The 224,696-nt window shown below is 62.3% G+C and carries 207 protein-coding genes, 7 tRNA genes and 2 pseudogenes (1 of these 216 running past the window's edge); 94 read left to right on the top strand and 122 right to left on the bottom strand.

The features are described 5' to 3' along the window. From AC1IN8_RS11455 to AC1IN8_RS11425, 7 genes are all read right to left on the bottom strand, one after another. Window positions 1-644, bottom strand: the 5' portion of a protein-coding gene (locus tag AC1IN8_RS11455; RefSeq protein WP_042649797.1) for a LysR family transcriptional regulator. The gene continues 292 nt to the left of window position 1, outside the view; 644 of the gene's 936 nt are visible here — the first part of the coding sequence; it begins with the start codon at window positions 642-644; its stop codon lies beyond the left edge, outside the window. An 82-nt stretch (window positions 645-726) separates the two neighbouring features. Then, complete coding sequence (locus AC1IN8_RS11450) at window positions 727-1,263, bottom strand: glutathione peroxidase (protein WP_479758900.1); 537 nt, start codon at window positions 1,261-1,263, stop codon at window positions 727-729. 59 nt (window positions 1,264-1,322) lie between these two features. Beyond that, window positions 1,323-1,886, bottom strand: a complete 564-nt coding sequence (locus tag AC1IN8_RS11445) for an NnrU family protein (protein WP_479758899.1) — start codon at window positions 1,884-1,886, stop codon at window positions 1,323-1,325. Between the two features lie 202 nt (window positions 1,887-2,088). Next, window positions 2,089-3,222 (bottom strand): glycerate kinase, encoded by a 1,134-nt coding sequence (locus AC1IN8_RS11440; RefSeq protein WP_479758898.1) that lies wholly within the window; start codon window positions 3,220-3,222, stop codon window positions 2,089-2,091. Window positions 3,223-3,231: 9 nt separating this feature from the next. Then, on the bottom strand, window positions 3,232-4,494 hold the full coding sequence (locus AC1IN8_RS11435) for a GntP family permease (RefSeq protein WP_025325674.1): 1,263 nt from the start codon (window positions 4,492-4,494) through the stop codon (window positions 3,232-3,234). Between the two features lie 119 nt (window positions 4,495-4,613). Further along, entirely contained in the window at window positions 4,614-5,729 is a 1,116-nt protein-coding gene (locus AC1IN8_RS11430) for a sugar diacid recognition domain-containing protein (RefSeq protein ID WP_342059349.1), read from the bottom strand. Continuing rightward, entirely contained in the window at window positions 5,716-5,865 is a 150-nt protein-coding gene (locus tag AC1IN8_RS11425) for a sugar diacid recognition domain-containing protein (protein ID WP_479758897.1), read from the bottom strand. Before AC1IN8_RS11425 ends, AC1IN8_RS11430 begins: the two co-directional genes overlap by 14 nt. 208 nt (window positions 5,866-6,073) lie before the next feature. Between AC1IN8_RS11425 and AC1IN8_RS11420 the strand changes: the two genes are divergently transcribed. The 3 genes from AC1IN8_RS11420 (at window position 6,074) to AC1IN8_RS11410 (ending at window position 7,819) form a co-directional block, all read left to right on the top strand. After that, window positions 6,074-6,448 (top strand): YacL family protein, encoded by a 375-nt coding sequence (locus tag AC1IN8_RS11420; RefSeq protein ID WP_139436877.1) that lies wholly within the window; start codon window positions 6,074-6,076, stop codon window positions 6,446-6,448. Between the two features lie 50 nt (window positions 6,449-6,498). Then, on the top strand, window positions 6,499-6,795 hold the full coding sequence (locus tag AC1IN8_RS11415; protein WP_025325671.1) for a hypothetical protein: 297 nt from the start codon (window positions 6,499-6,501) through the stop codon (window positions 6,793-6,795). A gap of 193 nt (window positions 6,796-6,988) precedes the next feature. Further along, the gene (locus tag AC1IN8_RS11410) at window positions 6,989-7,819 is read left to right on the top strand and encodes a CPBP family intramembrane glutamic endopeptidase (RefSeq protein WP_479758896.1); all 831 of its coding nucleotides are present in this window, start codon (window positions 6,989-6,991) and stop codon (window positions 7,817-7,819) included. Between the two features lie 86 nt (window positions 7,820-7,905). Here AC1IN8_RS11410 and AC1IN8_RS11405 read toward each other — a convergent pair whose 3' ends face one another. From AC1IN8_RS11405 to AC1IN8_RS11385, 5 genes are all read right to left on the bottom strand, one after another. After that, window positions 7,906-8,325: a DUF4426 domain-containing protein gene (locus AC1IN8_RS11405; protein ID WP_025325669.1), complete on the bottom strand. Its 420-nt coding sequence runs from the start codon at window positions 8,323-8,325 to the stop codon at window positions 7,906-7,908. Between the two features lie 4 nt (window positions 8,326-8,329). Beyond that, on the bottom strand, window positions 8,330-8,638 hold the full coding sequence (gene yggU / locus AC1IN8_RS11400; protein WP_247627273.1) for a DUF167 family protein YggU: 309 nt from the start codon (window positions 8,636-8,638) through the stop codon (window positions 8,330-8,332). After that, the gene (locus AC1IN8_RS11395) at window positions 8,638-9,189 is read right to left on the bottom strand and encodes a YggT family protein (RefSeq protein ID WP_202047429.1); all 552 of its coding nucleotides are present in this window, start codon (window positions 9,187-9,189) and stop codon (window positions 8,638-8,640) included. Before AC1IN8_RS11395 ends, yggU begins: the two co-directional genes overlap by 1 nt. A 22-nt stretch (window positions 9,190-9,211) precedes the next feature. Then, complete coding sequence (gene proC, locus AC1IN8_RS11390) at window positions 9,212-10,039, bottom strand: pyrroline-5-carboxylate reductase (RefSeq protein ID WP_479758895.1); 828 nt, start codon at window positions 10,037-10,039, stop codon at window positions 9,212-9,214. Window positions 10,040-10,198: 159 nt separating this feature from the next. Further along, complete coding sequence (locus AC1IN8_RS11385) at window positions 10,199-10,900, bottom strand: YggS family pyridoxal phosphate-dependent enzyme (RefSeq protein WP_479758894.1); 702 nt, start codon at window positions 10,898-10,900, stop codon at window positions 10,199-10,201. Between the two features lie 39 nt (window positions 10,901-10,939). Here AC1IN8_RS11385 and tapT point away from each other — a divergent pair, with 39 nt between their 5' ends. The 3 genes from tapT to yaaA are packed head-to-tail and all read left to right on the top strand — an operon-like array spanning window position 10,940 to window position 13,916. Beyond that, a complete protein-coding gene (tapT, locus tag AC1IN8_RS11380) occupies window positions 10,940-11,974 on the top strand; it encodes a type IVa pilus ATPase TapT (RefSeq protein ID WP_479758893.1) in 1,035 nt (344 codons plus the stop codon). Window positions 11,975-12,000: 26 nt separating this feature from the next. After that, window positions 12,001-13,110 (top strand): PilT/PilU family type 4a pilus ATPase, encoded by a 1,110-nt coding sequence (locus AC1IN8_RS11375; protein WP_247627275.1) that lies wholly within the window; start codon window positions 12,001-12,003, stop codon window positions 13,108-13,110. A gap of 32 nt (window positions 13,111-13,142) precedes the next feature. Continuing rightward, entirely contained in the window at window positions 13,143-13,916 is a 774-nt protein-coding gene (gene yaaA / locus AC1IN8_RS11370) for a peroxide stress protein YaaA (RefSeq protein WP_139436885.1), read from the top strand. Window positions 13,917-14,107: 191 nt separating this feature from the next. Here the strand turns inward: yaaA and srmB are convergent, their stop codons facing one another. Further along, the gene (gene srmB / locus AC1IN8_RS11365) at window positions 14,108-15,331 is read right to left on the bottom strand and encodes an ATP-dependent RNA helicase SrmB (protein WP_319917990.1); all 1,224 of its coding nucleotides are present in this window, start codon (window positions 15,329-15,331) and stop codon (window positions 14,108-14,110) included. Window positions 15,332-15,459: 128 nt separating this feature from the next. Between srmB and AC1IN8_RS11360 the strand changes: the two genes are divergently transcribed. Together AC1IN8_RS11360 and brnQ are read left to right on the top strand one after the other, a co-directional pair. Further along, window positions 15,460-16,170 (top strand): tRNA1(Val) (adenine(37)-N6)-methyltransferase, encoded by a 711-nt coding sequence (locus tag AC1IN8_RS11360; RefSeq protein ID WP_479758892.1) that lies wholly within the window; start codon window positions 15,460-15,462, stop codon window positions 16,168-16,170. Window positions 16,171-16,406: 236 nt separating this feature from the next. Beyond that, window positions 16,407-17,669: a branched-chain amino acid transport system II carrier protein gene (gene brnQ, locus AC1IN8_RS11355; RefSeq protein ID WP_479758932.1), complete on the top strand. Its 1,263-nt coding sequence runs from the start codon at window positions 16,407-16,409 to the stop codon at window positions 17,667-17,669. Window positions 17,670-17,762: 93 nt separating this feature from the next. Here the strand turns inward: brnQ and AC1IN8_RS11350 are convergent, their stop codons facing one another. Genes AC1IN8_RS11350 through zur form a run of 3 tightly spaced genes read right to left on the bottom strand, consistent with a single transcriptional unit; the run spans window position 17,763 to window position 18,905 of the window. Further along, window positions 17,763-17,990 (bottom strand): hypothetical protein, encoded by a 228-nt coding sequence (locus tag AC1IN8_RS11350; RefSeq protein ID WP_139436889.1) that lies wholly within the window; start codon window positions 17,988-17,990, stop codon window positions 17,763-17,765. A gap of 5 nt (window positions 17,991-17,995) precedes the next feature. Beyond that, window positions 17,996-18,457, bottom strand: a complete 462-nt coding sequence (locus AC1IN8_RS11345) for a chemotaxis protein CheX (protein ID WP_025325657.1) — start codon at window positions 18,455-18,457, stop codon at window positions 17,996-17,998. Next, window positions 18,447-18,905 (bottom strand): zinc uptake transcriptional repressor Zur, encoded by a 459-nt coding sequence (zur, locus tag AC1IN8_RS11340; protein WP_139436890.1) that lies wholly within the window; start codon window positions 18,903-18,905, stop codon window positions 18,447-18,449. Before zur ends, AC1IN8_RS11345 begins: the two co-directional genes overlap by 11 nt. Window positions 18,906-19,041: 136 nt before the next feature. Between zur and dusA the strand changes: the two genes are divergently transcribed. Both dusA and AC1IN8_RS11330 read left to right on the top strand, forming a co-directional pair. Next, on the top strand, window positions 19,042-20,028 hold the full coding sequence (gene dusA / locus AC1IN8_RS11335) for a tRNA dihydrouridine(20/20a) synthase DusA (RefSeq protein WP_202047440.1): 987 nt from the start codon (window positions 19,042-19,044) through the stop codon (window positions 20,026-20,028). 2 nt (window positions 20,029-20,030) lie between these two features. Then, complete coding sequence (locus tag AC1IN8_RS11330) at window positions 20,031-20,180, top strand: hypothetical protein (protein ID WP_106885023.1); 150 nt, start codon at window positions 20,031-20,033, stop codon at window positions 20,178-20,180. A 75-nt stretch (window positions 20,181-20,255) separates the two neighbouring features. Here AC1IN8_RS11330 and AC1IN8_RS11325 read toward each other — a convergent pair whose 3' ends face one another. Then, window positions 20,256-20,681, bottom strand: a complete 426-nt coding sequence (locus AC1IN8_RS11325) for a hypothetical protein (protein WP_106887789.1) — start codon at window positions 20,679-20,681, stop codon at window positions 20,256-20,258. A gap of 113 nt (window positions 20,682-20,794) precedes the next feature. Beyond that, window positions 20,795-21,067, bottom strand: coding sequence for a nucleoid-associated protein HU-alpha (gene hupA, locus AC1IN8_RS11320; protein ID WP_005305063.1), 273 nt, complete (start codon window positions 21,065-21,067; stop codon window positions 20,795-20,797). Between the two features lie 338 nt (window positions 21,068-21,405). Here hupA and rsd point away from each other — a divergent pair, with 338 nt between their 5' ends. Together rsd and AC1IN8_RS11310 are read left to right on the top strand one after the other, a co-directional pair. Beyond that, on the top strand, window positions 21,406-21,888 hold the full coding sequence (rsd, locus tag AC1IN8_RS11315; RefSeq protein ID WP_139436892.1) for a sigma D regulator: 483 nt from the start codon (window positions 21,406-21,408) through the stop codon (window positions 21,886-21,888). Window positions 21,889-21,990: 102 nt separating this feature from the next. After that, window positions 21,991-22,374, top strand: coding sequence for a PilZ domain-containing protein (locus tag AC1IN8_RS11310; protein ID WP_139436924.1), 384 nt, complete (start codon window positions 21,991-21,993; stop codon window positions 22,372-22,374). Window positions 22,375-22,431: 57 nt separating this feature from the next. Here the strand turns inward: AC1IN8_RS11310 and radA are convergent, their stop codons facing one another. Continuing rightward, window positions 22,432-23,796 (bottom strand): DNA repair protein RadA, encoded by a 1,365-nt coding sequence (gene radA, locus AC1IN8_RS11305; protein WP_025325651.1) that lies wholly within the window; start codon window positions 23,794-23,796, stop codon window positions 22,432-22,434. Window positions 23,797-23,896: 100 nt separating this feature from the next. Between radA and AC1IN8_RS11300 the strand changes: the two genes are divergently transcribed. After that, on the top strand, window positions 23,897-26,266 hold the full coding sequence (locus AC1IN8_RS11300; RefSeq protein ID WP_479758891.1) for a PilZ domain-containing protein: 2,370 nt from the start codon (window positions 23,897-23,899) through the stop codon (window positions 26,264-26,266). A 92-nt stretch (window positions 26,267-26,358) separates the two neighbouring features. On the opposite strand, the gene AC1IN8_RS11295 is transcribed toward AC1IN8_RS11300, so the two are convergent. Continuing rightward, window positions 26,359-27,264 (bottom strand): alpha/beta hydrolase family protein, encoded by a 906-nt coding sequence (locus tag AC1IN8_RS11295; RefSeq protein ID WP_265435339.1) that lies wholly within the window; start codon window positions 27,262-27,264, stop codon window positions 26,359-26,361. A gap of 29 nt (window positions 27,265-27,293) precedes the next feature. Beyond that, window positions 27,294-28,298: a phosphoserine phosphatase SerB gene (gene serB / locus AC1IN8_RS11290; protein WP_479758890.1), complete on the bottom strand. Its 1,005-nt coding sequence runs from the start codon at window positions 28,296-28,298 to the stop codon at window positions 27,294-27,296. Window positions 28,299-28,425: 127 nt separating this feature from the next. Here serB and AC1IN8_RS11285 point away from each other — a divergent pair, with 127 nt between their 5' ends. The 3 genes from AC1IN8_RS11285 (at window position 28,426) to AC1IN8_RS11275 (ending at window position 32,182) form a co-directional block, all read left to right on the top strand. Continuing rightward, a complete protein-coding gene (locus AC1IN8_RS11285; protein WP_139436897.1) occupies window positions 28,426-29,064 on the top strand; it encodes an AhpA/YtjB family protein in 639 nt (212 codons plus the stop codon). 491 nt (window positions 29,065-29,555) lie between these two features. Then, the gene (locus AC1IN8_RS11280) at window positions 29,556-31,241 is read left to right on the top strand and encodes a DUF3300 domain-containing protein (RefSeq protein WP_479758889.1); all 1,686 of its coding nucleotides are present in this window, start codon (window positions 29,556-29,558) and stop codon (window positions 31,239-31,241) included. A gap of 47 nt (window positions 31,242-31,288) precedes the next feature. Continuing rightward, on the top strand, window positions 31,289-32,182 hold the full coding sequence (locus AC1IN8_RS11275) for a DUF2950 domain-containing protein (protein ID WP_479758888.1): 894 nt from the start codon (window positions 31,289-31,291) through the stop codon (window positions 32,180-32,182). A gap of 280 nt (window positions 32,183-32,462) precedes the next feature. Here AC1IN8_RS11275 and deoD read toward each other — a convergent pair whose 3' ends face one another. The 7 genes from deoD to AC1IN8_RS11240 form a co-directional block, all read right to left on the bottom strand. Further along, entirely contained in the window at window positions 32,463-33,176 is a 714-nt protein-coding gene (deoD, locus tag AC1IN8_RS11270; RefSeq protein WP_025325643.1) for a purine-nucleoside phosphorylase, read from the bottom strand. A gap of 144 nt (window positions 33,177-33,320) precedes the next feature. Next, window positions 33,321-34,529 carry a phosphopentomutase gene (locus tag AC1IN8_RS11265; protein ID WP_479758887.1) on the bottom strand — a complete coding sequence of 403 codons (1,209 nt, stop codon included), beginning with the start codon at window positions 34,527-34,529 and terminating at the stop codon, window positions 33,321-33,323. A 14-nt stretch (window positions 34,530-34,543) separates the two neighbouring features. Next, window positions 34,544-35,875 (bottom strand): thymidine phosphorylase, encoded by a 1,332-nt coding sequence (deoA, locus tag AC1IN8_RS11260; protein ID WP_479758886.1) that lies wholly within the window; start codon window positions 35,873-35,875, stop codon window positions 34,544-34,546. An 83-nt stretch (window positions 35,876-35,958) separates the two neighbouring features. Continuing rightward, window positions 35,959-36,732: a deoxyribose-phosphate aldolase gene (gene deoC, locus AC1IN8_RS11255; protein ID WP_043128921.1), complete on the bottom strand. Its 774-nt coding sequence runs from the start codon at window positions 36,730-36,732 to the stop codon at window positions 35,959-35,961. Window positions 36,733-37,122: 390 nt separating this feature from the next. Beyond that, entirely contained in the window at window positions 37,123-37,293 is a 171-nt protein-coding gene (locus AC1IN8_RS11250) for a XapX domain-containing protein (protein WP_005332215.1), read from the bottom strand. A 123-nt stretch (window positions 37,294-37,416) separates the two neighbouring features. Continuing rightward, on the bottom strand, window positions 37,417-38,691 hold the full coding sequence (locus tag AC1IN8_RS11245; protein WP_139436905.1) for a NupC/NupG family nucleoside CNT transporter: 1,275 nt from the start codon (window positions 38,689-38,691) through the stop codon (window positions 37,417-37,419). Between the two features lie 209 nt (window positions 38,692-38,900). After that, on the bottom strand, window positions 38,901-39,692 hold the full coding sequence (locus AC1IN8_RS11240; RefSeq protein WP_479758885.1) for a TatD family hydrolase: 792 nt from the start codon (window positions 39,690-39,692) through the stop codon (window positions 38,901-38,903). Window positions 39,693-39,732: 40 nt separating this feature from the next. Here AC1IN8_RS11240 and tppF point away from each other — a divergent pair, with 40 nt between their 5' ends. After that, entirely contained in the window at window positions 39,733-40,350 is a 618-nt protein-coding gene (gene tppF / locus AC1IN8_RS11235; protein WP_479758884.1) for a type IVa pilus pseudopilin TppF, read from the top strand. Here tppF and AC1IN8_RS11230 read toward each other — a convergent pair. The 4 genes from AC1IN8_RS11230 to amt all read right to left on the bottom strand — a co-directional run bounded on the left by AC1IN8_RS11230 (window position 40,319) and on the right by amt (window position 44,221). Continuing rightward, the gene (locus tag AC1IN8_RS11230) at window positions 40,319-40,492 is read right to left on the bottom strand and encodes a hypothetical protein (protein WP_479758883.1); all 174 of its coding nucleotides are present in this window, start codon (window positions 40,490-40,492) and stop codon (window positions 40,319-40,321) included. The two genes, tppF and AC1IN8_RS11230, sit on opposite strands and share 32 nt — an antisense overlap. Window positions 40,493-40,574: 82 nt before the next feature. Beyond that, window positions 40,575-41,084: an N-acetyltransferase family protein gene (locus tag AC1IN8_RS11225; RefSeq protein WP_479758931.1), complete on the bottom strand. Its 510-nt coding sequence runs from the start codon at window positions 41,082-41,084 to the stop codon at window positions 40,575-40,577. A 122-nt stretch (window positions 41,085-41,206) separates the two neighbouring features. Continuing rightward, window positions 41,207-42,559: a 23S rRNA (uracil(1939)-C(5))-methyltransferase RlmD gene (rlmD, locus tag AC1IN8_RS11220; RefSeq protein ID WP_479758882.1), complete on the bottom strand. Its 1,353-nt coding sequence runs from the start codon at window positions 42,557-42,559 to the stop codon at window positions 41,207-41,209. Window positions 42,560-42,793: 234 nt separating this feature from the next. Continuing rightward, entirely contained in the window at window positions 42,794-44,221 is a 1,428-nt protein-coding gene (amt, locus tag AC1IN8_RS11215; protein WP_139436913.1) for an ammonium transporter, read from the bottom strand. 548 nt (window positions 44,222-44,769) lie between these two features. Between amt and AC1IN8_RS11210 the strand changes: the two genes are divergently transcribed. Beyond that, a complete protein-coding gene (locus AC1IN8_RS11210) occupies window positions 44,770-45,138 on the top strand; it encodes a VOC family protein (RefSeq protein ID WP_479758881.1) in 369 nt (122 codons plus the stop codon). A gap of 138 nt (window positions 45,139-45,276) precedes the next feature. Here AC1IN8_RS11210 and AC1IN8_RS11205 read toward each other — a convergent pair. Next, window positions 45,277-45,361: transfer RNA gene (locus tag AC1IN8_RS11205), tRNA-Leu, on the bottom strand. Between the two features lie 142 nt (window positions 45,362-45,503). On the opposite strand from AC1IN8_RS11205, the gene AC1IN8_RS11200 reads away from it, so the two are divergent. Further along, window positions 45,504-46,022: an RDD family protein gene (locus AC1IN8_RS11200; protein ID WP_265435349.1), complete on the top strand. Its 519-nt coding sequence runs from the start codon at window positions 45,504-45,506 to the stop codon at window positions 46,020-46,022. A gap of 289 nt (window positions 46,023-46,311) precedes the next feature. Here the strand turns inward: AC1IN8_RS11200 and lptG are convergent, their stop codons facing one another. Further along, window positions 46,312-47,382, bottom strand: coding sequence for an LPS export ABC transporter permease LptG (lptG, locus tag AC1IN8_RS11195; RefSeq protein WP_202047455.1), 1,071 nt, complete (start codon window positions 47,380-47,382; stop codon window positions 46,312-46,314). A gap of 135 nt (window positions 47,383-47,517) precedes the next feature. Next, a complete protein-coding gene (gene lptF / locus AC1IN8_RS11190; RefSeq protein WP_479758880.1) occupies window positions 47,518-48,630 on the bottom strand; it encodes an LPS export ABC transporter permease LptF in 1,113 nt (370 codons plus the stop codon). A gap of 172 nt (window positions 48,631-48,802) precedes the next feature. On the opposite strand from lptF, the gene pepA reads away from it, so the two are divergent. From pepA to pbpG, 6 genes are all read left to right on the top strand, one after another. Beyond that, the gene (gene pepA, locus AC1IN8_RS11185) at window positions 48,803-50,314 is read left to right on the top strand and encodes a leucyl aminopeptidase (protein ID WP_041206455.1); all 1,512 of its coding nucleotides are present in this window, start codon (window positions 48,803-48,805) and stop codon (window positions 50,312-50,314) included. Between the two features lie 156 nt (window positions 50,315-50,470). Beyond that, window positions 50,471-50,926 (top strand): DNA polymerase III subunit chi, encoded by a 456-nt coding sequence (locus tag AC1IN8_RS11180; RefSeq protein ID WP_025325629.1) that lies wholly within the window; start codon window positions 50,471-50,473, stop codon window positions 50,924-50,926. A gap of 65 nt (window positions 50,927-50,991) precedes the next feature. Continuing rightward, on the top strand, window positions 50,992-53,844 hold the full coding sequence (locus AC1IN8_RS11175; RefSeq protein ID WP_479758879.1) for a valine--tRNA ligase: 2,853 nt from the start codon (window positions 50,992-50,994) through the stop codon (window positions 53,842-53,844). A 242-nt stretch (window positions 53,845-54,086) separates the two neighbouring features. After that, a complete protein-coding gene (locus AC1IN8_RS11170) occupies window positions 54,087-55,379 on the top strand; it encodes a hemolysin family protein (RefSeq protein WP_319912224.1) in 1,293 nt (430 codons plus the stop codon). An 18-nt stretch (window positions 55,380-55,397) separates the two neighbouring features. Continuing rightward, window positions 55,398-56,063, top strand: coding sequence for a DedA family protein (locus tag AC1IN8_RS11165; RefSeq protein ID WP_025325626.1), 666 nt, complete (start codon window positions 55,398-55,400; stop codon window positions 56,061-56,063). A gap of 136 nt (window positions 56,064-56,199) precedes the next feature. Beyond that, on the top strand, window positions 56,200-57,027 hold the full coding sequence (pbpG, locus tag AC1IN8_RS11160) for a D-alanyl-D-alanine endopeptidase (RefSeq protein WP_139438681.1): 828 nt from the start codon (window positions 56,200-56,202) through the stop codon (window positions 57,025-57,027). A gap of 377 nt (window positions 57,028-57,404) precedes the next feature. On the opposite strand, the gene AC1IN8_RS11155 is transcribed toward pbpG, so the two are convergent. The 12 genes from AC1IN8_RS11155 to pncC form a co-directional block, all read right to left on the bottom strand. Then, window positions 57,405-57,481: transfer RNA gene (locus tag AC1IN8_RS11155), tRNA-Arg, on the bottom strand. Between the two features lie 25 nt (window positions 57,482-57,506). Continuing rightward, a tRNA-Arg gene (locus AC1IN8_RS11150) sits at window positions 57,507-57,583 on the bottom strand. Window positions 57,584-57,608: 25 nt separating this feature from the next. Then, window positions 57,609-57,685 (bottom strand) — tRNA-Arg (locus tag AC1IN8_RS11145). 26 nt (window positions 57,686-57,711) lie between these two features. Continuing rightward, window positions 57,712-57,788 (bottom strand) — tRNA-Arg (locus AC1IN8_RS11140). 98 nt (window positions 57,789-57,886) lie between these two features. After that, a tRNA-Arg gene (locus AC1IN8_RS11135) sits at window positions 57,887-57,963 on the bottom strand. A gap of 4 nt (window positions 57,964-57,967) precedes the next feature. Then, window positions 57,968-58,060: transfer RNA gene (locus AC1IN8_RS11130), tRNA-Ser, on the bottom strand. Between the two features lie 213 nt (window positions 58,061-58,273). Beyond that, the gene (gene csrA / locus AC1IN8_RS11125) at window positions 58,274-58,462 is read right to left on the bottom strand and encodes a carbon storage regulator CsrA (RefSeq protein ID WP_005315760.1); all 189 of its coding nucleotides are present in this window, start codon (window positions 58,460-58,462) and stop codon (window positions 58,274-58,276) included. Between the two features lie 93 nt (window positions 58,463-58,555). After that, a complete protein-coding gene (locus AC1IN8_RS11120) occupies window positions 58,556-59,803 on the bottom strand; it encodes an aspartate kinase (RefSeq protein WP_202047460.1) in 1,248 nt (415 codons plus the stop codon). Window positions 59,804-59,819: 16 nt separating this feature from the next. After that, window positions 59,820-62,444 carry an alanine--tRNA ligase gene (gene alaS / locus AC1IN8_RS11115; protein WP_265435354.1) on the bottom strand — a complete coding sequence of 875 codons (2,625 nt, stop codon included), beginning with the start codon at window positions 62,442-62,444 and terminating at the stop codon, window positions 59,820-59,822. 276 nt (window positions 62,445-62,720) lie between these two features. After that, window positions 62,721-63,221, bottom strand: coding sequence for a regulatory protein RecX (locus AC1IN8_RS11110; protein ID WP_479758930.1), 501 nt, complete (start codon window positions 63,219-63,221; stop codon window positions 62,721-62,723). Between the two features lie 40 nt (window positions 63,222-63,261). Then, entirely contained in the window at window positions 63,262-64,323 is a 1,062-nt protein-coding gene (gene recA, locus AC1IN8_RS11105; RefSeq protein WP_005324574.1) for a recombinase RecA, read from the bottom strand. Window positions 64,324-64,403: 80 nt separating this feature from the next. After that, window positions 64,404-64,895: a nicotinamide-nucleotide amidase gene (gene pncC / locus AC1IN8_RS11100; protein ID WP_479758929.1), complete on the bottom strand. Its 492-nt coding sequence runs from the start codon at window positions 64,893-64,895 to the stop codon at window positions 64,404-64,406. Window positions 64,896-65,136: 241 nt separating this feature from the next. Between pncC and AC1IN8_RS11095 the strand changes: the two genes are divergently transcribed. Continuing rightward, the gene (locus tag AC1IN8_RS11095; RefSeq protein ID WP_236661740.1) at window positions 65,137-65,544 is read left to right on the top strand and encodes a Spy/CpxP family protein refolding chaperone; all 408 of its coding nucleotides are present in this window, start codon (window positions 65,137-65,139) and stop codon (window positions 65,542-65,544) included. 650 nt (window positions 65,545-66,194) lie between these two features. Here the strand turns inward: AC1IN8_RS11095 and AC1IN8_RS11090 are convergent. From AC1IN8_RS11090 to AC1IN8_RS11040, 11 genes are all read right to left on the bottom strand, one after another. Then, window positions 66,195-72,455: a DEAD/DEAH box helicase gene (locus tag AC1IN8_RS11090; protein WP_479758878.1), complete on the bottom strand. Its 6,261-nt coding sequence runs from the start codon at window positions 72,453-72,455 to the stop codon at window positions 66,195-66,197. Window positions 72,456-72,464: 9 nt separating this feature from the next. Continuing rightward, on the bottom strand, window positions 72,465-75,764 hold the full coding sequence (locus AC1IN8_RS11085) for an STY4851/ECs_5259 family protein (RefSeq protein ID WP_479758877.1): 3,300 nt from the start codon (window positions 75,762-75,764) through the stop codon (window positions 72,465-72,467). Between the two features lie 489 nt (window positions 75,765-76,253). Beyond that, window positions 76,254-76,394, bottom strand: coding sequence for a hypothetical protein (locus AC1IN8_RS11080; protein ID WP_164882072.1), 141 nt, complete (start codon window positions 76,392-76,394; stop codon window positions 76,254-76,256). 76 nt (window positions 76,395-76,470) lie between these two features. After that, window positions 76,471-77,151, bottom strand: a complete 681-nt coding sequence (locus AC1IN8_RS11075) for a hypothetical protein (RefSeq protein WP_479758876.1) — start codon at window positions 77,149-77,151, stop codon at window positions 76,471-76,473. A gap of 325 nt (window positions 77,152-77,476) precedes the next feature. Further along, a complete protein-coding gene (locus AC1IN8_RS11070) occupies window positions 77,477-78,019 on the bottom strand; it encodes a hypothetical protein (protein WP_113069569.1) in 543 nt (180 codons plus the stop codon). Between the two features lie 250 nt (window positions 78,020-78,269). Beyond that, on the bottom strand, window positions 78,270-79,592 hold the full coding sequence (locus AC1IN8_RS11065) for an McrC family protein (RefSeq protein WP_479758875.1): 1,323 nt from the start codon (window positions 79,590-79,592) through the stop codon (window positions 78,270-78,272). Between the two features lie 62 nt (window positions 79,593-79,654). Further along, window positions 79,655-81,664, bottom strand: coding sequence for an AAA family ATPase (locus AC1IN8_RS11060; RefSeq protein WP_479758874.1), 2,010 nt, complete (start codon window positions 81,662-81,664; stop codon window positions 79,655-79,657). After that, window positions 81,661-81,783, bottom strand: a complete 123-nt coding sequence (locus tag AC1IN8_RS11055) for a hypothetical protein (protein ID WP_479758873.1) — start codon at window positions 81,781-81,783, stop codon at window positions 81,661-81,663. Before AC1IN8_RS11055 ends, AC1IN8_RS11060 begins: the two co-directional genes overlap by 4 nt. A 1,460-nt stretch (window positions 81,784-83,243) precedes the next feature. Continuing rightward, window positions 83,244-84,059, bottom strand: a complete 816-nt coding sequence (locus tag AC1IN8_RS11050; RefSeq protein WP_479758872.1) for a hypothetical protein — start codon at window positions 84,057-84,059, stop codon at window positions 83,244-83,246. A gap of 207 nt (window positions 84,060-84,266) precedes the next feature. Next, complete coding sequence (locus AC1IN8_RS11045; RefSeq protein ID WP_479758871.1) at window positions 84,267-84,464, bottom strand: helix-turn-helix transcriptional regulator; 198 nt, start codon at window positions 84,462-84,464, stop codon at window positions 84,267-84,269. Between the two features lie 949 nt (window positions 84,465-85,413). Continuing rightward, a complete protein-coding gene (locus AC1IN8_RS11040) occupies window positions 85,414-86,706 on the bottom strand; it encodes a tyrosine-type recombinase/integrase (RefSeq protein ID WP_479758870.1) in 1,293 nt (430 codons plus the stop codon). A gap of 216 nt (window positions 86,707-86,922) precedes the next feature. On the opposite strand from AC1IN8_RS11040, the gene mutS reads away from it, so the two are divergent. Further along, window positions 86,923-89,478 (top strand): DNA mismatch repair protein MutS, encoded by a 2,556-nt coding sequence (mutS, locus tag AC1IN8_RS11035; protein WP_479758869.1) that lies wholly within the window; start codon window positions 86,923-86,925, stop codon window positions 89,476-89,478. A gap of 71 nt (window positions 89,479-89,549) precedes the next feature. Here mutS and AC1IN8_RS11030 read toward each other — a convergent pair whose 3' ends face one another. Next, window positions 89,550-91,148, bottom strand: coding sequence for a BCCT family transporter (locus AC1IN8_RS11030; protein WP_139438696.1), 1,599 nt, complete (start codon window positions 91,146-91,148; stop codon window positions 89,550-89,552). A 9-nt stretch (window positions 91,149-91,157) separates the two neighbouring features. Beyond that, window positions 91,158-91,685: a hypothetical protein gene (locus AC1IN8_RS11025; RefSeq protein WP_025325616.1), complete on the bottom strand. Its 528-nt coding sequence runs from the start codon at window positions 91,683-91,685 to the stop codon at window positions 91,158-91,160. A 163-nt stretch (window positions 91,686-91,848) separates the two neighbouring features. On the opposite strand from AC1IN8_RS11025, the gene AC1IN8_RS11020 reads away from it, so the two are divergent. Continuing rightward, window positions 91,849-92,328, top strand: a complete 480-nt coding sequence (locus AC1IN8_RS11020; protein WP_025325615.1) for a MarR family winged helix-turn-helix transcriptional regulator — start codon at window positions 91,849-91,851, stop codon at window positions 92,326-92,328. Between the two features lie 48 nt (window positions 92,329-92,376). Here the strand turns inward: AC1IN8_RS11020 and AC1IN8_RS11015 are convergent, their stop codons facing one another. Beyond that, window positions 92,377-92,958 (bottom strand): YjaG family protein, encoded by a 582-nt coding sequence (locus AC1IN8_RS11015; protein ID WP_163147989.1) that lies wholly within the window; start codon window positions 92,956-92,958, stop codon window positions 92,377-92,379. A gap of 161 nt (window positions 92,959-93,119) precedes the next feature. Here AC1IN8_RS11015 and AC1IN8_RS11010 point away from each other — a divergent pair, with 161 nt between their 5' ends. Next, window positions 93,120-94,064, top strand: a complete 945-nt coding sequence (locus AC1IN8_RS11010; protein WP_202047463.1) for a D-2-hydroxyacid dehydrogenase — start codon at window positions 93,120-93,122, stop codon at window positions 94,062-94,064. A 67-nt stretch (window positions 94,065-94,131) separates the two neighbouring features. Here the strand turns inward: AC1IN8_RS11010 and mepM are convergent, their stop codons facing one another. After that, window positions 94,132-95,469, bottom strand: a complete 1,338-nt coding sequence (gene mepM / locus AC1IN8_RS11005) for a murein DD-endopeptidase MepM (protein ID WP_139438705.1) — start codon at window positions 95,467-95,469, stop codon at window positions 94,132-94,134. Between the two features lie 270 nt (window positions 95,470-95,739). On the opposite strand from mepM, the gene AC1IN8_RS11000 reads away from it, so the two are divergent. Both AC1IN8_RS11000 and AC1IN8_RS10995 read left to right on the top strand, forming a co-directional pair. Continuing rightward, window positions 95,740-97,038, top strand: a complete 1,299-nt coding sequence (locus AC1IN8_RS11000; protein WP_479758868.1) for a LapD/MoxY N-terminal periplasmic domain-containing protein — start codon at window positions 95,740-95,742, stop codon at window positions 97,036-97,038. Further along, window positions 97,035-97,976, top strand: coding sequence for a TAXI family TRAP transporter solute-binding subunit (locus AC1IN8_RS10995; RefSeq protein ID WP_479758867.1), 942 nt, complete (start codon window positions 97,035-97,037; stop codon window positions 97,974-97,976). Before AC1IN8_RS11000 ends, AC1IN8_RS10995 begins: the two co-directional genes overlap by 4 nt. On the opposite strand, the gene AC1IN8_RS10990 is transcribed toward AC1IN8_RS10995, so the two are convergent. Next, window positions 97,971-98,645 carry a transglutaminase-like cysteine peptidase gene (locus AC1IN8_RS10990; protein ID WP_111913433.1) on the bottom strand — a complete coding sequence of 225 codons (675 nt, stop codon included), beginning with the start codon at window positions 98,643-98,645 and terminating at the stop codon, window positions 97,971-97,973. The two genes, AC1IN8_RS10995 and AC1IN8_RS10990, sit on opposite strands and share 6 nt — an antisense overlap. Window positions 98,646-98,721: 76 nt before the next feature. Then, a complete protein-coding gene (znuA, locus tag AC1IN8_RS10985) occupies window positions 98,722-99,666 on the bottom strand; it encodes a zinc ABC transporter substrate-binding protein ZnuA (RefSeq protein ID WP_265436992.1) in 945 nt (314 codons plus the stop codon). Window positions 99,667-99,760: 94 nt separating this feature from the next. On the opposite strand from znuA, the gene znuC reads away from it, so the two are divergent. Together znuC and znuB are read left to right on the top strand one after the other, a co-directional pair. Beyond that, entirely contained in the window at window positions 99,761-100,525 is a 765-nt protein-coding gene (znuC, locus tag AC1IN8_RS10980; protein WP_025325607.1) for a zinc ABC transporter ATP-binding protein ZnuC, read from the top strand. 20 nt (window positions 100,526-100,545) lie between these two features. After that, complete coding sequence (znuB, locus tag AC1IN8_RS10975; protein ID WP_479758866.1) at window positions 100,546-101,325, top strand: zinc ABC transporter permease subunit ZnuB; 780 nt, start codon at window positions 100,546-100,548, stop codon at window positions 101,323-101,325. A gap of 98 nt (window positions 101,326-101,423) precedes the next feature. Here the strand turns inward: znuB and AC1IN8_RS10970 are convergent, their stop codons facing one another. Next, entirely contained in the window at window positions 101,424-102,314 is an 891-nt protein-coding gene (locus AC1IN8_RS10970; protein ID WP_479758865.1) for a LysR substrate-binding domain-containing protein, read from the bottom strand. 91 nt (window positions 102,315-102,405) lie between these two features. On the opposite strand from AC1IN8_RS10970, the gene AC1IN8_RS10965 reads away from it, so the two are divergent. Then, the gene (locus AC1IN8_RS10965) at window positions 102,406-103,263 is read left to right on the top strand and encodes a DMT family transporter (protein ID WP_139438720.1); all 858 of its coding nucleotides are present in this window, start codon (window positions 102,406-102,408) and stop codon (window positions 103,261-103,263) included. Window position 103,264: 1 nt separating this feature from the next. On the opposite strand, the gene AC1IN8_RS10960 is transcribed toward AC1IN8_RS10965, so the two are convergent. Continuing rightward, window positions 103,265-103,846: a uracil-DNA glycosylase family protein gene (locus AC1IN8_RS10960; protein WP_479758864.1), complete on the bottom strand. Its 582-nt coding sequence runs from the start codon at window positions 103,844-103,846 to the stop codon at window positions 103,265-103,267. Between the two features lie 101 nt (window positions 103,847-103,947). Between AC1IN8_RS10960 and rarD the strand changes: the two genes are divergently transcribed. After that, complete coding sequence (gene rarD / locus AC1IN8_RS10955; RefSeq protein ID WP_479758863.1) at window positions 103,948-104,841, top strand: EamA family transporter RarD; 894 nt, start codon at window positions 103,948-103,950, stop codon at window positions 104,839-104,841. Next, the gene (locus tag AC1IN8_RS10950) at window positions 104,838-105,182 is read left to right on the top strand and encodes a GIY-YIG nuclease family protein (protein WP_479758862.1); all 345 of its coding nucleotides are present in this window, start codon (window positions 104,838-104,840) and stop codon (window positions 105,180-105,182) included. Before rarD ends, AC1IN8_RS10950 begins: the two co-directional genes overlap by 4 nt. A 70-nt stretch (window positions 105,183-105,252) precedes the next feature. Here the strand turns inward: AC1IN8_RS10950 and pspG are convergent, their stop codons facing one another. From pspG to AC1IN8_RS10930, 4 genes are all read right to left on the bottom strand, one after another. Further along, window positions 105,253-105,471, bottom strand: coding sequence for an envelope stress response protein PspG (pspG, locus tag AC1IN8_RS10945; protein WP_319916846.1), 219 nt, complete (start codon window positions 105,469-105,471; stop codon window positions 105,253-105,255). A 48-nt stretch (window positions 105,472-105,519) separates the two neighbouring features. After that, window positions 105,520-105,726, bottom strand: a complete 207-nt coding sequence (locus AC1IN8_RS10940) for a PspC domain-containing protein (protein WP_042649985.1) — start codon at window positions 105,724-105,726, stop codon at window positions 105,520-105,522. 2 nt (window positions 105,727-105,728) lie between these two features. Continuing rightward, entirely contained in the window at window positions 105,729-106,391 is a 663-nt protein-coding gene (gene pspA / locus AC1IN8_RS10935; protein ID WP_163147997.1) for a phage shock protein PspA, read from the bottom strand. Window positions 106,392-106,598: 207 nt separating this feature from the next. Then, window positions 106,599-107,327, bottom strand: a complete 729-nt coding sequence (locus AC1IN8_RS10930) for a 1-acylglycerol-3-phosphate O-acyltransferase (protein ID WP_247627304.1) — start codon at window positions 107,325-107,327, stop codon at window positions 106,599-106,601. A 176-nt stretch (window positions 107,328-107,503) separates the two neighbouring features. On the opposite strand from AC1IN8_RS10930, the gene AC1IN8_RS10925 reads away from it, so the two are divergent. Genes AC1IN8_RS10925 through AC1IN8_RS10910 form a run of 4 tightly spaced genes read left to right on the top strand, consistent with a single transcriptional unit; the run spans window position 107,504 to window position 111,233 of the window. Continuing rightward, entirely contained in the window at window positions 107,504-107,881 is a 378-nt protein-coding gene (locus AC1IN8_RS10925; RefSeq protein ID WP_479758861.1) for a hypothetical protein, read from the top strand. Between the two features lie 50 nt (window positions 107,882-107,931). Continuing rightward, a complete protein-coding gene (locus tag AC1IN8_RS10920; RefSeq protein WP_479758860.1) occupies window positions 107,932-109,974 on the top strand; it encodes a protein-disulfide reductase DsbD family protein in 2,043 nt (680 codons plus the stop codon). Further along, the gene (locus AC1IN8_RS10915; RefSeq protein WP_479758859.1) at window positions 109,971-110,702 is read left to right on the top strand and encodes a DsbA family protein; all 732 of its coding nucleotides are present in this window, start codon (window positions 109,971-109,973) and stop codon (window positions 110,700-110,702) included. Before AC1IN8_RS10920 ends, AC1IN8_RS10915 begins: the two co-directional genes overlap by 4 nt. A gap of 3 nt (window positions 110,703-110,705) precedes the next feature. Beyond that, window positions 110,706-111,233 (top strand): protein disulfide oxidoreductase, encoded by a 528-nt coding sequence (locus AC1IN8_RS10910; RefSeq protein ID WP_479758858.1) that lies wholly within the window; start codon window positions 110,706-110,708, stop codon window positions 111,231-111,233. 77 nt (window positions 111,234-111,310) lie between these two features. Here the strand turns inward: AC1IN8_RS10910 and AC1IN8_RS10905 are convergent, their stop codons facing one another. Beyond that, window positions 111,311-111,730: an EF-hand domain-containing protein gene (locus AC1IN8_RS10905; protein ID WP_479758857.1), complete on the bottom strand. Its 420-nt coding sequence runs from the start codon at window positions 111,728-111,730 to the stop codon at window positions 111,311-111,313. A 321-nt stretch (window positions 111,731-112,051) separates the two neighbouring features. On the opposite strand from AC1IN8_RS10905, the gene atcJ reads away from it, so the two are divergent. From atcJ to AC1IN8_RS10870, 7 genes are all read left to right on the top strand, one after another. Further along, window positions 112,052-112,336 (top strand): cold adaptation protein ActJcold adaptation protein ActJ, encoded by a 285-nt coding sequence (gene atcJ, locus AC1IN8_RS10900; RefSeq protein WP_139438754.1) that lies wholly within the window; start codon window positions 112,052-112,054, stop codon window positions 112,334-112,336. Between the two features lie 7 nt (window positions 112,337-112,343). Further along, window positions 112,344-112,874, top strand: a complete 531-nt coding sequence (gene atcA, locus AC1IN8_RS10895; protein WP_479758856.1) for a cold adaptation protein AtcA — start codon at window positions 112,344-112,346, stop codon at window positions 112,872-112,874. 13 nt (window positions 112,875-112,887) lie between these two features. Then, the gene (gene atcB / locus AC1IN8_RS10890; protein ID WP_265436982.1) at window positions 112,888-113,649 is read left to right on the top strand and encodes a cold adaptation protein AtcB; all 762 of its coding nucleotides are present in this window, start codon (window positions 112,888-112,890) and stop codon (window positions 113,647-113,649) included. Window positions 113,650-113,659: 10 nt separating this feature from the next. Further along, entirely contained in the window at window positions 113,660-114,562 is a 903-nt protein-coding gene (atcC, locus tag AC1IN8_RS10885) for a cold adaptation protein AtcC (RefSeq protein ID WP_319912234.1), read from the top strand. Between the two features lie 190 nt (window positions 114,563-114,752). Next, entirely contained in the window at window positions 114,753-115,004 is a 252-nt protein-coding gene (locus AC1IN8_RS10880) for a hypothetical protein (RefSeq protein ID WP_479758928.1), read from the top strand. Between the two features lie 71 nt (window positions 115,005-115,075). Beyond that, window positions 115,076-115,450, top strand: coding sequence for a hypothetical protein (locus tag AC1IN8_RS10875; RefSeq protein ID WP_479758855.1), 375 nt, complete (start codon window positions 115,076-115,078; stop codon window positions 115,448-115,450). A 193-nt stretch (window positions 115,451-115,643) separates the two neighbouring features. Next, complete coding sequence (locus AC1IN8_RS10870; protein WP_479758854.1) at window positions 115,644-116,441, top strand: CPBP family intramembrane glutamic endopeptidase; 798 nt, start codon at window positions 115,644-115,646, stop codon at window positions 116,439-116,441. Between the two features lie 119 nt (window positions 116,442-116,560). On the opposite strand, the gene AC1IN8_RS10865 is transcribed toward AC1IN8_RS10870, so the two are convergent. From AC1IN8_RS10865 to nudF, 12 genes are all read right to left on the bottom strand, one after another. Beyond that, window positions 116,561-116,773 carry a hypothetical protein gene (locus AC1IN8_RS10865; RefSeq protein ID WP_479758853.1) on the bottom strand — a complete coding sequence of 71 codons (213 nt, stop codon included), beginning with the start codon at window positions 116,771-116,773 and terminating at the stop codon, window positions 116,561-116,563. Between the two features lie 1,216 nt (window positions 116,774-117,989). Beyond that, on the bottom strand, window positions 117,990-120,281 hold the full coding sequence (gene parC, locus AC1IN8_RS10860) for a DNA topoisomerase IV subunit A (protein WP_479758852.1): 2,292 nt from the start codon (window positions 120,279-120,281) through the stop codon (window positions 117,990-117,992). A gap of 81 nt (window positions 120,282-120,362) precedes the next feature. Then, a complete protein-coding gene (gene parE, locus AC1IN8_RS10855) occupies window positions 120,363-122,258 on the bottom strand; it encodes a DNA topoisomerase IV subunit B (protein WP_265437058.1) in 1,896 nt (631 codons plus the stop codon). 168 nt (window positions 122,259-122,426) lie between these two features. Continuing rightward, window positions 122,427-124,439 carry an FUSC family protein gene (locus tag AC1IN8_RS10850; protein ID WP_479758851.1) on the bottom strand — a complete coding sequence of 671 codons (2,013 nt, stop codon included), beginning with the start codon at window positions 124,437-124,439 and terminating at the stop codon, window positions 122,427-122,429. Between the two features lies 1 nt (window position 124,440). Beyond that, window positions 124,441-125,307, bottom strand: a complete 867-nt coding sequence (locus AC1IN8_RS10845) for an efflux RND transporter periplasmic adaptor subunit (protein WP_247627317.1) — start codon at window positions 125,305-125,307, stop codon at window positions 124,441-124,443. Then, window positions 125,300-125,542, bottom strand: coding sequence for a DUF1656 domain-containing protein (locus AC1IN8_RS10840; RefSeq protein WP_139438791.1), 243 nt, complete (start codon window positions 125,540-125,542; stop codon window positions 125,300-125,302). Before AC1IN8_RS10840 ends, AC1IN8_RS10845 begins: the two co-directional genes overlap by 8 nt. 93 nt (window positions 125,543-125,635) lie before the next feature. Continuing rightward, a complete protein-coding gene (locus AC1IN8_RS10835; protein ID WP_139438794.1) occupies window positions 125,636-126,037 on the bottom strand; it encodes a GFA family protein in 402 nt (133 codons plus the stop codon). Window positions 126,038-126,075: 38 nt separating this feature from the next. Continuing rightward, entirely contained in the window at window positions 126,076-126,699 is a 624-nt protein-coding gene (locus AC1IN8_RS10830; protein ID WP_139438796.1) for an NUDIX hydrolase, read from the bottom strand. Window positions 126,700-126,701: 2 nt separating this feature from the next. After that, window positions 126,702-127,289 (bottom strand): YqiA/YcfP family alpha/beta fold hydrolase, encoded by a 588-nt coding sequence (locus AC1IN8_RS10825; protein ID WP_479758850.1) that lies wholly within the window; start codon window positions 127,287-127,289, stop codon window positions 126,702-126,704. Window positions 127,290-127,298: 9 nt separating this feature from the next. Continuing rightward, the gene (gene cpdA / locus AC1IN8_RS10820) at window positions 127,299-128,117 is read right to left on the bottom strand and encodes a 3',5'-cyclic-AMP phosphodiesterase (RefSeq protein ID WP_247627320.1); all 819 of its coding nucleotides are present in this window, start codon (window positions 128,115-128,117) and stop codon (window positions 127,299-127,301) included. Window positions 128,118-128,144: 27 nt separating this feature from the next. Then, a complete protein-coding gene (locus AC1IN8_RS10815) occupies window positions 128,145-128,591 on the bottom strand; it encodes a DUF1249 domain-containing protein (RefSeq protein WP_025325573.1) in 447 nt (148 codons plus the stop codon). An 84-nt stretch (window positions 128,592-128,675) separates the two neighbouring features. Continuing rightward, window positions 128,676-129,317 carry an ADP-ribose diphosphatase gene (gene nudF / locus AC1IN8_RS10810; protein ID WP_043132558.1) on the bottom strand — a complete coding sequence of 214 codons (642 nt, stop codon included), beginning with the start codon at window positions 129,315-129,317 and terminating at the stop codon, window positions 128,676-128,678. Between the two features lie 307 nt (window positions 129,318-129,624). On the opposite strand from nudF, the gene tolC reads away from it, so the two are divergent. Then, a complete protein-coding gene (tolC, locus tag AC1IN8_RS10805; RefSeq protein ID WP_139438805.1) occupies window positions 129,625-130,950 on the top strand; it encodes an outer membrane channel protein TolC in 1,326 nt (441 codons plus the stop codon). Between the two features lie 108 nt (window positions 130,951-131,058). Here the strand turns inward: tolC and hldE are convergent, their stop codons facing one another. Then, window positions 131,059-132,486, bottom strand: a complete 1,428-nt coding sequence (gene hldE, locus AC1IN8_RS10800) for a bifunctional D-glycero-beta-D-manno-heptose-7-phosphate kinase/D-glycero-beta-D-manno-heptose 1-phosphate adenylyltransferase HldE (RefSeq protein ID WP_106885090.1) — start codon at window positions 132,484-132,486, stop codon at window positions 131,059-131,061. A gap of 252 nt (window positions 132,487-132,738) precedes the next feature. Here hldE and lpxL point away from each other — a divergent pair, with 252 nt between their 5' ends. Then, window positions 132,739-133,662 carry an LpxL/LpxP family Kdo(2)-lipid IV(A) lauroyl/palmitoleoyl acyltransferase gene (lpxL, locus tag AC1IN8_RS10795; RefSeq protein ID WP_479758849.1) on the top strand — a complete coding sequence of 308 codons (924 nt, stop codon included), beginning with the start codon at window positions 132,739-132,741 and terminating at the stop codon, window positions 133,660-133,662. A 62-nt stretch (window positions 133,663-133,724) separates the two neighbouring features. Here the strand turns inward: lpxL and AC1IN8_RS10790 are convergent, their stop codons facing one another. The 3 genes from AC1IN8_RS10790 to AC1IN8_RS10780 all read right to left on the bottom strand — a co-directional run bounded on the left by AC1IN8_RS10790 (window position 133,725) and on the right by AC1IN8_RS10780 (window position 137,499). Then, on the bottom strand, window positions 133,725-135,704 hold the full coding sequence (locus tag AC1IN8_RS10790) for a bifunctional 2',3'-cyclic-nucleotide 2'-phosphodiesterase/3'-nucleotidase (RefSeq protein WP_479758927.1): 1,980 nt from the start codon (window positions 135,702-135,704) through the stop codon (window positions 133,725-133,727). 127 nt (window positions 135,705-135,831) lie between these two features. After that, entirely contained in the window at window positions 135,832-136,452 is a 621-nt protein-coding gene (gene lysE / locus AC1IN8_RS10785; protein ID WP_479758848.1) for an L-lysine exporter, read from the bottom strand. Between the two features lie 264 nt (window positions 136,453-136,716). After that, the gene (locus AC1IN8_RS10780) at window positions 136,717-137,499 is read right to left on the bottom strand and encodes a LuxR family transcriptional regulator (protein WP_005324972.1); all 783 of its coding nucleotides are present in this window, start codon (window positions 137,497-137,499) and stop codon (window positions 136,717-136,719) included. Window positions 137,500-137,563: 64 nt separating this feature from the next. On the opposite strand from AC1IN8_RS10780, the gene AC1IN8_RS10775 reads away from it, so the two are divergent. The 8 genes and pseudogenes from AC1IN8_RS10775 to AC1IN8_RS10740 all read left to right on the top strand — a co-directional run bounded on the left by AC1IN8_RS10775 (window position 137,564) and on the right by AC1IN8_RS10740 (window position 148,101). After that, a complete protein-coding gene (locus AC1IN8_RS10775; protein WP_479758847.1) occupies window positions 137,564-138,190 on the top strand; it encodes an acyl-homoserine-lactone synthase in 627 nt (208 codons plus the stop codon). Between the two features lie 242 nt (window positions 138,191-138,432). Then, window positions 138,433-139,332, top strand: coding sequence for a LysR family transcriptional regulator ArgP (locus AC1IN8_RS10770; RefSeq protein ID WP_479758846.1), 900 nt, complete (start codon window positions 138,433-138,435; stop codon window positions 139,330-139,332). 86 nt (window positions 139,333-139,418) lie between these two features. Further along, a complete protein-coding gene (locus AC1IN8_RS10765) occupies window positions 139,419-141,455 on the top strand; it encodes an exoribonuclease II (RefSeq protein WP_479758845.1) in 2,037 nt (678 codons plus the stop codon). 684 nt (window positions 141,456-142,139) lie between these two features. After that, entirely contained in the window at window positions 142,140-144,068 is a 1,929-nt protein-coding gene (locus AC1IN8_RS10760) for a PTS mannitol transporter subunit IICBA (RefSeq protein WP_139438819.1), read from the top strand. 37 nt (window positions 144,069-144,105) lie between these two features. Then, complete coding sequence (locus AC1IN8_RS10755) at window positions 144,106-145,251, top strand: mannitol-1-phosphate 5-dehydrogenase (protein ID WP_202047495.1); 1,146 nt, start codon at window positions 144,106-144,108, stop codon at window positions 145,249-145,251. Window positions 145,252-145,354: 103 nt separating this feature from the next. After that, complete coding sequence (locus AC1IN8_RS10750) at window positions 145,355-145,876, top strand: MltR family transcriptional regulator (RefSeq protein ID WP_025325560.1); 522 nt, start codon at window positions 145,355-145,357, stop codon at window positions 145,874-145,876. Window positions 145,877-145,906: 30 nt separating this feature from the next. Beyond that, window positions 145,907-147,788 (top strand): annotated as a pseudogene (locus tag AC1IN8_RS10745) (cation:proton antiporter). Window positions 147,789-147,852: 64 nt separating this feature from the next. Beyond that, entirely contained in the window at window positions 147,853-148,101 is a 249-nt protein-coding gene (locus AC1IN8_RS10740) for a hypothetical protein (RefSeq protein ID WP_139438825.1), read from the top strand. 39 nt (window positions 148,102-148,140) lie between these two features. Here the strand turns inward: AC1IN8_RS10740 and AC1IN8_RS10735 are convergent, their stop codons facing one another. Both AC1IN8_RS10735 and zntB read right to left on the bottom strand, forming a co-directional pair. Beyond that, complete coding sequence (locus tag AC1IN8_RS10735) at window positions 148,141-148,659, bottom strand: mechanosensitive ion channel domain-containing protein (protein WP_139438827.1); 519 nt, start codon at window positions 148,657-148,659, stop codon at window positions 148,141-148,143. 9 nt (window positions 148,660-148,668) lie between these two features. Continuing rightward, a complete protein-coding gene (gene zntB, locus AC1IN8_RS10730; protein ID WP_479758844.1) occupies window positions 148,669-149,634 on the bottom strand; it encodes a zinc transporter ZntB in 966 nt (321 codons plus the stop codon). 139 nt (window positions 149,635-149,773) lie between these two features. Between zntB and AC1IN8_RS10725 the strand changes: the two genes are divergently transcribed. Together AC1IN8_RS10725 and AC1IN8_RS10720 are read left to right on the top strand one after the other, a co-directional pair. Next, window positions 149,774-150,226 carry a YaiI/YqxD family protein gene (locus AC1IN8_RS10725; RefSeq protein ID WP_247627326.1) on the top strand — a complete coding sequence of 151 codons (453 nt, stop codon included), beginning with the start codon at window positions 149,774-149,776 and terminating at the stop codon, window positions 150,224-150,226. Between the two features lie 528 nt (window positions 150,227-150,754). Next, complete coding sequence (locus tag AC1IN8_RS10720) at window positions 150,755-153,751, top strand: beta strand repeat-containing protein (RefSeq protein ID WP_479758843.1); 2,997 nt, start codon at window positions 150,755-150,757, stop codon at window positions 153,749-153,751. A 168-nt stretch (window positions 153,752-153,919) separates the two neighbouring features. Here AC1IN8_RS10720 and AC1IN8_RS10715 read toward each other — a convergent pair whose 3' ends face one another. After that, the gene (locus AC1IN8_RS10715; RefSeq protein WP_025325553.1) at window positions 153,920-155,125 is read right to left on the bottom strand and encodes a NupC/NupG family nucleoside CNT transporter; all 1,206 of its coding nucleotides are present in this window, start codon (window positions 155,123-155,125) and stop codon (window positions 153,920-153,922) included. A gap of 530 nt (window positions 155,126-155,655) precedes the next feature. Here AC1IN8_RS10715 and dbpA point away from each other — a divergent pair. Together dbpA and AC1IN8_RS10705 are read left to right on the top strand one after the other, a co-directional pair. Then, window positions 155,656-157,035, top strand: coding sequence for an ATP-dependent RNA helicase DbpA (dbpA, locus tag AC1IN8_RS10710; RefSeq protein ID WP_139439596.1), 1,380 nt, complete (start codon window positions 155,656-155,658; stop codon window positions 157,033-157,035). A 90-nt stretch (window positions 157,036-157,125) separates the two neighbouring features. After that, on the top strand, window positions 157,126-157,416 hold the full coding sequence (locus tag AC1IN8_RS10705; protein ID WP_041206500.1) for a YkgJ family cysteine cluster protein: 291 nt from the start codon (window positions 157,126-157,128) through the stop codon (window positions 157,414-157,416). Between the two features lie 33 nt (window positions 157,417-157,449). Here AC1IN8_RS10705 and AC1IN8_RS10700 read toward each other — a convergent pair whose 3' ends face one another. Continuing rightward, a complete protein-coding gene (locus tag AC1IN8_RS10700) occupies window positions 157,450-157,857 on the bottom strand; it encodes a hypothetical protein (RefSeq protein WP_479758842.1) in 408 nt (135 codons plus the stop codon). 259 nt (window positions 157,858-158,116) lie between these two features. On the opposite strand from AC1IN8_RS10700, the gene AC1IN8_RS10695 reads away from it, so the two are divergent. Beyond that, a complete protein-coding gene (locus tag AC1IN8_RS10695) occupies window positions 158,117-159,511 on the top strand; it encodes a PepSY-associated TM helix domain-containing protein (protein ID WP_247627331.1) in 1,395 nt (464 codons plus the stop codon). A 77-nt stretch (window positions 159,512-159,588) separates the two neighbouring features. Here AC1IN8_RS10695 and AC1IN8_RS10690 read toward each other — a convergent pair whose 3' ends face one another. The 5 genes from AC1IN8_RS10690 to AC1IN8_RS10670 all read right to left on the bottom strand — a co-directional run bounded on the left by AC1IN8_RS10690 (window position 159,589) and on the right by AC1IN8_RS10670 (window position 164,518). Further along, window positions 159,589-159,807, bottom strand: a complete 219-nt coding sequence (locus tag AC1IN8_RS10690; RefSeq protein WP_247627332.1) for a DUF6500 family protein — start codon at window positions 159,805-159,807, stop codon at window positions 159,589-159,591. Between the two features lie 13 nt (window positions 159,808-159,820). After that, complete coding sequence (locus tag AC1IN8_RS10685; RefSeq protein ID WP_479758841.1) at window positions 159,821-160,834, bottom strand: CobW family GTP-binding protein; 1,014 nt, start codon at window positions 160,832-160,834, stop codon at window positions 159,821-159,823. A 121-nt stretch (window positions 160,835-160,955) separates the two neighbouring features. Then, complete coding sequence (locus tag AC1IN8_RS10680) at window positions 160,956-161,153, bottom strand: YbdD/YjiX family protein (RefSeq protein ID WP_025325546.1); 198 nt, start codon at window positions 161,151-161,153, stop codon at window positions 160,956-160,958. A 59-nt stretch (window positions 161,154-161,212) separates the two neighbouring features. Beyond that, window positions 161,213-163,339 carry a pyruvate/proton symporter CstA gene (cstA, locus tag AC1IN8_RS10675; RefSeq protein ID WP_479758840.1) on the bottom strand — a complete coding sequence of 709 codons (2,127 nt, stop codon included), beginning with the start codon at window positions 163,337-163,339 and terminating at the stop codon, window positions 161,213-161,215. Between the two features lie 273 nt (window positions 163,340-163,612). After that, window positions 163,613-164,518, bottom strand: coding sequence for a 1,4-dihydroxy-2-naphthoate polyprenyltransferase (locus AC1IN8_RS10670; RefSeq protein WP_162519292.1), 906 nt, complete (start codon window positions 164,516-164,518; stop codon window positions 163,613-163,615). Between the two features lie 208 nt (window positions 164,519-164,726). On the opposite strand from AC1IN8_RS10670, the gene AC1IN8_RS10665 reads away from it, so the two are divergent. The 8 genes from AC1IN8_RS10665 to AC1IN8_RS10630 all read left to right on the top strand — a co-directional run bounded on the left by AC1IN8_RS10665 (window position 164,727) and on the right by AC1IN8_RS10630 (window position 176,010). Further along, window positions 164,727-166,046, top strand: coding sequence for an isochorismate synthase (locus AC1IN8_RS10665; protein ID WP_319912258.1), 1,320 nt, complete (start codon window positions 164,727-164,729; stop codon window positions 166,044-166,046). 30 nt (window positions 166,047-166,076) lie between these two features. Beyond that, window positions 166,077-167,810, top strand: coding sequence for a 2-succinyl-5-enolpyruvyl-6-hydroxy-3-cyclohexene-1-carboxylic-acid synthase (gene menD, locus AC1IN8_RS10660; protein WP_479758839.1), 1,734 nt, complete (start codon window positions 166,077-166,079; stop codon window positions 167,808-167,810). A 135-nt stretch (window positions 167,811-167,945) separates the two neighbouring features. Beyond that, the gene (gene menH / locus AC1IN8_RS10655) at window positions 167,946-168,710 is read left to right on the top strand and encodes a 2-succinyl-6-hydroxy-2,4-cyclohexadiene-1-carboxylate synthase (protein WP_479758838.1); all 765 of its coding nucleotides are present in this window, start codon (window positions 167,946-167,948) and stop codon (window positions 168,708-168,710) included. Between the two features lie 86 nt (window positions 168,711-168,796). Continuing rightward, window positions 168,797-169,657 carry a 1,4-dihydroxy-2-naphthoyl-CoA synthase gene (gene menB, locus AC1IN8_RS10650; protein WP_479758837.1) on the top strand — a complete coding sequence of 287 codons (861 nt, stop codon included), beginning with the start codon at window positions 168,797-168,799 and terminating at the stop codon, window positions 169,655-169,657. Continuing rightward, window positions 169,657-170,586, top strand: a complete 930-nt coding sequence (gene menC, locus AC1IN8_RS10645; protein ID WP_139439151.1) for an o-succinylbenzoate synthase — start codon at window positions 169,657-169,659, stop codon at window positions 170,584-170,586. The genes menB and menC overlap by 1 nt, the downstream gene beginning before the upstream one ends. A 10-nt stretch (window positions 170,587-170,596) precedes the next feature. After that, the gene (locus AC1IN8_RS10640) at window positions 170,597-172,006 is read left to right on the top strand and encodes an AMP-binding protein (protein WP_479758836.1); all 1,410 of its coding nucleotides are present in this window, start codon (window positions 170,597-170,599) and stop codon (window positions 172,004-172,006) included. 177 nt (window positions 172,007-172,183) lie between these two features. Beyond that, entirely contained in the window at window positions 172,184-174,928 is a 2,745-nt protein-coding gene (locus AC1IN8_RS10635; RefSeq protein WP_479758835.1) for a collagenase, read from the top strand. Between the two features lie 155 nt (window positions 174,929-175,083). Next, complete coding sequence (locus AC1IN8_RS10630; protein ID WP_479758834.1) at window positions 175,084-176,010, top strand: SanA/YdcF family protein; 927 nt, start codon at window positions 175,084-175,086, stop codon at window positions 176,008-176,010. Between the two features lie 78 nt (window positions 176,011-176,088). Here AC1IN8_RS10630 and AC1IN8_RS10625 read toward each other — a convergent pair whose 3' ends face one another. Beyond that, window positions 176,089-176,703: a superoxide dismutase gene (locus AC1IN8_RS10625; RefSeq protein ID WP_429041203.1), complete on the bottom strand. Its 615-nt coding sequence runs from the start codon at window positions 176,701-176,703 to the stop codon at window positions 176,089-176,091. 23 nt (window positions 176,704-176,726) lie between these two features. Beyond that, complete coding sequence (locus AC1IN8_RS10620) at window positions 176,727-177,152, bottom strand: hypothetical protein (RefSeq protein ID WP_479758926.1); 426 nt, start codon at window positions 177,150-177,152, stop codon at window positions 176,727-176,729. A gap of 280 nt (window positions 177,153-177,432) precedes the next feature. Here AC1IN8_RS10620 and AC1IN8_RS10615 point away from each other — a divergent pair, with 280 nt between their 5' ends. Next, on the top strand, window positions 177,433-178,344 hold the full coding sequence (locus tag AC1IN8_RS10615; RefSeq protein WP_265436473.1) for a lipase family alpha/beta hydrolase: 912 nt from the start codon (window positions 177,433-177,435) through the stop codon (window positions 178,342-178,344). Continuing rightward, complete coding sequence (locus AC1IN8_RS10610; RefSeq protein ID WP_479758833.1) at window positions 178,341-179,090, top strand: lipase secretion chaperone; 750 nt, start codon at window positions 178,341-178,343, stop codon at window positions 179,088-179,090. Before AC1IN8_RS10615 ends, AC1IN8_RS10610 begins: the two co-directional genes overlap by 4 nt. Window positions 179,091-179,138: 48 nt before the next feature. On the opposite strand, the gene AC1IN8_RS10605 is transcribed toward AC1IN8_RS10610, so the two are convergent. The 3 genes from AC1IN8_RS10605 to sgrR are packed head-to-tail and all read right to left on the bottom strand — an operon-like array spanning window position 179,139 to window position 182,067. After that, on the bottom strand, window positions 179,139-179,852 hold the full coding sequence (locus AC1IN8_RS10605; RefSeq protein ID WP_479758832.1) for a hypothetical protein: 714 nt from the start codon (window positions 179,850-179,852) through the stop codon (window positions 179,139-179,141). A gap of 29 nt (window positions 179,853-179,881) precedes the next feature. Further along, window positions 179,882-180,277 carry an acyl-CoA thioesterase gene (locus tag AC1IN8_RS10600; RefSeq protein WP_319912269.1) on the bottom strand — a complete coding sequence of 132 codons (396 nt, stop codon included), beginning with the start codon at window positions 180,275-180,277 and terminating at the stop codon, window positions 179,882-179,884. A 50-nt stretch (window positions 180,278-180,327) separates the two neighbouring features. After that, window positions 180,328-182,067 carry an HTH-type transcriptional regulator SgrR gene (sgrR, locus tag AC1IN8_RS10595; RefSeq protein WP_479758831.1) on the bottom strand — a complete coding sequence of 580 codons (1,740 nt, stop codon included), beginning with the start codon at window positions 182,065-182,067 and terminating at the stop codon, window positions 180,328-180,330. A 100-nt stretch (window positions 182,068-182,167) separates the two neighbouring features. Here sgrR and AC1IN8_RS10590 point away from each other — a divergent pair, with 100 nt between their 5' ends. The 3 genes from AC1IN8_RS10590 (at window position 182,168) to AC1IN8_RS10580 (ending at window position 184,496) form a co-directional block, all read left to right on the top strand. Beyond that, window positions 182,168-182,344: a hypothetical protein gene (locus AC1IN8_RS10590; protein ID WP_139439171.1), complete on the top strand. Its 177-nt coding sequence runs from the start codon at window positions 182,168-182,170 to the stop codon at window positions 182,342-182,344. A 155-nt stretch (window positions 182,345-182,499) separates the two neighbouring features. Continuing rightward, window positions 182,500-183,768, top strand: coding sequence for an O-acetylhomoserine aminocarboxypropyltransferase/cysteine synthase family protein (locus AC1IN8_RS10585; RefSeq protein WP_319912271.1), 1,269 nt, complete (start codon window positions 182,500-182,502; stop codon window positions 183,766-183,768). A 101-nt stretch (window positions 183,769-183,869) separates the two neighbouring features. Then, window positions 183,870-184,496 (top strand): glutathione S-transferase family protein, encoded by a 627-nt coding sequence (locus AC1IN8_RS10580; protein ID WP_479758830.1) that lies wholly within the window; start codon window positions 183,870-183,872, stop codon window positions 184,494-184,496. A 150-nt stretch (window positions 184,497-184,646) separates the two neighbouring features. Here the strand turns inward: AC1IN8_RS10580 and AC1IN8_RS10575 are convergent, their stop codons facing one another. Next, window positions 184,647-185,822 (bottom strand): iron-containing alcohol dehydrogenase, encoded by a 1,176-nt coding sequence (locus tag AC1IN8_RS10575; protein ID WP_319912273.1) that lies wholly within the window; start codon window positions 185,820-185,822, stop codon window positions 184,647-184,649. A 493-nt stretch (window positions 185,823-186,315) separates the two neighbouring features. Between AC1IN8_RS10575 and AC1IN8_RS10570 the strand changes: the two genes are divergently transcribed. After that, a complete protein-coding gene (locus AC1IN8_RS10570) occupies window positions 186,316-186,900 on the top strand; it encodes a hypothetical protein (RefSeq protein ID WP_139439178.1) in 585 nt (194 codons plus the stop codon). Window positions 186,901-187,014: 114 nt separating this feature from the next. On the opposite strand, the gene AC1IN8_RS10565 is transcribed toward AC1IN8_RS10570, so the two are convergent. From AC1IN8_RS10565 to AC1IN8_RS10550, 4 genes are all read right to left on the bottom strand, one after another. Next, window positions 187,015-187,452 (bottom strand): hypothetical protein, encoded by a 438-nt coding sequence (locus tag AC1IN8_RS10565; protein ID WP_479758829.1) that lies wholly within the window; start codon window positions 187,450-187,452, stop codon window positions 187,015-187,017. Window positions 187,453-187,666: 214 nt separating this feature from the next. After that, window positions 187,667-188,413, bottom strand: coding sequence for an SDR family oxidoreductase (locus AC1IN8_RS10560; protein ID WP_479758828.1), 747 nt, complete (start codon window positions 188,411-188,413; stop codon window positions 187,667-187,669). 42 nt (window positions 188,414-188,455) lie between these two features. Further along, window positions 188,456-188,701, bottom strand: coding sequence for a DUF3624 family protein (locus tag AC1IN8_RS10555; protein WP_479758827.1), 246 nt, complete (start codon window positions 188,699-188,701; stop codon window positions 188,456-188,458). A 13-nt stretch (window positions 188,702-188,714) separates the two neighbouring features. Continuing rightward, a complete protein-coding gene (locus AC1IN8_RS10550; RefSeq protein ID WP_319916805.1) occupies window positions 188,715-189,173 on the bottom strand; it encodes a GNAT family N-acetyltransferase in 459 nt (152 codons plus the stop codon). A gap of 186 nt (window positions 189,174-189,359) precedes the next feature. On the opposite strand from AC1IN8_RS10550, the gene AC1IN8_RS10545 reads away from it, so the two are divergent. Then, on the top strand, window positions 189,360-190,802 hold the full coding sequence (locus AC1IN8_RS10545) for a RimK family protein (protein ID WP_139439184.1): 1,443 nt from the start codon (window positions 189,360-189,362) through the stop codon (window positions 190,800-190,802). A 24-nt stretch (window positions 190,803-190,826) separates the two neighbouring features. Further along, entirely contained in the window at window positions 190,827-191,363 is a 537-nt protein-coding gene (locus AC1IN8_RS10540; protein WP_162519295.1) for an MgtC/SapB family protein, read from the top strand. A 60-nt stretch (window positions 191,364-191,423) separates the two neighbouring features. Here the strand turns inward: AC1IN8_RS10540 and AC1IN8_RS10535 are convergent, their stop codons facing one another. Together AC1IN8_RS10535 and AC1IN8_RS10530 are read right to left on the bottom strand one after the other, a co-directional pair. Continuing rightward, entirely contained in the window at window positions 191,424-193,040 is a 1,617-nt protein-coding gene (locus AC1IN8_RS10535; protein ID WP_479758826.1) for an alpha-amylase family protein, read from the bottom strand. A gap of 121 nt (window positions 193,041-193,161) precedes the next feature. Beyond that, the gene (locus tag AC1IN8_RS10530; protein ID WP_479758825.1) at window positions 193,162-193,434 is read right to left on the bottom strand and encodes a DUF2442 domain-containing protein; all 273 of its coding nucleotides are present in this window, start codon (window positions 193,432-193,434) and stop codon (window positions 193,162-193,164) included. Window positions 193,435-193,697: 263 nt separating this feature from the next. On the opposite strand from AC1IN8_RS10530, the gene AC1IN8_RS10525 reads away from it, so the two are divergent. Then, window positions 193,698-195,662 (top strand): LTA synthase family protein, encoded by a 1,965-nt coding sequence (locus AC1IN8_RS10525; RefSeq protein WP_479758824.1) that lies wholly within the window; start codon window positions 193,698-193,700, stop codon window positions 195,660-195,662. Between the two features lie 56 nt (window positions 195,663-195,718). Here the strand turns inward: AC1IN8_RS10525 and AC1IN8_RS10520 are convergent, their stop codons facing one another. Continuing rightward, entirely contained in the window at window positions 195,719-196,189 is a 471-nt protein-coding gene (locus AC1IN8_RS10520; protein ID WP_025325515.1) for an Lrp/AsnC family transcriptional regulator, read from the bottom strand. Between the two features lie 160 nt (window positions 196,190-196,349). Here AC1IN8_RS10520 and AC1IN8_RS10515 point away from each other — a divergent pair, with 160 nt between their 5' ends. After that, the gene (locus tag AC1IN8_RS10515; protein WP_479758823.1) at window positions 196,350-196,868 is read left to right on the top strand and encodes a phosphatase domain-containing protein; all 519 of its coding nucleotides are present in this window, start codon (window positions 196,350-196,352) and stop codon (window positions 196,866-196,868) included. 212 nt (window positions 196,869-197,080) lie between these two features. Here AC1IN8_RS10515 and metA read toward each other — a convergent pair whose 3' ends face one another. Then, a complete protein-coding gene (gene metA, locus AC1IN8_RS10510) occupies window positions 197,081-198,034 on the bottom strand; it encodes a homoserine O-acetyltransferase MetA (protein WP_202047714.1) in 954 nt (317 codons plus the stop codon). A gap of 144 nt (window positions 198,035-198,178) precedes the next feature. Here metA and AC1IN8_RS10505 point away from each other — a divergent pair, with 144 nt between their 5' ends. Both AC1IN8_RS10505 and AC1IN8_RS10500 read left to right on the top strand, forming a co-directional pair. Beyond that, a complete protein-coding gene (locus AC1IN8_RS10505) occupies window positions 198,179-199,417 on the top strand; it encodes an HD-GYP domain-containing protein (protein WP_162519297.1) in 1,239 nt (412 codons plus the stop codon). A gap of 27 nt (window positions 199,418-199,444) precedes the next feature. After that, on the top strand, window positions 199,445-200,608 hold the full coding sequence (locus AC1IN8_RS10500) for a molybdopterin-binding protein (protein ID WP_479758822.1): 1,164 nt from the start codon (window positions 199,445-199,447) through the stop codon (window positions 200,606-200,608). A gap of 7 nt (window positions 200,609-200,615) precedes the next feature. On the opposite strand, the gene AC1IN8_RS10495 is transcribed toward AC1IN8_RS10500, so the two are convergent. Then, window positions 200,616-201,131 carry a metal-dependent hydrolase gene (locus AC1IN8_RS10495; protein ID WP_479758821.1) on the bottom strand — a complete coding sequence of 172 codons (516 nt, stop codon included), beginning with the start codon at window positions 201,129-201,131 and terminating at the stop codon, window positions 200,616-200,618. Between the two features lie 413 nt (window positions 201,132-201,544). Between AC1IN8_RS10495 and AC1IN8_RS10490 the strand changes: the two genes are divergently transcribed. The 4 genes and pseudogenes from AC1IN8_RS10490 to AC1IN8_RS10475 all read left to right on the top strand — a co-directional run. Further along, window positions 201,545-203,209, top strand: a complete 1,665-nt coding sequence (locus AC1IN8_RS10490) for a DUF342 domain-containing protein (RefSeq protein ID WP_479758820.1) — start codon at window positions 201,545-201,547, stop codon at window positions 203,207-203,209. A gap of 115 nt (window positions 203,210-203,324) precedes the next feature. Continuing rightward, window positions 203,325-204,134: a sugar-phosphatase gene (yidA, locus tag AC1IN8_RS10485; RefSeq protein WP_202047718.1), complete on the top strand. Its 810-nt coding sequence runs from the start codon at window positions 203,325-203,327 to the stop codon at window positions 204,132-204,134. A gap of 365 nt (window positions 204,135-204,499) precedes the next feature. Beyond that, window positions 204,500-205,270 (top strand): gamma-glutamyl-gamma-aminobutyrate hydrolase family protein, encoded by a 771-nt coding sequence (locus tag AC1IN8_RS10480; protein WP_479758819.1) that lies wholly within the window; start codon window positions 204,500-204,502, stop codon window positions 205,268-205,270. 70 nt (window positions 205,271-205,340) lie between these two features. Continuing rightward, window positions 205,341-205,519, top strand: a pseudogene (locus AC1IN8_RS10475) (gamma-glutamyl-gamma-aminobutyrate hydrolase family protein); the annotation flags it as partial. Here AC1IN8_RS10475 and AC1IN8_RS10470 read toward each other — a convergent pair. The 7 genes from AC1IN8_RS10470 to lptM form a co-directional block, all read right to left on the bottom strand. Then, complete coding sequence (locus AC1IN8_RS10470; RefSeq protein ID WP_025325506.1) at window positions 205,516-205,920, bottom strand: hypothetical protein; 405 nt, start codon at window positions 205,918-205,920, stop codon at window positions 205,516-205,518. The pseudogene AC1IN8_RS10475 and the gene AC1IN8_RS10470 overlap by 4 nt on opposite strands. 91 nt (window positions 205,921-206,011) lie before the next feature. After that, complete coding sequence (locus AC1IN8_RS10465; protein ID WP_479758818.1) at window positions 206,012-206,722, bottom strand: HAD-IA family hydrolase; 711 nt, start codon at window positions 206,720-206,722, stop codon at window positions 206,012-206,014. Between the two features lie 46 nt (window positions 206,723-206,768). Further along, window positions 206,769-207,725 carry a tyrosine recombinase XerC gene (xerC, locus tag AC1IN8_RS10460; RefSeq protein ID WP_479758817.1) on the bottom strand — a complete coding sequence of 319 codons (957 nt, stop codon included), beginning with the start codon at window positions 207,723-207,725 and terminating at the stop codon, window positions 206,769-206,771. Continuing rightward, window positions 207,718-208,398 (bottom strand): DUF484 family protein, encoded by a 681-nt coding sequence (locus AC1IN8_RS10455; protein WP_290070157.1) that lies wholly within the window; start codon window positions 208,396-208,398, stop codon window positions 207,718-207,720. Before AC1IN8_RS10455 ends, xerC begins: the two co-directional genes overlap by 8 nt. 134 nt (window positions 208,399-208,532) lie before the next feature. Further along, window positions 208,533-209,363 (bottom strand): diaminopimelate epimerase, encoded by an 831-nt coding sequence (gene dapF / locus AC1IN8_RS10450; protein ID WP_025325502.1) that lies wholly within the window; start codon window positions 209,361-209,363, stop codon window positions 208,533-208,535. A gap of 62 nt (window positions 209,364-209,425) precedes the next feature. After that, window positions 209,426-210,676 carry a diaminopimelate decarboxylase gene (gene lysA, locus AC1IN8_RS10445; protein WP_042649014.1) on the bottom strand — a complete coding sequence of 417 codons (1,251 nt, stop codon included), beginning with the start codon at window positions 210,674-210,676 and terminating at the stop codon, window positions 209,426-209,428. A 20-nt stretch (window positions 210,677-210,696) separates the two neighbouring features. Continuing rightward, window positions 210,697-210,903 (bottom strand): LPS translocon maturation chaperone LptM, encoded by a 207-nt coding sequence (gene lptM / locus AC1IN8_RS10440; RefSeq protein WP_265437424.1) that lies wholly within the window; start codon window positions 210,901-210,903, stop codon window positions 210,697-210,699. Window positions 210,904-210,976: 73 nt separating this feature from the next. Between lptM and cyaY the strand changes: the two genes are divergently transcribed. Both cyaY and AC1IN8_RS10430 read left to right on the top strand, forming a co-directional pair. Next, window positions 210,977-211,291 carry an iron donor protein CyaY gene (gene cyaY, locus AC1IN8_RS10435; RefSeq protein WP_005330957.1) on the top strand — a complete coding sequence of 105 codons (315 nt, stop codon included), beginning with the start codon at window positions 210,977-210,979 and terminating at the stop codon, window positions 211,289-211,291. Then, on the top strand, window positions 211,288-211,941 hold the full coding sequence (locus tag AC1IN8_RS10430; protein WP_202047724.1) for an alpha/beta hydrolase: 654 nt from the start codon (window positions 211,288-211,290) through the stop codon (window positions 211,939-211,941). The genes cyaY and AC1IN8_RS10430 overlap by 4 nt, the downstream gene beginning before the upstream one ends. Before the next feature lie 93 nt (window positions 211,942-212,034). Here AC1IN8_RS10430 and AC1IN8_RS10425 read toward each other — a convergent pair whose 3' ends face one another. Further along, a complete protein-coding gene (locus tag AC1IN8_RS10425) occupies window positions 212,035-214,554 on the bottom strand; it encodes a class I adenylate cyclase (RefSeq protein ID WP_139435501.1) in 2,520 nt (839 codons plus the stop codon). 322 nt (window positions 214,555-214,876) lie between these two features. Between AC1IN8_RS10425 and hemC the strand changes: the two genes are divergently transcribed. From hemC to AC1IN8_RS10405, 4 genes are read left to right on the top strand one after another with little or no spacing between them, the layout of a single operon-like run. After that, a complete protein-coding gene (gene hemC, locus AC1IN8_RS10420; protein WP_479758816.1) occupies window positions 214,877-215,806 on the top strand; it encodes a hydroxymethylbilane synthase in 930 nt (309 codons plus the stop codon). Between the two features lie 46 nt (window positions 215,807-215,852). Beyond that, window positions 215,853-216,587 carry a uroporphyrinogen-III synthase gene (locus AC1IN8_RS10415; protein WP_319916859.1) on the top strand — a complete coding sequence of 245 codons (735 nt, stop codon included), beginning with the start codon at window positions 215,853-215,855 and terminating at the stop codon, window positions 216,585-216,587. After that, on the top strand, window positions 216,584-217,660 hold the full coding sequence (locus AC1IN8_RS10410; protein WP_139435505.1) for a uroporphyrinogen-III C-methyltransferase: 1,077 nt from the start codon (window positions 216,584-216,586) through the stop codon (window positions 217,658-217,660). The genes AC1IN8_RS10415 and AC1IN8_RS10410 overlap by 4 nt, the downstream gene beginning before the upstream one ends. A 10-nt stretch (window positions 217,661-217,670) precedes the next feature. Then, on the top strand, window positions 217,671-218,834 hold the full coding sequence (locus AC1IN8_RS10405) for a heme biosynthesis HemY N-terminal domain-containing protein (protein WP_479758815.1): 1,164 nt from the start codon (window positions 217,671-217,673) through the stop codon (window positions 218,832-218,834). 233 nt (window positions 218,835-219,067) lie between these two features. On the opposite strand, the gene AC1IN8_RS10400 is transcribed toward AC1IN8_RS10405, so the two are convergent. Next, the gene (locus AC1IN8_RS10400) at window positions 219,068-219,319 is read right to left on the bottom strand and encodes a YkgJ family cysteine cluster protein (protein ID WP_025325492.1); all 252 of its coding nucleotides are present in this window, start codon (window positions 219,317-219,319) and stop codon (window positions 219,068-219,070) included. 169 nt (window positions 219,320-219,488) lie between these two features. Beyond that, window positions 219,489-220,499: a class II fructose-bisphosphatase gene (gene glpX / locus AC1IN8_RS10395; RefSeq protein WP_041206766.1), complete on the bottom strand. Its 1,011-nt coding sequence runs from the start codon at window positions 220,497-220,499 to the stop codon at window positions 219,489-219,491. A 218-nt stretch (window positions 220,500-220,717) separates the two neighbouring features. Between glpX and AC1IN8_RS10390 the strand changes: the two genes are divergently transcribed. Beyond that, on the top strand, window positions 220,718-221,776 hold the full coding sequence (locus tag AC1IN8_RS10390) for a porin (protein WP_139435509.1): 1,059 nt from the start codon (window positions 220,718-220,720) through the stop codon (window positions 221,774-221,776). Window positions 221,777-221,862: 86 nt separating this feature from the next. Here the strand turns inward: AC1IN8_RS10390 and AC1IN8_RS10385 are convergent, their stop codons facing one another. Then, on the bottom strand, window positions 221,863-222,342 hold the full coding sequence (locus AC1IN8_RS10385) for a GNAT family N-acetyltransferase (protein WP_429162067.1): 480 nt from the start codon (window positions 222,340-222,342) through the stop codon (window positions 221,863-221,865). Window positions 222,343-222,621: 279 nt separating this feature from the next. On the opposite strand from AC1IN8_RS10385, the gene AC1IN8_RS10380 reads away from it, so the two are divergent. Continuing rightward, the gene (locus tag AC1IN8_RS10380; protein ID WP_479758814.1) at window positions 222,622-224,664 is read left to right on the top strand and encodes a TonB-dependent receptor; all 2,043 of its coding nucleotides are present in this window, start codon (window positions 222,622-222,624) and stop codon (window positions 224,662-224,664) included. The last annotated feature ends 32 nt before the right edge of the window (window positions 224,665-224,696 follow it).

Genomic DNA, 224,696 nt, shown 5'->3' with positions numbered 1-224,696 from the left:
ACCCGGTAGTTGCCTGCCACCTGTACCGTCTGGCGCTCCTTGCCCTGGCGAAACGACCATTCGTGGTAGCGCCGTTCCCGGCTCTGGTAGGTGATGCAGTTGTGCCTGGCCAGATCCCTGGGGTGCAGCGGGGTGCCATGGCTCAGCAGATAGTCCGGCGAGGCCACCAGCACGAAGCCAATGTCCGCCAGCCGCTGCCCCACCAGGGCCTCGGGCTTGTCCTCGTAGGTGGTGATCCAGAGATCCAGCCCCTCATCCACCAGATTGGTGCGGTGATCGAACAGGGAGACTTCCAGTTCCAGATCGGGGTAACGCGCCTGGAATGCCTTGAGCCGCGGGATCACGTGCAAGCGGCCGAAGGACTGGCCCACCCCCAGGTGCAGCACGCCGCTCACCTTGCCGCGCCGCTCCGCCACCATGGAGTCCGCCTCCAGGGCCACCGCAACCAGGGCGCGGCAGTGGCGGGCATACTCCTGGCCGAGTTCGGTCAGGGAGAAACGGCGGGTGGTACGCTGCACCAGCTGGGCGCCGAGCTCGGTCTCAAGCTGGGCCAGCTGCTTGCTGATGTGGGACTTGGAGACCCCGAGCCGCCGCGCGGCCGCCGAGATGCCCTGCTCGCGGACCAGGGCATCGAAGATCACCATTTGGGGAAGACGTTGCAGCACGGGATAACCAGAGTGAGTGGCGGGCCCCCATTATTCCAGAGCCGCCCGCCAGGGGATAGGGTCAGCGTCCCAGCGCCTGGATCAGCTGCGCCTTGAGGGGATCATCGGCCGGATTCTGATTGGCGCCATAGCTCGAAATCAGCTTGCCATCGCGGCCCACCAGGTATTTGTGGAAGTTCCAGTTCGGCGCATCCCCATCGGCGGCGGCCGCCAGCCCCTTGAACAATGGCACCGCATCGGCACCACGCACCGAGACCCGGTTGAACATGGGGAAGGTGACCCCGTAGTCCCGACGACACACCTCGGCTGTCTTGTTCTCGTTGCCCGCCTCCTGCCAGAAGTCGTTGGAGGGGAACCCCAGCACCACCAGCCCCTTCTCCTTGTAGCTCTGGTAGAGCGCCTCCAGATCCCGGAACTGGCCGCTGTAACCACAATAAGAGGCGGTATTGACCACCAGCACCACCTTGCCCTCGGTCAGCTGGCAGAGGTTGTGGCGCTGGGTGTTGTTGAGCTCCCGCATCTCCACATTGAAGTAGTCGGGACAGGCGGCAGATGCCGCGCCAGATCCGAGCAACAGCAGCAGGGTGAACCATTTCATCGACGTGACTCCTCGGGTTTTCTCCATCATACGCGAGATCCCCGCACAAGGTTCAGGGATCAGTGCAGCGGGATCCCGGTCAACCAGCCGTGCCCCCAGAAGATGAGCAGGGCCGTGAGTACCAGACCGGCGCCCACGCTGATCCCCGTCCCCTGCCAGTTGGCCGCCGGCCTCGGCTTGGTGCGCCAGTCCCGCACCGAAATCCAGACGATGCTGACCAGCGCCCAGAGCCCCAGGCCACCAAACAGCACCAGGGAGCGCGCCTCGCTGTTGACCGCCAGATGGGCGCAGGCCCAGAGCAGGGTGCCGAGCAGCTGGGGGTGTACCAGCCAACGCCTCAGGTGGTTGGGCCCCTGCCCTGCGCAGAGCAGGATCAGCGCGACCGGCATGGCCGCCATCACCAGCATGGGCCCCCAGGCGGGCAGGAAGTAGAGCGGCATGGGGCTGGCGCTGCGCCAGCCGGCGAGGATGCAGCCGATGGCGACGAACACCAGCAGCGAGAAGAGTCCCTTGTAACGGTTCTCCCCCAGCCGATCCCGCAGACGGACACGGTGCGCTGCGGCGAAGCAGGGGTAGAGATGGATCAGGGTAAACAGCAGTACCCCCAGGGTCAGCAGGATCATGGGTTGCTCCTTGTACTATGGGGGATCACTATGCCGCAAAGGCCCCTGGCAGAATACAAAAACCATATACAAGACAGCAGGATAATAAAAAAGCCGATCCTGGGATCGGCAAGGTGCGTCAGAGGGTCTGCCCTCAGGGGAGCAACCACATCCGCTACACGGGGCAGGGTGCGGCCGGTGACGGGCACCGGCCAGAAGAGGATTAACGACGCAGCAGATAGAGGGCGGCGACGTTGCGGGCCGTGAGCTGCAGGTTGGTGGTGGCGGTGGCGATCGCCTCCGGCAGGGACATGGCCCGGTTGACCACGGCAAACACGGCGTCGATGCCATGGTCATGGACCACGCCGCAATCGTCGGTGAGGCAGCCGGCGATGCCGATCACCGGCTTGCCAAACTGCTTGGCGCAGCGTGCGACACCGATTGGCGTCTTGCCGTGGATGGTCTGGCTGTCGATGCGACCTTCACCGGTAATGACCAGATCCGCATCGGCCACTTCATCGGCCAGCTTCAAGGCTTCGATGACGATCTGGATGCCGGGTTTCAGTTCGGCACCGAGCAGGCCGACCAGGGCGGCGCCCATGCCACCGGCGGCGCCCGCCCCCGGAATATCCTTCACTCGGCAGCCGAGGGCCTGCTCGATGCAGTCGGCGTAGCGGGCCAGATTGGCATCGAGCTGCGCCACCATCTCGGGGGTCGCCCCCTTCTGGGGGCCGAACACGGCGGAGGCGCCTTTCGGGCCGCACAACGGGTTGTTCACATCGCAGGCCACCTCGATGACCAGCTCGCTCAGGCGGGGATCCAGCCCACTCAGGTCTATGGTGGCGAGTTCGGCCAGACCGGCGCCACCCAGCTCGATGGCAGAGCCATCGGCTTTGAGCAGCTTGCCGCCGAGCGCCTGGATCATGCCGGCACCGCCGTCGTTGGTGGCACTGCCGCCGATGCCGAGGATGAGGTGAGTGACCCCCATCTCCAGCGCCGCCAGGATCAACTCGCCGGTGCCGAAGCTGGAGGTGAGCAGCGGATTGCGCTGCTCCGGTGCCACCAGATGGATACCTGAGGCCGCCGCCATCTCGATGACGGCGCGCTGGCCATCCCCCAGCAGACCGACGAAGCCCTGCACCTTGTTGCCGAGCGGAGCCGTCACCTCGACCGGCAGGATGCGGCCACCGGTGGCATCCACCAGGGACTGCACCGTGCCTTCGCCGCCATCGGCCATGGGCAATTTGACGTAGGTGGCATCCGGCAGCACCTGTTTGAAACCGGCCTCGATGGCATCGGCCACCGCCATGGCGCTCAGACTCTCCTTGAATGAATCGGGGGCAATAACAATTTTCATATCAATTCCTTAGGCGAGGCCAAACACGCCAAACATCAGGGTGGAGACAGTTGCAATGGTCAGACCCACCGCGGTTTCGTACGGGATGAGCTTGAGGCGCTCACCCACACCCATGTGGACGCTGCCACCGGTGGCATGGAAGAAGGAGCCGTGGGGCATGTGGTCAAACACGGTGGCACCGGCATGGATCATCGCCGCTCCGGCCAGACTGCTGATCCCCAGCTCGATCAGGGTAGAGCTGAACACGTTGGAGGCCACCACTGTCCCGGCCGTGGTCGAGGCGGTCGCCAGCGACATCAGGGCGCCGGAGATGGGGGCCAGCAGGTAGGAGGGCAGACCGGAGGCGGTCAGGCCGCTGATCAGCACGTCCTTCAGGCCGGAGTTCGCGATGATGCCCGCCAGGGTACCCGTCCCCAGCAGCATGATGGCCACCGGCGCCATGCGGGCGAGGCCGGAGACCGCAAACTGGTTCACCTTGCTGAACTTGCCCATCATCAGGGCGCCGACCAGGCCGCCGAGGGGCAGGGCGATGAGCGGATCCACGACTATGCCGGCCACCGGGCGCAGGGCCAGCAGCAGTATGGCGACCAGGGGGGCGCTGATGGCGGCGAAGAAGCCGGGCAGCTTGCCACCGTCAAAGTTCACCACTTCGTCGGCCGCGACCTTGCTGCCCCGCTTGTTGAGGCGCTTGGCCAGCCAGTAGGCCATCACCAGACCGAACAGACCCGGGATGATGCCGGCCGCCATCACAGAGGTGAGGGGCAGATGGAAGGCGTCGGACGCGGCGATGGCATTCGGGTTGGGGGACATGACGTTGCCCGCCTTGCCGCCCCCTATCATGGCCAGCAGGATGGCGGCCTTGGAGAGGTCTGCACGACGGGCGATGGCGAGCGCTATGGGGGCGACCGTGATGACGGCCACGTCCACGAAGACGCCGACCGCGGTCAGGATCAGGGTCGCCAGGGCCAGGGCCAGCAGGGCACGGGTCTCGCCGAGCTTGCGGACTATCGTCTCGGCTATGGTGGTGGCGGCACCCGATTCGATGAGCACCCCGGCCAGCACACCGGCCGCCAGGATCCGCATCACGGCCGTGGTGATCCCCTGGGCACCGCCGATCATCAGGGCGACGGTCTGGGTCAGGTCGGCGCCGCCGATCAGGCCACCGGCCAGGGCACCGACTATCATGCCGTAGGCAGGCGGCACCTTCTTCAGAATGAGGAAGATGGCGATGGAGAGCGCGGCGAGAGCACCGAGCGCGGATACAGGGATCATGACGGGCACCTTTCAAATGAGTGAGTGGTGGCCATTATGGTGATCCCAACCCGGAATGCTTTGGCTGAAAGGCCAAAGCTTGCGCTTCAACAGCCTTTATTTTTGTTCATATGAACAAGTCAGCCGTCGAGATTGAGCCCGAGATAGAGCAGGAACTTGTCATCTAACTTGTTGAAATTCAAGCCTGTTATCTGCTCTATCCGGGTCAGCCGATAACGCAGGGTATTGGGGTGGATGAAGAGCGTTTCGGCACAGGGATGCAGATCACAGTCCTGCAAGAAATATTGGCGCAGCGTCTTTTGCAGCGTTCCCTTTGCATCCTCCTTTGCCAGCCTGAGCAGGGGGGCCCGCAGCTGATCCGCCTGCCAGGAGTCCGCCAGGCTCCCGAGCAGCACAGGCAGGCGATAATCCTCGAAGAAGTAGACCTGCTTGCGCGGCGCCTGGCTCATGCCGCGGCGCAGGGTGTCGCGGGCGGTCTGGTAGGAGCGTGCCAATCCGCCCGTCCCGGCGAAGTAATCACCCACCCCTATGCGCACCTTGAAATGGGGAATGCGGGCCAGCAACTGCTTGATGCGGCTGCGCTCCTGCGCCGATTGCCAGACGCCGTCGCTGAGCTGGGCCGGCTTGAGCACCACTATCTCGTCCAGGCCGTTGATGGCCACCAGATTGTCCCGCTCCGGATTTTCCAGGAGGTGCACCAGCTCCCGCAGACGTGCGGGATCCGCCTCCTCCAGCGCCAGCACGGCGACGACGCGAGGCTGGGCCAGATCGAGATCGAGGAAGCGGGCCGCCTGCTGCAGCTGATCGGCCCTCCCCTCGCCGCGAATGAGCTGCAGCACCAGCTCCTCCTTGTGGCGCTTGTCCCACTGCAACTGCTCGGTGAGCGCCGCCTGCTCCAGGATCAGCTCGGCTGTCATCCGCACCAGCTCGGCGTAAGCACGCACTTCTTCCGGATCCCCCGAGATGCCGATGACGCCGAGCAACTCCCCCTGATAGGCGATGGGCAGGTTGATGCCGGGCCTCACTCCCTTGAGCTGCTGGGCTGTCGCTTCGCTTATCTCCACCACCCGGTTTTCGGTCAGCGCCAGCACGGCCCCCTCGTGACGCTGATGGAGCCGCTCCGGGTTGCCGGAGGCGATGATGAGGCCCCGCTCGTCCATCACGTTGACCGAAAAGGAGAGTATCTTCATCGCCCGGCTCACAATCTGGCGGGCAAGGGTGTCATTGAGCTGCATAACATCTCCGGATAGATAGCAGAGGGTTGCCGGAGGCGATGATAAGGCCCCGCTCGTCCATCACGTTGACCGAAAAGGAGAGTATCTTCATCGCCCGGCTCACAATCTGACGGGCAAGGGTGTCATTGAGCTGCATTGCCTCTCCATACCATTCGTTGACAGGCCCCCGGGCGGCCTGGATCAGGGGGACAGACCCGTTAAAGATCCCACATCATCAAGACAAGGGCGGGGGGGATCGCTAGAATAGGCCACTTTACGCTATCTGTGCCCCACCCGGGATCATGGAACCGGCGTCACGCCGTTCCGTGTTGTGGTGGCTCCACCCTTCCGATAGGGACTCCGCTATGGACTATGAATTTCGCCGCGACCCGTTCGGTGGCTATCGCGCCCGGTTCTCCATGGGCCATGAGGCCATAGGCCAGTGGCTGATCGATGAAGTTGGCAAGGATGAGGATACCCTCGACGAGCTCTTCTCCATCATCGACCAGCTCTCCAATCGAACCCGCACGGAGTACAGGCGTCACGGCGGTGACTATTCGCTGCTGCTCACCCCTGAGGAGGCCGAGGTGAAAGCCAACGTCCTCAATATCGAGCTGGATGAGGATCTCGACGATCTCGCCTACTACGATGATGAGCAGCTGGCCATGTGCGGACTGGAAGACTTTGCCCAGGTGCTCGGCTCCTGGCGCGCCTTTATCCGCAACGAGGATATGGGCTGAATACCCACATTTCGGGCGAGCATGCCCCTTGCAACCCAACAGGATTGACTATGTCCATTTACGATTTTGATGACGAACTGCCGGAAGACGAAGAACAGGAATCCAGCCAGAAAGCCGCCGTGCCTGCCAAGAAGAAAGGCAAGCAGGTGATGAATACCCAGGTCAACCTGAGCCCGCGCGATGCCAGCCGCCTGAACGGCCTGCACGTCGAAGCCATCACCACCCTGGACGACGTCAGCCTGCCGAAGAACGTCATCTTCAAGGCCGGCCTCATCGCCCTGGGCGAGCTGGAAGCGAGCAAGCGCGCCGACATCATAGCCCGCGTCATCGCCGAATCCGGCCGTTAATCTGGTCTGGGCCCCGTCACTCGGGCCACCACCTATCCCCAAAGCCGGAGCCTAGCTCCGGCTTTTTATTACCTAGGCCGGTCAGCGCTGTCGGCAAGAAGGAGCCCACCTGGACTCCGACCAGTCCATTGCGCCTTGTGCAAGAGGCGAAGGCTCGTTAAGGTGCGCCCCTTGCAACCCACAAGGAGACTCAATGTTACCACTCCCTGACACCCTCATCTGGCTCGCCCTGGGACTGGCCGTGCTGCTCTGCCTGGCCCGCCAGCAGAAGAGCGGCCTGATCCTGCTGGGGGTCGCCCTGCTGACCGCGCTCTGGCTGGAGCGACTCGGCCCCGTCGCCGCGCTGGTCAGCCTCGCCGGTCTCTTGCTGGCCTGGCGCACGCCCACCCTGCCCCAGCCCTGGCGTGGCGTCGCACTGACGCTGGTGCTGCTGTGGGCCCTGGCCCTGACGCTGCACCTGGTGCCGGGCTTTGACAACCTCAAGGTGCTGGATCGGGTGCAGGCCGGTCCCGCCAGCGTCCCCTTCACCCTCTACCTCAATCTGGACAAGCCGCTCATCTTCTTCGGCCTGCTGCTGGCCTGGCCCGCCCTGCTCGGCCCGGGCGGTGCGATACGCTGGCGACCGCTGGCCCTGCTCATACTGCCGCTGGCAGCCCTGCTGATCGCCGCCTGGCAACTGGGGGCCCTCAAGCCCGAAGTGGGGCTACCCCACTGGTGGTGGCTGTTTGCCTTCAACAACCTGCTGTTCACCTGCGTGGCGGAAGAGGCGCTGTTTCGCGGCCTCATCCAGCAAGGGGTGGCGAGCCGAAGCAAGCCCTGGCTCGGCCTCCTGGTCGCCAGCCTGCTGTTCGGGGCCGCCCACCTGGCCGGTGGTCCGCTGCTGGTGCTGTTTGCCGCCCTGGCGGGGGCCTGTTACGGCCTGGCCTTCCTGCTGAGCGGGCGCCTCGGCGTCGCCATCACGATCCACTTCCTGTTCAACTTCGCCCACCTGGCCCTGTTCACCTACCCGCTGGCCAGCCGCTGAGCACCGGGTTGCCAGCCCCCTTGCCGGGCGAATAAAAAAAGCCCCGAACCAGACGGTTCGGGGCTTTTTATCGAAGGGCGAGTGACCTAGTCGACGTAGAAGGTCTGCTGGAAGGTCAGCGTCTGCTGCTGCCCCTCCCCCATGATCTTCAGGGTGAACTGGTAGGTGTCCTCGTTCCGGTAGGGCAGCACCGCCAGGTAGTAAATGGAGTCCCCCTCCTTCACCTCCTGGAAGCTCAGGGTACGTATGGTGCCGGTGAGGTTCTTGGCCTCGCCGCTGATGCCCACCGCCTGAGCCACCCCTTGCTTGTTCTGCACCGCAATGTTGACGATGCCGTTGTAGCGGCTGCGCTCCAGGCCATAGGCCTTGGCCACCTCAGGGGTGAGGAAGCTGGAGTTGAAGGCGCTGTAGTGAACCTGCCAGGGGCCCAGCTCCTTCATCTGCTCGGCCCGCACCGGCAGCGTCATCAAGAGCGCCAGCAGGCAGCTCATCCAGACTGTTTTCATGATGTCATCCTTTTCCTGTTCCACTCTCCAGCAGGGCGGCGATCTCGGCGGGGATCTGTCTTGGTGCCTCGATGGCGACCGTCTTGTGCCGTCCCAGCTCCCCCCGCACTATGCGGACCTGCCCCTTGGCCACCTTGCACTGCTTGGCCAGATACTTGATCAGATGGCTGTTCGCCTGGCCATCCACCGGCGGCGCCGTGATGGCCACTTTCAGCTCGTCCCCGTGCAAGCCGACGATCTGATCCCGGCTAGCCTTGGGCTGGATCATCAGGTGCAGTATCAGCGCGTCCCCTTCCAGCAGAACGGCTGGCATCAGATCATCCACCACAGCTGACCGAACAGATCCCCCAACAGATAGTTTATGGCCTGCAGCGCGATGAAGGCGACCAGCACGGAGAGATCCAGGCCACCCAGCGCCGGCAGTATGCGGCGGATAGGGGCCAGGAAGGGTTCGGTCAGCTGATGCATCACATACTCGATGGGGTTGCGGCCCTGGCTGACCCAGCTCAGGATGGCGCGGATCAGCAGCACCCAGAAGATCATGGAGCCCGTCTTCTTCAGCACAGTGAGCAGGGCAAACAGGCTGAGGGTCAGCCAGTCGGTCAGCAGCACGTTCATGCTCTTGAGCAGCGCCAGCTTGGCGAAGGCGATGATGAGCGCCAGCAGCACCGAGGCCATGTCCAGCCCGCCGAAGCCGGGGATGATGCGACGCAGCGGGATCACCAGGGGATTGGTCACCTTGACCACCATCTGGCTCATGGGGTTGTAGAAATCGGCGCGGGCCCACTGCAACCAGACGCGCAGCAGCACCACCATGAGGTAGAGATCAAAAATCGTGTTAATCAAAAAGTAAGCCGTGTTCATCCGGGCTCCTTGCTAAAAAGGTTCAGAAAAGGGTTTCCATCTCGGCGGCCCGGGTGACGGCCGCCTGCATGGCACGAGCGGTCAGTGGCTTCAGCCCCTGCTCCTGGAATGTCCTGACGGCTTCGGCCGTGGTGCCGCCCTTGCTGGTGACCTGCTCGCGCAGGGTCTGCAGGGAGAGCTCGGGGTTCTGCTCCACCATGGCGGCTGCGCCAAGGGCGGTCTGCTGCACCAGCAGACGGGCCTGCTCGGGAGTGAAACCCATGGCCTCCGCCTCCTCGGCAATCCCCTGCATGAACAGGAAGAAGTAGGCCGGGGCGCTGCCCGCCGCGGCGATGACGCCGTTGATGCCGCTCTCCTGCGCGACCCAGAGGGTCTTGCCGACGGCCTGCATCATCTGTTCGGCAAAGTCGCGATCCGCCTGTTCTATGCCGCTCGGGGCATAGAGACCCGTCATCCCCAATCCCAGCAGGGAGGGGGTATTGGGCATGGTGCGGATGATGCGGCCGTGGCCCCCCGCCATCTCCTGCAACCGCGCGACCTTGATGCCGGCGGCGATGGAGACGAGCAGCTTGCCCTCAAGGGAGCCCAGCTCGGCCACCAGCGCCTCCAGCATGGCCGCCATCAGCTGGGGTTTGACCGCCAGCACTATGACTTCGGCCTCACGGGCCGCCTCGGCGTTGTTCTGGGTGATGCGAATGCCGAACTGGTCGGCCAGCGCGTCCAGCTTGGGGCGGCTGGGGTTGGCGGCAGTGATCAGCCCGGCCGGATAACCGGCCTGGATCAGACCGGCAATGATGCTGCGGCTCATGTTGCCCGCCCCGATGAAGGCGATGGTTCTCTTATGCTGCATCTTGCACTCCTGCTGATGAAATGACTGCGGAGCCCTGCGTGCCCGCCCCGATAAAGGCGAGGGTTCTATGTTGCATCACACACTCCTGTTATTGGCTTCCAATACGGCGGTGTGCCCGCGCCGGCGAAGGCGAGGAGAGGCGGCACCGCGTGCTGCTGTTTATGAATAATCACGGGCACCGAAGATGGCAGTGCCGACCCGGACCATGGTGCTGCCATGGGCGACGGCGGCCTCGAGATCCTCGGTCATACCCATCGAAAGGGTGTCGACGCTCGGGTATTGTTGCGCAAGCTCGGTGAACAGAGCCTGCATGCGTAGCATCTGCGCGGCCAGCACCGCCTCGTCGCTGGTGTGCTCCGGGATGGCCATCAGGCCACGCAGCACCAGTCGCCCGCTCTGGGCAACCAGGGCGGCCAGCCGGAAAATCTCTTGCTCCGACGTACCGGATTTGCTGCTCTCTCCGCTAATATTGATTTGCAGACAGACATTTAGCGGTGCCAACCCGGCTGGACGCTGGTTGTTGAGGCGCTCGATGAGTTTGTCACGATCGACGCTTTGCACCCAATCGAATCGCTCCGCCACCAGCCTGGATTTGTTCGATTGCAGCGGGCCGATAAAGTGCCACTCTATGTCTTGGCAGGCGGCCTGCTCACGCAGGGTATCAATCTTGAGCGCGGCCTCCTGGGCATAGGATTCGCCAAAGCGGCGCTGACCGGCGGCATAGGCGGCCTGGATGTCTTCAAGCGGCTTGGTCTTGCTGACCGCAAGCAGCTGGATATGATCGGCGCCACGGCCAACTCGCCGTGCAGCCTCTACAATACGTTCCTTTACCTGAAGCAGGTGCTGGGCAATCTGGCTCATATTTCGTTCGTGATCTTGTGATGGGAGAATAACAAATCTATGGATATCACAGAGTTATTGGCTTTCAGTGTAAAGCATAAGGCCTCGGATCTACACCTCTCGGCCGGGGTTCCCCCGATGATCAGGGTTGATGGGGAGGTTCGCAAGATCAATTTGCCCGCCCTGGATCAGCGTGAAGTACACGCCCTCATCTACGACATCATGAACGACCACCAGCGCAAGGAGCTGGAGGAGAATTTCGAGGTGGACTTCTCCTTCGAGGTGCCCGGCATGGCGCGCTTCCGGGTCAACGCCTTCCAGCAGGCGCGGGGCTCTGGCGCCGTGTTTCGTACCATACCGAGCACTGTCCTGACCCTGGAAGATCTGGGGGCGCCTGAGATGTTTCGCAAGATAGCGGAGTTTCCCCGCGGCCTGGTGCTGGTCACGGGCCCGACCGGTTCGGGCAAGTCCACCACCCTGGCGGCCATGGTCGATTACATCAACGACAACTTCCACCACCACATCCTCACCATCGAGGATCCCATCGAGTTCGTGCACGAGAACAAGCGCTGCCTGGTGAACCAGCGCGAGGTGCATCGCGATACCAAGAGTTTCGCCAACGCCCTGCGCTCGGCCCTGCGTGAAGACCCGGACATCATACTGGTGGGGGAAATGCGCGATCTGGAGACCATACGCCTCGCCATGACGGCGGCGGAGACGGGCCATCTGGTGTTCGGCACCCTGCACACCTCGTCGGCGGCCAAGACCATAGACCGTATCATCGACGTCTTCCCCGGCTCGGAGAAGGACATGGTGCGCTCCATGCTCTCCGAGTCCCTGCGGGCTGTCATCTCCCAGACCCTGCTCAAGCGGATCGGCGGCGGCCGGGTGGCGGCCCACGAGATCATGCTGGGGATCCCGGCGGTGCGAAACCTGATCCGGGAAGACAAGGTCGCCCAGCTCTACTCCATCATCCAGACCGGGATGACCCACGGCATGCAGACCATGGATCAGAGCCTCAAGCAGCTGGTCAACCGGGGCGTGGTTGCCGCCCTGGACGCCAGGGCCAAGGCGGCCGATCCCAACAGTATTTAAGACACTTTCACACCCAAGGAGTCGCTATGAACATGGATGTTCTGCTCGCCGCACTGGTTGAACAAAAGGGCTCGGATCTCTTCATCACGGTCGATGCCCCTCCCACCCTCAAGGTCAACGGGCGCCTGGCGCCGCTCGGGGGGAGCCCGCTGGACAAGCAGGCGGCGCTGGCCCTGGTCAGGGAGAGCCTGGACGAGGCGCACTTCGAGCGCTACCTGCGCACCCGGGAGGCCAACTACGCCATCCACCGCGAGGGGCTGGGGCGATTTCGGGTCAGCGCCTTCTGGCAGCAGGACCTGCCGGGCATGGTGCTGCGCCGCATCGAGACCCGCATTCCCACCTTCGAGGAGCTGACGCTGCCCCCCATACTGCAGGAGGTCGCCATGGCCAAGCGCGGCCTGGTGCTGTTCGTCGGCGCCACCGGGGCCGGCAAATCCACCACCCAGGCGGCCATGATCGGCTACCGCAACCAGCACGGCGACGGCCACATACTGACGGTGGAGGATCCGGTGGAGTTCGTCCACCAGCATGGGCGCTGCCTGGTGACCCAGCGGGAGGTGGGAATCGACACCGAATCCTTCGACGTGGCCCTCAAGAACTCCATGCGCCAGGCACCGGACGTCATCCTCATCGGCGAGATCCGCACCCAGGAGACCATGGAGCTGGCCATCCAGTTTGCCGAGACGGGCCACCTCTGTCTCGCCACCCTGCACGCCAACAATGCCAACCAGGCGCTGGATCGCATCCTCCACCTGGTGCCGCAGGAGAAGCATCGCCAGTTCCTGTTCGATCTCTCCTTCAACCTGCGCGCCATCGTCGCCCAGCAACTGCTGCCCTCCCTGCACGGGCAGCGCCGTGTCGCCGCCTTCGAGATCCTGCTCAACACCCCGCTCATCACCGACATAGTCCGCAAGGGAGAGGTGCACAGACTCAAGGAGGTGATGACCAAATCCGGCGAGCTCGGCATGCAGACCTTCGATCAGGCGCTGTTCGCCCTGTTCTGCGCCGGCCAAATTGGCTACAGTGAGGCCCTTGCCCATGCCGACTCCGCCAACGACCTGCGACTGCTGATCAAGCTGTCGGGCCGCGAGCAGCTGGGTGCAGGCACACTCGACAACGTGACCCTGGATGAATGAGGGGCGTGCGTCACCGCTAGTAAAGGACAGTTATGCTGATTGTGGTTTCCCCGGCAAAGACGCTGGATTACGAGTCGCCGCTGGTGACCTCCCGTTTCACCCTGCCCGAGCTGCTGGATCACTCCGCCCGGCTGATCCACAGGGCGAGGCAGCTGACCCCGGATCAGATCGCCAGCCTGATGAAGATCAGCGACAAGCTGGCGGGGCTCAACGCCGCCCGCTTTGCCCAGTGGCAGCCGGACTTCACCCCGAGCAATGCCCGCCAGGCGCTGCTGGCCTTCAAGGGGGACGTCTACACCGGCCTGGCCGTGGAGGATTTCAGCGAGGCGGACCTAGACTTCGCCCAACAGCACCTGCGCATGCTCTCCGGCCTCTACGGGGTGTTGCGACCGCTGGATCTGATGATGCCCTATCGGCTGGAGATGGGGATCCGCCTCGACAACGAGCGCGGCAAGGATCTCTACCAGTTCTGGGGCGACATCATCACGGAGCACCTGAACAAGGCGCTGGCCGCGCAGGGCAGCGAGGTGCTGATCAATCTGGCCTCCGACGAATACTTCAAGTCGGTTCGCCCGGGGGCCCTGAAGGGCCGCATAGTGACGCCGGTGTTCAAGGACGAGAAGAACGGCCAGTTCAAGATCATCAGCTTCTACGCCAAGAAGGCCCGCGGCATGATGGCTCGCCACATCATCAAGCACAGGCTGACCGAGGTGACCCAGCTGACCGGGTTCAATGAGGCTGGCTACTATTTCGTGCCACAAGAGTCCGACGATCGCACCCTGATGTTCAAGCGCGCTGAAAATTAATTACAAATGGAGGGAACCAAGTTCGGGATCCCCGGGTCTGAACCTATGAATCCTCTGTTGTAAGCACTTTTTGTTGGCCGACGTTCATGCGTCGGCTTTTTTCTGCGCGCTTCTCACCTCATCGGCACGGGCCCGGGCGACAGGCAGCAAAACGGCCATCCGAGGATGGCCGTTGCAGCGTCGATGGGGCATTACTTCTTTTTCTTCTTGGCGCTCTTCTTCTTGCCATCCTTCGGCTTTTTCTTCTTCACCGGCACCCGCGCCTCCTTGTGTCTCGGACGCAGCTCCTCGATCACCCGGCGCTTGAGACGCTCCTCGGTGTAGCGCTCAATCTTGGCCACCATGGCCATGTCGTGGGCTTCCACCAGGCTGATGGCGCAGCCACGGTTGCCGGCGCGGCCGGTCCGGCCGATACGGTGCACGTAGACGTCGGTGCCGTAGGGCATGTCGTAGTTGATGACGTGGCTGACGTTGGGCAGGTCGATGCCACGGGCGGCCACGTCGGTGGCGATGAGGAAGGGCACCTCCCCTTCATGGAACTTGCGGATCGATTCGATACGCTTGCTCTGCTCCATCTCGCCACGGATCCAGGCACAGGGGACGCCGGCGGCCTGCAACTGACCGGAGAGCTCCGCCAGCCGCTCGCGGGTCTTGACGAAGACGATGGCCTTCTGGGTCTGGGGATCCTTCAGAATGTGGATCAGCAGTGCCAGTTTGTGGGCGGCATCATCGGCCAGGTGCACCCACTGGGTGATGGGGCGGCGCTCGCTGCGGGGCGGCTCGGCATGCAGCTCCACCGGATCGTTGAGGATCTCGCTCGCGAACTTCTCGAGACCGGCCCCTTCCAGGGTGGCGGAGAAGAGCATGGTGTGCTTGCGGTAGCGGGCCTCTGCCACTATGCGGTTCACATCCTTGATGAAGCCCATGTCCAGCATGCGATCCGCTTCATCCAGCACCAGCACCTCGATGTCGTGGCTCTCGAACTCTTCCTTCTCTATGTACTCCAGCAGGCGACCCGGGGTGGCCACGACGATGTCGGTGGTCTTGGTCAGGGCCGGCAACTGCTCCTCATGGCTGACGCCGCCGATGATGGTCTCGATGCTGAGATGGGTATGCGCCGCCAGCGCCCTGGCATGGGCACTGACCTGCAGCGCCAGCTCGCGGGTCGGGGTCAGGATCAGCATGCGGCACGGGCCCGGCTTGCGACGCGGGAAGTCCAGCAGGTGCTGCATGGCGGGCAGCAGGAAGGCGGCTGTCTTGCCGGTACCGGTCGGAGCGGATGCCAGAATATCGCGGCCGTCCAGGGCTGGCTCCAGCACCATCTGCTGAATGGTGGTGGGGCGGGTGAAACCCATCTCGGCCAAGGCCCGGTTGAGGGCTGGATTCAGGTCGAAATCATCAAAGGACTGGCTCATGGCAATACTCGGTCATTAAGGAAACGGCAGATTATAGGCGATTATGCCGCCGGCTCCTATGGCGACTGTGGCTTAGCCGCTATAATCGCCGACCATTTTCGCCATGGCAGACGAGCAACGAGGGTCAGATGGGGCGTAGCAGCGGTTTTACCTTCAAACAATTTCACATCGACCATGACCGCTGTGCCATGAAGGTGGGCACAGACGGCATACTGCTGGGCGCCTGGACGCCGGTCGACAACGCCCGCCGGATCCTCGACATCGGCACCGGCACCGGTCTCATCGCCCTGATGCTGGCCCAGCGCAGCACGAACGACTGCCGGATCGACGGGGTGGAACTGGATAAGAATGCAGCCGAGCAGGCCAGGGACAACGTGGCGGCCTCCCCCTGGGCCGCCCGGGTCAGCATCATAGAGGGCGCCATTCAGGATTATCGGGCGGCCCCTTACGATCTCATCGTCTCCAACCCGCCCTATTTCGTTGCAGGTCAGGTATTTAGCGATCCGGCCAGGGCGCTCGCCCGGCACACTGGCGCGCTCGATCCCCATGCACTGCTGGCGGCAAGCCGTCGTCTGCTGAGTCAGGATGGGCGGCTGGCGCTGGTGCTGCCCACCGCCATGGCTGATGAAATTTTATGCATCTCGGCAGATTATGATCTGTACAGCCTTTGTTATACAGCTGTTATCACCAGGGAGGGGAAAGAGGCAAATCGCGTTTTATTGCTACTTGGCAGAGGATTAAGCAGGTGCGAGCAGGGTGAAATTGTGATCCATTCTACTGCAGGAGGCTATTCCGACAGATACATCCAACTAACCCACCCCTTCTATTTGAAGATGTAAATTTCGCCTTGAACTATTTTTTCACATCATTATGCTGACTAGCAAACGAGCGCCCGCTCAAGACCAGCTCAAACCACTGGTGGCGATTAAAAAAGCAGCGGGGCTCCTTTTTTTTACCCCTGAACAACGCCGGTCACTGACCAATAAAAAACTATAACAAGCAATAGTTTACAAGACAGACGAGGTTGAACTTGACGAAATCACTCACATTGTCCGATGTACTCGGATTGGGCTTCATGACCTTCGCCTTCTATCTGGGCGCAGGCAACATCATCTTCCCGCCCCTGGCCGGTTACATGGCGGGTGAGCACCTCTCCCTGGCCATGCTGGGCTTCCTGGTGACCGCAGTGGGCCTGCCCCTCATCACCATTCTCGCCGTCGCCAAGGCCGGCAACGGCTGGGCCGGCATGACCAAGTTGCTGCCCACAGGCGTCGCCACCGCGCTGGCTGTCGCCATCTACATCATCATAGGCCCGGCCTTCGCCGCCCCCCGTACCGGCCTGGTGGCCTACGAGATGGGCCTCAAGCCCTTCCTCGGTGACATGGGTCAATCCGGCCTGGCCGCCTACACAGTGGTCTTCTTCGGGATCGCCATCCTGGTCTCCCTCAACCAGGGCAAGCTGATGGATGCCATCGGCAAATTCCTGACCCCGGTGCTGATGCTGCTGCTGCTGACCCTGGCCGTCGGCGTCTTCGTCGCACCGCAGGGCACCATGCCCGCCGCGTCCGGCGACTACCAGAACAGCCCCCTGGTGAAAGGGATCCTGGAAGGCTACAACACCATGGATACCCTGGCGTCCCTGATGTTTGGCGCCCTGATCGTCGATCTGCTGCGCAAGAAAGGCATCCACGATTACCAGAGCCAGTTCAAGTACCTGGCCATCGCCGGCATCATCTCCGCCATCGGCCTGTCCGTGGTCTATGTCTCCCTGTTCCAGCTGGGCAATACCGCGGCCGGTGTCGCCAACGACGTCAGCAATGGCGGCGCCATCGTCAACGCCTATGTGCTGAGCCTGTTCGGCCAGCCGGGTCAGTTCATCCTGGCAGCCATCATCACCCTGGCCTGCTTCACCACCGCCGTGGGCCTGATCTCCGCCTGCTCCGACTTCTTCCACAACCTCACCGGCGTGAGCTACCAGAAGCTGGTGGTGCTGCTGGGGGTCGTCTGCGCCGTGGTGGCCAACGTCGGCCTGAGCCAGCTCATCAGCCTCTCCATCCCGGTGCTGGTCGCCATCTATCCGGTGGCCGTGGCCCTGGTGCTGGTCACCTTCCTGAAGGGTTACTTCGGGCGTCCCCGCCTGGTGTTCCGCTCCGTGCTGCTGGTTGCCTTCCTGTTCGGCTGCCTGGACGGTCTGGGTGCTGCCGGCATGAAGATGGATGCGTTCGCCTTCTTGCCGCTGTTCGACAAGGGTCTGGCCTGGTTGCTGCCCACCCTGCTGGCCTGCGGCCTGGGCACCCTGGTGCGCGGTGGTGACAAGCTGGCCGCCGAAGCCGCCTGATCCTCATCCCGACGACATGAAAAAGAGGCCAGCTTTCGCTGGCCTCTTTCATTTGTGTTTGTGCAACGGCTGCATGGCAAATCGGGTTAGTGCTCAGAGCACGGATGCCGGCCTGGGTTTGCCGGCCAGCCCGTACCAGTGACTCTCGACCTGGCCGGCATGCCAGCGCAGGGTGCCCCAGGGCTGCTCACTCTGCCAGCGCGGGAAGTTGATCTGCACGCTGTTGTCTTCGTACTTGTAGAGGGAGGTGCTGATCTGGATATCCGACAGGATAAGCAGCACGACTCCCCCGATGACACTCCATTTCAGCATCGTCCACATGGCGGTTACTCGAAGCAGATCTCTATGGTGGCACGGCCGTACTCGGAATCGAACGGCATCATGATCTTGGCACCGTCAGCCCTGTGGGTGATGGTGTGGTTGGGACCGGAGACTATGATGGGGGTCGCCATGTCGAACTCATAGCCCTTCTCCCCCAGCATGCGCTTGGCGCCGCCGGTCACCATGTTGGTGATCTCGCCCACCATGTCGGTCACCTCTTCGTTGATGGTGGCCGGTGCCTCCCCCAGCATGCGGCGCATGATCTCCAGCGCCAGCCCCTTCTCGAAGCTGATGGAGAGCGACCCTCGGGTCTGCGGACCCACCATGCCGATGAGACCGGAGACATCCCCCCGCGCCAGCTCGTCCGTCTTGCGCTTGGGTGCGCCGGGTTTGAGCTCCAGCTGTGCCATGGTGGAGAGCACATTGAGCAGGGAGAGCAGGAACGGGTTTACAAAATCAGCCTTCATCTTCACTTCCTACTGTGTCAGAGCAACGAGCACATTGACCATGGGCCTCTATGGTCTTGTTGGTAATAGTAAAACCATGCTGGCGAGCCTGCTCGGAAAAGGCGCTGTCGATGGCGGGATCGTGCAGCTCCACCACCTCCTTACAGCGATCGCAGATCAGCAGCTGCATGGGATGGGCATGGTCGAAGTGGCAGCAGAAGATGAAGGCGTTGAGCGACTCCACCTTGTGGGCGAACCCCTGCTCGAGCAGAAAATCGAGCGCCCGGTAGACGGTGGGGGGTTTGGCATGTGCCTCGGTCTGCTGCAACTGGGCCAGCAGATCGTAGGCGCTGATGGCATTGCCATGGGCGGCAAGCAGCCGGAACACCTGGCGCCGGGTCGGGGTGAAACGGATCCCCCGCTGGTCGCAGAGACGTTCCGCTCGTTGTAGAAGTAGGTCTTGATTCATGTTCACGCAGATACCCTGTCAATTAGCCGGATACTATCACAGGGCCCCCTGTGCGAGGCGACAAAATTCATTTTCTGAGGCTGTCTCACCTTGTGGTAGAATCCGGCCCCTTATTTTGCCAACCCGGATGATTTTTATGCAGGCGCAGCGCTTCTCCATCGCCCCCATGCTGGACTGGACCGATCGGCATTGCCGTTATTTCCACCGTCTGATGACCCGCCAGACCCTGCTCTATACCGAGATGGTGACCACGGGCGCCATCATCCATGGCAAAGGGGATTATCTGGGTTACAGCGAGCAGGAACACCCCCTCGCCCTGCAGCTGGGTGGCAGCAACCCGGCGGACCTGGCCCGCTGTGCCAGGCTGGCCGAGGAGCGCGGCTATGACGAGATCAACCTCAATGTGGGTTGCCCGTCGGATCGCGTCCAGAACGGCCGTTTCGGCGCCTGCCTGATGGGAGAGCCCGCCCTGGTGGCCGACTGCATCAAGGCGATGCGCGATGTGGTGGGCATTCCGGTGACGGTGAAGACCCGCATCGGCATCGATGATCAGGACTCCTACGAATTCTTGCAGGCCTTCATCGAGCAGGTGCGCGATGCCGGTTGCGAGACCTTCATCGTCCACGCCCGCAAGGCCTGGCTGAGCGGCCTGAGCCCCCGGGAGAACCGCGAGATCCCGCCGCTCGACTACCCGCGCGTCTACCGGGTCAAGCAGGACTATCCCGAGCTGACCATCGCCATCAACGGCGGGGTCAACTCCCTCGAGCAGACCCTGGAGCACCTGCAGCAGGTGGACGGGGTCATGATGGGGCGCGAGGCGTACCAGAACCCCTATATCCTGGCCGAGGTCGACAACCGGGTATTCGGTCTGGGGGGCGAGGTGCCGAGCCGCCACGAGGTGGTGCGCATGATGCTGCCCTACATGGAGCAGGAGCTGGCCAAGGGCAACTACCTCTCCCACATGACCCGCCACATGCTGGGCCTGTTCCAGAACATGCAGGGGGCCCGCGCCTGGCGCCGTCACCTGAGCGAGAACGCCTGCAAACCCGGGGCTGGCATCCAGGTGGTGCTGGACGCCATGGCCAAGGTGCCGGAATTCGCCAGTGCCGAGTCGGTGGAGTAAACATGTATCGCTTCACCGGTTCCTGGCTGCACAAGGCGCTGGTTCGCCTCTGTGCCGGCATGCTGGCCATCCTTGGCATCAAGCTCAGCGCCTTCTATCTGCTCGGGCTCCTGATAGTGCTCGGTCTGCACAGGGAGCAGCTGCTCGGCTGAGCCCGCCAGCCACTCAGGCAAGAAAAAGCCGGAACAGCGATGTTCCGGCTTTTTTATCTGGATGATGGCGCCCGTTCACTCCTCCAGCGCCACAAACTGCAATTCCGGAGGGGAGGAGGTCAGCACGTCGGCGCAGTAATCCCAGGTCGAGATACGATAGTGCTGCAAGTCCTCGTCCAGGTGCAGGCCATCGGACTCCTGATGGAACCAGCTGGCGAAACGGGACGGGGTGATCAGCTGGATCTGCTCCTCGATGACGTGGCTGTCCCGCCCTTCCGCCAGATCGCAATCTTCCATCACCCTCACGGCAAAGATATGGCGGAAACTGACCCGGCACAGCGGCTGCGGCGGCAGGTCTATGCTGCGGGCGCGCCCCAACACGACCGTCAGATTGTCACTCCAGATATCCTGATGCAGTTCGGCCACAACCAGGCCGGGGGGAAGTTGGCGGGAGGGTGCCCAGGGCACGGCCACCTGCCGGATGGCATTCTTCTGTTCCATATCCACCTCACTACAGCGCATGCCATATCCTGAGTGTATCTGAAACAAATTTTAACGAAGATGGCAAGAAAAAACCCGGCATGCGCCGGGTTTCATTTGATTACTTTACGCGATTACTTGACGGCGTCTTTCAGCGCCTTGCCTGCCACAAAGGACGGCACATTGGCGGCTGCAATCTGGATCTCTTTGCCAGTTTGCGGGTTGCGACCGGTGCGGCCCGCGCGATGGTTGACCTTGAAGGTACCAAAACCCACCAACTGAACGGCATCGCCCTCTTTCAGGCTCTGGGTAATACCATTGATGATCTCTTCCAGAGCAACTTTGGCCTGAGCTTTGCTCAGGTCTGCTTTGGCGGCAATTGCATCGACAAGTTGAGCTTTGTTCATAACATTTCCTTTATGATCGGGCATTTAGCACCGGGCCACTCTATTCAAAAAAAAACACTCAGGCAAAGGCTTTATCAGCCGGATTGGCTTGAATGCTGGGGTTTTCATCAAGATCTGCGGAAATAGTCACATATCTCGCCCCTGCGTCCTCCTGACAGGCGACACGGGACCAGAAACCGACGGAGACTTGTATGCAAACCCCCGCCTGATGTAACAATATCCCCACACTCCTATTGACGGTCAACAGGATTTTCCCTAGTTATAGGAGTGTCGTCAGTCGCTGAGAATGACCGAAGGCCTGCAGCCATCGCGCTTCATGCCATGCCCATGGAGGGACTATGTTAACTGAACTGGAACAAACCAAGCGCGCGTTGGCAGGCAAGCACAGGGCAATCGATGACTGGCTGGATGCCAGGCAGGCATTGCTGGTCGAGTACATGCGACTGGCCGGGCTCATGCCCACCAAGTCCAAGCAACGCTCCCTTCCCGGTCATGTCGAACTGCAACGCTTCTGCGAGCAACTGGTCGACTACGTCAGCGCCGGTCATTTCGAGATCTACAACCACGTGGTCACCGCCTTCGAGCAAGCCAGCGGTGACAAGCTGGAACTGGCCAAACGCATCTATCCCCATATCCGTGCCTGCACCGAGTTTGCCCTGGAGTTCAACGACAAATACAGCAATGCCGACGAGGCCCAGCTGTTGCAGCTCGATGAGGATCTGAATCAGCTGGGTCCCGTGCTGGAGGACAGATTCAAGCAGGAGGACAGGCTGGTCAAGGCGCTTCAGGTGGTCGAATCCCTTAGTCGCCAGCAGGTCTGATGTTCAATATCGGAGCCAGTTCAACATCCTGATGCGCCGGCTACATTACACTCTGTGGCATGGATGGTTAGCACTGTGCTCCCACGCAGACCGGAGATGAACATGGCCGAGCGCCGCCACTTTACCCGAATCTTCTATTTGACCGCCGCCAAGCTGACCCAGGGGGTGCACCAGTGGCGTACCCAGCTGGTGGATGTCTCCCTGCAGGGAGCCCTGCTGCTCAGACCCGAGGATTGGGTCGGCAGCGACGACAAGGAGTACGAGATCTGCTTCATGCTGGGCGGCAGTGACATCGAGATCAAGATGCAGGTCGAACTGACCCACGAAGCCAGCAAGAAGCTGGGGTTCTACTGCCACCACATCGACATCGACAGCGCCACCCACCTCAAGCGGATGATGGAGCTGAACATAGGTGAAGAGCAGTTGCTGTATCGCGAGCTGGAGCAGTTGCTGCAAGAGCACAGGGAACACAATCCCCCCTCCTGACCCGCCCGCAATGAAGAAGGAGCCTGACCGGCTCCTTTTTGTTTCTCTTTTAGGTGGTTACAACGCCTCGAGGGCATCGGACAGCTTCTTCACCGGCACCACTTCCATCCCCTCGATGGGGTGCTTGGGGGCGTTGGCATGAGGCACTATGGCGCGGCGGAAACCGTGCTTGGCCGCCTCCTGCAACCGCTCCTGGCCGGAGGGCACGGGCCGGATCTCCCCAGACAGCCCCACCTCGCCGAACACCACCAGATCCTTGGGCAGGGGCTGATCCCGGAAGCTGGAGACCATGGCCAGCAGCAGCGCCAGATCCGCGCTGGTCTCCTCGACCTTGACCCCGCCGACCACGTTGATGAAGACGTCCTGATCCGCCATCTGCAAGCCGCCGTGACGGTGCAGCACCGCCAGCAGCATGGCGAGACGGTTGTGATCCATGCCCACCGCCACCCGCCGCGGATTGGACACCTGGGAGTAGTCCACCAGCGCCTGCAACTCCACCAGCAGGGGGCGCGTCCCCTCCCAGATCACCATGACGATGGAGCCGGGGGCCTGCTCCTCGCCGCGACTCAGGAAGATGGCGGAGGGGTTGCTCACCTCCTTCATCCCCTGCCCCGTCATGGCGAAGACGCCAAGCTCGTTGACCGCACCGAAGCGGTTCTTGTGGGAGCGCAGGGTCCTAAAACGCGAGTCGTGGGCACCGTCCAGCAGCACGGAGCAGTCGACGCAGTGCTCCAGCACCTTGGGGCCGGCCAGGGTGCCGTCCTTGGTGACATGGCCCACCATGAAGATGGCGACATGGTTCTGCTTGGCGTAGCGGGTGAGCAGGGCCGCGGATTCGCGCACCTGGGAGACGGAGCCGGGGGATGACTGCACATCCGCCACATGCATCACCTGGATGGAGTCGATGACCATGATCTGCGGCTGTTCCTGCTGGGCAATGATGCAGATCTGCTCCACGCTGGTCTCCGACAGCATGCGCAGCTTGTCGGTGGGCAAGCCCAGCCGGCCGGCCCGCATCGCCACCTGTTGCAGGGACTCCTCCCCGGTCACATAGAGAGTCTTCATCCGCTGGGCCAGGCCGCACATGGTCTGCAGCAGTAGGGTCGATTTGCCCGCCCCCGGGTTGCCGCCGATGAGGATGGCCGAGCCTGGCACCACACCGCCGCCGAGCACCCGATCCAGCTCCTTGAAGCCCGAACTGAAACGGGGGATCTCGGTGGTCGCCACTTCGGCCAGGGTCTGCACCTGGCTGCCGACGGCGCCGGCATAACCTGTGTAGCGGGCACTCTTGCCGGGGGTAGTGACGCCCAGCCGGACCTCGGTGATGGTGTTCCACTCCTTGCACTCGCTGCACTGACCTTGCCAGCGGGTGAAGTCGGCGCCACATTCGGAACAAACATAGGCGGTTTTGTTTTTGGCCATGGATAACTCGGGGACAGGATGAATTCCTGCTTGATATACTGGTTTGCGACCGGCAGATCAAACCCAGAATCGGAAAAGTGACTTTCCGCGGCAGGAATACATGGATTCAGAACAACCACTCCACCTGATAGAACAACTTGTCCCCCTGCTCCGGGAAAAGGACTTCGACGAGATCTTCAACCGCCTGACCCAAAACGAGAATACCAACGGCCGCTTCCTGCTGAAGATGGAACTCAAACGCAAGTGCACCCCCTGTCGGCGGGTGATCGACATGCGCAACGAGCTGGGGGCCCTCTGCCAGGTGCACGAGTTCGAAGGGGTGACCCACTTCATGCCCGCCGAGGCCATCGAGCAGTTCCAGTCCCAGTGCTACCTCTACCGGGACAGCTACACCCTCGGGGTCTACGAGGCGCTGCAAGCCTGGTACAGGCTCAATCAGGGGCGCAGCGATAGCCTCTCCCTGCCCGTCAGCCCGTTCAGCCCCTTCGACGTCAACGCCATCCCCTTCGCCAGCCACTACGGCCGGCAGGAGGAGCGGATGCACTTCAGCTCCCCCATGGTGCTCAAGCTGGCGAGCGGGGAGAAGCTGCAGGCCAAGAGCTCGGACATCTCTCTGGGCGGGATCCGGGCCTCGGTCCCCCATCTGCCCGACTACCAGACCGGCGATCACATCGAGGTCTTCTTCACCGGCCTGGAGCGGGAAAACCCCCACCCCCTGCTGCGTGACTCGATCAGCTACCAGATCCTGGGAGAGGAGCAGAAAGAGGGGAAATTCTGGCTGCGGCTGGTTCGATGCGGCGAGCACCCCGCCTTCGACGAGTTCCTGCGCGACTTCATCGAGCGCAACCGCAGCCGCTATCGGGTCAGTGTCGACTACCTGCTGTCGGCCGCCATCATCAAGGGATACGAGCAGTTCTACCTGCCACGCATGACCGGCATGCCGCTCTACTTCGGCAAGGGCGACGCCCCTGGTCTCGAGATCGCCCTGCGCACCGAGAACAACCAGCACATCCTCGAGTACTGGCGTGACGCCAAGAACCGTGACATGCTCGCCAGCCTCTTCACGGCGGCGCGCATGCCCTCCCTGTTGCCCGCCAAAGGGGGACTGCGCGAGACCCTGATCTACAGCTTCACCCACTCGGTGCGCAGTCACCTCTACTTCTTCTCCGCCACCCGCGAAGAGTTGCAGCAGAGCGGCCTGACCGCCCTCTTCTTCCAGGTCGGTGCCCGTCGTCCCAGCTGGCGCGTCTACAAGTTCAGCCTGGAGGCCTGTGCCCTGCATGAGGCCGACCTCGACAGCCAGCGGGGAGAGTCGCATCAGCTGCAGGACATGCTGCTGCGCGAACGCCTCGGCCAGATAGGCTATGTCGGCCTGCTGCAGGAGATAGGGCTGGAGCACCAGCGCAGCGAATTCCACTACGACAACCAGCAGCCCAACGCCAACGCCTTGCAACGCTTCGGCCACGACACCCAGGCAGCCCCCTTCGAGATAGAGACGCTGCACTATGTGCAACTGCGCAAGGAGGCCCGCTACGTCCACAAGACGGCGATAGTGCTCAGGCACAAGGATCGCGCCTGGATCGGCTGGACCCGAGACATCTCGGCCCATGGCATGCAGATCGAGCTGGAGGAGGCATTCGAGGGGGAGAAGGGGGAGACGGTCACCGTCGCCCTGCCCAGGTTGCAGGAGCTCGCCAAGACCATGGACTTGCAGCGCCTGCCCTATCGGCTGGTCAGCCTCAATTTGAGCCGTACCGTGCTGCATCTGTGCATCGAGGGCACGGCGCAGCGCCACATCGGCCATCAGTTCTTCAGCCTGCTGATAGAGAGCAACCAGAACAAGCTCAAGACCACCCGGGAGCACAAGCGCTACCGCGGCATGGCACGGGCGCTGCGCAACCTCTATACCCACCACCTGTTCAACTCGCCGGTCTATGTCAACAAGCTCAAGGCGGCCGCAAGGCCTGCCGCCGTGGGCATGGCCCCCCGACCGCGCAGTCTCTCCGGCCTGCTGCAGGCCTGCGCCGGGCAGGAGAAGCAGCTGAACCTCTACCCCCTGTTCCAGGGGGCCCTGCTCAAGACAGTGCTGCTCAACCCATTGCGCACCCTGGCGCGGGAAGACAAGCCGGAGGAGGAGGAGGTCTACATCGCCAGCCTGCACTCCCGGGGCGGCGCCCCCCTGTTTCGCAGCCACCTGGCCAGCAGCTTTTCCTCGCCGGAGGCGAAGCGCCGCTTCATCGAGCTGGCCCTGCAGCAGGGCGAGTTCTATTCGGTGCTGGTCGGTATCTCCCGCACCGGTCGCCCCGATACCAGCTTCATCGCGGGGGAGCTGGACTACATCGCCAAGTTCGCCATTCACAAGGCCAAGCAGCTGGAGGAGGAGCTGTGGAGCGTGGTGGGGGTCGGTGAGCTGACCGATACCACTGAGGCCACCCTGTTCCGGCTCGGCATCAAGCCCCCGGCGAAGTAACCCGGAAGAGGCCGGCCCCGGGTGCCCTCACCCGTCAGGTGTCGGCATCCGGGGCGGGAGGCGGGCAGATGGCTGCCCGTTTCAGCGGGCGCTCAGGCCGCCTGGGGGTTGAGCAGCCAGGCGAGGATCTCGGGGAAGTGATCCTCCTGGGCCTGGGGCGCCGTCAGCATGTTGATGTGATCGTAATCGAGCCGGTTGCCGTTATCCCGACCGAGGCGGGTATGGCGGGTCGCCGACCCCATCTCGGCGCTGAAGCGACGCACGTCCGTGGGGTGACCCAGCACCTTGTCCGCCTTGGCCGAGATCATCCAGAGTGGCGGCCAGCTCACCCTGGCGGCGGCCTCGTCATAGGCAAAGCCGTCGTGGGGGTCCTGCCAGGGCCCGCATTTCACCCAGGGAATGGTCTCCTGCAGGTAACGCAAGGGCTCATCATCGGCCCCTATCTTCAACTTGCGGGCAGCCAGAAAACCCTGGCGACGCGCCAGCCAGGGCGCCAGCCGGTTCCAGATCAGGTCCACCTTCAGCCAGCGCTCGGGGTTCTGCACCGAGACCCCCCGCTTGGTGCCGAAGAACACCAGGCTCGCTATCTGATCCGCCAGCTCGGGGAAGCGCACCAGGGTCGAGGCCATGATGACCCCGCCCCAGGAGTGGGCCATCCAGTGCACCCTGGCCGCGGGATGGCGCGCCGCCACCCAGTGCTGCAGCGCGGGCAGATCCTCGGTGATCAACTCATGCTGGCCGTGACCGGCTCGCTCGGCGATGGCCGGTGTGCTCTGGCCCCGGCCGCGCAGATCGGCCACGTACACCTGATAACCATGCCGCGCCAGAAAACAGGCCAGCCCCTTGCCGGATTCGGTGTAGAAGATGCGCCCGTTCTCGATGGCGCCGTGCACCATCAGGATGGGATCGGCATGGATGGCGACACCGGGCTGGATATGGCGCACATGGAGCCGATGTTCGCCACAGGGGACAAACAGGGATTGTTGCAACAGTTCCATCTTGTTCTCTGCTCCTCCTTGAGCGGGTTTCAACTCCAGCGCCTGTCGCGGCAGGCGAGCGCGCCGAGCAGGCAGAGCACCCCTTCCAGATCATGGTGATTGAGGGTAGCGGCCGCCTGAGCCCGCACCAGGGGCTTGGCGTGGATGGCGATGCCAAGCCCGGCCACCCCCATCATCTTGAGATCGTTGGCGCCATCGCCGACCGCCACCGTCTGGGCGGCGGGGATCCCATGCTCCCGCGCCAGTTGCAGCAGCGCCTCGGCCTTGGCGGCGGCATCCACTATGGGACCGCTCACCTGGCCGGTCAGCAGGCCCCCCTCCACCGCCAGCTCGTTGGCGAAGATGGCGTCCAGCCCCAGCGCCTGCTGCAGTTCGCCGGCGAAACGGGTAAAGCCGCCGGAGGCGATCGCCACTGTCCAGCCCGCCTGCTTGAGGGTGTCTACCATCAGCTGCAAGCCGGGCATCCAGGGCATGGCGGCCGCCACCTCATCGAGGATGGCGACAGGGGCACCCTCCAGCAGGGCGACCCGGTTGCGCAGGCTGTCGGCAAACTCCAGCTTGCCCTGCATGGCCGCCGCCGTCACGGCCGCCACCTGCTCACCCACCCCGGCCAGACGGGCTATCTCGTCGATGCACTCGATCCGGATCGCGGTGGAATCCATGTCCATCACCAGCAGCCCGGGGAGCGCCAGGGTGGGCAAGGTGGCGAGATGGCAGGCATCTATGTCCCACTCCTGCCCCTTGAGGGCTTGCACCAGCTCGGGGGAGAAACGGCTGGCGCCGAGCAGCAGCAGGGGCACACCGGCCTGCTCCCCCACGGGATAGAGGCTGGCCTCGACCTCATGGTCTGCCAGCAGCGTCGCCACCTGTGTCAGGTGGCGGGCACCTAGCGCCTTGCCAAACAGCACCAGCCAGGCGCCGTCATGGGCACTGGCCGCAGGCAGCAGGGCCTCGGGGGTGAGCTGCCAGCAGGGAGCACCGCACAGAGCCTGGGACCAGTCGTGCGGGGAGCGGGGGAGTTGGGACAACAACATAAGAGAGACGCCTTCCTTGGGGATCATGGGGTTCATCATGCGGGCCCAGAGTAGCGTATTGCTTTTTGTACAGGCAAGCGCCAAGATCCCGCCACCATTGTCCATTCACCCCAAGAGGCTCAGCGCTGTGCGTCATCTCCCCATCAAACGAGTTATCAGCCTGGCAGCGGGGATCCTGCTCGGTCTCTGGGTGCTGGTGCTGATGATCCACATGCAGGGAGCAAGCCAGGCCGCTTTGCACAGCGCGGCGCGGGACAGGGCCCAGGCGCTGGTCGCCTACGCCGCCCGGGACATGCGACGCTGGATCAAGGAGGACAAGGAGAGCGAGCTGGAGCGCCTGGCCCAGGATCTGGCCGCCGAGCCCGAGATCCTCGACGTCACCCTCTACGACGCCCGCGGCATCCCCCTCGCCCAGTCGGATCAGGCCGTTCCCCTCGAGAACCTGTTGCCCATCGGCACCGACAACAAGTCCCTGCCGGAGCAGGGCAAGGGGCGCACCCAGTTCGTGCAGGAGATCCAGGAGGGGAACCTGACCCTGGGCTACCTGAGGATCACCCTGGAGGAGCAACAGCTGCTCGCCGCGCAGGACACCCACCTCAAGGTGAGTCAGGAGAAACAGCGGCTGATGCTGCTGGTGATGCTGCTGGCCGGCCTGCTCATCTCCTACGGGGTGCGCCGCAACTACATGCGGGTGCGCAAGCACAAGAAGAGATCGGTGCAGAGCCAGACCTCCGCCGACAACGCCCCGCCGCCCGGCATCGAATAAGGCGCCGCTCGCGAACCCCCCTTGGTCCTGTTATTGCCCCCAGCCGTTCGAGTCTCTGATCGAACAGGGCATCGCGACGCTTGGCTCCGCTGAAGCGTCCGATAACGAAGTAACGCGCCACGATCACCTCATGCCGTAGTTCCTCGACCAGCCTATCCAGCCATTTGCACTGCATCGACAGCCAGCTCCTCGATCTCTTCCATCCCCAAGTGCCTTGATTGAATCTCGAGCACCACCGCAGGCGGTATCTCATAGCCCTTAACGTCTCAGCTCTGCCCACCTGACGTTGGTGGCATCCAGGGCTTCAGGCGTAGCTTGAAACAGAAGCAAACGAATTTTTCACCCCTTTCCAGCCGGTTTGGGGTGTGATCTCGATTCGTGGTTTATGTTTTCGGTATGAGACGCCCGCATTGAATGCGATGAGATACAACGTTTGTGGACATCTTCAGGCAAGAGGCGCATCAGCCACTCCAGCAGAAGGAAACAAGGTCATGAAACACCCCCTATTTCGCCGTAGCGCGTTGGCGGCCGTGATCGCCCTCGGCACGGTATTGGCTGCCTGCAAGGAGGAGCCCCCCCCCGTCACGCAAAGTGTCCAGCCCAGCGCAGCCTCCAGCACAGCCAGCGCTGCGGTCGCACCGCAAGCGCAGCCTCAGCCGATTAACACACAAGCATCGCAATATACCCCAGAGGCGCTCGAGACCCTGCTTGCGCCCATAGCCCTTTACCCCGATGTGGTATTGGCCCAGGTGCTGGCCAGCGCCACCAATCCGCAAGAGGTGCTCGATGCCGGCAACTGGCTGGTCGCCCACCCCAATCTCAAAGGGAAAGAGCTGACCGCCGCCATTGCGCCGCTGGGCTTTACGCCGCCCACCATGTCGCTGATGCACTTCCCGACCGTCATGGACATGATGTGCTTGAAGATGGAGTGGACGACCGAGCTGGGCAGTGCCTTCCTGGCCGATGAACCGGGCGTATTGGCCGCCGTTCAGCGCCTGCGCCAACAGGCGATGGAGGTGGGCAACCTGAAAGACTCGGAGCAGATGAAAGTGGCCAAGGATGAGCAGAACAATCAGCAGATCGTCACCATTGCGCCTGCCAACCCTGACGTCATTTATGTCCCGCAATATGACCCAACCGCCGCCTACAGTGCGCCCGCCGCCGGGCCGGCTCCCGCGCCGGTGACCACAGAAAGCACGACAACGACCGCGCCTGCGACAACCACCACGACAGTGGTAGAACATGATGATGACGAGGATGAATACGACCGCGGTGATATGGTCTTGACGGGCTTGCTCGCCTTTGGTACGGGCATGTTGGTCAACGAGGTCTTCAACGACGATGATGATGAGGGCGATTACTATTACCCGCGGTGGGGATCGGGTTATCCCGACGGTTATGTTCCCTATCGTTATAACCCCAACTATGGCAATGGTTTTCGTCCCGCCAATGGGTACAACCGTCCGGTCAACTATCAGCGGGGCTCTAACAACAAGATCTATATCAACGCCGAGGGAGACGATTACTTCAACAAGTTTGAGCGCGGCCCCAACAATTACCTGCGCCAGGCCGATAGCCCCATCACGGCGGCGCGCCCCCAGCGTGCCGAGCTGGCGACCCTGGAACAACGCCCGCTGAATAATGCGGCAGGAACGGCCCGACGAGATGCCGCACCCAAGGGGACTTATGCGGGGGCCAATCGCCAGCCTGAAGGCGCATACGCCGGCGCACCGCGCGCGGTCAACGAGGTGAACCGGGAGGCACGCGCAACCGCGCCGAAGGGGAGTTATGCGGGCGCCAACCGCCAACCCGACAGCGACAATGCCAAGGTGACGCGCGACGCCAGACAGGCGAACAGGGAGGCGAATGTGGCCCAACGCACGCCGCGCCAGGGCGACTACGCGGGAGACAAGGTCAAGCGGCAGAAAATCACGCCACAGACCGCGGGAGCGCGTGATCGCGGCCATGTCCAGCCACGCGCCACTCACAGCAAGAGCGCAACACAGACGGCGACGCGCAGAGCACCTGTTGCCTCGGCCTCAACCTCAAGGAGTGCCTTCCAAGGGGTACATAATTCGGGTAGAACCGAGCGCGCCGCCAGCCAACGTGGGCGCGAGAGTGTGGCCAGTAGCGGGCGTGCCGGGCGCACCACTCAACCCAGACGGAGTACGCGATAATGAAGCCTTTGTTGAAATGGAGCTGGGCTCCCTCATGGGTGTTGGCCATGCTGGCCCTGACCGTTGCCAGCGACGCAAGCGCCATGGCACAGCGCACCTTCGCCACCCCGGATGAGGCGGTACAGGCCCTGATCACGGCCCTGGAGCGGAATGATGTCACCGCACTGACGCTGCTGCTCGGCGAACACAGTGAGGAGGCCATCACCTCGGGGGATGAGGTGGCCGATGCCAATGATCGCACCGCCTTCGTCGCGAGCTTCAAGAGCAAGCACCAACTGGTGGCCGACGGTAAGGATAAAATGATACTGGTCGTGGGGGAGTCGGATTGGCCACTGCCCATCCCCCTCGTGGCCACAGATGGCAAGTGGTATCTCGATGGCGCCGCAGGGGCCAAAGAGATCGTCTATCGCCGCATCGGTCGGAATGAGTTGGGGGCGATTGCGGTGTGCCGTGGCTTTATCGACGCACAGATAGAGTACGCCGCCATGGGGCATGATGGCGAATCCGCGGGACTCTTTGCGGCAAAACTGCGCAGTGATGCAGGCCAACAAAATGGACTCTATTGGCCCGTAAGCGAGGGGGAGCCAGCAAGCCCGGCCGGAGAGGAGGTCGTCAGTGCCGCCGCAGAGGGTTACAAGGCCGTGGTCGGTCAACGCACCCCCTATCATGGCTACTACTACCGCATCCTGTATGCCCAGGGGGCTGCGGCCAATGGAGGGAGTAAAGAGTACTTTGTCGAAGGACAATTAAGAGACGGTGTCGCCCTGATCGCCTGGCCAGCCGATTATGCCAACAGCGGGGTGATGACCTTCATGGTGAATCACGAGGGGCGGGTTTATCAAAAGGATCTAGGGGCCGAAACCGCAACGGCCGTCGAGGCGATCCAGCTGTTCGATCCCGATGCGAGCTGGTCGCTGGTGGTGAGCGAAGAGGGCGATTAGGGCTCTTTATCCACCGCAGGATCCTGGCGAATAGCATGGGCCGAGAGCGGCGTGATTGAGATCGCAGGAGGTGATGCGGGCCAGGCGGTCCACGCGATGTTCGGCATCAGAATGAAGCGCCGCTGAGTCAGAATATGCTTTCGTTTCATGGCGTTGAACTCGTGGTTGGCGGCCAGAAAGGATAGACGGCACAGCGGGCCTTCCGGGCTGATTCCCCAAATGAGGCATAAAAAAACGGCGACCCAGGGTCGCCGTTTTGCATGGAGTCGAAGCCGCGGGATCAGTCGCCCAGCAGCACGGAGTCCAGTGCGATTTCGATCATGTCGTTGAAGGTCAGCTGACGCTCTTCGGAGGTGGTCTGCTCGCCGGTACGGATGTGATCGGAAACGGTGCAGATGGTCAGGGCACGGGCACCGTACTCTGCGGCCACGCCGTAGATGCCGGCGGCTTCCATCTCGACACCCAGGATGCCGTATTTTTCCATGACGTCGAACATGGAGGGGTCCGGGGTGTAGAACAGGTCGGCGGAGAAGATGTTGCCCACGCGCACCGGGGTGCCCTTGTTCTTGGCGGCCTGCACCGCATTGGCAACCAGGTCGAAGTCGGCGATGGCGGCGAAGTCGTGATCCTTGAAGCGCAGACGGTTGACCTTGGAGTCGGTGCAGGCACCCATGCCGATCACCACGTCACGCAGTTTCACGTCTTCACGCACGGCACCGCAGGAGCCCACGCGGATCAGGGTCTTCACGCCGTAGTCGGTGATCAGCTCCTTGGCATAGATGGAGCAGGACGGGATGCCCATGCCGTGGCCCATGACGGAGATGCGACGGCCCTTGTAGGTACCGGTGAAGCCGAGCATGCTGCGCACGTCGCACACCTGCTCGACGTTCTCCAGGAAGGTCTCGGCGATGTACTTGGCACGCAGGGGGTCGCCCGGCATCAGCACTGTGTCAGCAAAGGCGCCATCTTTTGCATTGATATGAGGAGTTGCCATTCTCTTGATTCCTTCACACTAGGTTGAGTTTTATTGTTTTATAAAATTGCCCGCCACCTGAGTGGCAGGCGGGTCAGTTACAAAAAGCAGAGACCCTGCTGCAACCGGGCAGAGCGCACCTGAGATGCCGCCCTGCCCTGGGCATCAGAGGAAGCTGGTGCCGTATTGCAGCTTGGGCAGACCGTGGTAGGCCGCTATGCTCTGGCCGATGTCGGCGAAGGTCTCGCGACGGCCGACGGAGCCCGCCTTGACCGGCTTGCCGTAGAACAGCACCGGGATGTATTCACGGGTGTGGTCGGTACCGCTCCAGGTCGGATCGCAACCGTGGTCGGCGGTCAGCACCACCACGTCGCCATCTTGCAGTATCTCGAACAGCTCCGGCAGGCGGGAGTCGAAATACTCAAGCGCATCGGCGTAGCCCTTGACGTCACGGCGGTGGCCGTAGGAGGAGTCGAAGTCCACGAAGTTGGTGAAGACGATGGTGTTGTCACCGGCCGCTTTCACCTCTTCCAGGGTTCTGTCCCACAGCTCGGTCAGGCCCGTGCCCTTCACCTGCTTGGTGATGCCCTGCTGGGCATAGATGTCGGCGATCTTGCCGATGGAGACCACCTGGCCCCCCGCATCCTTCATGTAGTCCAGCACGGTCGGCGCCGGCGGCAGCACCGAGTAGTCGTGACGGTTGCCGGTGCGCTTGAAGTTGCCCTTGCCGCTGCCCACGAACGGACGCGCGATGACGCGGCCTATGTTGTAGGGCTCCAGCAGCTCGCGCACTATGTGGCACAGTTCATAGAGCTTCTCGAGGCCATAGGTCTCTTCGTGGCAGGCGATCTGGAACACGGAGTCGGCAGAGGTGTAGAGAATGGGCTTGCCGGTACGCATGTGCTCTTCGCCCAAGTCATCCAGCACCTGGGTGCCGGAGGCGTGGCAGTTGCCGAGGTAACCCGGCAGACCCGCCTTCTCGACGATGGCGTCCAGCAGCTCCTGCGGGAAGCTTTTGTGGTGATCGTGGAAGTAACCCCACTCGAACAGCACGGGCACACCGGCGATCTCCCAGTGGCCGGACGGGGTGTCCTTGCCGGAGGAGAGCTCCTGGGCGAAGCCGTAGGCACCGACTACCTCGATATCTTTCTTCAAGCCAGCCGGGAAGTAGCCGGAAGCCTGCTCCCCCGCGTGGCCCAGGCCCAGCTTGTTAAGGTTGGGCAGGTTGAGGGCGCCACGGCCTTCAATCTCACCGGCGGCGCAGGCCTTGGCGATATGGCCAAGGGTGTTGGCGCCCACATCTCCGAACTTCTCGGCATCGGCGGCAGCGCCAATACCGAAGGAGTCCATCATCAGAATAAAGGTACGTTTCATGGGTCTTCCCCTTGTTACAAATCGGCCAGACCGATGCGACGGTAAACCTCGGGCAGTGCCTGGGGTTGAGTGTCACCGATCTTGACGGCTGCCTGCACCATGCGGGCGGCCTCGGCAAATTGAGCTTCTGTCTGAGCGTGGATCAGCGCGAGCGGCTTGTCAGCCTCGACGCTCTGCCCCAGGCGGATAAAGTCGGTCAGACCGACCGCATAATCGAGTTTGTCCCCGGCGGCGCGGCGACCACCGCCCATGGCGACCACGGCCAGGCCCAGTTCGCGGGTATCCATGGCGGTCACGAAACCGCTCTGCGCCGCATACACGGGGCGCACTATGGCGGCCTTGGGCAGGTAAGCATCGTAACGCTCCATGAAGTCGCTCGGACCACCGAGGCCGGTCACCATGCGACCGAAGATCTCGGCGGCCTTGCCGTTGTCCAGCACCGCCTGCAGCTTGGCACGGGCGTCCTGCTCGTTGCTGGCGAGGCCCGCGGAGATCAGCATCTCGGCACACAGGGCCAGGGTCACTTCGTGGATGCGCGGGTTGCGATACTCACCGGTCAGGTAGCGTACCGCCTCGCGCACTTCGACCCCGTTGCCGGCACTGGAGGCCAGCACCTGGTTCATGTCGGTCAAGAGCGCCGAGGTGCGGCAGCCGGCACCGTTGGCCACGGCCACTATGCTCCTGGCCAGCTCCTCGGAGGCTTCAAACGTCGGCATGAAGGCGCCTGAGCCCACTTTCACATCCATCACCAGGGCTTCGAGCCCGGAGGCGAGCTTCTTGGAGAGGATGGAGCCGGTGATCATGGCGATGGATTCGACGGTGGCGGTGATGTCACGTACCGCATAGATACGCTTGTCGGCCGGAGCGAGATCGCCGGTCTGGCCTATGATGGCGACACCCGCCTCTTTCACCACTTTCAGGAAGCGATCGTTGTCGACCGAGGTCTGGTAGCCGGGAATGGCATCCAGCTTGTCCAGGGTACCGCCGGTATGGCCCAGGCCACGGCCGGAGATCATGGGCACGAAGCCGCCGCAGGCGGCGACCATGGGGCCCAGCATCAGGGAGACCACGTCACCCACACCGCCGGTGGAGTGCTTGTCGACGATGGGGCCACCCAGATTGAGGTGGTCCCAGGTCAGCACCATGCCGGAGTCGCGCATGGCGCAGGTCAGGGCGACCCGCTCATCCATGGTCATGTCCTTGAAGTAGACCGCCATGGCCAGCGCCGCTATCTGCCCTTCGCCTATGGTGTTGTTGGTAATGCCCTGGACGAAGAATTGAATCTCTTGGGTACTGAGCGCTTCACCGTTGCGCTTCTTGCGAATAATTTCTTGAGGCAAAAACATCTTTCATTCCCTCCGTGCGCCTTGCACGAACACAGACCGAACAGGATCCGAAGAGGGGGCGGCGCACCGCCCCCTGTCACCGCTTAGTAACCGCTGGTATTGGCGGGCTTGTCGCCGTGGCCCAGGGTCGCCAGCAGGCTGGCCAGCAGGCTGGAGGCACCGAAGCGGAAGGTGCGCGGGGAGACCCACTCCTTGCCCAGGATCTCTTCGGCCATGGCCAGGTACTGGCCGGCAACGGCTGCGTCTTTCACGCCACCAGCAGGCTTGAAGCCGACTTTCGGGTTCTTGGCCTTGATCACTTCCATCATGATGCGGGCCGCTTCCGGGGTCGCATTGACCGGCACCTTGCCGGTGGAGGTCTTGATGAAGTCGGCACCGGCGTCGATGGAGATCTCGGAGGCGCGACGGATCAGCGCCTCTTCCTTCAACTCGCCGGTTTCGATGATCACTTTCAGCAGCGCCTTGTCGCCACAGGCTTCCTTACAAGCTTTGACCAGATCGAAGCCGACCTGTTCATTGCCTGCCATGAAGGCGCGGTACGGGAACACCACGTCCACTTCATCGGCACCGTAGGCGACCGCGGCGCGGGTCTCGGCCACGGCGATCTCGATGTCGTCGTTGCCGTGAGGGAAGTTGGTCACGGTGGCGATGCGCACGTCGGCGGCGCCGATCTCGCGCAGGGTCTTGCGAGCGATGGGGATGAAACGGGGATAGATGCAGACGGCGGCGGTGAGGCCGGCCGGGGACTTGGCCTTGCGGCACAGGTCGATGACCTTCTGATCGGTGTCGTCATCGTTCAGGGTGGTCAGGTCCATCAGGTTCAGGGCGCGTTGGGCGGCCAGTTTCAGATCAGTCATGCTATGTCTCCAAAGTCTTGATAAGTCCCCCCACCCACGATCCGCCACCACCGAACACGCAGGATCGGCGAGGAGAGATCCCGGACGAACGGGATATGGAATTACAGCGCAAATGCACAGGCAATACGGCTGCAAATAAGGCAAGAGCCCTGTCACTTTCTTACAAAAGTGCGGACTTGGTTCCATGAAGACTTGAGAAAGGCCGACAACCGCAGACCCGACTTCCCAATCAATTCCATTTGACCGCCAACACCCACCTCATGTGGGCATTAGTCAATGCCAGCACCCTGCTGGCATCGCCTATTTCAGCCGAGATACCCCGTGTTTGCAAGCCGGATTTGCCAATTTCAGAGGTACCTCACACCCGGCAAATCCAGCACTGGAAGGTGCTTAAGAGAAGAAGCGGGTCAGGATCCAGGAGTAGGCAATCCCCCCCAGATAGACCCCCACAATCCCCATTACCCCGGACAGTACGGGAGGTGCCGGGATCGGCAACTTGAGGAAAGAAAACAACACGCCAACGATAAAGCCGGCAGCAATCGCCAGTAGCACTTCATTCATAAAACCTCCGATTTGACTCATTTTATTATTAGTCTAGAAAGGAAAACGGTTGTCACCGCCCCAAACGAGAACGCCACAGCTTTTCGCTGTGGCGCTCGTTTCAACTTGTCTGTCAGACAAGCATTACATGGCTGTCAGTGCCAGGAAGAAGCCTGCGATGGTGGCAGACATCAGGTTGGACAGAGAGCCGGCCAGCACGGCCTTCAGGCCGAACTTGGCGATGGTGCCGCGACGGTTCGGTGCCATGGAGCCCAGACCACCCAGCAGGATGGCAACGGAGGACAGGTTGGCGAAGCCGCACAGGGCGAAGGAGATGATGGCCTTGGTGTGGTCGGACATGGCCACGCCGTTGATCAGCACTTCATCCTTCAGGTAGGGGGCGAAGTTCAGGTAAGCCACGAACTCGTTCACCACCAGCTTCTGACCGATGAAGGAACCGGCCACGACCGCTTCGCTCCAGGGCACACCGATCAGGAAGGCCAGCGGGGAGAACAGCCAGCCCAGCAGCAGCTCCAAGGAGAGCTCAGGCATGCCGAACCAGCCACCCACGCCGGAGAAGATGCCGTTGATCATGGCGATGAGGCCGATGAAGGCCAGCAGCATGGCACCCACGTTCAGGGCCAGTTGCAGACCGGCGGAGGCACCGGCAGCGGCGGCGTCGATCACGTTGGCAGGCTTGTCGTCCAGATCGCCATCGGCGGAGTTCTCGTCGTAGCTCGGGGTCTCGGTTTCCGGTACCAGCAGCTTGGCGAACAGCAGACCACCCGGGGCAGCCATGAAGGAGGCGGCGATCAGGTATTCCATCTTGACGCCCATGGAGGCGTAACCGGCCAGCACGGAGCCGGCAACGGAGGCCAGGCCACCACACATGACGGCGAACAGCTCGGAGTCGGTCATCTTGGAGATGAAGGGACGCACCACCAGCGGGGCTTCAGTCTGGCCGACGAAGATGTTGGCAGTGGCAGACAGGGATTCGGTACGGGAGGTACCCAGCACCTTCTGCAGACCACCACCCAGCAGCTTGATCACCCACTGCATGATGCCGAGGTAATAAAGAACCGCGATCAGGGAAGAGAAGAAGATGATGACGGGCAGGACGCGGAAGGCGAAGATGAAACCACCGCCACCGAACACTTCGAACATCTTGTTGCTGACCAGACCACCGAACAGGAATTCGATGCCGTTCTGACCATAACCGATGACGCTGGAGACGGCGTCGGACACGCTCACCAGAATATCCCGACCAACCGGGACATACAGCACGAAGGCACCCAGGCCTGCCTGAATGGCAAAGGCACCGCCCACGGTACGAATTTTGATTGCCTTGCGATTGCTGGAGAACAGCACAGCGATAAGGATGAGCGTCGCCATCCCCACCAGACCCATTATCAGATTCATTATTAACACTTCCTCTTTAGTAGCACCTGCCAGCTTGTTAACGTTTTGTGTATGAAAGCCGCTAATCAAGGGTGCGCATTATACTAATTACGGTGCGACAAAATAGAATACTGGTCACATTTTATAAGCCTGAAATGGGCTGAACGTCGTTTAATTAGACCGCAAACGATTTTTATGGGTCCTGTTTTTTATCACACCGGCATCGGTCGTTAATTGGCTGTTAAATCCATGGTCGCCCGCGGGAAAAGCCGCAGAGTGGATTCATGTAACACCGAAATAACATCCCCCAGCGGTTGCTGCCGTAATTGCGCCAGCAACCGGGCTATTGTCGGCAGGCTGGCCGGGGTGTTGATCTCCCCCTGCTGGCCCTGAAGCGGCATGTCCGGGGCGTCGGTTTCCAGCAACAAGGCCTCCAGCGGCATGGCGCGGATCGCCTCCCGGGTCTTGTTGGCCCGCTCATAGCTGATGACCCCCCCGATCCCCAGCCTGAAACCCAGTTGCCAGAATGCCTCGGCCTGATGCAGGGAGCCGCTGAAGGCGTGGATGACTCCCCCCCTCGCCGGTTTGAAGCGCCGCAGGATCTTGGCGACAGTGTCGTTGGCCCGCACCGAGTGGACGATGAGAGGCAGATCATGGGCCATGGCCAGCCTCACCTGCGCCTCGAACAGTTCAAGCTGCCCCTCCTGGGGCACCTGGGTGCGCAAGTCCAGCCCGCATTCGCCGATGGCCACCAGCCCCCGGGGTTTGCCCGCCAGCAGGGCCTCCAGCCTTGCCAGCGCCCCCTCCGTCTGGGCCCCCACATACCAGGGATGCACCCCCAGACCATAGCGAATGCCGTGATGGCGCTCGGCCAGCGCCATCACCCGCCCCCAGTTTTCCTCTCCCACGGCGGGGATGATATACTCCCCCACCCCCAGCTGGCGCCACTGGGCCAGCAATGCCTCCCGATCGTCATCGAACACCGGAAAATCCAGGTGGCAGTGGGTGTCTATCAGTTCCATGTCGCGCTTACCTGTTTGTCGTACTCAATGGGTTGATTCCATGCCAAAACACCTTTCCCACGGCTTTACCCTGCTAGAACTGGTGCTGGTCATCGTCGTGCTGGCCATACTCGCCGTCACCGCCCTGCCCCGCTTCATCAACATCCAGGACGATGCCCTCAAGAGCAGCGTCTCGGCGACCGCGGGCAGCTTTGCCAGCGCCGTGCAGCTCGCCCATGCGGGCTGGGCGGTCAAGGTGAAGGGGGAGCCGCTGGCACTCTATAACTTTAGCGGCATGGGCAAGCAGGATCTCGACATCAACCACTATGGCTGGCCAGTAGGGACCGATGAAAATCGACCTGGTATGGGGATTGACACCATTTTCCCTGGCGGAAAAAGCAATGAAATATCTGTCAACAGCAGAGCAGACTGCGAGCTTCTCTTCACCGGACTACTCGATACAGAACAAACAGTGGCGGATGAAGATAAAACAGGTGCCGAACCAGATTATATTTCGCAACTCATCCCTGCATACGATCAAACAGAGGCAGGAGGCCTAGAACACAGCAACTGCCGCTATACCCTGCGCGACTCCGTTGGCCGCTTCCCGGCCTACCCTGAAGGGCTCTCTTTCGACTACAACAGTGTCAACGGCGCCGTGACGCGCAATTTTCAGTGAGGCCGTCCTCGCCCTTGCCTGAGGCTTTCTCGTCCTCATCATGACGCACCGGCGCGCAACAGCGCCGGTTCTCCGGGGTGAGTCCCCACTCCTGGCACCAGGCATCGTAGCGAGCCAGCCAACGCAGCAATATCCCCTTCATGGGCCCTCCTCGTCTCTATTATTCTCCCGCTACAGCCTGCCCCAATCGTGCGCGCCGAACCAGCCTCACGGGCCCAGCGGCGTCATGGGGCCGTGAACGGCAACAGCAGCCCCATGCTGATCTCGTCGACATAGCCCTCGTCCAGCCGATACGCCTGCCGCCGCAGCCCCTCATCCAGAAAACCGCACTTGCGATAAAGTGAATGAGCCACCTCGTTATGGGCCATCACCCCCAGCTCCAGTCTGCTGATGCCGCACTCGGGTGCACTCGAGATCAGGGTACGCAGCAGCCGCTCGCCCCAGCCCTGGCCGCGCGCACTCGACCGCAATCCCATCACCACCAGGGCGCAGTGGCGATTGCGCGCCAGGCCGCCACCGATGAGCACGGCAAACCCCTGCACCTCTTCGGCCAGCACCAGCAGCCACATGGCCTGATTGGGGACCGCTGCCATGGCCTCGAGCCGCTGGCGCTGCCCCTCGATATTTGAGGGGCGCTCCCCCGCCTCATAAAGCATGAAGCGGGTCTCCCGATCCAGCTGCCCAAAGAAGTGATCCAGCGCCGCCGCATCCTCCACGTCCGCCAAACGAATCATCACCCCGCTCTCCCTGCCTGGTTGTCATGCCGGTCTACGGCCATAAAAAAACGACTCCATTTGGAGTCGTTTTTATCAGGGCCATCTGGCTAATGCCATTGATTCCTTGGCGGGCAGCCCGCTCAGCCTTGCGCCGGCAGGCTTAGACGGGCGACCGCTTCCACGTGCATGGAGTGCGGGAACATGTCCACCGGCTGCACCTCGTCCAGCACGAAGCCCTGCTTGACCAGCCAGGCGAGATCCCGGGCCAGGGTCTGGGGGTTGCAGGAGACATAGACCAGACGGCGCGGCGCCATGGCGACCAGGGTCTGCAGCACCGCCTTGTCACAACCCTTGCGGGGCGGATCCATCACCACCACATCGGCGGTCACGCCCTGGGCGTGCAGCTCGGGCATCAGCTGCTCGGCCTTGCCCACGTGGAATTCGGTGTGCTCTATGCCGTTCAGGGCGGCGTTGCGGCGGGCGTCGCTGATGGCGCTCTCCACCGACTCTATGCCCACCACCTTGGCGGCCTTGCCAGCCAAGAACAGGGAGATGGTGCCGATGCCGCAATAGATGTCGAACACCGTCTCGTTGCCGGTCAGCTCGCTGTATTCCAGCGCCTTGGAGTAGAGCACATCGGTCTGGCTCGGGTTGTTCTGGAAGAAGGAGAGGGGCGAGATCTCGAACGCGAGCTCGTGGATCTTGTCGCGGATCACCCCTTCCCCCAGCAGCACGCGGTTGCTCGTTCCCAGGATGCGGTTGGTGCGCTCGTCATTGATGTTCTGCACCAGGGTAGTGATGGGCAGATCCCTCAGGGCCGCCAGCAGTTCGGCCTCGAAGGGCAGCGTCTCACCCAGGGTCACCAGCACCACCATCAGCTCGCCGCTCTTGAAGCCCTTGCGGGTCATCAGGTTGCGTACGCAGCCGGTGTGAGCCACCTCGTCATAGGCGGCGATGTCGTGCTCGCGCATCCAGCCGCGCACCCGGGCATTGAGCTCCACGTGCAGGGAGTCCTGCACCGCGCAGTCGTCGGCGGTGATGAGATCGTGGGAGTGCTTGCGATAGAAGCCGATCTCGGCGCCGGCCTCGCTGCCACGCACGGCGTACTGCGCCTTGTTGCGGTAGGCGAAGGGGCTGTCCATGCCGAGGATGGGGTTGACCTGGGTCTCACCCAGCCCGACCTGCTCCAGCGCGCTCTGCACCAGGGATTGTTTCAGCTTGAGCTGGGCCGGATAGGCCAGCGGGCGCACCTGGCAGCCGCCGCACTCGGTGTTGGGGCAGAAATCGGCAACCCTGTCGGCGGACGGCTGGGTCAGCTCGACCAGCTTGCCGTGCAGGTAGTTCGGCTTGACCTCGGTCAACTCGACCAGCGCCTGCTCACCGGGCAGCAGACCCTCGACAAACAGGGGGCGATCGAACAGGCGACCCTTGCCATCCCCCTTGTCGGTCAGTTCCTGAATATCGATCTGATGTTGGTGTCCCACTAACGGCATGAGCGGCTCCGAAGGCATAGAAGAAAGGGTGGAAGCAGGGCTGACCCGGCTACCCCAAATAAAGGGTGGCAGAGTTTAGCGGAGATCCGGCCAAATTGCAGGCATAAAACATCCCTGGAAGGAAATAACGGCAGGCTGGATCAGGGAGCGCTGGATGGGGGGCGCCTCATGGGGCGCCATAAAAAAACCGCCGGACAAGGCCGGCGGCAGGTGGTCAACGGGCGCCTGAGGGGATCACAGGCTGTAGGCTTTCTCCCCATGGCTGGTGACATCCAGCCCTTCGCGCTCGGCATCTTCCTTGACCCGCAGGCCAATCAGCAGATCCACCAGCTTGTAGGCCACGGCGGAGACCAGGGCAGTCCATGCCACCGTCACCAGCACACCTATGACCTGGATCTTCACCTGGGTCAGGATGGAGTAGCCCTCGGCCACCTGGTTGGTCACATAGTCCCACACCCCGGTGCCACCCAGATCCGGGCTGGCGAACACCCCGGTCAGCACGGCCCCCAGGATACCGCACACCCCGTGCAGGCCGAACACATCTAGGCTGTCATCGGCCCCCAGCAGGCGCTTGAGACCATGCACCCCCCACAGACCGGCCACACCGCTCAGCAGACCTATGATGAGGGCACCACCGACACCGACGAAACCGGCGGCAGGAGTGATGGCCACCAGGCCCGCCACGGCACCGGACACGGCGCCCAGCAGGGAGGGACGACCCTTCATCACCCATTCGGCCAAGGTCCAGGAGAGCGCCGCACCCGCCGGCGCCAGCCAGGTGTTGACGAAGGCCAGGGCGGCCGTGCCGTTGGCTTCCAGCGCGGAGCCGGCGTTGAAGCCGAACCAGCCGAACCAGAGCAGGGCGGCCCCTATCATGGTCATGGTCAGGCTGTGAGGGGCCATGGGATCACGACCGTAGCCAACCCGCTTGCCCACCATGAAGGCACCGACCAGACCGGCGACCGCCGCGTTGATGTGCACCACAGTGCCGCCGGCGAAATCGAGGGCGCCGTGCTGGAACAGATAGCCTGCGGTGGCACCGGCAGCCTCGGCGGCGGCGGCATCCGTGTAGGCATCCGGACCGGCCCAATACCACACCATGTGCGCCATCGGAATGTAGGCGAAGGTGAACCAGATCACGGCGAACAGCAGCACGGCAGAGAACTTCATCCGCTCGGCGAAGGCACCGACGATGAGCCCGCAGGTGATGGCGGCAAAGGCCCCCTGGAACACCACATAGATGAACTCGCTGATCCCCACCCCCTTGCTGAAGGTGGCGGCGATCGACTCAGGCGTCACCCCGACCAGCAGCAACTTGTCGAAGGAACCGTAGAAGGCCCCGCCCTCGGTGAAGGTCAGCGAATAGCCGTAGATGACCCAGAGCACGGTGATCAGGCAGAACAGGGTGAACACCTGCATCAGCACGCTCAGCATGTTCTTGGCGCGCACCAGGCCACCGTAGAACAGGGCCAGCCCCGGGATGGACATCAGGATCACCAGGGCAGACGCCAGCATCAGCCAGGTGTTGTCCCCCTTGTTGATGGTCACGGTTGCGGCAGCCTGCACCACCTCGGCCTGCGCGGCCACCTCTTCGGCCCAACCTGGGGCGGCCATGGTGGCGCTCAGCGCCAGCAGGCCAGTCATTACGAGTCTCTTGAACATACAGCCCTCTCCTTGTCGTCCCGGCACCCGGCCGGGTCCATTTCCTGATATGAATGTCAAACTTGGCCACTTGCACGCATCGTCACATCCAGCTTGCCCACCCCCTCGGGCATGACGCGGCGGGCTCTTCATGGCGACCTGGGTTATCTAAAGCATAAAGCAGGCCAAGAAATATAATCCTTTACTTTCAACTGGTTGACTTTGGTTGTGCCATTTGATGCACCATATTGGCGCATCCTGCCCACTATCAGTAAGGGAGGCGCACTTCGGCTGTGCAGCGCCGGGCAACTGCACCAAGATGGCAACTGGGCGCCCAAACCGGGAGGATCCCGGGACAACGGGGCCCGTTTTGCCCTCAAGGTCATTTATTGAACAAATGAAAGATGCGTTTGCATTAAATAATCAAATGATGACAGCGGGGGAGAGCCCCATCCGAGGGGAAGGAGGGGATCACAGAGGGGGGATGCAGCGCCGGATCTGGCCTGCCCCCGATCTTTCGGGCCATACTGGCGCAACCAGGTTTGCCCTGTCACCCGAGCGAGGAACCCATGCCCAATCTCACCGTGACCGAAATCAAGGCATTCGTGCCTGCCCGCGACTTCAGCCTCTCCAGGCAGTTCTATCAGGATCTCGGGTTCACCCTGGCCTCCGACGGCGATGGGGTGGCCTACTTCCATTTCGGGGAGGCGAGCTTCCTGCTGCAGGACCATTACCACGAGGCGCTGGCCGAGCACTTCATGATGCACATCCTGGTGGAGGACGTAAGCGCCTGGCGGGCCCAGGTGGAGGCGAGCCAGGTCGCCAGCCGCTACGGCGTCAAGGTGACCGAGATCGTCACCCAGCCCTGGCACATGAAGGAGTTCTGTCTGTACGACCCCTCCGGCGTGCTGTGGCGCATCGCGCAGAATATCGACTGAGGATCCGAGGGTCTGAGGGTCTGAGGGTCTGAGGGTCTGAGGGTCTGAGGGTCTGAGGGTCTGAGGGGACAAGTATCCCGACCACCCGGAAAAACAAAAGGCCATCCGCGAGGATGGCCTTTTGTCATGGAATCTGAATGGTGCCCGGGGTCGGACTCGAACCGACACGTCTTGCAACGGCGGATTTTGAATCCGCTGCGTCTACCGATTTCGCCACCCGGGCAACTGCGAGGGATTATACGAATGGCGTTTTGGCATGCAAGGTGTTTTTCTTGTGCGGCCGTCGTTTGCTCAATTATTCAACGCCTTGCCGATGTTCGGCCAGTTACATAGAATGCCCGCATCATATTAATGGAATAATCATCATGGCCAAGCGCAAGACCCCCTCCTCTCTCCAGCCTCCCCCCCTGCACCAGCACCCTTCGGCCGGCCTGCTGCGGCGCCTGGGTGCCCTGCTCTATGACTACCTGGTGGTCATCGCCTTGCTGATCATCGCCGGTTTCATCGGCATGGGAGTGGCGCAACTGCTGCTGGCCACCGGGATGGCGACAGTCCCCGAGGGCAAGGATGCGGCCTGGCTGCTGACCAGCCCTCTCTACAGCGCCTGGCTCGCCCTGGTGATCTGCGGCTTCTACACCTGGTTCTGGACCCGTGCCGGCCAGACCATAGGCATGCGCGCCTGGCGTCTGCGCATCCAGAATCTGGACGGCAGCAACATTCGCATCACCCAGGCCCTGATCCGGCTCGCGACCTCGGCCTTCGGCCTCGGCAACCTGATGTGCGTGTTCAATCGCGCACGGCCCCGCGCCTTCCAGGACATCTGGGCCGAGTGTGAAGTGGTGGTGCTGAGCAAGCAGGAGAACCTGGAGCAGCTGAACAAGTGACCTGGTGAGTACGAGATGAGAAACAAGAAGGGCACCCACTGGGTGCCCTTCTTGTTTCTTGTCGTCTCACACCACAGCATCACTGCTTGCGGCTCAGGATATAGAAGGAGATGCCGCCAAACAGCAGGCTGGGCGCAACGGCTGCCAGCATGGCGTTGGCACCGCAGCACATCTCTTTATCCCGCTACTGCTTGCGGCTCAGGATATAGAAGGGGATACCGCCAAACAACAGGCTGGGGGCAACGGCTGCCAGCATGGAGTTGGCACCGCAGCACATCTCCTTATCTCGCTACTGCTTGCGGCTCAGGATATAGAAGGAGATGCCGCCGAACAGCAGGCTGGGCGCAACGGCTGCCAGAATGGGCGGCACCGCATACACCAGGCTGACCGGGCCAAACACCCTATCGCTCACATAGACCGCGAAGCCGGTCATGATCCCCATCAGCATCCGGGCCCCCATGCTCACCGAGCGCAGCGGGCCGAAGATGAAGGAGGAGGCGAGCAAGATCATGGCCACCACAGAGAGCGGCGACAGCAGCTTGCGCCACATCTCCAGCTTGTAGCGCCCGGCATCCTGCTTGTTGGCATCCAGATAGCCGATGTAGTCCCGCAGTCCCGAGATGGGCAGGTTCTCGGGATCTATGCTCACCACCCCCAGCTGCTTGGGGGTCAGCTCGGACTGCCACGCCATCTCGGCATGTTTCTCGTCCAAGATCTGCTTGGGATCGTCGAAACGGGTGATGTGCACCTGCTTGAGCAGCCAGTGATGCTGCTCGAACACCCCCTCCTGCGCCTGGACCACGTCGATCAGGTTGCGGGACGGGGTGAAACGATACAGGGTGATGCCGGTCAGGGCGCCGTCGTTGCGCACCCCGTTGATGTTGACGAAGTTGTTGCCATCTCGCGCCCAGACACCGTAGGCCGAGACGGTGAGTCGCCCTTCCGACATGGCGCCCGCCTTGATGTCATCCGCCATCCGCTTGGCGGCCGGGGCTACGTACTCGCCCATCAGACCGACCAGCAGCATCAGGGGGATAGCCGTCTTGAGCGCCGCCATGACGATGCTGATCTTGGAGCGGCCCGCAGCCTGCATTACCACCAGCTCCGAGCTGGTGGCCAGCTGGCCGAGACCGATGAGGCCACCCAGCAAGGCCGCCAGCGGGAAGAAGAGCACCGCCTCCTTGGGCATGGAGAGCAGCACGAAGTAGAGGGCATTGAGCATGTCGTAGTTGCCCTCCCCCACGGCTTTCAACTGCTCCACATACTTGATGAGCGCCGCCAGCCCGACCAGGGTCAGTTCGCACAGCAGGATCGACATGAAGATGACCCGGCCGATATATCTATCGAGAATGCCAAACATCAGCCGAGACCCCTATCTTGTAGCTTCATGCTGATTTCTCCTGCAATACGGTGCACCAGATCGGCATCAAAAATGACCCGACTGTCATGTCTATCGAGAATGCCAAACATCAGCAGAAACTCCCAGGTTGCAGCATCATGCTGACTTGCCTTTGACAAAGTGACTCTTGACCCCGTTCCACCAGCTGGTGCCCTGCAGGTTGAGCGGCAGCCCGATCAGCAGCAGATAGACCAGGGGCACCAGGAACATGCCGGGCCAGTGGGGCAGACGCCCGCTGTCGATGGCAGACCGGGCGGCGCTGAGCAGCAGGAAATAGGAGAGATAGAGCAGTATGGCCGGCAGCAGCTTGGCGTAACGCCCCTGCCGCGGGTTGACCCGGGCCAGCGGCACCACCAGGAAGGTGAGCACCAGGATGGAGAGGGGCAGCGACAGACGCCACTGCAACTCGGCCATCAGCTGGTTGTCCTGGGTACCGAGCAGCTCCAGGGTCGGCTTGGCCGCCGCCTTGCGGTTGGAGCGCTCCATCTCCTGCTGACGGATCACCAGGCTGTATTCGCTGAACTCGGAGACCTGGAACTGCTTGCCGGTGAACTGGCCCTCGTAACGGGAGCCATCCTTCAGGGTCAGCCACTGCAGGCCGTTGCTGTCGGCCGTCACCTGCCCCTCGTTGGCCACCACCACGGAAGGGGGCGAGCCCCCTTCGGCCCGCTGCAGCACGAAGATCTTCTGCAACTCGGAGCCCTTGTCATTCAGATCCTGGATGTAGGCCACCAGACGCCCCTTGTCGAGCTCCATGAAACGACCGGCCTGCAGGAAGGAGATACCCGGATCGGCCTTGAACTCGTCGATCACCTGGTACTCGCGCTCCTTGGCCTGGGGGGCTATCCAGCCGGTGTTGAAGGCCGCCACGGCGGCCGTCAGCAGGGCCAGCAGCAGGGCGCTGCCCATCACGAAGCGGTGGCTGAAGCCCACCGCATGCATCACCGTCATCTCGCTTTCCGCATACAAACGACCGTGAGCAAACAGAATGGCTAAAAACAGACTGATAGGCAGCATCAACAGGGCCATATTCGGCAGGTTGAGCAGCAAGAGGGTGGAAACCAGGCGCGTCGGCACCTCGCCATCGGCGGCGTCGCCAATGATCTGGATAAATTGCTGGCTGACGAAGATAAGCAGCAGTACGAACAGCACCGCCAGCTGGGTTTTCAGGGTCTCCCTGAACAAATATCGGAAAACGATCACAGTCATTCCCAAGTAAACTTGTGTTTTTAGTCGAATGCCTGAAAAATAGGGCCCTATATTGGATTTTTACCAGTTTGAACTGCGGAGCCTGTGGCTGTTCGCTCCGCCTCTGATACCCCAACAAGCACCGCATTATTCAATAAATGGTGCCTTTTGTCTTTAGGATGTAGGAGATTCCATGGAGTTCAGTGTAAAGAGTGGCAGTCCTGAGAAGCAACGCAGCGCCTGCGTCGTGGTCGGCGTATTTGAGCCTCGCCGCCTCTCTCCGGTTGCCGAACAGCTGGACAAGATCAGCGACGGCTACCTCAGCTCGCTGCTGCGCCGCGGCGATCTGGAAGGCAAACCAGGCCAGATGCTGTTGCTGCATCAAGTACCGGGCGTGCTCAGCGAGCGCGTGCTGCTGGTCGGTTGCGGCAAGGAGCGGGAACTCGACGAACGCCAGTACAAGCAGATCATCAACAAGACCATCACCACCCTGAACGAGACCGGCTCCATGGAGGCTGTCTGCTTCCTGACCGAGCTGCACGTCAAGGGCCGGGATACCTACTGGAAGGTGCGCCAGGCGGTGGAAACCACCAAGGCGGGCCTCTACAGCTTCGATCAGTTCAAGACCAACAAGGCCGAGCCGCGCCGCCCGTTGCGCAAGCTGGTCTTCAACGTGCCGACCCGTCGGGAACTGACCATAGGCGAGCGCGCCATCACCCACGGCCTGGCCGTGGCCAAAGGGGTGCGCATCTGCCGCGATGTGGCGAACATGCCGCCCAACGTCTGCAATCCGGCCTACCTCGCCTCCCAGGCCCGCCGTCTGGCGGATGCCTATGACAACATCACCACCAAGGTGATCGGCGAGCAGGAGATGGCCGAGCTCGGCATGAACTCCTACCTGGCGGTGGCCCGCGGCTCCGAGAACGAAGCCATGATGGCCATCATCGAATACAAGGGCAACGCCGACGCCAAGCCCATAGTGCTGGTGGGCAAGGGGCTGACCTTCGACTCCGGCGGCATCTCCATCAAGCCGGCGGACGGCATGGACGAGATGAAGTACGACATGGGCGGCGCCGCCTCCGTGCTCGGCACCATGCATGCCCTGGCCCAGTTGCAGCTGCCCATCAACGTCATCGGCGTGCTGGCGGGCTGCGAGAACATGCCCGGTGGCAACGCCTATCGCCCGGGTGACATCCTCACCACCATGTCCGGCCAGACCGTCGAGGTGCTCAACACCGATGCGGAAGGTCGCCTGGTGCTGTGCGATGCCCTCACCTATGTGGACCGCTACGATCCCGAGACCGTGATCGACGTGGCGACCCTGACCGGTGCCTGCATCATCGCCCTGGGTCACCACACCTCGGGTCTGCTGGCGAACCACAACCCCCTGGCCCACGAGCTGCTCAACGCCTCCGAGCAGGCCGGTGACCGCGCCTGGCGTCTGCCCCTGTTCGACGAGTATCAGGAGCAGCTGGAGAGCCCGTTTGCGGACATGGCCAACATCGGCGGTCGTCCGGCCGGCACCATCACGGCCGCCGCCTTCCTGTCGCGCTTCACCAAGAAGTACAACTGGGCCCACCTGGATATCGCCGGGACCGCCTGGAAGAGCGGCAAGGACAAAGGCTCCACCGGTCGCCCGGTGCCGCTGCTGACCCAGTTCCTGCTCAATCGAGCCGGCGTGGCGGACGTCGAAGACAAGGAGTAACCCCTCTCTTCGGATGCCCGCATCAGGGGAGTGGTACCACAAGGAAGAGGCTCGCCTCTTCCTTGTTTCATTGAGAGAATCCGGGAAGACCGTGCCTGGCACGGCGCCCCGCAGACGGCCAATCGCTGTCCGTCACAGCAAAACGGGACCAACCTGATGAGCCAAGTGACCTTTTACCTGATGAGTGAGCCGGACGACGCTCAGGCGTCTGCGGTCGAGCGCCTCGCCTGCCAGCTGGCAGCCGATGGCTGGAGTGCCGGCCACCTCTATCTGTTTTGCAACGACGAGGCCCAGGCCCTGCGCCTGGACGAGCTGCTGTGGCAACTGCCGCCGGATCGTTTCGTGCCGCACCAGTTGCAGGGGGAGAGCGGCCAGGCCCCGGTGGAGATAGGCCATCAGCCACCGAAGCGGCGCTATGCCCGCCTCATCAACCTGGCCGAGCAGACACCTTTGTTTGCAGGACACTTCGCTCAAGTGGTAGATTTTGTCCCCACTGACGAAACGCAAAAGCAGCAAGCCCGCGAGCGCTACAAGCACTATCGCCAGGCGGGCCACACCCTCGAGATGAGGGATCAGCCCGTCCTTGCCGCACCGGATCCGGCGCAGCCCTGACTGCGCCACCTTCGATCCACGACGACCCAACACCAGACTCCATCCATCCAGAATACGGCGAGACCATGGAAAAGACTTTTAATCACAACGCCATCGAACAGGCGCTCTATCAGCACTGGGAAGCCCAGGGTTACTTCAAGCCCCACGGCGACACCAGCAAAGACTCCTTCTGCATCATGATCCCGCCGCCGAACGTCACCGGCAGCTTGCATATGGGTCACGCCTTCCAGCAGACCCTGATGGACACCCTGATCCGCTACAACCGCATGCAGGGCAAGAACACCCTGTGGCAGGCGGGTACCGACCATGCCGGTATCGCCACCCAGATGGTGGTTGAGCGCAAGATCGCCGCCGAAGAGGGCAAAACCCGTCACGACTACGGCCGTGATGCCTTCATCGACAAGATCTGGCAGTGGAAGGAAGAGTCCGGTGGCACCATCACCCGCCAGATGCGCCGTCTGGGCGACTCCGTGGATTGGGAGCGCGAGCGCTTCACCATGGATGAGGGCCTCTCGAGCGCCGTCCAGGAAGTGTTCGTGCGTCTCTACGAAGATGGCCTGATGTACCGCGGCAAGCGTCTGGTGAACTGGGATCCCAAGCTCAACACCGCCATCTCCGACCTGGAAGTGGAAAACCGCGAGATCAAGGGCCACATGTGGCACCTGCGCTATCCCCTGGCCAACGGCGCCAAGACTGCCGAGGGCCAGGATCACCTGATCGTCGCTACCACCCGTCCGGAGACCATGCTGGGCGATACCGCCGTGGCAGTGAACCCGGAAGACCCGCGCTACAAGGGGCTGATCGGCCAGCACATACTGCTGCCGCTGGTGAACCGTCTGATCCCCATCGTCGCCGACGAACACGCCGACATGGAGAAGGGCACCGGCTGCGTGAAGATCACCCCGGCCCACGACTTCAACGACAACGAAGTGGGCAAGCGCCACAACCTGCCGATGATCAACATCTTCACCCTGGACGCCCACGTGCGCGCCGCGGCCGAAGTGGTCGACACCAACGGCAACCCCAGCACAGCCTATGACGCCGCCCTGCCGACCGAGTTCGCCGGCATGGAGCGCTTCGCCGCCCGCAAGGCCATCGTGGCCAAGCTGGACGAGCTGGGCCTCTTGGCCGAGATCAAGGATCACGTGCTGCAGCAGCCCTACGGCGATCGCGGCGGCGTGCCCATCGAGCCCATGCTGACCGACCAGTGGTACGTGCGCGTGGCGCCCATGGCCAAGACCGCCATCGAGGCGGTGGAAGATGGCCGCATCCAGTTCGTGCCCAAGCAGTACGAAAACATGTACTTCTCCTGGATGCGCGACATTCAGGACTGGTGCGTCTCCCGTCAGCTGTGGTGGGGCCACCGCATCCCGGCCTGGTATGACGACGCCGGCAACGTCTACGTGGGCCGTGACGAGGCGGAAGTGCGTGCCAAGCACAGCATCCCGTCCGTGACCGTGCTGCGTCAGGACGAAGACGTGCTCGACACCTGGTTCAGCTCCGCTCTGTGGACCTTCTCCACCCTGGGCTGGCCGAACAACACAGAGGCGCTCAAGACCTTCCACCCGACCGACGTGCTGATGAGCGGCTTCGACATCATCTTCTTCTGGATTGCCCGGATGATCATGATGACCATGCACTTCATCAAGGACGAGAACGGCCAGCCGCAGGTCCCGTTCAAGACCGTCTATATCACAGGCCTCATCCGTGATGAAGAAGGGCAGAAGATGTCCAAGTCCAAGGGCAACGTGCTGGACCCCCTCGACATGATCGACGGCATCTCCCTGGAAGATCTGCTGGAGAAGCGCACCGGCAACATGATGCAGCCGCAGATGGCCGAGAAGATCGGCAAGCGCACCGCCAAGCAGTTCCCGGAAGGGATCGAGGCCCACGGTACCGATGCCCTGCGCTTCACCCTGGCGGCGCTGGCCTCTACAGGTCGTGACATCAACTGGGACATGAAGCGCCTGGATGGCTACAACAACTTCTGCAACAAGCTGTGGAACGCCTCCCGCTATGTGCTGATGAACACCGAGGATCAGGATTGCGGCCTGCACGGCGGCGAGATGCAGTTCAGCCTGGCGGATCGCTGGATCCAGTCCCAGCTGCAGCTGGCCATCCGTGACTTCCGTACCGCCCTCGATACCTATCGCTTCGATATCGCGGCCGGCGTCTTGTACGAATTTATCTGGAACCAGTTCTGCGACTGGTATCTGGAGCTGACCAAGCCGGTGCTGGGCAAGGGCTCGGACGCCGAGCAGCGCGCCACCCGTCACACGCTGGTGACCGTGCTGGAGACCCTGCTGCGTCTGGCACACCCGATCATCCCCTTCATCACCGAAACCATCTGGAAGTCGGTGGCCCCGCTGACCGGTGTCAACGCCGACACCATCATGCTGCAGGCCTTCCCGGAGTTCGATGCCGCCAAGGTAGACGAAGCCGCCATGGCGGATCAGGAGTGGGTGAAGGAGTTCATCGTCGGCATCCGCAACATCCGCGCCGAGATGAATGTGGCGCCGAGCGTCGCCCTCAACGTGCTGCTCAAGTGCGATGGCAAGGACGCCCGGCGCGCCGGTGACAACGAGGCCTTCCTCAAGTCCCTGGCCCGTCTGGAGTCCATCCGCGTGCTTGGCGAAGGTGAAGTCGCCCCCCTGTCGGTCAAAAAATTGATCGGTGCCACCGAGCTGATGATCCCGATGGCGGGCCTCATCGACAAGGAGGCCGAACTGGCCCGTCTGGCCAAAGAGGTCGCCAGGCTGGTCGGCGAGTGCGGTCGCATCGAAGGCAAGCTCGGCAACGAGGCCTTCGTCGCCAAGGCGCCGGAAGCCGTCATCGCCAAGGAGCGCGAGAAGCTGGAAGATTACCGTCTCCAGCTGACCAAGCTGGAAGCCCAGCAGGCCGAGATCGCCGCCCTCTAAGTGCCCCTCCGAGCGCAAAAAGCCCCCGTCTATCGGGGGCTTTTCATTTTCCGCCCCCGGATGGCAAGGCCTCTTGTATCGTGCAGCAACCAGCATGACGACGCCGCCGTGAGGGACACATGCCCCCTTGCAGCGGGAGAAATTGAAAAATTCACGGGCCAAGTCACCTCCTTTCACAAGCGCTGCGCCCGCAAATTCATTACACTGCCAGCGATCTTTTCTACCGGGAGTGCTGCTGCAGTATGGAAATATTGATCCTGCTTGGATTGATTTTGCTCAATGGCGTCTTCGCCATGTCGGAAATCGCCATCGTCACCGCACGCAAGGCCCGTCTCAGCAAGATGGCCAGCGAGGGAAGCCGCTCTGCCGCCATCGCCCTCAAGCTGGGGGAGAATCCGACCCATTTCCTCTCCGCCGTCCAGATCGGCATCACCAGCATAGGTCTGCTCAACGGCATCTATGGCGAGTCCCTGCTTGCCCAGCCCTTCGCGCAGTGGTTGCAGGAGTGGGGCCTCTCTCCCAAGAGCAGCAGCCTGATCGCCACAGTGATCGTCGTGGTGCTGGTGACCTACCTCTCCATCGTGGTGGGGGAGCTGGTGCCCAAGCGCCTCGGTCAGCTCAATGCCGAGCGCATTGCCTGCCTGGTGGCCCGCCCCATGCTCTGGCTGGCGACCCTGACCCGCCCCTTCGTCTGGCTGCTCTCCGCCTCCACCAACGCCAGCCTGCGTCTGCTGCGGGTCGATCAGAACAACAGCAACAACGTCACCCAGGAGGAGATCCACGCCATGCTGGTGGAAGGCTCCGAGGCCGGGATCATCGAGGATCACGAGCACACCATGTTGCGGAACGTGTTCCGCCTCGACGAACGCAGCCTCTCCTCCCTGATGGTGCCCCGTAGCGACATCCGCTATCTGGATCTCTCCCTGCCGCTCGAGACCAACCTGCAGCGCCTGGTGGAGTATCGCCACAGCTTCTTCCCGGTCTGTGACGGCAGCCTCTCTGATCTGGTGGGCATCCTCAACGTCAGCAAGGTGCTGCACGCCTACATCAAGGGAGAGCCCATCGATCTGGCGGCCCTGACCCAGGACGGCAGCCTGTTGCCGGAGACCCTCAACGGCCTGGAGCTGCTCAACCACTTCCGCGCCCACGCCGAACACATGGTGCTGGTGGTGGATGAATACGGCGAGCTGCAGGGGCTGGTCACCCAGCAGGATCTGCTGGAGACCCTGGCGGGCGACTTCCAGCAGGAAGACGGGGAGGACAACTGGGCCTTCCAGCGTGCCGATGGCAGCTGGCTGCTCGACGGCCTGATCCCGCTGCCGGAATTGAAGGACTGTCTGGAACTGGTTCGCCTGCCGGAAGAAGAAAAACATCACTATCACACCCTCGGAGGGCTTATCATGCTGCTCCTTGGCCGCCTTCCCCAGACCGGAGACCTGGTCACCCTGGAACAGTGGCAACTGGAAATCGTGGATATGGACGGCCTGCGCATCGACAAGGTGCTTGCCATGCCCTTGACCGACCAACCCAGCTAACCTGCGGAGTTTGCATGTATGGAGCAGTTTTACCACCTGGCTCACGCCTTCATTAATCAGGATCTGGCGACCCTGTCCGACCCCAAGATGGTCTTCATGGTCTACATAGTCCTGCTGACCTTCCTGGTGCTGGAAAATGGCTTCATCCCGACCGCCTTCCTGCCCGGTGACACCCTGCTGATCCTGACCGGCGTGCTCATCTATCAAGGGGTACTGCCGCTCGCCGTCATCCCGCTGCTGATCCTGGCGACCTTCGTCGGCACCTGGCTCGGCTACATGCAGGGGCGCTTCCTCGGCCACACCCAGATGTACCACAGGCTGATGTCCCACCTGGATGAGAAGCACAAGGAGAAGGTGCACTACCTGCTCAACAAGTACGGCATCATCACCCTGATCACCGCCCGCTACATCGCCTTCGTACGCACCGCCTACCCCTACATAGTCGGCGCCAACGAGATACCCCAGGGTCGCTTCCTGGTGGTCAACCTCATCAGCTCCATCATGTGGATCTGCCCCCTGGTCGGGCTGGGCTACTACCTGAGCCACACCAAGCTGGCCGCGCAGTATGAGTCCCAGTTCCTCAGCATCATCCTCTGCCTGCCGTTGGTGCTGCTGGTCGGCGGCTTGATAGCGCTGGTCTGGCGCTGGCTGAGCAAACGCAAGGTCCACGTCTCCAGGGACTGAGAGAAATCACAGGGGTCGCCGAGAGGCGGCCCTTTTTTATGGAAATAGTGGCGAATTCCGCCCTCCCGCTCTTGTAAAGCGAGGGCAAAAATGAGTGAATCTAGCGCCTTTTTTCGCTGTGGATGGAGTCGGTTGTATGGGGTGTCGGATTCGCGCAATCGCGCTGGTATGTGGATTGATGGGACTGCTCGGATCGCAGGCAGCCCTGGCGGCGCCCAACCCGGCCAAGCTGCAACTGAAATCGGGCAGTGCCCTGGTGATGGACATCAACACGGGCAAGACCCTCTACCAGAAGAACCCTGCCCAGGTGCGCCCCATCGCCTCCCTCACCAAGCTGATGACGGCCCTGGTGGTGCTGGATGCCCGCCAGAACCTCAATCAGACCCTGACCATAGATCAGAACGACAGGGACAACCTCAAGCACACCTACTCCCGGGTGCGCATGGGCACCAAGGTGAGCCGCCGTGACGCCCTGCACCTAGCGCTGATGTCCTCCGAGAATCGCATGGCCTCTGCCCTCGCCCGCCACTATCCGGGTGGCCGCTCGGCCTTCATTCGCGCCATGAACAACAAGGCCAGACAGCTTGGCATGCGCAACAGCCGTTTCTACGACTCCACCGGCCTGTCGACCCGCAACGTCTCCACCGCCCGGGATCTGGCCAGGCTCATCGCCGCCGCCTATCGCCAGCCGCTGATCCGCCAGTTCACCCAGGACACCAACAAGGAGATGCGCTTCAGCACGCCCGCCTACAGCCTGATGTTCAACAACACCAATCCCCTGGTGAAGAACCCGGACTGGGACGTGCGCCTCTCCAAGACCGGCTACACCGACGAGGCCGGGCGCTGCCTGCTGATGCGTGCCAAGCCGGACCGTCAGGAGCTCGCCATAGTGCTGCTCAACTCCGTGGGTAAACGCACCCCCATCGGCGATGCCAACCGCATTCGCAAATGGCTGAAAAGCTGAATGAACCACGCAAACAAAAAGGATGCCTCGGCATCCTTTTTGTTTGCCCGCCAAAGGCTGCTCTCGGCCGCCAGGGCGCGCAACGCCCAGAGCCTGGGTTCATGCCGCCCTCATGGTACCAGTGGGCACAGAGCGTGCCTGCAGCAGCGCCTGTGAGCAGCAGGAGGTAGCATGGGGCTGGGATGACAAGACGCCGAGTGGCAGGGTCTGATCCGGATAGGGGGAAGATAGGACGAAGACAGGGAGTGATATGGCGGGAACGACAAGGGTCGTTCAATGCGGCGGCACATCGATCGCCATCAGGGCAGCAGAGCCCCACGACCGGGGGAATGGCGCCCATAAAAAAACAGCCCCGACTGACGTCGAGGCTGTCTGTATGGTGCGCCCGAGAGGATTCGAACCTCTGACCACCTGGTTCGTAGCCAGGTACTCTATCCAGCTGAGCTACGGGCGCTCATCAACTTTTGGTACTGCTAAAATGGTGCGCCCGAGAGGATTCGAACCTCTGACCACCTGGTTCGTAGCCAGGTACTCTATCCAGCTGAGCTACGGGCGCTCACAAACTTTTGGTACTGCTAAAATGGTGCGCCCGAGAGGATTCGAACCTCTGACCACCTGGTTCGTAGCCAGGTACTCTATCCAGCTGAGCTACGGGCGCTCATAAATCGTTGATTTCACTTTAAATGGTGCGCCCGAGAGGATTCGAACCTCTGACCACCTGGTTCGTAGCCAGGTACTCTATCCAGCTGAGCTACGGGCGCCCTGATTTAAAGCGATAAAAAAAGCTTACTCAACAGTAAGCCTTTTCTAGCGTACCGACCTGCTGACGGTCGATACATGACTCATCGTGAGTCGAATATGGTGCGCCCGAGAGGATTCGAACCTCTGACCACCTGGTTCGTAGCCAGGTACTCTATCCAGCTGAGCTACGGGCGCAAAATGGCGGAGAAGGGGGGATTCGAACCCCCGATGCGGGTATAAGCCGCATACTCCCTTAGCAGGGGAGCGCCTTCAGCCTCTCGGCCACCTCTCCGTTTGCGGGGCTGATAATACTTCACAGGGATTTTTAGTCAAACACTTTTTTGGAGAAAACAGCGTGTTCGCTCAGCATTTGGTCAAAGCGTGGAATATTCAAGCAATATCGACACTTACCCCCTGGTTCCGCGCCTCGCAAGGCGATTTGCAGGGCCCGGAAAAACAAAAGGCGACACCTGAGATGTCGCCTTGAGGCTGCCAATGAAATGGCTTAGAAATTCGGTTGGCCCGGTACTTTCTCGGCCTGTATCCGCATGTAGATCTCTTCGCGGTGCACGGAGACCTCTTTGGGTGCGTTCACACCGATACGAACCTGGTTACCCTTAACGCCCAGCACGGTGACTGTCACTTCGTCACCGATCATCAGGGTTTCCCCTACACGACGAGTCAAAATAAGCATTCGCTTGCTCCTGTATCCTGTTTTGTATTTATATCGATATGCGCCATTATCTTACAAAGATACCGATATGGTAAATGGTTGAAACTAAATCAATCAGGGATTGTTCCCCAAGGGCTGCTCATGAGGCTCATTATCCAGCCCGAACGCTGAGTGCAACGAACGCACGGCCAGCTCCAGGTACTTCTCGTCAATCACCACGGATATCTTGATTTCAGAGGTGGAGATCAACTGCATGTTGATCCCCTCCTCGCCCAATACCTTGAACATGGTGCGCGCGACCCCGGGATGATTCCACATGCCGACCCCGACGATGGAGACCTTGGCGATCTCCCCGTTGCCCTGCACGCAGGCGGCCCCCAGCTCGGTTGCGGTCTCCTCCAGCAGGGCGCGAGCCCGGCGATAGTCATCGCGATTCACCGTGAAGGTGAAGTCGGCGGTGCCATCCCCCATGGTGTTCTGCACTATCATGTCGACATCTATGTTGGCATCGCTGATCGGATTCAGGATCTGCGCGGCCACGGTCGGCCTGTCCGGCACACCCAGAATGGTCAGGCTGGCCTCGTTGCGGTTGAACGCAATGCCGGATACCAGGGGTGCTTCCATCCTCTCACCTCCATATGTGATTAAGGTTCCCTCTCCGTCGACGAAACTCGACAGCACCCGCAGCGGTACGCGGTACTTGCCCGCGAATTCCACCGAACGGATCTGCAGCACCTTGGCCCCCAGGCTCGCCATCTCCAGCATCTCCTCGAAAGTGATGGTGGAGAGGCGGCGTGCCTTGGGCTCGATGCGCGGATCCGTGGTATAGACCCCATCCACATCGGTAAAGATCTGGCATTCATCGGCCTTGATGGCGGCCGCCACGGCAACCGCCGTGGTGTCCGAACCACCTCGCCCCAGGGTGGTGATGGCGTTGTGCTCATCACGGCCCTGGAAGCCGGCGATCACCACCACCTTGCCCGCACCCAGCTCGGCCTGAACCTGCTCGGTGTCGATCTGGGTGATGCGCGCCTTGCCATGGGCGGAATCAGTGTGGATACGAACCTGATCACCGGTCATTGAGACCGCAGGACAACCCCGTTTGTTCAACGCGATGGCCAGCAGCGCTATGGTGACCTGTTCACCGGTCGAGACCAGCACATCCATCTCGCGCCGGTTGGCATCCGGATCCAACTGCTGGGCCATGCCCAGCAACCGGTTTGTTTCGCCCGACATGGCGGACACCACCACCACCACATCATGCCCCTGGGCGCGGCTCAGCTGAACGCGATCAGCTACCGCCTCGATCCGCTCCAGCGTGCCGACCGAGGTGCCGCCGTACTTCTGTACATAGAGTGCCACAGATCACCTCGCCCGTTTACAGGCGCTCTTCCAGCCAGGAGTGAACGGATTGCAGGGCCGCCGGCACCGCGTCAGGCTGGGTACCACCCGCCTGGGCCATGTCAGGACGGCCACCGCCCTTGCCACCCACCTGCTGGGCCACCAGGTTGACCAGCTCGCCGGCCTTCACCTTGGCGGTCAGATCGTTGGTCACGCCGGCGATCAGGTTGACCTTGTCCTCGCTGCTGGTTGCCAGCAGGACGACACCGGACTTCATCCGGTTCTTCAGCTCATCCAGCATGCCGCGCAGGGACTTGGGATCGGCCCCGTCCAGCGCCGCGATCAGCACCTTCTGGCCCTTGATCTCGATCACCTGGCTCAGCAGGTCGCTGCCAGCCTGAGCGGCCAGCTTGGCCTTGAGCTGCTCCAGCTCGCGCTCCATCATCCTGGACTTGTCCAGCAGCTGGCGCACCTTGCTGCCGATGGAGAACTGATCACCTTTCACCAGGGCCGCGGCCTCTTCAAACTGCTCTGCCAGCTGGTGCATGAAATCGATGGCGCCCTTGCCGGTCACCGCTTCGATACGGCGCACCCCGGCGGCAACACCGCTCTCGGCGATGATCTTGAAGAAGCCGATGTCACCGGTGCGCTTGGCGTGAGTGCCGCCACACAGCTCGGTGGAGTAGTCGCCCATGCGCACGACACGCACGTCCTCTTCATACTTCTCGCCAAACAGCGCCATGGCGCCAGCGGCCTTGGCCGCTTCCAGATCCATCACCTGGGTGACGACATCGTGGTTGGCACGGATCTGGGCGTTGACCAGCTCCTCGACCCGGCGAATGGTCGCCATGGTCAGGCCTTCGAAGTGGGAGAAGTCGAAGCGCATGCGCTCCGCCCCGACCAGGGAGCCCTTCTGGGTCACGTGATCACCCAGCGCCTGGCGCAGGGCCGCGTGCAGCAGGTGAGTAACCGAGTGGTTCAGGGCCACGGCCTGACGGCGCTCCCCGTCGACCACGGCTTCCACCTCGGCGCCCTTCTCCAGGGTACCCAGCTCCATATAGCCCTTGTGGATGATGGCATTGCCCGCATACTGGGTGTCGGTCACGGCGAAGATGCCGTCATCCACTTTCAGAATGCCGCTGTCGCCCACCTGACCACCGGATTCGGCGTAGAAGGGGGTCTCGGCCAGCACGATCACCGCTTCTTCACCGGCGATCAGCCCGCTCACTTCGACAGCATCCTTGTAGATGCCGACCACCTGAGTCGTTTGGCTCAGCTGCTTGTAACCGGTAAATGGGGTCTCGAAATCGAGTTTCAACACCTCGTTGTAGTTCACACCGAAGCTGGAGGCCTCCTTCGCACGGGCGCGCTGCTTCTCCATCTCGGCCTTGAAGCCCTCCTCGTCGATACCGATCTCGCGCTCGCGGACCACATCGGCGGTGAGATCTGCCGGGAAGCCGTAGGTGTCATACAGCTTGAACACCACCTCCCCCGGGATGACCTTGGCATCCCCCAGGTTCGCCAGCACCTCTTCGAGCAGCAGCAGACCCCTGTCCAGGGTGCGGACGAACTGCTCCTCCTCGATGCGCAGCACGCGCTCGACCAGGGGCAGCTGGGCGATGAGTTCGGCAGCCACGTCCTTCATCTGCACCGCCAGCTCGGCGGCCAGCTTGTAGAAGAAGATCTCGGTGGCACCCAGCTTGCGACCGTGGCGCACGGCGCGGCGGATGATGCGGCGCAGCACATAGCCACGGCCTTCGTTGGAGGGCATGACACCGTCAGCCACCAGGAAGGCGCAGGAGCGGATATGGTCGGCGATGACGCGCAGGGACTGATTGCTCAGGTCCTCGGTGCCGACGATCTCGGCGGCCTTCTTGATCAGCGCCTGGAAGATGTCGATCTCGTAGTTGGAGTGCACCCCCTGCATGATGGCGGAGATGCGCTCCAGGCCCATGCCGGTGTCCACGGACGGACGGGGCAGCGGCTCCATGGTGCCGTCAGCCTGACGGTTGAACTGCATGAAGACCACGTTCCAGATCTCGATGAAACGGTCGCCGTCTTCCTCCGGTGAGCCGGGAGGGCCACCCCAGAGGTGATCGCCGTGGTCGTAGAAGATCTCGGTGCAAGGGCCGCAGGGACCGGTGTCACCCATCTGCCAGAAGTTATCGGAGGCAAAGGCGGCACCCTTGTTGTCGCCGATGCGCACGATGCGCTCGACCGGCACGCCGATCTCGTTTGCCCAGATGTTGAAAGCTTCGTCGTCCGTTTCATAGACGGTCACCAGCAGGCGCTCTTTGGGCAGCTTGAGGGTACCGGTCAGGAATTCCCAGGCAAAACGGATGGCGTCCTGCTTGAAGTAGTCACCGAAGCTGAAGTTGCCCAGCATCTCGAAGAAGGTGTGGTGACGAGCGGTATAGCCGACGTTTTCCAGGTCATTGTGCTTGCCGCCGGCCCGTACACAGCGCTGGGCCGTGGTCGCGCGGTTGTAGGCACGCTTCTCTGCGCCAAGGAACACGTCCTTGAACTGGTTCATCCCTGCGTTGGTGAACAGCAAGGTCGGATCGTTGTGCGGCACCAGCGAGCTGGAGGAGACAACCTGGTGCCCCTGGGAGCGGAAATACTCGAGAAACGCTGCGCGTAACTCTGACGTGGACATATACATGGAAAATCCTGCTTGATTCGGATACGGACTTTTAATCGCAATAATGTAAGTTTTCTGCGGGGTAAAGTAAAACGCGCGGGCCCGTCACGGGTGAAAAAGCCCCCAATGGACGGGGCAGCGGCAGGACGCCGTACAGGAGCAGGCTGAAAGGGGAGTCGGCTGGGTGGCGGATCATGGTGCCGCGGCCATCAGAAACAGGATAAAACAGGGAAAAGGCCCTCTCTTATCAGCGCACGGTGCAGGAACACGCATGGCGCCATGACCAGCACCGGCTCTTTATTCCTCCCCCTGCTGCAAGGCAGAGATGGCGTAACGCGCCTGATCCTGGGTAAAGCCCCGCCCAAGCAGGTACTTGAGCCATTTCATCCGCAGCTTGAAATCGGCCAGATCGGCGACGCTGGCACGCCGTGCCAGCAGGGCGAGCGCCAGCTCGAACCAGTCCAGCTCCGGCTGGTCGAAGGCGGCATCTATCTGCATATCGTCCAGCCCCTTGCGGCGCAGATCGAAGCGGATCTTGATGGGACCATGGCCCTTGGCCGCACCGGCCCGCACCGCCATGCCGCCGTAACGATCGTCATTGACCCAGTTGTAACCGCGGCAATACTCGACAACCGCCTCGATCACCTCTTCATTGAAGCCCTGCAGCCGCAGCCGCTTGGCCAGCTCCGACTCGGCGCTCTCGCGGCGAGCCAGACTGCGCATGGCAAAGGCGCGGGCGGCGGCAAACAGTTCTTCAAAGGAGAGTTCAACGGGTTCGGGGGAGGATTCATCGACCATAAATGACAAGGCCGGGTATCAACCCGGCCTTCCTTTTTCCTTATTCGAACTCTTGTTCGCTTTCGTCTTCAAACTCTTCGGCGACCGCGGCCACCGGCTTCTCGACCGGTACGGCACCGGAGAGCAGCAGCTCACGCAGGCGGGCTTCCACCTCGGCAGCCATCACCTTGTTCTCGGCGAACAGCTTCATCACGTTGGCCTTGCCCTGACCGATCTTCTCGCCGTTGTAGCTGTACCAGGCACCGGCCTTGTCGATCAGCTTGTGCTTGACACCCAGATCCACCAGTTCGCCCTCTTTGGAGATGCCGGCACCGTAGAAGATCTGGAACTCGGCCTGCTTGAAGGGCGGGGCCACCTTGTTCTTGACTACCTTGACGCGGGTCTCGTTACCGACCACTTCGTCACCTTCCTTGATGGCGCCGATGCGACGGATATCCAGACGCACCGAGGCGTAGAACTTGAGCGCGTTACCACCCGTGGTGGTCTCCGGGCTGCCGAACATGACGCCGATCTTCATCCGGATCTGGTTGATGAAGATGCACAGGCAGTTGGCGTTCTTGATGTTGGCGGTCAGCTTGCGCAGGGCCTGGGACATCAGGCGGGCCTGCAGGCCGACGTGGGAATCACCCATCTCGCCTTCAATTTCCGCTTTCGGCGTCAGGGCTGCCACCGAGTCGACGATGATGACGTCAACGGCGTTGGAGCGCACCAGCATGTCGCAGATTTCCAGCGCCTGTTCACCGGTATCCGGCTGGGAGATCAGCAGGTCGTCGACGTTGACCCCCAGCTTGGCGGCATAGATGGGGTCGAGGGCGTGTTCCGCATCGACGAAGGCACAGGTCTTGCCTTTCTTCTGGGCTTCCGCGATCACCTGCAGGGTGAGGGTGGTTTTACCTGACGATTCCGGGCCGTAGATCTCGACGATACGACCGCACGGCAGACCGCCGATGCCCAGCGCCACGTCCAGGGAGAGGGAGCCGGTGGAGATGGCTTCGATGTCCATGGTCTTGCTGTCGCCCAGACGCATGATGGAGCCTTTGCCAAACTGCTTTTCGATCTGGCCCAGCGCAGCCGCCAGTGCCTTCTGTTTGTTCTGATCCATGCCAATCTCCGCTGGGAATCGTGATGTAGAAGTGAAGTTGGGCTAAGTATACTGTTTATGCATACAGTATCAAGCCCAATTTATCTGAGCAGGGCCAGCAGTCCGGACAAGGCCTGTCTGACCGCCTGCTGGCGCACCTGATGGCGGTCGCCATCGAAGCGGGCGAGCAGGGAGTGATGACGGCCCGTGCGATCCGCCCAGGCGAACCAGACGGTGCCGACCGGCTTGTCGTCACTGCCGCCACCGGGCCCGGCGATGCCGCTGATGGCGACGCAGATCCCAGCATCCGAACGGGCCAGGCACCCTCTGGCCATCTCCAGCACCACGGCCTCGCTGACGGCACCATGGCGCAGCAGGCTGTCGATGCTCACCCCCAGCATCTGCTGCTTGGCTTCGTTGGTGTAGGTGACAAAACCGCGGTCGAACCAGCCTGAGCTGCCCGCAATATCCGTGATGGCCGTGGCGACGCCGCCACCGGTGCAGGACTCCGCCGTGGCGGCGAGCCAGCCTCTTGCCTGCAATGCCTCGCCGAGCTCCCGGGATAAACGGTCGATCTCTGCCTCAAGCCCCATCTTCATGCCCTCTCTGGCCCCTTGCGGGGGAAACATGGGGGTCATTATGCAGTTGCCCCGAATCGCGAGCAACCGACCCGGGACCGGCTGCGTCAGCGACCGACCGGCATGGCCCTGCCGGCATTCCCGCACCACAGCGGCAAGTCGCCCGCGCTTAAGCTCCAGTACATGGGGGCTTCCTATAATCTGCAGGCACCGCCATGTATGCGGTTTCTATCTTTTTGGATACTGGAGAAAGCAGATGAAGCATCAATTTAAAGTCGCCATGACTGCCCTGGCGATCTGTTTTGCCACCAACACCTTCGCCGCCGAGAGCACCCCGGAGCTGCAGAGCGAGACCACCCTGGCGCAAGAGCTGAACCTCTCCACCGCACAGGTTGAGCAGATCAAGAGCCTGCGTGAGCAGGCGGCCAAGGAGCTCGGCGCGGTCAAGCTCGACGCCATCGGTCAGGATGTCATCATCAACATGATCAAGACCGGCAAGTGGGACGAAGCGGCCGCCAAGAAGCAGTTGCAGACCATCAGCAACGTGCAGGCCGAGGCTCGCTACTACCGTGCCCATTACCTGTTCGAAGTCAGCAAGGTGCTGACCCCGGAGCAGAAAACCAAGCTGCACGAGATGCTCAGTGGCAACGAAGCCATGTATTGAGAGACGGCTCCCGTTTCTGTGATGCCAATCCCCGCGCTACTGGCGGGGATCTTGCCCTTACTCCCCCACGCCTCGCACCCCATCCTCCCCTTAGCTTCTGATCCCGGTGACGGCCTGCCAGCGCCACCCGCCCCCTGAAACCTCAGGACACCTTCCCCAACGCGAGATAACCCCTCACCATCTCGGCCCGACCATGTAGAATGGCCACCAGATTCAGACCCATTACGGCAGACGCTTGCCCGCAAGAGCACCTTCTGGAATAGAACATGACAGCACAGCACCAAGCCACCAGCGCCAACCTGAGCGCCCACACCCCCATGATGCATGGGTGTCTTTTGATTGATATACAAACAATTTTTTCCCATAAAACCAAAGATCTACATTTAAACCTACACTTATAGTTTTTGCCCCTCCCCTCTCCCAAGATCCCCACCCCTTCCAAAAAACTCCTTCCCTTGAGACCGCAATCCCTCACCACTCATCAGTGGTCCTCAATCAAAGCCCTTCAACCAAGTGCAAAAAGAACGGGGGCTCATTGGCCCCCGCATTTACGTTACTCATCGTCCTCATCTGGACGCTCGTCACCCATTCTGTTTCTGCTGAATAAGCATAGTGCCCAAGCATTAACTGCCCTGGGCAGTCAACTTAGTTCAATCTATGATGCAACTGATGTAGGTAGGCCACTCCCCACTCTGCTGCATCTCCACATATGAATATTTCTCAAGCATCTGCATAGCCTGGTTGGGACCTGGGGCATTGAAGTCGAAGCTCATTTGATCCCTGTGTGGCACGCGGACACGCCAATACCCCATACCCTGATCTAACAAAATCTTACTAGTCTTACCCGATGCCCAGCTCACGGTAATAACGCGACAATGCAATAGATCGCGTGGGCGGTTCATGACGTTGACGCTAGGTAAAATATCGAACTGACTCTTGAACCATAGTTCGAGAATGGCTTGCTGATCATCTACCCGCATCCAGTCATGGTTAAATAAATAGCTTGGTTGGTTACCACTAGGCGCCAGGGTCTGTACTGCTAGCGATTGCAGCTGATCACTGCGGAAAAGTGCCAGAAAGCCACTCAGCAATATCAGCGACCAAGGTGACTTCAGGTAGCGATCCGAGTAATCGATGGACACGGCCTGATCGTTGGCGATCAAGGTCGTTAGCTCCGGCATTTGCTCATTCATCAGCGCGATAAGGCGTTTTTTCAGTGTTTTAACCGGGCCATCGAGCTGCGAAGTGACTTCGACAATGCGTGTTCCTTGTGAAGGTTGGTTCCAGTCGCGGTGGTTGATGTGGTTGCCTGCTATGGCTGGCATCAGTTTGCTAGTAACCCAGACCACATCAGCATGGCCTTGTAGCCAATCAGCACCCGGCACCCCGACACTGTTCCTGCTGCTGTATAGACTCCGAACACCAGCCTGAGAGACCAACTGGGCAATCAAATGGGGGACTTGCAACGTTCCGGTTTGCAGCTCAATTAACTCCACGCCTAAACGTGCAAGCAATGCCAAGGTTTCTTTTTGCTCGGAGCTCAACAGAGCAGGATCAGCAATACCGAGGCGAACCTTGAGTCGCTCGGTAATGGACCAAGACAGCACCTGTTCCCGGAAGCGAGGATGGTCGAGATCCCAATCAGCACAATCACCATGGAGGCAGAGCATAATCGATGCTGTCAGATCACGGCGATCCAGTGAATTAATGGCTGAGCTCAGTTCGCGCAGCGGGCCAACAGAGCAATAACGAGCGCCATGCAAACCAATAAATGTAGCGGGCAGTCCCAGATGCTCAACCAGTCGGGACTCGCTTAGCCACCGCAGCGCCAGCTTGCGGTCCAACTCCTCTCGCTCAACACGGCTGTCCTGACTGGCCAGGCAATGTGAGCAGACATTCTCACAATTGGCCGTACAGTGCAGACGATCCTGAGCCTTACTCAATAGCAGCGCGATATCCCTCAAGCCAGCTAACACGAAGCCGGCTCCTCCGCTGACCTCATCGAATAACTGGATGACGGCGCGGCTTTGCCGAGTTTCACGGTCGCGGTCCAGACGATAGCTGAAGCCCATCTCGCTGCTGGCAATACCAAGCTGGTCGGCGATCTCGTCACGCATAGCCACGCTGAGAGTTGTAGCAATCAGACGTCCTTCGGGAGTGTCGGGCAGCCATTCGCCAGTGAGCGGGCTCCTGAGGATGATCTCCAGCACATCGGTGCGAATCTGATAGCCCAGATGCAAATTGGCTTTGACCGCCTCGCCTGAGCAATCGCGCTCCTTGCGGCTGCCTGCCAGCCCGCCGACCGGACGGTGGTTCTTGTCGGCTTGTAACTCCTTGGGTATTTCACCCGAGGCGAGCATCGATTCCGCACGCCCACAGCTCATGCAGACGGCATAACCGTTTTCATTTTCTCCGGACGAATGATGGAAGACACTGCCGTCGTGGCCAAAACGCACGAAGCCGCAACGCTGATCGGGTAGAGCGATGCTTTCGCCATTAAGCTGGATGCGTGGTCGCTCAACACGGATGAACTTCTGTGACGTGACGTCGTTAGTAGTTTCTTCGTAAAAGTCGGTCACAAAGCCACCTGGACGCAGCACCATGCGACGCTCGCTGGGTGGAATGGGGGTCGTGCAATGAGAACAACGCAGCCCCTCGTTATTTGCATAGGCGTTTTCACTCACCCCAGTGTTGCCACATTCCGGGCAGCGCCAGGCGGTATCGAATTTCTGGGCTTCGTTAACTTGGCCATCTGCGTGCCACTGCAGACTGACACCGGCAGAACGATAGACTCGTCCATCAATAACTACCTGAGCGCCCGGCGCATATTCGCGAATGGCGATATTCAGGCTGCGCGATGGCATTTCCTTGTTGTCGAAAATGCTGTCCTCGCGACTGGTATCGCCTTTTCGCTGCTTATGCAGAAAGTCTTCTACGTTGTAGGTCTTGAGGCTCACCACATCGGTAGGGAAGCCATAACCCGGCAGGAATGCAGATGATGCCAGATAGCGGAGCAAGTACTCATTTTCATGGCGCAGCTTCTCCAGGGCCAGGGCCTTCTTATATGGCCCATCGCTGGCAGCTTGCAACTTGTGGTTTATATTGCGGTACTCACCCAGCCAACGATTCTCAAGGTCGCGCAAAGCCAGCCGGGTTTCGCCGGTGATTGAGCTGCACGCGCGACCTTCCAGACAAGTCCCCCTCACTAGCTGCTGCACAGCACTGTAATATTCTGCAGGACTGGCCATGAGCCAGGCCATGAGCTGCTGACAGGGAGAGTCCTCAGAAGTGAAAAACCAGTGTAGAGTCAGCTTGGTACGATCGCCGTTATTGCTGCTGTGCATGCGCAGGAATAGTGCCAGCAATAGTGAATTGACATGCCGCTGTACAATCCTGGCGGAGCTGAGGGTAATGCTTGGTGCCGGAATGGCCGTCACAAACGGCCATTTTGGGTTAGTGAAAGCACGCTGGTTATGCGGATCGGCCTTGCACAGCGTATAGGCGATTGCCTGAGCCTCGCTGCGTCGTCCGGCCCGGCCAGCGCGCTGCAGATAGTTGGCCGGATGTGGTGGCAGGTTGTTCATCACAACGGCGGAGATGCCGCCGATATCCACGCCCATTTCCATGGTGGTAGAACAATTCAGCACGTTGATATCGCCGCGCTTGAACTCCTCGACATAGCCATCCAGACGTTCTGCCGATTGCTGGGCCGAGTGCTCTGCAGTTCGATAGTAGAAACCACCTTCGGTGGAGCGGTCGCTGATATCCGTCCACAGGCTTTCCTGGCGCAACTGGGTAATGACGGCATCATTAGCGACCAGCCGACGAATCTGCATCTGCTTGGGTACTGGCGAGCCGTCCGGCGTCAGGGCGCTCAGGGTTGGAAGCCGGACCTTCTGGCAGCGGTAATCCTGACTCAGCAGCTTGTGTGGCAGATAGGGGGTCAGTCCGCGGAATGTGGTGTCGAAGATACGCCGGGTCAAGGGGCAAACCCAACCCTCGGTAGGCAGCGAAAAGGTGAGGGTTTCCAGGCGCAAACGGTGGCCGGTATCGGAGGATTCCAGAATGCCGGCTTTCACTAGCGCCTCCCATGCTGCCTCAAGCCAGCTGTTGATCTTGTCGGCATCTGCATTAATGGCACGGTTCAGGCCAGTTGCTAGCTCAAGCTGCTTGATCAACCGGTGGGGCATGCCCGGCTTGATCTGCGGCCACTTTCTGATGGTGCTACTTTCCTGCACGTCGCTCTTGGGCGAGTAAAGCGCCTTGGGACTGAAGCGGCTTCCCATCCAGCGGCGCATCTTGTTTTCCATCGGGATGAAGGTGTTCTCCCGGACGTAGAAGTCGAGTGCCACCTTGAGGAAGTCGCGCCAGTCATCCAGCGTCAGAGCGCTTCTGGGATCATTCGCAGCGCCCAGTGCGGGAATGGCGCGGGTATCGACCCACAGCGGTGGAGTTGTCGTCACCTTCTCCAGCCCCTGGTAGCCGACCTTGATCAGTCCCAGCGTTTCCGTGCTGTTCTGGTTCTTGGGTCGCCGAGAGAACTCGCGGGCCAGCAGCAGGCGCGCCATGGTCAGACCGCCTTCACTGCCATTGAACAGTGCCGGATTGGCATAGCGGTTGTAGCGCAGGATAAACTTGTCGATATCCCTGGCTGGCGCGATGGTGTCGGCCATCTGTGGCCAAGGAATGATTTCGGCCTGATTTGCAGGTGCTGCGCCGCTCTGCAAAAGTTCAGCTTGCTTGCGCAGTTCTGCCGCCATGACAGCCAAGCCTTGTTTTTCTAGTTTTTCAGCCAGAGTGAGCAGTTCGGCTGGACTGCCGTTGGGAGTGTCGCTGGGAGCGGCATCGGCCTTAGCTTGCGCATTTCTGAGTGTTTCGAACACCAGCCCACGTAGCCGCGAGCGTTCAGCTTCCTGCTGCATCCTCACCGCCATGCGCGCGGTACCCTGGCGGCTATCGGTGAAGGTGATCAGCTTGCGCCCACGTCCCGGCAGCTCCTCGGGGGAACGGCCATCACAATCTTCTTTGTCGGGATCTGGGCAGAACTCCAAAATGGTCGGTACAGCGTTGGCAATATAGAACGGCGCTCCTAAGTACGCTTTTCTAAGGAAGTCGTTGGTGCGATGCGATGAATATTCGCAGTGGCTGCAGCAGCATCTGCTTTCCTCTGCGAGAACAATACCGATGTTGCGAGTTGCGTTCAGCGCTCCCAGTTTCTGGCTTTCCAGATCGAGGTTAATGGAGAAGTATGGGTCATGTGCAGTCGACAATCCGGCGATGATGAAGCGAGTGCTCGTGCTGAAGGTATTATCCGCCGGGGCTTCGGCTGGCGTGTCTTCGCCATCGTCTTCATGATTGAGGGCGAACTCATCGCCGGCGTAAGGGCTGGGTTGGTGCAGTTCACCATTGCGATCCTCGGCCAGCAGGTGCGGCGCTTTGCAGTCGTCGCAGAAGGCCAGTTCGTACACCGGGGCATGACATGCGCAGCGTGCGCGCTGGGTGACATAGACATTGCCGAACGGCCAGTTCTGCAGGTAACTGGATTTGGCACTGCACTGTGGAGCGACACAGGCCCAGAGGCCATGCAGCATGCGCTGGAAGAGGTGGACTCGCAGCTTGAGGAACGGCGGCTGGCCTTGGTCCTGGCGTGTGCCGGTCATGGTGTCGAGCCAGTCAAGCACCTCCTGCTGCTGTTCAACGGAACGGCTCGCCTGCAGCTGATCGGTGACAACGGCAATCAGGTCATTTAGGTCAAGTGGTTTATCGGCACTGACCACGGCATGACGCAGGCTCCTGGCGATAGTGCTGCCACACAAAGCCTTATAACGTGCAGGGGATACCTCTGCTTCTGGCTCGATAGCGCGGATAGCTTGCAGGGTGAGATTGTGGCTTAGCGGCTCAAAGGCAAGATCGGGCCAGACTCGTGAGCCACCGATCACTTCGACATGGTCGAGTGGGATACCTGCTAAATCAGCCAAATAGCGTTTCAGTCGATCCTTCGCATCAGCTCCAGCGATGGTGGCCGAAGTGGCGATGAAACGAATTTGCTCGGGCTGACCACCGAAGGCCTGAACCACCCGACGTAGCAACAAAGAGAGTTCAGCCGCCTGAGATCCCACATAGGTGTGTGCTTCATCGAGAACGATCCAACGCAACGATTTCTGCTGCTTGGAAGTTTCCAGGATCGGACTATCGACCTGACGAACCAGCATGTATTCCAGCATGGTCGCGTTAGTCATCAGGATTGGTGCCGGCTCCTTGCGTAACAGTTCACGTGACAGAATCTGGTTTGGTTTCTGTTGCTGTTCCTTGCGGACCTTGTCGGCACGTTCTGCGGTCTTGCCGTTGTACAGGCAGAAACGAATGTTGCTGCCGTAGGTTTGAGTCCAAGCGTCGAGCCGCTCCTGCTGGGAGTTGATCAGGGCATTGAGCGGATAGAGAAACAGGGCCCGAACACCGACCAGCGCCGCTTTGCTGTGTTCATGCTCGCGGACCAGATCCTCAAGGATCGGTACCATGAAGCATTCGGTTTTGCCCGAGCCAGTGCCGGTGGTAATGACTGCCGAGCGCGGCGGCTCATTTAGCAGGGTGCGCCAGGCATGCAACTGATGAACATAGGGGCGTGCCGTTTTTGGGAATCGGTAGGCTGGCGCATTGGCAAGCGTGTCAAGCAAACTTGGAGACAGCAACCCTTCTGGTTGCAGATCCCGCAAGCGCAGCTCGGCTTCCTGCCAGCCAAAGGTATGCTCGAATACCGGCGGGGCAAGGAAGCAGCCCTCGTCCCCTAATGTGTTCACCATGCTTTCGCTTAGGTGACGACGCAAGCCTGAGTGATTTATGCCCAAGACACCGAGCGTTGCCTCACGGGTACGCTCAAGGCTTTGCTCAATCAGGCTCCTGAAAAAGCGCATTACAACTCCTTATGCCTCATTCTCTGAGGCCAGCAGATAGGACACAATCAGGGCGTGCGCCGGTATGAACCAGCCCTGACGGTCAAAATCGGAAACCAAACGAATAGCAAATTTCAGATAGGCCGGTGTCGCTGGCAGGTCAGTGATATTGGCTCTGCCTGCGGTGACGAAGGCCATAAAGATCGGCAGGTAGGTCACGGCATCGGTGAACTGCACCAGCGAAAGCTTCTTTAATTGAGGTGGCAGCTGTTGTTGCTCGATCCAGCGTGAAAGCTCACTACCGAGAAGAATTGGCCAGCTCCGATTGGATTCGTGCAAGTGGCGCAGCCCTTGGTACCAACCGGGCAAAATCTGCTCCACAGGTAGTTTCCTCAATGAACAGCGATTGCCTGTGCTCAGATAGTCCCCTAGATGGTCGAACCCGGAAACAATGCAACGCAGTACGCTGGCTCGATTCGAAACGAGATTGTTGACCAGAGCCTCAGGCAGCCCGGTCAGACGCATACTTTCGAGGAATAGCCGGTAGGCCTGCACCCATAACGGAAGCGGAACCGCTTCCCAGATGACAGCCAGTTCGTCGCGTATGCGTGCGCAGAACGATTCGTCCATCTCCAGCCGGAATACCGCGAAGCTCAACGCTGCCTGATGGCGCGACAGGGCCTTCCAGGTTTCGAACGACGATAGTGGCAGGTGACGGTAGTGCTGCTTCAGGTCGGCAAGATATTGCCAGCCACTGTGGTTGAAGTCGGTTGCCATGGCTGCAATCTGCTGCTCGATGACATCCGGATGGTGCAAGGGGTGGAAAAGCTCAGCGGCGCGATGCAGTGAGCACACCTCAAACTCGGAGTCGAGGCTATTGCCCGGGTTGATATACAGGCCCGGACGAAAGCGCACGCTTGATTGTTCGCCCGGATAGATAAGCCATGGGCCGTTAGATTGCATTTTTTCTGGAATCTCGAAACTACCCGTTCCTACTGTTTCGCTGGTTTTCTCAGCCAGTCGTAACGGCGTGCGCTTTGGGTCTGACAGGAGCATCGCCTCAGCCTGAGCACCATCGAGTATTGCTGCGTTGGACGTGTTGCGGATATAGAAGGCATGCTTCCCTTCCCACTGGATCTGCCCGCCATAGCGCCGGATATCGAGTTTAAGCAGTGGTTGTTCGGTTTCCAGGGAAAGTCTGATAAAGGCATCTTGTTCGTCAACTGCACCGAGCATGTTCTGCATGTCACTCAGGTAACTGAACAGACTGAGCATGACGGGCGTCGCACCTACCGGGATGGTGAAGGTGCGTTTGGGGTGTGGAGACTTCTCACAGCGCAGCTCCATACCCATATGGAAGGTCTGACCCTGTGGAAGCCCAGAGGTTAGCACGATGCGGTAACCTATCAGTTCATCCTGGTTCAGCTCACGAATGCGTGATGGATGACCATTCTGGTCCAGAAGGCGAGCGCCCTGGTAGGGGTAGGGGAGATGCAGCCGTATTGGAGGCATGCCCCGGCTGATCTCTAGCATGAAGGATGAAGGGGGATGCTCGCCCTGGTGGCGGATGAACAATGCATGTTCTGATTGCTCTACGGCCAAAGAATCGCTGACCACGCGCAGATCAAGCAGACGTGCGCCTTTGAGCAAGAGACGTGCGGGGAGTTGTCCCTGCGCGGGCAACAGGGAAAGGTTGAACTCCTTGGGCAGGACCCCGAATCGGCGCTGCAGCAGTGTCTTTCCCGAATGATTGCGTAGGGTATAGGAGACAAGGCCATAGTTGTTGTTGCGCTGTCGGTCCAGCAACTCGCCATTAACGAACTCCAGCAGTTCATTCCTTGAGTAGGGGTAGCCTTGGGGAAGTTCAAGGTTTGGCCAACCCAGAAAGGTGAGCGAGGGAGTGCTTTCGTGGAGTGCAAAAATCCCTGACAGGATGGGTTTGCGGTCGTCGCTGTGAGCCTGATTCAGCTCGATCTGGTAGCGGTCAATGCCGTTGGAAAGAGATAGATCCGAAACTGCCTCAAGCCAATGACCCTCTTCAGCATCCTGTACCAGCGTTTCTGGTGAGGTGCCAACAGAGGTGATGATAAAGCCCTGAGGAATGCGAAGCCGAGCGAGCCCGGACACCACCGAACAACTGGATGTCCCAACCAGCTGCCAGCGCTCGCTCCGATATTCGAACACCAGAGGGGTTACCCGGTAGTCAAGTGCACTGCCATCGAAAAAATGGCAATGCACCGTACGCCCATTATCCAGCAAACGCAGGCTCAGTGGTTCGTCGACGCAACGTCGCTCAAGTGTGACTTGCGTGTTGGGAAAGCGAATCTTGATCCCTTCTGCGGTGAGCTGACCATAAACGGCGGTCCCCCGGGCTAGCAATCGATCGCCTTCGTAGTACGCCAGTTCCAGACGGGTGCTACCCAGCGTTGCCGGATCTATCGGAAAGGTTTCTTCATGGGCCAGCAGCAGCTCGCTGCGTATCGACCATTGTGGCAGCTTGCCATGCAGAAAGTGCTCGCAGGTGAACGCACGGGCCTTCTCGAGTGCCTCCTTGCGCTCCTGGCGTTTCTGGTCGGCATCACGTAACCAGTCATTGAGCAGGGTGCGAGCATTGCTTTCATCCAGCGGGATCGGGAATGCGTCCGGCCAGTCTGGCGCCTGCATATCGAGATAGCTGGCGGGGTCCTGCTGATCCTTGAGGGGATAGTGCTCGACCAGATACATGAGCTGGTCGACGATACCTGCCAGCAGCCGACGCGTCTCCAGATTGCGAAAAGCGGTAGGGAGATCTTCCTCAAAGTCGGCCATCAGGTCAGCTGTGGTCCTTCGGTTACCCTCGGTCCGATAGAAGTGCTTGATGCCTCGGCGCACAGCTCGTCCAAAGCCATGAGATTCGCTTTGTACCAACGGCCAGGGCAGCCCGCCCTCAGCAAACAGAGAGCCCAGCCAGTCACGGCCATTTTCTCGGAAGCGTATCGGTCTCTTCCAGTACGCCAATCCACTACTCGCAAGGCTAGCATGCTGTTGCGCAGTCAAAGATGATCCAAGTAGCGCCTCTGGCCCGGACCATGACCAGATGCAGTTGTAATCGCGCCGATACTGTTCACTGACAAAAAGACAAAAGCAGGCGGCCAGATGCTCTGAACAGTTTTGAGGTAAGCCTCTCCTGAAGTAGCTATTCAACAACTCAATTAGCGACCGATACTCTGACTCTGTAACCTGGTAGCTGTAGAGCGGCTTCCCGTTAGGGCCTTTGAACATTGCACGATTTAACAGCAGCTCACTCAGCCAAGCCTTAGCTACTGTGGTAACAGGTACGGTAAGTTCCATAAAAATCCCTTTTTATTTTTCACTTGGCTTGATGCGGAGTGAATCATCACCATTAATCTAAAAACTGGCTAACGGATCTCGATTGGGGCTCTAAAACTCTACCGGGACCACTGGCTCATTGGAACCATGTTTGTTCTTGTTTTTGTAATAAATCGCTTCATGCAATCAAAGACATCACCCTTGGCTTGATCTGGTTAGGTTGCAACTATCCTGACACCCACCCCCGATTCAAAAATAGTTCAAGGAGCAACAGCAAAGAACATGAGTAAAAAGAACAGGGGGCTCATTGCCCCCCGTATTTAGGTCACTCGTCGTCCTCATCATCAGGACGTTCGTCGTACCCCCGGCTCTGCCAGTAAGCATCATGCTCAGGGTTTAACTGACGTGAATGGTTATCGTCGTCATCTTTTTTGGACATCACAGGCTCCATGCCGTTATGGTCAACCAAGCCATGGCAATGCGCTTCCGCATGCCAAGGCAGAAATGCTGTTACTTACGATTCGGGTTCATTTCCTTGCCACGATTCCCCTGATTCTGGTCGTACTGACGATTGGTCCCAGGTGAGCCAGCATTTTTATTCTGCATGTTGGCGGCATTATCTGCGGGTTTGATGGGGGATAGCTTTGACATAGAAGACTCCTTGAACGTTGATGGCCGTCAGTGCAACGTTGTACTGACAAGACTCATCATCAATCAGTGCAATGCACTAAAAAGCCCTCCCAAATAAAAAATCGACAGTTTCGGAGAATTCTTTTGCGACTCCATATTCCGCCTCGATATGCAGAGCAAGTTTAACCAGTTCACTTGGTTCTTTTTCAGCAGCCAAGATGATGTGAAGTGCATGCCGTGCTGCAACATCCAACTCGCCATCTAAGTAGCTACGTAGCATGAGGTCTGACCGAGAAAGGCTGGCACTACGAGCAACGTTACAGCTCAATAGCTCCACATTCCCCTCCAATAAGGTCTGTGGTAACACCTCAAATGGGTTATCCAATTTGTTTTTTCGGAGGTCTATATCAGGTGTCGCAAGCACATTGACGAAGGTTGCTGCATTCACGTTCAAATGGACAAGCTCCAACAACGATTGTCGATTCATCACGATTAGGTCAGCAAATGTTGCTGCTTTTCTCCGTGCTTCTGCATTAACAAAGATCGATTTAACCATGGCTGGATCAGGGAAAATCGCTAGCAACAACGTTGCATTAAACAAAGTTGTTAGCTCGCACTCTGGTAGATTTCTGCGGTTTCGATGGGATATACGCTCGGCATCAACATGAATCAATCCATTGCGAACCAAGCTGTTCAACTGATCTTTAAGCTTGGGGAAGTCTCCCAACTTTATTCCAAACAAGTCTTTGACAGCACCTGCCAAGGTGTATGGGCTCATGATTGACAAGCACCTCGTAACAGTGACTCCGTGGATGGAGGCAAGCTCTTCTCATCTTTGTAACCTGCAACGTATCGCGCCCGCTTTAACCAATCCCCCTCGCAATCATGACTCCGGTCATATTCATCGATCACGCCCTTGCAATAGCCAGCCCTTAATGCTTCAGACAGTGACGTCATCAAGGCGGCTTTGAACGTGTACTGCTGATTGTTCTCATAGAGCTGAATAGCTTCGAAGCAACCTTCAATCAAAGCTGTTCGATTAGTCTCAGCCATCACCAACTTGGGTAACACCAGAATGAGTAATATTAGAACATAACGTAGCATCATCGTGGTTGCTCAACAGTGGAGGTAGAACGAAAGTGTTGAAAGCGAGGAGCTGCCAGATAGAGTGCCATCAGAAACAACAAACAGTCTAAGTGTTCATAGACTGCATCGTCGTGATACTCCCTTACATCGCCTACAAGCAACGTTGCATCAGCAACAAATATGATGCCTACAGTTGCAAGTTCGATCACGAATACCCACCCCCAATATTGCAATGGTCGCAACAGCCTTTGCCAATAGGGCGTTAAGCAATACTGGCAGTACCGCCAATAGCGCCAAAGCAGAAAAATCAGTAGCAGCAACGTTCCCTTTTCAACCATGTCCATATCAGCCACTCCCTCTCCATATTCGAAGATGGCCGCAAAGACCGTCCAAACATAGCCACCTCCAAGGCTCAACAACAGAAGCTGCCCAAACCAATGGCACAACCGCTGACACAAGCCCATGAGCTGGTTATCACAACGTTGTAGCAACGAAGGCAAACCGGCTGGTAACGCATCGCTATGTGGTGTCTGGGCCGATTCTGCGTGCAGAGTATTCATATGAAAGGGTCTTCCTTGAACTGCATAACATTTCCAAATGGGCCGTTTTTTGCTAAAAAACCGTTCGAGCAACTTGTGCGTCTTCACCACTGATGATCAGCTTATCAAAGCCCTGCCACATCAATGAGTGCGAAGGCTGGCCACCGCCTATAGCCATTCTTTTTCTTCAGACCCACGCCTCACACAGCGCCTCGGCTTGGGCCAGCACCAGTTGGGTGGCCTCCTCCTGGCTGTCGGGTGGCTCGTTCTGTCACGCGTGTGACGCTAGGCTGGCCATCGACTTCGTGCGCAGTGGCAGCGCCAATCCTGAAACGCCATCCCCCGCAGGCCACTCGGGCAACAACAGTCGATACGCGGCCTGCGCGCCCAGCTCGAACGGCAGTACCCACAGCCTGAGCCGGTTATCGTTATCAAAGCAAAACGGGGCGATCGGGGCCTTGAAACGCTGCCATGCCGGGTAGATCAATACCAGATCCCCCTGCCCGCCCAAGTACTTGTGGCCATAAGCAAACAGCTGGTAGAGGTCGCCCTGGCTGAGGCCATATTTGTCATCCCGGTCACCGCTATCGAGCCGCTTCCACTTGGCATCGAGCACCCACCGCTGCTTGCCATGGCTCAGCAGCAGGTCGGGCTGAAGCTGAAACATCGGCCTGCCCTGATGGGCACATAGGTACTCACTGGATGCCTGCCTACTTAGCTCGGCCCCCGGCAGCAACTGTCGACGTAGGCACGCCTCCACATACCGTTCGAACAGCCGCTCCATGGGGAACAGCAGGCTGATGCCGCGCCACTCCCCTCGCAGAGCCAGCGGCATGATGCGATGGAGGATCAACTCGCACCAGGGGCGCACATCCCGGTAGTGCGCCATCAGACGGTCATCGCGCCACTGTCTAAAGTCTCCCGTCACGTCGCGGCTCGCGGGCACCTCCACCAGAAGATGCCGCAGCTCCTGGGCCAGGCGCCAGCTATCAGACTGCTGGGTCGCCTGTGCGACCTGCTCCAGCGCTAGCTTGAGCAGGCGGTTCTCGGCACGATCGGGCAGATAGAGGTCGTAGCGCAGCGCGAAGTGATGTGCCCTGCCCGGCGGCTGGCGCATCTGACGCGCCACATCGAGTTGGCCGCGCAAGAAGCACTCTTCCCCCTCGATACGCTGGTAGTCGGAGCGGACCCCGCGCTTGAATAGCTGCTGCAACGCCGCCAGGAAACGGGCTATCACCCACTCGCTGAGCGGGCCATCGAAGCGCTGTAGAGCCGCCTCTGGCATGGTGCGGGCAGGCAGGTCCAGTGCGCACTCCAGCATCTGGCGCAGTAGCTGACGCCCCTGCTCGATGCAGTCCCCATCGCTCACCGTCTTGGGCAGGATCTCGATGAGTTGACCACTCGGGAGCTCGATGACCCCCACATAGTTATCAAGCCGCAGGCACCGTAGGTCGAGCACCTCAACAAGCGGCGCCTCCTTGGACGGCGCACCATCCTCACCCTCTGCCGCCAACACCCCGTGAGTGACCCGAAAACGGCGGCTCTGTTGGCACAGCCAATCAAAGTCATCGGCACTGATATGGGCGCGCGCCAAGGTTGGGCTCGGCACCGGCAGGGTGGTCAGACTGGCATATTCCCGAACGGTGATGGGCGCCATCATCGGGCCACCTGTTCTTCCTCAAACGCAGGTTCGGGAGCCGCCGCCCTCGGCGCTTCGGCATGCCCGTCCTTGTCCACCACCGCGATGATCCCGGCGTAGGCCCCGATGCGCGCGAAGGCCCCCTCATTGAGGGTCCAGCGCTGCCGATGACTCCCTACCTTCACCTGGTCGCCAAACAGCGCCACCACATCGACTTGGGGAGCCTGCAAGAACTGGTCGGCCTTGCCCTTGCGATGGTCGTTAAGCACCCAGGCGATACGTTGCCAGTCCTCGAAGAAGTACTCCTGCAACAACGGCAGGATCTGGGTCTTGAAGACAGTGCCGAGCTGCGCCAGGGTTGGCATTGAGTTGCCTTTGAGTGGCATAAAGTAGGCGTGGCCGAGGCAGTGGTCGCGATCCAAGAGCAATTCGATACGCTCGTTCATGACCGCCAACAGCCGCGCCACATCGACGCGCACGCCGTCCGTTTCAACTACCACGCCGTTGAGTAGGCTGGGGTTTGGGGCCATATCCTCAAACACAAAGCGGCGACGCAGGGCAATGTCGAGCCCGGCCAGGGAGCGGTCGGCGGTGTTCATGGTACCGATAAGGTAGAGGTTGTCCGGCACGCTGAAGGGGCGCTTGGAGTAAGGCAGGGTCGTGCTCAGCGCCTCCTCGGCACCGGCCCGCTTGCTTGGTTCTATCAGGGTGATCAGCTCGCCAAAGATGCGCGACACGTTGCCCCGGTTGATCTCGTCGATGATCAACACATATGGCTGTTTCTTGGCTGGTAGTGGGGCCGTATCTACTGGTTGTTGACCATGATCTTGCAGATAGGCCAGCAGGTCACCCCAACTAAAGCGATCCAGTGGGTAAACCGTTTTCAGCGTAAAGCGGATATCGTCATTAAGAGGCAGAATAGATAGTCCGACATCGCGATAGATCCACTTTACAGGCCGAACATGGCTGTAATCACTACGAACACTACCTGGAGTCTGATCCGGTGCCTCAAAGCGATAATCGCCAGTAACAACCCCAATCGCTTCAATTTGCTCAGCAGAACGGATACATATCAGAATATCCCCAACCACAATTTCTTGGCCGAAACTTCGTAAGGTGCTGCGATCATTGGTACCAAGGGATTGATAATAACTATTTTCCGATTCATCTAGGGCGTGAAGATCTCCTGTCTCACCCCAACCAATACGAGCCTCTCCATGATTCAGGCAATAACTTTTGGATTCTGTTGTTCCCGTGCCATCTATAGAGATCTTCCATAATCTTGGTTTATTACGAACACCGCTAGAAACTGAGGCAGTAAAGGCTCTTGCCTCATCACACATTCGTTTGAAGACACCTGGCTCAACCTTGTATTCCAGTTGTGACTCTTCGCCAGTTACTGCCCTGATCCCTTCCACAAAGTCTTCATAGCTGAAGCTCTGGTGGAAGGTGACAAAATCGATACGCCCCTCCTTCACCAGCTCATCAAAACGCGCCTTCAAGGCTTGGCGATCCGTCTCGTGCTCCGCCAGCCAAGCGGGGTCGAGAATCGCCAGCGCCTTGTTGATGGTGTGGTAGGTCTTGCCGGTGCCCGGAGGGCCAAACAGAATCTGGTTGAGGGGGGATAGTACGAGTTGTGGCATAGGAGCGTCCTGCTGCGATGCGGATGGGGTGGGAGGGGTCATAACCGAACCCTTCGGAATATGGGTAAGTTGGTAGCGATAGGGGTCAGAGCCTATCCGTGTCAAATGAAGCTGATCGCCTGAACGCACGGACAACTGCTTGAACACTGAGCCAAGGCGTTTTTGCAGGCGACCAAACTTGCTCAATACACAGGTAGTAACCTGCTCACCGGTCGGCAGCAGCAGCGTAATGGCCGCATGAGCCTCACCTTGTTCATTAGCCACCGCATCCGCCGGAAAGAAGGCAAATTGCCCACGCCCGATGCTGATATAGCCATTATCAATGGCGCCCTGGGTCAAGGTGACGACAAGTGCTGTAGAGGATGGGTCTGATGCGAGCGTCATTCCTGAGCCTCCCGAACCATGGCCTCGGCCTCCGGCAAGCGCAGTTGGCCGGAGATCAGGCTACCATCCTCGAGAATGGCGGCCAGCAGGGCGGTAGAAAGGGTCTGGGGGTCTAGCATGAACTACTCCGACAATGGCTGCACCCGATGGGCACAGACAACGAAACAGGTGGATGGGCGATGCATAGAAGAGCACCGAAACGGCAACGTTGTGGCCCATCGCTAACAGGGTATTGAGTCTATACAAATCAACCTGATAGTAACATGGAGTGAGTCACATCAGGGCATTACAGTAACAGGCTCGTACTGCGCACTCTGAACTGTTAGTGGGCATTTGTAATGACCCCAACAGTTAGTGCATGGTATCAACTGGCTACGCAGGCTGCATACAGATAGGTAAGAACCATGCAAGGAGCCCAGATCCCCTTCGGTGAACGTGACGGTGTTCTACTGCGAGCCATCGAGGTTGCAAATAGGCTCGCATGCAGCTGTATCTGTCCTGGATGCCGGAAACCGTTGGTTGCCGCCAACGGAGGATTGAAGGTTATCCCTCAGTTCCGGCATGCCCAAGCCGAAGATTGCTCCCGAGGCTATAAGGAAGGTGTGCGACGCGCAGCTGTCGCCCTGATTGCAACCCAGTAATACCTTACACTCCCGGCCTACTACCACCAGATCAGCAACATAACCGATTCAGGGCACACCCTGCGATGTGATGTCGCCTTTCCATCAGAAGTCATCATCGCTGACAACGTTGCACGGTTCGTGGATTTCGAGGAAGTGAGAGCGCACGCAGTGGTTAGCAAGGCAGATCGTCAACTGCTGGTATGGGTGAAGGTATCGTCCCGCACTCAGCACGAACGGCACCAGCGCCTTGCCAGCATTGGGGCCTCAGCGATAGAGATCGATCTCAGTCGACTGACACTTGAGCAGATCAATGACTCAGCAACATTCGAGTATGCGGTCCTATCCAATCCCGACAACAGATCCTGGATCCGTTCTCTGCGAGGGGAGAGGTTAGGGGAACGAGCGGCAGAGAAGATGGCAGCTGAAGTTGCAACCGACAATGCCCGATGGGAGCATGAAAGGGCTCGCAATCGGACGCTGGAAGAGGCCCGACGAGCGGAACATGAAGCCAAGTTTGTAGCAGCCGCCAAAGCACTTGTGGCGCAAAGGAAGCTACAGTCGGCGGCTGTTGAGGCCCAACGTGCTATGAACCAAGATGCATGCCTGCAACGTTCTGCACTGATCGTGAGTCAGGTACTTCGTGCGGCCCGTGAGTGGGGAGGCAACGCTGTCGAATGCACCGCATGTTACCTACTTAGCCCACCAGATACACAATCCTGCCCCTACTGTGCAAGCAACGCCAGTTCGATGCCACCATTCACTGTATCAGCTGAGTATGCGGCTACGATCCACCATCGAATGCGCAGTTCACCCAAACCGAATCGGTCATTGCAAGCAGCGCCGATCCTGAGAACCCAACCTGAGCAGCCTGATGACTAGTGTTGGCCAGCTAATAAGGTGAACAGACAGTTCCATAGCACTGTATGGTCAATCCAAGCACATAGAGTACCAAAGAGTCATCTTTTACCACGGACAGACTCCTGCAACGTTGTTCCGTATTGCCGCACCTCATACATGAACTCCAAATCAGCTAATTTCAACGAATCCAGCATCAGTAATGAATCAACAAGCTTGCCACTTGATAACCGATACTTCTTTGTTAGCCTATTGCCCTCTTCATTGTACCGCGCTTCCACTCGCTGCCACATGAACTTACAGATATATGCGACTTGCTGTAATGGGTTCTTGAACTTTTGAAACAGAACAGGCCTACGTTTTCGAACGTTGACGTTGATTGGTAGACGCTGGTTAGCAAACACTTTACGAAGTCTCTTCCACTGTGGGGAATAGGAGTTGTTACATCTTACCAAGAGATGGAAGTGGGGCATCCAACGTTGATACTCTGATTGATAATCCACTTCAAAGAAGCCTATGACAATATCCGTTACACCTGCGCGCTTTAGTTGTTTGCGTAACCTATCTTTCAAACGAACAATCTCGAGATGTTTTAACTCGCTAATCATCTCATCATAATAGATGAAAGTTGCAACTTTCCATTCTGTATAGTCCTCACAGAAACGTGCCAATTGACTAATCTTCCGTAGTCGCAGCCGCCTTACACATTCAGGACATGCAAGACTATAGCAAGGCTCCTCCTCATTACAATCCGATAGCTTTTCAGCAAGTAATCTTGCACGATAGCTACTCGATGCAGATAGCTTTTTGACTCGCACTTTCTTTTCACTCCAACATTTCTCATGCGTCTCAAACTTTGACAACGAAGCTTCGATGTCAATAAGGTTGTTTGTCTTTGCGTTCATGAACTTGTTCATTGTGAATACCTAATAATTCATAAGTTACTTTCTCAAGGCCACAGACAGCCTCCGTATTAGCACGCTGCAAGGTCTAACTTCATTGAGTAGAAACAGATTGTCTGTAACGAACGAACACGCTTAACTTGGAGGCGTATGTTATGCCTGAGAGAGTGAGATATACGATCGCAACACTTTAGTTGCTTATGCATTAACTGAACTAAAGATTCATTCTTGTTTGGTATATTGCAGATCATTCATCCAGTTCTGTATATCTGAAGAACGCCACATCACCCGGCGGCAACCTTTCTGTTGAACTGAACTTGGAAAGTCACCCTTCTTTATCAGACGATAGATCGTAGCGCGGGAGATGGTGCAACATTCGATAACTTCGGCCAGGTTCAGCAAACGTGTTTCATGTTTCATAAATGACTCCTCGTAATGGTCGAAGGTCATTTACAGATTTCGAAAACAGGGGCGGCGTGACGCATTCACTTCTCCTCAGCGTCGTTAGTAGTACGGACTGGATCATTGCGAAAGCTTCATAGAAGCTACGTTCCAGTTACGAGCAGGAGGGGTCTTGAAGCAAGGTCATCAGCTTAAGGGCCTCTATGATGATCATCCCACCCTGCTAGACGCTGTGGTGACATTGGGCGAACCAGGTCCCGGTGGAGCAAGACAATGACTGGTCCGCTGGCCAACTTCCAACTAGATAGCAAGATGGAGACCCAAACTGTCAGGGGCGTGTTGAATCCGCTCATCGCATCAGATGTCATGTTCTGTAACGGTGATGTTTGTCGAGGGATATCTGCACCCAGCCTCAATGTGGGTGATTCTTGGACCATTGCTGACAGCAAGGACCACTAACTCCACTACAGACTGTCCCTCATCCTCCCCCCATCACAACGTACAATACGAACTACAACGTACCCGAGGCAGTTCCCGCGCGCGTTATACGCGCGTAATAACGCGCCCGCGCGCGTAACACATTTTGGGAAATTTGGCTACGTAGTATAGTGGGAATGGGGCTCAACAGCCTGTGGCTTCAAGTGCTAAGTGTGCGGCCAAGCTCTGGTTCAGACGTAGTTCCCTAGCCCACTGGATGGAGCTATCACTTGGATCATTGCACGACGGGCCCGCTTGGCCGATATGAATGGTTCGGCTTTCACCGCAACAGCACTGCCGAGCCCTCCTTGATGTCCAGGAGGAAATTCAAGTGTCATTACGCGCCTTAGAAGGTGCTATCGTACCGATGGACCTCCTGTCTCGCTCTGCCCACTTGCTATAGCTGTATCAGCAAGCCAAGGTGGGAGAAACAGAGTAACGTTACAGATGCGACCGACCAGATACTTGATTCCAAATCCAGTTCTCTACACTACGATGAAGTCATCAACGTATCCAGATGGTCAGCCCAGCGCTGTAACCATTCTCGGCTTTGCTCGGTGTATCGATGAAGATCATAAGTGCCAACCAAACCTTTCTTGGTATGTCCGAGAATGGCTTCTGCTACTTCAGAAGGACATTGCAGACGAGACAGTCCTGTTCTAACCGTTCGACGGAGATCGTGGGGAGTCCATCGAGGAATATCTAACATCAAGTCTGCTTCTCTCATTACCCAAGCACTTTCAGTTAACTGCTTCTGTTTAATTGGCTTTCCCGTCCTCTGGGATGGGAACAAGTAAACTTCATTTCCTATCTTATTTATTCTGAGAAAATGGATGCATTGACGAGGGAGTTGAATCTCTCTTGCGACACCAGTCTTTGACTCTCTGATATGGAACACGCCCTCATCAAGGTCTATGTTTCGCCAAGTAGCCTCACATATCTCACCTGTCCGGCATCCTGTCCATAACGTCATTCTAAATATGTTCTTTTGCACTTCAGTGAATTTTGAGCCAGGCAACCAAGCGAGAAACAGCTTAATTTCATCGTCATTCAAAAAGCGACTACCTTTTTTTGATGTCAGCTTCACCTTAGTTCGAACCAAACTCACTTTTGCTTGAAGCGCAGGGTTGATAAATTGATCGTCAAACTTTCCCATCCCCATTGAATAATCGTAAGCGGCTAGAATTTCGCGCAATACATTTCCAGCCTGAACATTAGCGCCTCGACTCACGATGGACATAACAAGATCAATAATATCTTGTCTACTCACATCACGAGCCAATCGCTCACCAAGCATTGGAACAGCATCGCCATACAGAGTGCGCCTAGCCTCAGCCTGACCTTTCTTTTTCCTTGCCCCACTCTTTATCGTACCATTAGGTAAACGTTGATCTTCTATATGGTTTTGTAGATAAAGCTCGATCATCGCTTGAAGGGTAAACATCCCGAGTTCGCTTTCATTCTTGATTTGCTGTTTAAGCTCAAGCGCGGCAGCTCTCGCCTCGGTAGCCGGACATCGGCCTTGTTGCCTGATGAGCTTAAGCTCCCTTAGCTTTATACGGGCCTGCTCTAAGGATACGGCTGGAAATACGCCAAGTGAGATCTGAATTAACTTATTTGTTACTGGGCTCGTATAACGATAGAAAAATGTCTTTTTACCTGTCTTCCCGCAAGTAACACGAAGCCCTCTGTTGACCCCATTGTCAGCCTTATCGCTATCCGTTGGCTTCATGACTTCAATTGCCCTGAAGGACAGTGCTTTGTTACCCTTATCCGCTGGCATAGCCGGCCTCCTGCTGTGGCTGATACATACGGGCTTCCCAACCTGGCCGCATGCATAGGGCTCATTGTCACTGTAGGCTACAAAACAAAAACCTACACTTCAACCTATACTTATGCCTGCGATTGGGTGAGATCCAGTGAGACTCTCAGAGCAAGCAAGATACCATGCAATCAACAAAATTCCTTGCCATATAAGCACTTATATAGAGACAACTGCATGTCAGCAATAGAGAATCTACACAGTCACACACCAATGATGCAGCAGTACCTTGGCCTCAAGGCCGAGAACCCGGAGATCCTGCTGTTCTACCGGATGGGCGACTTCTACGAGCTGTTCTACGACGATGCCCGCAAGGCGTCCCAACTGCTCGACATCTCCCTGACCAAGCGCGGCCAGTCCGCAGGCAGCCCCATTCCTATGGCGGGCGTCCCCTATCACGCCATCGAGGGCTATCTGGCCAAGCTGGTGCAGCTCGGTGAATCCGCCGCCATCTGCGAACAGGTGGGGGATCCCGCCACCAGCAAGGGGCCGGTGGAACGCAAGGTCATTCGCATCATCACCCCGGGCACCGTCTCGGACGAGGCGCTGCTCAGCGAGCGGCAGGACAACCTGATCGCCGCCGTCTACCACGATGGCCGCCGCTTCGGTTACGGCACCATGGACATAGGCTCCGGTCGCTTCTTCATCAACCAGTTCGAGAAAGAAGAGACCCTGCTGGCGGAGCTGCAACGCACCAATCCGGCGGAGCTGCTCTACCCGGAATCCTTCGCCTTCCTGCGCCACGTCGAGGGTCGCCGTGGCCTGCGCCGCCGCCCGGAGTGGGAGTTCGAGCTGGGTACCGCCCGCAAGCTCTTGTGCCAGCAGTTCGGCACCCAGGATCTGGTGGGCTTCGGCGTCGAGCAGAGCGAGACAGCGCTGTGCGCCGCCGGTTGCCTGATGCAGTACGTGAAAGACACCCAGCGCACCGCCCTGCCCCACATCCGCAGCGTGCGCCTGGAGCAGCCGGATCACGCCGTCATCATGGATGCCGCCACCCGCCGCAATCTGGAGCTGACCCAGAATCTGGCCGGTGGCTACGAAAATACCCTGGCCGAGGTGCTGGATCGCACCGCCACCCCCATGGGGAGCCGGCTGCTCAAGCGCTGGATCCACCAGCCGATCCGCGATCGGGTGATCCTTAAAGGTCGCCAGAGCACCATCAAGGAGCTCATCGAGCAGAACCTCTACGACGAGCTGGGCGGATTGCTGCGTCAGGTCGGGGATGTGGAGCGGGTGCTGGCCCGTCTAGCCCTGCGCTCGGCCCGCCCCCGCGACCTCACCCGCCTGCGTCAGGCCTTCGCCCAGCTGCCCGAGTTGCAGCGCCTGCTGGCGGACAACGAGCACGAAGCGGTGCAGCAACTGCGCGAGCGCGCCAGCACCTTCCCCGAGCTGCTCGACCTGCTGGAGCGCGCGGTAATGGAGGTGCCGCCTGTGCTGATCCGCGATGGCGGCGTCATCCGTGACGGCTTCAATCAGGAGCTGGACGAGCTGCGGGATCTGGCCAACGGCGCCACCGCCAGCCTCGCCCGTATCGAGGAGCGTGAGCGGCTGCTGACCGGCATCAACACCCTCAAGGTGGGTTACAACAAGGTGCACGGCTTCTATATCGAGGTGAGCCGCGCCAACAGCCATCTGGTGCCGGCTCACTATATCCGCCGCCAGACCCTCAAGAACAACGAACGCTACATCATCGATGAGCTGAAGAAATACGAGGACAAGGTGCTCACCGCCCAGGCCCAGGCCTTGGCACTGGAGAAGCGCCTCTACGAAGAGCTGCTCGATGCCCTGCTGCCCCACCTCGGCGATCTGCAGGAGTCGGCAGCCGCGCTGGCGGAGCTGGACGTGCTGGCCAATCTGGCGGAGCGGGCCGAGACCCTCGACTACCGCTGCCCCACATTGATCGATGAGGATCAGATCCTGATCGAGGCGGGCCGCCATCCGGTGGTGGAGCAGGTGATGACAGATCCCTTTATCGCCAACCCCATCCGGCTTGAGCGGGAGCGACGGATGCTGATCATCACAGGCCCCAACATGGGCGGTAAATCCACCTATATGCGCCAGACCGCACTGATCGTGCTGCTGGCCCATATCGGCGCCTTCGTGCCCGCCGACAGCGCCCGCATCGGCCCCATCGACCGCATCTTCACCCGGATCGGGGCGTCGGACGATCTCGCCTCCGGCCGTTCCACCTTTATGGTGGAGATGACCGAGACCGCCAACATCCTCAACAACGCCACCGCCCGCAGTCTGGTGCTGATGGACGAAATTGGCCGCGGCACCAGCACCTACGACGGCCTCTCCCTGGCGTGGGCCTGCGCCGAGCAGCTGGCAAGCAAGATCGGCGCCTACACCCTGTTCGCCACCCACTACTTCGAGCTGACCCGCCTGCCCGAGCTGATGAGCGGGCTGGCCAACGTCCATCTGGATGCCGTTGAGCACGGCGACACCATCGCCTTTATGCACGCGGTGCAGGAAGGGGCGGCCAGCCGCTCCTACGGTCTGCAAGTGGCCGCACTGGCGGGGGTGCCGAAATCGGTGATCCAGCAGGCCCGTCACAAACTGCACGAGCTGGAGAGCGCCACCCCGGTGGCCGCCGGTGAAAGCCGCCCGGCTCCGGTGACTCTCGCCCCGCAGCCCCATCCGGTGGTGGAAGAGCTGGCAGCGCTGCGCCCGGACGAGCTGACCCCCCGCCAGGCGCTGGACCTGCTCTATCGCCTCAAGCAGATGCTGTAAGCACCGGCCGCCGCTCAGGCATGAAAAAAGGGGAACCGCGAGGTTCCCCTTTCGTTTGCCTTAACCTGCCATCAACCCGGACCTATGCGATCCAGCAGGCTCAGATTGACCGAGCCGGGATGGCGCTTGAGCTTCTGCCGGTATTCGAACTGGTGCTGGCTCTCCTGCTTGAGCCCCTGCATCAGCGAATAGCACATGGCCAGCATGATCAGCGAGAAGGGCAGCGCGGCTATGATGCTGGCCGCCTGCAGGGCCGCCAGGCCGCCGGAAACCAGCAGGATGGCCGCCACCAGCCCCTGACCCAGCCCCCAGATGGCGCGGTGCAGCACGGGGGGATCCTGATCGCCGATGGAGAGCAACGTCGTAATCACGAGCGTGCCCGAGTCGCTGGAGGTGATGAAGTAGGTACAGATGAGCAGGGTCAACACCCCTTTCGCAATCCAGCCGAAGGTCTCCCAGTGCAGCAGCTCCACCGTCTTGTAGAGCGCCAGGGTCACGTCCTGGTTGACTGCCGCCACCACGCCACCGCCGCCAAACAGCTCCAGATGCATGGCCGTACCGCCGAACACGGTGAGCCAGAACATGCCGAGCAGGGAGGGCACCAGCAGCACGCCGAGCACGAACTCACGAATGGTGCGCCCCTTAGAGATGCGGGCGATGAACATGCCGACGAAGGGGGCCCAGGCTATCCACCAGCCCCAGTAGAAGGCGGTCCAGCTCGATTGCCAGGCCGAGGTGCCGTTGGCCTCGGTGTTGGTCCAGAAGCTCAGTTTGACGATGTTCTGCAGGTAATCGCCGATGTTCTGCACATAGGCGTTGAGGATGTAGGTGGTCGGCCCCAGCACCAGGAAGAGGGCGAGGATGAAGGCGCTGAGCCAGATGTTGAGCTCGGAGAGGATCTTCACCCCGCGCCCCACGCCGGAGATGGCCGACAGGGTGGCGATCAGGCTGATGCCGCCGATGAGCCAGAGCTGGCTGTGCTGGGAGACTTCCATGCCGAACATCTGGTTGAGGCCGGTGTTCATCTGGGAGACGCCAAGCCCCAGGGAGGTCGCCACCCCGAATACAGTACCGAACACCGCCAGCACGTCGGCGGCATGGCCCCAGAAGCCGTAGATCCGCTCGCCGAGAATGGGGTAGAGCACGGAGCGAATGGCCAGCGGCAACTTGCGGCGGTAGCTGAAGAAGGCCAGCGACAGGCCGACGATCACATAGATGGCCCAGGGGTGCAGACCCCAGTGGAAGAAGGTGAGGCGCATGGCCATCTGGGCCGCTTCCGGCGTCATCCCCTCGGTGACGAAGGGGTTGCCCTGCAGGTGATACATGGGCTCGGCGATGCTCCAGAACACCAGGCCTATGCCCATGCCGGCGCTGAACAGCATGGAGAACCAGGCGAAGTAGCCGAACTCCGGTACCTGGTCGTCGTCGCCCAGTCGAATGCTGCCAAAGCGGCTGAACATCAGGTAGACGGCGAAGAACAGGAACAGGGCGACCACCAGGATGTAGTACCACTTGAAGCCAGCGATGATGGTGTCCTTGGCGCCGGTGAACCAGGTTCCCGCGGTATCCGGGTCAAACACCCCGAACAGCAGGAACAGGGTCACGACGGTGAGGGCCGTCATGGCCATGGTGGGATTGAGGCCTTTCAAAAGCCCTTTGGTTGCTCTCATCTGGCCTCCTTAGTCATTGTTGAAAAAATCTTCACCCACGTGATCCCCCGCACCACCGATGGCGCGATAGACCAGTCGACCCGCCACCCGCTCGCGGTGATCCACCAGGGTGACCGAAGGCTGGCCATTCACGGCGTGACGCTTGCCGAGGAAGATGGCCATGGGCACCCCCAGACTGGAGACCCCGCTGGTGATCCAGAGCCGGTTGAAGTCATAGGAGCCGCCGATGAACTCGAGCTGGGCCAGGCCATTGTCCAGACCGGCCAGGTAGAAGTTCATGGCGCTCTCGTCGGGGAAGAGGTGCACCAGCACATAGGCGTAGCGCAATTCGTTCACCAACTCCTTTAGACTGAAAGAACCTGTGTCGCTGCAGGAGAGCGGCAGCTCACCATCGTAGTGATGGACCTGCAGGTTGTTGGGGTCCTCGTCATAGGCGGGCTGATAACGCACGAAAGCCGAGGTATCTGGCAGTTCATAGCGGACCCTGACCACGCGAAGGTCGGCAACCAGGGACTTGATATCCAGGTCGTCATTCATGATGTCACTCCTCAAATATCGGGTTTAAATGCGGCAATTGTCCAATAACCTAACACAAAACTCATTAGAGCAGAAATGATTACACCAAAAACCATATTGACCTTGTTGTGGATTAGGCGGAGAATTTTGCGCCTCTCCACAGCCCTGCGATGACCCCGACTCCATGGAAAAACATGATGAAGTGCTGATTGCTCTGCGCCAGATCATCCGTGCCATCGACATGCACTCCAAGCGCCTGATCAAGGAGGCCGGACTGACGTCGCCGCAGCTCCTGCTGCTCAAGGGGATCAACGAGCTTGGCCAGATATCCATGCGCCAGCTCGCCGATCACACCAACATGAGCCAGGCCACCGCAACCACCATCATGGACAGGCTGGAGAGCCGCCAGCTGGTGCAGCGCATCCGCAGCGAAACCGACAAGCGCAAGGTGCATGCGACACTGACTGACGCGGGGCGCGCCCTGCTCGCCCAGGCCCCTACCCCGCTGCAGGAGAGCTTCATCCAGCGCTTCCAGGCCCTGGAGAACTGGGAGCAGGGACTGCTGCTCTCCTCCCTGCAACGGATCTCGGCCATGATGAATGCCGACGGCATAGACGCGGCTCCCGTGCTGAGCGTCAGGCCGCTCACCGAAGAGCGGGCATAAAAAAAGCTCCCGGATGGGAGCTTTTTTTATGGGAAGCGTGAGGGGAGATCACTCTTCCAGGCTGATGCCTATGTTGGAGACGCCGCCCTGGGCCGCAAAGGTGCGGATAGCCAGGATGCGATCGCTGTCGCGCTCATGGGCGACCCGCTTTAGCAGCTCGACCTGGAACTCCAGCTCGGCTTCCATGTACTCATGCTCGTAGAGCTCTTCGTCACTGAGATCCCGCTCTTCCAGCATCTCGATGAAACCGGCCACGGTACCGACCGAGGCATGGCTGGCATCGTTGGCCTCTTCACCCACCCGGCAGATCACCGAGTTGTAGGCACAGCCCAGCGCCACGCAGGCATCCAGCGCCGGGTAAGCACCGTAAGACTCAAATTTGCCAGGCTCGGGAATATAGACTTCAAACGCCTCCAGGATCGCCCCAAGATTGACCCGGGAGCCCTTCACCGTCAGGTAATTCCACATCTGATCCAACGCGTGGCGAAATGCCTTTGCATCCCCGAAGCCGGAGGCCTGGGTAAACAGCGCATAGTTGGGGTACATGCGCTCTGCCAGCGCCAGGGTGTAGACGGTCTGCTGCCAAGGCTGCAGCTCGGCCAGTCGCTTATAAAACTTGTCACCAAACACTGGAGTCGGATCCTTTGCAAAATGTGGGGCAGATTGTAGCCCACGAGGGGCGTGGCGAAAACGAAAAAGCGCCCTGGTCGACTATCTTGCCCGATCAACTGGGGTAAGATGAGGACAGACACCTCCTCCGCCGTGCCGCAAACATGATAAGGAACAAGAGTATGAGCCAACGTACCCTGCTTCTGCTCAGCCAGGACAACAACCACTATGAGCGCCTGCTCAAGGCCGCCCGCCTTCCCCATCTGCACATACTGCGGGCCGACAACCAGAGCGACGCCGAGAAGCTGATCGGTGATGCCCACATCCTGATGGCCGAACCGGCACGGGCCAGACCCCTGCTGGCCAAAGCCGGCAGGCTGAGCTGGCTCCAGTCCACCTACGCCGGGGTCGATGTACTGCTGGATGCCAGCTGCCGCCGCGATTACCTGCTCACCAATGTGCGCGGCATCTTCGGGCCGCTGATGAGCGAGTACGTGTTCGGCCACCTGCTCAGCCTGTCGCGCCAGTTGCCGCTCTACCGCGAACAGCAGCAGCAGCGACTCTGGCAGAGCCACCCCTATCTGGGGCTCAAGGGACGCACCATGCTGATCCTGGGCACCGGCAGCATAGGCCAGCACATAGCCCACACCGCCAAGCACTTCGGCATGCGGGTGCTCGGCATCAGCCACAGTGGCAATGAGCGCGCCGGCTTCGATCAGGTGTATCAACTGCCGGCACTGAACAAGATGCTGGCCCAGGCCGACGTCATCGTCAGCGTGCTGCCGGCGACCCGCGAGACCCGCCATCTGTTCACCGCCGATCGCTTCAACCACTGCAAGCCGGGGGCCATCTTCTTCAACGTCGGCCGGGGCAACGCCGTCCATGAAGGGGATCTGCTGGCGGCATTGCGCGGCGGCAAGCTGGGCACTGCGGTGCTGGATGTGTTCGAGCAGGAGCCCCTACCCGCCGACAGCCCGCTCTGGCATCAGCCCAATCTCATTATCACCCCCCACAACAGTGCCTACAGCTTCCCGGAAGATGTGGCCCAGATCTTCATCCGCAACTACATCCGCTTCATCGACGGCCAGCAACTCGACGGTCGCATCGACTTCGACAAGGGTTACTGAGTCCAGGCCACCAACAAAAAGGCCCCGCCAGATTGGCGGGGCCTTTTTGTTACCCTCAGAGAGGGGCTCAGCCCGCCTCCATCTCCTTGCGATAGCTCTTCACCTTGGCAAGGAACTGGCGCTTGTCCTTGCCGGAGAGCGGCTCCGCCATCGGCAGCTTGACCTTCATGGGGTCCACCGGGCGGTTGTTGACTCGCACCTCGTAGTGCAGATGGGCACCGGTAGAGCGACCCGTGTTGCCGGAGAGCGCTATCTTGTCCCCCATCTTCACCTTCTGGCCGGGTTTGACCAGCAGCTTGCTCAGGTGCAGATAGCGAGTCATCAGGGTGCGGCCGTGCTTGATCACCACATAGGTGCCCGCGAGGGGATGGCGGGTCGCCTTGAGCACGACACCGTCGCCGGTCGCCATCACGGGCGTCCCCACCGGCAGGGCGAAGTCAGTCCCTTCATGGGGGCGGACCTGGCCGGTAATGGGGTGGCGTCGGGCCGGGTTGAAGCTGGAGCTGACCCGGTAGCGACTATGGGTCGGATACCGGCGGAAGCCACGCTCCAGGCTGTTTGCCTGGCCATCATAATAGTTGCCATCCTCCGACAGCCAGGCAGATACCGTCTTGCCCTGGCTGAACACTTCGACGCCCAGCAGCTGGGTGTTGCCGGTGCTCTTGCCCTCGACCGTCTCCTGTCTCACCAGCACCTTGAACTTGTCGCCTCTTTGCAGATCCTTGGCGAAATTCAGGCGCCACTGGAACAGGTTGGCAATCTTCTGGATGTGGTTGGCCGGGATCCCCGCGTTGCGGGCGCTGACGTAGAAGCTGCCATTGATGACGCCGTCATAGCTCTTCTGCTGCCACTGCACCTCTTCATTGAGCATGTTGGCACTGTAAGTGTCGTCGGTACGCTCCAGCACCAGGGTCTGCTTGATGTTCAGGCGGATCTTCAGTTGCTGCAGTATGTTGTCCTGATCGATCAGCAACTCTATGGTCTGTCCAGGCTTGAGGCGGGCCAGATTGTTCTTGGCATCCGCATCCAGCACCTTGTAGAGGGTGGTGGTGGAGAGGCCGAGATTGTTGAAGATGGTGGTCAGGTTCTCGCCGTTGCGCACCCGGTAGTCCTGCCACTGGGGCGTGGCATCGGCCGGAATGTCATCTTCCGGCGCCGCGGCTTCCACTAGTTCGTGATCCGGGATGTCGTTGAAGTCGGTGTTGTCTTCGTTGGTTGCGGTGCCAGTGGTGGCAATCGGCAACTCCAGACGCAGTGGCCGCTCAAGGATGTCACCTGGAGCTGGCAATACGGCTACCGCTGACAGCGTCATGGCCGTGAGCAATAGCATGGCGTAAAAATGCTTGCGGGGAACCGGGGGTTCCCAGTTGGCAGCCTGCGCTACCAAGGGACGGAGACGTTTCATCCGCTATCCTGTTATTAGATCTAAGGGTGGTAGTTGTGGGTCTGTTTTTATGATTTTTTATTATGAAAACCGAATATCTGGGTTTTAGACCTAAATACTTACAAAAAGTTCATCGCGATATGCACGAAACTCACATTTTATGCATAACCTTCCTGCATGGGCAGAAATGATCGCCTTTTTCAGCCATTTTTTTCTATTTTTAAGAACCAAGTCCGGTTGCGTTCCCCCCCGGACCATCAGATGTTGCAAAAACATTTCCAGGGAGTGGGTATGTCATTGGCAAGATTGTTAAATGTAATCATCCTGATCCTGTTCACCATTGGTGCCATCCTGCTGCTCATGCTGGAGATCACCACGGTACGGCAGTCCATCCTCGATCAGATGTCGGCCAACCTGGAGACGGCCATCACGGCCCTGGGTCTGGTGCTGCAGGGCACCCTGCTCAACGATGACAAGGTGCTGGCGGAAACCATAGTCAACGCCATGTTCGATGGCGGCTTCGTCAGCTCGGTCACGCTGCTGGATCCCGATGGCCAGCTGCTGTTCCAGAAGGTCTTCCACACGGCGCAGCAAAATGTGCCGACCTGGCTCCCTTCTGTTATCGACATGCCGCCGGTAAAAATTGAGCAGGAGCTCACCGACGGCTGGCGCATTCTAGGCACCCTCACCCTCGAGGGCCACGAAGGGTACGCCTACCAACACCTCTGGAACGCCATCGGCCGCACCGGACTGGCACTGCTCGCGGGGCTGCTGGTATTCACCCTGGTGATCACCTGGGTGTGCAGCCGCCTGCTGCGTCCCCTCGAACAAGTCAGCCTGCAACTGGTGCAGATCCGCAAACGCCAGTTCAGCGGCAATCTGCCAACCCCATGGCTTCGCGAGTTGCAGGAAGTTGTGGTCTCCATCAACCAGCTGGTCTCCGAGCGCAAGCGGGATCTGCTGCAGCAAAGACTCAAGATCACCCAGCTCGGCAAACATGACAACCTGCAGGCCCATCAGAAACTCGCGGGACTGACCGACATCGCCAACGGCATGTACCTGCAACACTTTTTCTCAACTCAGGGAAACATCCGGCTCTATAGCCGGCTGCTGCCCCAGACCCCCCCCACCACGGACAGCTCGCCGGACGAGATCCGGGCACTACTCAACGACTGGCTGAACCAGAAGGCGGAAGGGCTACAGCTCCCCCTCAGCCTGCTCAATCATCCCGACTGGGCACAGTTCGCCCCCACTCTGGCCAGCGCCAGGGGCAAGACCCTGGACTGGCGCTGGGATTTGGCAAGCTTCCCTCCCCTGGCCGAGGAGCGTCTGGGTGCGCTTCAGGCCCAGGGTGTCGAGATGGCATTCAGCAATGTGCCCATGAACAACGACAACCTGACAAAGCTCGATCCCATCAAGCCGGTCTTCATCAGCTGCCAGCTGACCCAGGCCCCCCTTTACTGGAACCTGCTTTCCCAGTGTCTGCATGCCTCCGGTTATACCCTGCTGGCAGAAGCCGGCGACATCAACGACACGGATACCCTGCGCAGCTGGGGCATCGATGGCTATGCCAGCCAGGAGGCATCATGAGAATCCCTATTCTATTGCTTGCCCTGCTGTGGCAGCCCGGCTCGCACGCAGTGTCCATGACCATAGGCACGGGGGGCGAACAGGGTATCTATTACCAGGTCATCAAGGAGTTTTGCCGACTGGCTCACAAGAGCGACCCCGCACTGCAATGCAAACCGCAGGCCAGCTCGGGTTCCATCGAGAATCTGCGGCAGTTGCAAGCCGGAGACATCCCCTACGCCCTCGTCCAGTCCGACTGGCTCTATCAGGCCAGCCAGGGTACGGGACCATTTGCCAAGCAACCTCAGCCCGAATTGAGAACCCTCTTTGCCACCCACGCCGAGCCTTTCACCATAGTGGTGCGGGCCGATGGCGACATCACCACCCTGGAGCAACTCAAGCTGGCCCCCATCGACATGGGACTGAAGAGTTCGGGCACTCGCCAGACGGCGCTGGCACTGTTCAACGTGTTGGGGGCAAAGGAGCAGGATCTCGATCTGAAGAGCGTGGCCAATCTGTCCGAAGCCTTGTGCAGCAAACAGATCGATGCCTATGGGTTGGTGATGGGGCACCCGAACCGGATAGTGCTGGAGACATCCAAGCGCTGCGCCATCCGTTTCATGGCCATCGAGGGTGCGACCCGGGATCAACTGCTGCAAGGGGTCAAATACTACCAGCGCAGCCAGGTTCCGGCCCGCATCTATCCCGGCAACCTGAAAGCCACCCCCACCTTTGCCATCGCCGCCACCCTGGTGACCAATGCCGCCACGCCGGAGGAAGACGCCTATCGCCTGACCAAGGCCATGCTGAGCCAGCAGACCAGTTTCAACGAGCAGACCTATGGCTATGCCAACCTGTTCCACAAGGCGCGCAACAAGATAGGCCCGGTGCTGAACGCCCCGCAACATCCGGGGGCAGCAAGGTATTTCGAGGAGTTGAAAGCCGCAGGCAAGCTATAGCTGGCGACGGGGGGCACGCAGATGTTCGCTGGAGAAGCGGCTCTGCATCGATTTCCACTGGGTCAGGCGATCGGCACTCCCGGCCAGTGTCCCCTCACGACGTGACTTCATGACCCAGATGCTCTTGGCATCGAAGCTGTAAACGGGTTGCAGGTCGTTGCGCTTGCTGCCGGGCAGGATGCGACCATTGATGTTGTCCAGTACCAGAGGGTCGGACTTGGTCGTCGGGAAATAGAGCGTCACCATGTGAAACTGGTTGTAGCGGATCGCCTTCACATAGGCCAGCCGCAGCTTCTTCTCGTCAACGCCGAGCTCCATCAGGGTGTAGTACTTGGAGATGCTGTAATCCTCGCAGTCACCCCCTCTGGCCCCGATGAATTCCAGCGGATTGGCCCAATAGTCCTCGTCCCCCCAAAGCCTGGGATCCTCGCTGTAGGTCAGATTGTTGAAGTAGTTGTTGACCAGCTCCAGCTTCTGCTGATCCGTGGTCCCCGCTCTGGGCGCGAGCAGGCGGGAAAAGGCCTCGGCGCGCTGGATGGCCCTGGCGCCATAGACTTCCTGCATTTTTGCCTTCAGCTCGGGGCTGGCAATGTGTTCGGACAGGCGAGAGGCCTGCACACTGGCACAGAGCAGTGCCAGGGTGCAGGTGGGGACAAGCAATAATTTCATAGCTGACACTCCATATCAGACGCTGGAGGTCAGTATAGTTGGCCGCAGCCACCCCATAGGGCAAGTCTGGGATGCCTCAACGGCACTGGGCGAAGGCGTCGGCCAGCTGTTGCATGAAGTGCGGATAAGCATCGGGACCAAGCGGCACCTGCTCACCCACTTCATCCAGCAGCAACACCTTGGCGCCAGTGTTGCGGGCGACCGATTCGATCACCGCAGGGGAGAATTGCGGTTCGGCATAGATGCAGCTCGCCTGTTTCTCTTCAAGCGCCTTGCGGATCTCCACCAGGGTCTTGGCGCCGGGGCGACGCTCCGGGCTCACGGTGAAGTGGCCCCTGGAGCTCATGCCGTAGTGACGCTCCCAGTAACCATAGGCCTCGTGAAACACGAAATAGCCCTTCTGGTTCACCACCTTCATCTGCTCGGCGATCACCTTGTCCTTGGCGTTCACCTTGGCATCGAACGCGGCCAGGTTGGCGGCATAACGGGCCTGATTGGCCGGATCCTGCTTGCCAAGCTCGGTCGCGATCGCCCTGGCAATCACCTTGGCCTGGGTCGGCCCCAGCCAGATATGGGGATCCACCCCCTCGTGGTGATGCCCCTCATGGCCTTCATCGTGATCGTGGTCATCGTGCTCATGAGCGGCGTGATCATGGTCGTGGTCGTCATGATGAGCGGGATCCTGGCTGCCCTGAGTCGCGTAGTTGAACAGCGGCATCCCCGGGACCTGAGTCAGGGTCAGCTTGTGGGGATGATTGGCCAGCGGCTTGGCCATGAAACCTTCCAACTCGGGGCCGACCCAAACCACCAGATCGGCGTCGTTGATGCTGCGAATATCGGAAGGACGCAGGGAGAAGTCGTGGGGAGAGGCACCGGTTGGCAGCAAGACGCTGGGCTCGCTCACGCCATCCGTGATGGCCGCCGCGATGAAACCAAGGGGCTTGATGGTGGTCAGCACCTCGAGGGCGCGGACAGGCAGACTCACCGCCAGCAGCGCAGTGATCAGAGTAAGAATTCGCATAGAGGTCTCGTCAGGGAGTGAGTGTGTGATAATATAACAAACCAACGTCGCTGTTATATTATAACTCTCACAGGCTGTAAACCCCGGAGCTGTCATGACCCAACTGGTGGAGCTGAAAGAGGTCTGTCTGTCGTTTGACGGACGGTCCGTGCTCGACAAGGTCTCCTTTACCCTGAACAAAGGCAAAATCACCACCCTGGTCGGCCCCAACGGGGCGGGCAAGAGCACCCTGAGCAAGCTGGTGCTGGGCCTGCTCAACCCGGACTCCGGCAAGATCATTCGTCGTCGCGATCTGCGGGTCGGCTATGTTCCCCAGCGCCTCTATCTGGATCCCACCCTGCCGCTGACGGTGCGCCGCTTCCTGCAACTCGGCAAGAACAGCCGCCTCTCCATCGAGGAAGCGCTCGAGCGGGTCGGCGCCCAGGAGCTGCTGGACAACCGGATGCAGAAGCTCTCCGGCGGCGAGATGCAGCGGGTGCTGCTGGCCCGCGCCCTGCTGGTCAAGCCCGAGCTGCTGGTGCTGGACGAACCTGTCCAGGGGGTGGATATCACGGGCCAGATAGAGCTCTACGCCCTCATCAGCCAGCTCGCCGCCGAGTTCAACTGCGCCGTGCTGATGGTCTCCCACGATCTGCACCTGGTGATGGCCAGCACCCACGAGGTGATCTGCCTCAATCGCCACGTCTGCTGCCACGGCGAGCCGGAGAGCGTGGCCCGTCACCCCGAATTTGCCCGCCTGTTCGGGCGGCCGGAGCGGGAGGTGCTGGCAGTCTATACCCACCATCACCACTGCGACGGCGAACACCATCATCATGAGCCGCAGGTCCCCGTCATCCGCCTGCCGTCTCGCAATCCATAAGCGCAGTTAAGGACATTCAAGTGGACAGCTTTCTGTTATACGCCCTCGCGGCCGGCCTCGGCATCGCCCTGCTGGCCGGGCCCCTGGGCAGCTTCGTGGTGTGGCGCAAGATGGCCTATTTTGGCGACACCCTCTCCCACGCCTGCCTGTTCGGCATAGCGCTCGGCATACTGCTGCAGGTGGATCTCACCCTGGCGGTGGTGGTCTGCTGCCTCGCCATGGCCATACTGCTGGTGATCATGAGCCGCAACCAGCAGGTAGCGACCGATACCCTGCTCGGCATCCTGGCCCACAGCGCCCTGTCGCTGGGCCTGGTCACCCTGAGCTTCATGGACAATGTACGGGTGGATCTGATGGCCTACCTGTTCGGCGACCTGCTCTCGGTGCAGCCCATGGACCTGCTCTGGATCTACGGTGGCGGCGCCCTGGTGCTGCTCACCCTGTGGCGGCTGTGGGATCCCCTGCTCTCCATGACCATCTCGGAGGAGCTGGCGCGGGTGGAAGGGGTGCGGGTCGACGTGCTGCGCTGCGTGCTGATGCTGCTGATAGGCCTGGTCATCGCCGTGGCCATGAAGTTTGTCGGGGCGCTGATCATCACCTCGCTCCTCATCATTCCCGCCGCCACCGCCCGCCGCTTCAGCCAGACGCCGGAGCAGATGGCCGGCTTCGCGGCCCTGATCGGCTGTCTCGCCGTGCTGGGGGGGCTGACCCTATCCTGGTACCAGGACACACCGGCAGGCCCCTCGGTCGTGGTCTGCGCCACCAGCCTCTTCATCCTGAGCCAGTTCAAGAAAGCCTGAGCCTGGAGTGGCCTGATCCCAGCTGTCAGGCCACTCCCTATCTCGCCCCCTCGTTCATCCCCTGCCCCCTGTTCATCCTGAGCCAGCAGCCCAACCGGCTAGAGCGGCATGCTCTGGCGCGTCTCCATCATCAGCCACTGGCGCAGCCGGCTGATGGCGGGCTCATGGGCCCGGGAGCGCTTGCAGGTGAAGTAGAAGGCATCCCCCGTCTCCAGCTGGTGCACCGGCAGGGCCACCAGCTGGGGATCGTCCGGTCGCAGCATGTAGTCGTTCACGAATGCCACCCCTTGCTCCCAGGCCGCCGCCTCCATCGCCAGCAGCACATGGCTGAAGTGGTGCATCCGCGCCTCGTCCGGGATCACCAGCCCCCCCGCCTTGGCCCAGCGCTGCCAATCCTCCCCCCGCGCCTTGTAGATGGATTGCACCGAGAGCAGCGGCAACTGCCAGATGGCGGCAGGCCACTCCCCCTCCACCTGCTGCAACAGGCGACGGCTGCAGACCGGAAAGAGCCGCTCCCGATAGATGAGGTCGTGGCAATAGCCGCGCCCGTGGGGGGAGACTGTGATGAAGCAGTCCGCCACCCGATCGGAGAGCTCGGGATCCTCCGCCACCATCTCGAGGCTCAGATCCAGCTCGGGGTAGAGCTGGCGCAGCCCGGCCAGCCTGGGGATCAGCCACTTCACCGCAAAGGAGCTGTAGACTGCGAGCCGCAGCCGCATCTCGCCGCCGCCGCGCAGCTGTTCGCTGCTCTGGGCTATCTGGCCGAGCCCGGCGGAGATCCCCTCGAAATAGCTCTCCCCCTGGGCGGTCAGTGACAGCAGTCGCCCCTGGCGCAGCAGCAGCCGCTCCCCCAGAAAGTCCTCCAGCAGGCGGATCTGGTGGCTGACCGCGCTCTGGCTGACATTGAGCTCCAGGGCCGCACGGGAGAAGCTGAGCAGGCGGGCAACCGCCTCGAAGTATTGAACGGCGCGCAGGGGAGGCAGTTTCATTATCCAAAATTCTCATGGATGGTGATTTTTTATCATTTTACTGGATAACAGGCGTCAGACTACCCTTCCCTCATCTAACGTGGGAGGTGGTATGAACGCAGTCGGGATTGGCATCCTCTATCTGGTGCTGGGCAACATGGTGGCGGTCTTCTCCGATGCGCTGGTCAAGGTGCTGGAGCCGAGCCAGCCCGTGTTCCAGTTCGTCTTCTTCCGCCAGCTCTCCGCCGCCCTCCTGCTGGCGCCCTGGCTGCTCTGGTCCTGGCGGCGCAACCCGCCGGTGGCCATCAAGTGGCACTTGCTGCGGGCTCACATCTGGGCCATCGGCGTCTGCCTGATGGTGGTCGCCCTCACCCGCTTGCCGCTGGCCACCGCCAATGCCCTCTTCTATGCGGCCCCGCTGCTGATGGTGCCGCTCGCGGTCTGGCTGGCAGGGGAAGCGCTGTCGCGCCAGAAGGTGCTGACGGCCCTAGTGGGTTTCATCGGTGTGCTGATAGTGCTGCGGCCGACCGAGGTGAACTGGGCCGCCCTGGCGGCGCTCGGGGTGGCCCTCTCCATGGCGGTCAACAACCTGCTGATCAAGCGGATCCCGCTCAAGCAGCCCATAGCCCAGACCCTGTTCTTCACCAACGTGCTGAGCATGCCCTTCATACTGGCGCTGGCCTGGTGGGAAGGGGGGAACTGGCAGTGGCAGATGTGGTGGCCCGCCTTCGGCTCCTCGGCGCTGATCATGGTCTATGCGGGGCTGTGCGTGGTGGCCTATCGCAAGGCGGAGGCGAGCAAGATAGCCTCGGCGGAGTACACGGGCCTGCTGATGGCGGTCGCCATCGGGGTCTGGCTGTTCGACGAACAGCCCGGTCTGCCGCTGCTGCTGGGGTGCCTGTGCATCATCTTGCCGCTGGTCGCCATGGCGCGCGGCAAGTCAAAACCGCTGGCAGAGCCGGCGGTCTGAATCAAAGCAGCAAGGGGGCAACCCGCTGCTGCAGATGGGGGATCACCTCCTGCTCGAACCAGGGGTTCTTCCTGAGCCAGAAGGTGTTGCGCGGGGACGGGTGCGGCAACGGCAGCCAGCCGGGACCATACTCCCGCCAGCATTGCACCGTCTCGGTAAGGGACTCCCTGCCCGCCTCCCGCAGATAGTGGCGCTGGGCGTACTGGCCGATCAGCAGGGTCAGCTCTATGTTGGGCAACAGCATCAGCACCTTGTCGTGCCAGGTGGGCGCACATTCTGGGCGCGGCGGCAGATCCCCCGACTTGCCCTTGCCGGGGTAGCAGAGCCCCATCGGCATGATGGCGATGCGGGATTCGTCGTAGAAGGTGGCCTTGTCCACCCCGAGCCAGTGGCGCAGCCGATCGCCGGATGGATCATCCCAGGGGATGCCGCTGGCATGGACACGGGTACCGGGCGCCTGACCGATGATCAGCAGGCGAGCGCGCTCGCTGCCGCGGATCACCGGCCTGGGCCCGAGCGGCAGGTGGGCCTCGCACAGGCGGCAGGCCCGGATCTGTTCAAACAGCAGGTCTAGTCGGTTCATGGCCTGATGGTAACAGAGTTTCCGGCAGGATCCCGCTTGTGGAACCGGCGGCAGATACTTATCATGCGGCCACATTTGTTTAATTTAATAAACGGAAAGCGATGAAGAACTGGCTGGGCCCCGGCAGTGCGGCCCTCTCCTTCGTGCTCTGGGGCATGCTGCCCCTCTATTACCAGTTCATGCCCGAGATCAACATGTGGGAGCTGCTCTCCCACCGGGTGCTCTGGTCTGTTGTCCTGCTGGGCGGCCTCTTCCTGCTGCTCGGCGTGCGGGTCCCCTGGGCACGCTTGCGCAGCGAACCCCGCCAGCTCGGCCTCATCCTGCTGGCGGGCCCCGTCATGTCCATCAGCTGGTGCATGTTCACCTGGTGCCTGACCACGGGCCAGGTGCTGGCCACCAGCCTCGCCTTCTTCATGACGCCGCTGTTCAACATCGCCTTCGCCGTGCTCTTCCTCAAGGAGCGGCTCACCCCCCAGAAGCATCTGGCGGTCGCCCTGGCCCTGGCGGGGCTGGCTTACATGCTGTTCTCCTACGGCGAGCTGCCCTGGTTCTCCCTCATCATGGGGGCCAACTTCGCCTTCTACGGCCTCATCAAGAAGAAGGTGCGCCACGATGCCGGTGTCAGCCTCTACCTCGAGTCCCTGGCCCAGCTTCCCGTCGCCCTGCTGATCCTCGCCTGGCTGGGCCTGCACGGCATGAGCCAGTTCATGGCCGGTGACTGGGCCGACAAGCTGCTGCTGATGGGCTCTGCCCCCGCGACCCTGCTGCCGGTAGGGCTGTTCTGCTACGCAGTGGCACGCACCCGCATGAGCACTGTGGGGCTGCTGCAATACATAGAGCCGAGCCTCGCCTTCCTGCTCGCCATCTTCTGGTTTGGGGAGATCCCGGATCCGGTGAAATCGGTGGGCTTCGCCTTCGTCTGGGCCGGCCTGCTGGTGAGCCTGCTGCCCCTGCACCTGCTCGGGCGCGGCCGGGTCCAGTGGAAAGAGTCATGACGACGGACGTCGGTACCGATAAGCCTGCAACTAACTGGTTTATCTATCTGGTGCGCACCGGTGCGGGCTCGCTCTATGCGGGGATCAGCACGGATCCCGAGCGGCGTCTGCGCCAGCACCAGAGCGGCAAGGGTGCCCGCGCCCTGCGTGGCAAGGGGCCTCTGACCCTGGTGTGGCGCCAGGGGGTGGCAGACAAGGGCGAGGCGCTGCGCCTCGAGTATCGCCTCAAGCAGCAGAGCAAGGCATTCAAGGAGCGCCTGGTGCTCGACCCCGGACTCTGGCACGACTGGAGCCAACCCTGGCTGAGCGCCGCCGCGGCACCCATCGATCCATCCCCCTGAACCAGTCGCTCCCGCCATAAAAAAGGCCGCTGGGAGCAGCGGCCAAGGAAGGATCCGATAGCAGGGAGGCTTAACGGTAGGTGTTCGACTGCTTGCGCCTGTTGCCGAGCAACCAGCACACCGCCAGCACCAGCAGCAGCCAGGGCGCCAGCTTGATGATGAGGGCAAACATGCCGGCCAGGGCGCCAAACAGCACGAAGACCCCGCTTACCAGCAGCATGGCCAGCACGGTAAAACCGGTCAGCGCCATGGTCACCAGCACCAGCATCAAGACGATAAATTCCAGCATGTTGTGCTCCTCACAGGCTTGCAGTGGCCAGCGGGTCTGATCCGGGGATCAATCCAGCCAGCGTTTCAATTCACGACGGGGCGGCATCACCAGCACCGCCAGCAGATAGAGGGCCAGGGCCAGGGGCGGCATCAGGATAAGCGCCAGCAAGGCCAGCACCCGCACCGTCACCCTCGAGATCCCGAGCCCCCTGGCCAGACCGGCACAGACCCCGGTCAGCTTGCGATGGGCCAGATCTTTGGGCCAGGGGCTCATGGTTATGCCTCCGCCTTCCGGCTTTTCAGGCGAGCCAGCTCGCGCTCAATCTCGTCGTTCAACTCCAGCTCGCGGAACTGGGCCTCCAGGGAGGGATTCTGCCCCAGGGTGGCCGCCTCCAGCTGGGCTTCCAGCTGATCGACCCGGCCCTGAAAGCCGTCGAAGCGGGCCATCAGCTCATGCATGCGCTGGTTGTCCACCTGGGCGCGGGCACGGATCCGGCTATGGGCTGTCTGTTCGCGCAGGGTCAGCATCTTCTGCTTCTCGCGGGCCTCGGTCAGCTTGGTCGCCAGCCGCTCGCTGTCGGCGGTGAGCTGGGCCAGCACCTCGGCCACCCGGGCCTTGTCCTGCTCCAGTTGCTCGCACTTCTTGACCTCGGCCAGCTTCTCCGTAAGGGCGGCACGGGCCAGATCCTCACGTCCCTTCTGGATGGCGAGCTCGGCCTTGGCAGACCACTCCTGGATCTGGTGGCGCAGCGCCTGCTGATGGCGCTCCAGCTGTTTCTGTTCGGCGATGACGCGGGCGGCCTGGGTTCTCATCTCGATCTGCACCTGCTCCATCTCTTCGATCATCAGACGCAGCATCTTCTCCGGCTCTTCACTCTTGTCGAGCAGGCTGTGCAGGTTGGCATTGATCACGTCGGTCAGGCGGCTGAATACGCTCATGGTCTGGCTCCTTGTTGATGGGATGTCACTCTCTCCCCATGGCATTACAAGAGCCGTGCCAAGATAATTTATTGTTGTTTTACAGATAGATGGAGACTTGGCATTGCCATCTCAAGGCCATGAGTTGGTGAAAATTGCCAATGAAGTGGTTATTTTAACCAATAAAAAAGGGAGCCAGCGGCTCCCTTCATGAAGTTGGGCTCAGCCTCAGGCGGCCGGGCGATGACCCAGCTTGCCATCCAGCTCCGCCAGCTTGGCTTCCATCCTGGCCCGGCAGGTATCCGACAGATCGCGGATGCCGGCAGCGCCGTGCTCCTTGCTGCACAGGGGGGGCAGCATCTCCAGCAGCACCTCGCCGTTGTCCCAGCGGTTCAGGTCGACCTGACCGAAGTAGCTGGAGCAGACGATGGGCACCACGGGCACTTCGGCCTGGACGGCGGTGTGGAAGGCGCCGGCCTTGAACGGCAGCAGACCACGGCCCTGGGAGCGGGTCCCTTCCGGGAACATCCAGATGGAGGTGCCGTGGTGCTTGATGCGATCCACTACCTGACCAATGGTGCCGATGGCACGGGAGCGGTTGGATCTGTCGATCAGCACGTTGCCGGAGAGCCAGAAGATGAGGCCGAAGAAGGGCAGCCACAGCAGGCTCTTCTTGCCCACTGCCACCACGCCGGGACGCACGGCGCCGGTCACGGTGAAGATGTCGAAGTTGCTCTGGTGATTGCAGACATAGACGGCAGGCCCCACCGACTTGACCTCGTCCGGAATGGTGACCCGGACCTTGAGCCCGATGATCGGGCAGACGGCATGGTACATGCGGGCGAAAACATAGACGTTGTTGGGGTGGCGCGGACGCACCAGACAGAGCAACAGACCAAACACGAACCAGAAGATGAGCAGCAGGGTAAGCAGCAGCACACGGGCAAGTTTGAGCATCGAACACCTCGGAATTTGACTCGGCGCAGTATACTGGTCCCCCTTTTAGCGAACAAGCGTTCGCCAGACAGAACCGACCACCCCGGATGGAACACGTGGCCGCATCGAATCCCACCGGCTTGCTCACGCCACCATTGATCGATAGGATATGCCCCATTCAACAGGGTAGGACGAGCATGATTTTGCGACAACGCGTGGCGACAAGACTCCTGCTGCTGGTCTGCATCCTGGTGCTCAACTGTGCGGCCCAGCCGCTGGCAAGGCTGGCACAGCTCGACCAGGCCCTGAGTTGCCAGGCTCTTCCCCTCTCCTCGTCCAGCGCCGATGCCGACGAGGGGCAAGCCGCGACGCCCCAGCCCAGCAGTTGCCAGCTCAACGGCAAGTGGCTCAGTGCCGCCAGCCTGCTCTGCGCCGAGCAGATCTTCTTTGCCATCGCCTTCGTGATTGCCCTGCTGGCGCCCCTGTCGCGCCGCGCCCCTGCGCTTCCTCCTCCCATCAACATCTCGCCCCCAGAACGGCGACTGCACCTCACCCTCTGCGTCTGGCGGGAATGAGTCTGCGGCGGTTTTCTCCACCCTGACTTTCATTTTCAAGAGACAAACACATGTCAAACATCATCAAGACCGCCCTGTTGCTGAGCGGTCTGCTGTGGCAATCCATGGGATTGGCCAGCGACACTGGCTGGCTCACCAGCCCCCAGAACGATCACGCCAAGGTGCGGCTGCAAGCTGACACCCGGGATCCCTCCGCCCCCCGGGTGCTGCTCAGCCTGCAGCTTGAATCCGGCTGGAAAACCTATTGGCAGAATCCGGGGGAAGGCGGCATAGCCCCCGAGATCCTCTGGGATAAGCCCGAGCCGGCGGCGCAGTGGCACTGGCCAGTGCCCAGGCGGTTTGACGTCAGCGGCATCTCGACCCAGGGCTATCAGGGGGACGTCAGCCTGCCCATCAGCCTCACCCGCAGCGGCGGCGAGGCGCTGACGGGCACCCTGCGCCTCTCGACCTGTAGCAACGTCTGCATCCTGACCGACTACCCCTTCACCCTGGCGCTGGACGGCGCTGCCCCCGAAGGGTTCGACCTTGCCTATGCAAAGGCGATGAGCACCCTGCCACAGGCCATGCCTGGCACTGTGACCCTCGAGGCGGGCTACCGGCAGAACCAGCTGCAACTGACCGCCGACAACCCCCAGGGCTGGCAGGATCCCCAGGTGTTCCTCCAGCGCCTGGAGGGGGCCGAGTTTGGCGAGCCCAGCCTGGAGGTGCAGGGCAACACCCTGATCGCCCGCATTCCGGTCAGCGATGGCTGGCAGGGGGATGCCCCCGATATCCGTCATCAGCCACTCGGGTTGGTGCTGGCGAGCGGCGAGCAGGCCTGGCAGAGCGAGGTCCGCATTGGTGAGCCCCTGACCCTGCCGAGCGGCGGCCAGTCGCTGCTCTGGCTGCTGGGAGCCGCGCTACTGGGGGGCCTCATCCTCAATCTGATGCCCTGCGTGCTGCCGGTGCTGGCCCTCAAGCTGGGATCCGTGCTGCAACTCGAGAGCCGGGAGCGCCGCCCGGTGCGCCTGCAATTCCTGGCGGCCAGTGCCGGCATTCTGGTCTCCTTCTGGGCGCTGGCGCTCATGAGCACCCTGCTGCGCGCCACCCAGGGAGCGGTCGGCTGGGGGATCCAGTTCCAGAGCGTCTGGTTTATCGGCTTCATGGTGGTGGTGACGGCGCTGTTCTGCGCCAACCTGCTGGGGCTGTTCGAGCTGCGACTGCCAAGCAACCTCAATACCCGCCTGGCCACCAGCGGCGGTCAGGGGCTGGGGGGTCACTTCCTGCAGGGCTGCTTTGCCACCCTGCTGGCCACCCCCTGCTCGGCCCCCTTCCTCGGCACTGCGGTCGCCTTTGCCCTCGGGGCGCCGCTCGGCCAGCTCTGGCTCATCTTTACCGCGCTCGGTGTGGGCATGAGCCTGCCCTGGCTGCTCATCGCCGCCGTCCCACGCCTGGCGCTCTGGCTGCCGAAGCCGGGCCGCTGGATGGGGCGGCTGCGCACCCTGCTCGGCCTGATGATGCTGGGCTCCAGCCTCTGGCTGCTCAGCCTGCTCGGCAACCACGTCGGCCCCTTCTGGATGCTGATCCTGATGGCGCTGATGCTGACGGCCCTGCTGCTGGCCGTCGTCTGGCGCCATGGCATACGCACGCTGACCCTGGGGCTGGCACTGGGCTGCCTGCTGGGCGGGGCCCTGCTGCTCGGCGGCGCCTTCACCCTGGACGGCAAGCCCCAGCAGGACAGGGTCGACTGGCAGCCGCTCTCGGAGCAGGCCATCGAACTGGCACTGGCCCAGAACAAGCGAGTCTTCGTCGATGTGACCGCCGACTGGTGCATCACCTGCAAGGCCAACAAATTCAACGTACTGCTGCGAGATGACGTGCAACAGGCCCTGAGCGCCCCCGATGTGGTGGCCCTGCGCGGGGACTGGAGCCGCCCCTCCGAGGGCATCGCCAGCTTCCTGCGCCAGCGCGGCAGCGTGGCTATTCCCTTCAACCAGATCTACGGGCCCGGCCTGACGGATGGCGAGATCCTCTCCCCCCTGCTGGACCGATCGACCCTGCTTGCCACCCTGGCGCAAGCCGGTATTGCCCCCTCTCAAGGAGAAACCAAATGAAACCGACCCTGCTCGCCCTGACCCTGCTGGGCACCTTGTTGACCCCGGCCCTGCACGCCGCCCCCTTCACTGCGGAGCAGGAGGCACGCATCAAGGAGCTCATCCGCGAGACCCTGGTCCAGAATCCGAAGATCCTGGATGAGGCGGCCGAATCCTGGGAGAAACAGAACGCCGCGGATCAGGCGGCCCAGCTCGGCGACTTCATCAAGGGCAACCAGGATGTGCTGTTCAACAGCGCCACCAGCCCGCGCCTGGGGGCCAAGAACCCCAAGCTGACCCTGGTGCTCTTCACCGACTACAACTGCCCCTACTGCAAGCAGTTCGACCCCGCTGTGACCAAGTTGCTCAAGGCCTATCCGAACGATCTGGGATTGGTGATCAAGCTGCTGCCGTTCAAGGGACAGACCTCCGCCAAGGCGGCCCAGTACAGCCTGACCCTGTGGCAGCAGGATCCGGCCCGCTTCCTCGCCCTGCACGACAAGCTGATGAGCAAGCAGGGCATGCTGACCGAGGCGGACATCAACAAGGCGCTGGCGGCCACCGGCAATGTGGCGCTCAAACCCGAGGGCAAGGCCACCGAGGAGCTGCGCAATAGTCTGCGCATCGGCACCTTGCTGGGGGTTCAGGGCACACCGGCGACGCTTATCGGCAACCAGCTGGTGCCGGGCGCCCTCCCCTATGAGCAGCTCGAACAGCTTGTGAAAACTGAACTGGCGAAACTGGGGTAACGCATGACCGAGACGACAACCCCCAGACCCCGCTGGCGACGCTGGGGCAGGGAGGCGCTCTGGCTGCTGCTGTTTGCCCTGATCATCTCGACCCTGCTGGATCTGTGGCGCAGTCCGGCGCTGCCGGAGGACAGCCCGCTGCCTGTGCTGACCCTGCAAGATGGCACCCGGGCCGACCTGCAGGCCATGAGCCGGGAGCGGCCGCTGCTGGTCTACTACTGGGCCAGCTGGTGCGCCGTCTGCCGCTTCACTACCCCGGCAGTGGAGCAGCTCTGGCAGGACGGCGGCAACGTGCTGACGGTGGCGCTGCGCTCCGGCGACGACGCCAGGTTGCAGCAGGGCATGGCCAGGAAGGGGCTGAGCTTCCCCACCCACAACGATGAACAGGGGGCGCTCGCCGCCCGCTGGCAGGTGAGCGTCACCCCCAGCTTCCTCATCATCAAGGAGGGCAAGGTGGTGAGCAGCACCACGGGCTGGAGCAGTCGCTGGGGCTTGCAGCTGCGGCTGCTGTGGGCCGACTGGCTGGCTTGATCCCCATCACAATGAACAGAGCCCGGTATGACGACCGGGCTCTTTTTTATCTGAAGGCCGTCCTTGCTGATTCGCCCCTATTGCGCCGGTGACATCATCTCCTGGCCGAGCCGGGCCTTGACACTGGCCCGTTCGGCCTCGTCGATCACGCCGTCACCGTTCTTGTCCAGCCGGGTGAAGAGGGTCTCATGGCGCTCCATGAACTGCGCCTTGGTCGTGTCCTGCATCGGCCTCATGTTGGCCATCTTGCCGGGCATGGCCTTGCCCGATTGCTTCATCGCCTCTTGCATCCTGGCCATGGCGGCCTCTTTCTCGGCAACCGACAGGGTGCCATCGCCATTGCTGTCTTGCCGGGCGAAGCGCTGCTCGGCTCTCTCCATGAACTGGGCCTTGGTGACATCCCCCTTGAGCAGTACCAGCGGCTCATCGAGGCTCTCATCGGCGGCGATGGCGACGCCCCCCAGCAGTACCAGAGGCAGAAGATAACGTTTGAACATGGTGTCTATTCCTTGTGATGGTGCCGGCCTTGCCGGATCTTGATGCCTGTCGCAGGGGCGGATCCCTGGCGACAGCAGCAGTCTGACGCCCTCTGTATTGTAGTCCCCGAGACGGATCAGCCCGGCGTGGCAGGATACAGAGCTCCCTGGGTGACGGGCGGGCTCCCCATTCCCCCCGGGTCGCTGCCATATCGCGTCCTATTCATGGCGGTGGCCTGTGGTTTCCGTTAAAATGACGGGTTTTTACCGTGCCTGGTTCCCCCAAGCCCCATCAGGCGCCAGCATTGTGACTCTGATGATGCCAGTGATGCAGGATCTGCCATGAACAACTACTTTCGGGTGCTGGGCGTCAAGTCCAACGCCAGCGAAAACGACATCAAGAAAGCCTATCGACGGCTCTCGAACCAGTACCACCCCGACAAGTTGCACGGGGCGAGCGAAGAAGAGAAAGAGCAGGCAGCCATCAGGCTGCATCAGGTGAAGAAGGCCTACGAAGTGCTTTCCGATCCCAAGGCGAGAGCCGCTTTTATCAAGGATTTCAACAACGTCATCGTGACCGATCCCGCTGCTGCCATGCAGGAGATGTGGGACCAATTCTACCCCTGAGGGCGCTATGCAAAAAAAATGGGACCAGGCGCGCATCAAAGCGCTGATGAGTGACGCGGGCGAGAACATCGAATCCTACCGGGATCAGGATCAGCCCAAGGCGCTCGAGCAGTTTACCGGCAAGATGAAGGCCCTGCTGCTGGCCGACATCAGCATGCTGGAGTTCATGCCCGAATACCTGCCGCTCGCCCTCTATGGCCGGGTGCAGTTCCCGCCCAAGGCGAAACCTGAGTGGGCCAGGTGGCTCGCCGACGGCGTACAACCCTCATGGGACGCGTTCAAGGTGTCGGTGGCGTTCAACAACGCCGATCTGCCGCTGGTCAAGGCGGTGCGGGCCCAGAGCGAAGATCAGCTGATCGAAGCCTGCGCCGTGCTCTACCTGCTGGACAACCCCCAGCCCCGCGGTGGCCGTCGTGCCGATGACGACTACGAGCTACGCGACGACGAAGATGACGACGGGGAAGATGCCGACGCCGACTACCATGGCGGCGAGGGTGAGGAAGACGATCAGGACATGTACGACGAAGTGCGTTTCTAATTTGAGGCAAAGCATGAACAGTCTGATAGAAATTACCGCCATCGAGATCAAAGAGCTGGCCGTGGTCGAGCCCAAGCAGGCCAGCGAAAAGTTCGAGCTGATCGCCAAGACAATGTCCGACGAGCAGTTGGCCGAAGTCATTGAAAACATTGATATCGTCACCCTGACCCAGATCAACGGCCAGCACGACATCTCCTTCCCGTCCATCATCTCCGAGCTGATGACCCCGGAGCGGATCCGCGACATCGTCTGCCAGCAGCCTCTCTACTGGGAGGAGGCCATCAAGAACAATGCCGAAGAGCTGCAACAGCACACCTTCGACTTCCTCAACTACCTGATCCGCACCCAGGACAACGAGGCCAAGCAGCGCGAGATCCTGGAGTGCATCGCCGAAGATCCGGCCGGTCTCTTCTACCTCGCCATCCCCTTCATCGAGTTCTACCGTGGCGATCGCTACGAGGATGAAGAGGGCTATCGCGACACCCTGCACGCCGAAGAGGAAGATCTCGAGGAGTCCCTCGCCTACAGCGAGCGCCAGCAGAGCGAAGATGCCCACGACTACCCGCTGGATGATCCGAGAAGCCTGTTGATGCTGATCCGCGAGCAGGCTCCCGAGGTGGAGAAAGCCATCAAGTCGCTGCTGCGCAGCGAGAACGCCACCTGGGACGGCATCATCAACAAGTTCGCCAACGAGCTGGTGATGCAGGCCAAGGAGAAGAACCAGGTCAGCGACGAGTACGACGAAGTGGACGACATGTTCAGCTTCCTGGATTGAGGAGAGCCCTATGCAGCTAGTCATCCGCGAGGCCAACGAAGGCCCCTTCCTCACCCAGGTGCTGCGCTTTGGCCGCGACAACGAACGCCTGAGCGCCCAGCAGCTTGCCGCCATCAAGGGCAAGGCGGTGCTGATGAGCCTGAAATTCGCCGACAAGTACTACAACAAGTACAAGATGCACCTGCTGGAGCAGGCCGCCCACGACGTCATCGGCGTGGTGAGCCTGGGGTTGCAGGAGCTCTCCGGGCGCGACACGGCCCGGGCGCTGGCCCTGCTGCAGGCGCCGGAAGGGCCCATCAAGCCGTTCCAGAAGGGCTGGTCCATGCTGATCTCCGTCAGCCCCAAACAGACGGGCAACAGCCTCTATGGCGACGTGGATGCCAGGCTGCTGGACAAAATCTCGAGCCCCCCCGACGTGGAGGAGTGGCAAGGGTGGCAGGAGTACGAGAAGGCGCTGGCCGAGCACAACAAGGTCCGCCTGATGGGGCTCATCGACCAGCACTTCTTCGCCTGCGAGAGCGATCACCCCACCATGGAAGACAAGCTGGCCGAGGCCCTGCTCTACCGCATCCTGTGCGGCAAGGGCAGCGGCGCCGCGCCCCTCAAGGTGAAGCAGGACCTCAAGCGCAAACTTGCGCGGGAGATTGAGCTCGACGAGCGCTGGTACGATACCGACTATCTCGCCGCCCAGCTTGCCCTGATGCTCGCCGAGCTGCCCGCCGACATGGCCGATGCCCTGCGCCAGGAGCTGAGCCCTGGCTTCGTGCCGAACCTGCTGCACACCCTGGGGTTTGTGCGCCAGTATCAGCAGCAGCAACGGGAGAACGCCTCCCCGGAGAAGCTCGACAACATGGAGATGCGCGCCGGGCTCAGGCACCCCCTGCTCGGCTGGCCCCTCTACCACGACTTCTAGCGTCTGTCGGCGCTTTGCATGGCGCCATGGCCGCCTGTCCCCACAACGCCCGGCTTGCCGGGCGTTATGCTATCCGCCGCCGAACTACCCCCTCAGCGTCATTGGCCCACCTTTTGTCAGGGATATAATGACTCCCCCATACCGACCGCAGGGGAACGCCGTGAGCAGAAAACCCGACCGCATCACCGCCATGCAGCAGATCATCGACGCCGTGAAACAAGAATTCCCGCTCTATCAACCGGATACCTTCAAATGCGGCCCCGACAACAGCTGCATCGGCTGCCCCAAGAAGCTGATGGAGCTGGTGGATACGGATCTCTGCTACTGGCAATACCAGATCGACCGCGGCATCCCGCCCTTCTTCGACGAGATCCAGCGCTTCGGCAAGATGTGCAAGAACATCCGCCGGGCGCTGGTGCGCAACGGCCGCATCCCCGCCTGATGCTTTGCCCCCGTATCTGATAAGGTGTGACCCACAGGCCCGGATCGGGCACAAGCGAGCAGGAGACCAGAATGACCCAGGAGCGGATCCAGACCCGATATAAGCTGGCGGGCCCCTTTGCCACTCAGGCCGAGTTGGAGCAGGCCATAGCCCGGGTAATAGAGCACCACAAGCAGGACTTCTTCCCCCTGCTGGAGCGGCTGGTGGACGTGGGGGACACCAGGGTCAATCTGAGCCAGGAGAACCCGATGCGGGTGCTTGGCATAGCGCTCGACGCCGCAGGCACCACGGGCAAGGCCCGGCTCAACTACGAGTCCAACTTCGCCGAGAGCTGCCTCATCATCAACGAATATGACCAGCACCAGACCAGCGTCCCCTTTCGCCTGGAAGGGGACGAGCTCGTCTTCGACCTTGAGCTGCCCATCGCCTGGAATTTCAATCATTAATGGCACCGGCAACCCGGGTGAAATCGGTGGGGCTGTGCCAGGGGCTGAATGACACGGCGGCCAAGAAGGCGGGCGCTAAGAGATGACGGCTCGATGGATGGCCTCTAAATAAAGAGGCTGGCGTGGCTACCCAGGAGCCCCACTTGGTGTAGGGTTGTCTCCATGCCAACTGAATGAACTATCGAGGGTCAGCATGGGTGAGCACCAGTCTGCAGCAATGCCGGGTTTGAACGACGGCGATAGCTATGGTTTCGAGCGCAAAAGTGCCGGAGACTTCCCCTTTTATCGCCAGCCCCCGAATGCCTTGTCTGGCCGCAGCTGGGTGCTGGTCCTGCTGGGGGTGGTGCTGGGTTTCGCCGTGCTGACGGCGCACCTTGCATTTTATAAAACCACGGCGGGCGGCTTTGTATCCGCCATCCTGTTCCCCCTCATCCCCCTGGCCGTGCTCGCCATGGTGGCGGGGAAGGCATGGCGAGCGCTGTTTCGAACGCCGACGGGGCGGGATCTCCTCTTGATGCTGGCGATCGCCGTCGTCAACATTCTGGTCTCGGTTGCCGTTGCCCTGGTGCTGCAGCAGCTGTTCAAGATGAGTGACAACCCGGTCAGCGCCATGCTGGCAGAGGCCCCCAATACGGCGCGCATCCTCTTTTATTTAAAAACGGCCCCTCAGCTCTTTGGCGAGGAGGTGGTCTCCATCCTGCCTTTTCTGGCCATTCTCTGGTTTTGTCACACAAAGCTCGCCCTGACGCGCAAGTCCGCCATCATCATCGCCTGGCTATCCACTGCCCTTATCTTCGGGGCCATGCACCTGCCCACTTATGACTGGAATTTTCTGCAATGTTTTCTGGTGATCGGCACGGCCCGCATCGTGCTGCTGAGTGGCTACATCATCACCAAAAACATCTGGGTATCGACCGGCGCGCACATCATCAACGACTGGCTGCTGTTTACCGGCATGGTGCTGCTGCATGGTGCCCAGGCCGGCATATAGGGCCGGCAACAGGCCGCTGCATGATCACAAGAAAGGAGCCCTGACGGCTCCTTTTTCCATTACCCAGCCCATAGAAAAGGCGAGGCCCTTGCCTCGCCTTTGCCTGCGTCAGGTGGGGATCAGGTGAGATAGTAACGCCACGACCTGCTCGGCTCTGCATAGCCGACCCGGATGCAGAAGGGGGCGAGCTCGTGATTCGCCTGCTCCAGGCTGAGGGTCTGGTGGGCATCCTCCCGACACCACTGCACGAACTCGTCGCTGTTGAAGCTGTAGTGATCCCCGTGAAAGACCCCGTGGGCCTCGATCAGTCCGATGGCTTGCTCCGTTTCCATGTCTGGCCTCCTGGCACTGTGCTGCTCCCTACAAGGTTAGCGAGCAGAGGCGACTTGCGGGGCCAAATCAGCCACTTCCTTGACCTGTGGCAATTGGTAAAGGGGAGAGCAAGCCACCACAGCAGAAGCCATCGACCAGCAACAGAGCCTTAAATAAAACAGAGGCAAGTAGGGTCGATTAGCGAAGCGTAATCGGCCGCACCGGTTATCCGGTCGCGAGCAGGCAAAAGAGAAAGGACGTAGGGTGCAATAAGCGAAGCGCATTGCACCGGCAACCTCGCGGATTCAATAGCGGTGCAATTTCATTGCACCCTACGGTTACCTCCCCTCACCCTAGCCCTCTCCCAAGGGGAGAGGGGACAGGTGCCTGCCAGCCTTTAGCCGTAGCTGTCACGCCATTCCAAAATCGCTGCGATCTGCGCCCCCTTCTCCCCTCGCGGGAGAAGGGCTGGGGATGAGGGGGCCGTAAAATAAAATTACCGACCACATTGAGGCAATAGGTTTTCGCGATCGTCTGATTACGCTTCGCTAATCCAACCACGGCCCTACATGGCATCGAGCTAGCTGCAGGGAAAATATTACCGGCCAAGTCATTTATATTTCACAAGTTAATTGAAACCCACAATATTCTCGTGTCAGCCATAAAGCAAAACCAATAAGAACCAGCCCTGAATCATGCTCTAACTAAATTTAAACACCTATCTTGATACCAATCAAACCCAAAAAGTATGTTGTTAAAGGAAATAAAAACAGAGATGATAGTGAATACACTATTCCAAACCAGATACCTATGTGGCATAACAGGAAAAAGAAAGCAAAGTACAATATACCAAATGACAGGTACGTTAACGAACGAACCCATTTTTTTGATAGTTCCTTATGGACATCAGCACGATTGCCACCGTCCTCAGATATAGCCACATGTACTATTGTAAAACTTGTGTACATCACAAATAAAATCGTAAACAATGAAATTGACAATATTAACGGAGTGCTTTCCTCAATAATTTCGCCATCTAGAGTCAATGTGGTTAATATGACAGCCAAGCAAATCCCAGCAAGACCAGAGTAAATCCACTTAAGTTGTTCAAGCGCCTCTTGAGACATATAAACCTACGTAAAAAATCAATAAACGTTCAGTGGAGCGTAATTAATAATTAACAACCACGTTCACATTGTGGTAATAAGAAGGGCGCTTTCGCGCCCTTCTTATTAATTACCCTTCCTGATTTTCCCCGGTAACCGTCTCACCGGCCACGGGTTCAATCTCGATGCGGTCTACTCGCTGCAAACCGCGGGGCAGTTTGGCGCCGCGGCGGCCGCGCTCGCCGCGGTAGTAGTCGAGATCCGAGGGTTTGAGGGTCAGCTTGCGCTTGCCGGCAAACAGGGTGACATATTGCCCCTGCGGGATAATGGCGGCCATCACCATAAACTCCTCCCGCGCCTTCACGCGAGCCGACGGTATGCTGATAAGCTTGTTGCCCTTGCCCTTGCCGAGCACCGGCAGGGTGCTGAGCGGGAACAGCAGCATGCGCCCCTCGTTGGAGATGGCCATGCAGAGATCGGTTTCCGGCGAGCCAATCTTCTGGGGCGCCATCACCTGGCCCCCTTCCGGCACGGTGAGCAGCGCCTTGCCGTTCTTGTTCTTAGCCGTCAGGTCGTCATATTTGCAGACGAAGCCGTAGCCGGCGTCGCTCGCGATCAGATAAGGCTCCCCTTCGTTGCCCATCACCAGATGGCGCACCTCTTCCCCCGCCCCCAGGGCGAAGCGACCGGTGAGCGGCTCCCCCTGACTGCGGGCGGAAGGCAGGGTGTGCGCCTCCAGGGAATAGGTGCGGCCCAGGCTGGAGAGGAACACCGCCTGCTGGTTGCTGCGGCCGCAGGCGTGGGCCAGATAGCCATCCCCCGCCTTGTAGGAGAGCCCGGCCACATCCACGTCGTGGCCCTTGGCGGCACGCACCCAGCCCTTGTCAGACAGGATCACTGTCACCGGCTCGCTCGGGGTCAGCTCCTTCTCGGTCAGGGCCACGGCGGTGGCACGCTCCACCAGGGGGGTGCGGCGATCGTCGCCGTACTTCTCGGCATCCGCCAGCAGCTCTTTCTTGAGCAGGGTGTTAAGGCGACGCTCGGAGCCCAGAATGAGTTCCAGCTTGTCGCGCTCTTCCGCCAGTTCGCTCTGCTCGGCACGCAGCTTGAACTCTTCGAGCTTGGCCAGATGGCGCAGTTTGAGCTCGAGGATCGCCTCGGCCTGGGTCTCGCTGATGTTGAAGCGCTCCACCATCACCTTGCCCGGCTCATCCTCGGTGCGGATGATCTCGATCACCTCGTCGATGTTGAGGTAGGCGACCAGCAAGCCTTCGAGGATGTGCAGGCGGGCCAGCACCTTGTCGAGACGATATTGCAGACGGCGACGCACCGTCTCGCGGCGAAAGACGATCCACTCGGAGAGGATCATCTTGAGAGTCTTCACCTGGGGCCGGTTGTCGAGGCCCAGGATGTTGAGGTTGACCCGGTAGTTCTTCTCCAGATCCGTGGTGGCGAACAGGTGGGCCATCAGCCCCTCCACATCCACCCGGTTGGAGCGCGGCACTATGACCAGACGGGTCGGGTTCTCGTGATCCGATTCATCGCGAAGATCGGTAACCATGGGCAGCTTTTTGGCCACCATCTGGGCGGCGATCTGCTCCATGATCTTGGCGCCGGAGGCCTGATGGGGCAGCGCCGTGATGACGATGTCGCCATCCTCCTCGCTCCAGACCGCCCGCTGCTTGATGGAGCCCTTGCCGGTCTCGTAGATTTTGCGGATGTCGCCCTGCGGGGTGATGATCTCGGCGTTGGTCGGGTAGTCCGGCCCCTGAATGTGCGTCATCAGCACATCCAGCCCCGCATTGGGGTTGTCCAGCAGCTCGGCACAGGCAAGGGCCACTTCCCGCGCGTTGTGGGGCGGGATGTCGGTCGCCATCCCCACCGCGATACCGGTCACCCCGTTGAGCAGGATGTGCGGCAGGCGGGCGGGCAGCACCACGGGTTCCTTCATGGTGCCGTCGAAGTTCGGCGTCCATTCCACAGTGCCCTGGCCGAGCTCGGAGAGCAGCAGCTCGGAGAAGCGCGACAGCCGCGCCTCGGTGTAACGCATGGCGGCGAAGGATTTGGGATCGTCCGGCGCCCCCCAGTTGCCCTGACCGTCCACCAGCGGGTAGCGGTAGGAGAAGGGCTGGGCCATCAGCACCATGGCTTCGTAACAGGCGCTGTCGCCGTGGGGGTGGTATTTACCCAGCACGTCACCCACGGTACGGGCGGACTTCTTGTGCTTAGAGAGGGCCGACAGCCCCAGCTCGCTCATGGCGTAGATGATGCGCCGCTGCACGGGCTTCAGGCCGTCGCCGATGTGGGGCAGGGCCCGGTCCATGATGACGTACATGGAGTAGTTCAAGTAAGCCTGCTCGGTGAAGGCGCGCATGGGCTGGCGCTCTACACCGTCCAGACTGAGCTCGATAGCATCACTCATGTGATTATCTCTTTCGGTTCGGGAGCCGCCCCTGGGCGACTCCAGCTGATACTTGCTGACCCGCGCGGGCCAGTCGACGGCTTAGATGATGGCAAGGTTGCCCTTCTCCTCTAACCATTCACGGCGATCCGGGGCGCGCTTCTTGGCCAGCAGCATGTCCATCAGCTGCAGGGTCTCGTCCCCCTCCTCCAGCTCGCCCATGGTGAGCTGCACCAGGCGGCGGGTGTTGGGATCCATGGTGGTTTCCCGCAGCTGTTTCGGGTTCATCTCGCCCAGCCCCTTGAATCGGGTCACCATCACCTTGCCCTTCTTCTTCTCCGCCTCGACCCGCTGCAGCACGCCGTTCTTCTCGTCCTCGTCGAGGGCATAGAAGACCTCCTTGCCGATGTCGATCCGATAGAGCGGCGGCATGGCCACATAGACGTGGCCCTTGTTGACCAGGGTGCGGAAGTGCTTCACGAACAGCGCACACAGCAGGGTGGCGATGTGCAGACCGTCCGAGTCCGCATCCGCGAGTATGCACACCTTGCCGTAGCGCAGGCCGCTGAGATCCTCGGAGTCGGGATCCAGGCCGATGGCCACAGAGATGTCGTGCACCTCCTGGGAGGCGAGCACCTGACCGGCCTCCACCTCCCAGGTGTTCAGTATCTTGCCGCGCAGCGGCATGATGGCCTGAAACTCGCGATCCCGCGCCTGCTTGGCACTGCCGCCCGCGGAGTCACCCTCCACCAGGAACAGTTCGCCCTGCATGGGATCGGCGCAGTTGCAGTCGGTGAGCTTGCCGGGCAGGGCCGGGCCCTGGGTTATCTTCTTGCGCACCACCGTCTTGGCGGCGCGCATCCGGCGCTGGGCGCTGCTGATACAGATCTCGGCTATCTGCTCCGCCAGCTCGGTGTTGCTGTTGAGGTAGAGGCTGAAGGCATCCTTCACCACCCCCGAGACGAAGGCCGAGCTCTGGCGGGACGACAGCCGCTCCTTGGTCTGACCGGCGAACTGGGGATCCTGCATCTTGACCGAGAGGATGTAGGCGCAGCGATCCCAGATGTCTTCCGGGGTCAGCTTGACTCCGCGCGGCAACAGGTTGCGGAACTCGCAGAACTCGCGCATGGCGTCGAGCAACCCCTGACGCAGGCCGTTGACGTGGGTGCCGCCCAGCGCCGTGGGAATGAGGTTCACATAGGATTCGGCGAGGCATTCGCCCCCCTCCGGCAGCCAGCACAGGGCCCAGTCCACCGCGGATTGATCCGTGCTGAAGGCACCGACGAAGGGCTGCTCCGGCAGGCAGGTGAACTGCTTGACCGCATCGATGAGGTAATCCTTGAGGCCATCTTCGTAGCACCACTCAAGCCGGATGCCGGTGTTCTTGTCGAGGAACTTGATGGTGAGGCCGGGGCAGAGCACGGCCTTGGCCTTGAGCAGGTGCTCGAGCTTGGAGACCGAGAAGCGCGGGGAGTCGAAGTAGCTCGCCTGCGGCCAGAAGCGCACCCGGGTGCCGGTGTTGCGGCGCCCGCAGGTGCCTGTGATGGTCAGCTCCTGTACCTTGTCGCCGCGCTCGAAGGCGATGTCATAGACCTGGCCGTCCCGGCGTACCGTCACCTCGACCCGATCGGAGAGGGCATTCACCACCGAGATGCCCACCCCGTGCAGACCGCCGGAGAACTGGTAGTTCTTGTTGGAGAACTTGCCCCCCGCGTGCAGCTTGCAGAGGATCAGTTCCACTCCGGATACCCCTTCCTCCGGGTGGATGTCGACCGGCATGCCACGACCGTCGTCGATCACCTCGAGAGACTGGTCCTCGTGCAGGATCACCTCCAGGGTGCGGGCATGGCCCGCCAGCGCCTCGTCGACGCTGTTGTCGATGACCTCCTGGCCGAGGTGATTGGGCCGGGTGGTGTCTGTGTACATGCCGGGGCGGCGACGCACCGGTTCGAGGCCATTGAGGACCTCAATGGCATCCGCATTGTATTGAGTGGACATGGAGGGCCTTGCGAATTGACGTTTGGAGGGAATCTTACTCGCTGGGAGGGCCTTGGACAAATAGGGCGGTGACAAAGGGTGATCCAGAGAGGCGATGGCCCCGCGGGATCAGGCGGGCGCCAGGGCCACAGGCAGCACCTGCAACGCCAGAAACAGGGACGAGAGGAGTCAGGCGGGGGCCTCGGCCGAGGGCAGTGCCTGCAACAGGGGGGAGAGGGAGCTATGGAGTCGCCACACCAGGCCCGCCAGCTCCCGGGCCGAGGGCTCGGGGTGATCGGCCAGGCCACGACTGATGCGATCCAGCTCGGACAGGGTCTGATGGAGGGAGCTGTGCTGCACCCCCTGCTCGGTGAGGATCCCCTCCAGACAGCGCACGCAGGCGTCCCGCACCAGATGGAGTGCCGGCTCCCTGCCCCGCCACTGGCGCAGTTGCCAGACGATGTGGCTGCAGTTGAGCAGCACCACGCCCCAGCGCAGCACCCAGAGCCGGGCCCCCGGATCCTGCCCCTGCCCGAGCTGGCTGATGCAGTGATAGATGAGGGATTCAAACTGGCTCTCGTTCTGCCGGGGCCTGACGGCCAGCTGATCGATGAAGTGGCGGCGCAGGGAGCGGATGAGGCGGCGGCTCTTGCGCCTGTCCGAGCTGGGTCTGAGGATCTGGAACGCCAGCCCCGCCACCATGACCCCCAGCACCTTGCCGATGCTGTCGTTGACGAAGGCCTGATAGTCGTAGCTCGGCGGGTTGGTGATGGCGAGGAAGGAGCCGAGCAGCACGATGAGCTGGCCCCAGAGCGCCGCCGACGAGGGGCGCTGCAACTTGATCAGCTGCATGGTGATGAGCGCCGGGAACAGCAGGGCGCAGAACAGCCAGAAGTCGTCGATGCGGATCATCAGGCCGAACTTGACCGCGAAGCAGACCAGGCTCAGCAGCAGGATGGCCTGCAGCATGGTCTGGGTCCCCTTGGTCGGCGTCGGGGTGGCCGAGTAGAGCACGCAGCAGATGGAGAGCAGGGTCAGGGCCGAGGCGCCCGACTCCCACTGGGTGTTGATCCAGAAGGCGCAGCCCAGCACCACGCAGAGGAAGGTGCGACCGCCGTTGTAGGCCGCCTCGACGCTGTCGTTGTAGCGGGTGAGCGAGCTGTGGCGCGGCGGCGCGGGCCACTCCTGGCCGTCATAGGGCGCCAGCCGACCGAGCCAACGCTGGCACTCCAGATAGCTCCAGCAGAAATGGCGCAAACGCAGCCAGAAGGTGCGGCGGCGAAAATCGCTGCCCGACTCGGCCACGAAGGGGGCCAGCAGGCGGGCGATGCGGTATTTGTCGCAATCGGGCTCGCCCAGGGCGTGGATCACCGAGCCCAGCAGGGGCGTCAGCCCGTCCGGCGGCTGCGGCCAGTGCTGCAGCATGCGGCGCACCCCGGAGATCAGGCTGACCATCCGCAGCTGGCGGTGCAGCAGGAAGTTGAGCAAGCGGTTGTGGCGGCGCAGGCGGTGGTGACTCCACACCGCCTGAATGCGCAGCACGTTGATGGTGAGGATCTGGCCGATGATCCCCTCGTGGGCGCCGCGCACATCGGCCCCCGCCTCCCCCAGCCAGAGCAGCTGGGCGTGCTCCCGTAGCCGGGCCTGACTCTTGCCAAGGGAGGCCAGCAGGGTCTCGCCATCCGAGAGGCTCGGCAGAATCATCATCATCAGGCCGCCGCAGAGGATACCCACTATCACCTCGCTCACCCTGGCCTGGGCGATGTCGAAGATGTGCTCCGCCTCGGTCACGTTGACGCAGGAGAAGGCGATGATGGCCGCGGTGTAGCCCGCCAGGGCGAAGGCGTAGGAGACGTTGTTTTGATGGTGGTTGGAGATGCAGGTGCAAAGGCCGAGCCAGAGCGCGATGAGGAAGCTGAACAGCCAGGGATCGCTGATGCCAAGACCGGTGATCATCACGGCCGCCATGGCGCCGATGAGGCTGCCCACCACCCGCCCCAGGCTCTTGCTGATGACGCCGCCGACGGTGGGGAAGCTCACCACGGCGGCGGAGGTCATGGCCCAGTAGGGGGCATCCAGTTGCAGCACGAAGGCCAGCCAGAGCGACAGGCACATGGCCAGGCTGTTGCGCAGGGCGTAGCGCCACTGGCCCTCATTGGCCTGGCCCCAGGGGGTCTGGCGCCAGCGTCCCCGGCCTGCCACCCTATTCCCCTATGGTGATGGTGCAGGTGGTGCCCGCGATCAGGGCAAGCCCGGGCGGTACTTCCAGCAGCTTGATCCGCACCGGCACCCGCTGGGCCAGCCGCACCCAGGGCACGTTTGGCTTGACGTCGAGCAGCAGCCCCTCGCTCCCCTCCAGGCTCTGATCGTGAATGGCGCGCCCTATGCTCTCCACCTCCCCCTTGAGCGCCTGCTCCCCGCTGTAGAGCACCATGCGCGCCGGTTTGCCCGGCGCTATGTGCCCGAGCTTGGTCTCTTCGAAATAGCCCTGCACGTAGAAGGAGTGGATGTCGACCAAAGCCACCAGGGGCACCCCGGCGCTGGCGTAGTTGCCGACCCTGGCCTGCAGGTTGGTGATGTAGCCGTCGCTGGCGGCGTGCACCTCGGTTCGCGCGAGCGACCATCTGGCCTGCTCCAGATTGGCCTGGGCCACCTGATAGGCCGCCTTCATCGCCTGGGCATTGAGCCTGGACTCGTCGACCGCCTCGGCGGAGATGACGGTGCGGGACAGCCCCTGGCGACGCCTGGCCTCGTGCTCCGCCTTGTCGAGATCCGACTTCGCCTTGGCCAGGGCCGCGTTGGCGTTGTCCAGGGCAATCCGGTAGGGCACGGGATCCAGGCTGAAGAGGACGTCCCCCTTCTTCACCAGCTGGTTGTCCTTGATCCAGATGCTGACTATCTTGCCCGACACCTCGGGGGTGATGCTGACCAGCTCGGCCCGCACTTTGCCATCCCGGGTCCAGGGGCCCTGCATGTAGTAGTTCCACAGCCACCAGAGCGACACCAGCGCCAGGGCGCAGACCAGCAGGGTGGAGAAGTATTTGAGGGTTGCCAGGGGTGATTTAGCCATGTAGCAGTATCCAGAGTGCGCCACTGACGGCGAGGATAAACAGGGAGAGATCCATCAGCAGGGGGTGCCAGACCTCACCGCCGTAGAGCCAGTCCCGCAGCAGGTGGTGCACCGGCAACCAGCCGAGCAGGCCGAGCAGCACCGCCTTGAACAGGGGCGGAAAGTAGAGCGAGGCCCCCAGGATCAGATCCGGCAGCGCTGAAGCAGTCGTCACGGGCAGGCTCCCGGTTGGCAAGAGGAGAAGAGTGGCAATGGCCCGCCAGAGGGCAGGCAGACCAAGGTTAACACAGCCATTTCGGCGGCTACAGAAGCAGATGGCCCCCTGGTCTCATTCCGCCCTGTCGGCCGGGTGGTTGATGCCGTCCCGCAGCGGCACCTCCCCCAGCGCGAACGGATTGACCCCCTCGAGGCAGGCGAGGTTGTAGCCATACTCGGCCGGATTGGAGCGGCGCTGGTGGTGGGTGTAGATGCCGCAGACCCCGCAGAAGTAGTGCTTCGCGGTGCGGGTGTTGAACTGGTAGCAGCGCAGTGCCTCCTCCCCCTGCAGGATGCGGATGCCGGAGAGCGGCACAGAGGCGACTATGGCCCCCCGCCGCCGGCAGAGGGAGCAGTCGCAGCGGCGGGGATCCACCACGCCGTCCGGCAGACTGAGCTCCAGCACCACGGCGCCGCAGTGGCAGCTGGCCCTGTGTTTCGCCTGAATGGGGGTATTGCCGATGCGCTTGATCATGTGGCCTCCTTGCCGCCGGGCCCAGTGTCCCGGGAGTGTCAGTCAAACAGGGTGTGGCGCCGCCCCTGCCGCACATGGTCGTGCAGGCTGCGCAACTGGGATTCGACCACCCGGTGGCGGGAGAGCTCGGGCAGGGCGTCGATGGGGAAATAGGCAGCTCCCCGGGTCTCGTCAGTCTCGGTGAGCAGCGATCCGCCCGTCACCTCGCACAGAAAGAAGGCCTTGTGGGCATGGGGCAATTGCGGGGGATGGGGGTGCTTGAGCTTGTCGAACAGGGCCAGCAGCTGCACCGCACGGCACTCCAGACCTGTCTCCTCCACCACCTCGCGCACCACGGCGCCCGCCGGCGAGTCGCCGATGTCGCACCAGCCCCCAGGCAGGGTCCAGAGCCCGTCGCTGCGCTCCTGCACCAGCAGGAGATGACCGTCGTCGTTTTGAATAAAGGCCCGCACATCCAGCTTGGGGGTGGGGTAGCCGTCATCCAGGGCGATCCACGAGGCGATGGCCTCGGGCGCCAGCTCGCTCTGGCTGGCGATGAGGGCCACCGTGGCCGCCCTGAGCGCCTCGAAGCGGGCAATATCGAAGGGATCCTGGGAGTAGGTGAGGCCCGCTTGCGCCGTGGCCAGCACCTGTTCCAGAAAGGCGGCCAACGGCGGTTGCACGGCTAGAGCCCGAGGAAACGAATGATCTGGGCCGGATAGCGCTCGAAGCCGACGAAGGCGTGGTTGCCGCCGCACTCCAGGGAGAGGCGGGCAAACTCGTATTCCCTCAATGCCTTGCGATAGTCGAGCACCTCATCCTCCTGCTGCTGCAGGATCCAGAGCCGCTCGGGGGCGCGCACCGGCACCGCCAGCGCCCGCAGCTCGTCCATGTGGGTCGGCAGCAGCTCGTAGCGCTCGTCGGTATAGGGATTGACCTGGGGGCCCAGGTAGTCGCAGAGCAGCTCGTGAGGACGCACCGCCGGGTTGATCAGCGCCGCGCGGCAACCATGCAGCTCGCTCACCCGGGTCGCCATAAAGCCGCCGAGGGAACTGCCCACGGCACCTAGCCTGAGCTGGCCATCATGGCGAGCCCTGGCCTCGGCAATGACGCCCTCGATGGCTTCCCAGGCCGCCGCCGGGGTATTGGGCTGGGCCGGGATGAGCACTTCGATGTCGGGCCTGTGCTCGGCCACCCAGGCCGCCATCTGCTGCGCCTTGGCCGAGCCGGGGGATGAATTGAAACCGTGCAGGTAGAGGAGTACGGGCTTCATGGCAACGCCTCAGTAACCGGTGGCATCGGGGTCGGGCACGAACTGCCCCACCGGCAGCCGCCACACCTGGCTGGCAATGCGGCCATCCGGATGCAGGGTGAGATAACGCCAGCCCGGGCCGGACTCGTCCAGGGCGAAACCGTCGGAGAGCGGCTTGAACTGGATGCAGGTGGAGGGGCTGGCGATCAGCCTCACCCCGCGGTGCACCTCGTCAAACTCCTGATGCACGTGGCCAAACAGAATGGTTTTCTGCTGCGGGTGGCGGGCCAGCACGGCGAAGAGATCGTCGGCATTCTTGAGATTGTGCTGATCCAGCCAGGCGCAGCCCACCGGCACCGCCTGATGGTGCAGGGCGATGAGTGCGTGGCGCTCGGGATGCTGGCGCAGGGCGCTGTCCAGCGCCGCCAGCTGGTGATCGCCGAGCACCCCATGGGGTTTGCCGCGCACCTGGGTATCGAGCAGGATCACCTGCCAGTGGTCCCCCACCAGCTGCTTGGCCTCGCTGATCCCGGCGGCATGCAGGTATTCGGTCATCAGGGGGCCGTCATCGTGGTTGCCGGGCAACCAGTAGATGGGGCGCGCCAGCGGGGCCATCATGGAGGCGAACCGCTGATAGGATTCCGGGCTGTGATCCTGGGAGAGATCCCCGGTGGCGAGGATCAGATCGAACGGATGCGCGTTGGCCTGCACCTGCTCCAGCACGGCGGCCAGGCTATCTGCGGTTCGCACGGCCAGCAGTCGTCCCTCGGCACTGGCGAAGAGATGGGTATCGGTAATCTGTAACAGGCGCACACTGCCGTCCGGCGCCTGAGGTAGCTCTGTTTCCAAAATCACGCTTCTTTTTTATGGGTTCGACTAGAGGATGTTGATCAGGCTGGTGCCATGTTTGAGACAAAATCTTAGCCAATCGGCCAGGAATAGATTTACCTGCTCTTTTTCATCCCTGTGGTGCATTTTTTTATTGGGATAATCATAACGTGGTTGCAACATTGAAATCTGTTGCGCCGCACACACTTCCGCCATCCGCACGTCGTGATACAAACGAATCTCGATGCGAGCCTGCAAGTAGCTCGGCAACTCGGGATTGTGCTGGGCCAGGATCACCTGGCTGGTGAAGCGGCTCTCTTCGCTGACGGTGAGCTGGAACTGCAGGCCGTTGCCCACCTGATAGCGGCGCTCCGCCCCCACGCTGCCGCCGGGGGGCAGCAACTTCATCAAGGCCATGTAGTTCACCTCGCAGGTGCGTTGCAAGGACATCAAGTCAGGCACATAGCGCTTCATCGGGCTCTGGACTAATGGCATATCCCGGCTCCATCAATCAGGGTCCATAGTGAGTTGACCTCGCAGGCAGGAGGCAGATGGCGCCAGGCGTAAACGAGCACCACCTCAGCGCCCCGCCAGCCAGCGGGCCTGCAGCTCGCCATGATTGAGGGCCAGCCATTGCAGGGCGATGACGGAGGCGGCATTGTCGATGCGCCCCTCTTTGAGCCAGGCGTAAGCCTGCTCGCGGCTCACCACATGGACCCGGATGTCTTCACCCTCTTCCGCCAGACCGTGGATCCCCGCCGCCTGGCTGGCATCCACCTCCCCCACATAGACCTCGATCCGCTCTGTGCTGCCACCCGGGCTCACCAGATAGCTGATGGCATGCTCGCAGCGCCCCACCTCGATGCCTGCCTCTTCCACCGCCTCGCGGCGCACCACGGCTTCGGCGGTCTCCCCTTCATCTATGATGCCGGCCACCAGCTCCAGCAGCCAGGGGGTGGGGCTGGTCTCGATGGCACCGATGCGGAACTGCTCCACCAGCACTATCTGGTCCAGCACGGGATCATAAGGCAGCAGCGCGGCCGCATGGCCCCGCTCGAACAGCTCGCGGACTATGGGCTCATTCCAGCCACCGGCAAATAACCTGTGTTGCAGGCGATAGACGTTCACTTTGAAAAAGCCGTTGTATCCAGATGATTTATCGATGATTTTCACATCATCACCGGAATAGTGACTGGTTTGAGGCAAGGCTTGCTGTGACATACGAGACTCCTACCAGCTTGACTTGGCTTGGTTTGACCATAATATTCGGGGGCATGAATGAACATTCATTCACTCGCTCTCGCCGACGATGAGGGATGGATTTTAGCAGCCACAGGACATTTGGCTAGGCGCGTTGCCGAGAAAACTCGCCCTGACTCTTGACGTTCCTGTCGCAGGAAAAGAGACAGTTCGCAATGAAATCTGCATGTAGTAGAGTGGTTAAGCTGAAATCAAGCTTGGTCGGTGACAATCCCCTCCCTCATCCAGCGGACAGCTTTGGGTTGATAAATAAGGTTAAAAATATCATATGAAAAGAACACTCTTGTCAGTCATGGTGATGCTGGGTGTGAGCAGTGCCGCTCATGCCGAAGACCTGCTCGAAATCTACCAGCAAGCCCAGATCAAGGATACCCAGCTGCTGGAATCCAAGGCCAAGCGGGACCAAGCCTTCGAGAAGATCAACGAATCCCGCGCAGCCCTCTTGCCACAGATCAATCTGGGTGCTGGTCTGAACTACCTGCAGAACAAGGACGATACCCAGACCAACAGCGGCGCCACCGGCTCGGTGACCCTGGATCAGTCCATCTACCGTCGCAGCAACTGGGTCAACCTGGACCTGACCGAGAAGAGCGCCACCCAGTCCGACGTGGCCTACAACCTCGAGTACCAGAACCTGATGCTGCGTACCGCCCAGGCCTACTTCGACGTGCTCAAGGCGATGGACACCCTGGAGTTCGTCCGTGCCAACAAGACCGCGGTAGAGCGTCAGCTGGAACAGACCCAGCAGCGCTTCGAAGTGGGCCTGACCGCCATCACCGACGTGCATGAAGCCGAGGCCGAGCGCGATCAGGCGCTGGCAGACGAGATCAATGCCGAGAACACCCTGGACAACAGCTACGAGAGCCTGCGCGAGCTGACCGGCATCGATCATCGCCAGCTGGATGTGCTCAACACCGAGCGTTTCGCCCCGCAGAAGACCCCGTTCAACTCCGACAAGTGGCTGGAGCTGGCACTGGACAAGAACCTTGAGCTGCACAGCGCCCGCATCGGCAAGGACATCGCCAAGGAGCAGATCGATCTGGCCAAGACGGGCCACGAGCCGACCCTGGATCTGGGCGCCGGCCTCACCGCCGGTTACAACGACTACAAGGACGAGATCCGCAACCCCGAGAGCAACAGCAATCAGGGCAATGTCGGTCTGAACTTCAACCTGCCGCTCTACACCGGGGGCGCCACCACCTCCCAGGTCAAGCAGGCCCAGTTCAACTACGTGGCCGCCAGCGAGCAGCTGGAGCGCAGCTTCCGCTCGGTGCAGAGCACGGTGCGTTCTTCCTACAACAACGTCAACGCCAGCATCGGCTCGGTGCGCGCCTACAGCCAGTCCGTCATCTCCGCCGACAGCGCCCTGAAGGCGACCGAGGCCGGCTATGAAGTGGGTACCCGGACCATAGTCGACGTGCTGGACGCCACCCGCAAGCTGTACCAGGCCAAGCAGAAACTCTCCGAGGCCCGCTACAACTACATCCTCAGCATCCTCTCCCTCAAGCAGGCCGCCGGCATACTGGAGCAGAAGGATCTGGAAGACGTGAACCAGGGCCTGATGCCCGCCGCCCAGGTGACGACCAAGTCCTGAGCCAAATTCACGGCATGAAAAAAGGCGACCTTGTGGTCGCCTTTTTGCTGCCTGCTTGCCCCTCGCCAGGGCGAGTGATCAGGCACCTCCGGCCGAGGCCGGAGGTGCTCAGCCGCGCTCGCGTATGGTCTTGATGATCTCGCTGGTGGAGCAGCCGTCCTCGAAGTTCAGCACCCTCACCTCGCCGCCGTTGGCGGTCACTTCGGCATAGCCGGCGATCTCTTCGGGCTTGTAGTCGCCCCCCTTGACCAAGAGGTCTGGCAGGATCTCGGCGATCAGTCGCTGGGGCGTGTCCTCACCGAAGGGTACCACCCAGTCCACGGCACCCAGGGCCGCCAGCACCGTCATGCGGCGCTCGGTCGGGTTGACCGGACGACCCGGCCCCTTGAGGCGGCGCACGGACTCATCGGTGTTGACCGCGACTATCAGGCGATCTCCCAGCTTGCCGGCATTGGCCAGGTAGGAGACGTGGCCCGCGTGCAGGATGTCGAAACAGCCGTTGGTCATCACCACCTTCTCGCCGCGCAGGCGGGCGGCCTGCACGGCCACCTTGAGCTGGGCCTCGGACATGACGCCAAAGCCGGTCTCCTGCTCGGTGTAGAGGGCGTTGGCCAGCTCCACCGGGCTCACTGTGGAGGTACCCAGCTTGCCCACCACTATGCCGGCGGCTGTGTTGGCCAGGGCGCAGGCCTCGTCCAGGCTCATGCCGGCGGCCAGGGAGGTGGCCAGGGTGGAGATGACGGTATCGCCGGCACCGGTGACGTCATAGACTTCATGAGCCTGGGCCGGCAGGTGCAGCTCGGGCTGCCCTTCGCGGATCAGGGTCATGCCGTTCTCGGAACGGGTCACCAGCAGGGCGTCCAGCTCGAAGCGCTTGACCAGCTCCAGCCCCTTGGCGACCAGCTCCTCTTCGCTCTTCACCTTGCCCACCACGGCCTCGAATTCGGACATGTTGGGGGTCAGCAGGGTGGCGCCGCGATACTTCTCGAAATCCGTCCCCTTGGGATCCACCAGCACAGGGATGCCGGCGGCGCGCGCGCGGGCAATCATGCCAGGCACGTCGTTCAAGGCGCCCTTGCCGTAGTCGGAGAGGATCATCACGTCGGCCCCTGGCAGCGCCTGCTCCACCTTGCCCATCAGCAGGCTGGCGTCCACGTCGTGGAAGGCCTCTTCGAAATCGAGGCGCAGCAGTTGCTGGTTGCGGGACAGCACCCGCAGCTTGGTGATGGTCGGGTAGTCGGTCAGACGAACGAAATCACAGGCGACCTTGACCCCTGCCATCTGGCCGGCCAGGGCATCGGCGGCCTCATCCTGACCGGTCAGCCCGAGCAACACGGCCTGGGCACCCAGGGCGGCGGAGTTCAGGGCCACGTTGGCGGCGCCACCCGGGCGCTCCTCGATGTGCTCGACCTTGACCACGGGCACCGGCGCCTCGGGGGAGATGCGGCCGGTGGGGCCATGCCAATAGCGATCCAACATGACATCGCCAACGACCAGAACGCGGGCTTTCTCAAACTCGGGCAGGGTGATTTTCATCTGTATCGGCTCTCAAAACCTGAAAATTTCAGCGGGCGATTTTATCACACTCTTTTCCGGGACGTGAAAAAAGCACTGCCATGCCCGCCACGGCACTTTCCGGCCGACCCCTCTGACCAGGTGATGGCGATTCGCACCCGCCCCCGTTTTTCGGATAGAATCCCCAGATTGCGAGTGACAGCCTGTCCACGGGCACCGATACCCCGTGTCGGCTGGGCTCCCTCCCTTGCCTTTGTGAACAAGAGACTCTTCATGGCCCAAGAACATGCTCCCCGCCTCGAACCCCGTCTGTTCCATCCCCGTTACTGGGGCAGCTGGTTCGGTCTGTGCCTGCTCTGGCTGCTGGTGCTGCTGCCCTGGCGCAGCCAGATGTGGCTGGGTCGCCAGCTCGGCACCCTGGCCCGCAAGGTATTGAAATCCCGCGTCAAGATTGCCCGCCGCAACCTGGAGCTGGCGATGCCCGAGCTCAGCCGGGATCAGCGGGAAACCCTGCTCAAACAGAACTTCGAGAGCGTGGGCTGCGCCATCTTCGAGGTGGGCATGGCCTGGTTCTGGCCGGATTGGCGGATGCGCCGCCTGATGAAGGTGGAAGGGGAAGAGCATGTCATCGACGCCATCGAAAAGGGTCAGGGCATGCTGCTGCTCTCCTGCCACTTCCTCACCCTTGAGCTCAACGCCCGCTGCTTCGGCCTGGTGCGGCCCGGGGTCGGCGTCTATCGCCCCAACACCAATCCGGTGCTGGAGTATGCCCAGTACCACGGTCGCTGCGCCTCCAACAAGTACCTGGTGGATCGCATGGACGTGAAGGGGATGATCAAGGCGCTGCGCAACGGCGACGCCCTCTGGTACGCGCCGGATCACGACTACGGCAGCCACGCCAGCGTCTTCGTGCCCTACTTCGCGGTGGAGCAGGCGGCCACCATCACGGGCACCGCCACCCTGGCCAGGGTCAAGAATACCGTCACCCTGCCCTGCTACAACATCCGTACCCATGAGGGCTACACCCTGCATATAGGGGCGCCGCTGGAAGACTACCCAAGCGGTGACGACCTGGTCGATGCCGCCCGCGCCAACCGCGAGATTGAAGCCGCCGTGCGCCGTGCCCCCGAGCAGTACATGTGGCTGCATCGCCGCTTCAAGACCCGCCCCAACCCGGAGGATCCGGGTTTCTACTAAGCCCGCCCCCACGAAAAAGCCCTCGCACTGCGAGGGCTTTTTGTTGTCTGCCCGAGGCTGCCTTACTGGCGGATCAGGCGGTAGATGGCGTAGCCGGGATGCTTGGCGTCACTCATCGGCAGGGTGGACTGGTACGCCAGATCCGCCCCCGCCAGGGCCTTGGCCTCCTCACCCGGGGAGGAGTAGAGCCGCACGTCCACGCCTGCCGGCAGCGCCTTCATGTGCCAGTTGTTGTTGGCCGCCGGGCTGAAGCCCGCCGGATTGGCAGCAGACTGGGACTTGAGGTACTGGGCGATGATCTCCCGCGTCTCGAAGGGATCTTCGTGCACTATGTTGCTGCCGTCGATGCCCGGGAAGTGACCGCCGCCGCTGGCGCGGTAGTTGTTGGTCACCACGTAGAACTTCTGGGCCGGATCCATGGGCTGGCCGTTGAAGGTGAGGCCGCTGATGCGTTGACCGTCGCTGACCTTGAGCCCCTCCTTGCTGTAACGGGCCGGCTGGGTGATGTCCACCTCGTAGCTCACCCCGTCGATCACGTCGAAGTTGTAGGTGGGGAAGCTCTCGTTCACCAGCCACTGCACCTCTGTCTTGCCTGTGTCTATGCGGTTGAACTGGCCGGCACTCATCTCCAGCCACTCCTTGACGGTGGCCCCGTTCACCTCGACCACCTGCAGGGTGTTCGGATAGATGTAGAGGTCGGAGACGTTGCGCAGGGAGATGTCCCCCTGGGCCACATAGGTGAAGTCATTGATGCCGTTGCGACCGCCACGGAAGGGGGCCGCCACCGACAGGATCGGGTAGGGCTCCTTGAGCAGACCGTCTTTTTGCAGCTGCTCGGCGTGCTGACGCTGGGCATCGCTCACCAGTTGCACCGAGGGGTCGTCCTGCACCAGGGCGAAGAAGCTGTGGATGGGGGAGGTGATCTTGCCAAGGGGCTCGTCCAGCCACTGGTTGGTGGCGTCGTGATCCGCCTGCACCAGGTCCACCACCCGCTGATCCACGGCGCTGCCCTCGCTGGAGTCGATCTTGCGCAGGCTGGCCTGGCTCTGCTTCACCTGCCACTTGCCGTCCACCTGTTCCAGCTTGAGGTCTATGATGCCGAGGTGATTGCCCCAGTAGCCGGGCATCACGGTCGGAATACCGCTCAGGGTACCGGTCTGGTTGTCCACCTCGGGCAGGTCAGGGAAGTCGCCGGGGAAGTTCTTGTGGGCATGGCCCAGCATCAGGGCATCTATCCCCTTCACCTTGGCCAGGTGCCAGGCGGAGTTCTCCATCATGGCCTCGTAGCTGTTGGCATTGATGCCGGTGTGGGCCACCACCACCACCAGATCGGCCCCCTTGGCGCGCAGCTCGGGCACATAGTGGTTGGCGGTCTCGACCATGTCGGCCACCACCACCTTGCCTTCCAGATGGCGCTTGTCCCACTGCAGCACCTGGGGCGGTGTCAGACCCAGGATGCCGACCTTGACGGTCTGTGACTGGCCCTTGTCATCCGTTACCTGGCGCTCCAGCAGCAGATAGGGGGTGAACTTGTTGCCGCTCCAGTCGATTTGCCCCTTGGCGTCGCGCTTGAAGGCGCCCGCCTCGAACACGTTGGCGTTCACATAGGGGAACTCGGCCCCCGCCAGCACCTTGCCAAGGTAATCCAGGCCGTAGTTGAACTCGTGGTTGCCGAGGTTGCCCGCGTCATAACCCAGCTCGTTCATCGCCTTGAACACCGGGTGGGCCTGCTTCTCGAGATATCCGGCACCGGACTGCTCGAAGATGTAGTCCGCCAGCGGCGTGCCCTGGATCAGGTCACCGTTGTCGAGCAGCAGGTTGTTGGGGTTCTCGGCGCGAGCGGCGCGGATCAGCAACGCGGTACGGGAGAGGCCGAACTTGCGATCCTCCTTGTTCTGGTAGTAGTCATACCCCAGCACGTTGGAGTGGATGTCGGAGGTCTGGATCAGGCGCAGGGAGACTGTCCCCGGCTGCGCCTTGCTGTCATTTTCATTGCTGCAGGCAGTCAGCAGCACGATGGCGGCGATTGCCCCCAGCTTCATGGAATTATTCACTGTCTTTTCCCTTTTATTATGAGTAACGCTTTACCAGCGCCGGGAATTTAACAGACGAATATGTCAGCAGATGACACCGGGACTCATTTTTATGAAGCCCGGCACAAAAATAGCCTTATGAGGCCAGCAGAGCCCCGCTGGCCAACTTGACCGCCAGCACCAGCATTGTGATACCAACAACCATATCAATGACTTGCTGCACCCTGCTCCGGGCAAGCCAGGGAGAAAGCGCCGCCGCCCCGACCGCCAGCCCGTAGAACCACACCAGGGAGGCCAGCATGGCCCCTGCGGCGAAGGCGGGCCGCAGATCCTCGGCAAACTGGCTGCCGAAGGAGCCGAGCAGCATCAGGGTATCCAGATAGACGTGGGGGTTGAGCAGGGTCACCCCCAGCGTCATGGCCAGCACGCTCTTGACCCCCATCAGCTGGGGAGAGTCCGCCAGGGCAGCCCCCTGCCCGCGCCAGGCACTGCCAAGGGAGCGCACCCCGAACCAGCCGAGAAACAGCACGCCGCCCCAGGTCAGCAGCGCCAGGCCGATGGGGCTGGCCGCCAGCAGGTTGGCACCGCCAAACACCCCTATGCCGATCAGCACGAGATCGCACAGGCAGCAGAGGGTCGCCGCCAGCAAATGGTGGTTGCGGTGAATGCCCCGGCTCAGCACGAAGGCGTTCTGGGCACCTATGGGGATGATCATGGCAAGGCCGAGGGTAAAGCCTTGCAGTGTGGTCGCGAACATGGACAAACCTTTGTGTGGGAGATCTGGGGGCACTATAAGGGGAGGCGTGAAATCAGAGAAATTCATTCATTTTCTGATGCATTCATAAAACTGATGAGACGGGGCAAAAAACGACATCTGACAGGCTGTCAATTGCAGGATCTGACAATTGTGGCCCCGGGGGCCCGCCCCGAGAATCGCCGGAGTGACAGGATCGGCTTGGGGCAGTGGGTAATGGCGACAGAGGAGAGGCCGGGCGACAGGTCAGCGTCACCCGGCCGGCATTCACTGCAACAGTCTGGGGAAGTTGGTGACCACGACCTGCTCCAGATTCGGCAGCAGTATGCCGCTGCTGACCCCCTTGGCGATGGCCTGGTAGCGATTCATCGACCCCGTCTTGCGGGTGACCTGGTTGAGGTGGTAGTTCACGGTGCGTTCGGTGATCCCGAGGATGCAGGCGATCTCCCCCGATGTCTTCCCGTCGCTGGCCCAGAACAGACACTCGGTTTCTCTTTCCGTCAGGGCCTCCTGGGGATCATCCTCCCTCATGCTTTGGCGCACTATCCGGATCGCCGCCTCGAAGATGTAGTTGGACATCCAGGAGAGGATGGGCGACGACTCCAGCAGCAGGTCGCTGGACGCCCGCTCCCGGGTGATGAACGACAGTATGCCGTTCTCCCCCGCCGCCCCGTGCAGCGGAAACGAGATGCCGTTGCGCAGCCCGAACTCCGCCGCCAGCCCCATCACGTCCATGCTCCCCTCTTGCAGGAAGCGCGCCTTCTCGTCCAGCCGGTTCCAGTAGATGGGCAGGGTCTGCGTGCGGGCGAGCTGGATGATGGGATCGCAGGCCAGCATGTTGTTCACCGTGTAGGCCTGCACCCAGGAGTCCGGGCACTGGTTGAACAACACCACCTTGGGCCTTTGCATCGACATGGGCAGGATGAGCGCGAATCGATAGTAGTCGTAGCCCATTCCCAGGGTGAAGCGGCCGATCAGCTCGGCCAGCCGGTTTCCATCCGTTACCAGCGTGAAATGTTCCAGATACTCAAGCAGTTGGTCGCGTGTCATAGGCTAGCCTCCCCTGGCCAAGGCCTTGGATTATAGCGCCTAACCATGAAATGGAGAGACATGAATGCTTGTTTTCAAAGGAAAATTGAAAGAACACCCCAGATGGGAGGTCGAAAACGAGCTTTATCGCTTTCGCAAGCGCGTCTTCTCCGATCGGCTCGGCTGGGACGTGGAATCCCACCGGGGTCTGGAGCGGGACAGCTTCGACAAGCCCGATACCCACTGGGTGCTGATTGAAGATGAAGAGGGTCTGTGCGGCTGCATCAGGCTGCTCAGCTGCGCCCAGGACTACATGCTGCCCAGCATCTTTCCCGGTGCCCTCGCCGGCGAGCGTGCCCCGCGCGGCGCCGATGTCTGGGAGCTGACCCGGCTCGCCATCGATGCCGGCCGCGCACCCGCGCTCGACAACGGCATCAGCGAGCTGACCTGCGTCATCTTCCGCGAGGTCCATGCCTTCGCCAGGGAGCAGGGGATCCGGGAGCTGGTGGCCGTGGTCAGCCTGCCGGTGGAGCGCATCTTCCGCCGCCTCGGCCTGCCCATAGAGCGGCTCGGTCACCGTCAGGCGGTGGATCTGGGGGCCGTGCGCGGGGTCGGGATCCGCTTCCACCTGGACGAGCGCTTCGAGCGTGCCGTCAGCCGTCCCCTGCGGGGGCAGTACGCTACGGCCGGGGAACTGCTCGGCATAAGCTGACCCCATAAAAAAGTCCCGGGCTGACACCCGGGACCAAAACTCTCGCTATGGCCCGTTTCCACCCCATGCAAAAACGGACCAAATGAGTATCTTATGAATCTCACTCTGTCGCTACTGTCACATCTCACAGTGACAGCACCCGTATGCCCCTCCACGCAGTGCCCGCCGTCTTGCCCGGTTGTTCTCCCGCCGTCACTCCAGTAGCATCCTTGCTCAATCCCCCTCTCTGATAAGGAGTGCTGATGAAGACGCTGGACTACAAGCTGCTGCTGGCGCTGGATGCCGTGATGCAGGAGCAGAACTTCGAGCGCGCCGCCCAGCGTCTGCACCTCACCCAGTCCGCCATCTCCCAGCGCATCAAGCAGCTGGAGCAGCAGTTTGCCGAGCCGCTGATCATCCGCAGCCAGCCCCTGCAGGCCACGGCCCTCGGGCAGAAGCTGCTGGCCCACTACCGTCAGGTGCGCCAGCTGGAGCTGGAGCTGGCGGGGGAACTCTCCCCCAGCGAGCCCCAGGCGCCGATCCGGGTCAGCATCGCCGTCAACGCCGACAGCCTGGCCACCTGGTTCCTGCCCGCCCTGGCGCCGCTGCTGGCGCAGCACCCCATAGAGCTGAACCTGCTGGTGGATGACGAGAGCCGCACCCTGGATCGGGTGCGCGAGGGACAGGCGTTCGGCGCCGTCAGCCTGCAACCCCAGCCGCTGGCAGGCTGCTGCGTCGACGAGCTCGGCGAGATGCGCTACCTGCTGACCGCCAGCCCCGCCTTCGTCGCCCGCCACTTCCCCCAGGGGCTCACCCCGGCGGCACTGGCCAAGGCACCGGCGGTCGCCTTCGATCAGCGCGACGACATGCACGTCAGCTTCATGGCCCGCCACTTCGCCCTGGCCCCCGGCGGTTACCCCTGCCACACGGTGCGCTCGTCGGAGGCCTTCGTCGCCATGGCCGAGCAGGGGCTGGCCTGCTGCCTCATTCCCGAGTTGCAGATCCGCCAGCAGCTCGCACAGGGGCTGCTGCTCGATCTCAGCCCGGATCTCCACCTGGTCGAGCGCCTCTACTGGCACCGCTGGGTGCTGGAGCGGGGGCTGCACAAGCAGATCTCCTTGCGCCTGATCGAGCAGGGCCGCCGGGCACTGCAACCCCGCTGAGCGGGCCATTCACCTTGGCTTTGGAGGGGTAAAAACGTATAGTGCTGGGCGATTCTTCATCAGGTCTCCACTCAGGTTCCTCACTTATGTTCCAAGACAATCCGCTGCTGGCCCAGCTCAAGCAACAAATCCGCGAAAACATCCCCAAGAAAGAGGGTGTGATTCGCGCCTCCGATCGGGGCTTCGGCTTCCTGGAGGTCGATGAGAAGACCAGCTATTTCGTGCCGCCTCCCTACATGAAGAAGGTGATGCACGGTGACCGGGTGAGCGCCCTGATCCGTACCGAGAAAGAGAAGGAAGTGGCCGAGCCGGATGCCCTGCTGGAACAGGCCGTGGTCCGCTTCGTCGGCCGCGTCAAGATGTTCCGCGACCGCCTCAACGTGGTGCCTGATCACCCCCTCATCAAGGACGCCATCAAGGCCCGCGCCAAGAAGGGTCTGGACGAGAAGTCCTTCAAGGAAGGGGACTGGGTGGTGGCGACCCTCAAGCGCCACGCCCTGGTGGATGGCAACTTCTCCGCCGAGATCACCCAGCTCATCGCCGACAAGGACGATCACAACGTGCCCTGGTGGGTAGTGCTGGCGCGCCACAACCTGGCCCAGATCGAGCCGGCGGACCTGCCCGAGTGGAACGTCATCGAAGAGGAAGAGCTGCCCCGTCGCGATCTGACCCAGGTGCCCTTCTTCACCGTCGACGGCGCCAAGACCAAGGACATGGATGATGCCCTGTCCATCCGCAAACTGGACAACGGCTGGGAGCTGCTGGTGGCCATCGCCGACCCGACCGCCTACGTGGCCGAAGGCAGCGAGCTGGACCAGGAAGCCGCCAAGCGCGCCTTCACCGTCTACATGCCGGGCCGCAACGTGCCCATGATACCGCGCACCCTCTCCGACGAGCTCTGCTCCCTGAAAGAGGGCGAGGAGCGCAACACCCTGTGCGCCCGCCTGCTGATCGCCGAGGATGGCCTGCTGCTGGAGGAGACCGAGTTCTTCGCCGCCCGCATCGTCTCCCATGCCCGTCTGAACTATGACGACGTCTCCGACTGGGCCGAGCACGGCAAGGAGCTGACCATAGATGCCGGCGTCCTGGCCCAGCTGCCGCTGATGAAGGCGATGACGGAGGCGCGGATCAAGTGGCGCACCGAGCACGCCCTGGTGTTCCCGGACCGTCCCGACTACGACTTCGAGTTGGGGGAAAACGGCGCCGTGCTGGCGATCCACGTGGAGCCTCGCCGCATCGCCAACCGGATGATCGAGGAGTCGATGATCGCCGCCAACATCTGCGCCGGTCGCGTATTGGGCAAGAGCGTCGGTTACGGCATCTTCAACGTCCACACCGGCTTTGACGAGGAGTCTCTCGACGGCGCCATCGATCTGCTCAAGAGCGCCGAGGCGCCGTTCGAGAAGGAAGAGATCGCCAGCCTGTCCGGCTTCTGCGCCCTGCGCCGCTGGATCGACAGCCTGGACACCCGCTGGCTGGACGGCAAGATCCGCCGCTTCCAGAGCTATGCCCTGATGTCTGCCGAGCCGGGCGCCCACTACGGCCTGGGTCTGGATGCCTACGCCACCTGGACGTCCCCGATCCGCAAATACGGCGATATGGTCAACCATCGCCTGCTCAAGGCCGTCATCGCCGGCAAGGCCCCGGGTGAGCGTCCGAGCCAGGAGCTCACCGAACACCTGACCGAGTGCCGCCGTCTGCACCGCAGGGTGGAGCGCGACATCGGCGACTGGCTCTATGTCCGTTACCTTCAGGCCGCCGCCGGTACCGATCAGGTGTTCAACGCCGAGATCATCGACGTGATGCGCGCCGGCCTCAAGCTGCGTCTGCAGGAGAACGGCGCCGTGGTCTTCATGCCCGCCCGCCACATCCTGGACAACAAGGACAGGCTGGAGTGCAACTGGGACAACGGTCGCGTCTACCTGGACAAGACCGAGGTGGTCTATGAGCTTGGCCAGATCATCGAGGTGAAGCTGACCGAGGCGGTGGAAGAGACCCGCTCCCTCATCGCCAAGCCGGCGGTGGCCCTGGTGCCGGGTCCGGCCCCGGAAGCACCGGCGGCCGAAAGCCCGGCAAGCGAGAGCGGCGAGGCGGCGGCCGACGCGGCCCCCAAGGCGGAATAAGCCCCGCCCCCCTGCATGCCAAGAGCCCGCAATACTGCGGGCTTTTTTTATGGGCGCGGCAACCCGGCAGAAACATCAGGAAGGTGAATGGGCGGGGTCTGCCTCTGCTTGCATCTGTGTCGACCCCCCTGCCGACACTCTCATCTTGTCGCTGCGGGCATTGGCAGGCGTCGCCAGAGAGGCCAATCAGGGCCTGCCAAAGGAGGCGGGACAGAGCCCGACTGGCCGAAAGTGCGGGGAGCAAAACTGAAAGTGGGTTACAAAACCACTGATTCATTGATTAGTAGTTGATGATGGCGCGAGATCCATCGTCGTTACCCTCTGATCTGGCGCCACCAGACGTGCTCCAATTGGCTACAAATGATGGCTTTGTGACAGGAATCACATTGACACAGGGTTTGCGCAAACAACAAAAGGTGATGCGCATCACATTAAAATGCCGTTCACGATGGGAAAGATCGAAATGTAGCCAAACTACAGCGCCTGAATGTGATCGGCGTCACTGTGTTGGGAGGGGGGAGGTCGGGGTATTTGAGAGCTGGGTCACAAGACACCCCGTTTTCAGCCTAATTTGATCACAAGCTGGTAGATTGAAGTTGCTTAGACGACAGGGATGGGGGTTCGGCAAAACCCGTCATCCCGACTACCACTTTTAATCACACAGGCTTAAAACGGGGTCCCGACATGTTATCACCGGATACCAAAGTCAAGATACAGAATTTTGGACGCTTCCTGTCCAATATGGTCATGCCCAACATAGGCGCCTTCATCGCCTGGGGTTTCATTACCGCCCTCTTCATCCCCACCGGCTGGCTGCCAAACGAAACCTTGGCCAAGCTGGTCGGCCCCATGATCACCTACCTGCTGCCCCTGCTGATTGGCTATACCGGCGGCAAGCTGATCGGGGGTGAGCGGGGTGCCGTGGTCGGTGCCATCACCACCATGGGCGTCATCGTGGGGACCGACATCCCCATGTTCATGGGCGCCATGATGGTCGGCCCGCTGGGTGGCTGGGCCATCAAGCGCTTCGACAAGGCGATGGAAGGCCGGGTCAAAAGCGGCTTCGAGATGCTGGTCAACAACTTCTCCGCCGGCATCATCGGCATGTTGTGCGCCATCCTCGCCTTCTTCGTGATCGGTCCCTTCGTCAAGGTGCTCTCAGGCGCCCTGGCCGGCGGTGTCGACTTCCTGGTCGCCCACAGCCTGCTGCCGTTGACCTCCATCTTCGTCGAACCGGCCAAGATCCTCTTCCTGAACAACGCCATCAACCACGGCATCTTCTCGCCGCTGGGGATCCAGCAGGCCACCGAGCAGGGTCGTTCCATCTTCTTCCTGATCGAAGCGAACCCGGGTCCGGGTCTGGGGGTGCTGCTGGCCTACATGGTGTTCGGCCGTGGCGCCGCCAAGCAGTCCGCCGCCGGTGCCTCCATCATTCACTTCTTCGGTGGCATCCACGAGATCTACTTCCCCTATGTGCTGATGAACCCGCGCCTCATCCTGGCGGTGATCGCCGGTGGCATGACCGGGGTCTTCACCCTGACCCTGTTCAACGCAGGTCTGGTCTCCCCCGCCTCCCCGGGCTCCATCTTCGCCGTGCTGCTGATGACGCCGAAAGCCTCCCTGATCGGGGTGCTGCTCTCCATCATCGCCTCCGCCACCGTCTCCTTCCTGGTCGCCGCCGTGTTCGTCCGTGCCCAGCAGCCGGAAGCCGACGAGGCCGATGCCCTGGGTGAAGCCACCCGCAAGATGAAGGCCATGAAGAGTGCCAAACCCGAGACCACAGCGGCCAAGAAGCCGGGTGCCGAGCTGACCGCGGTGCGCAATATCGTGGTCGCCTGCGATGCGGGCATGGGCTCCAGCGCCATGGGCGCCGGCATGCTGCGCAAGCGGGTGCAGGCCGCCGGTCTCGACATCAGCGTCACCAACCGTGCCATCAACAACCTGGACGACCAGGTGGATCTGGTCATCACCCACAAGGATCTGACCGACCGTGCCCGCCGTCATGCGCCCCACGCCCGGCACATCTCCCTCTCCAACTTCCTCGACAACGCCCTCTATCAGGAGCTGGTGCAAAACCTCAGCCTGGCCAATGCGGCCAACGACGACGTGGCCAACCCGCAACTGCTGGTGGCGGCCAACGACGACAGCTACGAGCCGCAGGCCGCCGAGGTCTTCACCCTGAGCCTTCAGGACGTGCATCTGGGCCTCAAGGCCGAGAGCAAGGAGGCCGCCATCCGGGCTGCCGGCAAGCTGCTGGCGGAGCGGGGCTATGTGGCGCCCGACTACGTCGACGCCATGCTGGAGCGCGAGCAGCTGGTCTCCACCTACCTCGGCGAGTCCATCGCCGTGCCCCACGGCACCATAGCCGCCAAGGAGCACGTGAAGCGTACCGGCATCGTCATCTGCCAGTACCCGGCCGGGGTCGCCTTCGGCGAGGCGGCCGATGAAGTGGCCCGCCTGGTGATCGGCATCGCCGCCCGCAATGACGAACACATTCAGGTCATAACCCGCCTGACCAATGCACTGGATGAACCCGGTCTCATCGACCGGCTGGCCAGCACCCAGGATCCCCAGGAGTTCCTGGATCTGCTGGGTGCCGAACAGGCTGCCTAATCGTCCTTCATCGTCTTTGGTTCAAGAGGTTAATATCATGAAAACATTGCATTTTGGTGCCGGCAACATAGGCCGTGGCTTTATCGGAAAACTGCTGGCGGACGCCAGCCACCAGGTCACCTTCGCCGACGTCAACGAGACCCTGATCGATCAGCTCAACCACCGCCAGGAGTACAAGGTGCACGTGGTAGGCACGGATCAGAAGCTCGACGTGGTGCGCAACGTCGCCGCCGTCAGCTCCGCCGGACACGAGGTGATCGCCCGCATCATCACCGCCGATCTGGTGACCACGGCGGTGGGCCCCAACATACTGGACAAGATCGCCAGCACCCTGGCCAAGGGGCTGCAGGCCCGCTTCGATGCCGGCAACCTGACCCCCCTCAACGTCATCGCCTGCGAGAACATGGTACGCGGCACCAGCCACCTCAAGCAGGAGGTACTCAAGTACCTGCCGGTCGCGTATCATGCCACCCTCGACAACTGCGTGGGCTTCGTCGACTCGGCGGTGGATCGCATAGTGCCCCCGGCCGCGGCCAACGATGATCCCCTGGAGGTGACGGTGGAGAGCTTCAGCGAGTGGATCGTCGACCAGACCCAGTTCAAGGGCGAGCTGCCCCAGGTGGCGGGCATGGAGCCCACCGACAACCTGATGGCCTTCGTCGAGCGCAAGCTGTTCACCCTCAACACCGGCCACATCGTCACCGCCTACCTCGGCAAGCTGAGGGGCTATCGCACCGTGCGCGAGGCGATCGAGGATCCGCTGATCCGCAGCAAGGTGCGCCGCGCCATGGAGGAGAGCGGGGCCGTGCTGGTGAAACGCTACGGCTTCGACCCGCGCCTGCATGCCGCCTACATCGAGAAGATCCTGTCCCGCTTCGCCAACCCCTATCTGGTGGATGAAATCGACCGGGTCGGTCGCCAGCCGCTGCGCAAGCTGGCGGCGGGGGACAGGCTGGTGAAGCCGCTGCTCGGTACCCTGGAGTACGGCCTGCCGAGCGATCACCTGCAGGAGGGCATAGCCGCGGCATTGCACTATCACAACGACGACGATCCCCAGGCGGTGGAGCTGCAGGCCCTGCTGGCAGAATTCGGCCCGGCCAGGACCCTGGCCCGCGTCACCGGCCTGGATGAGAACAGCGATGTGGTGCGCACCATAGTCGCCCGTTACAACAACTTGAAGTGACCCCATGGGGCGCACTCGCCGGCAGCCCGAGCGCGTGCGCCCCATATGATAGAAACCGGGAGAGAGGCACTCTCTCTCCCAGTCAGCCGGACCCTGAGCACCTATGACCACACACCAGGAAGATGATGTACTGGAGCGACTGAACGAGCAGGATGGCCCCCGCGGCTTCTTTCTCGAGGTCGTGACCATCCTGGAAGAGGCGGTCGACTCCCTGATGCGGCGAGCCTTTCGCCAGGAGGAGTATGCCGTCAAATACGCCATCGAGCCCCTGCTCAACCAGAGCGGCCCCCTCGGCCAGCTGGAGGTGCGCCTCAAGCTCATCTTCGCCCTCGGCCTCATCTCCCTCGAGCACTACCAGGATCTCGAGGCCTACCTGAAGATCCGCGATTTTCTGGTGCGCGACCCCAAGGATTATCGCTTCAGCGACAAGCCGATCCGCGACCTGCTAAGCCGCCTGCATGCCATCCATCAGACCAGCATGATGCCGCAGGATCCCCCGGCCAACGAGGAGGACTGGCCCCTCTATCAGATGCAGCTCAACCGGCTCGATCAGATGGTGCGCTCCGCACTGGTGCTGGCGGTGACCGACTGCGTCACCGAACTCCACAAAGAGAGCCCCATCTGATCAGGCCAGCCCGCTGAGGCTACTCCCGGGATCCCGGCCTCCCCGAGGCCGCCTCTACCGGGTGTCAATTTGCCCTCCTTCCCCGCTACACTACTCCCAACCCCATTACCCACCCGAGGTTGGCATGATTGCACTCTCTCTCGCCGGGATCGCCCTGATCTCCCTGCTCGCCCAGTGGCTCGCCTGGTCCGTGCGCGTCCCCGCCATCCTGTTCCTGCTGCTCAGCGGCCTCTTGCTCGGCCCGGTGACGGGCGTACTCGACCCGGACCAGTTGCTGGGGGAGCTGCTGTTTCCGCTGGTGTCGCTCTCGGTCGCCATCATCCTGTTTGAAGGGGCCCTGACCCTGCACCTGACCGAACTCAAGGGGATAGGCAAGGTGGTACGCAACCTCTGCTCCACCGGCATGCTGGCCAGCTTCGCGGTCATAGGCGCCGCCAGCTACTGGCTGCTGGGGCTGGACTGGCGGGTCGCCATGGTGCTCGGTGCCGTGCTGGTGGTCACCGGGCCGACCGTGGTCGCCCCCATGCTCAGCGTCATTCGGCCGGTACGGGAGGTGGACAAGATCCTGCGCTGGGAGGGGATAGTCATCGATCCCATCGGTGCCCTGTTTGCGGTACTGGTGTTCGAGGCGGTGCGCCTCGGCAGCCAGGGGGATCTCATCGATCACACCCTGCTGGCCCTGGCCAAGACGGTGGGGGTCGGCTCCCTCATCGGGATGGCGGCTGGCTGGATCACCACCCTGATCATGCGCAAGGACTGGTTGCCGGTCAGCCTGCACAAGTTCGGGGTGCTGGCCCTGGTGCTGGTCACCTTCACCCTGTCGGACTGGCTCAGCCACGAGTCCGGCCTGCTGGCGGTAACCGTGTTCGGCATCTGGCTCGCCAACCAGGAGGGGCTGGATCTGGAGGAGGTGCTGGCCTTCAAGGAGGATCTCGCGGTCATCCTCATCTCTTCCCTCTTCATCCTGCTGGCGGCCCGCCTCGATCTGGCGCAGCTCTGGCAACTCGGTCCCATGGTGCTGGTGCTGCTCTGCGTGGTGCAGTTCGTGGCCCGCCCGCTCTGCATCCTGGTCTCGACCCTGGGATCGGATCTCCCCTGGCGCGCCCGCGCCCTGCTCGCCTGGATAGCCCCCCGAGGCATAGTGGCGGCGGCGGTCAGCGCCTCCTTCGCCATCAGCATGCACGAGGCCGGCATTGAAGATGCCGACAAGCTGGTGCCCCTGGTGTTTGCCGTCATCATCTTCACAGTGGTGTTGCAGAGCCTGACGGCGACCCCGCTGGCCAGGCTGCTCGGCATGCGCCAGCCCGCTCCCGACACCTGGCTGCTGATCGGCGCCAACTCGGTGGCCCGCGCCATCGGCAGGGCGCTGGCGGATCAGGGCATACCGGTCCATCTCTCCGATCCGGCCTGGGAACATTGCAAGCTGGCCCGCATGAGCGGCCTGCCCTGCTATTTTGGCAACCCCCAGTCGGAGCACGCCGAGCTGCACCTGCCCCTCACCAGCATCCATACGGTGCTGGCGCTTTCCCCCAACCGTCACAACAACGCCCTCGGGGTGCTGCACTTTGCCCACCTGTACGGGGAGGAAAAAGTCCACTCCCTGCGCTCCAGCGAGCAGCACGGCAAGGCGAACCGGGAGAGCGCCACCTTCCGCGCACGCCAGGATCTGTTCGGGTCAGAGATGAATTTTGCCCGCCTGAGCGGCCTGCTGAGCCGGGGCGGCCAGATCAAGGCGACCCGCCTGAGCGACGCCTTTGACTGGACCCAGTATCAGGAGGCCAATCCCGGCGCCATTCCCCTGTTCATCGTCGATGCCAGGGGAAAACCTCGGGTCGTCACAGGCCCGGTGTCACCGCTGGCCGGTGAGCTGCTGATCGCCCTTCAGCCGCCACGGGAGCCCCAGGCGGCTTGATGCGCCTGCGTCCGCCGCGGGCGACTAGACTTGAGGGTGGCGCCATGAGTCACAGGAGGATGTCATGACAGTCAGCGAATTGCGTGCGCTTCACCAGCAGCACAGGTTCAAGGAGGCGGAGATCATGCACGACATCATCTCCCCCGGCTGGATAGTGGAATTTCGGGGGCAGGACGGCCACCTCTACGTGATGACGGACACCCTGGGGTGCCCGATGAGCTTCTCTTCCACCGAGGAGGCTCGCGACCATATCCACTTGGTGGCCGATTGCCCCATCCAGGTCGAGCACCTCTATCGCTTCTTCGAGCGTTGAGACTGATGCCAGCAAAAAGGCTCCCCAGGGAGCCTTTTCTCATTCCGGCTGCAGCGGCTCGGCTTCCTTGCTCTCCAGCCGCCTGACCGGCTTTTGCAGGATCAGGTTGGCCGGGTAGGTCACCAGGTCGCCGTTGTCATCCCGCACCCTCAGGTAGAACAGGCCTATCTCGGTAATGACGCCGGTGACTGAGTCATCCTTGTCGAGGATGCGGATCCGGTCGCCGATCTTGTAGGGGAAGGCGAAGAAGATGGTGATGCTGGCGGTGATGTTGGAGAGGATCGACCACTGGGCCACCATGGCGACCCCGAGCACGGCGAAGAAGGAGGAGGCGAGCACCACCAGCCGGGAGAAGTCGAGCCCCCACACCCCCGCCAGGATCAGCAGGGTGGCGCAGCCGAGCAGGAAGTGGAACACATGCTCCACGTAGAGCACCCGGTTTTCACTCACCTGCCGGCTCTGGCCGAGCGCCATCAGGCTCTTGTGAATGAGGCCGCGGATCAGGGTATGCCCCAGCAACAGCAGCAGGGTCACACCAAAGGATTCCCATGTCGTCATGTGCGCTCCTTACCACCAGCGCCGATATTTGAGCCAGACCGCCAGCCCGGTCGCCAGCGTCAGCAGGGAGCTACTGAAGACCCAGAAGGCGGCAGGACTCTCGGCCCCCGGTATGCCCCCCAGATTGATGCCAAACAGGCCGGTCAGGAAGGTAGCAGGCAGGAACAGCAGTGCCATCACCGACATCTGGTAGGCGCGGCGGTTGGTCGCCTCCGCCATCAGGTTGTTGATCTCGTCCGCCAGCACGGCGGTGCGCGCCACCCCGGCATCGAGATCATCCAGCCAGCGCCGCAACCGATCGGCGATGTCGAGCAGGCGGCGGCGATCGTCCTCGTCCAGCCAGCTGATCTTCTCGTTGGCGAGGCGCGCCACCAGATCCCGTTGGGGGGAGAGATAGCGGCGGATCATGATGAGCTGCTTGCGGATCAACGCCAACCGGCCATTGGCGGGCAAGTCGCGGGTCAGCACCCTCTCCTCCAGTTCCAGGATCTGATCGTGCAGCTCCTCGACAAACTCCCCCGCCCGCTCGGTCAGGGCATCGCAGACTTCCACCAGCCAGTCGGCAGGGGAGTCCGCGCCCCCTCCCAGTTTCAGCTGCTCGAAGACGTCCTTTTCCGACAACAGAGGACGGCGGCGACTACTGATGATGAGATCCGGCGTGATGTAGATGCGCAGCGCAACCATCTCCTCGGGCCTGTGATCCTGGTTGTGGTTGATGCCACGCAGGATCAGCAGCACAGTCTCCCCCATCCGCACCAGCTTGGGCCTGTTGCTCTGGCCGAGCAGGGATTCGCGCGCGGCGTCATTGAGCAAGGGGGTCTGCAACAGCCAGCGGGCCGCCTCCGGATTGCCGTAATCCAGATGCACCCAGCTGGGCTGGGCTGCCGGGATCTCGCTGCCTGTGGCCAGCGGGGCCATGCCCCCCTTGCCATCCAGGGTCAGGCCATAAATTACGTCACTGGGCACCCGATCCATCTCGTCTCCTTCTCGTTCATGCTCAGGCCCCAGCTTACACGAAAGCGGGGGCCGACTCAGCCCCGCACCGGGAAGGGGGCGCCTGTGCTACCATGCCCGCTCTCGTTTCATGCCCGTTTCAACTACAGGAAGCCATGCCATGTCCATCTGGGTCGATGCCGATGCCTGCCCCATTCCGGTCAAGGAGATCCTCTACCGCGCCGCCCACCGCGCCCAGGTTGTCACCACCCTGGTGGCCAATCAGGGGCTGCGGGTTCCCCCCTCTCCCTTCATCAAGACCCAGCAGGTGGAGAAGGGTTTCGATGTGGCGGATCATGTCATTGCCCAGCAGGTTCAGCCCGGCGATCTGGTGATCACCGGCGACATCCCCCTCGCCTCCTGGGTGATAGATGCCGGCGGCGAGGCGCTCAATCCCCGTGGCGAGATCTACACCCGCGAGACCATCCAGGCCCGGCTCGGCATGCGCAATTTCATGGAGGAGCTGCGCTCGGCCGGGGTGCAGACCGGCGGCCCGGCCCCCTTCAACGCCGCCGACAAGCAGCGCTTCGCCAATGCCCTCGACAGATGGCTGCTCAAGGGCAAGCTGACCTGAGTCATCGCAACAGGGCATCATGGCCTGGCTGACGATGAGCCCCTGCCACAGATGGCAGGGGCTCATCGTTTGCCGGCCCATCCTCCCCCTCACCTGGCGCCACGCTTGACCCGCAGACGGCGCCCCACCCACTCCCCGTACCAGCCCCACCTATAAGATTCATTTTTGATATAACTTTTAGTGTCAATCTATTCACAAACTAATATTTTTAATTCTATCGGTATCGATTGAATTATCAATGTCGCTATCCTAGAAATATTAAAACACCACAAATAATAATTTAATCAGTATTGATTTGACCAATTACCACCATGTCAAAAGGATGCCTAAAATACCTACCAAATATTGAGTATGCCTGACCAATAAAAGTAAAACCCAATCATAACAACACCTTTTATGATTTCACTATTCGTTCAACATTGAGGCGGCCATGGCTGCAGGATTCGCTGTTCCCATACAGGAGTACCGGGATGATCTTCACTTCATATTAAGCACAGGAATTGAAGGGGAATATCAATGAGCAAGCCAATGAATGTATTTCTTTCACTGTTTTTCACTCTTTTCTTATTCAGTTGCGGCGGCGGGGGTGGCGGAGGAGAGGATAATCCGACCAATCCGGCGCCCGTCACCAAATCACTGACCCGGATCGACATATCAGCCGACACCGCTGGCAACAAGGCCCGAGCCGAAGCCAACCCCAGCACCCCGCTCGGGATCAGCACTCAATATCTTGCCATCGCGACCTACAGCGACAACAGCACGGCCGACATCACGGAGCAGGCAAGCTGGAGCAGCGCGGATAGCACCATTGCCACCATAGATGAGAAGGGCCTGGTCAAAACACTCAAGGTCAGCAGCACCGGGATCAGTGCCAGCTATCAGGGGGTTACCAGCAATATCTCCACCCTCACCATCACGGATGCCATTGCCACCAAGGTCTCCATCATTCCCCCCACAACCAGGTTGGCCAAGGGGCTGACCCTGCAACTGCAGGCCATTGCCACCCTCTCCGATGATACGACCAGGGATGTGTCGACCCAGGCCAGCTGGCAGAGCAGCAACCCGACCGTGTTGAGTGTCGATGATAAGGGAAAAGCCACCGCCATCGAAGCCGGTGATGCCACTATCACGGCCACGGTACAGGGGGTCACAGGCCAGACCACTGTCTCGGCAGTCGATCTGACCGTCAGCCAGATCCAGATCATCCCGGCCACAGTACAACTGGCCATAGGTACCACGACCAAGCTGACGGCCATCGCGACCTTCGCCGATCAGAGCACTCAGGATGTCTCCTCCCAGGTGGGTTGGTTGAGCAGCAACACCGCCGTCGCCACCGTAGATAGCACGGGTCTGGTGACCGGCGTTGCGGCGGGATCCACTACCCTGTCAGCCAGCCTGCTGGGGGTCACTGCCAGCACCAGCATCCAGGTCAACAACACCAGTGTCAGCGCTCTGCAGGTCATTCCTGCCGTCACGGCCATAGCCCTTGGCACCAAGAGCCAGTTGCAGGCCATCGCCACCTTTGGCGACGGTTCGACTCAGGATGTGTCATCACAGGTCCAGTGGAGCAGCAACGACCCCTCCATCGCCAGTGTCGATAGCCTGGGACTGGTCACGGGGAGCGGCATTGGTCAGGCGACCGTCACCGCCACCCTTGGCGCCATCAGCCGCAGTGCGACCCTGACTGTCACCAATGCCATCGCCACTGCGCTGCAAGTCATACCGCCGACAGCCTCCCTGCCCAAGGGGACCAAGCTGCAGTTCCAGGCCATCGCCACCTTCAGCGACAACTCATCGCAGGACGTAACCAGCCAAGTCAATTGGAACAGCTCGGATATCAGCGTCGCGACCATAGATCTGAACGGTGAAGCCACCGCGTTCAGCGAAGGGGGATCGAGTATCTCGGCCAACTTCTTGGGCGTCACCAGCAATACTGTGCTGCTGGTGGTTACCAATGCCACCGTCAACAGCATCCAGGTCGTCCTGAATGGCGGCAGTGGCAACCTGGCCAAGGGCAGCTCGGTTCAGTTCAAGGCCCAGGCCGTGCTGAGCGATGGCAGCACCCTGGATGTCTCCAGCCAGGCCGCCTGGTTCAGCAGCGATCAAACCAAGGTCACCATCAATGCCCAGGGCCTGGCAACCGGGGTTGCCGTGGGTACCAGCACTATCAGTGCCAGCCTGAACGGTGTCACCAGTGCCGGGACTGTACTGACCGTCACCAATGCCACCGTCAGCCAGATCCAGATCACCCCGCCCAGTCTCACCCTGGCCAAGGGGACCAAGGGCAAGTTAACGGCGATCGCCACCTATAGCGATAACAGCACTCAGGACATTTCGAACCAGGTGGTCTGGAACAGTTCGAACATAGGGGTGGCCACCATCAACCTGTCCGGCGAAGTCAGTGCTGTCAGCAACGGCAGTGCAACCTTGACCGGCAGTGTGGGCGCGGTCACCAGTAACAGCGTCAGTTTGAGCGTGACCAATGCCAGCGTGAATCAGATCGATTTGTCGGCAACGGCATCAACCCTGGCAGCCGGCACCAAGGCTCAATTGACCGCCGTTGCCAGCTACTCCGATGGCAGCAGCCAGAACATTACCCCCCTGGTCTCCTGGAGCAGCAGTGACAGCGACGTCGCCACCGTCAGCACCAGTGGTGAAGTCACTGCAGTGTCCCCGGGGACGGCCGTCATCACCGGCAGCTTCGGCGGGCAAGTCAGCAACTTGACCGTCACAGTCACGGCTGCGACTGTGAGCGCCATCCAAATCAGCACTCCCCTTACCTCACTGGCATTGGGGACCAATGGCCAGTTGAAGGCTCTCGCAACCTACTCTGACGATACCCTGGTTGATGTGACCAGCCAGATCAGCTGGAGCAGCAGCGCCCCGACTCTGGTCAGCGTGGATGCCAATGGCCAGATCAAGGCGCTGGCGGTGGGTTCTGCCGCCATCAGTGGCAGTCTGGGAGGAACTAGCGCCACCATCAATATCGCAGCGACGGCGGCGACCCTGACCGGGCTCACCATAGACCCCATTCCCAGTCTGGCGAGCGGGAATCAGGCGCAACTCAAGGCGACGGCCAGTTTCAGCAACCTGACCAGCCAGGATGTGAGTGCCCTGGTCAACTGGCAGAGTGACAACACAGGAGTCGTGACCGTCTCCGGCACAGGCTTGGCCCAAGGGGTGACCGCAGGAACAGCCAATATCACCGCCAGCTTCCTGACCGGGACAGACAGCAAGCCAATCACCATCACGGCGGCAACCCTCGGCAACCTGACAGCCAGTTGCACCACACAGGTCCAACTGGGAGCACTCGGCCTGCCGATCGCCAACATAGTGACCCGCAAGGCCGTCGCCACCTTCTCCGACGCCAGCACGCTGGATGTCAGCAACAGCGTCATCTGGAGCAAAAATGGCATTGTCATCGGGGTAACCCTGAACAACACCGATATATTGCTGTTGACCCAGTCGGTGACTTACCAGGCCACTCTCAATGGCGTGACCAGCAACACCATCACCTGCCCTTGATACCGGGCATTGAGCCACCAGACAGAGAGGCCGCCAGCATTGGCGGCCTCTTCTTATCTTCTCAACATCCGACAAATCATGATGAGCGGAACCACCTTTCGGCTGACTCACCCAGAAAAACAAACCCCTGCCGAGGCAGGGGTTTGTCGTGGTGATGCCGAGGTGCGATTAGATCATCACACCGGCGATCACGGCGGAGAGCAAGCTCACCAGGGTGGAGCCGTACACCAGCTTCAGACCGAAGCGGGAGACCATGTTGCCCTTCTCTTCGTTCAGCGCCTTCACCGCACCGGCGATGATGCCGATGGAGCTGAAGTTGGCGAACGACACCATGAAGATGGAGAGGATGCCGACGGTGCGGGGCGAGAGATCGGCGGCAATCTTGCCCAGATCCATCATGGCCACGAACTCGTTGGTCACCAGCTTGGTCGCCATGATGGAGCCGGCTTGCAGCGCCTCACCACCGGGGATGCCGAGGATCCAGGCGATGGGGTAGAAGATGTAGCCCATGACGTGCTGGAAGTTGACGCCAAACGCCATCTCGAACAGGTAGTTGACCAGGGCGATCAGGGCGATGAAGCCCACCAGCATGGCAGCCACTATCACGGCAACGGAGAAACCGGCCATGATGTACTCCCCCAGCATCTCGAAGAAGTTCTCCTTCTTCGGGGTATGGTGCTCGTCCCCCTCGGCCAGCGCCTTGGCGTCGGTCACGGTATTGTCAGGCTCGTACGGGTTGATGAGCGACAGCACGATGAAGGTGCTGAACATGTTGAGCACCAGCGCGGCCACCACGTAACGGGGCTCGATCAGCTGCATGTAGGCACCGACGATGGACATGGAGACGGTGGACATGGCCGTCGCCGCCAGGGTGTACATCTGCTTCTCGTTCAGGTGCGGCAAGGTGTTCTTGAGCGCAATGAAGTTCTCGGACTGGCCGACGATCATGGAGCTGATGGCGTTGAAGGACTCCAGCTTGCCCATGCCGTTGATCTTGGCCAGCACGGTGCCGATGCCACGAATGACGATGGGCAGCAGACGGATGTACTGCAGTATGCCGATCAGTACCGAGATGAAGACGATGGGCATCAGCACCATCAGGAAGAAGGAGAAGGCCCCTTCGTTGACCAGGCCACCGAACACGAAGTCGGTCCCCTGCTTGGCAAACTCCATCAGCTTGGTGAAGCCGGCGGCGAAGCCACCCACGACCGCCAGGCCCACTTCGGAGTTCAGCATGAACCAGGCCAGCGCCAGTTCCACCACCAACAGCTGCCCGATATAGCGCAGCTTGATCTGTTTCCAGTTGCGGCGGTTTGCCAGCAACGCCAGCGCGAGGACCATCACGAGTCCAAGCACAAAGTGAACGTATTCCATACCAGTAGCACCCAGTGAATTGTTATTTTTGACCGGCGCCATCATAAAGAATCGTATATTTAAAAATCAGATAGCCATCACAATCTGGCTCAATAATATGTATGCGAGATAATACAAACGTTTTTAAATTAATTAACCATTAACGGTATATTAATCGCCCAGTGAAAAGTAAAAATCTACTTATAAAACATATCGATAGGAATGTAGAAACTGTACGGATAACGCCAATGGATATTCCAGCATCATTCTCGCAACATTCACTCCTCTGCGCGGCACATATTTCAACCCGGAATATTTAATCAGTCGGGACGAAAACGTTTACCTCCGATAAATAATTAGCGAACGACCGCAAACCTTCACCTGCTGCCATCCCGGTCGTACCTCTCTGTCGCCATGGGGACGGATGAAGCCGCCCCGAGGTTGCACGGGCTTAAGCGTTCAAAAATCCGCCACACCCGGCAGCGCTTTCTGATACAATGCGCGCCCTTGCGCACGACGCATCCCCGTTTTCTCCGAAATAGAGTCCTTTTGTGAACAACAGCGAATTTAGCAGCCTCAATCTCTCCCCCGCCCTGCAAGAGAACCTCACCAGCCTGGGTTACCTGCAGATGACCCCGATCCAGGCCCAGAGCCTGCCCCTGGTACTAGAAGGCAAAGACCTGATCGCCAAGGCAAAAACCGGCAGCGGCAAGACAGCCGCCTTCGCCCTCGGCCTGCTCTCACGGCTCAACGTCAACCGTGTCGACGTACAGGCCCTGGTGCTCTGTCCGACCCGCGAGCTGGCGGATCAGGTGGCTCAGGAGATCCGTCGTCTGGCCCGCGCCCTGCCGAACGTCAAGCTGGTGACCCTGTGTGGCGGCACCCCGACCGCACCGCAGTCCGCCACCCTGGGCTTCGGTGCCCACATCGCCGTCGGCACCCCGGGTCGCATTCTCAAGCACCTGGAGCAGGGCACCCTGGAGCTCTCCAGCCTGGAGACCCTGGTGCTGGACGAAGCGGATCGCATGCTGGACATGGGCTTTGGCGAAGACATCAACAAGGTGATCCGCCATGCGCCCGAGCGCCGCCAGACCCTGCTGTTCTCCGCCACTTATCCGGAGGGGATAGCCCAGATGAGCCGCGGCGTGCAGCGCAACCCGGTCGAGGTGAGCGTGGAGTCCCTGCACGAGGGCAGCGCCATCGAACAGAAGCTGTATGAAGTGCCGGCCGGTCAGCGCCTCGACGCCCTCACCTGGCTGCTGAGCCACCATCAGCCGAGCTCCTGCGTGGTGTTCTGCAATACCAAGCGCGCCTGCAACGACGTGGCCGATCACCTGGCCGCCAAGGGCTTCTCGGCCCTGGCGCTGAACGGCGATCTGGAGCAGCGGGAGCGGGATCAGGTGCTGGTACGCTTCGCCAACGGCAGCGCCACCATACTGGTCGCGACCGACGTGGCGGCCCGGGGTCTCGACATCAAGGAGCTGGGTGCCGTCATCAACTACGAGCTGACCTACGACCCTGAAGTGCATGTGCACCGCATCGGCCGTACCGGTCGTGCCGGCCAGCAGGGCCTGGCCCTAAGCCTGTATCAGCCCAACGAAGCCCAGCGCGTCAACCTGATCGAGGAGTACCAGCAGGCCCCCATGCCGCTGGGGGATCTCGATACCCTGGGCCGCGACATCAAGCCGATAGCGCCGCAGATGGTGACCCTCTCCATCGATGCGGGCCGCAAGACCAAGGTGCGGGCCGGTGACATCCTGGGGGCCCTGACCGGCGAAGGTGGCATTGCCGGCAGCGACGTGGGCAAGATCCAGATCTCCGAGCAGTACTCCTACGTGGCGGTCAAGCGCCAGGTGGCGAGCGCCGCCCTCAAGCGGCTGCAGGAAGGCAAGATCAAGGGGCGCAGCTACCGCGCCCGCAAACTGGGCTAAGGTTCTTCACAAGCCGTTGGCCAGACCACAGGCGCCTGACAGGCGCCTGTTTCATATATTTCGATGCCGCCATGCGGCAAGACAGGCACCATGACCCAAGCAATCCAAACCGACGTGAGCTGCCAGAACTGCGAAGCCTGCTGCTGCCGCCTCGAAGTGATGCTCTTTACCGACACAGGCGTGCCGGATCGCTATGTGCTCGATCGGGAAGGGGAGATCCCCGTGATGCGCCGGCTGGAAGATGGCTGGTGCGCCGCCCTCGACCGCAACACCATGATGTGCCGCATCTATGAGGTGCGGCCCCTCATCTGTCGCGAGTTCGAGATGGGCGAACCCGACTGTGTCGACGAGCGGGACAAGTGGTTTATCAAGCTGGAGTGAGGCGGGCAGACAGAACGGCCCCGGGCTACCGGGTCAGCTCACCGGTGTGACGTCGCCGCCGAGCCGCTCCCCCAGCCAGTGGATGGCCGCCGCCTCCTGCTCGAAGTAACACACCGCCCTGAACGGCAGATCGCTGAAGACCTGATCCGCCAGATAGCGCTTGAACCCGCCCACCACCACCACCGCAAGAAAATCGCAGCCATTGGCGGCGCACCAGCCAAACTGACGACGAAAACGCGCCAGCACCTCGGGGCCGGCGGCCTCGAACTCGGTCGCCACCTCGACGATCCCCCAGGGGGCATCGCGCAATCCTGCGATCTGCTGGCTGAACGCAGCCTCATAGGCCATGGCGCCCGCCAGATTGAAGGGGCCGCTCGGGCGGCAAATCAGCACCTGCCCCTGTCGCTGCATCTCGAAATAGCCGTGTGGCTGCAAGTGCACGTCCCCCTCCTCCCCTGATTTTTTCGTCGCGCCGACGCTGCCTGATGTTGCAACAAGGTAAGGATTTATATGCAAAAAGTCCATGGAACCCCGGCCCTCACCGACAGGCATCGACGCCAGATGGCACAATTAAGGCGCGCAGCGAAGTGAAGGCGGAGCCAGCATGTTCTGTTGCAGTTAATAAAACGTTGCTGCTATCATCCGCGCCAACCAAACATTCCACCAACTGCAACCTTTAGCCTTGGCGCAAGGATCAAAGATGAAGAATCAAGACGCGAGTTATTACCAAAGGATCTGGCGCTGGCATTTCTATGCCGGTCTCTTCGTCGCCCCCTTTCTGATCCTGCTCTCCCTCACGGGCATCGTGTACCTGTACAAGCCTCAGCTCGACAACCTGCTCTACCCCGAGCTGATGAAGGTGGCCCCCGCCACCCAGACCCTGAGTGCCGACCAGCTGCTGGCCAAGGCGAAGATCGCCATGCCCGATGCCAGCCTGCGCAAATACCTGCCCCCCGTGGCCACGGATGCGAGCGCCCAGATCATCGTCAATCAGGGCGAGCGCGAGCTGACCCTCTTCATGGATCCCGCCAGCGGCGCCCTGCTCGGCACCATGGACAACAAGTGGAACCTGCAGGCGGTGGCCCGTGCCCTGCATGCGGAGCTGCTGCTCGGCACCACAGGGGATCGCCTGATCGAGCTGGCCGCCGGCTGGGGAATCGTGCTGCTCGTCAGCGGACTCTACCTGTGGTGGCCGCGCAAGGGACCCGGCGTAGGGGGCATCCTCTGGCCCAGAATGAACCAGCGCGGACGCCTCTGGTGGCGCGATCTGCACGCCGTGGTCGGCTTCTGGGGGGCGGGTTTCCTGCTGCTGTTGCTGCTCAGCGGCATGACCTGGACCGGCTTCTGGGGCGATCAGTTCGCCAACGTCTGGAACCGTTTCCCGGCCGCCATGTGGAACGAGGTGCCGAAATCCGCTCCTCTCGCCCGCACCCTCAACCATGCCCATGAACAGACTGTGCCCTGGGCGGTCGAGAACACCCCCATGCCGAGCTCGCAGCCAGCGCCGGAAAGCCATGATCACAGCGCCATGAACCATGGCGGGGAACACGACGGCATGGTCATGGCCAGCCACCGTATCCCCCTGCAACGGGTAGTGGAGATCGCCACTGAGCGCGGGGTTCACCCGGGTTACAGCATCACGCCGCCGGTCGGTGACACAGGCGTCTATACCATAGCCCTGTTCGCCGATGATCCGCGCAACGACGCCACCCTGCACATCGATCAGTACAGCGGCAAGGTGCTGGCCGACGTGCGCTGGCAGGATTACGGCCCAGTCGCCAAGACGGTGGAAACCGGCGTCATGCTGCACATGGGCAAGATCTACGGCTGGCCCCACCAGCTCGTCATGCTGATCATCTGCCTGATGGTGCTGGCAAGCTCGGTGAGCGGGCTCTGGATCTGGTGGAGCCGCCGCCCCCAGGGCAGGCTCGCGGCCCCGCCCCTGCCCGCCAAGTTGCCCCCCATGGGCGGCGCCATCGCGGTGCTGGTGCTGCTCGGGATCTGCTTCCCCCTGGTGGGCGCCTCCATGCTGGCCATCTGGCTGCTGGACTGCCTCTTCTTCTCCCGCCGGACGGCCGTGGCGCCCGCCAGCTGAGGCCACTCGGCGGCGATAGCCGCAAACCATAGACAAGAAGGGCTCCTCATCAGGAGCCCTTCTTGTTTCATCTCGCCCTATTTCATGGCCTCGACCAGCGCGAGGATCTTGCGCGCCTTCTCGAAGTGGTCGAGTCTCTGGGTCTGGATCCACCAGGTCGCCGCCTCCATCAGCAGCTCGGGGTCGTCGTTCCTGTTGGCGAAGAAGGCATAGAAGGAGACGCCCACCCCCTCCCCCTTCTGACCAATCTTCTGCTGGCAGACCTGGATTATTTTCTGTTTAAGTGATTCACGCATCTGTTATTTTTCCTCAGGCCCGGGTCAGGGCGAACCCCTCTTCCAGGGCCTCAAGGGGCAGGTAGCGACCGATCACCACCAGCCGCGAGCAGGGCACCTCGTCCCCCCAGGGGGAGCCGTAATCGAACCCCGCCACCCTGTGCACCCCCTGCACTATCAGGCGGCGCGGCTCCCCGGCGATGGCCAGCACCCCCTTGTAGCGCAACATGTCGTTGCCATGCTGCTCTATGCACTGCTCCATGAAGGCCCCTATCTTCTTCAAGTCCAGCTCGCCCCCCTCGAACAGGTGGGCCGAGATGACATCCTGCCAGGAGCGGGGCCGAGACGAGAGGGGGGCAAACGCCTCGACGCCCTGACCGCCCCCACGCACTATCTTGATGCCTGGGCTGAAGCTCAGCTCGTCGCTCAGGGAGAAGGCATCCAGATCGAGCCAGAGCCCGGCCGGGCACTCCCCTCGCACTATGTCGATGATCTGCGCCTTGGGGTTGATGCCCTGGACTCGCGCTATGGCCGCCTCCCGGGTCGCTCCGTCCACCCTGTCCGTCTTGGTGATCAGGATGCGGTCGGCAAAGCCGAGCTGGGCCGCCGCCACCGGATGTTCATCCAGCTGACGACCTAGGTGTTCACAGTCGGCCAGGGTGATGACGGCATCGAGGCGCAGGGCATCCCGCAGCGCCTCTTCCACGAAGAAGGTCTGGATGATGGGGGCCGGATCGGCAAGCCCCGTGGTCTCGACGATCAGCCGTTCGAAGTTGAGTTCCCCCGCCGCCCGCCGGGCCAGCAGATCGCTCAAGGCGGCCCGAAATTCCCCCCGCACGCTGCAGCAGACGCAGCCGTTGCTGAGCTCCACCACACTGACCCTGTCACTCCCCTGCAGCAGGGAGCCGTCGATATTGGCGGCGCCGAACTCGTTCTCGAGAATGGCCACGGAGGCATCGGCGTGATGGCGCAGGAAGTGGTTGAGCAAGGTGGTCTTGCCGGCGCCGAGAAAACCGGTCAGCAGAGTAACCGCTACAGCCTGTGTCATGTTGGAAATCCTGTGAGATGGGGATCGTAGATCTAGCTGGAACCGAGAAAACCGTTCAATAAAGGGTGATCGCCACAGCTTGCGTCATGTTGGGAGTCCTGTGATGGGAAGTCGCAGGGAGTCAGCAGCAACGTCCGCCATTCTTGCCACCGTAACGGGCATCCTGGCGTTCGCGAAAGAACTCGTCGTGGCTCATGGGGGTCTGCTCCGGGTGGGTCAGCCGCATGTGCTGCACATAGTTGTCGTAGTCGGGCACGCCGACCATCAGCCTGGCGGTCTGTCCCAGATACTTGCCCGCCTTGGCCAGGGTATCAAACATGCTTGCTCCTTGTTCGCCGTCGAGGAGAGGCCGGCCCCACGGGGTGCCGGCCTGCCGACTTACTTGAGGCTGGGGGCCAGATCGCCGTCGTCATCAGACTCGGGCCGCGGGGCACCTTGCTGTGCCGGCATCGGCTGGTAGGGCGTCTCCCTGGCGGTCGGCTGCGGGTTCTTAAGCGCCTTCATGGCCGTCTTCAGGGAGAAGAAGGCGAGGATCACCACCACCCCCATGAAGAAGAGCGTCAGCCCCGCATCCAGCCGGTTGTTGAACACCAGCTGGGCCAGCTGTGACTCTGTGTACTGGGCCGGGATGGCGCCACTGTCGATCATGGCCTGGAACTTGTTCGCGATGGCCAGGAAGCCGAGTTTGGGATTGTCGCTGAAGGTCTTCTCCCAGCCCGCCGACAGGGTGCAGATGAGCAGCCAGCTGGTGGGCAGCAGGGCCACCCAGGCGTAGGCCTGGCGCTTCATCTTCACCAGCACCACGGCGCACAGCATCAGCGCCATGCCCGCCAGCATCTGGTTGGCGATGCCAAACAGCGGCCACAGGGTGTTGATGCCACCGAGCGGGTCCACCACCCCCTGATGGAGGAAGTAACCCCAGGCCAGCACGCAGAGGGCGGTGGCCAGCAGGTTGGCCGGCAGGGAGTCGGTCCGCTTGAGGGAGGGGGAGATGACCCCCATCAGATCCTGCAGCATGAAGCGCGCGGCCCGGGTGCCGGCATCCACGGCGGTGAGGATGAAGAGCGCCTCGAACAGGATGGCGAAGTGGTACCAGAAGGCGACGTTCATCAGGCCGCCGAGGGCACCGTGCAGTATGTAGGCCATGCCGACCGCCAGGGTCGGGGCGCCGCCGGCACGGGAGATGATGCTCTGCTCACCCACCTCGCTGGCGATGCGGGTCAGGGTCTCAGGGGTGATCTGGAAGCCCCAGCTGCTCACCACGGCGGCGGCGGAGACCACCACGTCGGCGGTGCCCGCCGGTGCCAGCACCGCCAGGGGGCTGTTCATGGCGAAGTAGACGCCCGGATCGATGACGCAGGCGGAGACCAGGGCCATGATGGCGACGAAGGACTCCATCAGCATGCCGCCATAACCGATGAAGCAGGCCTGGTTCTCGTTGGCCAGCATCTTGGGGGTGGTGCCGGAGGAGATGAGCGCATGGAAGCCGGAGACGGCGCCGCAGGCGATGGTGATGAACAGGAAGGGGAAGAGATCCCCGGCCCAGACCGGGCCAGTCCCGTCCACGAACTGGGTCAGCGCCGGCATCTGCAGGGTCGGCTGGGTCACCAGTATGCCGATGGCCAGGCCTATGATGGTGCCTATCTTGAGGAAGGTGGAGAGGTAGTCCCGCGGTGCCAGCAGCAGCCAGACCGGCAGCACAGAGGCGACGAAGCCATAGCCCACCAGCATCCAGGTCAGCTGCACCCCGTCGAAGTCGAAATAGGGCGCCCAGGTCTGGCTCTCGGCCACCCAGCCACCGGAGACGATGGCGAAGATGAGGCACACCAGACCTATGATGGAGACCTCGCCGATGCGGCCCGGCCTCAGGTAGCGGGTGTAGATCCCCATGAAGATGGCCAGCGGTATGGTGAAGGCGACCGTGTAGGTGCCCCAGGGACTGTGGGTGAGCGCCTTGACCACTATCATCGCCAGCACCGCCAGGATGATCACCATGATCATGAAGGTGGCGACCAGGGCGATGACCCCGGCGACCGGGCCCATCTCCGACTTGATCAGCTCGCCGAGGGAGCGACCATCGCGACGGGTGGAGACGAACAGCACCATGAAGTCCTGCACCGCCCCCGCCAGCACCACCCCGGCCAGCAGCCAGAGCATGCCGGGCAGATAGCCCATCTGGGCCGCCAGCACGGGGCCGACCAGGGGGCCGGCACCGGCGATGGCGGCAAAGTGGTGGCCAAACAGCACCTTCTTGTCGGTCGGCACATAGTCCAGACCGTCGTTGTGGCGCACCGCCGGCGTCATGCGGGTGCTGTCGACCGCCAGCACCCGCTTGGCGATGAAGAGCCCGTAGTAGCGGTAGGCGATAAGATAGACGCACACAGCCGCGACCACTATCCAGAGCGCATTGATCTGCTCGCCCCTGTTGAGGGCGATGTAACCGAGGGAGCTGGCGCCCAGCAGTGCCAGCAGCCCCCATCCGAGATGTTTCCCTAACCTGTCCATAAGCCTGTCCCTGCCATTGGTTTTTTACATATGGAACCCCATACGCTTACATCTCTATAGCAATCGAAGCCGTGCCACAATCGAGGCCCGTCACAAGTCGGCGACCCGTTCCGAGAATTTCTCAATATTGCCAGCCGGATCACGGCCATCGGGCCTGGAGAGCAGGAGGAAAGCGCTGAAATACTTGAAGAAAACGGCAAGGCACAGCAACAGGAAGGGCCCCTTCACGGGGCCCTTGTTCGCCTGGCGTACCAGTTCATGGCTGAACAGCGCTCAGGAGAGCGCCAGCCCGACCGAGAGCAGCAGGCTGAACAGGAAGGCGCTGATGGCGGTCTTCTTGAGGGCGCCGGTCAACACCTCGCCGTCGAAGCTCTCGCGCAGGGTGCGGGCGGCATCGGTGAGGGGCTTGATGGCGGGCAGGAAGATCCAGGGCCAGATACTCATGGGCTGGGTCAGCAGGAAGGCGATGGTGGCCAGCAGCGCCGCCCCCAGCAGCACCCAGTGGTAGGCGATGGCGCGGTTGCGGCCGAGCCGCACCGCCAGGGTGATCTTGCCACTGGCGGCGTCGCTCTCGATGTCCCGCACGTTGTTGATGTTGAGCACGGCGGTCGCCAGCAGGCCGCAGGCGGTGGCGGGCAGCAGCAGATCCCATTCCAGGGTATGGGTGAACAGGTAGTAGGAGCCGAGCACCCCCAGCAGGCCGAAGAACAGGAATACCGAGATGTCCCCGAAGCCGCGATAGCCGTAAGGGGTCTTGCCCACCGTGTAGGTGATGGCCGCGACTATGGCGGCGCCCCCCAGCAGGATGAACGTCAGGATCTGCTGCCACGCCTCCCCGAAGGCGCAGACCAGCAGGGAGAGGCCGCTCACCACGGCCGCCAGCGCGGTCAACCCCATGGCGATGCACATCTGGTGGCGAGTGATGAGGCCGGATACCACGGCACGCTGGGGCCCGATCCGCTCGCCGTTGTCGGCACCGGAGACCGCATCACCATAGTCGTTGGCCAGGTTGGAGAGGATCTGCAGCAGGATGGCGGTCAGCAGGGAGAGGCCCATGATGGCGCCGTCGAAGGCCCCCCGGCTGGCTGCGAGCCCCGAGCCCAGCAAAATGGAGGAGCACGCCAGGGGCAGTGTTCGCAAACGCGCCGCCAGCAACCAAACAGAGAAGGTATTTGTCATATTGTGATGGCCAAACAATCAGATATTGATCGTGTTAAGGGTTATCGAACCGGATTTAGGTATACTTGGCTCCGTGGGGGCTGGGCTCCCTCGGGCAATTTACATGGAAGAATGGGCAGATAATATATAGGAAATCATCGCCCTTTGGCATCAACCTGCGCCATCCTCCCCAGAGCGATTGCGACTATCCGGCTCAGACAAGACATCCATGTTGGCTCAGACCCATCTCAAGCAACAACTGGACGCCCTGCGTCACAGCAATGTCAGCGGCTTCGTGCGGTTGCGCGTGGCGGCCAACGTCGACCTCTTCCCGGGATGGCTGGCGGCGCAGACCCTGTATCCCCGCATCTATTGGCAGGCCCGCGGCCCCAGGAGCCCTGAGTACGTGGCCCTCGGCGCCATCCACGAGCTGACCCGGCCAGCGGATATCCAGCGGGTCTGCGATCTCGCCAACTCAACGAGTGAAGACAGCCCCCGCTACTACGGCGGCCTGGCGTTCGATCCGGCACAGCCCGGCTGGCAGGGGTTCGGCCCCTGCCGCTTCGTGCTGCCGCGCATCGAGCTGGTGCGCCGGGGGGAATGTGTCAGCCTCTGCCTCAACCTCTGGCTGACCGACGGCAATCTAGATGCCGAACTGCAGGCGGCCGAGGCCGCCCTCGACGCCCTTCAGCCGGAAGCCCCCCTGCCCGCCCTGCAAAAACGGCCCTGGCAGCGCCGGGATGTCCCGGGTCAGGCCCAGTGGCAAACCCTGGTAGAGCGGGTAACCAGCCCCGCCTTTCAGGCCCACACCCCCAAGGTGGTGCTCTCCCGGGAGAGCGTGCTGACCCGCCAGCATGGGGATGATCCCCTCTGCCCCTGGTCCCTGCTCACCCAGTGGGCAAGTCACGCCCAGGAGTGCTTCCACTTCGGCTTCCAGTTCTCCCCCGAGCAGAGCTTCATCTCCTGCTCCCCCGAGCGCCTCTATCGCCGGGAGGGCAGCCACCTCTTCACCGAGGCGCTGGCAGGGACCATACGCCGCTCCGGTGACGAGGCGGCCGACGCGGCCCTGGCCGCCGAGCTGCTGGCCGACAGCAAGAACCGGCTGGAGAACCGGCTGGTGCACGCCGACATCCTGAGCCGGCTGGCCCCGCTCACCACGGACGCCACCCTGACCGAGCCGCGCATCCTGAAACTGCGGCTGCTGCAACACCTCAAGTGCGACATCGAGGCCGAGCTCAAACCCGGCGTGTGCGACTGGCAACTGCTGGCCGCCCTGCACCCGACCCCGGCGGTGGGCGGAGCCCCCCGCGAGGCGGCGCTCGCCTTTATCCGCGAGTTCGAGCCCCATGAGCGGGGCTGGTACGCCGGTGCCTGCGGCATGCTGAGCCGGGAGACCTCGGAGTTCTCGGTCGCCATTCGCAGCGCCCGCATCACGGGCCGGGGCATCAGCCTGTTTGCCGGTGCCGGCATAGTGGCCGGATCCGAGCCCGCCGCCGAGTGGGCCGAGCTCGACAACAAGATCGCCAACGTGCTCTCCCTGCTGGGATAGCGTTTTTCATCGACCCACTGCGAGAGCCTTATGCCCGCCAGCCAATTGCCTGAGCACCGAGCGTTTGCCAGCCAGCATGCCACCTTCAACCACGTCTGGTCTTCCCTCTTGCTGGAAGAGCTCTATCGCCTCGGGGTGCGGGACATAGCGCTGGCCTCCGGCTCCCGCTCGGCGCCGCTCACCATGGCCGCCGCCGCCCATGCCGGCTTTCGCCGCCATCTCCACTTCGACGAGCGGGGTCTGGGTTTCATGGCGCTGGGGCTGGCCAAGGGGAGCGGCCGCCCGGTGGCGGTGATCATGACCTCGGGCACCGCGGTGGCCAACCTCTGGCCCGCGGTGGCCGAGGCCCAGCTCACCGGCGTGCCGCTGATTATTCTCTCGGCCGATCGACCGCCCGAGCTCATCGACAACGGCGCCAACCAGGCCATCGATCAGCAGGGGATCTTCGGTCGCTACCCCGTCTATCAGCAGAACCTGCCGAGCCCCACCCCGACCATACCGGCGGCCTTCGTGCTGAGCTCGGTGGATCAGGCCCTGGCCAAGCAGGCACTGACCCCGGGGCCGGTTCACTTCAACTGCATGTACCCCGAGCCCCTCTATCCCGGCGAGGCGTACCTGGACTTTTCCGACTACCTGGCCCCGCTCGGTGACTGGCTCCATTCAAGGGAGCCCTGGAGCCCCTGGCAGCAGGGCGAGCAGCACTGCCCCCGCCAGCCCGACTGGGCCGCCTTGCAGGGCAAGCGCGGCGTCATAGTCGCGGGCCGCATTCAGGATCCGGCCGAGGCTCAGCGGGTGGCCCAGCTGTCCGAGCGCCTCGGCTGGCCGCTGCTGGCGGACTTGCAGAGCCAGATCCGCTTCGACAGCCGCAACCTCATCCACATGGATCTTGCCCTGCAGAACAGCTGCTTCGTGACCGAGCTGACCCGGGCCGAGGTGCTGCTGCAGTTCGGTGCCCGCCTCATCTCCAAGCGGCTCGGCCAGTTCATCAAGCAGCACCCCTGGCAGGATTACTGGCTGGTGGACCCGCAACCGGCCAGGCTGGATCCGGACTACCGGCTGCGTCGCCGCCTGGTGTGCACGCCCGGCGCCTTCACTGCGGCCCATCCGGTGGACCATCGCCACCTGCCCTGGCACCGGCTGGCGGAGCGCCAGCAGGGCATCAGCAGTCACATTCGCCGCGCCTGCGATCGCTTCTCCGAGCTCGGGGTCTGCCACCGGCTGACTCAGCTCATCCAGGGCCAGCTGTTCGTCGGCAACAGCATGCCGGCCCGGTTGATGGACATGCTCGGCGAAACCGGCAAGGGCCCCAGCCGGCTGATGACCAACCGCGGCGCCTCCGGCATCGACGGCCTGATCGCCACGGCCTTAGGTTTCTCCCTGTCCAGCGACGAGCCGACCACACTGCTGCTCGGGGATCTCAGCGCTCTGCACGATCTCAACAGCCTGGCCCTGCTCGGCAAATCGAGCCGCCCCCTGGTGGTGATCCTGCTCAACAACGACGGTGGCAGCATCTTCCGCATGCTGCCGGTGCCGACCCGGGATCAGCTGCTGGAGACCTACTACTGCCTGCCCCACGGCCTGCACTTCGAGCACGCCGCCGCCATGTTCGGCCTGCACTACAGGGCGCCGACCACCCTGGCCGAGTTCGAGCAAGATTACGCAACCGCCCTGGAAAAAGGGGTAACCCTGATTGAAATCAAGGTGCCGAGCAACGAGGTGGCCGAGGATCTTAAAGCACTGGGAACCCTTATCCGTGGCATATGACATCAAGGTTCTGCGTGACAACGAGGCAGCTGAGGATCTCAAGGCATTGGGAACCCTTATCCGTGGCATATGACATCAAGGTTCTGCGTGACAACGAGGTGGCCGAGGATCTGAAGGCATTGGGAGCGGCTATCCGTGGCCTCTGATCCCGCCGCGCCGCTGGTGCTGCTGCACGGCCTGCTCGGCAATGCCGACGACTGGCGGCCTGTCATCCAGGCCCTGCCCGGCATCGAGTGCCTGGCCCTGGATCTGCCGGGCCACGGCAGCAACAAGGGGCTGAGGGTGAGCGGCTTTGACGAGGCCCATCGCTGGCTCTGCGACGAGCTGGCCGCGCGGGATATCACGCGCTACCGGCTGGCGGGCTATTCCCTGGGGGGGCGGCTCGCCCTCTATCACGCCAGCCAGTCCCCCGCCGGGTTGCAAGCGCTCTTGCTGGAGAACTGCCATCCGGGCCTGCCAAAGGCCGAGCGCGCCGCCCGCCTCGCCCACGACGAGGGCTGGGCCCGGCGCTTCGAGTGCGAGCCCCTGGCCCTGGTGCTCGCCGACTGGTACCGGCAGGGGGTGTTCGCCGATCTGGACGAGGAGGCCCGTGGCCGCCAGGCAGCCAAGCGCCTTGGCAACGAGGGTTCCGCCGTGGCGACCATGCTACGTGCCACTTCCCTTGGCAAGCAGCCGGATCTCGCCCCCTGGCTGGGCACAACCCGGTTGCCGGTGCGCTGGATCTCCGGCAGCCGGGATCACAAATTCCATCGCCTGGCTTGCCAGCTGGTCAAGCAAGGCTGCAATATCAATCACTTGGCTCTGGATGGCGGGCACAACCTGCACGCCAGCCAGCCCGACACCTTTGCCCGGCTCCTGCAAGACTGGGTCAAGCAACCAGAAGAGAAGAGTCATGACTGACGCAATGACGGAAGCGCAACCCCATGCCACCGTCGCCCCTGACAGGATTGCCCGGCTGACCATTACCACACCAGAAGGAAAAAACCATGATTGAGGCAATGACGGAAGCGGAACTGTACGCTCCCATTGAGTGGCAGGATTGCTCCGCCGGTTACGAGGACATCCTCTATCACAAGTCCCTGGATGGCATTGCCAAGATCACCATCAACCGTCCCCAGGTGCGCAACGCCTTCCGCCCCCGCACAGTGAAAGAGATGCTGCAGGCCCTGGCCGATGCCCGTTACGACGACAAGATCGGTACCATCATACTGACCGGCTTCGGCGAGAAGGCCTTCTGCGCCGGCGGTGACCAGAAGATCCGTGGCGACTACGGTGGCTACCGCGATGACGAGGGGACTCACCACCTCAACGTGCTCGACTTCCAGCGCGACATCCGCACCTGCCCCAAACCCGTGGTGGCCATGGTGGCCGGTTACGCGGTCGGTGGCGGCCACGTGCTGCACATGATGTGCGACCTGACCATAGCCGCCGACAACGCCCAGTTCGGCCAGACGGGCCCGAAAGTGGGCTCCTTCGACGGCGGCTGGGGTGCCTCCTACATGGCCCGCATCGTCGGCCAGAAGAAGGCCCGCGAGATCTGGTTCCTGTGCCGCATGTACGATGCCAGCCAAGCCCTCGACATGGGGCTGGTCAACACTGTGGTGCCCCTGGCCGAGCTGGAGCGGGAAACCGTGCGCTGGTGCCGGGAGATGCTGCAAAACAGCCCCATGGCCCTGCGCTGCCTGAAGGCCGCCCTGAACGCCGACTGCGACGGGCAGGCCGGCTTGCAGGAGCTGGCGGGCAATGCCACCATGCTCTTCTACATGACCGAAGAGGGTCAGGAAGGGCGCAACGCCTTCAACGAGAAGCGCCGCCCCGACTTCTCCAAATACAAGCGGAACCCCTGATGACACTCGCCCTCTATCGCTACCAACTGCCCTTTACCCAGCCCCTGACCTTTCACGGCAAGGTGGAGGTGGCGCGAGAGGGCCTGCTGGTGCGCATCAACGACGGCTGGGGGGAGATAGCCCCCCTGCCCGGTTTCTCCAGGGAGAGCCTGGCCGAGGCGCAGGCCGAGAGCCTGGCCTGCCTGGCGCAGCTGGCCCGGGGACAGACCCCGGCCCCCCGGCTGCCTTCGGTGCAATTCGGGCTCGACTGTGCCCGTCGTCACTGGCCACAGCAGGACGCCAGCCTGCCCGAACCCTATCCCCTCATTCAAGGCTCCCCCCAGGAGCTGCTCAAGAACTGGAAGCAGTGGCTGCACGAGACTCCCCTCAAGGCCAAGCTGAAGGTGGCCCGCTACCCCATGCGGGACGAGCTGGCGCTGATCCGCCTGTTGCTCGATCGGCGTCCCAATCTCAAGCTGGTACTGGATGCCAACCAGGGCTGGACCCGCGAGGAGGCCTGGGCCTTCTGCGGTCACCTGGATCCGAACCGGATCGAATACCTGGAAGATCTGTGCGCCGACTTTGCCGACATCGCCTTCGTCGCCAACCGTACCGGCATGCCGGTGGCCCTCGACGAGTTGCTGGCCCAGGGCAAGCCCTGGGAACCCATACCCCAGCTGAAGGCCCTGGTGCTCAAGCCGACCCTGCTCGGCTCCCTGGCCAACAGCGAGGCCCTGGTGGCCCGCGCCCGCGAGCTGAAGCTGAAGGTGATCGTCTCCTCCTGTTTCGAATCCGGCGTCGGCCTCGGTCAGCTCGCCCGCCTCGCCGGGGAGTGGGCGCCGGATCAGGCCCCCGGCCTCGACACCAGGCGCTGGCTGGCCAGGGATCTGCTGGACAAGCAGGGTCAACCCGACCCAAGCCTGATGACTCCCCTGTTTCACCGTGACTGAAGGGGCCCCCATGCTGCCCGTCCGTGCAGCGGACGCCTCACTGGTAGTCTGCCCGGTGCGCCACTGGGCACTAACGGCGCCCGAGCGCACCGCCATCCACGGCGACACCTCCCTCAGCTACCGGCAGCTGGATGCGCGGCTCAACGCCCTTTGCAAGCAGCTCGAGCTGGCGGGTTTAAAGGCCAGCGACCGGCTGGCCGCCGTGGTGCGCGGCGCCCTGGAGGACGTGCTGCTGGCCTGGGCCTGCGTGCGCAGCGGCCTCGTCTTCTGCCCGCTCAATCCCGCCTTCCCCCTCCCCAGACAGGCCGAGCTGGCCGCACAGCTGGATGCCTGCGCCTTCTGGTCCGCGGGCGAGGCTCCGGTGGGGGACTGGTTGCCGTTGCGGCTCGACTTCACGGACGAGCTGCCGGCCAGTGAGGAAGCCTGGCCGCTTGAACCGGCCCAACTCAACAACATGATCCTCACCTCGGGCTCCAGCGGCACGCCGAAAGCGGTGGTGCACCGCCTCGCCAACCACCTGGCCTCGGCCCGGGGCTCGGCCAGCCTGATCCCGCTCGATGGCGACTGCGGCTGGCTGCTCTCCCTGCCGCTGTTTCACGTGGGCGGCTACGCCATCCTGTTCCGGGTCTTCCTGGCGGGGGCCAGCCTGGTGCTGGACGATCGCACCCAGCCCCTCAAGGAGCGGCTCGAGCACCAGCCCATCACCCACCTCTCGCTGGTGCCGACCCAGCTCTGGCGCCTGCTGGCACAAGGCTTCGACCCCGCTCGCACCCGCCTGCGCGAGCTGCTGCTCGGGGGGGCCGCCATCCCTGAGCCCCTGGTCAACCAGCTCAAGGCCCTGGGGTTCACCCCCAAGTCGAGCTATGGCCTCTCCGAGATGGCCAGCCAGGTCTGCACCGGCCAGCCTGCCGGTGCCGGGGTAGTGGGCAGGCCCCTGCCCGGGCGGGAGGTCTGCATCCGCCAGGGGGAGATCTGCGTGCGCGGCGACACCCTGTTTGCCGGCTATTTCCAGGCTGGAGCGCTGGTGCTGCCGCTGGATGAGGAGGGCTGGTTCCACACCCGGGACAAGGGTCACTTCACCCCGGACGGCGAGCTGGTGGTGGAGGGGCGGCTCGACAACCTCTTCATCTCGGGAGGGGAGAACATCCAGCCCGAGATCATAGAGCAGCGGCTGGTGGATCACGGCGCCGTGGCCCAGGCCTTGGTGGTGCCCATCCCCAGCGCGCAGTGGGGGCAGCGACCCGCCGCCTTTATCGACTGGCACGGCGAACCTGTTCCCCACGCCGAGCTGGCCGCCTGGATCAGAGCCACCCTGCCCGGCTTTATGGTGCCGGATCGCTGGCTGCCCTGGCCGGATCTCGGCGGCAGCCTGAAACCCTCCCGCACCCTGCTCGCCCAGAGCCTGCGGCAAGAGGAGTGACGCCGCCCCCCATATGGGGCTGAGTCCTTGCTATCAACACAGCCCCTCTTGGGGCTGTTTTTATGTTGTTTGCTCCCGAATACATAATTTCTCGGCGCCATCTGGTTCATTGATATTCTTTTGGAGCCCAATACCCTGTCTGGTCCCCACGTCACTCCATCCACCAAAGGGATCATGATGAATCACCTCTCTACCCGGCTGCTGCTCCTGGCAGCCCCCGGCCTGCTCGCCACCTCGACGCTGGCCAGCTACTCCCCCGACTGGCAACAGTATCAGCTCACAGGTGAATCCAGCCGTCAGCTGGGGGACAGCCTCACCGAAGTGACCTATGAGCTGAGCGCCCGCGATGGCAACGCCCCCTATCAGCAGCTGAGGGTCTACCGCCGCTTCGACTGGCGCGACGCCAACCTGGCGGCCCTGGCCGAACAGCAGTGCGGCGAGCCGCAGCTCAGGGTCGAGCAGGGCTGGCAGATCCGCTACCTCAGCTGTGAAGAGGTAGTGCCGGCCGGCAAGGCCGTCCCGGCCAGCAGCCATGACTTTGGCTACGGCATGCAGCAGGGCCGCTGGGAGCCGCTGGCAGGCACCCCGACCGCACCCCGTCAGGACAGCCTGCCGCTCCCCGAGCGCATCGTCCTGGGCCACAGCGAGCAGGAGCTGGATCGCTGCGAGCTCAACGCCGAGGGGCGCTGCGCCGAGCAGGCATGGCAGTACCAGCCCCGAGACTGGCAGCAGTTGAAGGTGCTGGAAGAGACTCCCAATGAGCGGGACGGCCGCCTCGAGCAGATCTTCTTCCGCCTGCAGCCCATCGCGGGCAGCCAGGCCGCCCGTCAGGTGAGCGAGCTGCACGTCTGGCGCCAATACAGCTGGCAACTGGACGAGACCAGGGCACAGCAGGAGTGCGATGAACCCCAGACCCGTCAGGAAGGGGACAAGACCATCAGCTATCGGGTGTGCCGCCAGACCCTGCCCGCCGGCAGCGAAGTGCAGGTGGTCTTGAAGGACACCGGCTATCAATACCCGGTGGGGGGCAGCGAATGGCAGACCCTGCCGGAAACAACCGAGTGGCAGGAGAGCCGGGTGCTCAACCGCCCCCTGGTGCTGGCCAGCAAGGAGGAGCAGCTCGACTGCCGCCGCGCCGACGGCCGCGCCTGTTCCGAACCGGATCTGCCCGATACCGATCTGCTGGACGCCGAAGCGGCCAGGATAGTGCAGGACGCCAGTGGCCAGCCCGCCCCGGTCTGGCAGGAGAACTATGGCCACGATGACCGCAAGCTGCTGGCGGTGTCCCGCGGCATCCAGAGCCTGCTGGCGGCCAATCAGCCGGCCCATCCGGCCATGAAGCTGCTGCTGGAATACGTGCGTGCCCACAACTACCACAACTACGGCAAGCACAAGGAGGACGGCCCGGCCGCCGCCGAGGCGCTGGCCGAAGCGCTGACCGCGCTCGGCGCCCATCCGCTGCTCTACCCGGAGCAGGCCAGCGACGAGGTAGGTGCCGTCATGGGGGCCTGGAGCATAGCCCTGCACGGCCAGTTCAGGAGCACGGCGGTACAGAGCCGCTTTGGTACCCTGCTCGGCCAGTTCAACCAGATGCTGGCCTACGCCACCCGCCATGCCAGCGAGATCAACGGCCAGCACGCCTGGGCCACCGGCCTGTTCGATCTGCTCAACTTCCTCGACTTCGCCAGCGACCATAGCGACGCCTTCGCCAACGACTTCCGCCAGCAGGATGGCGAGCTGCGCCAGCAGCTGCACGCCCTCGGCATGAGCGAGCTCGCGTTGTGGAAGGGACGGGACGGCGCGGATCTGTTCCTGCTCAACAACGTGCTGGATGCCTACACCCGCCTCTACCGGGTCGCCCGCTACACCCGTCCGGACGAGCTCGACGGCTACCGTAGGCTGCTGGATGACTCAGTCATCGCCCTCGTTCGCCACCACGACCTGATCCCGGGCGGCCAACAGAGCCAGGATCTGCTGGACGACATGTCGCTGACCCTCTCCACCTACTACCTGACCTACACGGATCGCACCGGCGAGGCCTGCATCAGCGGCGACTTCGCCGGACTCTGCACCCCTGTCCGGGTGGAGGACGTGCTGCCGTTCGAGCACACCTGCTCGCCGACCCTGCGCCTGCGGGCCCAGGATCTGACCATGGATCAGGCCGAGGGGATCTGCCGTGAGCTGGGGGCCGAGGAGCAGCAGTTCCACCGCCAGATGGAGACCGGCGGTCAGCCGGTGGCGGACGATCTCAACGAGGCGCTGGAGCTGGTGATCTTCGACTCCTCCGCCGACTGGAAACGCTACGGCAGCGCCCTGTTTGGCGGCGTCTCCACCGACAACGGCGGCATCTACATCGAGGGGGATCCGGCCCGTCCCGGCAACCAGGCCCGCTTCTTCGCCTACGAGGCAGAGTGGAAGCGCCCAGCGTTCCAGGTGTGGAACCTGCGCCACGAGTACGTGCACTACCTGGACGGCCGCTTCAACCAGTACGGCAGCTTCGGCCACTACCCGCTCAACCGCACCACCTGGTGGTCGGAAGGGCTGGCGGAGTTCGTCGCCCACGGCCAGTGCTTCGCCCGCGGCCTGGACAACGTCGCCGGCCGCCCGGCCAACGACCGTCCGGCCCTGGCCGACATCCTGCACCTGGATTACGACAAGGGCGGCGAGATGGTCTACTCCTGGTCCTACACGGTGCACCGCTTCCTGAGCGAGACCGGTCGCGGCGCCAGCTGGCTGGCCATGGCCCAGGCCCTGCGAGGCCCGGATCAGCAGCAGGCCATGAGTGCCTTCGAAGCCGAGCTGGACGCCCTGATCGCAAACGACAGCGAGGCCTATCAGGCCTGGCTCGGCCGGGAGCTGCTGCCCTGGTGGGACGCCAACAAGGAGTCTGAGGAGTGCAAGGCGAACGACTCGGCCCATTGAGGGTGAGCCATGAATGAGGAAGGGCGGCCATGGCCGCCCTTGTTTATGGCGCCTCTTGATGGGCTCAAGATAGCGCCGCGCTCTGCGACAGCCTGTGCCCGAGTGACGCCATGGGGGCGCATCAAATCTGACGCGCCACGGCAACTTGTAATAGAATGGCCCCCTGTCATCTCTTACTTCAGACCCGAACCGCACCGCGCATGAAGAAGTTTGCCAAGATCCTGCTCGCCTGCCTCTGCCTGCTGCTGGCCTCAGTCGCCGGGCTGCTGGGCTACAGCGAGTGGACCGTCTCCGACGCCCGTCACTACACCTACGACGACGTCGAGGCGGTGCCCTACAATCGGGTCGCCCTGGTGCTCGGCACCTCCAAATATCTGATCGGGGGCAGCCCGAACCACTACTTCAAGTACAGGATCAAGGCCGCCGCCGAGCTCTACAACAACGGCAAGGTGGACTACATCCTGGTCTCCGGCGACAACGCCACCGTCCAGTACAACGAGCCGCGCCAGATGCGGCGGGCCCTGATCCAGGCGGGCATCCCCGCCAGCGCCATCTACAGCGACTACGCGGGCTTTCGCACCCTGGACTCCATAGTGCGGGCCAAGGAGGTGTTCGGTCAGGCCCGCTTCACCGTGGTCTCCCAGGCCTTCCACAACGAGCGCGCCATCTTCATCGCCCGTCACTTCGGCATCGAGGCGGTCGGCTTCAACGCCCTGGATCCCAGCGCCTATCAGGGCATCAAGACCCGGGTGCGCGAGGTGTTCGCCCGGCTGATGGGGCTGCTCGATCTCTACGTGCTGGACAAGGGGCCCAAGTTCCTCGGCGAGCCCATCGTCATCGGTGGTCCCATCCCCTGCCAGCCCCTGAGCACCATAGGGGCCAGCCAGCCCTGCCTGCCCATTCCCGCGGCCAAGACGCCGGCCAAGCCCGCGAAGCCATCACAACCCGTGCCCAGCGCGGCGGTAGCGACCGCGACAAGTTCGGCCTTAGCCACGGCAGCCAGCAGTGCCCCCGCCACATCGAGTGCTGCCGAGGTGACCAGTGCGGCGGTAGCGACAGATGCAGACAAGGCAACCGACTGAGCTCGGTGACGAAACCCCAAAAAGAGACCCGCCAACTGGCGGGTCTCTTTTTTCATCTATGGCAGTAAATGCCGCTCTTTATGCCAGCGCCTGCTGGTAGCGACGAGCCACTTCCGGCCAGTTGACCACGTTATAGAAGGCGGCGATATAGTCCGGGCGCTTGTTCTGGTACTTGAGGTAGTAGGCGTGCTCCCACACGTCCAGCCCCAGGACGGGCACCAGCCCCTCCATCAGGGGGCTGTCCTGGTTGGCGCTGCTCACCACCTGCAGCTTGCCGCTCTGATCGACCACCAGCCAGGCCCAGCCGCTGCCGAAGCGACTCAGGGCCGCCTGGGTGAAGGCCTGCTTGAAGGCATCCAGTCCCCCCAGATCCCGATTGATCGCCTCGGCCAGCTCACCGCCCGGCTCGCCGCCCCCTTGCGGGCTCATCACCTGCCAGAACAGGCTGTGGTTGGCATGGCCGCCGCCGTGATTGCGCACCGCCCCCTGCACGCTCACCGGCAGGCTGTCGAAACGGGCGAGCAGTTCGTCCACCGGCAGGGCCGCCAGCTCGGGGAGCTCGGCCAGGGCGGCATTGAGGTTGGTGATATAGGTCTGGTGGTGACGGCTGTGGTGGATCTCCATGGTCAGCGCGTCTATGTGAGGCTCCAGCGCGTCATAGGCATAGGCGAGGGCAGGCAGGGTATGGCTCATGTTCGTTCTCTCTCTTGTTGGGCTCAATGCAATCGATGGGCGGGCTCGGTCTGGCACTGACATTGACCGAGGCAGCGCAAAATGCCGTCGTGATGACCGTGTTTCTGCATGAAGGCGAGCAGCTCGGTGCGGGTGCTGCGGCTATGGCGCAGGGCCGCCGCCCGCAGAGGATCCGGGCTTGCGGGAGACTGGCTGGTGGCGAGCAGGCAGTCGTGGACATGGCACAACATGTCGGCGGCCCTGTCCGGCAGCGTCATGGCCACCAGCAGATCCGCCAGGTTGTGGTGGGCCACCACCAGGGCGGCCACGGCTTCGTCCGCATCCGGCCAGCAGGCGAACTGCTGACGGGCCAGCCACAGGGCCTGCTGGTAATAGTCGAGCGCCCTGGCGTGCTCTCCCGCGTCGAAGTGGCGATTGCCACTCAGGGTCTGCGCCTTCCAGTGCGCCATGCTGCTCTCCCCGTCGGTGGCACCGACCCATCCCTTCACCCAGGTTACCGTCATGACTCAGACACTCAAATGATAATAATTATTATTTAACTTATTTAATGGGCGGACACAAGGAATAGTTGGCGCGGCCTCTTTTTGCCCATATGGGTAGGGTTTTTCTGCAATCCCCGGTTTAGTGATCCCATCCACAGATACATTTGAGTTCAGCTACCATGCTGCTGCTACTGGCATGAGGCCGGTGGCTGCCGGAGCGCAGTCGGTTTTCACAAGGATGGTGAAGATGAAAAGATGGCTATTGGTGCTCCTGTGCGCCCTGCCCATGCTGGGCCAGGGGGCCGGCTATACCCAGACCCGCTACCCCATAGTGCTGGTGCACGGGCTGTTCGGCTTCGACAAGCTGCTCGGGGTCGACTATTTCTACGGCATTCCCCAGGCCCTGACCCGGGACGGTGCCCGCGTCTACGTGGCACAGGTCTCCGCCACCCAGAGTTCGGAGCTGCGCGGCGAACAGCTGCTCAGGCAGGTACAGCAGGTGCTCGCCATCACGGGGGCCGACAAGGTGAACCTCATAGGTCACTCCCACGGCGGCCCCACCATTCGCTATGTGGCCTCGGTCGCCCCCGAGCTGGTCGCCTCCGCCACCAGCGTGGGGGGCGTCAACCAGGGCTCCGAGATCGCCGATCTGGTGCGCGCCAGGGTGGCGCCGGGCTCGGTGGCCGAGCAGCTGGCGGTGGCCGCCGCCTCGGCGCTCTCCGGGGTCATCTCGCTGCTCTCCGGCGGCAGTGACCTGCCCCAGGATCCCCTCGCCTCCCTCGATGCCTTGACCAGCGCCGGTGCCCAGCGCTTCAACCAGCGCTATCCGGAAGGACTGCCCAGCCAGCACTGCGGCGAGGGGCCCCTGCTGGCCGACAACGGCGTCTACTACTTCTCCTGGAGCGGGCGCGGCAACATGACCAACATACTGGATCCCGTGGATCCGGCGCTGGCCCTGACCGGCACCTTCTTTCACGAGCCCAATGACGGCCTGGTCGGGGTCTGCAGCAGCCACCTCGGCAAGGTGATAGGCACGGCTTACCGGATGAACCACCTGGACGAGGTAAACCAGTCGTTCGGCATCCACCACCTGTTCGACACCGATCCCGTCACCCTCTATCGCCAGCACGCCAACCGCTTGCAGAGGCTGGGGCTATGAGACGGCTCCTGCTGGTCGCCCTCTCTCTGGGCGCGGCCCTGCTGGGCACACTCCTGCTCTGGCCCGAGCCTGCCCCTGATCTGGCGGCAGCCCCCGAGCGGGGAGCCCTGCGCCACCAGCTGGCCCAGCGGCTGGAGCAGGGCGAGACGGACCAAGAGGACGCCATGCTGACCCGCTACCGGCAGTTTCTGCGGGCGGAAGGGAGCCTGACGGTGCCGACGGATCCCGGCCTCGCCAGCCTGCAGCTGCTGTTTGACGAGCGTGAACGGCTGCGCCGGCAACACTTCAGCCCCGCCGAGCAGGCGTCGCTGTTTGCCGAAGAGAGGCTGATGGAGCAGTGGACCCTGAGGCGCAAGGCGCTGGCAGAGGCCGACGCCGCCGACAGGGTGATGCTGGGGGAAGAGCTGGCGCTCTGGCTGGCGGAGCAGCCCCAGTGGTTCAGGGAGGCCGAGGCCAACGGTCGCCTGCTCGGCGATCTGCAGCGCCTGGAGCGACTTCCCCCCGCCGAACGGGACGCCGTGCTGCTGGAACAGCTGGGGCCTGAGGCGGTGGATCGGCTGCGCCAGCTGGCGCAGAGCCAGCAAGGGTTCGAGCGGCAGCTCGCGGGCTATCTGGCGGAACTCGAGCCCCTGCTCCCCCTGGACAGGGCCGAGCAGCAGCAGGCGATCCTGGCGCGCTGGTTCGAGCCTGGGCAGTGGCGGCGGGTGGAGGCGCTGACCCGGCAGAGACTCGGGGAGCGGCCATAAATGGCGAGGGGGCCCCGACGGCCCCCTCGCTTCATGCTGTCACCGCACTCATTGCGGCTTGTTGGCACCCGGCAGCGGCTGCCAGGTGAGGCGGGTCACCTGGGTGCCCTGTACCTCGCAGGTGAGGCAGAGATCCTGCCACCCCTTCTCCTGGCGCAGGGAGACCTCCCCCTTCATGCCCTCAGCGCCCGTCTTGAGCCTGGCCTGCTCGAAGGTCACCTTGTCGCCCTTGGCCAGCGCCATCAGCTTGCCGTTGCAGAGCCACCGGGTCAGCTCGACCCCCTTCAGCTTGACGCTGCCTTCGCCGGCCTGCTGCTCCGCCTGACTCGGCACGAACAGCGCGCTCAGCTCGGCCGCCCGTTTGGTGAGCCAGGCCTCCCGCTGCTGCATGCTCATCTTGCTGACGAACTCCGCTGGCTGCCCCTTCTCATCCAGCCACTGAGTCAACTTGCCGCCGTCATCGAAGGCGAACTGGGCGGCGGGCTCCTTCACCCCGAACAGCTTGCCCCCCTTGAAGTAGTAGCGGCTCTCCCCCTCCTGCTTGCCCTGCTCGTTCAGTATGGGCACGGCTATGATGACGGGAACCCCGTCGATCCAGGCCTTGATGTCCACACCGTCATGGCTGAACAGCCGGGTGTCGAGACCATAGTCGGCCCCCTTCTCCATCAGGGTGAACTGCTCGGCCAGGGTGGTGGCCAGAGAAGGCAGGGAGCAGAGTCCCAGTCCCAAGCCGAGGCTCAGGGCGATCGCTGTCTTGCGCATAAGTGTCCTGTGATGGCCAAAAGGCCAGGTTAACTCTCTACCAGCCAGGCCCTCAGCCCCTCCCGGTGCGCGTCACTCAGGGGGATGGACTGACGGGTCTGGTAGTCAAAATGGATCAGGGTCGTCTCGGCGGTCACCGCCAGCTCGCCCCCCTGCCAGGCCTCCTGCCAGAGGGTGAAAGAGCTGGTGCCGATGCGCCGCACCCCCGTCTTGATCAATACCTGCTGGCCATAGAACAGCTCCCGTTTGAACTGCACCGCATAGCCCGCGATGATCAGATGCCAGTCGTGCACATCCAGCTCGGGAGAGAAGAGGCGGAACAGGGGATCACGGGCCGATTCAAACCAGACCGCCGGCACCGTATTGTTGATGTGGCCGAGGGCGTCCGTCTCTTGAAAACGGGGTTGGATCTGCATTTCCAGCATGGATATCGACTCCTTGTCGTGGGACCGCGCACAGGCTAGCGCGCCAACCCTTATGACTCAAGCGTCCCGGCATCCGGGTGGGAGCCGCCTCCGGTTTCCGGCGCCGCCATCCCCTGTTCGGGTCTGAGCCAGGCGCTGCGAAAATCGAACCAGCCGAGGGCCGTCATCCGCACCCCGTGCACGCCGACCCGGCTCTCAAGCTCCAGCCAGTGATGAAACAGCGGCACGAACCAGCCCTGGCGCTGCACCTCGGCCAGCAAGGCCCGCGGGCCTGGCTCGGCGCCGCTGGCGCGCCACTGCGTCAATCCCTGCCACAGGGCCTGCTGGCCCCCCCATACCCGGCGCAGCAAGGGGGTGCCCTGCAGCCAGGCGTAGGGAGCGAAGGCGTGTTCATGCTCCAGGTTCAGGGTGCCGAGCCAGAGATCCACGTCTTGATCCTCCCCGCTCACCCAGCGGCCGTAATCCAGGGTGCGCACCTCGAGCCGGATCCCCTGCTCTGCCAGCAGGCTGGCCATGGCATTGGCACACTCGTTGAACTCCAGATGCTGGTTGAAGCAGGCCAGCACCAGCCGGGTCGGCAACAGCGCAGGTTGTGGCTCCTCGGCGGGCAGGGCTTCGCGCCAGTGGGGCAGCAGGCCGAGGGCACTGGTCCAGCCCCGTTGCAGCTCGGGGGCGACCCGCCCCATCAGGGCGATGGGGTTGAGCAGCCGGGTCAGCCACTGGCGCAGGGCGGGATCCTGCAGCGGGAGGGATCTGTCGTCCTGCAGCAGGAAGTAGCAGCCCGATTCCAGCTCGGACTCGCCGCGCATGGTGCCGAGCTCGGGGCTGTCGCGCCCCAGCTGCAGGTGGCTCTCCAGCCGCTCCGCCAGCTCCGGCAGCATCCAGATGTCGATCTCGTCGAGCAGGGCCCGCAGCCCGAAGTAGTCGTCGAAGGCCGCAAGGCACAGCTGCAGGGGATCGTTGGCGGTGACCCTGTAGGGGCCGGTGCCGACCGGGTGCAGGGCAAAGCCCGCCTCCCCCTTGAGTTCGCGGGGCAGGATGGCCGCCACCGGCTCCGCCAGCAGGTGCAGCAGCAGGGGATCCGGGCTGTCGAGGTGCAGATCCAGGGTGCGCGGCCAGCGACTCTCCAGCCGGGCGAGGTGGGCAAACAGCGGGCGATCCCGCAGGCCGAGCAGGCTCTCCATCACATCTTCCACCGCCAGCTCGCGGCCGTGGTGAAAGCGCACCGCCGGGCGCAGGTAGAAGCGCCAGTGACAGGGGCCGAGACACTCCCAGTGGTGGGCCAGATCCCCCTCGATTTCCCCATTTTCCTCATTTCGCCGGGTGAGGCCGTTGAAGATCTGGCGGCTGAGGTGCACCTCGGAGCGGCGCAGGGGATCCGTGGGCAGCAGGTGGGGCAGCGGCCGGTAGTAGGGCACCCGCAGGATCTGGCGCCCCTCCCGGGTGGCCTGACCGAGCTGCTCGATGAGCAGCGGGGTGAGCAAGTCCAGCCGCCCCTCCGCCAGCCGCACCGCCTGGGCGAGCTGCCCCTGGCTCAGCAGATCCCGCAGGCGGCGGCGAGTCAGGCTCTCCTGATTGTCCAGCAATATGAGCCGGGAGCGCCGCCCCCGTCCCGCCTCCGCCGACCAGCTGAGCCAGCCCTGATCCTGCATGCGGCGCAGCAGCAGGCGGGCGTTGCGCGGGGTGCAGCAGAGCAGATCCGCCACCTCGGCGAGGCTGGTCTCCCGCTCATCGCAGCCAAGCTGCTGGGCGAGCCGTTGAAATTGCTGGTAGAGGCGGCGGCTGGGCATAAAAGAGGAAATCCTTGTCAATAAAGTCGTCAGTTTTTACTTCCTCATTTTAGCTCAATACTGTTGGCGAACGTGAGCACCACAGCACAGGAGCACCATCATGAGCCAGACCAACCCCCATGCACCGAACCGGATCCAGCAAGGAATGCGCCGCTACTTCCGCCGGATCCAGCCCCGCCCCCTGACCCTGATCGAGGATCCCATGCAGCAGCTCAACCGCCTGATGCAGTGGGACATGCAGCAGATAGACGACAGGGAGTATCGTCGCCGCCTCTGATCGGGCCAGGACTCCGGACGGGAAAGGGCGCGGCAGGATCACTGCAAGCCCCTGACAATGCTTTGCCGGATTGGGTGGTTTACATCGGCACAGGGCCTGCTAGATTGGACGTCTATCCATCCATAATGGCGACGACGTCCAACAAGGAGTGTGTGATGAAAGATGCGACCCTGGCCCTGCACCACGGCTTTTCCAGCGACCCCACCACCAAGGCGGTGGCCGTGCCCATCTACCAGACGGTGGCCTACGAGTTCGACAGCGCCCAGCACGGGGCGGATCTGTTCAACCTGGCGGTGCCCGGCAACATCTACACCCGCATCATGAACCCCACCAACGACGTGCTGGAACAGCGGATGGCCGCCCTGGAGGGGGGCATCGCCGGGCTGGTGGTCTCGGCGGGTTCCGCCGCCATCACCTACGCCATTCAGGCGCTGACCGCCGCCGGCGACAACATCGTCTCCACCCCCCAGCTCTATGGCGGCACCTACACCCTGTTCGCCCACATGCTGCCGAGCTTCGGGGTCGAGGTGCGCTTCGCCAAGGATGACAGCGCCGAGGCCATCGCCGCCCTCATCGACGACAGGACCAAGGCGGTCTACTGCGAGAGCATCGGCAACCCGGCGGGCAACATCGTCGATCTGGCGGCCTTCGCCAGGGTGGCCCACGCCCGCGGCGTGCCCCTCATCGTCGACAACACGGTCGCCACCCCGGTGCTGTGCAAACCCATAGAGCACGGCGCCGACATAGTGGTGCACAGCCTCACCAAATATGTCGGTGGCCACGGCAACTCCCTGGGCGGTGTCATCGTCGACTCGGGCAAGTTCCCCTGGGCGGATCACGCCGAGCGCTTCCCCCAGCTCACCCGGCCCGAGCCCTCCTATCACGGGGTGGTCTATACGGAGGCCTTTGGCCCGGCCGCCTTCATCGGCCGGGTGCGCACCGTGCCCCTGCGCAACACGGGGGCGGCCCTGGCGCCCATGAACGCCTTCCTGCTGCTGCAGGGGCTGGAGACCCTGAGCCTGCGCATGGAGCGCCACGTGGACAACGCCCTGCGGGTGGCCCACCACCTCAGGCATCACCCCAAGGTGGCCTGGGTCAGCTACGCTGGTCTGCCGGGTCACCCCCACTATCCGCTGGCGGAGAAGTACATGGGCGGCCGTCCCTCGGCCATCCTCTCCTTCGGTCTGAAGGAAGGGTACGAGGCGGGGGTGCGCTTCTACGATGCGCTGAAGATCTTCAAGCGGCTGGTCAACATCGGGGATGCCAAGTCCCTGGCCTGCCACCCCGCCTCCACCACCCATCGCCAGCTGAGCGAAGACGAGCAGGCCAAGGCCGGGGTCAAGCCGGAGATGATCCGGCTGTCGGTCGGGATCGAGGCGATCGAAGACATACTGGCGGATCTGGATCAGGCGCTGGAAGCCTGAGTCGGCACGGAGCGGGCATCTGCCCGCTCTTTTTTGTTTGCCGGTGAACCACTTGCCTCGCCCCTTCGTACACCCAATCCCGCCACCGAATCGAGGTTCCCATGATAGTCCTGCACCACCTGAACAAGTCCCGCTCCCAGCGCATCATCTGGCTGCTCGAGGAGCTGGGCCTGCCCTACGAGATCAAGGCCTACCAGCGCGACGCCACCACCTTTTTGGCACCGCCCGAACTCAAGGCCATCCACCCCCTCGGCAAGTCGCCGGTCATCGAGTTCGACGGCCGGGTGCTGGCAGAATCCGGCGCCATCACCGAGTACCTGATAACCCGCCACGCCCCCGAGCGGCTGGCGCCAGCCACGGACAGCCCCGACTACCCCGAATACCTGCAATGGATCCACTTCGCCGAGAGCTCCGGCATATTGCCGCTGCTGCTGGACATGTTCGTGCGCAAGGATGGCAGCCCGATGCGCTTCCTGCCGGGCTACGCCCAGGCGGAGTGCGCCAAGGTGCTGGGCTATCTCAACGAGGTGCTGGCAAGCCGCCGCTATCTGGTGGGGGATCGCCTCTCCGGCGCCGACATCATGAACTCCTTCCTGGTGGATCTGCTGGCCCAAGCCGGCCAGCTGGCCCGGTTCCCGCACCTTGAGGCCTACTGGCAGCGGCTCAATACCCACCCGGCCCGCCAGAAGGCGGCAGCCCTGGAGCGCGAGCTGGATCAGGGGGCCTGAGCCCCGGCACCTCACCACAGCATGCAAAACGCCCCGAACTCGGGGCGTTTTCTTTTCAGCTCGGAAGCCGGGGTCTAGAGCGCGTGGGAGAGGATCCGCGCCACTGTTATTGCCCGACTCTCTCTGTCGCCAGGAGCTGGAGCCCCAGACTTACAGAGCGTGGGAAAGGATCCGCGCTACCTTGTCCGGATCTATGTCCTGCTGCTCACCCAGGGCGGTCAGCCCGAAGCGCTTGAGGTTGGAGCAGATGGCGGGGATGCAGCTCTCGTTCAGGCCGTAGTCGGCGAGGCGGGTGCCCACCCCCATCTGCTGGAAGAACTGCTCGGTGCGGATGATGGCCTCCTCGATGCGCAGCGCCTTGTCCTCCCGGCGGGAGTGCCAGACCCGCTCGGCGAACTGGGCCAGCTTCTCCTGCTTCTGGGCCGCCTGTTCCCGCAGCAAGGAGGGCAGCACCACCGCCAGGCTCTGGGCATGATCCAGCCCGTGCAGGGCGGTGAGCTGGTGACCTATGGCATGGGTGGACCAGTCCTGGGGCACGCCGCGCCCGATGAGGCCGTTGAGGGCCAGGCTGGCGGCCCACATCAGGTTGGCCCGCACCTGATAGTTGGTGGGCTCCGTCAGCGCCCGCGGGCCGTTGTCCACCAGCACCTGCAGCAGGCCCTCCGCCAGCCGGTCCTGCACATCCCCACCCACCGGGAAGGTGAGGTACTGCTCCAGGATATGGACGAAGGCATCCACCACGCCGTTGCCTACCTGACGCACCGGCAGGCTGTAGGTGGTGGTGGGATCCAGCACTGCAAACCGGGGCAGCACCAGCGGATTGTAGAAGGAGAGCTTGGCCTCTCCCCGGCTCACCACGGCGGCGGGATTGCTCTCGGAGCCGGTGGCAGGCAGGGTCAGCACGCAGCCGAGCGGCAGCGCCCCCTTGACCGGCGCCTTCTCCAGCAGGATGTCCCAGGGATCCTCCCCCTCGAAGCAGGCCGCGGCGGCCACGAACTTGGTGCCATCCACCACGGATCCACCGCCAACCGCCAGCAGGAAGTCGATGCGCTCGCGCTTGACCAGGTCCACAGCCTCCATCAGCTGATCGTACTGGGGATTGGCACCTATGCCGGGAAACTCCAGCCACTCCCTGCCCGCCAGCGCCTGGGTCAACTGCTCATAGACGCCGTTCTGCTTGATGCTGCCGCCGCCGTAGAGCACCAGCAGGCGGCTGCCCGCCGGGATCAGCTCCGGCAGCGTGGCTATCTGGCCCTCCCCGAAACAGACGCGGGTGGGATTGGCATATTGGAAGTTGTACACGGCAGAGCCCTCGGTTGAATGCATGCAGGGGGATTGTGCGCCAGCCATACCATCAGGTCAAAAAACGGGAGCGAGCCATCAACATGGTGATGCCCCCCCCTTTGGCATCATGGTACTCAGGCATGACTTTCCATGGTGTCACTGGCGCAGTCCCCTGCTCCCTCATGGCGCCGCGCCATACCGTCATCCCATCAGGTCAAAAACGGGAGCGAGCCATCAACATGGTGATGCCCCCCTTTGGCATCATGGTACTCAGGCATGACTTTCCATGGTGTCACTGGCGCAGTCCCCTGCTCCCTCATGGCGCCGCGCCATGCCGTCATCCCATCAGGTCAAAAACGGGAGCAAGCCATCAAAATGGTGATGCGCTCTCTTTGGCATGATGGTACTCAGGTGTGACTTTGCTATGGTGTCACTGGAGCAGGGGGCTCACTCCCCTGCTCCGTCATGGCGCCGCGCCATGTCGTCATCCTGACGCCTCTCACGGGGTTCTGTTTTCCAGCCATAGGGTCTAATCATGAAACTGAAGCACGCATGGATCGCAGGAGTGCTCACTCTCTGTGTCAATCCCCTGATACAGGCCGCCGAGGTGACCGCCAATGTGGCCGTCACTCCGGGCCAGGCCAGCCTGGCAGAAGAGGTGAAGGCCGAGGCGACCGTCACCGCCCTCGATCTCGCGACCCGCAAGATCAGCCTGAAGAATGCCGAAGGCGAGACCTTCGATCTGGTCGCCGGGGAGGAGGTGACCAACCTCCAGAACCTCAAGGTGGGGGACGTGGTGGCGCTGCGCTACCTGCAACTGCTGGATCTCGAGCTGCTCAAGGGCACAGCCGGCGTGAGAAAGCGGGTGGTGGAGGTAGAGGGGAGCAAGGCGGCCGCCGGCCAGCAACCGGGCGCCGGGGCTGGCATGCAGGTCACCATCTATGCCGACGTCATCGACGTCGACAAGGCGCAGCAGACCATCAGGGTCAAGGGGGTGGACAATACCCTCACCCTCAAGGTGAAGGATCCGGCCCAGTTCGCCCTGATCGCCAAGGGGGATCAGATCAAGGCCGTCCAGACCACGGCCATCGCCATAGGAATCGTGCCCAAACAGCCCTGAGGCACACCGTCTGCGGCAGGGAGGGCGCTGGCGCTCCCTGCTTTATCCTTCCCCGGCATCCGGGGCAAAACATTGCCCATCCGACACCAAAGATTGCCGTTCGAGTCGGCAGTGTCAGGCCTGGGTGCTCTGCCCGCTCGACGACTTGCCGGTGAGCCTGTCCATGGCCGCCTTGAGCATGGCATCACGCTGCTCGGTCAGGGCCCGGGTCTGGGTCTCCCGCTCTTCGGCCGAGAGCGTCTTGTTGTCGGCCACCCCCTTGATCTGGCTCTCGAGATCGTCAAATTTTTTGCGATCGAAGCCGAGTGCCTTGTCCACCAGCTGCTGCACCACCGTATTGCTGGCGCTCCCGGCCAGGGAGGCGCTCTTGCCGCTTCTGGCCAGATGCTCGTAAGTCAGTACCTGCTGCGCCTTGCCGGTCAGCACCTGGCTGGAGAGGCTGACCTGCTGATCCCAGCTCCCCTGCTGGCTGTCATCGCCACTGAGGGTGGTCAGGGCACGGCTGTGGGACGCACTCTGGGCGAGTTGCTGACCATAGGGTTTGATGTCCATGAAGGCTCCAAGCTGCTGCCGGCCAAACCGGCGTCCGGGGAGACACTCCCCGCCAATCACCATGACTCAGCAAGTTGCAGGCCAACTTGACCACCAGCTGGCAGCGATCTGGGATAGAGGGTGGATGGCGCCAGACGGGGGCGGCGGGCGGGATAGAAAACAGAGCGAGAAGAGGCACCCGGGGGTGCCTCTTCTCATCCCGGCGAGACGGGGTTCAGCGACGGCTGATCTGCAGCGGGCCGAAGGTCTGGGCCACCGGCATGATCTCTATGCTGTTGATGTTGACGTGGGCGGGCTGCTGGCTGACCCAGAGCACGGTATTGGCGATGTCCTCCGGCTGGATGGCCTGCACCCCCTGATAGACGGTAGCCGCCTTGGCGTCGTCACCGTGGAAGCGCACGTTGGAGAACTCGGTGCCGCCACAGAGGCCGGGCTCCAGGTTGGTGACGCGGAGGGCAGTGCCCGCCAGATCGGCCCGCAGGTTCAGGCTGAACTGCTTCACGAACGCCTTGGTAGCGCCGTAGACGTTGCCGCCCGGATAGGGGTAGGTGCCGGCGATGGAGCCGATGTTGACCACGTGGCCGCGATTGCGCGCCACCATGCCCGGCAGCAGCAGGCGGGTGAGCAAGGTCAGGCCGCTGATGTTGGTGGCGATCATCTGCTCCCAGTCTTCCAGATCCGCCTTGTGGGCGGGCTCGAGCCCGAGCGCCAGCCCGGCGTTGTTGACCAGCAGATCCACCTCGCTCCACTCGGCCGGCAGCCCGGCGATGGCGGAGCGGGTGGCGGCCTTGTCCTGCACGTCGAACGCCAGCGGCAGGAACTGCTCGCCCAGCTCGTCGGCCAGGGCGGCCAGCCGCTCGGCGCGGCGACCGGTGCCTATCACCCTGTAACCAGCCTGCACCAGCAGACGGCTGATGGCCTCACCAAACCCGGACGAGGCGCCCGTTACCATTGCGATCATCTGAACCTCCATTGTTATTTATCTGGTTGAAACAAAAAGAATTCACTCATTATCCAGCTCGCGTCCCGTCACCTTGCGCCAGAGGAAGACCGACAGGTGCAGCAGCAGCAGGCCGCTGCCCCCCAGGGCAAACAGCAGGCCGGTGAGGGCGTTGACCGAGGTGTCGGCGCCACACCACCACCAGACCAGCCAGCCCACGGCCCCGATAACGAAGGTCTGGATGGCGCAGATCGGGCAACGCCCGAGTTTGGCCCTGATGGCGGTGGCCAGACAGTCGTCGCAGCTCATCCTCTCTCCTTTCTCAAGCCTGCTTCAGCGCCAGCACCAGCCGGTGGGCATGCTGGCCCGGGCCGTAGTAATCCGGCAGCCTGAGCCTTGGGCGAAACCCCAGCCCGTGATAGAGGGTCTTGGCCTCGGGGTTGGCATCGGCGACCTCGAGCCGGACGGCGCCCCAGCCCGCCTCCCGACCCTCCCGGATCACCTGCTCCAGCAGGCGCCGGGCCCAGCCCTGGCGGCGCACCGTCCAGCGAATGGCGAGGGTCTGGATGATGAGCCTGTCCCAGCCCCTGTGCTCCAGCACGCTGAGGTAGCCCATCAACTGCGCCTTCTCATCCAGCAGCAGCAGGGTGCGCCCCCTGGCATGGCTGAGCAGATAGTGCCAGCGGCTGCGGCCGAAGGCGACCTCGGGGGGGAAACAGTAGCGTTCCAGCTTCACGATGGCGCCCAGATCATCGGTTCGGGCCGCGCGCACGGTCAACACGGGGAGTCCTTGTTCGGTTATTTATCCTCAGCACCAGAAATGCGACTTGTATCACAAGTTACCAAGGCAGAATATTAGGCACTGTAACCTCTTGTTTCCCCTCGCGCCATTGTCGTGCTTGTCGGTGCATCGAAGCCCACTGGGGATCCTGCCTTCTCGGGCAGTCCTTTCTGTGGAGCCGAAAATATGAGTACCTATGTCATCGTCGACGAGCTGGGCGACTGGCCCTGCCATGCCGATTATCTGCTGACCGCCCGCACCTATCTGCAACACGGCGTGCCCACCACCGGCGGCCGCCCCCGCATCATCAACCTCTGCCGCAGTCTGGAGCACCTGAGCGCGGGCTATTACTGCTCATTGCTGGCCCAGGCTCGCAGCCACCACTGCCTGCCGGGGCTGCAGGCCATCAGCCGGCTGCAACCCCAGCAGCCACCGGCCAAGCTGTGGCGCAAGCTGCAGGGCTGGCTGACCCGCCAGAGCGAGGACAGGATCCGGGTGCGCGCCATCTTCGGCCAGTGCGAACAGAGCGAGCTGGCGGGGCTGGCCCGCTACTACTACGGCCTGAGCCAACTGCCGCTGCAGGAGCTGACCCTCAAGCGAGGTCGTCACGGCTGGTCGGTGCGCCAGCAGCAGAGCCTCTCTCCCCTGGCGCTGAGCCCGAGCGAGAAGGCACTGATGGTGCAGCACGCCCAGGCGCTGGTGGGCACCGGGGGCGAGGAGCAGACGGCGCCCCTCTATCAGCTCGCCATCCTGATGGATCAGAACGATGGCCGGGCCAGCAGCGATGCCCTGGCGATAGAGCGCTTCATCCAGGCCGCCGCCGCCCAGGGGATCCAGGCCGAGATACTGGCCCCCTCCGCCATCGAGCGGCTGCCGGAGTTCGACACCCTCTGGCTGCGAGCCGAGACCGCGGTCGGCCACTACACCTTCGAGTTCGCCCGCCGCGCCGAGCAGCTCAAGATGCCGGTGATCGACAGCTCCCGTGCCATCCTCGCCTGCAGTAACAAGCTCTATCTCTACGAGCTGATGGTGCGCAGCGGCGTGCCCATGCCCCCCACCATGGTGGTGACCCGCCGTGGCCGCCACCAGGTGGACGAGCTGGTGCAGCGCCTCGGCCTGCCGCTGATGGTGAAGGTGCCCGACGGTGCCCAGGGCCGGGATCTCGCCATGGCGAGCGACGAGACCCAGCTCGCCCGCCTGCTGGACGAGGGGCTGGGCCGCTCCGCCCTGCTGCTGGTGCAGAGCCGGATCCCCGCCGAGTTCGACTGGCGCATCGGCTTTCTCGACGGCTCGCCGCTGTTCGCCTGCCGCCGCTACCGGCCGGAGCCGGGCAACCGCATCCGCCGACGCAAGCACCCCCTCGACATGAGCCGGATCGAGGCGCTACCGCTCACCGAGGTGCCGGAGCGGGTGTTGCAGACCGCCCGCCGCGCCGTGCACCAGCTCGGCAACGGCCTGTTCGGGGTGGATCTGCGCCAGCAGGGCCAGGGCTGCGTGCTGCTGGAAATCATCGACAATCCCTGGATACGTGGCGATATTGAAGACAGAGAGGCCAAAGATCTCTACGAGCGCCTGGCCAGGGCCTTCCGGCAACGGCTGGAGAACCGGGGGCAGAGCGCGGCAGGATAACAAGCAGGATCGGCAGAGGTGGGTATGATGACAATGCAGTGGTGGGACATAGCGCCCCTTGGCTGGAACAACATTCTGGCCTGTCTGGTGTGTGGCGGTCTGGTGGGGCTGGAGCGGCAGTTGCACGGCAAGCCGGTCGGCATTCGCACCTCCTCCCTCATCGTGCTCGGCACTTACTGCTTTCTCGCCATCGGCGCCGCCGTCAGCCCTCAGTCTGCGGATCAGGCCCGGGTGCTGGGCCAGCTCATCACCGGCATCGGCTTCCTCGGTGCCGGGGTCATGATGACCCGGGATGGTCAGGTGCTGGGGGTGACCTCGGCCGCCACCATCTGGATGCTGGCCGCCCTCGGCGCCCTGATCGGCATGGGAATGCTGCACCAGGCCGTGCTGCTCACCGGCGTGACCCTGGGGATCCTGGTGGGGGTTCACTACCTGGAGACCAGCTTCAAGAGCCTGCGCCGTGGCGTGCACAACCGGCTGGAGCACTGGCGCAACGGCAACGAGCGCGGCGCGCCGGCCAGCCCCCGTCAGGAGGAGCTCGGCAGCGGTCTCGAGAAGTGACCCTGCCGCCAGCTGGCAACAACAAGGGCTCCCGCGGGAGCCCTTTTGCTGTCTGCCGTCTCATTGCAACAGCAGGAAGCGGCCACTGAGGGGCGGCAGGTCCACCGTCAGGCTGCTGCCCCCCATGGCCAGGCGCTCGCCGCTCTGCAGATCCACCAGGGCGCTGCCGCTGCGCAGCTTGGCCAGAGGCAGGCTGTAGCTCTGGGGCGTACTTGAAACGTTGAGCAGATAGACGATCTGTTCCGCCGCCGTCTGCTTGATGTCGCCATAGACGCTGCCCTCGGCCACCAGCTTGACTCGCTCCCCCTGGTAGAGGGCGGGGTGGGCGGCACGCAGAGCCAGCAACTCGCTCAGCCACTGCTTCAGATCGCTCTGCTCGCCGCTCGGCACGAAGCCGGTGACACCGGGCACCTTGCCGTCGCTGCGGGCCACGTGATCGTCGCACAGTCCCTGGGCCGCACAGTCACCGCCCACCTGGGCAGCAAAGCCCGGCACCTCGTCGCCGAACTCCTCGCCGTAGTAGAGGGTGATGGGGCCGGAGCGGGCCGCCAGGAAGCTGAAGGCCGCCTTGTGGCGCTGCCAGTAGTCCGCCTGGTTGAAGTTGCCGCGCTCCAGCAGATCGCCGAAGCGCACCAGATCGTGGTTGCCCAGCATCAGGTTCGGCATGGCGTGGTTGGGGTAGTTCTCCACCTTGTTCCAGCTGGCGTCGAGCACGCCGGCCCCCTGTCCGCCCTTGCCGGACTCCTCCACCGCCAGCGCCTGCACCAGGCCATAGCGCAGCGGGAAGTCGAACGCCGAGGAGAGCGCCGGGTTGTCGCTGCTGCCATACGCCTGGGCGCGGATCTCGTCGGCCCCCTTCCACACCTCGCCCACCAGGTAGCCGAGAGTGCCCCACTGCTGGCCGGCCGCCTTGCGCGTTGCGCTGGCCTGCGCCACCTCGGTGCGAATGGCGCGCCAGTCGTCCAGCCCCAGCTGATAGGCCTGATCGAGGCGCCAGCCGTCAATGCCGTACTGCTGGACCCAGTAGCGGGCCACCTCCTTGAAGTAGGCGAGGCTCTCGGGCTGGCTGTAATCCACCAGCTGGCCCGGATAACCGGCACCGCCGCTCTTGAGGGCGGGCAGGCGGCCCTCTGGCGAGGGCTTGCTCACCCCCACCCTGTTGACGTGGCCAAACACGCCGTCGAGGAAGACGTAGAGACCGCGCTGGTGGGCCGCGTCCACCAGGGTCTTGAGCTGGGCGTTGCTGCCGAAGTTGGGATCCACGTTGAAGAAGTCGCAGGCGAAATAGCCGGTGGCATCCAGCCGATCGTCCCCGGCCTGACCGGCGCAGGAGTCGAACACAGGGGTGAGCCAGATGGCGTTGACGTTGAGGCTCTTGATGTGGTCCAGGCTGTCGATGATCCCCTGCAGATCGCCGTTGTGCCTGGAGGGGCCGTAGCCGACGCCGTAGTTGGCACTGCCGTCGCCATCGACGAAGGACTCCACCATCACCTGATAGGTTCTCAGGTTGCAGGCGGGCTGATCATCGCCGTAGCAGGCGCGACTGTCCGAGGTGGGAGGCGGATTGACCACGGGGGGCTGGGTCTCGCTGCTGGAACCCCCGCCGCCGCTGCCGCACGCTGTCAGTAACAAGGCGGCCCCGATCAGGCCGCCATGGCGCAACCTTCCTTGTTTCATTGTTATCTTCCCGCTGTGGTGCTGGCGCAAAATGCGCCACCCTGAGGCCATGATAACGGCCTCGCCAGGGCGGGTCTGTGACTGAAAACGTTACCTGGCTCAACGAGTTAGCCCGTCACTCTCAGCCCGGGTTGCGATCCGGGAAGGCCTCGCGCTCGTCGATGGGGGCAATCAGGTGATAGACCTCCTGGGCCGACAGGGTGCAGCCCGAGGGCCACTCCAGCTGGTGGCGACGATTGATGAAGACCAGGGCACAACGCCGCTCCGAGTCCAGCGCAGCGAACAGGGGCTGGCTGCGCCAGGGGGTCAGGTCCAGCACCCCGGTGGTGCCGTCCGAGAGCACCACGAACAGGCACCAACCGTGCACATACTCCACATCGATAAAGACCGGCATCCCTTCGGCTCCGATTGAGAAAATCCGGCGCCATTATAGGCAAGCCCCCCGCCGCGCTTTGCCGTGGGGATCACACAACGCCCAGTCATTTATGCTGTCTTTGGGCTCCCCCGGGATCCCTCATTAAAAAATCAATTTTATCAATAGCATCCAGTGGTCCCCTGCGCCGCAACCTTTCCCCGCCCCCATTGTCATAACCCTGCAATATAAAAAAAGCTGTCCTCGGATGGGCATCAAAAAAACAGGCTTTATCAGGAAAAACAATGACAAAAATAAGACACTGGCTGGGTCCATTTTGGCCCATCGCCATTTTTTCGGTGATCGCGCTCATCGCCCTCTCCGCCAGCCGGGCAGGCCTGGGGCTCTGGCAACAGGAGCGGGTCGACGCCGTCGCCGGTTGGTCGCAACTGCTGCTGCAAGGTATCCGGGTCGACCTTGCCACCCTCTGCTGGCTGTGGGGCGTCCCCACCGTCTTCACCCTGCTGCTGGCGGGCCCCCATGCCCTGGGCCGCGCCTGGCTGCAACTCATCCGGGTCTGGCTGACCCTGGGGCTCTGGCTGATGCTCTTCCTCGAGATCTCCACCCCCGCCTTCGTCACCGAATACGGGGTGCGCCCCAATCGCCTCTATATCGAATACCTCATCTACCCGAAGGAGGTGCTCGCCATGCTGTGGGCGGGGCGCAAGGGCGAACTGCTGCTGGCCCTTGTGTTCAGCCTGCTGACTCTGGGGGGTGGCTGGTGGCTGAGCGGGCGCCTGATGCGGCACCTGAGCTTCCCGCGCTGGTATCTGCGCCCGGCCTTCGCCCTGCTGATCCTGGCCATCGGCTTCCTCGGCGCCCGCTCCAGTCTGGGGCACCGGGCCCTGAACCCGGCCATGGTGGCATTCGCCAGCGATCCCCTGGTCAACGCCCTGACGGTCAACTCCGCCTACTCCCTCTTCTTCGCCATCAAGCAGATGAGCAACGAGGAGAGTGCCGGCGAATTCTACGGGGAACTGCCCAGGGAGCGGATCCTGGCGCTGGTACGCGAGGAGAGCGGCCGCCCCGACCAGGACTTCAGCTCCGAGACACAACCCAGCCAGACCTTCAACGAAGCCAGCCATAGCGGCAAGCCGAAGAACCTGGTGATCCTGCTGCAAGAGAGCCTGGGCGCCCAGTTTGTCGGCTCCCTCGGCGGCCTGCCGCTCACCCCCAACATAGATGCGCTGTCCCGGGAGGGCTGGGCGTTCGAGCAGCTCTACGCCACCGGCACCCGCTCGGTGCGCGGCATAGAGGCGGTACTGACCGGCTTCACCCCGACCCCGGCCCAGGCCGTGGTCAAGCTCGGCAAGAGCCAGACCAACTTCTTCACCATCGCGGATCTGCTCAAGCAGCGGGGCTATGACACCAGCTTCATCTACGGCGGCGAGAGCCATTTCGACAACATGCGCAGCTTCTTCCTCGGCAATGGCTTCACCACCATAGTCGAGCAGAAGGACTTCAAGAACCCGGTGTTCGAGGGCTCATGGGGCGCCTCGGATGAAGATCTCATGGCCAAGGCCAACGACACCTTCGAGGCACTGCACAGGCAGGGCAAGCCCTTCTTCAGCCTGGTGTTCAGCTCCAGCAACCACGATCCCTTCGAGTTCCCGGACGACCGCATCTCCCTCTATGAACAGCCCAAGGCGACCCGCAACAACGCCGCCAAGTACGCGGATTACGCCGTCGGCGAGTTCTTCAGGAGGGCCAAGGCATCGGACTACTGGAAGGACACCCTGTTCCTGGTCATCGCCGATCACGACAGCCGGGTCGGCGGCGCCAGCCTGGTACCCATCCCCCGCTTCCATATCCCTGGGGTCATAGTGGGAGAGGGCATAGCGCCGAAACAGGATCCGCGCATCGTCAGCCAGATCGACATGGCGCCCACCCTGCTCTCCCTGATGGGCATAAGTGCCGACTACCCCATGCTGGGCAAGGATCTGACCCGCATGCCTGCAGACTGGCCGGGGCGCGCCATCATGCAGTACGACAAGAACTTCGCCCTGATGCGGGGCAAGGACGTGGTGATACTGCAGCCGGAGCGGGCGGCGGAAGGCTTCATCTATGACGATGCCAGCGAGACCCTCACCCCGGCCCCGCAGCCGGATGCCATGAAGGATGCCGCGCTGGGCCTGGTGCTTTGGGGCAACCTGGCCTACCAGCAGGGGCTCTACCAGACGGCGCCGGACGACAGGCTGGCCCTCAACTGACGGGATGAAGAAACGAAAAAACCGCCAGCTGGCGGTTTTTTTCTACCCCCTGGCGCTCAGGGATGGGTGAAACAGGGCAGGGATCGGCTGAACCTGTGCTCGAACACCAGGGAGGTCTCGAGGTGTACCACCTCTTCCCGGGAGGTGAAGTGATCAAACACGAAGTTGCGCAGGTGCTCGGTGTCGGCGACGCAGAGGTGCACCAGGAAATCATCCTTGCCACCCATGTGAAACAGGCTGATCACCTCGGGCAACGCCAGGATGGCATCGCGAAACGCATCGATTATCTGCCGACTGTGGCGCGCCAGCTGCAAGGAGACCATGGCCTGGATATGGCCGCCCAGGGCCTGATAATCCACCTCGCAGTGAGCGCCCTTCAGCACCCCGTCCTGTTGCAGCTTGCGCACCCGCTCCAGGCAGGTGGAGGGAGCCACCCCGACCAGGGCCGCCAAATCCTTGTTGGTCATGCCCGCATCGCGAAACAGATGGGCCAGGATGTCCAAGTCCAGTTGATCCAGGTTTCTCATCTCTACTCCTTCCATCGCTCTATTTTTTTAGACTCTGCCCGTAAACCGGGCCGAACACAACGCAGATTGACATCGCACCCGCGCCCTCTATGCTGTGCCGCACTCAAACAGGGGGCCAACAAATTCGTTTGACACCCGACTAGCACCGACAAGGATCCTCATGCTCAGTGCCCACCCCTTCTGGAGCCTGGAGGTTCCGCGCCTCGACGGCCAGCTGTTGCTCACCCCCTGCCCCGGCAACCAGCAGGTTGCCATGCCGCTCGCCCTGGCCCAGTTGCAGCTGGCCGGTGCCGGCGGAGTGCTCACGCTGATGACGAAGGATGAGCTGGCCGCACGCGGCGCAGGCTCCCTCGGCTCACTGGTCGAGGCCAGGGGCATGGCCTGGTTCCACCTGCCCATAGCGGACGATGAGGCCCCCGATGAAGCCTTCGAGCGAGCCTGGCTCCCCGTGCTGCCGCAACTGCTCTCCCTGCTGCGCGAGGGCAGACACCTGGCCATTCACTGTCACGGAGGGAGCGGTCGCACCGGGCTGGTGGCGGCCCTGCTGCTGATGGCCCTTGGCCAGTCCCAGCCGGAGGCCATGGCCGCCATCCGGGCCAGGCGGCCCGGCGCCTTCACCCTGGCCTGCCACCGTCACTGGCTCGACACCCGGGGGCGACACCTGGCTGGGGTCGACTGAAAGGGGCCCTGAGCCTTGGAGTGCTCGCAGGTAAAAACCTTGTCGATCTCCTCCAGCCCTATGACACCTGACTCCTGGGCGGCTTATAGCTGAACACCTTGCCGATCTCCTCCGGCCATAGCGGGTGAGCCGGCACTATGACACCTGACTCCTGGGCGATTTATAGCTGAGCACCTTGCCGATCTCTTTCAGCCATTACGGGTGCGCCGGCCCTACACCTGGCCCTTGGGCTGCTCGTAAGTGAACACCTTGCCGATGTCCTCCAGCCGATAGCTGGTGAGCTGATAGACGTAGTAGTTGAGCCAGTTGGAAAACAGCAGGTGGCCGTGGCTGCGCCAGCTGGCGCGCGGGGTCTGATCGGGATTGTCGCCCGGGTAGTAGTTGACCGGGATGACGGGGGTGAGGCCCGCCGCCAGATCCCGCCGGTACTCCCCGTCCAGGGTCAGGGCATCGTATTCGGGATGGCCGGTGACGAACACCTGGCGGCAATCCTTGGTCGCCGCCAGATAGACGCCGGCCTCCTCGGACTCGGCGAAGATCTGCAGATCGGTCTGGGCACGGATAAGATCCCCGTCGAAGGCCGCATAGCGGGAGTGGGGCGCGACGAACTCGTCATCGAAGCCACGCAGCAACGGCTCGTGCTCGTCGAGGCGGTGGTGACGATAGACCCCTGACAGCTTCTCGCCGTGGGTCTGCTTCTCCATGCCGTAGAGCGCCTTGAGCGCCGCCTGCACCGCCCAGCACAGGAACAGGGTGGAGGTCACATGCTGATGGGACCACTCGATGATCTCGACGATGCGCGGCCAGTAGACCACCTCCTCGAACTCCACCAGCCCGAGCGGCGCCCCCGTGATGATCATGCCGTCGTAGTTGTTGCCACGGACCTGCTCGAAGTCGTGATAGAAGTTCTCCAGGTGCGCCTGGGGCGTGTTCTTCGACTCCCGATCGTCGATGCGCAGCAGATCCACGTCCACCTGCAAGGGCGAGTTGGAGAGCATCCGCATCAGCTGGATCTCGGTCTCTATCTTCTTGGGCATCAGGTTGAGGATGAGCACCCGCAGTGGACGGATGTTCTGGGTGACGGCCCGGGATTCCGTCATCACGAAGATGTTCTCCTGCCCCAGCACTTCGGCGGCGGGCAACTGGTCCGGGATCTTGATCGGCATGCTGACTCCCTGTACTGCATCGGTAAATATGTCTGGACATCTAGAAGCCTATAATAAAGCGCTCATCCTGTCATCAGATACCTTTTGTATTCACCCCTGCCTTTGACTAGCATACGGCTCTGTGTGTCTCTCGTGCCCAACCCCATGACAGGAATCAAGATCTCGGTCGATCGGCTGCAAGTCGGCAATTACGTCTCCCTGCCACTGGGATGGCGTGAGCACCCCTTCCTGTTTTCCAGCTTCAAACTCAAGAGTGAAGAGGAGATTGAGCTGATCCGCCGGCTCGGTCTCAAGCTGGTGACCATCATCCCCGACAAGAGCGACGCCCCCCCCAAGCCCCTCGATCGGGTGCAACCCGCACCGGATGGCGCTGACGATCTGGTCGGGCGCCAGCAGGAGATGCAGCAGGAGAAGACCAGGCGCATCGAGCAGTTGCAGCGCTATCGCCGGGATCTGCAGCAGTGCGAGAAGCATTTCCAGCAGTCCCTGGCCCAGGTGCGCAACCTGATGGGCAAGATCCAGTCCCGCCCCCTCAACGCCATCAATGAGGCCCAGGAGCTGATCAACGCTATGACGGAGCAGCTGCTGTCGGTGGACGAGATGGTGCTGCACCTGGTCTCCGACAGCGCGGATGGCAACAGCCTCCAGTTCCACTCCCTCAACGTCAGCGTGCTCAGCATGCTGCTGGCCAGGGAGTGCAAGCTGCCGGCGGAGGCTATTCGCCAGGTCGGCATGGGGGCCCTGTTCCACGACATCGGCAAGCTGAAGATCCCGAGCCAGATCCTGCGCAAGACAAGCCCACTGACCAAACCGGAGCAGAACCTGATGGCCCAGCACCCGCGCTACGGCCTGGAGCTGCTGAGCCTGGCCAGTGACTTCCCCGAGCCGGCGAAACGCATAGTGCAGTACCATCACGAATACCTGGATGGCAGCGGGCCACAGGGGCTCAGGGGGGATCAGCTCGACCCCCTGACCCAGATCGTCTCCCTCATCAACGAGTACGACAACCTCTGCCACCTGCAGGCCAAGGTGCCCTACTCGGCCCTCGGCAACCTCTACAAGCAGCGCAAGGCCCAGTTCAACACCGACCACCTCGGCATGCTGATCCGCCTGATGGGCATCTACCCGCCCGGCAGCGTGGTGCAGCTCTCCAACGGCCAGGTCGGGCTGGTGATGTCGGTCAACGCCTCCCGCCTGCTCTACCCCGCGGTGCTGGTGTACGACCCCCGCATCCCGCGCCAGGAGGCGGCCATCATAGATCTCGAGCAGGCCGAGCTCTCCATTGCCAAGGTGATCCACCCCAAGCGACTGCCGCCGGCGGTGTTCGAGTACCTCAACCCCCGCACCCGGATCAGCTACTACTTCGAGCACAACAAGCCCTGATCGGGGTCCACCATCCAAGGAGTCTGCATGCGTATCGAGATCATCAGCACGGGGGACGAGATAGTGACCGGCCTGGTAGTGGACACCAACGCCGCCTGGCTCAGCGCCCTGCTGCTGGAGCAAGGCTGGCAGGTGCGCCGTCGCCTCACCGTGGGGGACAACCTCGCGGATCTGAAGGCCGCCTTGCAGGAGAGCGCCGACCGGGCAGAAGTGGTGCTGGTGTGCGGGGGGCTCGGCCCCACCGCGGATGATCTCACCGCCCAGGCGGCGGCCGAAGCCTTTGAGCAGCCGCTCGCCCTGTTCCCCGACTGGCTCGCCACCATGGCCGAGCGCTACGCCAGCCGGGGCCGCACCATGGCCCAGAGCAACAGCAAGCAGGCCTGGTTGCCCCGGGACTGCGAGATCCTCGACAACCCGGTGGGTACCGCCTGCGGCTTCGTGGTCAGCCACCCGGCCAGCCACTGCCAGAGCCGGCTCTTCTTCACCCCGGGCGTGCCGTTCGAGTTCAAGCAGATGGTGCGCGAGCAGATCTTGCCCCGCCTCAAGGCGCTGGCGGGGGAAGAGACGGACACCGAGCTGCGCCGCTTCTATACCTTCGGCATCTCGGAGTCCGCCCTCTCGGACAAGCTGGATGGGGCGCCCTGGCCTGCGGGCATCGAGCTCGGCTACCGCTCCTCCATGCCCCTCATCGAGCTGAAACTCATCGGCCATGGCGCCAGCGCCGCCGACATGGATGCTGCCGAGGCACGCCTGCTCGGAGAGATAGCCCCCTGGCTGGTGGGACGGGGCCACGAGGAGCCGGCGCAGCAGATCCTGGCCCTGCTGGGGGAGCGGCCGCTGTGCCTGCAGGAAGGGGAGAGCCGAGGCGCCCTGCTGGCCATGTGCCACCCCCATCCGGGGCTGGAGGCCAGCTTCAGCCACAGCCTCCCCTGCGAGCTCGGCCATCTGACATGCAGCGGACGGGAACCCAGCCTGACCATAGGCAGTGCAGGCCCCGACGGCGTGCCGCTGCTGCTGTGCGCAGACGGGCAGCGAATCGGTCAGCGGGTGAAGCTAAGTCACCCGGATCCCGAGAGCGGCCGCCGGATCCTCGCCTTCGCCGCCCTCGACATGCTGCGCCGCCACCTGCAGGGGCTGCCGGTGCTCGCCGACTACCTCACCCTGACCAGAACCGCCAGCCGCATCGACTGATGCCAGGCTAGAAGGTGCCTAAGCCCGCGCTCCCATGCACCCAGTACCCGGCGAGCGCCAGGGTCAGCAGGCAGAAAGCCCTCTCGTAGCCCCCGCCGCTCTTGAGGGGAAGGCCGGGCAGCCGAAAGCGTCGGCGCCAGGGCCAGAGCAGGGGTATGCCCATGGGGGTGAGCCAGTCCCCCAGCAGGTGGCTGAGGTAGCCGACGATGAGGGCATCCTTCATCACCCCGGACAGAAGGCCGGGGGCCTGAAACTGCGCCAGCCCCCATATCCCCAGGCCGACCGCCAGCAGGCTGTGGGTGAAGCCGCGATGGCCGAACAGCCGGGAGAGGGGCCCCGAGATCCAGGGCAGTTGCCGACCGAGCAGGGAGTGGGGGTGATCGAGATCCGGCAGCAGGGCGCTGGCCAGGGCCATGGGCACTATGTGCCACAGGCTGCCTTCGGCCAGGGCCGGAGTGAGTTCGACCTTGTGGGCAAGCAGGGCGCAGGTGACGGAAAACAGCAGGTGGCCTTGGGCGGTCATGGGGCTCGTTCGGTTGGACAAGAGGGCAGTAGGGTCGGCAGCGACCCGCGTCAACGCCTCGGGGCGGCGGCAGATTAAAATCCCTTGAACCGCCTCTGGCAAGGTGAATCGTATCGCCACACTGAACTTGATACCCATCGGGGGCCGCCGTCGGTGAAATAGTCAGCAGATACCGCCATACACACCTCATTTGACACTCAGCAAGCGGTCGAGCCACCGCCACCGGCCCCACTCCCCGTCACACAGGATTTCCTCAACCCGGCTCACCCATTTGCACTCGGCTCGTTGACCCGGACGGCGAAATGCCAGAATACTGCGGTTCTTGGCCGCGCTGGCGGCATAGGCTCTTGGCAAGGATCCCGCCCCCGGCCACAGGGGGGCTAGCCGGATCGGGACAACGAAGGAGGATCCCGGTGTTAAGCAAAGCGTGGTTTCAGCTGTCGGCAGACATGACCTATGTCTGTCTGCGCATTACCCCGGGTCTCACCGAGCCCGTCCAGGAGCAGCATGTCCTGGCCCTGCTGCGGCTCTCCAACTGCCGACGCTATCAACCCCTCGACGAGGGGATCCGGCAGGCCGTCGCCCTGCTCAACACCCTGCTGACCCAGCCGGACGCCCCCTCCCACCCTCCCGTGCCCATAGCCCAGCGGCAGGACGCCCGGCTCCTCGTTCTGGTGGACAAGGATCAGATGAGCGCCAGCGCCCAGATCACCGCCGACTGGGGCGGCAGCCCCCTGACCCTGGCGCAGTTGCAGGAGGCGGTGGCGGCGAGCCCGATCAAGCAGGGGGTGAGCGAGCGGCTGCTCGCCGCCGCCATCAAGGCCGCCAGCGAGGCGGCTCCCGGCACTCGCCTCACCCCCGTCATCGCCCTGGGCAAGGCGGCCAGACACGGCCTGGATACCCGCCTGGAACGGCTGGTGGAGACGGCGGCGGAGCGGATCCTGAGGCCCCAGGAGGTGGACCACGGCAAGGTGGACATGCGCGATCTCGGCACCCTGCTCACCGTCAAGGCGGGCGCCCCCCTGATGCGGCGCCACCCCGCCACTCAGGGCATAGACGGCTTCACAGTGACGGGCCAGACCCTGCCCGCCCGCCACGGCAAGGAGAGCGCCATGACGGCGGGAGAAGGCACCTGCTTCTCCCCCGAGGATCCGGATCTGCTGCTGGCGACCCGCGCCGGGCTGCCTTGCCAGGAGCGTGCCGGCATGAGGGTGGACGAGGTGCTGAGCGTCAAGCAGGTCGACATCCGCCACGGTCATGTCATGTTCGAGGGCTCCCTGCTGGTCACCGGGGACGTCATGCCCGGCATGCGGATCAAGACCAGCGGCGACGTGGTGATAGGGGGCTTCGTCGAGGGGGGCTATATCGAATCCGGCGGCACCATCACGGTGCGCAACGGCATCATAGGGCGCAAGCTGGAGGGGGAGCAGTACCTCTGCCACCTCAACGCCGGGGGCGAGATCCACGCCAGCTATGCCCAGTACGCCAGGCTGGAGGCCGATGGCGACATCCATATCCAGAGCCAGCTCAGCCACAGCTATTGCCGCAGCGGCCAGGACCTCAGGGTCGGGGACAGCGCCATGCGCAAGGGCCACCTCATCGGCGGCATCAACATCGCCAACCGCCTCATCATGGCCCCCGTGCTCGGCGCCTCGGCTGCGAACCGGACCCGGCTGCAGATCCTCGGCGGCTACTTCAGCCACAAGGAGCGGGAGCAGGCCCTGCGTCAACGCAAGCAGGCCTGCCGGGAGCAGCTCGACAAGCTGCAGGATCTCATCCTGCGGCTGCTGCAACAGCCCGGCGACAAGCGCAATCCCGAGACACTGCAGAAGATCAAGGCGCTGCGCACCCGGCAGCTGGACGAGAGCAAGTCCCTCGACGAGCAGCTTGCCGAGGCGCAGCGCGAGCTGCAGGCACTGATGGCCAACATGGACATCATCGCCACCCAGCGCCTCTTCCCCGGCGTCGAGGTGGAGATGGCCCATCACCACAACAGGGTCGACATAGAGCACGGCCCCATCCACTTCGCCATCCGGGAAGATCAGCTGCAGCTGACCCCCTATCAGGGCCAGCGCTGAGAGGCGCCATGGCCCCTCTGCGGCGATGGCGGCGTGATCCCGGCGGCGATTTTCGCTACACTCGGCCTCCCCTTGGCCCCATAGGGCGGGCCGGCCAGACTCAGGTAGTGAGAAGATGTACAAGCTGATCGCATTGGATATGGATGGCACCCTGCTGAACCCGCAAGGTCAAATAACCCCCCGCACCCATGCCGCCATCGCGGCCGCCCGCGACCAGGGCGTCACAGTAGTGCTGACCTCCGGCCGCCCGCTGGAAGGCATGACCCCCTATCTGGCCGAGCTCGGCCTCACCGGCCAGGATGACTACGTCATCTGCTACAACGGCGCCCTGGTGCAACAGGTCGCGGATCAACGCATACTGCGCAGCCAGCTGCTGACCGGCAGCGATGCCAGCGCCATCGCCCATCTGGCCTCCGAGCTGGGGGTCAACGTCCACGGCTTCTCCGTCCGCCAGGGCCTCATCAGCCCCAGGGTCAGCACCTACACGGAGCACGAGTCACGGCTGATCAAGATGCCGATCAACCTGGTGGACTTCGCCACCCTGCCCGCCGACGAGCAGATCATGAAGGTGATGATGATAGACCCAGAGCCCCAGCTCTCCCGCGCCATCGCCCAGCTGCCCGCCGAGCTCTATGAGCGCTACACAGTGGTGCGCAGCTCCCCCTACTTCCTCGAGTTCATGAACAAGCGAAGCAACAAGGGAACCGGCGTGGCCGCCCTGGCGGAGCACCTGGGTCTGGACGCCTCCCGGGTGATCGCGGTGGGTGACGCGGGCAACGACCGCCACATGATCGAATATGCCGGGCTCGGGGTCGCCATGGGCAACGCCACCGACGAGATCAAGGCGCTGGCGCAGCACACCACGGCCCGCAACGACGAGGATGGCGTGGCCAGGGTGATAGAGCAGTTCATCCTCAATGCCTGAATCGACGAGGGGCCTGCGGGCCCCTTCTGCTATCCGGCCATCAGGGCCGAATGTTTAATATATCCACCACGAATTTCCCCTAGACGCCCGCCAACTGCGGCTAAAGCCCCTGTTGCAGGGACTCAAGCTGGCTCAGACATCATCGAAATTAACATTCTGGTATCATTTCGTTTGACATATTGAACGGCCTTGGCAGACTGGGATCGGGATCCAGGCTGTCATCGCCCAGGCTGACCGACGATTCTGGCACTGCGGCACGACCCTGATCCCATGACCATGCCTTGAGGCATGCCCTTGCGAGAGTGATGCGGCAAGGGCCTTCCCAAGGCGCAGGATGAGACCGCCAAGGATAGCCAAGGTGACCTATGCCCAACCCCAGTTCCCGTTCCAAACCCGTCGTGCTGATGACCATGGGGGCCCAGGCCCGCAGCGGCCACGCCTACCAGGTAATGACCCACAAATACATCACCCCCCTGGTGGAGATCAGCGGCTGCGTGCCCCTGCTGGTTCCCACCTGCTGCGGGACCGCTGATCTGGAGCAGTATCTGGATCTCGCCGATGGGGTCTACCTGAGCGGGGCAGGATCCAACATAGATCCCGCCCTCTACGGCCAGGAGAACCTGACCCCGGAGAAGGCACAGGACAGGGACAGGGATCTGTTCGACATAGCACTGGTGCGTGCCGCCCTCGATCGGGGACTGCCCCTGCTCGGCATCTGCCGCGGCATGCAGGAGATCAACGTGGCCCTGGGCGGGGACATTCATCAGAAGGTCTATTGCGAGCCCGGCTATGCGGATCACAGGGAGGATGCGGACGATCCCGTGGAGGAGCAGTATGGCCACAGCCACCAGGTGAGCCTGGTGCCCGGCAGCTGGTTTGCCGACCTGATGGGGGAGGCGCAGATCCCGGTCAACTCCCTGCATGGCCAGGGGATCAGGCGCCTTGGGGAGGGGCTGGCACCGCTTGCCCATGCCGAGGACGGCTTGATCGAGGCGATCCACGCCCCCACCCTCTCCCCCTTCCTGCTGGCGGTGCAGTGGCACCCGGAGTGGAAGGCGAAAGGGAACCCCCACTCCATCAAGCTGTTTCGCGCCTTCGGCGACGCCTGTCGCCAGTATCGTCAGCGGGTCGGCTAGTCGCCGAACCCCTTGCCTTTCAGCTTGGGCAGGGCACCGCGGTCGGGGCGCAGGGTACGGCAGACATCCAGTGCCACTGGCCCATGTCGAGGGTGGCTTGATCGAGGCTATTCATGCCACGCTCCCGCCCCCTTCCTGCTGGCGGTGCAGTGGCACCCAGAGGGGAAGGCGAAAGAGAACCCCCACTCCATCAAGCTGTTTCGCGCCTTCGGCGACGCCTGCCGCCAGTATCGTCAGCGGGTCGGCTAGTCGCCAAACCCCTTGCCCTTCAACTTGGGCAGGGCACCGCGGTCGGGGCGCAGGGTACGGCAGACATCCAGCCCCTTGAGGCCTCGCTGGACATGGTCAGGGGCCTGCCCCAGCACCATGCCGTTGCCGCGATAGAGCCGGGCCTCTTCCAGCTCGAACAGCTCGCCGCCGATCAGCAGCTGTTCGCGGCCATCGACCACCTTGCCCCGCTTCAGGGGCAGGGTCATGTCCACCAGTATCTCGCCGGTGGCGCACCCCTCGCGCCAGCGGGCCTGATCCGAGAAAGGCGAAATGGCGATATCCCGCCAGGATCCATCCCGAAACTCCATCCGGTAGTGGTCGCGAAACAGATCGCAACCCGCCAGCACCATGGGGATGGCCAACCAGATGACACTCTTCATTCCACTCACGCCCAGCACTCCCTTGTCAGTCCGCGCCAAGAATAAATAAATGGCCTCGCCTGTGCACCTTTTTCTCTGCCCCTCAGAGGGCTCAGAGCAGCAGCCCGGCCAGCTCGTCGAGGGTGGCGAGCTCCACATCCGGCAGCAACCGCAGCGACTGCCAGGGCAGCTGGCGCTCGTTGAGCCAGGCGGCCCGAAAGCCGTGCAACCTGGCCCCCAGCACGTCCGTCTCGGGATGATCCCCCACGTGGAGGATCTGGCCGGGGGCAAGCCCGAGGGCCTGCTGCACCTGCACGAACATGTCGGGCGCCGGCTTCATCCTGGCCCCCGCCCCCGCCTTGCAGACCAGGGTGAAGTAGCCAGCCAGACCCGCCTGCTCCAGATCCAGGTTGCCGTTGGTGATCACCGCCAGGGGGTAGTGCGCCGCCAGACGCGCCAGCAGGGCGTGAGTCGCCTCGCTCACCTCTATCTTCGAGCGCTCGGCAAGAAAGGCGGCGAACACCCGCGCTGCCTCCTGCTCGGCCAGGGAGGCGGCCATGCCCCCCTGCACCATGGCCTCGCGGATGCCGTGCTGGCGCGCCAGGCTGACGTCCTGGCTCAGTGCGGGGTGTTCCAGCAGCAACTGGCGCTTGAGCTCGAGCCAACGCGGCTTGTCCAGCATGGCGGTGGCCAGGTATTCGCTGCGCAGATGGCTCAGCATCCACTGCTCGGCCCGCGCTATGGCGGGGCCATTGTCATAGAGGGTGTCGTCAAGGTCGAACGAGATGGCGGCCACCGGCTGCCAGCGACGGTAAAAATGCATGCATTCTCCTCTGCGTCATCAACAGGAACGCCCGGGCTCCTTGCTGTCACTCATCTTCCGGGGTGTCGGGATCCCGCTTGGCCCTGGGGTGGGCACTGTCATACACCTTGGCCAGATGCTGGAAGTCGAGGTGGGTATAGATCTGGGTGGTGGAGAGATCGGCGTGGCCCAGCAGCTCCTGCACCGCCCGCAGATCCCCGGAGGACTCCAGCATGTGGGTGGCGAAGCTGTGGCGCAGCTTGTGGGGATGGACATGGGCATTGAGGGCCTGCTTGTTGCCCCAGCCGTCGAGCCGCTCCTGTACCGAGCGGGCCGACAGCCGCTGCCGGCGTTTCGAGACGAACAATGCCTCCCCCTCGTCCCCCGCCAGCGCTGGCCGCACCTTGAGCCACTTGTGCAGCCACTCCACCGCCATCCTGCCCATGGGCAGCACCCGCTCCCGCGACCCCTTGCCGGTGACCCTGAGCTGGCGCTCGTCGAGCTTCACGTCCGCGAGGTTGAGCCCCACCAGCTCGGCGAGGCGCAGACCGGAGGAGTACATCAGCTCCATGATGGCGCGATCCCGCACTGCCAGCGGATCCTGCTCGTCGGTGATGTTGAGCAGCTGGTACATCTCGTCCACGTCGAGGTTCTTGGGCAGCGGCCGCCCCTGCTTGGGGGTGACGATGCCGCGGGCCGGGTTGGCAGGGAGCCGCCCCTGGCGCACCTGCCAGTCGCAGAAGCTGCGCAGGGCAGAGACCTTGGTGGCGAGGGATCGGGGGGCCAGGCCGGCCTTGTGCATCCGGGTCACCAGACTGCGCACCTGGCTCGCCTCGAGCCGGGCCCAGTCATCGACCCCCAGCCTGACCAGCTCGGCGGCCATGGCCTCCAGATGGGCCTGATAGTTGCTGCGGGTATGAGGGCTGAGCTGGCGCTCGACCCTCAGGTATTCGATAAAGGCGGTGAGTTCCCCCGCCAGGGCGGGAGGCAGGGGGTCGGTGGCGGGGAGGGGTGCCTTAGCCACGAACCAGCTCGGGCAGACGCAGTTGCAGCAGACGCCCCAGCTGACCCAGCAGCAGGGTGTCGTTGTGGGGGGTGAAGTGGCTGGGATCCGAGCTCGCGAAGGCCAGCACGCCGAGATCCCCGAGCCGCATCAGGGCCACGGAGTTGACCAGCACGTCGCTGCCAAACAGCGCCTGCTTCTCGCTCTGGTTGAGCCGCCCGAAGTAGTAATCCGTCCCGGGCAGTCGCTGGCCCAGCAACTGGTCGAGCTGCTTGCCGTCCGCCAGGAAACGCTGCTCCGGGCCGCTCAGCGGGAATTTCTTCGGGCTGAGCCAGAGGCGCAGACCGGTCAGCCGCAGCCGCTGTACGAAGGCCTTGCCCATCACGGCGCTCAGCTCGAACAGGGTCTGGCAGCCATACAGCTCGCCATAGAGATCCGCATAGACCCGGAAGATCCGCTCGTTCTCGCTGGCGATCCCCATCAGTTCGGTGATCTCCTGCTCCAGCTGCTCGATGCGCTCGCGCTGTCTGTCGAGTTGGCGCTCCACCAGGGAGATGGTGCCCTTGTGCTCATGGGGGATGCGGATCCTGTCCAGCATGGCCCCGTGGCGCTGGAAAAACTCGGGGTAACGGGCCAGGTACTCCAGCACTGTGGCTTCGTCCATCAGTGATTCCTGCCGTTTGAGTTCGCTCATAACTTGGTTGATCCATCCGAAAAAGGGGCACAGGGCCCCGACATAACCTTGTGGCTGCGCGGAGGAGGTCCCCGCTCGATGCCTATAACTCTATCTGGCCGTAGCACACGTGCTCGGCGGGCCCGCTCACTGGCTTACAGCTCTATCTGGCCATCAAAGACATGCTCGGCCGGGCCTGTCATGTAGACCGGCTGACCCGGCCCCTTCCAGGCGATGGTCAGCTTGCCCCCCGGCAGGGTGACGGTGACCCGCTCCCTGAGCTTGCCCTGGCTGATACCGATCACCACGGCGGCGCAGGCGCCGGTGCCACAGGCGAGCGTCTCCCCCACCCCGCGCTCGAACACCCGCAGCTTGATCTCGCTGGCGCTGACCATCTCCATGAAGCCGACGTTGACCCGCTCGGGGAAACGCTCGTGGCGCTCCATGATGGGGCCCAGGGTCTCCACCGGGGCATCGGCCACCGAGGGCACCTCGATGACGCAGTGGGGATTGCCCATGGAGACGGCACCGCACATCACGGTGTGATCCTGTGCCCGCAGCAGGTAGGTCTTCTCCGCCTTCTGGGCGCGAAACGGGATCTTGCCCGGCTCGAACTGGGGCACCCCCATGTTGACCGTGACCTGGTTCTCCCCCTCCAGCTGCAGGGTGATGCGGCCACGGGCCGTGCTGACCGCGATGCGATCCCGGTTGACCAGCCCCTTGAGGCGCACGAAGCGGGCAAAACAGCGGGCACCGTTGCCGCACTGCTCCACCTCGCTGCCATCGGCATTGAAGATGCGGTAATGGAAGTCGAGCTCGGGATCATAGGGCGGCTCCACCAGCAGCAGCTGATCGAAGCCGATGCCGAAGTGGCGATCCGCCAGCTTCTTGATGACATCGTTGCTGAAGAACACCTTCTGGGTGACGCCGTCCACCACCATGAAGTCGTTCCCGAGGCCGTGCATCTTGGAAAATTCAATCAACATCGCGCGTTCCTGTCTCACCGTTAATCACGCTCTCACATGGAGGAACGCTGAAAATCCATCCATCACGGCAGCAGATGCTCGCCACGCCAGAGGTCGGCCAGTTGCTCCCGCTCACGGATGAGATGGGCCTGGTCACCGTCCACCAGCACCTCGGCCGCACGGGGACGGGTGTTGTAGTTGGACGACATGGTGAAGCCGTAGGCCCCGGCGGAACGCACCGCCAGCAATGAGCCCTCGGCAATCGCCAGGGTACGCTCCTTGCCGAGGAAGTCACCGGTCTCGCACACCGGGCCGACCACGTCATACAGCGCCTTCTCGTGGGTCGTGCGGCTGTCCACCTCGATGATGTTCATCCAGGCGCCGTAGAGGGAGGGGCGCAGCAGATCGTTCATGCCGGCGTCGATCAGCGCGAAGTTGCGGGTCTCGCCGGGCTTCAAGAACTCGACCCGGGTCAGCAGCACGCCGGCATTGGCGACGATGGCGCGGCCCGGCTCGAACAGCAGGGTCAGATCCCGGCCCGCCAGCTTCTGCTTGAGCGCCTCGGCGTACTCGGTCGGATGCGGCGGCTGCTCGGCGCCATAGTTGACCCCGAGACCCCCGCCCACGTCCAGGTGATGGATATGGATACCTTCGGCCGCCAGCTCGTCGATCAGCTTCAGCAGCTTGTCCGCCGCCTCCATAAAGGGATTCAATTCAGTGAGTTGTGAGCCGATATGGCAATCCACCCCCTTGATCTCGATATGGGCCATGGCCGCCGCCTTGCGGTAGATGGCGGGCGCCTGCTCGATGGGGATGCCGAACTTGTTCTGCTTGAGGCCGGTGGAGATGTAGGGGTGGGTGCCGGCGTCTATGTCCGGGTTGACCCGCACCGAGACCCGCGCCTTCTTGCCCATGCTGCCAGCGACCCGGTTCAGGCGCTCCAGCTCGGCTTCCGACTCCAGGTTGAAGCAGAGGATCTCTTTCTCCAGCGCGAGGCGCATCTCGGCCTCGCTCTTGGCGACGCCGGAGAAGACCACCTTGGCCGGATCCCCCCCCGCCGCCAGCACCCTGGACAGCTCCCCGCCGGAGACGATGTCAAAGCCCGAGCCCAGGCGCGCCAGCAGGTTGAGCAGCGCCAGGTTGGAGTTCGCCTTGACCGCGTAGCAGATCAGATGGGGAATGTCGCCCGCCGCCTGGTCGAAGGCATGCCAGTGGCGCTCCAGGGTGGCGCGAGAGTAGACATACAGCGGGGTACCGTACTGGTCGGCGAGCTGTTGCAGGGGAAGCTGCTCGGCCTGAAGCTGACCGTCGGCGTCGTAGTTAAAGTGATCCAAGGGGGCGGTTCCTTCCTAGATTATTGCGGCGCGGCCTCGGAGGCCGGTTTGGCGGTCGCAGGCGAGGCGGCTTGCGGTGTACTCTCTGTCTTGGGCTGTGCCGGTGCTTGCTCAGTGGAGACGGGCTGCTCGGCCGGTGGCATGTAGAGCGGCCCCGTCAGGCCGCAGGCGGCCAACCCGAACGACAGCGACGCGGCAAACAGGCACTTGGTGAACTGGGTAATCATAATGGTTCGCTGCGAAAAAATTTTTGGCCCTCTATAATCGCACTCACATTGTTAAAAGCAACAGGATAAACCGATGAAGGATCACGAGTATCACGCCCTGACCGACGCCTTTTTCCAGTATGTGGAAGACGTTATCGACGAGGGGTATCCGGATATCGACTGCGAGCGGGCCGGCGGTGTGCTGACCTTGAGCTTCGAGAACAAGACCAAGGTCATCATCAACAAGCAGGAGCCCCTGCACCAGATCTGGGTGGCCACCCGGGAGAACGGCTTCCACTTCGAGCTGCGCGGTGACAGCTGGATCGACAACCGCTTCGGCGACGAGCTCAAGGCCCTGCTGACCCGGGCCTGCACCACCCAGGCGGGCGAGCCCGTTCGGTTCCCATGATGGATCTGCATCCCCAGGGCGCCCGTCACGCGGTGATCTGGCTGCACGGGCTGGGGGATTCCGGCGCCGGGCTCGCACCCCTGGTCGATGCCCTTGCGCTGCCCGCCGACCTGCCGGTCCGCCACCTGCTGCCCGATGCGCCCGAGCGGCCCATCACCATCAACATGGGCTACAAGATGCGCGGCTGGTACGACATCAAGAGCTTCGAGGATCCGGCGGATCGCGCCGTGGAGTCCCATGTGCGCGAGTCCGCCGATCGTATCGCCGCCCTGCTGGATCGGCTGGTGGCCGAGGGCTTCGCCCCGGGCAACATAGTGCTGGCCGGTTTCTCCCAGGGGGGCGTCATCGCCTCCTTCACCGCCCTGCGCCATCCGGTGCCACTGGCGGGCCTGCTCTGCATGTCCACCTATCTGGCGGCCCCCGAGCAACTGGTCGAGGAGATGAGCGAGGCCGCCCGCGCCCTGCCCATCTGCTACATGCACGGCATCTATGACGACGTGGTGAGCCTCTCCATGGGCTGGGACGCCAAGAACCGGCTGGAGGCAGCAGGCCTCAGCCCCGAGTGGCACGAGTACCCCATGCGCCACGAGATCTGCCGGCCCCAGCTCGCCGACATCCGTCGCTGGTTGCTGGCCCGCCTCGGCGCCTGATTTTCGGATCACGGATACGACAACGGCCTGCATCATGCAGGCCGTTTGTTTTCATCCCTTCCGGCGCTACACCGGCACATCATCCCGCTTCCCTCACCCTACTTCCCGGGCCGCCCCCGGATTGTCCCGCTGCGGGCTCTGGCTGCGGTAGGGGATCACCTCCAGCTTGTCGCCCATCTGCACGATCTCGTAATACTGGGGCAGGTTGAAGTTGCTGAACTGGCCCGCATTGCTGAATCGCTCGTGGCCCGAGGTGTAGAAGCGGTTCACCCCCTGCACCAGTTCGTCCTTGTTGCCGGCGAAGTGCTGGTAGATCTCCACCCGGTTCGCCTCGTCCAGGATATAGATGTTGGTGCCCGCATCCCGGGTATCGAAGAAGAACTGCACCAGCCCTTCGCTGGCGTAGGCGTCGACTATGCCGGGCAGGTGCTGGCTGTGGGTCTTGTCGAGGCGCAGCGGCAGGTGATCCAGCTTGTTGTGGGAGATGTGGCGATAGAAGTCGATGGCGTTTTCCAGCTTCTTCACCGAGACCCCGCGCCGCTCGAAGAAGATGCCGTACTTCTCTTTCCCCAGCGCCAGCGTCTTGACCAGCTGCTGCTTGTCCCGGGCCAGACGCAGCTCGATGCACTCGGCCACCAGCTGCTGGAAGCGGGCGCGCACCAGGGAGCGGAAGTGCTGGCTGTAACAGAACACCTCTATCTTCTCGGGGGCGGCGGCATCCTGGTGCATCTTGCCGAGTATGGTGGTGAGGGCATCCACCACCGCCTCCTCCCCCTGGAAGTGCAGGGTGCGGATCTCGCTCCAGGAGTTGCGATAGACCAGATCCACGGATCCCACCAGACACTCCTGGTTGCGACCGAAGGAGAAGACATCCGCGGCATTGGCGTCGAACTCGATCACCTGGCCCACCCAGTGACTGGACGGATCCGTCTCCAGGTTCAGGAAGATGGAGAGCTGGTGGATCTCGCAGGGGCGGCTCAGGGCCAAGTTGGTGGCGCGAGGGTACTTGACCGGGAAGGTCCCCGAGAGATCACGGCAGAACTGGTGCAGGTTGTCGATGTGCAGATCCGAGCCCTGATTGAACAGGTGCACCCTGGACTGGGGCGTCAGCAGGCCGTTGAAGTAGGCCCAGGCCACCAGCTTGCTGATGTAGCCGTTATATTCGAGCGGCGCCCGACCTATGATGTCGGCGGGTTCGAGGGAATGCTTGTAGAGATACCAGCCGGCGCGATTCAGGCGGCCGTGGGGCACCTGCACCAGGCTGAGATCCGGCTCCCCGAGATCCGGCGCTATCTTGAGGTTGATGCGCTGCACCTTGCCCGGCAGGCTCTCGAAGGCGGCATAGAGCTTGCGCGACAGTATGCCGATGTCTTCCGGGTTGATGGACTCGCTGATGTTGTTGCGCCGGGCGAACTGGATGAGGTTGCGGTAGCTCTGCATCAGGGCCTCCAGCAACTCGGCGTAGGCCACCTTGACGTCCTCGACCTTCCACTCCTGGCGATGATCCAGGTGATGCAGCCGCTCCGGGCTCCAGCCCCAGTAGGCCACCAGCTGGGCCATCTGCTCCCGGCGCCAGTCCGGGGAGTGATCCTCCTTCGGATGGCTCAGACCGTCGCACACCTTGAGATAGAAGCAGCGGCGCACCAGATCCAGGCGCTGCATGTCGCCAATGGATTTCAGGTAGTTGGTCACCTTGTCCAGCATCAGGCAGTAGTTGTCGAGCCGGTAGTGCATCCCCTCGTTGTGCTGGAACCAGTCGCGGCTGGTCACCGACAGCAGCCGGGTGTTGGGGTACTCGTGGGAGTAGGCCTCCATCAGCACCGACTTGAGCACTGCCTTGTAGGGGGAATCTATGCCCTTGTAGAGCTGCCACAGGGCGGAGCCGAAATACTCCTCGGCGGGGATACGGTCGAAGCCCCCGAGATCGAGCCAGTCATCCTGGCTCAACTTGCCGTGGGCGAACAGGCCGTTGACGTAGTCGTCGTAGTGATCGTCATATTCTGCCGGCACCAGATACCAGAGCAGCCGCTTGCCCGCGATGTGCATGGCACTGCGATAGAACTCGTCGAGCAGCAGCAGGTGCTGGGCGCTGCCGCAGCTCTCCCCCTGCATCTGGGCATCGTTGCGCTGGCGGAACTTGTCTTCGGGGATCAGGAAGAAGTTGAGATCGACCCCGCGCTGCTCGGCCCACAGGGAGAGGTGCTGGCACTTCTGCTCCAGCAGGGCGAGGCGCTCCTGGGACAAGCCGGCCACGTGACAGACCCAGATGTCGAGATCCGAGTGGCAGCACTGACCGATGGAGGAGGTGCTGCCCATGGAGTAGAGGCCCTGGATCGACTTGTCGTGGGTGCTGAGGCCGCCCTGACAGTTGGCGTTCTGGCACAGATCCTGGATGAAGGCCTGCTGAGCCTCGTTGGCGACGAAACTCCAGATACCATGAGGCACGTCCCCTGCCACATAACCGGGCAGAAGGGGATGATTGAAGTGCAGCATGACAGGCAGCAGTTGGAAGACCTGCTGCCCATAGCGACTCATGAGATCCAACGCTCGTTGCGTCTTGAGACGATTCAGCTCGTCGTAGCGCGCCACCAGCGTGTCGAGTTTTACCAGCAATGCCCTACCTATGGGGAAGAGAAATGACGCACCAAAACGGGGAGACGTCAAAAAAGTGTGATCATGTTAACAATGCAAACAGCAGTGGTAAACAAGCCCGCACACAATCACCGGATTATTTCTGGCACGCCCCGTAACGGTATCAATGGAAAGCAATAAAAAATAATATTTTCAATTAGTTGCCATCATATAATGAGCGAATGAAAATTAATTTCAGCGACCCTTTTTGAGCTTGGCCCCGCTTTTGCCGGCTGCGCCATGAAAGCCCATGCAAAGGGTGGTAAGATCGTTTTCCTCACTAAAGATGAAACAACTGATTGATATGGCAGCCCGAACCCTGAGAATTGCCACTCGCAAGAGCCCACTGGCCCTGTGGCAGGCCAACTTTGTAAAAGATCGGCTGGAAGCCCTCTATCCCGATCTGCGAGTCGAACTGGTCCCCATGAGCACCCAGGGTGACAAGATCCTGGATACGCCGCTGGCCAAGGTCGGCGGCAAGGGGCTCTTCGTCAAGGAGCTGGAGACTGCCATGCTGGAAGGGCGGGCCGACATCGCCGTCCACTCCATGAAGGACGTGCCGGTGGAGTTCCCCGAGGGGCTCGGCCTGCACACCATCTGCGAGCGCGAAGACCCGCGTGATGCCTTTGTCTCCAACCGTTTCAAGCAGATAGACGAGCTGCCTCAGGGGGCCGTGGTCGGCACCTCCAGCCTGCGCCGCCAGTGCCAGCTGCGGGCCGCCCGCCCGGACCTGGTGATCCGCGACCTGCGCGGCAACGTCAACACCCGCCTCGCCAAGCTGGATGCCGGTGAATACGACGCCATCATACTCGCCGCCGCCGGCCTGAAACGGCTGGAGATGGCCCATCGCATCACCACCTTCCTAGAGCCGGAGCAGAGCCTGCCCGCCAACGGCCAGGGAGCCGTCGGCATCGAATGCCGCCAGGACGATGTCGAGCTGCACGCCCTGCTGGCACCGCTGGAGCACGCCGAAACCCGAATCCGGGTGCTGACCGAACGCGCCATGAACCGCGCCCTGCAAGGGGGTTGTCAGGTGCCCATCGGTGCCTATGCCCTGGTGCAGGGGGACGAGGTCTGGCTGCGCGGCCTGGTGGGCAGCCCGGATGGCACCCGGGTGATCCGGGACGAGATCCGCGGTCCGCTGGCGGACGGCGAGGCACTCGGCCACGCCCTGGCCCAGCGTCTGCTGGCCGCCGGTGCCGACGCCATTCTGGCCGAGGTCTACCGGGCATGAGTGCAGCGCGGACCGGTTCATGGTCATGTGCCCGGAGCGCCGCCTGATGGTCCCGCTGGTGGTGCGCCCGGCCGCCCAGGCCACCCTGCTGGTGCAGTTGCTGCGCCAGCAGGGCCATGCACCACTGTGCTGCCCGCTGCTGGAAACCCGGCCGGGCAGTGAACTCCCCCGCCTGCCCGAACTTCTGCCCCAAACGGACATCATCATCGCCGTCAGCGCCCATGCCGTTAAATTTGCTCATCATTTTCTGTTGCAAACTGGTCTGACCTGGCCACATATTGACTACTTTGCGGTCGGTCAGGCGAGCGCGGATGCCTTCAGCGAGGTGGGTGTCCAGGCCCTCTGCCCGACCGATCCCCGCAGTGAAGGCCTGCTGGCCCTGCCGCCCCTGCAAGGGGTGAGCGGCAAGCGGGTGCTGATCCTGCGCGGCAACGACGGGCGGGATCTCATCGCCCGGACACTGGCCTCACGCGGCGCACTGGTGCACTATTGTGCCACCTACGAGCGCCACTACCCCGAGCTCGACGGGGACGCATTGACCCGCCACTGGCAGGCAGCCGGCCTCGACAGCCTGCTCATCACCAGTGGTGAACTCTTGCAGCGGTTGCTGGCCCTGGTGCCCGGCCCGCAGCGACCCTGGCTTTATGACCGCCTGCTGGTGGTGCCCAGTCCCCGGGTGGCCGAGATGGCCGAGGGAGCTGGTTTTACCCGTATCGTGATTGCCCAAGGTGCATCCAACCAGGCTCTGGTGGCCGCCCTGGAACTGAGGAAGATGGAATGACTGAACAGCAAGAAGTCCAGCCGAGTGCTGCGGCCCCCGGGGCCGACAACAACAAGCCCGAGCACAAGGCCGTCGGCAACAAGAAGGGCGGCGCCGGCGTCGTCCTCGGTGGCGTTGCCATCCTGCTGGCCCTGGGGCTGACCGGCGGCCTCTATCTGCACGGCCACCAGAATGCCGTCGCCCAGCAGGCCGAACTCGGCGCCCTCAAGCTGCAACTGGCCGAGGCCATGGGCAAGCTGGATCAGAACAACAGCAAGGATGCCGAACAGTTCAGCGCCCTCGGCAAGAGCCAGCAACAGCAGCAGGAGGCGCTGGACGCCCTGCAGCACAAGGTGCTGGATCTCGACGACAAGCGCCCCAACGACTGGATGCTGGCCGAATCCGAATACCTGGTACGCATGGCGGGCCGCAAGCTGTGGCTGGAACACGACATCGTCTCCGCCATCACATTGCTCGGCAACGCCGACGAGCGGATCAAGGCGCTCAACGACCCCAGCCTGATGCCCATTCGCAAGGCGCTGGCGGAAGACATAACCAAGCTCAAGGGGATGCCGCGGGTCGATCGCGAAGGCTTGACCCTGAAGCTGGCCGCGCTGTCCGACCAGATAGAGCTGCTGCCCCTCTCCACCGTGAGCATGCCACAAGCCAAGGCCGAGCCGGATCAGGCGGTCAGTACCAATCCGGACGAGTGGGAGAGCAATCTCAAGAAGAACTGGGTCAAGTTCACCGAGAACTTCATCACCATACGCCGCCGCGACGGGGCCGTGGAGGCCCTGCTCTCACCGCAGCAGGAGATCTTCCTGCGGGAGAACCTCAAGACCAAGCTGTTGCAGGCCCAGCTCGCCGTCTATCGCGAGCAGCAGGCGCTCTATACCGACAGCCTGGAGAAGGCCCAGCGCTGGCTGACCCAGTACTTCGATACCGACAACAGCGCGACCCAATACATGCAGTCCGAGCTCGACAAGCTCAAAGACGAGCAGATCCAGTTTGACTACCCGGATCAGTTCAAGACCCAGGCCATGCTGGAACAGGTGCTGACCGAGCGCCTGCAACGCATCCTGGCCGGCAACTGAGGAGGAGAGCATGATTCGTCTGATCGTCGTGGTGGCCGTGATGGTCGCGGGCCTGATCTTCGGCCCCGAAGCGTCCGGCAACAAGGGCTATGTGCTCATCTCGCTCGGCAACTACACGGTGGAGTCTTCGGTCACCAGCGCCGTGATCCTGGCGGTACTCTTCTACGGTGCCCTGCTCATCGTCGAGTGGGTGCTTGGCCGGGTCTTCGGCCTGCGCCGCAAGACCCAGGGCTGGTTCGGCTCCCGCCGTCGCCGCAAGGCGAACCTGCAAACGGTGAATGCCACCCTGGCCATGGCCGAGGGACACTACAACCAGGCCGAGAAGTTGCTGATCAAGGGGGCCGACAACAGCGACACCCCGCTGCTCAACTACCTGAGTGCCGCCAAGGTGGCCCAGGCCCGGGGCGATGACGTGCGCCGGGATCACTACCTGCAAAAGGCGCAGGAGGAGAACCCCAAGGCGGAGCTGGCATTGACCCTGATCCAGACCCAGCTGCAGATAGAGCAGGGCCAGTACGACAGCGCCCTCGGCAGGCTCGAGTCCGTCTACGCCCTGCACCCGCGCCACCCCATGGTGCTGGATCAGCTGCGCCAGGTCTATCTGGCCCGGGAAGACTGGGCGGCCCTCATCGATCTCGCTCCGGCCCTGCGCAAGGTGGGCAAGTTGACCGCCCAGCAGGAAGAGGCGCTGCTGCACCAGGCCTGGATTGGCCGTCTCGAGGCCGCCAGCGGCGCCCTCGAGACCCTGCGCCCGGTGTGGCAGGCGCTGCCCCGCAAGCTGCGTCAGGACCCCGCACTGCTGGCCAGCTACGGGGATCGTCTGCGCCGGCTCGGTGCCGACAGAGAGGCGGCCGACCTCTGGCTGGAGGCCCTGCGCAAGGATCCCTCCCCCGAGCTGTTCGCCCGCCTGCCCAAGCTCAGGCTGGATGACTATCAGCCCATGCTGACCCTGCTCAAGAAGATCCAGGATCAGCCGGGCGCCGAGGCGGCACTGGCGCGAGTCTACCTGCTGGCCGGCCAGCTGGACGAGGCCCAGCACCTGCTGGAGCAGGAAGTGGCGAAGCGGCCCGATGCCACCCTCTACCATGCCCTCGGGCAGGTGATGGACAAGCGCCGTCTCACCAACAAGGCCAACGAGTACTATCGTCAGGCCCTGCAACTGGCCGACGTCTGACCTCCCCCGTCACGGGAGACAAAAAAGAGGCCGCAATTGCGGCCTTTTTCTATTCCGGGTTTCTCCATGTTTCGCGATCGTTCGAATACGCTTCGCTATTCGAACCTACGAGAACGGCTGGATGTGGAGGCTTGATTGGCCATGTAGGTTCGATTAGCCGCGCAGCGGCGTAATCGGACAAGGTAACGTCGTTGCGGACATCGCCACATCATCGGACGAGCCACAACCTCGCCTCAGGCCGTCAGCCGCTCCATCTCGCCGATAAGCCAGACGGCCTCCTGGCGGTGAGAGCCGCACACGTCCTGCATGGGCCGAAAGCTGCTGCACACCGCAGGACGCTCGGGCTGGCCGAAGATCTTGCAGCCCAGCCACTGGTCGAGCTGAACACAGGGAACGCCGGCCGGCTTGCCCTCCGGCATGCCGGGGATGGCACTGCTGATACTGGGGGCTGTGCAGCAGGCACCGCAACCTTGACGACATTCCATATGATGCATTCCTGTGCATGGCGAAGCAGTCTATCAAAGGGCCCCGATTCCCCTTAGCCTTATCCGCCCTGTCCCGCCAAATAGTCCAGACCCGGACGCAGGGCAACAAAAAGCCCGACGGCAGCAGCGGTCGGGCTTTTCATCTTGCAGCAGGTTCAACCCACTCTCATCAGAGAATGATGTCGCGCACCACGCTGTCTTTGCGGTCCAGGAAGTGAATCGACTTGATGCGGCGGATGGTGCGTGACTTGCCGCGGATCAGCAGGGTCTCCGTGGTCGCCATGACGCCGTTGCTGGTGATGCCTTCCAGCAGATCACCCTTGGTGATGCCGGTGGCCGAGAAGATGACGTTGTCATTCTTGGCCAGATCTTCCAGCTTGAGCACCTTGCTCACATCGATGCCGAGCTCCTGGCAGCGGGCAATCTCCTGCTCGCCCAGGGCACGCACCTCGGGGCTGTCCCCCTTGACCTGGTGACGGGGCACCAGGCGCGCCTGCATGTCGCCGTCCAGGGCGCGGATCACCGCCGCCGAGATCACCCCTTCCGGGGCGCCGCCGATGCCATAGAGCATGTCCACTTCGCTGTCCGGCAGACAGGTGAGGATGGAGGCGGCCACGTCCCCGTCGGGGATGGCGAACACCCGCACGCCCAGCCCCTGCATCTCCTTGATCGCCTTGTCATGACGCGGCTTGGCCAAGGTGATGACGGTCAGGCGGGAGAGGGGCTTGCCGAGCGCCTTGGCGACGGCCTTGAGGTTCAGCTCCAGGGCCTGATCGAGATCGATGGCACCCTTGGCCCCCGGACCCACGATCAGCTTCTCCATGTACATGTCGGGGGCCTTGAGGAAGGAGCCCTTGTCGCCCACGGCCAGCACGGCCAGGGCATTGGACTGCCCCATGGCGGTCATGCGGGTGCCCTCAATGGGGTCGACCGCGATGTCCACGGCGTCGCCCTGACCCGTGCCCACCTTCTCGCCGATGTAGAGCATGGGGGCTTCGTCGATCTCCCCCTCGCCTATTACAATCTCGCCATCGATCTGGATCTGATTGAGGATGTGACGCATGGCCGCAACGGCCGCGCCATCGGCGATATTCTTGTCACCACGTCCGAGCCACTTGTAGCCAGCCAGTGCAGCCGCTTCCGTCACTCGGGAAAATTCGATTGCCAGTTCACGTCTCATCGCATATCCAACCTTAGGAGCTCGAAAACGGGCGGCATTCTACCACAAGGGCAAACCTTTGCGCGCAAAAGTGGCGACCAGCCACATAAATCCCGGTTTTCATCCCGCTGACATGAAACCGCCACGGCTTGTTCACACCCCGGTCACCCCGCTGTCATCTGTCACTTCTAGCATGGCCCCGTCTTTTAAAACAGAAGCTTGCAACACAAGGGATCATGATGAAAAAGCTGACAGTAGTAGCATTGGCTCTCACCGCCGCCTTCCAGGCTCAAGCCGTCGAAGTCTATAAAAATGACTCCACTCTGCTCGATCTCTATGGCCGCATCTACGCCGGCCAGTTCTTCGGCGAGAAGAAGGAGCTGGATGCCAATGGCGACATCAAGAACGAATACAGCGACAAGCAGGGTGCCAACCAGTTCGTCCGCCTGGGCGCCAAGGTAGAGAGCGAGATCAACCCGGGTCTCAAGGCCCTGGCCCAGTACGAATTGCAGATCTACGTCAATGACAGCGAGAAGACCGTCAGCGAGAACTCCGACAACATGCGTACCCGCCTGGCCTTCGCCGGGGTGGGCGCCGACTGGGGCAATGTCACCTTCGGCCGCCAGAAGGGCGCCCCCGGCCTGCTGGCCGACTGGACCGACGTCTCCCTCTCCGACGGCTACGGCAACGACGCCCTGGGCGCCAAGACCGACACCTTCGCCACCAACCGTGCCGGCTCTGTGCTGAAATACTCCGGCCTGTTCAACGGCTTCCAGGTCGATACCAGCTACAAGTTCGACGGCGGTGACACCGAAGAGACCACTAGCAAGGACAGCGATGCCGCCTACGGCGCCGCCCTGGCCTACACCTTCCCGTTCAACCTGGCCCTGGGTACCGCCTACAACGTGGGTATCCGCGACAAGAGCGGTGAAGAGGATGCCAAGCTGTGGCTGCTCTCCGCCAAGTACGACAACAAGGCCGTCTATGCAGCCCTGAGCTATGCCGACGGCAGCGACTTCCTGGCCACCGGCAAGGATCACACCGGCTGGGAAGGGGCCCTGGGTTACAACTTCGAGAGCGGCTTCGGCCTGATGGCCCTGTGGAACAAGCAGAAGGTGGAGCAGAGCGGCAAGTCCGACTACGACTCCATCGACTACTACACCCTGGGTGCCCAGTACAAGTTCAACAAGAACCTGAGGGTCATCGGCGAGTACCGCATCAACAACCTGGACAGCAATGACAGCGGCAAGCTGAACACCAAGGATGACTTCCAGCTGGCGGCCCGTTACGACTTCTAACTCCGGCCCCAGACAAAACGGCGCGCAGATCACTCTGCGCGCCGTTTTTCATTCTCCCCTCCCACTGGGGGGATGAACCACAGAGGCTAGAGCTTCTTCTGCCAGAACAGGGCCCGGCCCACTTGCGGGTTCAGCTCATAACCCTCGAAACCGCTGGCCAGGTAGGCGGCCTGGGCCACCCTGTTGCCCTCCAGCACCTCCAGGGTCAGCTTGCAGCAGTCGAGCTCCCGGGCGAGCCGCTCCACCTGTGCCAGCAGCCGTTTGCCGAGGCCGCGCCCGCGATGATCCGGGTGCACCGCAAGGTCGTGGAGGTTGAGCAGGGGCCGGCAGGCGAAGGTCGAGAAGCCCTCGAAGCAGGTGGCCACCCCGGCCGGCTGCCCATCGACCCAGGCCAGCAACACATGGGCACCACTTCTCGCCGCCAGGGCCTGCGCCAGATTGGCCTTCACCTCATCGGCGAGGGGGCTGCCCCCGCCCATCTCGTCTTTCGCGTATTCGTTGAGCAGATAGACCAGCGCCTCGCCGTGCTGCCGGTTATGAAGGTCTGCCCTGATGATCTCTTCCATGTTCCGTTTCCTGTTTCCCTGGGGCGGCATCGGCGCCACCGAACCCGGATGGTAAACCAGCCCTTTGCCACAACCAAGACTCATCCGATCCGTTGCATCAGGGCAATGAGCCTCAACTGACCGCAAAACTGGTCGTAGGTGTGGGCTTTTTGCATCTTTGCCTTGCCAGCCAAATGAAAATAAATATCATTAGCACCCTCCCGCATCGGGAGCATTTTAATAATTACTAATAAATCAATAAGTTCAGGCCAACAGGTCGATTAGAAGAGTCACACGCAGATGCATAACCCCAACCCCCCACGCGCCCTGCTGGGCGTCGCCTTGCTGTCCCTTTGCGCCAGCGCCCAGGCCGAAGACGAGACCCTCACTGTGGTCGGCAAACGCAGCCAGCACGAAGAGGTGGCCACCGCCACCCGCACCAGCACCCCGGCCAAGCTGGTGCCCCAGACCATAGAGAGCGTCTCCGCCAGCGAGCTGACCGCCTACGGCCAACCGACCCTGAGCGAGGCCCTGAGCGGCATCCCCGGGGTCAACGCCAGCGGCGACACCCGCTTCGACGGCGTCAACATCCGCGGCTTCAACGCCAGCAACGACTTCTACCTCGACGGTCTGCGGGACGACATGCAGTACACCCGGGACCTTGGCAACATAGAGCGGGTCGAGGTGCTCAAGGGGCCGGCCGCCGTGCTCTACGGCCGTGGCAGCACGGGGGGCATAGTCAACCGGGTCAGCAAGAAGCCGCAACGGGGCCAGGCCTCCAGCGTCACCGCTCGGGTCGGCAGCTTCGACAGCCAGCGCCTCGCCGCGGATCTCAATGCCGAGGCAGGCGAGCGGGTGCAGCTGCGCCTCAACCTGGCCCAGGAGGACAAGGAGAGTTTTCGCGACGGCGTGACCAGCAAGCGCACCCTGCTGGCCCCGTCCGCCAACTGGGAGATCACCGACAAGCTGAACTGGCTGGTGCAGTACGAGCGCAACGGCAGCGATCGCACCCCGGATCGCGGCATCCCCGGGGTCAACGGTCGCCCGGCCGATGTGCCCATCGAGAGCGTCTACAGCGACACCAGCCGCGACTTCATCGATGACGTGGCCCAGTCCACCCGCTCCCAGCTCACCTGGGATCTGAACGAACAGTGGCAACTGCGCCAGCAGCTCGGCTACACCAGCCTCGACAGCCAGTTCGACAACACCTATGTCACCAGCGTCAAGGGCGACCAGGTGACCCGCGCCCGCTGGCAGCAGGATCTCAAGGCTAACAACCTGACCAGCAACACGGAAGCGGAAGGCCAGCTGCAGACCGGCCCCGTCGAGCATCGCCTGCTGGTGGGCCTGGAGCAGAGCTGGCAGGAGCGCACCCCCAAGCTCTATCAGAACGCCACCGCTATCCCCCCGGGCAACCTGTACGATCCGGGCTCACTGCCCAGCTACAACGGTGCCATGAAGCTCTCCAGCGACGCCAGGCACAGGGTGCGTGGCTACGGCCTCTATGTGCAGGATCAGCTCAGCCTGGGGGACTGGCACCTGCTCGGCGGCCTGCGCCGGGACGCGTTCACCGTCACCAGCCGCCGCAACGACCTCGACAAGGAGGAGACCCTCTCGGTCACCAGTCTGAGCCCCCGTCTGGGCCTGGTGTGGAACCCCATCGAGGAGCACGCCTTCTACACCTCCTACAGCAAGACCTTCACCCCGGTCGGCGGTGAGCTGATCGGCATCACCCCGGGGGACAAGAACAACAACCTGGATCCCCAGCACACCCGGCTCTACGAGGGGGGTGTGAAGAGTGACTGGCTGAACGGCCGCCTGGCCACCACCCTCTCCCTCTACCGGCTGGAGATGTACAACAAGCGCAGCAAGGATCCGCTGGATCCCACCAAGGTGCTCCTCACCGGCCTGCAGCGCACCGACGGCATAGAGCTGAGCGCCCGCGCCCAGCTCACCGATGCCTTCTACCTGCACGGCGGCATCGCCATTCAGGATGCGGAGCAGGTCAAGGCGGATGCGGATCTGCAGGGCAAGCGGCCGATGAACGTCTCCCGCGAGAACGGCCAGCTGTTCGCCGGCTACCAGAGCGGCAAGCAGGGCTGGTATGGGGAAACCGGGGTGACGGCGGTGGGGGATCGCTTCGCCGACAACGCCAACACCACAGTGCTGCCGGGCTACGCCCGCTATGACGCCCGCGCCGGCTACCGCTGGCAGCACTGGGATGCCCAGCTCAGCGTGGAGAACCTGACCGACCACGACTACTTCGTCAGCGCCACCAGCGCGGCCCAGATCATGCCGGGCAGCCCCCGTCAGCTGAATCTCACCGCCGCCTACCGCTTCTGATCCTCCTGCCCACAGCCAAACTGGCCAGCCTC

It is taken from the genome of Aeromonas sp. 130281 (genome assembly GCF_056642115.1).
The sequence above is the reverse complement of the archived record's forward strand: the minus strand, read 5'-3'. Positions and strand labels throughout refer to the sequence as shown.

Bases quoted from the DNA above. Each gene is read 5' to 3' on its own strand.
- AC1IN8_RS11450 (WP_479758900.1), bottom strand. From the start codon at position 1,263: ATGAAATGGTTCACCCTGCTGCTGTTGCTCGGATCTGGCGCGGCATCT.
- AC1IN8_RS11445 (WP_479758899.1), bottom strand. From the start codon at position 1,886: ATGATCCTGCTGACCCTGGGGGTACTGCTGTTTACCCTGATCCATCTC.
- AC1IN8_RS11440 (WP_479758898.1), bottom strand. From the start codon at position 3,222: ATGAAAATTGTTATTGCCCCCGATTCATTCAAGGAGAGTCTGAGCGCC.
- AC1IN8_RS11435 (WP_025325674.1), bottom strand. From the start codon at position 4,494: ATGATCCCTGTATCCGCGCTCGGTGCTCTCGCCGCGCTCTCCATCGCC.
- AC1IN8_RS11430 (WP_342059349.1), bottom strand. From the start codon at position 5,729: ATGCAGCTCAATGACACCCTTGCCCGCCAGATTGTGAGCCGGGCGATG.
- AC1IN8_RS11425 (WP_479758897.1), bottom strand. From the start codon at position 5,865: ATGCAGCTCAATGACACCCTTGCCCGTCAGATTGTGAGCCGGGCGATG.
- AC1IN8_RS11420 (WP_139436877.1), top strand. From the start codon at position 6,074: ATGGACTATGAATTTCGCCGCGACCCGTTCGGTGGCTATCGCGCCCGG.
- AC1IN8_RS11415 (WP_025325671.1), top strand. From the start codon at position 6,499: ATGTCCATTTACGATTTTGATGACGAACTGCCGGAAGACGAAGAACAG.
- AC1IN8_RS11410 (WP_479758896.1), top strand. From the start codon at position 6,989: ATGTTACCACTCCCTGACACCCTCATCTGGCTCGCCCTGGGACTGGCC.
- AC1IN8_RS11405 (WP_025325669.1), bottom strand. From the start codon at position 8,325: ATGAAAACAGTCTGGATGAGCTGCCTGCTGGCGCTCTTGATGACGCTG.
- yggU (WP_247627273.1), bottom strand. From the start codon at position 8,638: ATGCCAGCCGTTCTGCTGGAAGGGGACGCGCTGATACTGCACCTGATG.
- AC1IN8_RS11395 (WP_202047429.1), bottom strand. From the start codon at position 9,189: ATGAACACGGCTTACTTTTTGATTAACACGATTTTTGATCTCTACCTC.
- proC (WP_479758895.1), bottom strand. From the start codon at position 10,039: ATGCAGCATAAGAGAACCATCGCCTTCATCGGGGCGGGCAACATGAGC.
- AC1IN8_RS11385 (WP_479758894.1), bottom strand. From the start codon at position 10,900: ATGAGCCAGATTGCCCAGCACCTGCTTCAGGTAAAGGAACGTATTGTA.
- tapT (WP_479758893.1), top strand. From the start codon at position 10,940: ATGGATATCACAGAGTTATTGGCTTTCAGTGTAAAGCATAAGGCCTCG.
- AC1IN8_RS11375 (WP_247627275.1), top strand. From the start codon at position 12,001: ATGAACATGGATGTTCTGCTCGCCGCACTGGTTGAACAAAAGGGCTCG.
- yaaA (WP_139436885.1), top strand. From the start codon at position 13,143: ATGCTGATTGTGGTTTCCCCGGCAAAGACGCTGGATTACGAGTCGCCG.
- srmB (WP_319917990.1), bottom strand. From the start codon at position 15,331: ATGAGCCAGTCCTTTGATGATTTCGACCTGAATCCAGCCCTCAACCGG.
- AC1IN8_RS11360 (WP_479758892.1), top strand. From the start codon at position 15,460: ATGGGGCGTAGCAGCGGTTTTACCTTCAAACAATTTCACATCGACCAT.
- brnQ (WP_479758932.1), top strand. From the start codon at position 16,407: ATGACCTTCGCCTTCTATCTGGGCGCAGGCAACATCATCTTCCCGCCC.
- AC1IN8_RS11350 (WP_139436889.1), bottom strand. From the start codon at position 17,990: ATGTGGACGATGCTGAAATGGAGTGTCATCGGGGGAGTCGTGCTGCTT.
- AC1IN8_RS11345 (WP_025325657.1), bottom strand. From the start codon at position 18,457: ATGAAGGCTGATTTTGTAAACCCGTTCCTGCTCTCCCTGCTCAATGTG.
- zur (WP_139436890.1), bottom strand. From the start codon at position 18,905: ATGAATCAAGACCTACTTCTACAACGAGCGGAACGTCTCTGCGACCAG.
- dusA (WP_202047440.1), top strand. From the start codon at position 19,042: ATGCAGGCGCAGCGCTTCTCCATCGCCCCCATGCTGGACTGGACCGAT.
- AC1IN8_RS11330 (WP_106885023.1), top strand. From the start codon at position 20,031: ATGTATCGCTTCACCGGTTCCTGGCTGCACAAGGCGCTGGTTCGCCTC.
- AC1IN8_RS11325 (WP_106887789.1), bottom strand. From the start codon at position 20,681: ATGGAACAGAAGAATGCCATCCGGCAGGTGGCCGTGCCCTGGGCACCC.
- hupA (WP_005305063.1), bottom strand. From the start codon at position 21,067: ATGAACAAAGCTCAACTTGTCGATGCAATTGCCGCCAAAGCAGACCTG.
- rsd (WP_139436892.1), top strand. From the start codon at position 21,406: ATGTTAACTGAACTGGAACAAACCAAGCGCGCGTTGGCAGGCAAGCAC.
- AC1IN8_RS11310 (WP_139436924.1), top strand. From the start codon at position 21,991: ATGGCCGAGCGCCGCCACTTTACCCGAATCTTCTATTTGACCGCCGCC.
- radA (WP_025325651.1), bottom strand. From the start codon at position 23,796: ATGGCCAAAAACAAAACCGCCTATGTTTGTTCCGAATGTGGCGCCGAC.
- AC1IN8_RS11300 (WP_479758891.1), top strand. From the start codon at position 23,897: ATGGATTCAGAACAACCACTCCACCTGATAGAACAACTTGTCCCCCTG.
- AC1IN8_RS11295 (WP_265435339.1), bottom strand. From the start codon at position 27,264: ATGGAACTGTTGCAACAATCCCTGTTTGTCCCCTGTGGCGAACATCGG.
- serB (WP_479758890.1), bottom strand. From the start codon at position 28,298: ATGTTGTTGTCCCAACTCCCCCGCTCCCCGCACGACTGGTCCCAGGCT.
- AC1IN8_RS11280 (WP_479758889.1), top strand. From the start codon at position 29,556: ATGAAACACCCCCTATTTCGCCGTAGCGCGTTGGCGGCCGTGATCGCC.
- AC1IN8_RS11275 (WP_479758888.1), top strand. From the start codon at position 31,289: ATGCTGGCCCTGACCGTTGCCAGCGACGCAAGCGCCATGGCACAGCGC.
- deoD (WP_025325643.1), bottom strand. From the start codon at position 33,176: ATGGCAACTCCTCATATCAATGCAAAAGATGGCGCCTTTGCTGACACA.
- AC1IN8_RS11265 (WP_479758887.1), bottom strand. From the start codon at position 34,529: ATGAAACGTACCTTTATTCTGATGATGGACTCCTTCGGTATTGGCGCT.
- deoA (WP_479758886.1), bottom strand. From the start codon at position 35,875: ATGTTTTTGCCTCAAGAAATTATTCGCAAGAAGCGCAACGGTGAAGCG.
- deoC (WP_043128921.1), bottom strand. From the start codon at position 36,732: ATGACTGATCTGAAACTGGCCGCCCAACGCGCCCTGAACCTGATGGAC.
- AC1IN8_RS11250 (WP_005332215.1), bottom strand. From the start codon at position 37,293: ATGAATGAAGTGCTACTGGCGATTGCTGCCGGCTTTATCGTTGGCGTG.
- AC1IN8_RS11245 (WP_139436905.1), bottom strand. From the start codon at position 38,691: ATGAATCTGATAATGGGTCTGGTGGGGATGGCGACGCTCATCCTTATC.
- AC1IN8_RS11240 (WP_479758885.1), bottom strand. From the start codon at position 39,692: ATGGAACTGATAGACACCCACTGCCACCTGGATTTTCCGGTGTTCGAT.
- tppF (WP_479758884.1), top strand. From the start codon at position 39,733: ATGCCAAAACACCTTTCCCACGGCTTTACCCTGCTAGAACTGGTGCTG.
- AC1IN8_RS11230 (WP_479758883.1), bottom strand. From the start codon at position 40,492: ATGAAGGGGATATTGCTGCGTTGGCTGGCTCGCTACGATGCCTGGTGC.
- AC1IN8_RS11225 (WP_479758931.1), bottom strand. From the start codon at position 41,084: ATGATTCGTTTGGCGGACGTGGAGGATGCGGCGGCGCTGGATCACTTC.
- rlmD (WP_479758882.1), bottom strand. From the start codon at position 42,559: ATGCCGTTAGTGGGACACCAACATCAGATCGATATTCAGGAACTGACC.
- amt (WP_139436913.1), bottom strand. From the start codon at position 44,221: ATGTTCAAGAGACTCGTAATGACTGGCCTGCTGGCGCTGAGCGCCACC.
- AC1IN8_RS11210 (WP_479758881.1), top strand. From the start codon at position 44,770: ATGCCCAATCTCACCGTGACCGAAATCAAGGCATTCGTGCCTGCCCGC.
- AC1IN8_RS11200 (WP_265435349.1), top strand. From the start codon at position 45,504: ATGGCCAAGCGCAAGACCCCCTCCTCTCTCCAGCCTCCCCCCCTGCAC.
- lptG (WP_202047455.1), bottom strand. From the start codon at position 47,382: ATGTTTGGCATTCTCGATAGATATATCGGCCGGGTCATCTTCATGTCG.
- lptF (WP_479758880.1), bottom strand. From the start codon at position 48,630: ATGACTGTGATCGTTTTCCGATATTTGTTCAGGGAGACCCTGAAAACC.
- pepA (WP_041206455.1), top strand. From the start codon at position 48,803: ATGGAGTTCAGTGTAAAGAGTGGCAGTCCTGAGAAGCAACGCAGCGCC.
- AC1IN8_RS11180 (WP_025325629.1), top strand. From the start codon at position 50,471: ATGAGCCAAGTGACCTTTTACCTGATGAGTGAGCCGGACGACGCTCAG.
- AC1IN8_RS11175 (WP_479758879.1), top strand. From the start codon at position 50,992: ATGGAAAAGACTTTTAATCACAACGCCATCGAACAGGCGCTCTATCAG.
- AC1IN8_RS11170 (WP_319912224.1), top strand. From the start codon at position 54,087: ATGGAAATATTGATCCTGCTTGGATTGATTTTGCTCAATGGCGTCTTC.
- AC1IN8_RS11165 (WP_025325626.1), top strand. From the start codon at position 55,398: ATGGAGCAGTTTTACCACCTGGCTCACGCCTTCATTAATCAGGATCTG.
- pbpG (WP_139438681.1), top strand. From the start codon at position 56,200: ATGGGGTGTCGGATTCGCGCAATCGCGCTGGTATGTGGATTGATGGGA.
- csrA (WP_005315760.1), bottom strand. From the start codon at position 58,462: ATGCTTATTTTGACTCGTCGTGTAGGGGAAACCCTGATGATCGGTGAC.
- alaS (WP_265435354.1), bottom strand. From the start codon at position 62,444: ATGTATATGTCCACGTCAGAGTTACGCGCAGCGTTTCTCGAGTATTTC.
- AC1IN8_RS11110 (WP_479758930.1), bottom strand. From the start codon at position 63,221: ATGGTCGATGAATCCTCCCCCGAACCCGTTGAACTCTCCTTTGAAGAA.
- recA (WP_005324574.1), bottom strand. From the start codon at position 64,323: ATGGATCAGAACAAACAGAAGGCACTGGCGGCTGCGCTGGGCCAGATC.
- pncC (WP_479758929.1), bottom strand. From the start codon at position 64,895: ATGGGGCTTGAGGCAGAGATCGACCGTTTATCCCGGGAGCTCGGCGAG.
- AC1IN8_RS11095 (WP_236661740.1), top strand. From the start codon at position 65,137: ATGAAGCATCAATTTAAAGTCGCCATGACTGCCCTGGCGATCTGTTTT.
- AC1IN8_RS11090 (WP_479758878.1), bottom strand. From the start codon at position 72,455: ATGCGCTTTTTCAGGAGCCTGATTGAGCAAAGCCTTGAGCGTACCCGT.
- AC1IN8_RS11085 (WP_479758877.1), bottom strand. From the start codon at position 75,764: ATGGAACTTACCGTACCTGTTACCACAGTAGCTAAGGCTTGGCTGAGT.
- AC1IN8_RS11080 (WP_164882072.1), bottom strand. From the start codon at position 76,394: ATGTCAAAGCTATCCCCCATCAAACCCGCAGATAATGCCGCCAACATG.
- AC1IN8_RS11075 (WP_479758876.1), bottom strand. From the start codon at position 77,151: ATGAGCCCATACACCTTGGCAGGTGCTGTCAAAGACTTGTTTGGAATA.
- AC1IN8_RS11070 (WP_113069569.1), bottom strand. From the start codon at position 78,019: ATGAATACTCTGCACGCAGAATCGGCCCAGACACCACATAGCGATGCG.
- AC1IN8_RS11060 (WP_479758874.1), bottom strand. From the start codon at position 81,664: ATGACGCTCGCATCAGACCCATCCTCTACAGCACTTGTCGTCACCTTG.
- AC1IN8_RS11055 (WP_479758873.1), bottom strand. From the start codon at position 81,783: ATGCTAGACCCCCAGACCCTTTCTACCGCCCTGCTGGCCGCCATTCTC.
- AC1IN8_RS11050 (WP_479758872.1), bottom strand. From the start codon at position 84,059: ATGAACAAGTTCATGAACGCAAAGACAAACAACCTTATTGACATCGAA.
- AC1IN8_RS11045 (WP_479758871.1), bottom strand. From the start codon at position 84,464: ATGAAACATGAAACACGTTTGCTGAACCTGGCCGAAGTTATCGAATGT.
- AC1IN8_RS11040 (WP_479758870.1), bottom strand. From the start codon at position 86,706: ATGCCAGCGGATAAGGGTAACAAAGCACTGTCCTTCAGGGCAATTGAA.
- mutS (WP_479758869.1), top strand. From the start codon at position 86,923: ATGTCAGCAATAGAGAATCTACACAGTCACACACCAATGATGCAGCAG.
- AC1IN8_RS11030 (WP_139438696.1), bottom strand. From the start codon at position 91,148: ATGAGAGCAACCAAAGGGCTTTTGAAAGGCCTCAATCCCACCATGGCC.
- AC1IN8_RS11025 (WP_025325616.1), bottom strand. From the start codon at position 91,685: ATGAATGACGACCTGGATATCAAGTCCCTGGTTGCCGACCTTCGCGTG.
- AC1IN8_RS11020 (WP_025325615.1), top strand. From the start codon at position 91,849: ATGGAAAAACATGATGAAGTGCTGATTGCTCTGCGCCAGATCATCCGT.
- AC1IN8_RS11010 (WP_202047463.1), top strand. From the start codon at position 93,120: ATGAGCCAACGTACCCTGCTTCTGCTCAGCCAGGACAACAACCACTAT.
- mepM (WP_139438705.1), bottom strand. From the start codon at position 95,469: ATGAAACGTCTCCGTCCCTTGGTAGCGCAGGCTGCCAACTGGGAACCC.
- AC1IN8_RS11000 (WP_479758868.1), top strand. From the start codon at position 95,740: ATGTCATTGGCAAGATTGTTAAATGTAATCATCCTGATCCTGTTCACC.
- AC1IN8_RS10995 (WP_479758867.1), top strand. From the start codon at position 97,035: ATGAGAATCCCTATTCTATTGCTTGCCCTGCTGTGGCAGCCCGGCTCG.
- AC1IN8_RS10990 (WP_111913433.1), bottom strand. From the start codon at position 98,645: ATGAAATTATTGCTTGTCCCCACCTGCACCCTGGCACTGCTCTGTGCC.
- znuA (WP_265436992.1), bottom strand. From the start codon at position 99,666: ATGCGAATTCTTACTCTGATCACTGCGCTGCTGGCGGTGAGTCTGCCT.
- znuC (WP_025325607.1), top strand. From the start codon at position 99,761: ATGACCCAACTGGTGGAGCTGAAAGAGGTCTGTCTGTCGTTTGACGGA.
- AC1IN8_RS10970 (WP_479758865.1), bottom strand. From the start codon at position 102,314: ATGAAACTGCCTCCCCTGCGCGCCGTTCAATACTTCGAGGCGGTTGCC.
- AC1IN8_RS10965 (WP_139438720.1), top strand. From the start codon at position 102,406: ATGAACGCAGTCGGGATTGGCATCCTCTATCTGGTGCTGGGCAACATG.
- AC1IN8_RS10960 (WP_479758864.1), bottom strand. From the start codon at position 103,846: ATGAACCGACTAGACCTGCTGTTTGAACAGATCCGGGCCTGCCGCCTG.
- rarD (WP_479758863.1), top strand. From the start codon at position 103,948: ATGAAGAACTGGCTGGGCCCCGGCAGTGCGGCCCTCTCCTTCGTGCTC.
- AC1IN8_RS10950 (WP_479758862.1), top strand. From the start codon at position 104,838: ATGACGACGGACGTCGGTACCGATAAGCCTGCAACTAACTGGTTTATC.
- pspG (WP_319916846.1), bottom strand. From the start codon at position 105,471: ATGCTGGAATTTATCGTCTTGATGCTGGTGCTGGTGACCATGGCGCTG.
- AC1IN8_RS10940 (WP_042649985.1), bottom strand. From the start codon at position 105,726: ATGAGCCCCTGGCCCAAAGATCTGGCCCATCGCAAGCTGACCGGGGTC.
- pspA (WP_163147997.1), bottom strand. From the start codon at position 106,391: ATGAGCGTATTCAGCCGCCTGACCGACGTGATCAATGCCAACCTGCAC.
- AC1IN8_RS10930 (WP_247627304.1), bottom strand. From the start codon at position 107,327: ATGCTCAAACTTGCCCGTGTGCTGCTGCTTACCCTGCTGCTCATCTTC.
- AC1IN8_RS10925 (WP_479758861.1), top strand. From the start codon at position 107,504: ATGATTTTGCGACAACGCGTGGCGACAAGACTCCTGCTGCTGGTCTGC.
- AC1IN8_RS10920 (WP_479758860.1), top strand. From the start codon at position 107,932: ATGTCAAACATCATCAAGACCGCCCTGTTGCTGAGCGGTCTGCTGTGG.
- AC1IN8_RS10915 (WP_479758859.1), top strand. From the start codon at position 109,971: ATGAAACCGACCCTGCTCGCCCTGACCCTGCTGGGCACCTTGTTGACC.
- AC1IN8_RS10910 (WP_479758858.1), top strand. From the start codon at position 110,706: ATGACCGAGACGACAACCCCCAGACCCCGCTGGCGACGCTGGGGCAGG.
- AC1IN8_RS10905 (WP_479758857.1), bottom strand. From the start codon at position 111,730: ATGTTCAAACGTTATCTTCTGCCTCTGGTACTGCTGGGGGGCGTCGCC.
- atcJ (WP_139438754.1), top strand. From the start codon at position 112,052: ATGAACAACTACTTTCGGGTGCTGGGCGTCAAGTCCAACGCCAGCGAA.
- atcA (WP_479758856.1), top strand. From the start codon at position 112,344: ATGCAAAAAAAATGGGACCAGGCGCGCATCAAAGCGCTGATGAGTGAC.
- atcB (WP_265436982.1), top strand. From the start codon at position 112,888: ATGAACAGTCTGATAGAAATTACCGCCATCGAGATCAAAGAGCTGGCC.
- atcC (WP_319912234.1), top strand. From the start codon at position 113,660: ATGCAGCTAGTCATCCGCGAGGCCAACGAAGGCCCCTTCCTCACCCAG.
- AC1IN8_RS10880 (WP_479758928.1), top strand. From the start codon at position 114,753: ATGCAGCAGATCATCGACGCCGTGAAACAAGAATTCCCGCTCTATCAA.
- AC1IN8_RS10875 (WP_479758855.1), top strand. From the start codon at position 115,076: ATGACCCAGGAGCGGATCCAGACCCGATATAAGCTGGCGGGCCCCTTT.
- AC1IN8_RS10870 (WP_479758854.1), top strand. From the start codon at position 115,644: ATGGGTGAGCACCAGTCTGCAGCAATGCCGGGTTTGAACGACGGCGAT.
- AC1IN8_RS10865 (WP_479758853.1), bottom strand. From the start codon at position 116,773: ATGGAAACGGAGCAAGCCATCGGACTGATCGAGGCCCACGGGGTCTTT.
- parC (WP_479758852.1), bottom strand. From the start codon at position 120,281: ATGAGTGATGCTATCGAGCTCAGTCTGGACGGTGTAGAGCGCCAGCCC.
- parE (WP_265437058.1), bottom strand. From the start codon at position 122,258: ATGTCCACTCAATACAATGCGGATGCCATTGAGGTCCTCAATGGCCTC.
- AC1IN8_RS10845 (WP_247627317.1), bottom strand. From the start codon at position 125,307: ATGGCTAAATCACCCCTGGCAACCCTCAAATACTTCTCCACCCTGCTG.
- AC1IN8_RS10835 (WP_139438794.1), bottom strand. From the start codon at position 126,037: ATGATCAAGCGCATCGGCAATACCCCCATTCAGGCGAAACACAGGGCC.
- AC1IN8_RS10825 (WP_479758850.1), bottom strand. From the start codon at position 127,289: ATGAAGCCCGTACTCCTCTACCTGCACGGTTTCAATTCATCCCCCGGC.
- AC1IN8_RS10815 (WP_025325573.1), bottom strand. From the start codon at position 128,591: ATGCCATTAGTCCAGAGCCCGATGAAGCGCTATGTGCCTGACTTGATG.
- nudF (WP_043132558.1), bottom strand. From the start codon at position 129,317: ATGTCACAGCAAGCCTTGCCTCAAACCAGTCACTATTCCGGTGATGAT.
- tolC (WP_139438805.1), top strand. From the start codon at position 129,625: ATGAAAAGAACACTCTTGTCAGTCATGGTGATGCTGGGTGTGAGCAGT.
- hldE (WP_106885090.1), bottom strand. From the start codon at position 132,486: ATGAAAATCACCCTGCCCGAGTTTGAGAAAGCCCGCGTTCTGGTCGTT.
- lpxL (WP_479758849.1), top strand. From the start codon at position 132,739: ATGGCCCAAGAACATGCTCCCCGCCTCGAACCCCGTCTGTTCCATCCC.
- AC1IN8_RS10790 (WP_479758927.1), bottom strand. From the start codon at position 135,704: ATGAAGCTGGGGGCAATCGCCGCCATCGTGCTGCTGACTGCCTGCAGC.
- lysE (WP_479758848.1), bottom strand. From the start codon at position 136,452: ATGTTCGCGACCACACTGCAAGGCTTTACCCTCGGCCTTGCCATGATC.
- AC1IN8_RS10780 (WP_005324972.1), bottom strand. From the start codon at position 137,499: ATGACACGCGACCAACTGCTTGAGTATCTGGAACATTTCACGCTGGTA.
- AC1IN8_RS10775 (WP_479758847.1), top strand. From the start codon at position 137,564: ATGCTTGTTTTCAAAGGAAAATTGAAAGAACACCCCAGATGGGAGGTC.
- AC1IN8_RS10770 (WP_479758846.1), top strand. From the start codon at position 138,433: ATGAAGACGCTGGACTACAAGCTGCTGCTGGCGCTGGATGCCGTGATG.
- AC1IN8_RS10765 (WP_479758845.1), top strand. From the start codon at position 139,419: ATGTTCCAAGACAATCCGCTGCTGGCCCAGCTCAAGCAACAAATCCGC.
- AC1IN8_RS10760 (WP_139438819.1), top strand. From the start codon at position 142,140: ATGTTATCACCGGATACCAAAGTCAAGATACAGAATTTTGGACGCTTC.
- AC1IN8_RS10755 (WP_202047495.1), top strand. From the start codon at position 144,106: ATGAAAACATTGCATTTTGGTGCCGGCAACATAGGCCGTGGCTTTATC.
- AC1IN8_RS10750 (WP_025325560.1), top strand. From the start codon at position 145,355: ATGACCACACACCAGGAAGATGATGTACTGGAGCGACTGAACGAGCAG.
- AC1IN8_RS10740 (WP_139438825.1), top strand. From the start codon at position 147,853: ATGACAGTCAGCGAATTGCGTGCGCTTCACCAGCAGCACAGGTTCAAG.
- AC1IN8_RS10735 (WP_139438827.1), bottom strand. From the start codon at position 148,659: ATGACGACATGGGAATCCTTTGGTGTGACCCTGCTGCTGTTGCTGGGG.
- zntB (WP_479758844.1), bottom strand. From the start codon at position 149,634: ATGGATCGGGTGCCCAGTGACGTAATTTATGGCCTGACCCTGGATGGC.
- AC1IN8_RS10725 (WP_247627326.1), top strand. From the start codon at position 149,774: ATGTCCATCTGGGTCGATGCCGATGCCTGCCCCATTCCGGTCAAGGAG.
- AC1IN8_RS10720 (WP_479758843.1), top strand. From the start codon at position 150,755: ATGAATGTATTTCTTTCACTGTTTTTCACTCTTTTCTTATTCAGTTGC.
- AC1IN8_RS10715 (WP_025325553.1), bottom strand. From the start codon at position 155,125: ATGGAATACGTTCACTTTGTGCTTGGACTCGTGATGGTCCTCGCGCTG.
- AC1IN8_RS10705 (WP_041206500.1), top strand. From the start codon at position 157,126: ATGACCCAAGCAATCCAAACCGACGTGAGCTGCCAGAACTGCGAAGCC.
- AC1IN8_RS10695 (WP_247627331.1), top strand. From the start codon at position 158,117: ATGAAGAATCAAGACGCGAGTTATTACCAAAGGATCTGGCGCTGGCAT.
- AC1IN8_RS10690 (WP_247627332.1), bottom strand. From the start codon at position 159,807: ATGCGTGAATCACTTAAACAGAAAATAATCCAGGTCTGCCAGCAGAAG.
- AC1IN8_RS10685 (WP_479758841.1), bottom strand. From the start codon at position 160,834: ATGACACAGGCTGTAGCGGTTACTCTGCTGACCGGTTTTCTCGGCGCC.
- AC1IN8_RS10680 (WP_025325546.1), bottom strand. From the start codon at position 161,153: ATGTTTGATACCCTGGCCAAGGCGGGCAAGTATCTGGGACAGACCGCC.
- cstA (WP_479758840.1), bottom strand. From the start codon at position 163,339: ATGGACAGGTTAGGGAAACATCTCGGATGGGGGCTGCTGGCACTGCTG.
- AC1IN8_RS10670 (WP_162519292.1), bottom strand. From the start codon at position 164,518: ATGACAAATACCTTCTCTGTTTGGTTGCTGGCGGCGCGTTTGCGAACA.
- AC1IN8_RS10665 (WP_319912258.1), top strand. From the start codon at position 164,727: ATGTTGGCTCAGACCCATCTCAAGCAACAACTGGACGCCCTGCGTCAC.
- menD (WP_479758839.1), top strand. From the start codon at position 166,077: ATGCCCGCCAGCCAATTGCCTGAGCACCGAGCGTTTGCCAGCCAGCAT.
- menB (WP_479758837.1), top strand. From the start codon at position 168,797: ATGATTGAGGCAATGACGGAAGCGGAACTGTACGCTCCCATTGAGTGG.
- menC (WP_139439151.1), top strand. From the start codon at position 169,657: ATGACACTCGCCCTCTATCGCTACCAACTGCCCTTTACCCAGCCCCTG.
- AC1IN8_RS10640 (WP_479758836.1), top strand. From the start codon at position 170,597: ATGCTGCCCGTCCGTGCAGCGGACGCCTCACTGGTAGTCTGCCCGGTG.
- AC1IN8_RS10635 (WP_479758835.1), top strand. From the start codon at position 172,184: ATGAATCACCTCTCTACCCGGCTGCTGCTCCTGGCAGCCCCCGGCCTG.
- AC1IN8_RS10630 (WP_479758834.1), top strand. From the start codon at position 175,084: ATGGCCCCCTGTCATCTCTTACTTCAGACCCGAACCGCACCGCGCATG.
- AC1IN8_RS10625 (WP_429041203.1), bottom strand. From the start codon at position 176,703: ATGAGCCATACCCTGCCTGCCCTCGCCTATGCCTATGACGCGCTGGAG.
- AC1IN8_RS10620 (WP_479758926.1), bottom strand. From the start codon at position 177,152: ATGGCGCACTGGAAGGCGCAGACCCTGAGTGGCAATCGCCACTTCGAC.
- AC1IN8_RS10615 (WP_265436473.1), top strand. From the start codon at position 177,433: ATGAAAAGATGGCTATTGGTGCTCCTGTGCGCCCTGCCCATGCTGGGC.
- AC1IN8_RS10610 (WP_479758833.1), top strand. From the start codon at position 178,341: ATGAGACGGCTCCTGCTGGTCGCCCTCTCTCTGGGCGCGGCCCTGCTG.
- AC1IN8_RS10605 (WP_479758832.1), bottom strand. From the start codon at position 179,852: ATGCGCAAGACAGCGATCGCCCTGAGCCTCGGCTTGGGACTGGGACTC.
- AC1IN8_RS10600 (WP_319912269.1), bottom strand. From the start codon at position 180,277: ATGCTGGAAATGCAGATCCAACCCCGTTTTCAAGAGACGGACGCCCTC.
- sgrR (WP_479758831.1), bottom strand. From the start codon at position 182,067: ATGCCCAGCCGCCGCCTCTACCAGCAATTTCAACGGCTCGCCCAGCAG.
- AC1IN8_RS10590 (WP_139439171.1), top strand. From the start codon at position 182,168: ATGAGCCAGACCAACCCCCATGCACCGAACCGGATCCAGCAAGGAATG.
- AC1IN8_RS10585 (WP_319912271.1), top strand. From the start codon at position 182,500: ATGAAAGATGCGACCCTGGCCCTGCACCACGGCTTTTCCAGCGACCCC.
- AC1IN8_RS10580 (WP_479758830.1), top strand. From the start codon at position 183,870: ATGATAGTCCTGCACCACCTGAACAAGTCCCGCTCCCAGCGCATCATC.
- AC1IN8_RS10575 (WP_319912273.1), bottom strand. From the start codon at position 185,822: ATGCATTCAACCGAGGGCTCTGCCGTGTACAACTTCCAATATGCCAAT.
- AC1IN8_RS10570 (WP_139439178.1), top strand. From the start codon at position 186,316: ATGAAACTGAAGCACGCATGGATCGCAGGAGTGCTCACTCTCTGTGTC.
- AC1IN8_RS10565 (WP_479758829.1), bottom strand. From the start codon at position 187,452: ATGGACATCAAACCCTATGGTCAGCAACTCGCCCAGAGTGCGTCCCAC.
- AC1IN8_RS10560 (WP_479758828.1), bottom strand. From the start codon at position 188,413: ATGATCGCAATGGTAACGGGCGCCTCGTCCGGGTTTGGTGAGGCCATC.
- AC1IN8_RS10555 (WP_479758827.1), bottom strand. From the start codon at position 188,701: ATGAGCTGCGACGACTGTCTGGCCACCGCCATCAGGGCCAAACTCGGG.
- AC1IN8_RS10545 (WP_139439184.1), top strand. From the start codon at position 189,360: ATGAGTACCTATGTCATCGTCGACGAGCTGGGCGACTGGCCCTGCCAT.
- AC1IN8_RS10540 (WP_162519295.1), top strand. From the start codon at position 190,827: ATGATGACAATGCAGTGGTGGGACATAGCGCCCCTTGGCTGGAACAAC.
- AC1IN8_RS10535 (WP_479758826.1), bottom strand. From the start codon at position 193,040: ATGAAACAAGGAAGGTTGCGCCATGGCGGCCTGATCGGGGCCGCCTTG.
- AC1IN8_RS10530 (WP_479758825.1), bottom strand. From the start codon at position 193,434: ATGCCGGTCTTTATCGATGTGGAGTATGTGCACGGTTGGTGCCTGTTC.
- AC1IN8_RS10525 (WP_479758824.1), top strand. From the start codon at position 193,698: ATGACAAAAATAAGACACTGGCTGGGTCCATTTTGGCCCATCGCCATT.
- AC1IN8_RS10520 (WP_025325515.1), bottom strand. From the start codon at position 196,189: ATGAGAAACCTGGATCAACTGGACTTGGACATCCTGGCCCATCTGTTT.
- AC1IN8_RS10515 (WP_479758823.1), top strand. From the start codon at position 196,350: ATGCTCAGTGCCCACCCCTTCTGGAGCCTGGAGGTTCCGCGCCTCGAC.
- metA (WP_202047714.1), bottom strand. From the start codon at position 198,034: ATGCCGATCAAGATCCCGGACCAGTTGCCCGCCGCCGAAGTGCTGGGG.
- AC1IN8_RS10505 (WP_162519297.1), top strand. From the start codon at position 198,179: ATGACAGGAATCAAGATCTCGGTCGATCGGCTGCAAGTCGGCAATTAC.
- AC1IN8_RS10500 (WP_479758822.1), top strand. From the start codon at position 199,445: ATGCGTATCGAGATCATCAGCACGGGGGACGAGATAGTGACCGGCCTG.
- AC1IN8_RS10495 (WP_479758821.1), bottom strand. From the start codon at position 201,131: ATGACCGCCCAAGGCCACCTGCTGTTTTCCGTCACCTGCGCCCTGCTT.
- yidA (WP_202047718.1), top strand. From the start codon at position 203,325: ATGTACAAGCTGATCGCATTGGATATGGATGGCACCCTGCTGAACCCG.
- AC1IN8_RS10480 (WP_479758819.1), top strand. From the start codon at position 204,500: ATGCCCAACCCCAGTTCCCGTTCCAAACCCGTCGTGCTGATGACCATG.
- AC1IN8_RS10470 (WP_025325506.1), bottom strand. From the start codon at position 205,920: ATGAAGAGTGTCATCTGGTTGGCCATCCCCATGGTGCTGGCGGGTTGC.
- AC1IN8_RS10465 (WP_479758818.1), bottom strand. From the start codon at position 206,722: ATGCATTTTTACCGTCGCTGGCAGCCGGTGGCCGCCATCTCGTTCGAC.
- AC1IN8_RS10455 (WP_290070157.1), bottom strand. From the start codon at position 208,398: ATGAGCGAACTCAAACGGCAGGAATCACTGATGGACGAAGCCACAGTG.
- dapF (WP_025325502.1), bottom strand. From the start codon at position 209,363: ATGTTGATTGAATTTTCCAAGATGCACGGCCTCGGGAACGACTTCATG.
- lptM (WP_265437424.1), bottom strand. From the start codon at position 210,903: ATGATTACCCAGTTCACCAAGTGCCTGTTTGCCGCGTCGCTGTCGTTC.
- cyaY (WP_005330957.1), top strand. From the start codon at position 210,977: ATGAAGGATCACGAGTATCACGCCCTGACCGACGCCTTTTTCCAGTAT.
- AC1IN8_RS10430 (WP_202047724.1), top strand. From the start codon at position 211,288: ATGATGGATCTGCATCCCCAGGGCGCCCGTCACGCGGTGATCTGGCTG.
- hemC (WP_479758816.1), top strand. From the start codon at position 214,877: ATGGCAGCCCGAACCCTGAGAATTGCCACTCGCAAGAGCCCACTGGCC.
- AC1IN8_RS10415 (WP_319916859.1), top strand. From the start codon at position 215,853: ATGGTCCCGCTGGTGGTGCGCCCGGCCGCCCAGGCCACCCTGCTGGTG.
- AC1IN8_RS10410 (WP_139435505.1), top strand. From the start codon at position 216,584: ATGACTGAACAGCAAGAAGTCCAGCCGAGTGCTGCGGCCCCCGGGGCC.
- AC1IN8_RS10405 (WP_479758815.1), top strand. From the start codon at position 217,671: ATGATTCGTCTGATCGTCGTGGTGGCCGTGATGGTCGCGGGCCTGATC.
- AC1IN8_RS10400 (WP_025325492.1), bottom strand. From the start codon at position 219,319: ATGGAATGTCGTCAAGGTTGCGGTGCCTGCTGCACAGCCCCCAGTATC.
- glpX (WP_041206766.1), bottom strand. From the start codon at position 220,499: ATGAGACGTGAACTGGCAATCGAATTTTCCCGAGTGACGGAAGCGGCT.
- AC1IN8_RS10390 (WP_139435509.1), top strand. From the start codon at position 220,718: ATGAAAAAGCTGACAGTAGTAGCATTGGCTCTCACCGCCGCCTTCCAG.
- AC1IN8_RS10385 (WP_429162067.1), bottom strand. From the start codon at position 222,342: ATGGAAGAGATCATCAGGGCAGACCTTCATAACCGGCAGCACGGCGAG.
- AC1IN8_RS10380 (WP_479758814.1), top strand. From the start codon at position 222,622: ATGCATAACCCCAACCCCCCACGCGCCCTGCTGGGCGTCGCCTTGCTG.